Origin of the sequence: Salsuginibacillus halophilus (genome assembly GCF_003014715.1) — a bacterium.
In the GTDB taxonomy this organism is placed as follows: Bacteria; Bacillota; Bacilli; order Bacillales; family Marinococcaceae; genus Salsuginibacillus; species Salsuginibacillus halophilus.
In genome coordinates this window covers 1-229,931 of sequence record NZ_PYAV01000002.1, presented here as the reverse complement: position 1 = coordinate 229,931, position 229,931 = coordinate 1, and the positions used below count along the sequence as shown (strand labels likewise).

The 229,931-nt window shown below is 44.2% G+C and carries 240 protein-coding genes, 1 tRNA gene, 1 rRNA gene, 2 pseudogenes, 2 riboswitches and 2 other annotated features (1 of these 248 running past the window's edge); of the genes and pseudogenes, 181 read left to right on the top strand and 63 right to left on the bottom strand.

The features are described 5' to 3' along the window. The 8 genes from accC to B0H94_RS02590 form a co-directional block, all read left to right on the top strand. Positions 1-162 carry the final stretch of an acetyl-CoA carboxylase biotin carboxylase subunit gene (gene accC / locus B0H94_RS02625; RefSeq protein ID WP_106587684.1) on the top strand. The gene continues 1,200 nt to the left of window position 1, outside the view, so the window shows 162 of its 1,362 coding nt (coding positions 1,201-1,362); its start codon lies beyond the left edge, outside the window; it ends in the stop codon at positions 160-162. A 22-nt stretch (positions 163-184) separates the two neighbouring features. Beyond that, a complete protein-coding gene (locus B0H94_RS02620; protein ID WP_106587683.1) occupies positions 185-811 on the top strand; it encodes a TetR/AcrR family transcriptional regulator in 627 nt (208 codons plus the stop codon). A gap of 52 nt (positions 812-863) precedes the next feature. Then, positions 864-1,361, top strand: coding sequence for an acetyl-CoA carboxylase biotin carboxyl carrier protein (gene accB, locus B0H94_RS02615; RefSeq protein ID WP_106587682.1), 498 nt, complete (start codon positions 864-866; stop codon positions 1,359-1,361). A gap of 186 nt (positions 1,362-1,547) precedes the next feature. Then, the gene (locus B0H94_RS02610; protein ID WP_106587681.1) at positions 1,548-3,101 is read left to right on the top strand and encodes an acyl-CoA carboxylase subunit beta; all 1,554 of its coding nucleotides are present in this window, start codon (positions 1,548-1,550) and stop codon (positions 3,099-3,101) included. Positions 3,102-3,162: 61 nt separating this feature from the next. After that, positions 3,163-5,181 (top strand): methylmalonyl-CoA mutase subunit beta, encoded by a 2,019-nt coding sequence (locus B0H94_RS02605; RefSeq protein ID WP_106587680.1) that lies wholly within the window; start codon positions 3,163-3,165, stop codon positions 5,179-5,181. Continuing rightward, a complete protein-coding gene (gene scpA, locus B0H94_RS02600; protein WP_106587679.1) occupies positions 5,168-7,309 on the top strand; it encodes a methylmalonyl-CoA mutase in 2,142 nt (713 codons plus the stop codon). The genes B0H94_RS02605 and scpA overlap by 14 nt, the downstream gene beginning before the upstream one ends. A gap of 21 nt (positions 7,310-7,330) precedes the next feature. After that, a complete protein-coding gene (meaB, locus tag B0H94_RS02595; protein WP_245893877.1) occupies positions 7,331-8,329 on the top strand; it encodes a methylmalonyl Co-A mutase-associated GTPase MeaB in 999 nt (332 codons plus the stop codon). A 160-nt stretch (positions 8,330-8,489) separates the two neighbouring features. Further along, positions 8,490-9,545 (top strand): EAL domain-containing protein, encoded by a 1,056-nt coding sequence (locus B0H94_RS02590; protein WP_106587678.1) that lies wholly within the window; start codon positions 8,490-8,492, stop codon positions 9,543-9,545. A 591-nt stretch (positions 9,546-10,136) separates the two neighbouring features. On the opposite strand, the gene B0H94_RS02585 is transcribed toward B0H94_RS02590, so the two are convergent. Next, complete coding sequence (locus B0H94_RS02585) at positions 10,137-10,592, bottom strand: hypothetical protein (RefSeq protein ID WP_106587677.1); 456 nt, start codon at positions 10,590-10,592, stop codon at positions 10,137-10,139. A 96-nt stretch (positions 10,593-10,688) separates the two neighbouring features. Here B0H94_RS02585 and B0H94_RS02580 point away from each other — a divergent pair, with 96 nt between their 5' ends. The 3 genes from B0H94_RS02580 (at position 10,689) to B0H94_RS02570 (ending at position 12,845) form a co-directional block, all read left to right on the top strand. Continuing rightward, positions 10,689-11,273, top strand: a complete 585-nt coding sequence (locus tag B0H94_RS02580) for an NAD(P)H-dependent oxidoreductase (protein ID WP_106587676.1) — start codon at positions 10,689-10,691, stop codon at positions 11,271-11,273. A 78-nt stretch (positions 11,274-11,351) separates the two neighbouring features. Further along, positions 11,352-11,918: a hypothetical protein gene (locus tag B0H94_RS02575; RefSeq protein WP_106587675.1), complete on the top strand. Its 567-nt coding sequence runs from the start codon at positions 11,352-11,354 to the stop codon at positions 11,916-11,918. 63 nt (positions 11,919-11,981) lie between these two features. Next, a complete protein-coding gene (locus B0H94_RS02570) occupies positions 11,982-12,845 on the top strand; it encodes a fumarylacetoacetate hydrolase family protein (protein ID WP_245893882.1) in 864 nt (287 codons plus the stop codon). 82 nt (positions 12,846-12,927) lie between these two features. Here the strand turns inward: B0H94_RS02570 and B0H94_RS02565 are convergent, their stop codons facing one another. Then, positions 12,928-13,737 (bottom strand): hypothetical protein, encoded by an 810-nt coding sequence (locus tag B0H94_RS02565; protein ID WP_106587673.1) that lies wholly within the window; start codon positions 13,735-13,737, stop codon positions 12,928-12,930. A gap of 283 nt (positions 13,738-14,020) precedes the next feature. Between B0H94_RS02565 and B0H94_RS02560 the strand changes: the two genes are divergently transcribed. Both B0H94_RS02560 and B0H94_RS02555 read left to right on the top strand, forming a co-directional pair. Then, complete coding sequence (locus B0H94_RS02560; RefSeq protein ID WP_106587672.1) at positions 14,021-15,400, top strand: aspartate aminotransferase family protein; 1,380 nt, start codon at positions 14,021-14,023, stop codon at positions 15,398-15,400. Positions 15,401-15,459: 59 nt separating this feature from the next. Continuing rightward, complete coding sequence (locus B0H94_RS02555) at positions 15,460-16,314, top strand: MurR/RpiR family transcriptional regulator (RefSeq protein WP_106587671.1); 855 nt, start codon at positions 15,460-15,462, stop codon at positions 16,312-16,314. Positions 16,315-16,360: 46 nt separating this feature from the next. On the opposite strand, the gene B0H94_RS02550 is transcribed toward B0H94_RS02555, so the two are convergent. Together B0H94_RS02550 and B0H94_RS02545 are read right to left on the bottom strand one after the other, a co-directional pair. Next, positions 16,361-18,355: a TRAP transporter permease gene (locus tag B0H94_RS02550; RefSeq protein ID WP_106587670.1), complete on the bottom strand. Its 1,995-nt coding sequence runs from the start codon at positions 18,353-18,355 to the stop codon at positions 16,361-16,363. A 193-nt stretch (positions 18,356-18,548) separates the two neighbouring features. Continuing rightward, positions 18,549-19,604, bottom strand: coding sequence for a TAXI family TRAP transporter solute-binding subunit (locus B0H94_RS02545; RefSeq protein WP_106587669.1), 1,056 nt, complete (start codon positions 19,602-19,604; stop codon positions 18,549-18,551). A gap of 340 nt (positions 19,605-19,944) precedes the next feature. Here B0H94_RS02545 and B0H94_RS02540 point away from each other — a divergent pair, with 340 nt between their 5' ends. The 6 genes from B0H94_RS02540 to B0H94_RS02515 all read left to right on the top strand — a co-directional run bounded on the left by B0H94_RS02540 (position 19,945) and on the right by B0H94_RS02515 (position 24,511). Beyond that, entirely contained in the window at positions 19,945-21,033 is a 1,089-nt protein-coding gene (locus tag B0H94_RS02540; RefSeq protein WP_106587668.1) for an AI-2E family transporter, read from the top strand. A gap of 302 nt (positions 21,034-21,335) precedes the next feature. Further along, entirely contained in the window at positions 21,336-21,479 is a 144-nt protein-coding gene (locus B0H94_RS02535; RefSeq protein ID WP_106587667.1) for a lmo0937 family membrane protein, read from the top strand. A 163-nt stretch (positions 21,480-21,642) separates the two neighbouring features. After that, positions 21,643-22,596 carry a hypothetical protein gene (locus B0H94_RS02530; RefSeq protein WP_106587666.1) on the top strand — a complete coding sequence of 318 codons (954 nt, stop codon included), beginning with the start codon at positions 21,643-21,645 and terminating at the stop codon, positions 22,594-22,596. A 79-nt stretch (positions 22,597-22,675) separates the two neighbouring features. Continuing rightward, entirely contained in the window at positions 22,676-23,002 is a 327-nt protein-coding gene (locus B0H94_RS02525) for a hypothetical protein (RefSeq protein ID WP_106587665.1), read from the top strand. 195 nt (positions 23,003-23,197) lie between these two features. Beyond that, positions 23,198-24,016: a YitT family protein gene (locus tag B0H94_RS02520; protein WP_106587729.1), complete on the top strand. Its 819-nt coding sequence runs from the start codon at positions 23,198-23,200 to the stop codon at positions 24,014-24,016. 30 nt (positions 24,017-24,046) lie between these two features. After that, positions 24,047-24,511: a BsuPI-related putative proteinase inhibitor gene (locus B0H94_RS02515; protein ID WP_106587664.1), complete on the top strand. Its 465-nt coding sequence runs from the start codon at positions 24,047-24,049 to the stop codon at positions 24,509-24,511. Here B0H94_RS02515 and B0H94_RS02510 read toward each other — a convergent pair. The 3 genes from B0H94_RS02510 to B0H94_RS02500 are packed head-to-tail and all read right to left on the bottom strand — an operon-like array spanning position 24,508 to position 26,026. Next, positions 24,508-24,819, bottom strand: coding sequence for an AzlD domain-containing protein (locus B0H94_RS02510; RefSeq protein ID WP_106587663.1), 312 nt, complete (start codon positions 24,817-24,819; stop codon positions 24,508-24,510). The two genes, B0H94_RS02515 and B0H94_RS02510, sit on opposite strands and share 4 nt — an antisense overlap. Next, positions 24,819-25,544, bottom strand: a complete 726-nt coding sequence (locus tag B0H94_RS02505) for an AzlC family ABC transporter permease (protein ID WP_106587662.1) — start codon at positions 25,542-25,544, stop codon at positions 24,819-24,821. The genes B0H94_RS02510 and B0H94_RS02505 overlap by 1 nt, the downstream gene beginning before the upstream one ends. Positions 25,545-25,573: 29 nt before the next feature. Beyond that, a complete protein-coding gene (locus tag B0H94_RS02500) occupies positions 25,574-26,026 on the bottom strand; it encodes a GNAT family N-acetyltransferase (RefSeq protein ID WP_245893876.1) in 453 nt (150 codons plus the stop codon). 192 nt (positions 26,027-26,218) lie between these two features. On the opposite strand from B0H94_RS02500, the gene ctaG reads away from it, so the two are divergent. The 15 genes from ctaG (at position 26,219) to fabF (ending at position 41,216) form a co-directional block, all read left to right on the top strand. After that, on the top strand, positions 26,219-27,151 hold the full coding sequence (gene ctaG, locus B0H94_RS02495) for a cytochrome c oxidase assembly factor CtaG (protein ID WP_106587660.1): 933 nt from the start codon (positions 26,219-26,221) through the stop codon (positions 27,149-27,151). Positions 27,152-27,183: 32 nt separating this feature from the next. Next, a complete protein-coding gene (locus B0H94_RS02490; protein WP_181315220.1) occupies positions 27,184-27,783 on the top strand; it encodes an SCO family protein in 600 nt (199 codons plus the stop codon). Between the two features lie 85 nt (positions 27,784-27,868). Further along, complete coding sequence (locus B0H94_RS02485) at positions 27,869-28,048, top strand: hypothetical protein (RefSeq protein WP_106587658.1); 180 nt, start codon at positions 27,869-27,871, stop codon at positions 28,046-28,048. A gap of 3 nt (positions 28,049-28,051) precedes the next feature. Next, entirely contained in the window at positions 28,052-28,378 is a 327-nt protein-coding gene (locus tag B0H94_RS02480) for a redoxin domain-containing protein (protein ID WP_106587657.1), read from the top strand. A 291-nt stretch (positions 28,379-28,669) separates the two neighbouring features. Further along, positions 28,670-29,707: an N-acetyl-gamma-glutamyl-phosphate reductase gene (gene argC, locus B0H94_RS02475; RefSeq protein ID WP_106587656.1), complete on the top strand. Its 1,038-nt coding sequence runs from the start codon at positions 28,670-28,672 to the stop codon at positions 29,705-29,707. A 24-nt stretch (positions 29,708-29,731) separates the two neighbouring features. Beyond that, a complete protein-coding gene (gene argJ, locus B0H94_RS02470; protein ID WP_427909924.1) occupies positions 29,732-30,961 on the top strand; it encodes a bifunctional glutamate N-acetyltransferase/amino-acid acetyltransferase ArgJ in 1,230 nt (409 codons plus the stop codon). 24 nt (positions 30,962-30,985) lie between these two features. Beyond that, the gene (gene argB, locus B0H94_RS02465; RefSeq protein WP_106587655.1) at positions 30,986-31,783 is read left to right on the top strand and encodes an acetylglutamate kinase; all 798 of its coding nucleotides are present in this window, start codon (positions 30,986-30,988) and stop codon (positions 31,781-31,783) included. A gap of 7 nt (positions 31,784-31,790) precedes the next feature. After that, positions 31,791-32,963: an acetylornithine transaminase gene (gene argD / locus B0H94_RS02460; RefSeq protein ID WP_106587654.1), complete on the top strand. Its 1,173-nt coding sequence runs from the start codon at positions 31,791-31,793 to the stop codon at positions 32,961-32,963. A 12-nt stretch (positions 32,964-32,975) separates the two neighbouring features. Continuing rightward, the gene (locus B0H94_RS02455) at positions 32,976-34,061 is read left to right on the top strand and encodes a carbamoyl phosphate synthase small subunit (RefSeq protein ID WP_106587653.1); all 1,086 of its coding nucleotides are present in this window, start codon (positions 32,976-32,978) and stop codon (positions 34,059-34,061) included. Next, a complete protein-coding gene (gene carB, locus B0H94_RS02450) occupies positions 34,054-37,209 on the top strand; it encodes a carbamoyl-phosphate synthase (glutamine-hydrolyzing) large subunit (RefSeq protein ID WP_106587652.1) in 3,156 nt (1,051 codons plus the stop codon). Before B0H94_RS02455 ends, carB (B0H94_RS02450) begins: the two co-directional genes overlap by 8 nt. Positions 37,210-37,213: 4 nt before the next feature. Further along, positions 37,214-38,173, top strand: a complete 960-nt coding sequence (gene argF / locus B0H94_RS02445; RefSeq protein ID WP_106587651.1) for an ornithine carbamoyltransferase — start codon at positions 37,214-37,216, stop codon at positions 38,171-38,173. A gap of 123 nt (positions 38,174-38,296) precedes the next feature. Continuing rightward, complete coding sequence (locus B0H94_RS15080; RefSeq protein WP_181315219.1) at positions 38,297-38,461, top strand: hypothetical protein; 165 nt, start codon at positions 38,297-38,299, stop codon at positions 38,459-38,461. Between the two features lie 64 nt (positions 38,462-38,525). Next, positions 38,526-38,825 (top strand): penicillin-binding protein, encoded by a 300-nt coding sequence (locus B0H94_RS02440; RefSeq protein WP_106587650.1) that lies wholly within the window; start codon positions 38,526-38,528, stop codon positions 38,823-38,825. Positions 38,826-39,007: 182 nt separating this feature from the next. After that, positions 39,008-39,943, top strand: a complete 936-nt coding sequence (locus B0H94_RS02435; protein WP_106587649.1) for a beta-ketoacyl-ACP synthase III — start codon at positions 39,008-39,010, stop codon at positions 39,941-39,943. A gap of 28 nt (positions 39,944-39,971) precedes the next feature. Continuing rightward, positions 39,972-41,216: a beta-ketoacyl-ACP synthase II gene (gene fabF, locus B0H94_RS02430; protein ID WP_106587648.1), complete on the top strand. Its 1,245-nt coding sequence runs from the start codon at positions 39,972-39,974 to the stop codon at positions 41,214-41,216. Positions 41,217-41,249: 33 nt separating this feature from the next. On the opposite strand, the gene B0H94_RS02425 is transcribed toward fabF, so the two are convergent. The 4 genes from B0H94_RS02425 to B0H94_RS02410 form a co-directional block, all read right to left on the bottom strand. Then, positions 41,250-42,299 carry an LCP family protein gene (locus B0H94_RS02425; RefSeq protein ID WP_106587647.1) on the bottom strand — a complete coding sequence of 350 codons (1,050 nt, stop codon included), beginning with the start codon at positions 42,297-42,299 and terminating at the stop codon, positions 41,250-41,252. Positions 42,300-42,373: 74 nt separating this feature from the next. After that, positions 42,374-44,947, bottom strand: a complete 2,574-nt coding sequence (locus B0H94_RS02420; RefSeq protein ID WP_106587646.1) for a CBS domain-containing protein — start codon at positions 44,945-44,947, stop codon at positions 42,374-42,376. 24 nt (positions 44,948-44,971) lie between these two features. Then, positions 44,972-45,613, bottom strand: a complete 642-nt coding sequence (locus tag B0H94_RS02415) for a hypothetical protein (RefSeq protein ID WP_106587645.1) — start codon at positions 45,611-45,613, stop codon at positions 44,972-44,974. 58 nt (positions 45,614-45,671) lie between these two features. Further along, positions 45,672-45,953, bottom strand: a complete 282-nt coding sequence (locus tag B0H94_RS02410; protein WP_106587644.1) for a hypothetical protein — start codon at positions 45,951-45,953, stop codon at positions 45,672-45,674. Between the two features lie 78 nt (positions 45,954-46,031). On the opposite strand from B0H94_RS02410, the gene B0H94_RS15555 reads away from it, so the two are divergent. After that, the gene (locus tag B0H94_RS15555; RefSeq protein WP_106587643.1) at positions 46,032-46,244 is read left to right on the top strand and encodes a YuzI family membrane protein; all 213 of its coding nucleotides are present in this window, start codon (positions 46,032-46,034) and stop codon (positions 46,242-46,244) included. A 94-nt stretch (positions 46,245-46,338) separates the two neighbouring features. Further along, a complete protein-coding gene (locus B0H94_RS02400; RefSeq protein ID WP_106587642.1) occupies positions 46,339-47,103 on the top strand; it encodes a DUF3603 family protein in 765 nt (254 codons plus the stop codon). 229 nt (positions 47,104-47,332) lie between these two features. On the opposite strand, the gene trpS is transcribed toward B0H94_RS02400, so the two are convergent. After that, positions 47,333-48,328: a tryptophan--tRNA ligase gene (gene trpS / locus B0H94_RS02395; protein ID WP_106587641.1), complete on the bottom strand. Its 996-nt coding sequence runs from the start codon at positions 48,326-48,328 to the stop codon at positions 47,333-47,335. Positions 48,329-48,446: 118 nt separating this feature from the next. Then, positions 48,447-48,617, bottom strand: a complete 171-nt coding sequence (locus B0H94_RS15075) for a hypothetical protein (protein WP_181315218.1) — start codon at positions 48,615-48,617, stop codon at positions 48,447-48,449. Positions 48,618-48,673: 56 nt separating this feature from the next. Here B0H94_RS15075 and B0H94_RS02390 point away from each other — a divergent pair, with 56 nt between their 5' ends. Continuing rightward, positions 48,674-49,210 (top strand): TlpA family protein disulfide reductase, encoded by a 537-nt coding sequence (locus B0H94_RS02390; RefSeq protein ID WP_106587640.1) that lies wholly within the window; start codon positions 48,674-48,676, stop codon positions 49,208-49,210. A gap of 86 nt (positions 49,211-49,296) precedes the next feature. After that, complete coding sequence (locus B0H94_RS02385; protein ID WP_106587639.1) at positions 49,297-50,193, top strand: DMT family transporter; 897 nt, start codon at positions 49,297-49,299, stop codon at positions 50,191-50,193. Here the strand turns inward: B0H94_RS02385 and B0H94_RS02380 are convergent. Next, a complete protein-coding gene (locus B0H94_RS02380) occupies positions 50,186-51,163 on the bottom strand; it encodes a sodium:calcium antiporter (protein WP_181315217.1) in 978 nt (325 codons plus the stop codon). The genes B0H94_RS02385 and B0H94_RS02380 overlap by 8 nt on opposite strands. A gap of 142 nt (positions 51,164-51,305) precedes the next feature. Here B0H94_RS02380 and B0H94_RS02375 point away from each other — a divergent pair, with 142 nt between their 5' ends. Continuing rightward, positions 51,306-52,184 carry an NAD(P)-dependent oxidoreductase gene (locus tag B0H94_RS02375; RefSeq protein ID WP_106587637.1) on the top strand — a complete coding sequence of 293 codons (879 nt, stop codon included), beginning with the start codon at positions 51,306-51,308 and terminating at the stop codon, positions 52,182-52,184. Between the two features lie 5 nt (positions 52,185-52,189). On the opposite strand, the gene B0H94_RS02370 is transcribed toward B0H94_RS02375, so the two are convergent. Next, positions 52,190-52,732 (bottom strand): HD domain-containing protein, encoded by a 543-nt coding sequence (locus B0H94_RS02370; RefSeq protein WP_106587636.1) that lies wholly within the window; start codon positions 52,730-52,732, stop codon positions 52,190-52,192. A 292-nt stretch (positions 52,733-53,024) separates the two neighbouring features. Between B0H94_RS02370 and B0H94_RS02365 the strand changes: the two genes are divergently transcribed. From B0H94_RS02365 to B0H94_RS02340, 7 genes are all read left to right on the top strand, one after another. Next, positions 53,025-54,224, top strand: a complete 1,200-nt coding sequence (locus tag B0H94_RS02365) for a putative glycoside hydrolase (RefSeq protein WP_106587635.1) — start codon at positions 53,025-53,027, stop codon at positions 54,222-54,224. Positions 54,225-54,382: 158 nt separating this feature from the next. After that, positions 54,383-54,523, top strand: a complete 141-nt coding sequence (locus B0H94_RS15070; RefSeq protein ID WP_181315216.1) for a hypothetical protein — start codon at positions 54,383-54,385, stop codon at positions 54,521-54,523. Between the two features lie 260 nt (positions 54,524-54,783). Further along, positions 54,784-55,179: a transcriptional regulator SpxA gene (gene spxA, locus B0H94_RS02360; protein ID WP_106587634.1), complete on the top strand. Its 396-nt coding sequence runs from the start codon at positions 54,784-54,786 to the stop codon at positions 55,177-55,179. Positions 55,180-55,382: 203 nt separating this feature from the next. Beyond that, complete coding sequence (gene mecA, locus B0H94_RS02355) at positions 55,383-56,057, top strand: adaptor protein MecA (protein ID WP_106587633.1); 675 nt, start codon at positions 55,383-55,385, stop codon at positions 56,055-56,057. A 91-nt stretch (positions 56,058-56,148) separates the two neighbouring features. Next, positions 56,149-57,336, top strand: a complete 1,188-nt coding sequence (locus tag B0H94_RS02350) for a competence protein CoiA (protein ID WP_106587632.1) — start codon at positions 56,149-56,151, stop codon at positions 57,334-57,336. Between the two features lie 123 nt (positions 57,337-57,459). Next, positions 57,460-59,280, top strand: coding sequence for an oligoendopeptidase F (gene pepF, locus B0H94_RS02345; protein ID WP_106587631.1), 1,821 nt, complete (start codon positions 57,460-57,462; stop codon positions 59,278-59,280). A 107-nt stretch (positions 59,281-59,387) separates the two neighbouring features. Then, positions 59,388-59,669 carry a hypothetical protein gene (locus B0H94_RS02340; protein ID WP_106587630.1) on the top strand — a complete coding sequence of 94 codons (282 nt, stop codon included), beginning with the start codon at positions 59,388-59,390 and terminating at the stop codon, positions 59,667-59,669. 34 nt (positions 59,670-59,703) lie between these two features. Here B0H94_RS02340 and B0H94_RS02335 read toward each other — a convergent pair whose 3' ends face one another. The 5 genes from B0H94_RS02335 to B0H94_RS02315 all read right to left on the bottom strand — a co-directional run bounded on the left by B0H94_RS02335 (position 59,704) and on the right by B0H94_RS02315 (position 62,692). Then, a complete protein-coding gene (locus B0H94_RS02335) occupies positions 59,704-59,895 on the bottom strand; it encodes a hypothetical protein (protein ID WP_106587629.1) in 192 nt (63 codons plus the stop codon). 58 nt (positions 59,896-59,953) lie between these two features. Next, positions 59,954-60,850 (bottom strand): ClpXP adapter SpxH family protein, encoded by an 897-nt coding sequence (locus tag B0H94_RS02330; RefSeq protein WP_106587628.1) that lies wholly within the window; start codon positions 60,848-60,850, stop codon positions 59,954-59,956. Continuing rightward, positions 60,843-61,244 carry a globin domain-containing protein gene (locus B0H94_RS02325; protein ID WP_106587627.1) on the bottom strand — a complete coding sequence of 134 codons (402 nt, stop codon included), beginning with the start codon at positions 61,242-61,244 and terminating at the stop codon, positions 60,843-60,845. The genes B0H94_RS02330 and B0H94_RS02325 overlap by 8 nt, the downstream gene beginning before the upstream one ends. Before the next feature lie 108 nt (positions 61,245-61,352). Beyond that, positions 61,353-62,033, bottom strand: coding sequence for a lytic transglycosylase domain-containing protein (locus B0H94_RS02320; RefSeq protein WP_248283096.1), 681 nt, complete (start codon positions 62,031-62,033; stop codon positions 61,353-61,355). A gap of 65 nt (positions 62,034-62,098) precedes the next feature. Continuing rightward, positions 62,099-62,692 carry a CYTH domain-containing protein gene (locus B0H94_RS02315; RefSeq protein WP_106587626.1) on the bottom strand — a complete coding sequence of 198 codons (594 nt, stop codon included), beginning with the start codon at positions 62,690-62,692 and terminating at the stop codon, positions 62,099-62,101. A 105-nt stretch (positions 62,693-62,797) separates the two neighbouring features. Between B0H94_RS02315 and B0H94_RS02310 the strand changes: the two genes are divergently transcribed. From B0H94_RS02310 to B0H94_RS02295, 4 genes are read left to right on the top strand one after another with little or no spacing between them, the layout of a single operon-like run. Then, positions 62,798-63,178, top strand: coding sequence for a UPF0738 family protein (locus B0H94_RS02310; RefSeq protein WP_106587625.1), 381 nt, complete (start codon positions 62,798-62,800; stop codon positions 63,176-63,178). An 18-nt stretch (positions 63,179-63,196) separates the two neighbouring features. After that, on the top strand, positions 63,197-63,832 hold the full coding sequence (yjbM, locus tag B0H94_RS02305) for a GTP diphosphokinase (protein WP_106587624.1): 636 nt from the start codon (positions 63,197-63,199) through the stop codon (positions 63,830-63,832). A gap of 20 nt (positions 63,833-63,852) precedes the next feature. Further along, positions 63,853-64,647: an NAD kinase gene (locus B0H94_RS02300; RefSeq protein WP_106587623.1), complete on the top strand. Its 795-nt coding sequence runs from the start codon at positions 63,853-63,855 to the stop codon at positions 64,645-64,647. Between the two features lie 20 nt (positions 64,648-64,667). Next, entirely contained in the window at positions 64,668-65,564 is an 897-nt protein-coding gene (locus tag B0H94_RS02295; protein ID WP_106587622.1) for an RluA family pseudouridine synthase, read from the top strand. Positions 65,565-65,803: 239 nt separating this feature from the next. On the opposite strand, the gene B0H94_RS02290 is transcribed toward B0H94_RS02295, so the two are convergent. Together B0H94_RS02290 and prpE are read right to left on the bottom strand one after the other, a co-directional pair. Then, positions 65,804-66,259, bottom strand: coding sequence for a hypothetical protein (locus B0H94_RS02290; RefSeq protein WP_106587621.1), 456 nt, complete (start codon positions 66,257-66,259; stop codon positions 65,804-65,806). A gap of 26 nt (positions 66,260-66,285) precedes the next feature. Beyond that, positions 66,286-67,032 carry a bis(5'-nucleosyl)-tetraphosphatase PrpE gene (gene prpE / locus B0H94_RS02285; RefSeq protein ID WP_106587620.1) on the bottom strand — a complete coding sequence of 249 codons (747 nt, stop codon included), beginning with the start codon at positions 67,030-67,032 and terminating at the stop codon, positions 66,286-66,288. 171 nt (positions 67,033-67,203) lie between these two features. On the opposite strand from prpE, the gene fabI reads away from it, so the two are divergent. Next, positions 67,204-67,986 carry an enoyl-ACP reductase FabI gene (gene fabI, locus B0H94_RS02280; RefSeq protein ID WP_106587619.1) on the top strand — a complete coding sequence of 261 codons (783 nt, stop codon included), beginning with the start codon at positions 67,204-67,206 and terminating at the stop codon, positions 67,984-67,986. 61 nt (positions 67,987-68,047) lie between these two features. Here the strand turns inward: fabI and B0H94_RS02275 are convergent, their stop codons facing one another. Further along, positions 68,048-68,401, bottom strand: coding sequence for a hypothetical protein (locus tag B0H94_RS02275; RefSeq protein ID WP_106587618.1), 354 nt, complete (start codon positions 68,399-68,401; stop codon positions 68,048-68,050). 180 nt (positions 68,402-68,581) lie between these two features. Here B0H94_RS02275 and B0H94_RS02270 point away from each other — a divergent pair, with 180 nt between their 5' ends. Continuing rightward, the gene (locus B0H94_RS02270; protein ID WP_106587617.1) at positions 68,582-68,668 is read left to right on the top strand and encodes a YjcZ family sporulation protein; all 87 of its coding nucleotides are present in this window, start codon (positions 68,582-68,584) and stop codon (positions 68,666-68,668) included. A 126-nt stretch (positions 68,669-68,794) separates the two neighbouring features. On the opposite strand, the gene B0H94_RS02265 is transcribed toward B0H94_RS02270, so the two are convergent. Next, entirely contained in the window at positions 68,795-69,208 is a 414-nt protein-coding gene (locus B0H94_RS02265) for a hypothetical protein (RefSeq protein ID WP_106587616.1), read from the bottom strand. Between the two features lie 134 nt (positions 69,209-69,342). Between B0H94_RS02265 and B0H94_RS02260 the strand changes: the two genes are divergently transcribed. Beyond that, complete coding sequence (locus B0H94_RS02260; protein ID WP_106587615.1) at positions 69,343-69,819, top strand: hypothetical protein; 477 nt, start codon at positions 69,343-69,345, stop codon at positions 69,817-69,819. Here B0H94_RS02260 and B0H94_RS02255 read toward each other — a convergent pair. Then, positions 69,816-70,280 (bottom strand): CotY/CotZ family spore coat protein, encoded by a 465-nt coding sequence (locus tag B0H94_RS02255; protein ID WP_106587614.1) that lies wholly within the window; start codon positions 70,278-70,280, stop codon positions 69,816-69,818. The two genes, B0H94_RS02260 and B0H94_RS02255, sit on opposite strands and share 4 nt — an antisense overlap. 157 nt (positions 70,281-70,437) lie before the next feature. Here B0H94_RS02255 and B0H94_RS02250 point away from each other — a divergent pair, with 157 nt between their 5' ends. The 3 genes and pseudogenes from B0H94_RS02250 (at position 70,438) to B0H94_RS02240 (ending at position 72,451) form a co-directional block, all read left to right on the top strand. Beyond that, on the top strand, positions 70,438-70,677 hold the full coding sequence (locus tag B0H94_RS02250; protein ID WP_106587613.1) for a hypothetical protein: 240 nt from the start codon (positions 70,438-70,440) through the stop codon (positions 70,675-70,677). 25 nt (positions 70,678-70,702) lie between these two features. After that, positions 70,703-71,323: pseudogene (locus B0H94_RS02245) on the top strand (RNA-guided endonuclease InsQ/TnpB family protein); the annotation flags it as partial. Positions 71,324-71,539: 216 nt separating this feature from the next. Beyond that, the gene (locus tag B0H94_RS02240) at positions 71,540-72,451 is read left to right on the top strand and encodes an MBL fold metallo-hydrolase (protein WP_181315215.1); all 912 of its coding nucleotides are present in this window, start codon (positions 71,540-71,542) and stop codon (positions 72,449-72,451) included. 440 nt (positions 72,452-72,891) lie between these two features. Here the strand turns inward: B0H94_RS02240 and B0H94_RS02235 are convergent, their stop codons facing one another. The 3 genes from B0H94_RS02235 to B0H94_RS02225 are packed head-to-tail and all read right to left on the bottom strand — an operon-like array spanning position 72,892 to position 74,626. Beyond that, a complete protein-coding gene (locus B0H94_RS02235) occupies positions 72,892-73,320 on the bottom strand; it encodes a GNAT family N-acetyltransferase (RefSeq protein ID WP_106587611.1) in 429 nt (142 codons plus the stop codon). Continuing rightward, complete coding sequence (locus B0H94_RS02230; protein ID WP_106587610.1) at positions 73,317-73,850, bottom strand: 2'-5' RNA ligase family protein; 534 nt, start codon at positions 73,848-73,850, stop codon at positions 73,317-73,319. Before B0H94_RS02230 ends, B0H94_RS02235 begins: the two co-directional genes overlap by 4 nt. A gap of 59 nt (positions 73,851-73,909) precedes the next feature. Next, positions 73,910-74,626, bottom strand: a complete 717-nt coding sequence (locus B0H94_RS02225) for an alpha/beta hydrolase (RefSeq protein WP_106587609.1) — start codon at positions 74,624-74,626, stop codon at positions 73,910-73,912. A 120-nt stretch (positions 74,627-74,746) separates the two neighbouring features. Here B0H94_RS02225 and B0H94_RS02220 point away from each other — a divergent pair, with 120 nt between their 5' ends. From B0H94_RS02220 to B0H94_RS02210, 3 genes are all read left to right on the top strand, one after another. Beyond that, on the top strand, positions 74,747-75,298 hold the full coding sequence (locus B0H94_RS02220; RefSeq protein ID WP_106587608.1) for a phosphatidylglycerophosphatase A family protein: 552 nt from the start codon (positions 74,747-74,749) through the stop codon (positions 75,296-75,298). A 134-nt stretch (positions 75,299-75,432) separates the two neighbouring features. Then, positions 75,433-75,624, top strand: coding sequence for a hypothetical protein (locus tag B0H94_RS02215; RefSeq protein WP_106587607.1), 192 nt, complete (start codon positions 75,433-75,435; stop codon positions 75,622-75,624). A gap of 91 nt (positions 75,625-75,715) precedes the next feature. Next, positions 75,716-76,183, top strand: a complete 468-nt coding sequence (locus B0H94_RS02210) for a GNAT family N-acetyltransferase (RefSeq protein ID WP_106587606.1) — start codon at positions 75,716-75,718, stop codon at positions 76,181-76,183. Positions 76,184-76,282: 99 nt separating this feature from the next. On the opposite strand, the gene fumC is transcribed toward B0H94_RS02210, so the two are convergent. Further along, positions 76,283-77,671 (bottom strand): class II fumarate hydratase, encoded by a 1,389-nt coding sequence (fumC, locus tag B0H94_RS02205; protein ID WP_106587605.1) that lies wholly within the window; start codon positions 77,669-77,671, stop codon positions 76,283-76,285. 347 nt (positions 77,672-78,018) lie between these two features. On the opposite strand from fumC, the gene thpD reads away from it, so the two are divergent. The 4 genes from thpD (at position 78,019) to B0H94_RS02180 (ending at position 82,419) form a co-directional block, all read left to right on the top strand. Beyond that, positions 78,019-78,954, top strand: coding sequence for an ectoine hydroxylase (gene thpD / locus B0H94_RS02200; protein WP_106587604.1), 936 nt, complete (start codon positions 78,019-78,021; stop codon positions 78,952-78,954). Between the two features lie 683 nt (positions 78,955-79,637). Next, positions 79,638-80,507 carry a 50S ribosomal protein L11 methyltransferase gene (locus B0H94_RS02195; protein WP_106587603.1) on the top strand — a complete coding sequence of 290 codons (870 nt, stop codon included), beginning with the start codon at positions 79,638-79,640 and terminating at the stop codon, positions 80,505-80,507. Then, on the top strand, positions 80,504-81,466 hold the full coding sequence (locus B0H94_RS02190) for a 2-hydroxyacid dehydrogenase (protein ID WP_106587602.1): 963 nt from the start codon (positions 80,504-80,506) through the stop codon (positions 81,464-81,466). Before B0H94_RS02195 ends, B0H94_RS02190 begins: the two co-directional genes overlap by 4 nt. Before the next feature lie 392 nt (positions 81,467-81,858). Continuing rightward, positions 81,859-82,419: an NADPH-dependent FMN reductase gene (locus B0H94_RS02180; protein ID WP_106587600.1), complete on the top strand. Its 561-nt coding sequence runs from the start codon at positions 81,859-81,861 to the stop codon at positions 82,417-82,419. 57 nt (positions 82,420-82,476) lie between these two features. Here the strand turns inward: B0H94_RS02180 and treR are convergent, their stop codons facing one another. The 3 genes from treR to treP all read right to left on the bottom strand — a co-directional run bounded on the left by treR (position 82,477) and on the right by treP (position 86,417). Then, a complete protein-coding gene (treR, locus tag B0H94_RS02175) occupies positions 82,477-83,205 on the bottom strand; it encodes a trehalose operon repressor (protein WP_106587599.1) in 729 nt (242 codons plus the stop codon). Between the two features lie 21 nt (positions 83,206-83,226). After that, on the bottom strand, positions 83,227-84,912 hold the full coding sequence (gene treC / locus B0H94_RS02170; protein WP_106587726.1) for an alpha,alpha-phosphotrehalase: 1,686 nt from the start codon (positions 84,910-84,912) through the stop codon (positions 83,227-83,229). An 80-nt stretch (positions 84,913-84,992) separates the two neighbouring features. After that, positions 84,993-86,417, bottom strand: coding sequence for a PTS system trehalose-specific EIIBC component (gene treP, locus B0H94_RS02165; RefSeq protein ID WP_106587598.1), 1,425 nt, complete (start codon positions 86,415-86,417; stop codon positions 84,993-84,995). A 489-nt stretch (positions 86,418-86,906) separates the two neighbouring features. On the opposite strand from treP, the gene B0H94_RS02160 reads away from it, so the two are divergent. Further along, positions 86,907-87,257 (top strand): metal-sulfur cluster assembly factor, encoded by a 351-nt coding sequence (locus B0H94_RS02160; protein ID WP_245893875.1) that lies wholly within the window; start codon positions 86,907-86,909, stop codon positions 87,255-87,257. Between the two features lie 455 nt (positions 87,258-87,712). Here the strand turns inward: B0H94_RS02160 and B0H94_RS02155 are convergent, their stop codons facing one another. Further along, positions 87,713-88,333 (bottom strand): superoxide dismutase family protein, encoded by a 621-nt coding sequence (locus B0H94_RS02155; protein WP_106587597.1) that lies wholly within the window; start codon positions 88,331-88,333, stop codon positions 87,713-87,715. 182 nt (positions 88,334-88,515) lie between these two features. Here B0H94_RS02155 and B0H94_RS02150 point away from each other — a divergent pair, with 182 nt between their 5' ends. Next, complete coding sequence (locus tag B0H94_RS02150) at positions 88,516-88,872, top strand: sulfurtransferase (RefSeq protein WP_106587596.1); 357 nt, start codon at positions 88,516-88,518, stop codon at positions 88,870-88,872. Between the two features lie 260 nt (positions 88,873-89,132). On the opposite strand, the gene B0H94_RS02145 is transcribed toward B0H94_RS02150, so the two are convergent. Next, positions 89,133-89,208: transfer RNA gene (locus B0H94_RS02145), tRNA-Val, on the bottom strand. Positions 89,209-89,376: 168 nt separating this feature from the next. Here B0H94_RS02145 and B0H94_RS02140 point away from each other — a divergent pair. From B0H94_RS02140 to B0H94_RS02085, 12 genes are all read left to right on the top strand, one after another. Next, positions 89,377-90,519, top strand: coding sequence for an amidohydrolase (locus B0H94_RS02140; RefSeq protein ID WP_106587595.1), 1,143 nt, complete (start codon positions 89,377-89,379; stop codon positions 90,517-90,519). Positions 90,520-91,127: 608 nt separating this feature from the next. After that, on the top strand, positions 91,128-92,249 hold the full coding sequence (locus B0H94_RS02135; protein ID WP_106587594.1) for a mechanosensitive ion channel family protein: 1,122 nt from the start codon (positions 91,128-91,130) through the stop codon (positions 92,247-92,249). Positions 92,250-92,269: 20 nt separating this feature from the next. Beyond that, complete coding sequence (locus tag B0H94_RS02130) at positions 92,270-92,818, top strand: manganese efflux pump MntP (protein ID WP_181315214.1); 549 nt, start codon at positions 92,270-92,272, stop codon at positions 92,816-92,818. A 98-nt stretch (positions 92,819-92,916) separates the two neighbouring features. After that, positions 92,917-93,312, top strand: coding sequence for an HPr family phosphocarrier protein (locus tag B0H94_RS02125; RefSeq protein WP_106587592.1), 396 nt, complete (start codon positions 92,917-92,919; stop codon positions 93,310-93,312). Positions 93,313-93,499: 187 nt separating this feature from the next. After that, on the top strand, positions 93,500-94,651 hold the full coding sequence (tnpB, locus tag B0H94_RS02120; RefSeq protein WP_106587591.1) for an IS200/IS605 family element RNA-guided endonuclease TnpB: 1,152 nt from the start codon (positions 93,500-93,502) through the stop codon (positions 94,649-94,651). Between the two features lie 189 nt (positions 94,652-94,840). Beyond that, the gene (locus tag B0H94_RS02115) at positions 94,841-95,881 is read left to right on the top strand and encodes an HD-GYP domain-containing protein (protein ID WP_106587590.1); all 1,041 of its coding nucleotides are present in this window, start codon (positions 94,841-94,843) and stop codon (positions 95,879-95,881) included. Between the two features lie 120 nt (positions 95,882-96,001). After that, the gene (locus B0H94_RS02110) at positions 96,002-97,696 is read left to right on the top strand and encodes a putative bifunctional diguanylate cyclase/phosphodiesterase (RefSeq protein ID WP_106587589.1); all 1,695 of its coding nucleotides are present in this window, start codon (positions 96,002-96,004) and stop codon (positions 97,694-97,696) included. A gap of 471 nt (positions 97,697-98,167) precedes the next feature. Next, complete coding sequence (gene aceB, locus B0H94_RS02105; RefSeq protein ID WP_106587588.1) at positions 98,168-99,769, top strand: malate synthase A; 1,602 nt, start codon at positions 98,168-98,170, stop codon at positions 99,767-99,769. Positions 99,770-99,821: 52 nt separating this feature from the next. Continuing rightward, positions 99,822-101,096 carry an isocitrate lyase gene (gene aceA / locus B0H94_RS02100; RefSeq protein ID WP_106587587.1) on the top strand — a complete coding sequence of 425 codons (1,275 nt, stop codon included), beginning with the start codon at positions 99,822-99,824 and terminating at the stop codon, positions 101,094-101,096. A gap of 159 nt (positions 101,097-101,255) precedes the next feature. Continuing rightward, the gene (dapD, locus tag B0H94_RS02095; protein ID WP_106587586.1) at positions 101,256-101,978 is read left to right on the top strand and encodes a 2,3,4,5-tetrahydropyridine-2,6-dicarboxylate N-acetyltransferase; all 723 of its coding nucleotides are present in this window, start codon (positions 101,256-101,258) and stop codon (positions 101,976-101,978) included. A gap of 75 nt (positions 101,979-102,053) precedes the next feature. Next, positions 102,054-103,274: an aspartate aminotransferase family protein gene (locus tag B0H94_RS02090; protein ID WP_106587585.1), complete on the top strand. Its 1,221-nt coding sequence runs from the start codon at positions 102,054-102,056 to the stop codon at positions 103,272-103,274. Further along, positions 103,267-104,394: an N-acetyldiaminopimelate deacetylase gene (locus tag B0H94_RS02085; protein WP_106587584.1), complete on the top strand. Its 1,128-nt coding sequence runs from the start codon at positions 103,267-103,269 to the stop codon at positions 104,392-104,394. Before B0H94_RS02090 ends, B0H94_RS02085 begins: the two co-directional genes overlap by 8 nt. A 41-nt stretch (positions 104,395-104,435) precedes the next feature. Here the strand turns inward: B0H94_RS02085 and B0H94_RS02080 are convergent, their stop codons facing one another. After that, a complete protein-coding gene (locus B0H94_RS02080; protein ID WP_106587583.1) occupies positions 104,436-105,278 on the bottom strand; it encodes a mechanosensitive ion channel family protein in 843 nt (280 codons plus the stop codon). A 243-nt stretch (positions 105,279-105,521) separates the two neighbouring features. Between B0H94_RS02080 and B0H94_RS02075 the strand changes: the two genes are divergently transcribed. From B0H94_RS02075 to B0H94_RS02065, 3 genes are all read left to right on the top strand, one after another. Beyond that, complete coding sequence (locus tag B0H94_RS02075) at positions 105,522-106,073, top strand: peroxiredoxin (protein ID WP_106587582.1); 552 nt, start codon at positions 105,522-105,524, stop codon at positions 106,071-106,073. 61 nt (positions 106,074-106,134) lie between these two features. Further along, a complete protein-coding gene (locus tag B0H94_RS02070; RefSeq protein ID WP_106587581.1) occupies positions 106,135-106,602 on the top strand; it encodes a TlpA family protein disulfide reductase in 468 nt (155 codons plus the stop codon). A gap of 116 nt (positions 106,603-106,718) precedes the next feature. Next, positions 106,719-107,378, top strand: a complete 660-nt coding sequence (locus tag B0H94_RS02065; RefSeq protein WP_106587580.1) for a potassium channel family protein — start codon at positions 106,719-106,721, stop codon at positions 107,376-107,378. Between the two features lie 48 nt (positions 107,379-107,426). Here the strand turns inward: B0H94_RS02065 and rnjA are convergent, their stop codons facing one another. Then, positions 107,427-109,100 (bottom strand): ribonuclease J1, encoded by a 1,674-nt coding sequence (gene rnjA / locus B0H94_RS02060; RefSeq protein ID WP_106587579.1) that lies wholly within the window; start codon positions 109,098-109,100, stop codon positions 107,427-107,429. A gap of 3 nt (positions 109,101-109,103) precedes the next feature. Continuing rightward, positions 109,104-109,316 (bottom strand): DNA-dependent RNA polymerase subunit epsilon, encoded by a 213-nt coding sequence (locus B0H94_RS02055; protein WP_106587578.1) that lies wholly within the window; start codon positions 109,314-109,316, stop codon positions 109,104-109,106. A gap of 248 nt (positions 109,317-109,564) precedes the next feature. On the opposite strand from B0H94_RS02055, the gene B0H94_RS02050 reads away from it, so the two are divergent. Beyond that, positions 109,565-110,335 carry a Cof-type HAD-IIB family hydrolase gene (locus B0H94_RS02050; RefSeq protein WP_106587577.1) on the top strand — a complete coding sequence of 257 codons (771 nt, stop codon included), beginning with the start codon at positions 109,565-109,567 and terminating at the stop codon, positions 110,333-110,335. A gap of 37 nt (positions 110,336-110,372) precedes the next feature. Here the strand turns inward: B0H94_RS02050 and def are convergent, their stop codons facing one another. Both def and B0H94_RS02040 read right to left on the bottom strand, forming a co-directional pair. Beyond that, positions 110,373-110,912, bottom strand: a complete 540-nt coding sequence (gene def / locus B0H94_RS02045; protein WP_106587576.1) for a peptide deformylase — start codon at positions 110,910-110,912, stop codon at positions 110,373-110,375. 323 nt (positions 110,913-111,235) lie between these two features. Further along, positions 111,236-111,397 (bottom strand): YjcZ family sporulation protein, encoded by a 162-nt coding sequence (locus B0H94_RS02040; RefSeq protein WP_106587575.1) that lies wholly within the window; start codon positions 111,395-111,397, stop codon positions 111,236-111,238. Positions 111,398-111,633: 236 nt separating this feature from the next. On the opposite strand from B0H94_RS02040, the gene B0H94_RS02035 reads away from it, so the two are divergent. The 5 genes from B0H94_RS02035 (at position 111,634) to lpdA (ending at position 117,847) form a co-directional block, all read left to right on the top strand. Then, positions 111,634-112,425, top strand: coding sequence for a YkyA family protein (locus tag B0H94_RS02035; RefSeq protein ID WP_181315213.1), 792 nt, complete (start codon positions 111,634-111,636; stop codon positions 112,423-112,425). A gap of 547 nt (positions 112,426-112,972) precedes the next feature. Beyond that, entirely contained in the window at positions 112,973-114,016 is a 1,044-nt protein-coding gene (gene pdhA, locus B0H94_RS02030) for a pyruvate dehydrogenase (acetyl-transferring) E1 component subunit alpha (protein WP_106587724.1), read from the top strand. 3 nt (positions 114,017-114,019) lie between these two features. Beyond that, on the top strand, positions 114,020-114,997 hold the full coding sequence (locus B0H94_RS02025; RefSeq protein ID WP_106587573.1) for an alpha-ketoacid dehydrogenase subunit beta: 978 nt from the start codon (positions 114,020-114,022) through the stop codon (positions 114,995-114,997). A gap of 140 nt (positions 114,998-115,137) precedes the next feature. Next, positions 115,138-116,433, top strand: a complete 1,296-nt coding sequence (locus B0H94_RS02020) for a dihydrolipoamide acetyltransferase family protein (RefSeq protein WP_106587572.1) — start codon at positions 115,138-115,140, stop codon at positions 116,431-116,433. Between the two features lies 1 nt (position 116,434). Continuing rightward, positions 116,435-117,847 (top strand): dihydrolipoyl dehydrogenase, encoded by a 1,413-nt coding sequence (lpdA, locus tag B0H94_RS02015; protein WP_106587571.1) that lies wholly within the window; start codon positions 116,435-116,437, stop codon positions 117,845-117,847. Positions 117,848-118,291: 444 nt separating this feature from the next. On the opposite strand, the gene B0H94_RS02010 is transcribed toward lpdA, so the two are convergent. Continuing rightward, a complete protein-coding gene (locus B0H94_RS02010; protein ID WP_106587570.1) occupies positions 118,292-120,022 on the bottom strand; it encodes a glycine betaine uptake BCCT transporter in 1,731 nt (576 codons plus the stop codon). Positions 120,023-120,468: 446 nt separating this feature from the next. On the opposite strand from B0H94_RS02010, the gene B0H94_RS02005 reads away from it, so the two are divergent. The 5 genes from B0H94_RS02005 (at position 120,469) to B0H94_RS01985 (ending at position 124,307) form a co-directional block, all read left to right on the top strand. After that, entirely contained in the window at positions 120,469-121,305 is an 837-nt protein-coding gene (locus tag B0H94_RS02005) for a polysaccharide deacetylase family protein (protein ID WP_245893874.1), read from the top strand. Between the two features lie 18 nt (positions 121,306-121,323). After that, the gene (locus B0H94_RS02000; protein ID WP_146139898.1) at positions 121,324-122,469 is read left to right on the top strand and encodes a stalk domain-containing protein; all 1,146 of its coding nucleotides are present in this window, start codon (positions 121,324-121,326) and stop codon (positions 122,467-122,469) included. A gap of 105 nt (positions 122,470-122,574) precedes the next feature. Continuing rightward, positions 122,575-123,018 (top strand): hypothetical protein, encoded by a 444-nt coding sequence (locus tag B0H94_RS01995; RefSeq protein ID WP_106587567.1) that lies wholly within the window; start codon positions 122,575-122,577, stop codon positions 123,016-123,018. Positions 123,019-123,782: 764 nt separating this feature from the next. Further along, positions 123,783-123,911, top strand: coding sequence for a GapA-binding peptide SR1P (locus B0H94_RS01990; protein ID WP_106587566.1), 129 nt, complete (start codon positions 123,783-123,785; stop codon positions 123,909-123,911). A gap of 111 nt (positions 123,912-124,022) precedes the next feature. Further along, positions 124,023-124,307 (top strand): UPF0223 family protein, encoded by a 285-nt coding sequence (locus tag B0H94_RS01985; RefSeq protein WP_106587565.1) that lies wholly within the window; start codon positions 124,023-124,025, stop codon positions 124,305-124,307. 61 nt (positions 124,308-124,368) lie between these two features. Here B0H94_RS01985 and B0H94_RS01980 read toward each other — a convergent pair whose 3' ends face one another. Beyond that, the gene (locus tag B0H94_RS01980) at positions 124,369-125,019 is read right to left on the bottom strand and encodes a YktB family protein (RefSeq protein ID WP_106587564.1); all 651 of its coding nucleotides are present in this window, start codon (positions 125,017-125,019) and stop codon (positions 124,369-124,371) included. Between the two features lie 239 nt (positions 125,020-125,258). Between B0H94_RS01980 and B0H94_RS01975 the strand changes: the two genes are divergently transcribed. Together B0H94_RS01975 and B0H94_RS01970 are read left to right on the top strand one after the other, a co-directional pair. Further along, positions 125,259-125,447 (top strand): hypothetical protein, encoded by a 189-nt coding sequence (locus B0H94_RS01975; protein WP_106587563.1) that lies wholly within the window; start codon positions 125,259-125,261, stop codon positions 125,445-125,447. A 116-nt stretch (positions 125,448-125,563) separates the two neighbouring features. Next, complete coding sequence (locus tag B0H94_RS01970; RefSeq protein ID WP_106587562.1) at positions 125,564-126,367, top strand: inositol monophosphatase family protein; 804 nt, start codon at positions 125,564-125,566, stop codon at positions 126,365-126,367. 28 nt (positions 126,368-126,395) lie between these two features. On the opposite strand, the gene B0H94_RS01965 is transcribed toward B0H94_RS01970, so the two are convergent. Then, on the bottom strand, positions 126,396-126,590 hold the full coding sequence (locus B0H94_RS01965) for a DUF5325 family protein (RefSeq protein WP_106587561.1): 195 nt from the start codon (positions 126,588-126,590) through the stop codon (positions 126,396-126,398). A gap of 157 nt (positions 126,591-126,747) precedes the next feature. Here B0H94_RS01965 and typA point away from each other — a divergent pair, with 157 nt between their 5' ends. Together typA and B0H94_RS01955 are read left to right on the top strand one after the other, a co-directional pair. Next, entirely contained in the window at positions 126,748-128,574 is a 1,827-nt protein-coding gene (gene typA / locus B0H94_RS01960) for a translational GTPase TypA (RefSeq protein ID WP_106587560.1), read from the top strand. Positions 128,575-128,602: 28 nt separating this feature from the next. Beyond that, on the top strand, positions 128,603-128,938 hold the full coding sequence (locus B0H94_RS01955; protein WP_106587559.1) for a YlaH-like family protein: 336 nt from the start codon (positions 128,603-128,605) through the stop codon (positions 128,936-128,938). A gap of 45 nt (positions 128,939-128,983) precedes the next feature. On the opposite strand, the gene B0H94_RS01950 is transcribed toward B0H94_RS01955, so the two are convergent. Next, positions 128,984-129,184 (bottom strand): YlaI family protein, encoded by a 201-nt coding sequence (locus B0H94_RS01950; RefSeq protein ID WP_106587558.1) that lies wholly within the window; start codon positions 129,182-129,184, stop codon positions 128,984-128,986. 156 nt (positions 129,185-129,340) lie between these two features. Here B0H94_RS01950 and B0H94_RS01945 point away from each other — a divergent pair, with 156 nt between their 5' ends. Both B0H94_RS01945 and B0H94_RS01940 read left to right on the top strand, forming a co-directional pair. Beyond that, on the top strand, positions 129,341-129,808 hold the full coding sequence (locus tag B0H94_RS01945; RefSeq protein WP_106587557.1) for a pyridoxamine 5'-phosphate oxidase family protein: 468 nt from the start codon (positions 129,341-129,343) through the stop codon (positions 129,806-129,808). A gap of 111 nt (positions 129,809-129,919) precedes the next feature. Further along, entirely contained in the window at positions 129,920-131,233 is a 1,314-nt protein-coding gene (locus tag B0H94_RS01940; protein ID WP_106587556.1) for a PhoH family protein, read from the top strand. A 101-nt stretch (positions 131,234-131,334) separates the two neighbouring features. On the opposite strand, the gene B0H94_RS01935 is transcribed toward B0H94_RS01940, so the two are convergent. Further along, positions 131,335-131,832 carry a hypothetical protein gene (locus B0H94_RS01935; RefSeq protein WP_106587555.1) on the bottom strand — a complete coding sequence of 166 codons (498 nt, stop codon included), beginning with the start codon at positions 131,830-131,832 and terminating at the stop codon, positions 131,335-131,337. A gap of 203 nt (positions 131,833-132,035) precedes the next feature. Between B0H94_RS01935 and B0H94_RS01930 the strand changes: the two genes are divergently transcribed. The 4 genes from B0H94_RS01930 to B0H94_RS01915 all read left to right on the top strand — a co-directional run bounded on the left by B0H94_RS01930 (position 132,036) and on the right by B0H94_RS01915 (position 138,806). Continuing rightward, positions 132,036-132,317: an Fpa/YlaN family protein gene (locus B0H94_RS01930; protein WP_106587554.1), complete on the top strand. Its 282-nt coding sequence runs from the start codon at positions 132,036-132,038 to the stop codon at positions 132,315-132,317. Positions 132,318-132,553: 236 nt separating this feature from the next. Continuing rightward, positions 132,554-136,000, top strand: coding sequence for a pyruvate carboxylase (gene pyc, locus B0H94_RS01925; RefSeq protein WP_106587553.1), 3,447 nt, complete (start codon positions 132,554-132,556; stop codon positions 135,998-136,000). Between the two features lie 218 nt (positions 136,001-136,218). Continuing rightward, entirely contained in the window at positions 136,219-137,640 is a 1,422-nt protein-coding gene (locus tag B0H94_RS01920; RefSeq protein WP_106587552.1) for a cryptochrome/photolyase family protein, read from the top strand. After that, a complete protein-coding gene (locus B0H94_RS01915) occupies positions 137,637-138,806 on the top strand; it encodes a GNAT family N-acetyltransferase (protein ID WP_146139897.1) in 1,170 nt (389 codons plus the stop codon). Before B0H94_RS01920 ends, B0H94_RS01915 begins: the two co-directional genes overlap by 4 nt. Before the next feature lie 99 nt (positions 138,807-138,905). Here B0H94_RS01915 and B0H94_RS01910 read toward each other — a convergent pair whose 3' ends face one another. Continuing rightward, complete coding sequence (locus B0H94_RS01910) at positions 138,906-139,796, bottom strand: COX15/CtaA family protein (RefSeq protein WP_106587550.1); 891 nt, start codon at positions 139,794-139,796, stop codon at positions 138,906-138,908. Positions 139,797-140,181: 385 nt separating this feature from the next. Between B0H94_RS01910 and cyoE the strand changes: the two genes are divergently transcribed. The 6 genes from cyoE (at position 140,182) to B0H94_RS01880 (ending at position 145,842) form a co-directional block, all read left to right on the top strand. After that, on the top strand, positions 140,182-141,120 hold the full coding sequence (gene cyoE, locus B0H94_RS01905) for a heme o synthase (RefSeq protein WP_106587549.1): 939 nt from the start codon (positions 140,182-140,184) through the stop codon (positions 141,118-141,120). A gap of 59 nt (positions 141,121-141,179) precedes the next feature. Beyond that, positions 141,180-142,277 carry a cytochrome c oxidase subunit II gene (gene coxB, locus B0H94_RS01900; RefSeq protein ID WP_106587548.1) on the top strand — a complete coding sequence of 366 codons (1,098 nt, stop codon included), beginning with the start codon at positions 141,180-141,182 and terminating at the stop codon, positions 142,275-142,277. A gap of 22 nt (positions 142,278-142,299) precedes the next feature. Then, entirely contained in the window at positions 142,300-144,174 is a 1,875-nt protein-coding gene (gene ctaD / locus B0H94_RS01895; RefSeq protein ID WP_106587547.1) for a cytochrome c oxidase subunit I, read from the top strand. A 2-nt stretch (positions 144,175-144,176) separates the two neighbouring features. Beyond that, positions 144,177-144,794: a cytochrome (ubi)quinol oxidase subunit III gene (locus tag B0H94_RS01890; RefSeq protein WP_106587546.1), complete on the top strand. Its 618-nt coding sequence runs from the start codon at positions 144,177-144,179 to the stop codon at positions 144,792-144,794. A gap of 4 nt (positions 144,795-144,798) precedes the next feature. Then, positions 144,799-145,143: a cytochrome C oxidase subunit IV family protein gene (locus B0H94_RS01885; RefSeq protein ID WP_106587545.1), complete on the top strand. Its 345-nt coding sequence runs from the start codon at positions 144,799-144,801 to the stop codon at positions 145,141-145,143. A gap of 138 nt (positions 145,144-145,281) precedes the next feature. Then, a complete protein-coding gene (locus B0H94_RS01880) occupies positions 145,282-145,842 on the top strand; it encodes a DUF420 domain-containing protein (protein WP_245893873.1) in 561 nt (186 codons plus the stop codon). 22 nt (positions 145,843-145,864) lie between these two features. On the opposite strand, the gene B0H94_RS01875 is transcribed toward B0H94_RS01880, so the two are convergent. From B0H94_RS01875 to B0H94_RS01865, 3 genes are all read right to left on the bottom strand, one after another. Then, positions 145,865-146,368 carry a hypothetical protein gene (locus B0H94_RS01875; protein ID WP_106587544.1) on the bottom strand — a complete coding sequence of 168 codons (504 nt, stop codon included), beginning with the start codon at positions 146,366-146,368 and terminating at the stop codon, positions 145,865-145,867. A gap of 199 nt (positions 146,369-146,567) precedes the next feature. Continuing rightward, positions 146,568-147,629 carry a sporulation integral membrane protein YtvI gene (gene ytvI, locus B0H94_RS01870; RefSeq protein WP_106587543.1) on the bottom strand — a complete coding sequence of 354 codons (1,062 nt, stop codon included), beginning with the start codon at positions 147,627-147,629 and terminating at the stop codon, positions 146,568-146,570. A 119-nt stretch (positions 147,630-147,748) separates the two neighbouring features. After that, complete coding sequence (locus B0H94_RS01865) at positions 147,749-148,108, bottom strand: YugN family protein (RefSeq protein WP_106587542.1); 360 nt, start codon at positions 148,106-148,108, stop codon at positions 147,749-147,751. Between the two features lie 153 nt (positions 148,109-148,261). On the opposite strand from B0H94_RS01865, the gene B0H94_RS01860 reads away from it, so the two are divergent. Then, entirely contained in the window at positions 148,262-148,687 is a 426-nt protein-coding gene (locus B0H94_RS01860; protein WP_106587541.1) for a CBS domain-containing protein, read from the top strand. Between the two features lie 165 nt (positions 148,688-148,852). Further along, entirely contained in the window at positions 148,853-149,968 is a 1,116-nt protein-coding gene (locus tag B0H94_RS01855; RefSeq protein WP_106587540.1) for a CAP domain-containing protein, read from the top strand. Here the strand turns inward: B0H94_RS01855 and B0H94_RS01850 are convergent. Further along, the gene (locus B0H94_RS01850; protein ID WP_181315212.1) at positions 149,965-150,450 is read right to left on the bottom strand and encodes a PaaI family thioesterase; all 486 of its coding nucleotides are present in this window, start codon (positions 150,448-150,450) and stop codon (positions 149,965-149,967) included. The two genes, B0H94_RS01855 and B0H94_RS01850, sit on opposite strands and share 4 nt — an antisense overlap. A gap of 121 nt (positions 150,451-150,571) precedes the next feature. On the opposite strand from B0H94_RS01850, the gene ylbD reads away from it, so the two are divergent. From ylbD to B0H94_RS01820, 6 genes and pseudogenes are all read left to right on the top strand, one after another. After that, positions 150,572-150,949: a YlbD family protein gene (gene ylbD, locus B0H94_RS01845; protein ID WP_181315211.1), complete on the top strand. Its 378-nt coding sequence runs from the start codon at positions 150,572-150,574 to the stop codon at positions 150,947-150,949. Positions 150,950-150,967: 18 nt separating this feature from the next. Continuing rightward, positions 150,968-151,186, top strand: coding sequence for a YlbE-like family protein (locus B0H94_RS01840; protein ID WP_181315210.1), 219 nt, complete (start codon positions 150,968-150,970; stop codon positions 151,184-151,186). Positions 151,187-151,263: 77 nt separating this feature from the next. Beyond that, positions 151,264-151,602: a hypothetical protein gene (locus B0H94_RS01835; RefSeq protein WP_106587536.1), complete on the top strand. Its 339-nt coding sequence runs from the start codon at positions 151,264-151,266 to the stop codon at positions 151,600-151,602. Positions 151,603-151,669: 67 nt separating this feature from the next. Next, positions 151,670-152,125 carry a YlbF/YmcA family competence regulator gene (locus B0H94_RS01830; protein WP_245893872.1) on the top strand — a complete coding sequence of 152 codons (456 nt, stop codon included), beginning with the start codon at positions 151,670-151,672 and terminating at the stop codon, positions 152,123-152,125. 358 nt (positions 152,126-152,483) lie between these two features. After that, positions 152,484-152,657, top strand: a pseudogene (locus B0H94_RS01825) (transposase); the annotation flags it as partial. 365 nt (positions 152,658-153,022) lie between these two features. After that, positions 153,023-153,460: an SRPBCC family protein gene (locus tag B0H94_RS01820; protein ID WP_181315209.1), complete on the top strand. Its 438-nt coding sequence runs from the start codon at positions 153,023-153,025 to the stop codon at positions 153,458-153,460. A 49-nt stretch (positions 153,461-153,509) separates the two neighbouring features. On the opposite strand, the gene cbpB is transcribed toward B0H94_RS01820, so the two are convergent. The 3 genes from cbpB to B0H94_RS01805 form a co-directional block, all read right to left on the bottom strand. Next, positions 153,510-153,950: a cyclic-di-AMP-binding protein CbpB gene (cbpB, locus tag B0H94_RS01815; RefSeq protein ID WP_181315208.1), complete on the bottom strand. Its 441-nt coding sequence runs from the start codon at positions 153,948-153,950 to the stop codon at positions 153,510-153,512. Positions 153,951-154,349: 399 nt separating this feature from the next. Further along, a complete protein-coding gene (locus B0H94_RS01810) occupies positions 154,350-155,135 on the bottom strand; it encodes a divergent polysaccharide deacetylase family protein (RefSeq protein ID WP_106587534.1) in 786 nt (261 codons plus the stop codon). A 54-nt stretch (positions 155,136-155,189) separates the two neighbouring features. Continuing rightward, positions 155,190-155,498 carry a MerR family transcriptional regulator gene (locus B0H94_RS01805; RefSeq protein ID WP_427909923.1) on the bottom strand — a complete coding sequence of 103 codons (309 nt, stop codon included), beginning with the start codon at positions 155,496-155,498 and terminating at the stop codon, positions 155,190-155,192. A gap of 293 nt (positions 155,499-155,791) precedes the next feature. Here B0H94_RS01805 and bioB point away from each other — a divergent pair, with 293 nt between their 5' ends. From bioB to B0H94_RS01775, 6 genes are all read left to right on the top strand, one after another. Then, on the top strand, positions 155,792-156,772 hold the full coding sequence (gene bioB / locus B0H94_RS01800; protein ID WP_106587533.1) for a biotin synthase BioB: 981 nt from the start codon (positions 155,792-155,794) through the stop codon (positions 156,770-156,772). Positions 156,773-156,830: 58 nt separating this feature from the next. Then, positions 156,831-157,613, top strand: a complete 783-nt coding sequence (locus B0H94_RS01795; RefSeq protein WP_106587532.1) for a PRC-barrel domain-containing protein — start codon at positions 156,831-156,833, stop codon at positions 157,611-157,613. 153 nt (positions 157,614-157,766) lie between these two features. Further along, positions 157,767-158,330 carry a nitroreductase family protein gene (locus B0H94_RS01790; protein WP_106587531.1) on the top strand — a complete coding sequence of 188 codons (564 nt, stop codon included), beginning with the start codon at positions 157,767-157,769 and terminating at the stop codon, positions 158,328-158,330. A gap of 31 nt (positions 158,331-158,361) precedes the next feature. Then, complete coding sequence (locus tag B0H94_RS01785; RefSeq protein WP_106587530.1) at positions 158,362-158,685, top strand: hypothetical protein; 324 nt, start codon at positions 158,362-158,364, stop codon at positions 158,683-158,685. Then, positions 158,685-159,416: a tetratricopeptide repeat protein gene (locus B0H94_RS01780; protein ID WP_181315207.1), complete on the top strand. Its 732-nt coding sequence runs from the start codon at positions 158,685-158,687 to the stop codon at positions 159,414-159,416. The genes B0H94_RS01785 and B0H94_RS01780 overlap by 1 nt, the downstream gene beginning before the upstream one ends. A gap of 207 nt (positions 159,417-159,623) precedes the next feature. Continuing rightward, the gene (locus B0H94_RS01775; RefSeq protein WP_106587528.1) at positions 159,624-160,997 is read left to right on the top strand and encodes an aspartate kinase; all 1,374 of its coding nucleotides are present in this window, start codon (positions 159,624-159,626) and stop codon (positions 160,995-160,997) included. A 47-nt stretch (positions 160,998-161,044) separates the two neighbouring features. Here B0H94_RS01775 and B0H94_RS01770 read toward each other — a convergent pair whose 3' ends face one another. Then, positions 161,045-161,899 carry an ion transporter gene (locus tag B0H94_RS01770; protein ID WP_106587527.1) on the bottom strand — a complete coding sequence of 285 codons (855 nt, stop codon included), beginning with the start codon at positions 161,897-161,899 and terminating at the stop codon, positions 161,045-161,047. A gap of 121 nt (positions 161,900-162,020) precedes the next feature. Between B0H94_RS01770 and B0H94_RS01765 the strand changes: the two genes are divergently transcribed. Beyond that, positions 162,021-163,028, top strand: coding sequence for an NAD(P)/FAD-dependent oxidoreductase (locus B0H94_RS01765; protein WP_106587526.1), 1,008 nt, complete (start codon positions 162,021-162,023; stop codon positions 163,026-163,028). A 38-nt stretch (positions 163,029-163,066) separates the two neighbouring features. On the opposite strand, the gene proC is transcribed toward B0H94_RS01765, so the two are convergent. Genes proC through proB form a run of 3 tightly spaced genes read right to left on the bottom strand, consistent with a single transcriptional unit; the run spans position 163,067 to position 166,283 of the window. Next, the gene (proC, locus tag B0H94_RS01760) at positions 163,067-163,903 is read right to left on the bottom strand and encodes a pyrroline-5-carboxylate reductase (protein WP_106587525.1); all 837 of its coding nucleotides are present in this window, start codon (positions 163,901-163,903) and stop codon (positions 163,067-163,069) included. Positions 163,904-163,915: 12 nt separating this feature from the next. Continuing rightward, complete coding sequence (locus B0H94_RS01755; RefSeq protein WP_106587524.1) at positions 163,916-165,163, bottom strand: glutamate-5-semialdehyde dehydrogenase; 1,248 nt, start codon at positions 165,161-165,163, stop codon at positions 163,916-163,918. Position 165,164: 1 nt separating this feature from the next. Beyond that, positions 165,165-166,283 (bottom strand): glutamate 5-kinase, encoded by a 1,119-nt coding sequence (gene proB, locus B0H94_RS01750; RefSeq protein ID WP_106587523.1) that lies wholly within the window; start codon positions 166,281-166,283, stop codon positions 165,165-165,167. A gap of 66 nt (positions 166,284-166,349) precedes the next feature. Beyond that, positions 166,350-166,556, bottom strand: a binding site (T-box leader). Positions 166,557-166,703: 147 nt separating this feature from the next. On the opposite strand from proB, the gene B0H94_RS01745 reads away from it, so the two are divergent. Further along, positions 166,704-166,964, top strand: a complete 261-nt coding sequence (locus B0H94_RS01745; protein ID WP_106587522.1) for a hypothetical protein — start codon at positions 166,704-166,706, stop codon at positions 166,962-166,964. Between the two features lie 40 nt (positions 166,965-167,004). On the opposite strand, the gene B0H94_RS01740 is transcribed toward B0H94_RS01745, so the two are convergent. Together B0H94_RS01740 and B0H94_RS01735 are read right to left on the bottom strand one after the other, a co-directional pair. After that, a complete protein-coding gene (locus B0H94_RS01740) occupies positions 167,005-167,304 on the bottom strand; it encodes a hypothetical protein (RefSeq protein WP_106587521.1) in 300 nt (99 codons plus the stop codon). Continuing rightward, positions 167,294-168,787, bottom strand: coding sequence for a phytoene desaturase family protein (locus tag B0H94_RS01735; protein WP_106587520.1), 1,494 nt, complete (start codon positions 168,785-168,787; stop codon positions 167,294-167,296). The genes B0H94_RS01740 and B0H94_RS01735 overlap by 11 nt, the downstream gene beginning before the upstream one ends. A 75-nt stretch (positions 168,788-168,862) precedes the next feature. Here B0H94_RS01735 and B0H94_RS01730 point away from each other — a divergent pair, with 75 nt between their 5' ends. Then, on the top strand, positions 168,863-169,129 hold the full coding sequence (locus B0H94_RS01730) for a YlbG family protein (protein WP_106587519.1): 267 nt from the start codon (positions 168,863-168,865) through the stop codon (positions 169,127-169,129). Here B0H94_RS01730 and B0H94_RS01725 read toward each other — a convergent pair whose 3' ends face one another. Next, positions 169,130-169,516 carry a DUF7147 family protein gene (locus tag B0H94_RS01725; RefSeq protein WP_106587518.1) on the bottom strand — a complete coding sequence of 129 codons (387 nt, stop codon included), beginning with the start codon at positions 169,514-169,516 and terminating at the stop codon, positions 169,130-169,132. A gap of 537 nt (positions 169,517-170,053) precedes the next feature. On the opposite strand from B0H94_RS01725, the gene rsmD reads away from it, so the two are divergent. Together rsmD and coaD are read left to right on the top strand one after the other, a co-directional pair. Further along, positions 170,054-170,638 carry a 16S rRNA (guanine(966)-N(2))-methyltransferase RsmD gene (rsmD, locus tag B0H94_RS01715; protein ID WP_106587516.1) on the top strand — a complete coding sequence of 195 codons (585 nt, stop codon included), beginning with the start codon at positions 170,054-170,056 and terminating at the stop codon, positions 170,636-170,638. Continuing rightward, a complete protein-coding gene (gene coaD, locus B0H94_RS01710) occupies positions 170,635-171,114 on the top strand; it encodes a pantetheine-phosphate adenylyltransferase (RefSeq protein ID WP_106587515.1) in 480 nt (159 codons plus the stop codon). The genes rsmD and coaD overlap by 4 nt, the downstream gene beginning before the upstream one ends. Positions 171,115-171,120: 6 nt before the next feature. Here coaD and ylbJ read toward each other — a convergent pair whose 3' ends face one another. Beyond that, positions 171,121-172,278: a sporulation integral membrane protein YlbJ gene (ylbJ, locus tag B0H94_RS01705; RefSeq protein ID WP_181315206.1), complete on the bottom strand. Its 1,158-nt coding sequence runs from the start codon at positions 172,276-172,278 to the stop codon at positions 171,121-171,123. A gap of 110 nt (positions 172,279-172,388) precedes the next feature. On the opposite strand from ylbJ, the gene B0H94_RS01700 reads away from it, so the two are divergent. Together B0H94_RS01700 and B0H94_RS01695 are read left to right on the top strand one after the other, a co-directional pair. Continuing rightward, complete coding sequence (locus tag B0H94_RS01700) at positions 172,389-173,183, top strand: patatin-like phospholipase family protein (protein ID WP_106587513.1); 795 nt, start codon at positions 172,389-172,391, stop codon at positions 173,181-173,183. Next, positions 173,173-174,213 (top strand): YlbL family protein, encoded by a 1,041-nt coding sequence (locus B0H94_RS01695; protein WP_106587512.1) that lies wholly within the window; start codon positions 173,173-173,175, stop codon positions 174,211-174,213. Before B0H94_RS01700 ends, B0H94_RS01695 begins: the two co-directional genes overlap by 11 nt. A gap of 29 nt (positions 174,214-174,242) precedes the next feature. Here the strand turns inward: B0H94_RS01695 and B0H94_RS01690 are convergent, their stop codons facing one another. Continuing rightward, positions 174,243-175,463, bottom strand: a complete 1,221-nt coding sequence (locus tag B0H94_RS01690; protein ID WP_181315205.1) for a nucleotidyltransferase — start codon at positions 175,461-175,463, stop codon at positions 174,243-174,245. A 114-nt stretch (positions 175,464-175,577) separates the two neighbouring features. Here B0H94_RS01690 and B0H94_RS01685 point away from each other — a divergent pair, with 114 nt between their 5' ends. The 3 genes from B0H94_RS01685 to B0H94_RS01675 all read left to right on the top strand — a co-directional run bounded on the left by B0H94_RS01685 (position 175,578) and on the right by B0H94_RS01675 (position 177,225). Continuing rightward, a complete protein-coding gene (locus tag B0H94_RS01685) occupies positions 175,578-176,114 on the top strand; it encodes a YceD family protein (protein WP_106587510.1) in 537 nt (178 codons plus the stop codon). A 53-nt stretch (positions 176,115-176,167) separates the two neighbouring features. Beyond that, positions 176,168-176,341 carry a 50S ribosomal protein L32 gene (gene rpmF / locus B0H94_RS01680; protein ID WP_106587509.1) on the top strand — a complete coding sequence of 58 codons (174 nt, stop codon included), beginning with the start codon at positions 176,168-176,170 and terminating at the stop codon, positions 176,339-176,341. A 122-nt stretch (positions 176,342-176,463) separates the two neighbouring features. Continuing rightward, entirely contained in the window at positions 176,464-177,225 is a 762-nt protein-coding gene (locus tag B0H94_RS01675; protein ID WP_106587508.1) for an enoyl-CoA hydratase/isomerase family protein, read from the top strand. A gap of 55 nt (positions 177,226-177,280) precedes the next feature. Here B0H94_RS01675 and B0H94_RS01670 read toward each other — a convergent pair whose 3' ends face one another. After that, positions 177,281-177,766: an N-acetyltransferase gene (locus tag B0H94_RS01670; protein ID WP_106587507.1), complete on the bottom strand. Its 486-nt coding sequence runs from the start codon at positions 177,764-177,766 to the stop codon at positions 177,281-177,283. Positions 177,767-177,905: 139 nt separating this feature from the next. Here B0H94_RS01670 and B0H94_RS01665 point away from each other — a divergent pair, with 139 nt between their 5' ends. The 43 genes from B0H94_RS01665 (at position 177,906) to B0H94_RS01450 (ending at position 222,577) form a co-directional block, all read left to right on the top strand. Then, a complete protein-coding gene (locus B0H94_RS01665; protein WP_106587506.1) occupies positions 177,906-178,298 on the top strand; it encodes a DUF3397 domain-containing protein in 393 nt (130 codons plus the stop codon). A gap of 95 nt (positions 178,299-178,393) precedes the next feature. Continuing rightward, positions 178,394-180,019: a bacillithiol biosynthesis cysteine-adding enzyme BshC gene (gene bshC / locus B0H94_RS01660; protein ID WP_106587505.1), complete on the top strand. Its 1,626-nt coding sequence runs from the start codon at positions 178,394-178,396 to the stop codon at positions 180,017-180,019. A 157-nt stretch (positions 180,020-180,176) separates the two neighbouring features. Beyond that, entirely contained in the window at positions 180,177-180,608 is a 432-nt protein-coding gene (mraZ, locus tag B0H94_RS01655) for a division/cell wall cluster transcriptional repressor MraZ (protein ID WP_106587504.1), read from the top strand. Positions 180,609-180,626: 18 nt separating this feature from the next. Next, positions 180,627-181,574 (top strand): 16S rRNA (cytosine(1402)-N(4))-methyltransferase RsmH, encoded by a 948-nt coding sequence (rsmH, locus tag B0H94_RS01650; protein ID WP_106587503.1) that lies wholly within the window; start codon positions 180,627-180,629, stop codon positions 181,572-181,574. Position 181,575: 1 nt separating this feature from the next. Next, positions 181,576-181,929, top strand: coding sequence for a cell division protein FtsL (gene ftsL / locus B0H94_RS01645; protein WP_106587502.1), 354 nt, complete (start codon positions 181,576-181,578; stop codon positions 181,927-181,929). 17 nt (positions 181,930-181,946) lie between these two features. Next, entirely contained in the window at positions 181,947-184,157 is a 2,211-nt protein-coding gene (locus B0H94_RS01640; RefSeq protein WP_106587501.1) for a penicillin-binding protein, read from the top strand. 72 nt (positions 184,158-184,229) lie between these two features. Continuing rightward, complete coding sequence (locus B0H94_RS01635; protein ID WP_106587500.1) at positions 184,230-186,161, top strand: stage V sporulation protein D; 1,932 nt, start codon at positions 184,230-184,232, stop codon at positions 186,159-186,161. A 70-nt stretch (positions 186,162-186,231) separates the two neighbouring features. Next, positions 186,232-187,707 (top strand): UDP-N-acetylmuramoyl-L-alanyl-D-glutamate--2,6-diaminopimelate ligase, encoded by a 1,476-nt coding sequence (locus tag B0H94_RS01630; RefSeq protein ID WP_106587719.1) that lies wholly within the window; start codon positions 186,232-186,234, stop codon positions 187,705-187,707. Continuing rightward, a complete protein-coding gene (gene mraY / locus B0H94_RS01625) occupies positions 187,707-188,681 on the top strand; it encodes a phospho-N-acetylmuramoyl-pentapeptide-transferase (protein ID WP_106587499.1) in 975 nt (324 codons plus the stop codon). The genes B0H94_RS01630 and mraY overlap by 1 nt, the downstream gene beginning before the upstream one ends. Continuing rightward, entirely contained in the window at positions 188,681-190,033 is a 1,353-nt protein-coding gene (gene murD, locus B0H94_RS01620) for a UDP-N-acetylmuramoyl-L-alanine--D-glutamate ligase (protein WP_106587498.1), read from the top strand. The genes mraY and murD overlap by 1 nt, the downstream gene beginning before the upstream one ends. A gap of 76 nt (positions 190,034-190,109) precedes the next feature. After that, positions 190,110-191,204 carry a stage V sporulation protein E gene (gene spoVE, locus B0H94_RS01615; protein WP_106587497.1) on the top strand — a complete coding sequence of 365 codons (1,095 nt, stop codon included), beginning with the start codon at positions 190,110-190,112 and terminating at the stop codon, positions 191,202-191,204. A gap of 20 nt (positions 191,205-191,224) precedes the next feature. After that, positions 191,225-192,328, top strand: a complete 1,104-nt coding sequence (gene murG / locus B0H94_RS01610) for an undecaprenyldiphospho-muramoylpentapeptide beta-N-acetylglucosaminyltransferase (protein WP_106587496.1) — start codon at positions 191,225-191,227, stop codon at positions 192,326-192,328. Between the two features lie 10 nt (positions 192,329-192,338). Next, positions 192,339-193,247 carry a UDP-N-acetylmuramate dehydrogenase gene (murB, locus tag B0H94_RS01605; RefSeq protein WP_106587495.1) on the top strand — a complete coding sequence of 303 codons (909 nt, stop codon included), beginning with the start codon at positions 192,339-192,341 and terminating at the stop codon, positions 193,245-193,247. 48 nt (positions 193,248-193,295) lie between these two features. Further along, entirely contained in the window at positions 193,296-194,099 is an 804-nt protein-coding gene (locus B0H94_RS01600; protein WP_106587494.1) for a cell division protein FtsQ/DivIB, read from the top strand. A 465-nt stretch (positions 194,100-194,564) separates the two neighbouring features. Beyond that, positions 194,565-195,863, top strand: a complete 1,299-nt coding sequence (gene ftsA / locus B0H94_RS01595) for a cell division protein FtsA (RefSeq protein ID WP_106587493.1) — start codon at positions 194,565-194,567, stop codon at positions 195,861-195,863. 76 nt (positions 195,864-195,939) lie between these two features. Beyond that, positions 195,940-197,097 carry a cell division protein FtsZ gene (gene ftsZ, locus B0H94_RS01590; RefSeq protein ID WP_106587492.1) on the top strand — a complete coding sequence of 386 codons (1,158 nt, stop codon included), beginning with the start codon at positions 195,940-195,942 and terminating at the stop codon, positions 197,095-197,097. Positions 197,098-197,250: 153 nt separating this feature from the next. Continuing rightward, positions 197,251-198,102 carry a sigma-E processing peptidase SpoIIGA gene (locus tag B0H94_RS01585; protein WP_181315204.1) on the top strand — a complete coding sequence of 284 codons (852 nt, stop codon included), beginning with the start codon at positions 197,251-197,253 and terminating at the stop codon, positions 198,100-198,102. A gap of 26 nt (positions 198,103-198,128) precedes the next feature. Beyond that, the gene (sigE, locus tag B0H94_RS01580) at positions 198,129-198,848 is read left to right on the top strand and encodes an RNA polymerase sporulation sigma factor SigE (RefSeq protein WP_106587490.1); all 720 of its coding nucleotides are present in this window, start codon (positions 198,129-198,131) and stop codon (positions 198,846-198,848) included. Between the two features lie 141 nt (positions 198,849-198,989). Then, positions 198,990-199,778: an RNA polymerase sporulation sigma factor SigG gene (gene sigG, locus B0H94_RS01575; protein WP_106587489.1), complete on the top strand. Its 789-nt coding sequence runs from the start codon at positions 198,990-198,992 to the stop codon at positions 199,776-199,778. Between the two features lie 331 nt (positions 199,779-200,109). After that, on the top strand, positions 200,110-200,367 hold the full coding sequence (locus B0H94_RS01570) for a YlmC/YmxH family sporulation protein (RefSeq protein ID WP_106587488.1): 258 nt from the start codon (positions 200,110-200,112) through the stop codon (positions 200,365-200,367). Between the two features lie 76 nt (positions 200,368-200,443). Beyond that, the gene (pgeF, locus tag B0H94_RS01565; RefSeq protein WP_181315203.1) at positions 200,444-201,286 is read left to right on the top strand and encodes a peptidoglycan editing factor PgeF; all 843 of its coding nucleotides are present in this window, start codon (positions 200,444-200,446) and stop codon (positions 201,284-201,286) included. Continuing rightward, complete coding sequence (locus B0H94_RS01560; protein ID WP_106587486.1) at positions 201,283-201,966, top strand: YggS family pyridoxal phosphate-dependent enzyme; 684 nt, start codon at positions 201,283-201,285, stop codon at positions 201,964-201,966. Before pgeF ends, B0H94_RS01560 begins: the two co-directional genes overlap by 4 nt. A gap of 22 nt (positions 201,967-201,988) precedes the next feature. Continuing rightward, positions 201,989-202,432: a cell division protein SepF gene (locus B0H94_RS01555; RefSeq protein ID WP_106587485.1), complete on the top strand. Its 444-nt coding sequence runs from the start codon at positions 201,989-201,991 to the stop codon at positions 202,430-202,432. Positions 202,433-202,452: 20 nt separating this feature from the next. Further along, complete coding sequence (locus tag B0H94_RS01550; protein WP_106587484.1) at positions 202,453-202,707, top strand: YggT family protein; 255 nt, start codon at positions 202,453-202,455, stop codon at positions 202,705-202,707. A 13-nt stretch (positions 202,708-202,720) separates the two neighbouring features. Then, positions 202,721-203,494 (top strand): YlmH family RNA-binding protein, encoded by a 774-nt coding sequence (locus B0H94_RS01545; RefSeq protein ID WP_106587483.1) that lies wholly within the window; start codon positions 202,721-202,723, stop codon positions 203,492-203,494. 74 nt (positions 203,495-203,568) lie between these two features. Next, positions 203,569-204,081 carry a DivIVA domain-containing protein gene (locus tag B0H94_RS01540; RefSeq protein ID WP_106587482.1) on the top strand — a complete coding sequence of 171 codons (513 nt, stop codon included), beginning with the start codon at positions 203,569-203,571 and terminating at the stop codon, positions 204,079-204,081. A 76-nt stretch (positions 204,082-204,157) separates the two neighbouring features. After that, positions 204,158-204,383: a binding site (T-box leader), on the top strand. Between the two features lie 57 nt (positions 204,384-204,440). After that, entirely contained in the window at positions 204,441-207,221 is a 2,781-nt protein-coding gene (gene ileS / locus B0H94_RS01535; RefSeq protein WP_106587481.1) for an isoleucine--tRNA ligase, read from the top strand. 272 nt (positions 207,222-207,493) lie between these two features. Continuing rightward, positions 207,494-207,976, top strand: coding sequence for a signal peptidase II (gene lspA / locus B0H94_RS01530; RefSeq protein ID WP_106587480.1), 483 nt, complete (start codon positions 207,494-207,496; stop codon positions 207,974-207,976). Next, positions 207,969-208,877: an RluA family pseudouridine synthase gene (locus B0H94_RS01525; protein WP_106587479.1), complete on the top strand. Its 909-nt coding sequence runs from the start codon at positions 207,969-207,971 to the stop codon at positions 208,875-208,877. The genes lspA and B0H94_RS01525 overlap by 8 nt, the downstream gene beginning before the upstream one ends. Positions 208,878-209,072: 195 nt before the next feature. Beyond that, positions 209,073-209,615, top strand: a complete 543-nt coding sequence (gene pyrR, locus B0H94_RS01520) for a bifunctional pyr operon transcriptional regulator/uracil phosphoribosyltransferase PyrR (protein ID WP_106587478.1) — start codon at positions 209,073-209,075, stop codon at positions 209,613-209,615. Positions 209,616-209,798: 183 nt separating this feature from the next. Further along, complete coding sequence (locus tag B0H94_RS01515; RefSeq protein ID WP_106587477.1) at positions 209,799-211,145, top strand: solute carrier family 23 protein; 1,347 nt, start codon at positions 209,799-209,801, stop codon at positions 211,143-211,145. A gap of 183 nt (positions 211,146-211,328) precedes the next feature. Next, positions 211,329-212,255, top strand: a complete 927-nt coding sequence (locus tag B0H94_RS01510; RefSeq protein WP_106587476.1) for an aspartate carbamoyltransferase catalytic subunit — start codon at positions 211,329-211,331, stop codon at positions 212,253-212,255. Then, entirely contained in the window at positions 212,252-213,331 is a 1,080-nt protein-coding gene (locus B0H94_RS01505) for a carbamoyl phosphate synthase small subunit (RefSeq protein ID WP_106587475.1), read from the top strand. The genes B0H94_RS01510 and B0H94_RS01505 overlap by 4 nt, the downstream gene beginning before the upstream one ends. An 18-nt stretch (positions 213,332-213,349) precedes the next feature. Beyond that, the gene (gene carB / locus B0H94_RS01500) at positions 213,350-216,565 is read left to right on the top strand and encodes a carbamoyl-phosphate synthase large subunit (RefSeq protein ID WP_106587474.1); all 3,216 of its coding nucleotides are present in this window, start codon (positions 213,350-213,352) and stop codon (positions 216,563-216,565) included. After that, positions 216,565-217,326 (top strand): dihydroorotate dehydrogenase electron transfer subunit, encoded by a 762-nt coding sequence (locus tag B0H94_RS01495; RefSeq protein WP_106587473.1) that lies wholly within the window; start codon positions 216,565-216,567, stop codon positions 217,324-217,326. Before carB (B0H94_RS01500) ends, B0H94_RS01495 begins: the two co-directional genes overlap by 1 nt. Beyond that, positions 217,323-218,240, top strand: coding sequence for a dihydroorotate dehydrogenase (locus tag B0H94_RS01490; protein ID WP_106587472.1), 918 nt, complete (start codon positions 217,323-217,325; stop codon positions 218,238-218,240). The genes B0H94_RS01495 and B0H94_RS01490 overlap by 4 nt, the downstream gene beginning before the upstream one ends. Continuing rightward, entirely contained in the window at positions 218,237-218,950 is a 714-nt protein-coding gene (gene pyrF, locus B0H94_RS01485) for an orotidine-5'-phosphate decarboxylase (protein WP_106587471.1), read from the top strand. Before B0H94_RS01490 ends, pyrF begins: the two co-directional genes overlap by 4 nt. Then, positions 218,947-219,588 carry an orotate phosphoribosyltransferase gene (gene pyrE, locus B0H94_RS01480; protein WP_106587470.1) on the top strand — a complete coding sequence of 214 codons (642 nt, stop codon included), beginning with the start codon at positions 218,947-218,949 and terminating at the stop codon, positions 219,586-219,588. Before pyrF ends, pyrE begins: the two co-directional genes overlap by 4 nt. A gap of 74 nt (positions 219,589-219,662) precedes the next feature. After that, positions 219,663-220,319 (top strand): class I SAM-dependent methyltransferase, encoded by a 657-nt coding sequence (locus B0H94_RS01475; protein WP_106587469.1) that lies wholly within the window; start codon positions 219,663-219,665, stop codon positions 220,317-220,319. A gap of 375 nt (positions 220,320-220,694) precedes the next feature. Further along, entirely contained in the window at positions 220,695-221,249 is a 555-nt protein-coding gene (locus tag B0H94_RS01470; protein WP_106587468.1) for a GNAT family N-acetyltransferase, read from the top strand. 320 nt (positions 221,250-221,569) lie between these two features. Beyond that, the gene (locus tag B0H94_RS01460; protein ID WP_106587466.1) at positions 221,570-221,764 is read left to right on the top strand and encodes a hypothetical protein; all 195 of its coding nucleotides are present in this window, start codon (positions 221,570-221,572) and stop codon (positions 221,762-221,764) included. 184 nt (positions 221,765-221,948) lie between these two features. Further along, entirely contained in the window at positions 221,949-222,149 is a 201-nt protein-coding gene (locus B0H94_RS01455; protein WP_106587465.1) for a hypothetical protein, read from the top strand. Between the two features lie 11 nt (positions 222,150-222,160). After that, positions 222,161-222,577: a hypothetical protein gene (locus tag B0H94_RS01450; RefSeq protein WP_106587464.1), complete on the top strand. Its 417-nt coding sequence runs from the start codon at positions 222,161-222,163 to the stop codon at positions 222,575-222,577. A 25-nt stretch (positions 222,578-222,602) separates the two neighbouring features. On the opposite strand, the gene tenA is transcribed toward B0H94_RS01450, so the two are convergent. Then, positions 222,603-223,280, bottom strand: coding sequence for a thiaminase II (gene tenA, locus B0H94_RS01445; protein WP_106587463.1), 678 nt, complete (start codon positions 223,278-223,280; stop codon positions 222,603-222,605). 88 nt (positions 223,281-223,368) lie between these two features. Next, positions 223,369-223,469: riboswitch (TPP riboswitch) on the bottom strand. Between the two features lie 374 nt (positions 223,470-223,843). Continuing rightward, positions 223,844-223,945: riboswitch (TPP riboswitch) on the top strand. Between the two features lie 78 nt (positions 223,946-224,023). Between tenA and B0H94_RS01440 the strand changes: the two genes are divergently transcribed. The 7 genes from B0H94_RS01440 to B0H94_RS01405 all read left to right on the top strand — a co-directional run. Further along, positions 224,024-225,298, top strand: coding sequence for an acetylornithine deacetylase (locus B0H94_RS01440; protein ID WP_106587718.1), 1,275 nt, complete (start codon positions 224,024-224,026; stop codon positions 225,296-225,298). Positions 225,299-225,303: 5 nt separating this feature from the next. Further along, the gene (locus B0H94_RS01435) at positions 225,304-226,071 is read left to right on the top strand and encodes an ABC transporter ATP-binding protein (protein ID WP_106587717.1); all 768 of its coding nucleotides are present in this window, start codon (positions 225,304-225,306) and stop codon (positions 226,069-226,071) included. 36 nt (positions 226,072-226,107) lie between these two features. After that, positions 226,108-226,872: an ABC transporter permease gene (locus B0H94_RS01430; protein WP_245893869.1), complete on the top strand. Its 765-nt coding sequence runs from the start codon at positions 226,108-226,110 to the stop codon at positions 226,870-226,872. A gap of 13 nt (positions 226,873-226,885) precedes the next feature. After that, a complete protein-coding gene (locus B0H94_RS01425; RefSeq protein WP_106587461.1) occupies positions 226,886-227,881 on the top strand; it encodes an ABC transporter substrate-binding protein in 996 nt (331 codons plus the stop codon). Positions 227,882-228,057: 176 nt separating this feature from the next. Continuing rightward, on the top strand, positions 228,058-228,402 hold the full coding sequence (locus tag B0H94_RS01420; RefSeq protein WP_106587460.1) for a DUF6176 family protein: 345 nt from the start codon (positions 228,058-228,060) through the stop codon (positions 228,400-228,402). 277 nt (positions 228,403-228,679) lie between these two features. Next, positions 228,680-229,057: a VOC family protein gene (locus B0H94_RS01410; protein WP_106587458.1), complete on the top strand. Its 378-nt coding sequence runs from the start codon at positions 228,680-228,682 to the stop codon at positions 229,055-229,057. Between the two features lie 687 nt (positions 229,058-229,744). Beyond that, positions 229,745-229,931, top strand: a 16S ribosomal RNA gene (locus B0H94_RS01405); the annotation flags it as partial.

Genomic DNA, 229,931 nt, shown 5'->3' with positions numbered 1-229,931 from the left:
GATCGCATGAAACGAGCACTTGGTGAGTTTGTCATTGATGGTGTGGACACGACCATTCCATTTCACTTAAAGCTGCTTGAGCACGAGCAGTTTGTCAGCGGGGATTTCAACACGAAGTTCTTAGAAAAGTATGATGTTATGAACGATACGAGCGAAAGCTAAGCGACTGAAAGCGGGTGAAGGTATGCAGTCGTCTGTAAAAACCCGGATTATTGAAGCTGCTCTACGCCTGTTTGAGGAACGCGGATTTCATAGCGTAACCGTAGATGCGGTAGTTCAGGAAAGTGAAACATCAAAAGGCGGCTTCTATTACTATTTCAATTCAAAAGATGAACTGCTGTACACAATTCATGATGCATTCATCACCTTTGTACTTGATAAGGCTGAAGAAGCTGCTGCAAAAACCATAACCCCGGCGGAGCAGTTATATGAAACGGTAAGGTCCTTTGTCATGATGTTTGAAAAATATCGGGCGCATGTTACCGTCTTTTATCAAGAAAATACGTATCTCGGTCCGGCGTATGCTGAAAAGATGAAAGAAAAGCGTGATCAATATAAACAAACCATGTTTTCAATTGTAAAGCGCGGTAAACTGGAAGGTGAGTTCCGGTCTGAGCTGCCGGTTCCGATCACTTCAATGGCGATTTTTGGTATGATCAACTGGACATATAAATGGTACAAATCAGATGGGAAATACACTGTAGCCGAAATTGCTGATATATTTGCTGATTTAATTATGCGGGCAGTACTAACTCAGGAATCGCTCAACGATCAAAAATACCAAAGTTTCTTTATTGCAGAAAACAGCTAGCTTTCTACCGTGAAAAGCGGTAAATTTCGATTCTTAGTAAGGAGTGTTTTAGATGTATGATGTAAATGAAATTAAAGAACTAATCCGGGCAGTTGACCGTTCAAGCGTTGGCGAGCTTGAAATTAAAGGTGACGACAAAGCGAAATTAACGATCAAAAAAGAAGGTCAGAACACTGTTGTGCAAACACCAGTAGAAACACAAATACAAGCAGCTGCCCCAGCTCCTGCCCCAGCTGCTCCTGTACAAGCACCGGAAAGCTCCTCTGGAGCACCTGCACAGGCGGCAGAAGAAAAAGAAATTGATGAAAGCTTACAGAAGATCACTTCTCCAATGGTTGGAACGTTTTACCGGGCGCCATCACCGGATTCAGATGTGTATGTCAATCCAGGTGATACGGTTCAACAGGATTCAGTAGTCTGTATTGTTGAGGCAATGAAGCTGATGAATGAACTTGAAGCTGAAGTCTCCGGTGAGATCAAAGACATTCTCGTTGAAGACGGTGAACTTGTGGAGTACGGACAGCCACTCTTTACGGTGAAGTCAAAATAACAAATTGTACACGGAAAAGGCTGAGCTTCAGCGTAAAGAAAGTACATGGCAGACAAAGCAAATGTGCGGTTAATCAAGCACCTTTAACCGTATTGTCTTTCATATCAATCTTTACGCAAAGCCGGCCTTTTGTTTTAAGCACTTTAGAAAGCGGTTGCAATACACTTTTGAAAGGGGGCATCCACGATGTCAGATGAAATGTTAAATCGAATTGAAGAAATGGAAGATAAGCGTGAACAAGTGGAATTAGGTGGTGGCGAAGACCGGATTGAAGCGCAGCACAACCGGGGGAAACATACAGCCCGGGAGCGGATCCATATGCTTCTTGACAAGGGAACGTTTGTAGAATTAAACCCTTTTATTGAAAACCGGGGGATGGACTTTTCCGGAACAGATGCACCAGGTGAAGGTGTTGTTACAGGTTACGGTAAAATTCACGGGCGCCTTGTATTTTTATTTGCCCAGGATTTCACTGTTTACGGCGGAGCGCTCGGGGAGATGCATGCGCTTAAAATTGCAAAAGTGATGGACTTAGCCGCAGAAAACGGAGCCCCGATGATCGGTTTAAATGACTCTGGCGGTGCTCGTATTCAAGAAGGTGTACTTTCCCTTGATGGTTACGGCCACGTGTTTTATCGAAACTCGATTTATTCCGGGGTTATCCCGCAAATCTCTGTCATTATGGGCCCATGTGCAGGAGGGGCTGTGTACTCGCCGGCTATTACAGATTTCGTGTTTATGGTGGAAGAAACGAGCCAAATGTTTATTACCGGACCCAAGGTTATTGAAAGTGTCACTGGAGCAAAGATGAATGCTGAAGAGCTTGGCGGGGCGAATGTACATGAGAAAACAAGCGGCAATTCACACTTTACTGCCTCATCTGAAGCAGAGGCGCTGCAGCAGGTACGTGATTTAATCACATACTTGCCATCAAGTTTTGAAGAAAAGCCGCCACAAGTAGAAGCGCCGGAACCAGAAGCGTTAGAAAAAAAGCAGCAGCAGCTGCTCGATATTGTTCCGGTTGATGGCACGAAAGTTTATGATGTGCGTAAAGTGCTTGATGTAGTGCTGGACGGTGACTTTTTTGAAGTGCAGGCCGGATTTGCGAAAAACATTGCCGTTGGTTTCGGCCGGATCGAAGGGAGAACGGTTGGCATTGTTGCCAATAATCCGAAAATGATGGCCGGAGGTTTAGATATCGATTCGTCAGATAAAGCTTCCAGGTTTATTCGCTTTTGCGACAGCTTCAACATTCCATTGATTACATTTGAAGATGTGAGTGGATTTATTCCAGGTGTCCAGCAGGAGCACGGCGGAATTATTCGCCATGGAGCAAAGATTTTGTACGCTTACTCCGAAGCGACTGTGCCAAAGTTAACCGTCATTTTACGTAAAGCTTACGGGGGCGCATATGTTGCATTAAATAGTAAAGCGATCGGAGCTGATGTTGTTTTTGCTTGGCCGAACGCGGAGATTGCGGTCATGGGTCCCGAAGGTGCAGCCAATATCATTTTTGCTAAAGAGATTAAAGAAAGCAGTGAACCGGAGCAGACACGTCAGCAAAAAATCTCAGAATACCGTGAAAGGTTTGCCAATCCGTATGTCGCAGCAAGTAACGGCATGGTTGATGATGTCATTGACCCGCGCAATACCCGTAAGCAGTTAGCGAGTGCGTTAGAAATGTTAAGTGGTAAACAGGCGCAGCAACCAGCGAAAAAGCATGGCAATATCCCGTTGTAGTTAATAAGAAGGGAGGAAGGAGCGTTTTCGGTATTATGTAACCGAAGGCCTCTGCAAAGTTATGGAGCAAACATCATTTCTCGAACGCTTGTCCTCAATATGTAATTTCCCAGTCCCGTCGGATGAAGATTGGAAGAAGGCAGCTGAGGCAGGCTTAAAGGGAGGTACAGTTGAAGAAAAGCTCTTTACTTCAACTTATGAAGGGATAGATCTTGCCCCGATTTACCGCCGAACGTCTGAAGATATGCATCACCGACCTGAAGTCATCCGTGCTGTGTGGCAGCAAAGTAAAGTTCATCCAAGCTGGGAGACAGCCCAAGAGATTTTTGCATTAACGCCGGAAGGCTTTGCAGAAGAAGCAGCCCATGATACTGCCAAAGGTCAGCATGTTGTGAAAGTGCCCCTTGCCCCGAGCGTCAGAGGAAGTAGTGTGAAAGGCGGCGAAGATGGTCTTTATGTAAACGATATTGAAGATGTAAAAACAGCCATAAAAGGTGTAGCGCCGGACGTGGCATTGATCATTCACGCCGGCAGTCGTATAAAACCGGTTTATGCTCAATTTCAAGCTGCCTTTGAACAACTTAATCGTCCGCTCTTTGGTACACTTGCTGCCGATCCAATTGGTGAACTAGCAGCTTGCGGCAAGCTGGGTCATCAGCTTGAGACAGCATTTGCTGAATTAGCTGAAACAACACAAAGCGTATGTGAGAAAAAACAACATTTACGAACGGTTCTCGTTTCTTCTTCTGCGTATCATGAAGCAGGAGCATCGGCAGTTCAAGAGCTGGCTGCAATGTTAGCTACAGGAGTTACTTACCTTCGTGAGCTGACCCAACGCGGGCTTGAAGTTGATGAAGCAGCAAGCCATTTCAGTTTTGAAATGCCAAGCGGCAAGCAGCATTTTATGGAGATGGCCAAGTTTCGTGCATTCCGGCTGTTATGGACCCGCGTGCTTGAAGCGTTTGGTGCTGAGCAAAAACAAGCGTACATTCATGCATGTACGTCGCGTTGGACAAAATCAGTGTATGACCCTTACAACAACATGCTGCGTGCGTCTGCAGAAGCGTTCGCTGCTGTCATTGGCGGAGCGGACAGCCTGCACGTTTCCCCTTTCGATGAAACATTTCAAGTGCCGAGCCGGTTTTCGCGCCGCGTCGCACGTAATACACAACTCATTTTTCAAGAAGAAAGTTATTTAACAAGTGTGCAAGACGCTTCTGGTGGTGCTTATTATGTAGACCAGCTTACTGATGAGCTTAGCGTGAAAGCTTGGCGTGCCTTTCAGGAGATTGAAGAGGCAGGAGGCATTATTCAAAGTTTAGAAGCTGGAACCTTGCAAGAAGATATTGAAGCAACAGCCCGCCAAAAGCGGGAAAATATTTATACGCGGAAGGAGCGATTTGTCGGCATTAATCAATACCCTGATTTATCAGGCGTTGACCCGGAAATTCCACGTGCTGAAGCGGAAAAAGCCGCTGCACCAAACATCGTAAAAACAGGCATTTCACCTGCAGATGATCAAGTGAAAAGTTTTGTAGAAGCAGCGAAAGCAGGCGCATCTTTCAAAGATTTACAGTCTGTTGTAAATCCTGATGAAGTAACAGTTTCTCCTGTGAAGTCATGGCGCGGTCCGGCGCCGTTTGAAACTTTGCGAAAAGCTGTTGATCAGCATCGTACGGCTGAAAATGCAGATCGAAAGACGAATGTTCACTTATTAACTTTCGGTGCCTTAAAAGATTACAAGCCAAGGGCGGATTTTGGCCGCGGGGTGTTTGAGACCGCCGGCTTAACTGTGACGACTGCTGGTGAGCTAAATACATTAGAGGACGCACTTGCCGCTGTTGAAGCGGCAGAAGCAGATACTTTTGTCATTTGTGGAGCGGATCAGGATATTGAAACGGTCGTCGATGAAACAGCAAAGGTGCTTCAAGAAAAATATCCTAGTGCTCATCTTGCGGTATGCGGAAAGCTTGGTGAAGAACAACACCTAAACGGGCGGCTGAAGCAGGGGATGGATGTGTACAGGTATTTACACGATTTACTAACAAGTCATGGGGTGACGATCAATGACGAATCCTGATTTTACACAAGTCGATTTTAAATTCGATCGTGTTCAAGCTGCAGAAAAAGATAACAGCGAAACGGTTGAAACACCAGAAGGCATTCATATTCAGCCTGCGTACAATGCTGAAGATTCAAGGCACTTGCCGCACATTGATTACGTTTCCGGGATTCCTCCTTATTTACGCGGCCCTTATGCAAGTATGTACATCACCCGTCCGTGGACGGTGCGTCAGTATGCAGGTTACTCCACAGCTGAAGAATCCAATGCCTTTTACCGACGCAATTTAGCTGCCGGCCAGAAGGGGTTGTCAATTGCATTTGATTTAGCTACGCACCGCGGCTATGATTCTGACAATCCCCGGGTTGAAGGAGATGTTGGTAAAGCTGGAGTTGCAGTTGATTCGATTTTAGATATGAAAGTATTATTTGATCAAATTCCACTTGATCAAATGTCGGTATCAATGACGATGAACGGTGCTGTACTGCCGGTGATGGCATTTTATATTGTTGCGGCTGAAGAGCAGGGGGTACCTAAAGAAAAGCTGACAGGCACGATTCAAAATGACATTTTAAAAGAATATATGGTGCGTAACACGTATATTTATCCACCGGACATGTCGATGCGAATCATAGCAGACATTTTCAGTTATACATCTACGCACATGCCGAAGTTTAACAGCATATCAATCTCTGGGTATCATATGCAGGAAGCTGGGGCGACTGCTGACCTTGAGCTCGGCTATACGATTGCTGATGGTTTGGAATATGTGCGCACCGGCTTGAGTGCAGGCATTCCAATTGATCAGTTCGCTCCTCGTCTATCGTTCTTTTGGGCGGTTGGTAAAAATTATTTTATGGAAGTGGCAAAAATGCGGGCTGCTCGCCTCATCTGGGCGCGTTTGCTGGAAGATTACGGAGCAGAAAACCCGAAATCACTTACGCTTCGTACGCATTCCCAAACGTCTGGCTGGAGTTTAACCGAGCAGGATCCGTACAATAATGTCGTTCGTACACAAATCGAAGCAATGGCTGCCGCTATGGGTCATACCCAGTCACTGCATACAAATGCTTTAGATGAAGCCATCGCACTTCCAACCGACTTTTCTGCGAAAATTGCCCGCAATACCCAGCTGCATCTACAAGAAGAGACCGGTATGACTGCTGTTGTAGATCCATGGGGCGGTTCGCACTATGTTGAAGTGTTAACAGCTGAACTTGCAGAAAAAGCATGGGCTCATCTTGAAGAAGTCGATGAACTTGGCGGTATGGCAAAAGCTATTGAAACCGGCCTGCCAAAAATGAGAATCGAAGAAGCTGCTGCCCGCCGTCAAGCACAAATTGATGCCGGCAAAGAAACCATTGTTGGTGTAAATAAACACCGTCTTGACGAAGAAGATCCACTCGATGTCCGCAATATTGATAATACAGAAGTACGCCGTGCGCAGCTTGAGCGTCTTGAACAGCTTCGCAATGAGCGGGATGAACAAGGCGCACAAGCAGCACTCACTGCTTTAAGTGAAGCTGCAGCAAGTCACGACATAAATCTGCTTGAAAAAGCCGTTGATGCTGCACGAGCCCGGGCCACCCTGGGTGAAATCTCAGATGCCGTAGAAAAAACTTCCGGGCGCCATCAAGCAGTTATTCGTTCGATCAGTGGTGTATATAGTGCTGAATACGGTGAAGATGAGCAGATGGAGCTTGTGCGCAGGCGTACCGATGCATTTGAAGAGGAAGAGGGCCGGCGTCCTCGCATTATGATTGCAAAGATGGGTCAGGATGGTCACGATCGGGGGGCGAAAGTTGTTGCTACAGCATACGCAGATATGGGATTTGACGTAGATATCGGACCGCTCTTTCAAACGCCTGAAGAAGCGGCGCTGCAAGCTGTAGAAAATGATGTGCATATTCTTGGGATCAGCTCCCTTGCTGCCGGTCATAAAACACTACTGCCTCGTGTTGTAGAAGAGCTGCGGCGGCTGGGCCGTGATGACATTGTTGTTATTATCGGCGGTATCATTCCACCGCACGACTATGAAGAGTTAACAGAGATGGGAGCAGCTGCAATTTTTGGACCGGGTACAGTACTTCCAGCAGCCGCTGGTGAAGTACTAGATGCCGTTTGGGCGCAGGTTGAACAAGATTGACCGGGAAAGGAGATGGCTTACATGGTCGAAAAGCGGCGGAAAAAGACAGCTGAAGAACATGCAGCAGGGGTGCTTGCAGGCGACAGGGCGTCGCTTGCTCAGGCCATCACCTTAATTGAAAGCCGGTCAGCTAAGCACTGGGATCAAGCCCAGCAAGTTGTAGAAGAGGTGCTTCCTTATACCGGTAAAGCTCGCCGGCTTGGTTTCTCTGGAGTGCCCGGAGCCGGTAAAAGCACATTGATTGAAGCCTTTGGCATGATGCTTTGTGAAGCAGGTTACCGTGTTGCTGTGCTTGCAGTTGATCCGTCTTCTACAACAAACCGCGGCAGCATATTAGGTGATAAAACGCGGATGGAGCGGCTGTCAAAACACCCAAATGCTTTTATACGTCCGTCACCTTCAGGCGGTACTGCCGGCGGCGTCGCGAAAAAAAGCCGGGAAACGATGTTTTTATGCGAAGCAGCTGGGTTTGACGTTATTATTGTTGAAACAGTCGGTGTCGGTCAAGGAGAGACACTTGTCCGCTCTATGGTTGATTACTTCCTGCTGCTCGTATTGACAGGTGGCGGTGATGAGCTTCAAGGAATGAAAAAAGGGATTATGGAAATTGCGGACGATCTTTATATTAATAAAGCAGATGGAATAAACAAACAGCCTGCTTTAAATGCTCGAGCAGAGTTTAACCGAATGCTCCATTTTCTGCAGCCGTCTACACCCGGTTGGACGACCGAAGCGCATACAGTCTCAGCTTTATATCATGATGGTTTAAAAGCAATGTGGGAGCGGATCGATACGTTTTTTTCAAAAGTACAAGAGAGCGGTCGTTTAACAGAGCGTCGGCGCCATCAAATGAGTGACTGGATGAAAGCAATGGTGCAGGAAGAACTCGAACGTACCTTTTATCAAAATCCAGGCGTTCAATCGGCCTGGCCGGCGTTCGAAGCATCTGTGATTTCGGGAAAAACAGCGCCAGCACGTGCCGTTCAGCAGCTTTTGCAACAATTTTGGGAGGATAAGTAAGGAGATAGTGTCAAAGTCTCTGTCTTTTTTCTCATATAATTCTTTTCAATAAGTTTATATGTATAGCAAGTATGGGTATGAATTACTAATTGCGTAATGCTCTTTCTCCATTCAAATCCAAAATTGAGAAAGTTTAATAATCCATACTAGAGGTGAACATATGAAAAGCTGCTCAGCCTGCTCACAAATGCCCCACTTATTTGAGGAAGGATATTTACTCCTCCAAAGTGCCGAAGTTTCAACGATGACCAAAGTTCAAAAAGTCCTTAAAGATGCCGGACGCTCATTCCAATATTACGAGCCTTCACTTGAAGTACATTTTCAATCTAAAGACGAGATGCGTGAAACGTTAAAACATATGGATACAAGCCTTTCAAAGGAAGATAAATCAAAATTGAATGGCACGTGGTCTTCGAAACAAAAGGAACGCTTTCCAAATATGGCGCCTTTTGATCAGCTGTTGCTCAGGGTAGATAATCCGCATTATTTTCAAATCATTAACGACGCAAAGTTTATTCACCATATGCAGCCAATTATTGAAGTTGATGAATACGAAGTGTTTGGCTATGAGTTTCTCGTTCGTCCATTAGATGATGCGCATAAGTTTCACCCTGGAGAGCTGTTTTCCTACTCATCAGAAGCAGGACTGCAGACGTTGCTGGACAGCCGGGCTCGTGTGTCATCAATAAGTACAGGTGCTGCTGCGCTGCCGTCTGGGACAAAAATGTTTATTAACTTTTTACCTTCATCGATTTATGATCCTTCACACTGCTTACGGACAACGTTTCAAGCTGTCACGCGTTACGGCGTGCATCCGGAAGATTTAATTTTTGAAGTTGTTGAAACTGAAAAAATTGACGACATTGAGCATCTACAAAAAGTATTTAATGTTTACAAGCAGTACGGTGTGAAAGTTGCGCTTGACGATCTAGGCTCTGGATATGCTTCTGAAGAAGTAATGCAACAGCTGCAGCCGGATTACGTGAAAGTAGACCGTGACCTTGTTCGGGACTGTGATACGGATGAAGTAAAACAAAAACGAATTGAAAGCATTGTCGCAACCGCTCATCAACAAGGAACTAAAGTACTTGTGGAAGGCATTGAAACGCATGCAGAGCTCGATACAACAAAGAACGCCGGCGTTGACTATGCCCAAGGCTTTTATATCGGGCGTCCGGCAGCCGAACCGCTGAATAACAATAAAGTGGCACTGTAATCCCTGATGCACAAAAAACGCCACCCTGATCAACGGGGTGCGCAGCGTGTAGACAAATTTTTTAGATTAACGAAGGCTGACGTCGCTTTTCGGCGGACGCTTGCCCCAGGCACGGCCTCAACTTCCTCGGCAGAAAGTCACTGCCTGCGGGATTTTCGGCTCGCGCTGTTCCTGGTGGCGTCGCCGCCGATGCTCGTCAGCCTTGCGTCATTTGAGGGTCATCAATTGTAAAAGTCCTTTTGAGCAAGCAATAGCTACATGGATCAATTTCATAATGACGCTTTACGAACGATAAAGGGAACCATTTACATTGGAAAGCGTCCGTCTGAAGTGAAGTTTACGTTCATGATTCAGTTTTTATGCTCTTAATAGGGCAGTCCGCGGAGCCCGGAGCAGTAAGCTGTGCGTGAATGTTATGTTTTCTACTTTGTCGACAGTCTACGTCACCCTGATCAACGGGGTGGCTTTCGTTTATTTCATTTAAGCGGGCAGCGCCCACTTCCTGCGACGTGTAAAGCGGAGGGATTTGAATGTTAATGATTTCATATTTTGGCAGCGTTCGAATGGCTCAGGCCGAAAAGAATGAGATACTTACGTCATGATCCCGCCAATCATTGTAGCAAATGCTCCGTTCAATCCAATAAATAAAGCACATCTCCGGGTAAGAAAAGCTTCAAATGGCCGCAAACTTAAAAGCGCAAAAGTTCTGTCCAGCACGAAAAACAAAACCGCAGCAATTAAAGTGAACATAAACGCATCAGGAAAATCGAAAAAAGGAGCAGCAATTAATGCACCGGTGATATGCATGAGAAAAGAGGTGAAATGCTCGTGCTGTTTTGAAAAAGCCCGGGCTGTCCAGTCAGCAATGTAGGAAACACCTGCACCGTAAAAAACAATAGGAAGTAATGAGAAAAATCCATAAACCGTAAAGCTCTGCAATGTTTGTTCAATTGTAGAGACGTTGTTTGTCGTAGGTACAGGAAACAATATCCCCATGCTTACGACAAATACCGACCAGACGGCGAGGGCAGTCAGCATTTTGCTCACGGTGTAATACCTCCTTTGTTCATATACGGTTTATATACGTAGTACCCGCTGATCATAGAAGCAAACAAATTTCAATCAAAAAGGAGCGGAAACGGCATGCGCCATCATACAATTATTTATATGCACCCCACATATGACAGTTTTAACGGTCGGCTGCTTGAAGCTTACCGCAAGGAACTCGAACAAAACGGTTTTATCGTCACTGTACGCGCTGTGTATGATCTTTCTATGAAGCTTACACTAACGGACGAGGAATATCAGCAGTCGTTAAGAGGGCGGTATCCTGAAGATGTGCAAGCAGAACATACATTTTTAGCTCATGCAGAAGCTGTGACGCTTATTTTTCCGGTGTGGTGGGGAACTTTTCCCGCCGCTGGTAAAGGCTACCTTGACCGTGTACTTTCTTATGGATTTGCCTATGAATTAGAAGGCGAATCGCCGATCGGTCACTTGAACCATTTGCGGGCGCATGCGATTTATACCACAGGCAGCCCAAAAGAAGAAGCAAACGACATGCAGGCTGCACTCGAATCTGTTTTAAATGATTCTATTTTTTCTTTTTGCGGCATGAACCCGGGCGGAAATTTGCATTTTGGGAATGTGGTACAAGCTGGACAAGCTGAGCATGAACAAATGATACGTGAGGTGGAAGCATTTGCCCGCGCACAAGCCGATACTTGAAATCGTTCTACAAACGAGCTATCATGAAGCAGATGCGGCCCTTTGCCGCAATACTGCTACATAGAAAGGGCGTTACGCATGATTTGGACGCTGAGCCCGTGGTTATTTCATTTTATAGTATCATTACTCCTTCTTTCAGCTGCTTTTGTGATCGGCTGGTTGTTAACAAAATGGGTCCGTAAAAGGAAAGAAAACCATAAGCAAATGGAACGGTTCCTTGCCATTGTTGTTACGGTGACAATGATCGGTTTATATTTTCTTATAACAGAAGTGCTTACCGAAAGTGCTGGTTATCAAGATGCTGTAATTACAGAAGATGGTGCTGAAGTGATGGATTCACCCGTTGTCATTGTACCATTTGAATCCTACGTCATTGCCGAGAGCTTATACTGGCCAGCTTACGTTCGTGAGCTTTCGCCTGACGGTGAAAACGAAGCTGTATTTTATTTTGAGCCGGCTTCTGCTGAAACATTACTTGAAGAAACCGGTTATATTGAAGGTGAAGGCCGGCCCCGCTTTCAGTATGAGGTTTGGTTTGCTCAAGAAGTAGAACCTTTGTTAGCTGAAATCGAAGCTGCTTCGGCTGAAACTGCAGACGAATTAGATGAAACACTTGAACATTGGGATGTATTTATTGAGCAATAAAAAGGGGGAAGCCGCTTGCGCTTTGTAAGTTTTTATGATCGTGACGGAAAAGAAACATTTGGGATTTTTGCGAAAACGGAACATAAGATTTTAAATCTTCCGGCTGCCGAAAGGGCGCTTACAGAAACGGTTCGTTTACCGCAGACACTACTTGCCTGGCTCAATGATCCGGGACGAAGTGAAGCTTACATTCTTGGATTATATGAAAACGCCGTCTTTCATCATCAAGCAGATTTTTGGTATCATCCTGAAACCTCCCTGCTGGCACCTATCCCGCGGCCGCAGAAAAATGTTTTGTGCATCGGTAAAAATTATAAAGACCATGCGATTGAAATGGGAAGCGAAGCCGATATTCCAGAAGCACCTGTCGTATTTACGAAAGCTCCCGGCTCTGTCACCGGCGCAGGCTCAGCCATAGAACTTAATTCAGCAGTAACTGAACAGCTGGATTATGAAGGTGAACTTGCCGTTGTGATCGGGGAAGAAGTAAAGGATGTTTCTGTTCATGAAGCAGAAAACAGTGTTTTTGGCTATACCATTATTAACGATATTACAGCTCGTGACCGACAAAGTCGTCACAAACAGTTCTTTTTAGGAAAAAGCGGTGATACGTTTTGTCCAATGGGTCCATCGATTGTAACAAAAGACGCAATGGCGCAATACTTGCCTGCTAAGATTCGCACTACAGTTAACGGTGAACTGCGGCAAGATGGTACAACAGAGGATTTAATTTTTTCTGTACCGGAGCTTATTGCTGAAATCTCAAAAGGTATGACACTATCACCAGGAGATATTATTGCAACGGGCACGCCTATGGGGGTCGGTAAAGCGATGAATCCGCCCCGGTTTTTACAGGATGAAGACGAGGTAAGTGTAGAAATCCCAGGCATTGGTACGTTAACAAATGTTATCAAGCAGAAAGCATAAAAAAACCGGAAAAGCTGAGCGCTGATTTACAGCCTGCTTTTCCGGTTTTTTGTTTGTCGATAATGATATTAAACATTGAGAATTATTCATAAAACTCCTCAGCCGGTAAGTGAAATGTACTGCGCCACATCACATCGTTTAGTGCCGGACGAGCAATATGCAGCGTGTAATGTTCCTCAATCGGCATGGCAAACCTTAATTCAGCTTCGATACTCCGCTCATTATTTGATGTTTCCGTTAATTGATTTTCCGGAAAAAACTGCTCGTCGTTTACTGAAATCCATATATCTGCCCCTTCAAGGGGGTGAAGCCCTGTACCTTGAAAGGACAGCTCTTCGCCTGACCGCTCAAGGCTGCGCAAAATGAAATGGTCGCGCGTCGTCGGAGCAATCGATTCGTTCAAGGGGCTTAATTCAACGGTTTGGGGCTCATTTACAGGTTCAAAAGCAAAAGGAATTTCAATTTCTGATGTATCACGATGCAAAAATGCTTGGTATTGCAGTTCGACCTTTATGATGTGTTCCTCTCCGTCAAGCGAGCTTACGGATGGTTCATCAATTGGCGGGTACGTCCGCCCGTCTTCATCAAAAGCTGCCTCTTGATAATGAAAATTTAAGTCATCAGGCTCAAGACGGTTTGTTTCGTCTTGAGCCGCGACATGTAGTTCAATGACAAACTTATTTTTTTCTTCTGTCATGCGCTGTTCAGAATGATTGACATAAACTTGATAATAAGGGTTTTCCATAAATGTAGTAAAATCTGTATCAGTTTCATTAGAACTCGTTTCGGCCGGCTCTTCATTTGTCGTAGAAGTGTTTAACCACCCGCACCCTACGATTGTGAAGATGGTGACTGTAAACATAACAAAGGTTGAGTATACGTGTTTAATCAATCTTTCATCCTACTTTCCTGTGTGATCCCAAATCTTTCACCGTAATTTTGTTTAGCGATACTTATACAATTATAACGCAATCGTTGTGAAAGCCAAAAACAAAAATAAGCAAATCATCCTATGCGAGCAATAAGAGCTTTACGAACATGAAATTAACAATTCATAAATCAAATTAAAATGAAATAATGACTTCACAAATGAATGAATCTATCATAAAATGAAATTAACAATTCATAAACGTTAATAAATGAAACGAAAAATTCTTTTAGGAGAGGGAGAGATTATGGCAATTCAAAAACTTGAGCATCCTGTGCTCGATTATGTAGAGCAGACGAAAGCTTCCCAGGCATTTATGGAAGAAGCAGAAAGCGTTATGCCAGGTGGGGTGACGGCAAATATTAAGCATTTCGCACCACACCCAATTGCCATGAAACACGGAAAAGGCGCCCGCATCACAGATATGGATGACAATGAATATTTAGATTACTTGTTGAGTTACGGGGCCCTTATGACAGGGCATGGTCACCCGCATATTAAAAAAGCAATGATCGAGCAGATGGAAGACCATGGAACGTGGTTGTTTGGCGCACCGCACGAGCTTGAAGTTAAAATGGGTAAAAAACTTCAAGAGCTTTACCCGAGCATGGAGAAGCTACGTTACACAAATTCAGGCACAGAGGCGACACTGCTTGCTTTGCGTGTTGCTGCCGCATATACCGGCAAGCATAAAGTTGCAAAGTTTGAAGGCCATTATCATGGCGGCTATGATCAGATGCTTGTCAGCGTCAGCCCGAATGTAAAAGAAGCAGGTTCAGTGAAAAAACCAAACGCTGTGCTTGAATCTAAGGGCATGCATTCTTCTCATGAACGTAACACCGTCGTTTTGCCATTTAACGATTTAGAATCCGCTGAAAAAATTCTACGCTGGCATAAAGACGAAATTGGGGCAATGATGATTGAGCCGCTTCAGTCAGGTTATATCCCTGCAGAACAGCAATTTCTTGATGGGCTTGCGAGCCTTGCTGAAGAACTTGGCATCTTATTAATCTTTGATGAAGTTAAAACTTGTTTTAGACTCGGTCTCGGAGGCGCACAAGAGCGTTATGGCATTAAGCCGGATTTAACGGCGCTTGGTAAAGTTGTTGGCGGTGGTTTTCCAGTCGGTATTGTAGGTGGACGTGAAGATGTGATGGAAGTCACTTCGCCAAACCAAGGTGCTGACGTATTTGACAGCAGTCAAAATAAAAATGCAAAAGCAAGCGATGTGTTATTCCACAGCGGAACGTACAACGGCCATCCAATGATTATGGCAGCAGGTCTTGCTACGATCGAAGTTTTAGAAGAAGAGATTGAGGAAGTATTTCAAAAGACGGAGCATTTAAAACGTGAATTAGAGCGGGTGTTTGCTGAAGCAGGCATTCCGATGAAAGCGGTTGGCGAAGGTTCGATCTTTAGTGTAGTATTAACAGAGAAAGAAACCATCCGCAACTATCGGGACCTTCAGGAAACGAACTTGTCTATGCGCAAAGAGATTGATATGAAGCTGCTTCAAGAAGGCATTTACACGAAGCCGCTGAATCGTTACAGCTTATCCACCGAGCATACTTGGGAAGATATTCAAACCACGATACAGGCGTATGAGCGTGTGTTGTTAAAGCGCTAAAGAAGGTTCCATCCGGATGCACCCGTACAGATGTTGCGGCGGACAAAGGATGGGTAGCAATGCTTGAAAGTGATGTGTATCAGCGAATTATTGCTCTGCAAGATGATATGAGCAAGTCGCAAAAAAAAATCGCGAACTATTTAATAAATTACTCAGAGACGGCACCATTTTTAACTGCATCAAAACTAGCAAAAAATGTAGGTGTTGGCGAAGCGACAGTTGTTCGGTTCGCCATGTTTCTTGATTTTAAAGGCTATCCAGACTTACAGCGGCATCTGCAGGAAGCATTGCAGCGAAAGTGGACATCTGCTGAAGTGTTCGCGCGGACAACAGAAGTTGGCGATACACCGGAAAATGCGTTTACTGAAGTGCTATCTGATGATATACAAAACTTACAGATGACACTTCAGCAAATTGATCCAAAGGTTTTTGAAGAAGTGGTTAACGATATTATCGAAGCAGAACGAATTTATGTTATTGCTTACCGAAGTGCAGCCAGTCTTGGCTCATTTTTAACCTTTTATTTAGATTTGGTTCTGCAAAATACAGAAATGGTTACTCAAGCTGACAGCGTATCCGAACACCTCTTGGATATTACTGAAAATGATCTTGTTATCGGCTTTGGATTTGCGCGTTATACAAAGCGGACGGTTGATGTATTAAAATACGTGAAGCAGCGAAATGCGAAAACGGTTGTAATCACGGATCATTTAATGTCTCCTCTCGTTCCATATGGTGACCAAAAACTACTTGCGGCTACTGAAATTAATTCTTTTATTGATTCGTTTTCCGCTCCGCTAAGTATTGTAAGTGCGCTCATCACTGCAGTCACCCGTTCAGAACATGATAAAGTTCAGGGCCGGCTTCAAGAACTCGAAGGATTATGGGAGACGTTTTCTGTATTTGAAGAATGAAATGAAAAACGGGCTCACCTTATTGGCTTAAGGTGAGCCCGTTTTTTTATGCAGCTGGTTCTGTTTTGTTCCGTTTGTTTCGTAAGACTTGCAGTAGCGCAATGACAGCTAGAAGAGCAATGCCGCCCACCGTAATTGCAATTGACCCTGGATCATCAATGGTAGCTGGATAAATAGCCATTAAACCACCAGTGAACAATAGTAAGCGTTCAATCATGTTAGGTGCTGCAAAGAAGTAATTCATCATTGCTGCGCTCACACCTGCCATCCCGATTAAAGCTGTCGCGACAGCAATCGAGACACTCATGAAGTTTGCATCCCCTTGTAAAACAAGCACAGGGTTATAAACAAAAGCATAAGGTACAATGAACGCGGCAATGGCAAGTTTAAAGGCACTCACACCAGCACTTAACGGATTTGCCCTTGCAATGCCGGCTCCGGCATAAGCAGCAAGACAAACTGGCGGTGTAATGTCTGCAACGATACCAAAGTAAAATACGAACATATGTGCAGCAACATCTGGTACACCGTATTCAATAAGCGCAGGTGCAGCCATTGAAGCAGTGACAACGTAGTTTGCTGTAGTCGGAAGCCCCATGCCAAGTAATATGCACGCAAGCATCGTAAAGAACATAATTAAGAAGAAGTTACCACCGGCAAGCTGCAAAATACCACCAGCGATTTGTCCGCCCAAGCCGGTCGTTGTAACGATACCGACGATAATACCGGCAGAAGCACAGGCGGCGATAACTGGCAGTGCTGTCCGGGCTGCTTTTTCGAGCGTTACGATCATTTTAGGGATATTCATTCGCGTATCTTCGCGGAACAAGCTGACAATAAACGAAGTTAAAATCCCGTATAATGCAGCATATGTCGGTGTAAAACCATTCAACAACAAACCGATAATGACGACAAGTGGAGCAAGTAAATCCAGACGCTTACCAATACTCTTCAATGAAGGAAGTTCTGACTTTGGCAGGCCGTGAATCCCCTGCTTCTTCGCTTGAAAGTGAGTTCCCATAAATACACCAGAGAAGTAGAGAAACGCCGGGATGAGTGCAATAATGATAATTTCACTGTAAGGTACACCTGTGTAGTCTGCCATAATAAAAGCAGCAGCGCCCATAATCGGCGGCATAATTTGTCCGCCAGTAGAGGCAGAAGCTTCAGCAGCTGCTGTGAATTCAGGCTTAAATCCAGCTCGCTTCATCATCGGAATTGTAAATGAGCCGGAGCTTACTGTATTAGCTACGGAGCTTCCGGTGATCGTTCCTTGCAAGGCGCTAGCAGATACAGCGGCTTTTGCTGTACCGCCGGTAAACCGTCCGGTAAGGCCGAAAGCTAAGTCGTTAAAAAACTTACCAATATTGGTTTGAACGAGCATCACACCAAAGAACAAGAATAAGAAAATGTACGTTGATGAAATTTGTATTGGTGTACCAAAGATAGCCTCTGTTCGGTAAAAGAGACGGCGCATCATGTCGCCCCACTCAAACCCTCCGTGCGAAAAGACCCCAAACATTGCAGCGTTACCATATACCCCGTATAAAATCGCAATAGCAGCGATAATGACAATCGGGATACCGACCGCCCGGCGCGTTGCTTCAAGTAAAAGAAGCACTGCAAGCGTCGCAACGAAGGTGTCCTGCGCAGTGTAACCTTGCACGATTGCATTTGAGAGGGCATCGTAGTTCCACACAATATAAAAATTACAATAAAGTGCGGCCATCGCTAAAATCGCATCATACCAAGGCACGCCTGCGCGGCTTGTCATGTTTCTTTTTATTGGATATAACACGAAAATTAATGCCATGCCGCTACCAAGATGAATCGCACCTTGGATAAGTGAAGTATAAGGCCCCTGCATGGCCGTATATAAGTGGAAAATCGTTAGAGAGATACCAATAATGGCTGTTACCCAGAACCACTTTCCTAAATCATGACGAACCGCGGATTCGCGGTCGTATTTTTCTAGCACGTCTTTACTGTCAGACGCTTCGGTTGTTGTATTAGCACTGTTATGTACGTTGCGATCCGTCAACGAAGTCACCACCTTTAAAACTCATTTTTTCAGCTTATGCCGCTAAGGAAAAGTTTATAGCGGTTTTGGGCAAAATGTAGTCTTATCATAACAAAAAAATATGTAGAGTGTCTCAATAAACCATGAAGTTTTTTAAAAAATTTCATAAAAAAGAACATAGGCGGCTTTCACCTATGTTCTTAAAAGAGCTTTATTATTCGTCAAGGAGCCCTTCTTCTTCAAAGAAACGTTCTGCGCCTGGGTGAAGCGGTAAATCATTCGAGCCGTTCATGATATTTTCCATATCCATTGCTTCACCTTGTTGGTGGGAGACTTCATCTGTGTTTTCATAGAGCCCTTTTACAATTTCATAGCCGAGGTCTTCACCGATCTGATCGGTAGAACCAACAAGAATTGCGTAAGCCGTTACAGCTTCGACATCTTCGTCAAGAAAGCTGTAATCATCAGCTTCAATAGTCATGCCTTCATAACCGCTGTTCTCCTCGATATCTGTAAGCTCTTCTTCATCAACTGAGAGAAGCGTGATATCACGCTGGCTGCCTAGATCTTCTTCAATTGTTGTGTTAGGTAGACCTAAAAGACCAAAAGATGCGTCAAGGTTACCGTTTTGCATACGGTTAGCCGCATCGCCAAAGCCTTCTGCGTATTCATTATAATCGCCTTCTTCAAGGCCGTAAGCTTCTAGAATAATGCGGGCAGCTTCCTGCGTTCCGGAGCCGTCTGGACCGATCGCTACATCAGCACCTTCGAGGTCTTCAATTGATTCAATGCCGGAATCTTCAAGTGCAACAATCTGCATAACTTCCGGATAGATGTGACCCATAAAACCGAAGTTGTCAACAGGATTGCCGTCAAAATCAGCTTCGCCGTTGTACGCATCAAGTGCCGGCAGGTGAACACTCATACCAAGCTGCAGATCACCTTGACCAATACTTGCAAGGTTTTCAACAGAAGCACCGGTTGATACAGCGCTTACAGAGAAGTCATCATAATCTACGTTATCGTTCATAACTGTTGCCATTTCATTACCGAGTGGATAATAAGTACCGCCTGTAGAGCCGGTACCAAGCTGCATATCGGTAACTTCTTCAACATCACCGGCAGCTTCGCCGTCTTCTTCAGCACCGTCTTCTTCAGCACCTTCATCTTCTTCCGGCGCTTCATCACCATCCGGCTCTTCGCCACATGCGACAAGAACTGTACCAACTGTAAAGCCCATTGCCAGCATCATCAGTAGACGTGATTTCATGTAGATTCCCCCCAAATGTTTGTTCTTGGCAGATATTAGTCTGCGCATACATATTTAATCAAAGGTTTTGCAAGGTGTCAATGTTTAGTGTTGTAAGCTGGGCTCTTAGCGTGTTTTGCACAAAAATATAAAACGAGATGTAATGTATAATAAAGTTAGTGCTGTTTTGTAAAACGACCTTAAGTGATGAGAATAATTGCATGTACAATACATCCCGTCTTAAAATAAGCATAGTGTTGTAGAAACATTTTCTATTTCGAGATTGATAAGTAGATTTAGCGTACCTACAAAACGAAAGCTCGTAAAGTCTTCGTTTGATATTGATAAAAGTGGTGATGATATGCCTCAAGGGAAGTATTTTCGTATAGGATACGGGGTTTTGCTAGCTGCATTAATTATATTTATGTTGAAGCAAATTGAGTTTGTATTTCAACCAATGTTTACAGTACTGCAGATTTTGTTTGCACCAATTGCCGTTGCCGGTGTGCTTTATTACTTGTTTCGCCCGCTTGTCGGTCTATTAGCAAACTGGATCCCGCGCGGGGTTGCAATCTTACTATTATACTTATCTGCTGTAGGTGGACTTACAATGTTCATATTAACAGTAGGGCCGGAAGTTCAAAATCAGTTTAATAGTTTAATCAATACAGTGCCGCGCATTGTTTATCAAGCGCAGGTCACATTTATAAATCTGCAGGAAAATGAACTAATTGGTCAATTTATTGAACAGACGGATCAATACACGTGGGAGGAACTTACACGTGAAGCGGCAATTGTTGTGAATGACTTTGTCCGAAATATCGGAACAAATATTACAGGATATGTAGGGACAATTGCTAATTTCCTTATCGTCTTAATCATCATCCCTTTTGTGCTGTATTACATGCTTAAAGAAGGCGGGAAAGCGCCGGATCAAGTTTTTCGGTTCCTTTCCACCCGAAACGAACATGAAGCACGCCGAATTTTTAATGATATGGATCACGCCTTAAGTTCCTATATTCAGGGGCAGGTCATTGTCAGCTTTTGCGTCGGGGTCCTTGTTTATATCGGATATCTCATAATTGACTTAGATTATCCGCTGGTGCTGGCGCTTGTTGCGATGTTTACGAACGTGATCCCGTTTGTAGGTCCTTGGATAGGAACGTTTCCCGGCGTCGTTGTTGGTTTATTTGACTCCTGGCTTATGGGACTGCTTGTCGTTATTGTGGTCGTGATTGTGCAGCAGATTGAAAGCAACATTATATCTCCACAAGTCATGGGGAGAAAACTGCAAATCCACCCGGTTACGATTTTACTGCTTTTACTTGTTGCCGGCCGTTTCGGTGGTATTTTATGGTTGATTTTAGCTGTTCCGACATATGCAGTTGTAAAAGTGATCGCAAGTAATACGTACCGGTTGATTAAACTTCGTCAAGCGAATACGGATTAAGTTATACACGTGATACCTTCGTCGCGTGGTTCAAATTTGAATAAAGAAGCCTTCTTTCGGTACAGTAGAATGTTTTCTAAAAACATCACCTAAGGTTCTCGCACAGCTTACTGCTCCGAGCTCCGGGTGCAAGCGTCCGCCGAAAAAAGACGTCAGCCTTCGCTTTTCTTAAAAGTTTGTCTACACGCTGCCGTTTCTTGTAAAGTAGTTCGCTTTGTGTAAAAGTTTTCGTTTAAAACATTTTCTAAACAGGAATGTAAGCGACAGAAGCAATAACTTTACACTCGAGGAGGCGTTCATTTATGTTGTGGACTGTAGTTGGTATTCTAATCGTTTTATGGCTACTTGGATTCAGTTTTGAGATTGGCGGCGGTTTAATTAATTTACTGCTCGTAATTGCCCTGATTGTAGGTATCTTTAACTTAGTAAGCGGCCGGCGTCCTTAAATTAAAAAATGCTGCATACCGGCAGGTCGTTTGGCAGGAAAGCGAGGTTTGATCTGCCGGCTGTTATTTAGATGAGCTACCGTCTTTCCCGTCGAGCTTTTTTTAATGAAACTTGACGTGTATACTAGAAATATAGAAAGAAATAGGAGAGGCGGCGCAAAGCATGAAACGAACCATTCTATCAGCAGCAGGAGTCATTTGTTTTTTCGCCTTCACGGCAAACCTTCAAGGAGAAGAAACAGCAGAAGGGGAGTTTCCCCGAGACCTGCTCGGTGACATTGAACAGTTGAAAGAAGAAGTAGAAGATGCAGACCTTGATGAGGAAGAACATCCGGAATTTGACGAGCTGCAGCCGGATATTCCAGTTTACATCGATGGTCAAGAGCAAAATTATGGCGGTGCACCTTTTTGGGCCGGCGGAGAGATCTTTCTTCCGGTAGCAGCGGCTGTACAAGCCTTGAATGAATATAGCGATGTTCAGGAAGCATTAGGTGTTAACCACCCTTTTGAAGACGAGCGGCCTTATGATGTGCTCGATGAGGAAGGCTGGGTGCAGCAGGTCGATAATCGTGAGTCCGTTGCCCTTCGCAATGTGGAGCATTTCGGTGTGCAGGCTTACTGGTTCGATGATCCTGCTCGTCTGCATTTAGAGACAGGGAGTTTATTAGGATTTTCCGGCGTTCCTGTAGGTGCAACGCGTGCAAGTGCAGAAGATGCATTTAATGCAGATTGGAAAACTGGGTATGGCAAAGCTGCAGATGAAATTGGGTTTCATGGCGGTATGAATCAATTTAATTATACGAATCGCTTTGGTGAAGAACGCAGCGGAGATGTACCGGATGTACAGATTGAAATTAAAGGTGAAACGGTTACTTATTTAATTGCTTCAGATGAAGATTATGCAACTTCAAAAAATGTGGCGGTTGGCGATGATCTATTTGAGGCGCGCAGGATGTATGGGAGCAGTTATGAAGAATTCGAAGCTGTTGGAAAAACAGTACGTGTATATGATGTACGCGAAGGTTCAATTTGGTTTATAGCGGATGATCGTAACGAAATCGAACGAATCGGCTTATGGCACCGACATGTCGCTCCTTTGTTTACAACAGAGAATTAATTTTTTGACTTTTCCGGTTTATATTTCAGCTCAGCGGGTATGATATTACATAGCATACCTTTAAAGGGGGAAGCATGTCATGGCCAATGGAAAGTTTCTTTTAGGTTCACTTATTGCTGGTGCTGTTGGTACCGCCGCCTACGTTTTGCGCGATGAAGAAAAGCGGGAAAGGTTGATGCATACGTCTCAGCGCGCCATTGCACAACTTAAAGGCATGAGCAAAGAAGATGAAGATGAAAAACTTCGCGAAAAAGTAGGGCATTCGGACCCTCATGATTTAGCAGATAATAAAATGGTTGATGAAGGCGCAATGTATTCTGTCCTTCATTTTAATGAAAAGCAGGAAACTGAAGAAGAAACCTTCGAACCAACAAAAGATGGAGCCGAATACACAAAGCAGAAGTAATATGATGTTGAAAAAACAAGGGTTGCTAGTAACCCTTGTTTTTTTCGTGTACAATGGAAAAAGAGCATTGATAAGTGAATTGATACAGTTTAAAAGCTTCGATGTTTTTCGAGAACTGCTGAACAAGGATTGATTAAAAATCCTGGGGACATAGACGAGGTGAGCCGTTTGATTACACATAATACAACCTTGCGAATGGAATTAACGAAAGTCGGTGTTATTATCATCGGCGCTCTTGCTGTGGCTGTAGGTTTAAATTTATTTTTAATTCCTGCAGATGTGTTTGCAAGTGGGATGACCGGGGTTGCACAGTTATTCGCAGCACTTGTTCCGTTATCTGCAGGTGTACTCCTTTTTTTACTTAACATTCCTGTTGCCGTGCTTGGGTGGGTGAAAGTCGGTAAATTATTTACGTTTTACAGCTTTTTGCACGTTGCTTTGACAACCTTCTTTTTAGAAGTTGTCCCGGTTCAAGAGATTTCCGGGGATATATTGTTGAACGCCGTGTTCGGCGGAGTGATTTCTGCGGCTGGAGCAGCGCTGCCATTAAGGTACGGGGCTTCTGCTGGTGGCCTTGATATTATCGCTCTTGTACTTGCGCGCATGAATGACAGCCCGGTCGGCATGTACTTTTTAATCTTAAACGGCATGATCGTCGTTTTCTCCGGATTGCTATTTGACTGGGAAGCTGCTCTATACACCCTCGTAGCGATTTATGTAACTTCGCGCATCATTGATATGATTCATACCCGTCATGTGAAGTTGACAGCTATGGTGGTGACGAAAAAACCGGAAGAAGTCCGTAAAGCGGTGCATGCAAATATTACTAGGGGTATTACACGAATGCCTGCAAAAGGCGGATATGATGAAACAGATAAAGAAGTGTTAATGATTGTCATCACAAGGTACGAATTGTATTCATTAAAACAAGTCATTCATGACCAGGATCCTAATGCGTTCACAAACATTGTAAATACAGCGGATATTTACGGTTCATTCCGGCGTGATGGCTAGCGCAAGGGATGAGTAAGGGGGCGGCTTAACGTGTATCATAAATTAAGAGCCATTTTCTTTTTTATGAGTTTTCTAGCGTTTGCAGCAGGCTGTGGGTCGGAAAGTGAAGAAACGCATGCAGCTTCAGCTACTGTGCTTGATCAGGCGTGGCATATAGAAAGCGAAGCGGTGAAAAAAGAACAAGGCTGGTCGCTTCGTTTGACAATTTTCAACCGTGAAGACGAGGACTTAAATTTAACATTTCCTTCAGCTGAAAAAGTCAGATTCATCTTAAAAGATGAATCTGACAATGTTGTATTTAACTCTTCAGAAGGTCAAATGTTTACCCAGGCACTTGAAGAAGTTCAAATTCCTTCTGGAGACAGTGATACTTGGCAGTTAGAAACGGGAGATTTGCAGGCTGAAGCAGTGCATGTAACAGCGGTATTCAAAGCTTTTCAGTGGAATGATAAAGAAGTGGATGAGAAAGTGCGCACTCTCTCGTTTTCGCTTTAACCAGGAAAAAGAAGCTGCAACACAAGCAGGGTGCCAATTGAGGCAATGACAACGGTCATCATGTGATGGCCACGCCATGCGAGAATAAGAGCTGTGGCACCGCCGGCAAGACCAAGCCAGATGGTTTCAGCGGCAAATAAAATTCCAGGAAAAATTAATGCGCCAAGTGCGGCGTATGGTACATTGTGCAGGATGCCCTCAAGTTTTGACGGCATCTTTTTATTATTTAAAAAAACGAGGGGAACCATTCGCGGAATATAAGTAACGACGGCCATGCCAAGAATTAATAGCATCATTTCATAAGACATTAAGGCTCACTTTCCTTTCGATTGTCGCTTTGTTCAAGCGGCACAATCATTTCTACGATCACACTGGCTGTTAATGTTGCAGCAATAATTGCCCACCCTTCTGCGATGACAAGACCAAATGCAGCGTTCAGTCCGGCAGCGAGAACAGCTAGAGAAATAACTTTTCGACTTGAGCGCATTGCAGGTGCAAGGAGCGCGAGGAATAAAGCATATAGTGCAATCACCATACTTTGCTGTAAAACTTCAGGGAGAAGGGCCCCGCCCACATGACCAAGTGCGGTGTTAACAACCCAGCTCATGTAAGCCATGAGAAAAACACCAGTAATATAGCCTGTTGGTACAGGAGCTTCTTTTGTCGAAGTTACAGTAAAAACTTCGTCTGTGATTCCGAATGCATACCCGGCTTTTTTCAATGGGTGGTCTTTTTCAGCTTTCTCATTTAAAGATATACTCATAAGTAAATGACGAATATTAACGACAAAAGTGGTTAAGATAATCTCTAGCACACCTGTACTTAACGCGATTAAGTTTAAAGCCATGTATTGAGCTGCACCGGCAAATACGAGCATGCTCATTAAAACAGCTTCCACCATTGTTAAATGTGTGGAAGCAGCTAAAAAACCGAAAGTGATGGCTGCCGGTGCGTATCCAACAGCTAGAGGTAAGCCGTCGGTAAGCCCGCGTAAAAAAGGTGAGGGTGTGCTTGATAGCGTTGTTGTCTGCACGTTTAAAACACCTTCATATCTGTTAAAGTTTAAAACCGAAAACCATATCGCTTCGAAACGATGTCATAAAAACCTAATGAGTTATACAAGGCCTTCGTTGCTTGGTTATTAACTCCGGTCTCAAGCTCAATTCCTTTCATATTATGGTTTTCAGCCCAGTGAATGACGTGACGGAGCAGTTTCTTAGCGATCCCTTGATTCCGGTGAGATTTATGTACGTATAAATCGTTAAGCCAAATATAAGAGCCACCTTTGGCAAGGCTTATACTTACGTTAAAAAATGCAGCACCAAGCATTTCACCATCTTTTTCTGCAACGACTAAATGCGCTGGGGCCTCTTCGCTTAGCGCTTCATCCATAGCAGTTCTTAAACGGTCATATGCGTGATCTTCACCAATCGACTCCATCTGCCCCATAAGTAAGTTGGCGATCTGTTCTATTTCTTCGTTTGTTGCTTGTGAGGTAACTTCATAGATCTTCATGGTTTTCCTCCTATCCGTGGAATGCCGGTCGCACCTTTTCATATCATACCACAGTTTTTTACTTTAAAACACGTCAGCCTAATGCTTAAGAAGCAAAATTGTAACATCTTATTCATTTGATGATGAAAAAAATATGCTATATTACGTGTAGAGGTTTCATAGCAACACAATGATTAGAAAGGAGAAGTTGCTGTGGGCGAATACTTTTCAACTTTTTCGTTCCGTGGTTTATTTACACCGGAACTGCTCGTCATTTTATTCATCGTCTTTCTTTTATATTTTTATATTACAAGGCGTATGCGTCACCGCTTTCCTTTAAGCGAGCCGCAAACACCTGGGCAGGACCTCATGTTTGTTACAGGATTAACAGCGATTTATTTTGGATGGGGCGGTCCGTTGTATGCGCTCGGACACATGGTGTTCAGTGTACATATGTTTCAAATGGTGCTCGTTTATATTTTAGCGGTACCGTTGATTCTATTAGCGCTGCCCCGTTGGCTAATTCAGTATTTGTATGAAGGCCTAGAAGAAAAGGTACCAGTATTGCATAAAATTGTGTTTCATCCGGTCCTGGGACTTTTGTTATTTAATGCTTTATTTTCGTTTTATCACATGCCCGTTGTTTTTGATATGTTAATGCTGAATGTTGGCCTGCACAGCATCTACGAGATTGCCTTACTGCTTGCTGCAATGCTCATGTGGTGGCACATGCTTTCGCCACTGCCAACAGTAGATGGACTTTCGGATTTACGGCGCATCGGCTACGTTTTTGCAAATGGTCTATTAATTACGCCGGCTTGTGCGTTAATTATTTTTGCTGGCGAGCCGATTTATAGCACATACACAGATCCGGCGGTATGGTCGCAAGTAATGGCTTACTGTGTACCAGCCGGCAGTGATGTGCCGATGAGCATGTTTAACACCTCAAATGCATTATTAACGTTAAATACGCACCTTGATCAACAATTGGCAGGTGTATTAATGAAAGTTATGCAGGAAATTGCCTACGGTATCACTATCGGCTATATATTCAAGCAGTGGCTTGCAAAAGAGAAACAGCAAGATGGAGAACTTTCTATTAATGACATACCTGCGCATATGCAGACATCAGAAAGACAGTCATAATGGTGAAGTTAGAAAAGGGGGGGAGCATGCGGATGCGCAGGTTGCAAATTATGCTGGTCGCATGTGTTATTGCTACGCTCTCCGGCTGCGGCTGGCTTTATGAATCCGAAGCTGACAGCGGAAGTGATTTATCTGGACAGGAATTATATGTGGAAGAGTTCGAAGCAGAAAATGAACAAGGTGAAACGGTAACAAACGAGGATCTTGAAGGAACTTACTGGATGGCAAGTATGGTATTCACACGCTGTCCATCTGTATGTAATACAATGACACCGAATATGTCGAGTTTGCAGGCCGAACTTGAGGAGCGGGAGGCAGATATTCAGTTTGTATCATTTACGGTAGATCCATCATTCGATACACCAGAGCGGTTACATGAATACGGGGAAGCTTATCACGCTGATTTTGAAACATGGGACTTTTTAACAGGTTATTCTGATGAATGGATCAGCGATTTTGCTGAAGCGTCCTTTCAAAGTGTCGTTCAAGAAGATCCTGAAGCCAATGATATTATTCACGCGACTAGTTTTTTCCTCGTGAATGAAAAGGGGCAAGTTGTGCATACATTTGATGGCATGGATACTGATACAGAAGGCTACGCCGGCGACGTTGAAGCTATCGTTGAGGACTGAATCTTAATTAATTGACCAAACACGTACAGATTGATACATTAAATCAAGTAAGCAACAATATTTTCTAAGAAGGGAGGCCTCCTCCGTGAAACTTCTATTGCGAAAGCTCCCGTTGCTATTTGTGGTTACTTTAACAGGAGCACTGCTTGCAGCGTGTGGCGATGATGATGAAGCATTAACAGCACTTGGCGAAGAACATGAAGATATATCATTAGAAAATAACGAACAGCCGGTTGTACTGTTTCATTTTACAGGAACCAATTGAGGGATCTGTCAACAGCAGCTCGGGCAGCTGCAGGCAGAGTTAGACCGGTTTGATGATGTAGATGTAGATTTGTTTGCAATTAGTCCCGATTCGCCGGAGGCTCATAAAGAATTAAAAGAAGCATTAGGAATCACTTACTCTTTCTTATCCGATCCGGCCCTGGATGTTTTAGAGCATACAAATATGGTCGATAATAACCAGCCGAAGCGGGGCGTTAGCGTACTCGATGAAAACGGTTCGGTCATTATGAATTATGAAGATGATATGTTTGGAATGCACATGGATGAAACAGAATCCAATATCATTGAAGCTTTAGAGGAAATTGAATAACGTGCATGAAAGCTCCCTCAGCTCTTTAAGCTGGAGGGAGCTTTTTTTATGTAAAGCTTTTATGTATATATTGAAGTCTACGCATAACGACGAGTGAAAAATCCCGAAGACGTCCGCCTTCATTTTTCTTAAAAGTTTGTTTATACGATTATACCTTCTTCCATGTAGGTTTTTTAGTGTTCAATAGAAAAATCGAAAATTTATATAAAAATACAGTTGAATTTATTTTTATTCACTATTATAATTAAACACATCGGAAGGACGTATAAAAATAACAAGAGGTGCAAGTTTATGAATATCGCAATTGTAGGCGCAACTGGTTATGGAGGAGTAGAACTGCTTCGATTGTTAAATCAGCATTATAAAGTAGAAAATATTACACTTTATTCAAGTTCACAAGAAGGAACAGCAATGCATGAATTATATCCTCATCTTGCTTCATTTCCGACGTACCAACTTGAAGCCGTAACTCCTGAGAAAATGGGAGAAGCACACGATGTCATTTTTTTATCGACACCACCTGGCGTTTCTGCTGAATTAACAGTAAAGCTTTTAAACAAGCGGGCGAAAGTGATCGATCTTTCCGGAGATCTTCGCTTAGAAAACCAAAGTGTATATGAAACTTGGTATAAACGAACTGCAGCACCTGATGCGTTACGACAACAGGCAGTATATGGATTGACTGAATGGAATGCATTAAGTATTCAATCTGCAAATGTTGTAGCGAACCCGGGTTGCTACCCGACAGCTTCGCTTCTTGGATTGTTGCCGCTTGCGAATGAAGGGATACTCGACGGCGCTTCGGTTATTATTGATGCCAAAACCGGAACAACCGGCGCAGGTCGTTCGCCAAGTGCGGTGACACATTTTAGTGAGACGAATGAAAATCTTAAAGCCTACGGTGTAAACACACATAAGCACCTGCCGGAAATGGAAGAGCATTTGCATAAACTCGGAGGCGCTGATCAAAAGTTAACGTTCACGCCGCACCTTGCTCCTATGGCACGTGGAATTATGGCGACAATGTATGTTCAACCGTCACAAGAACTCAATCGAAAAGATATCGATGAATTATATCAAGCGGCTTATCAAAATGAGCCTTTTGTGCATGTGCATCAAGATGGTCGCGTCCCGTCGACAAAAGAAACGTACGCAAGCAATATGTGTATGATTGGCACAGCCTTAGATGAGCGTACGGGTAGGCTTACGGTCGTCAGTGTAATTGATAACTTAGTGAAAGGCGCTGCTGGGCAGGCTATACAGAACATGAATGTTATGTTTGGTTTCTCTCAAAACACGGGGATTCAACAGGCTCCAGTATTTCCGTAACTTAAAACTGAAGGAGGCGTTTTTGTGCCGGCAAACACCGAAAGTAAAATGATTCAAAAAGTTGATGAAAGCATAACAGCACCGGCGGGATTTTTTGCCGACGGTCTCCATACGTCGGTGAAACGCCGGCGCAAAGATTTAGGCGTTATTTTTTGTGAACATCCAGCTGCAGCTGCGGCGGTATATACGACCAATGCAGTTCAGGCAGCACCGCTATTTGTTACAAAAGAAGCGATTCAAACGAACGGGACCTTGCAGGCATTTATCGTAAACAGTGGCAATGCGAACGCCTGCACAGGTGAACAAGGCCAGCGTGATGCATATACTATGCAGGCCGCCGCCGCAGAAAAGCTAGGTTTGTCAGTTGAGGATGTAGGAGTTGCATCTACCGGAGTGATCGGTGAAACGATGCCTATGGATAAAATTCTGCCCGGTATTGAATTACTAAACCCTGAAAGAAGCACTGAAAAAGCCCATGCTTTTAATGAAGCAATTTTAACGACAGATAAAATTCAAAAGCATACATGTTATGAAGCTGTCATTGATGGAGCTGTTGTAAAGCTTGCAGGCGTAGCTAAAGGTTCAGGAATGATTAAACCAAACATGGCAACGATGCTTGCTTTCTTAACTACTGATGCAGTCATTGATGAAGCTGCTTTGCATGACGCATTAAAAGAAGTAACAGATCAGACATACAACCGGATCACAGTTGACGGCGATACATCTACAAATGACATGGTTGCAGTGATGGCAAGCGGCGCTGCTCACAATAACAAGTTAACACCGAATCATCCGGAATGGAGCGTTTTTACGGGTATGCTAAAAGCCGTAAGCGAAGACTTGTCCAAGCGCATTGCCCAGGATGGCGAAGGGGCAACAAAGCTGATTGAAGTGCAAGTTGAAGGTGCACAGGATGATGAAGAAGCAGGCAAAGCGGCAAAAGCAGTCGTCGGCAGTGATCTTGTGAAAACGATGGCTTACGGAAATGATGCAAACTGGGGACGCGTCATTTGCGCCCTCGGTTACAGTGGTGCCGCTCTTACAGTAGAAAGCGTTGATATATCCATCGGCTCAATTAACGTTTTAAAACAAGGGCAGCCTCAGCCATTTTCTGAAGAAGAAGCGACAACCTATTTGAAAAATGAAACCGTCGTTATTCACGTTCACCTTCATCAAGGGCCGGGCAGCGGCAAAGCTTGGGGTTGTGATTTAACTTATGATTATGTGCGTATTAATGCCGGCTACCGGACGTAGCTGAACAGGAAAAAGGAGGACATTATGGAAGGGATCGTCGTCGTTAAGTGTGGAGGTTCAACGGTCACGTCATTAACAGAGGCATTTTTTCAAGAACTTGTCGAGCTTAAAAAATACGGACGCCATCCGGTCATCGTACACGGCGGCGGTCCAGTGATTAACGAAATGCTAGAGACGTTTCAAGTCGAAACAACTTTTGTGAACGGGTTAAGAAAAACAACACCGGAAGTTTTTCAAGTCGCAGAAATGGTGCTGTCAGGGCAGGTCAATAAAATGATTGTAGAAAAAATTCAAGAAGCTGGAGGGCAGGCAGCCGGCATTTCTTGTGCAGATGGACCAATCGTTCAAGCTGAAGTCATTGATGAAGTACAGCTCGGACTTGTCGGGCAGCCGGCTGACACAGATCCTTCGTTAATTTACAGTCTTTGTGAAGCAGGCATCATTCCAGTTGTCTCTCCGGTATCACAAAATAAAGCAGGTGGACGGTTAAACGTGAATGCAGATACAGCTGCAGGCGCTGTTGCCGAAGCTTGCTGCGCTGAAGAAATGGTATTTGTAACTGATGTGCCAGGCGTGCAGGCCGAGGGCGAAGTCATTCCAACATTAACAAAGGAAGAAGCGAAAGCACTGCTTCAAGATGAAACGATTTATGGTGGTATGATTCCAAAAGTTCAAGCAGCTATGAATTGCTTAGATGGGCATGTGAAAAAAGTGGTGATCGCAAGCGGCACGGCAGCAGAAAAGCCGGCAGACGGCACGATTCAAGGTACGGCGATAACAGCAGGTACAACACCAGCAGAACAAAAGGTAGAAACAGGGTGATGAAATCATGACTGAACAAACAACCGCTGAATACATCTTTCCAACATATAAACGGTGGCCCATTACTTTTCAAGCAGCTGCCGGATCTACAATTGAAGATACGGATGGAAAAGTATATACAGACTTAATGTCCGGTATCGGCACGGTCAACTTCGGTCATACGCATCCGCGAATTACAGCTGCTGTCAAAGCACAGCTTGAACAAGGCTGGCATGCGTCTAACTTTTTTCATTATGACAGTCAAAAACAAGCTGCGCGTACATTGGCTGAATTGTCCGGTTTAAATGCAGCTTTTTTTGCCAACAGCGGGGCTGAGGCAAATGAAGGTGCAATTAAGCTGGCAAGAAAGGCGACAGGAAAAACAACCATTGTTACATTTCATCAATCGTTTCACGGCCGAACAACAGGGTCGATGGCAGCTACCGGACAACCGGCGGTGCACAGCGGATTCGGTCCTGTCCTTGAAGGGTTTACGTATGTACCATTTAACGATATTACAGCTGTAAAAGAAGCTGTGGATCAAAATACAGCAGCGGTCATGCTTGAAATTGTGCAAGGTGAAGGCGGTGTGAAACTTGGTGATGCTGAGTTTTACAAAGCTGTTGAGCAGGTCGCAAAAGAACATGGAGCGCTCGTTATCGTTGACGAAGTCCAAACGGGTATTGGACGGACTGGACGCACGTTTGCATTTGAGCATTACGGTATGCGTCCATCAATTGTTACCTCGGCTAAAGCGCTAGGAAATGGTTTTCCCGTTGGTGCCGTACTTGCTGAAGCGTCACTAGTAGACGCTTTTGGTCCGGGCACACACGGCTCAACGTTCGGGGGAAATCCTTTGGCGATGTCTGCAGTCAACGCCGTGCTTAACGAGTTAACCGAAGAACAATTAGCTGAAGTGTCGCGACGCGGTGAGGCAGTCCAGAAGAAGCTGAATGAAGCACTTCATAACAATCCGTTTGTTCATGAAGTTCGCGGGCTCGGGATGATGATCGGTATTGAATGCATAGGTCCAGTGACTGATATTATGACAAAGCTTCGAAGTGATGGGGTGCTTGTTTTAAATGCTGGACCGAATGTTTTGCGGCTGCTGCCGCCACTCAACATCCCTGATCCACTATTAGATGAAGCTACAGATCAATTGATTCATATCCTGCAAGCATACGCTGAAGAATACGCATAGGGGGCGCGCGATATGCAAGGTTATATTGTGCTAGAGAATGGAGACTATTTTACAGGCACGTTATGTACAGAATTGAACAATCCAGTCTATGGAGAAGCTGTATTTTTCACCGGTATGACCGGTTATCAAGAAGTTGTGACCGATCCTTCTTTTCACGGACAAATGGTTGTTTTTACGTATCCATTAATCGGTCAATACGGCTGGAACGCCGGTGATAATGAAAGTAAGAGCCTGCAGCCGCAAGCACTTATTATAAATACGCTTGAAGAAGAAGGGGATCATTATGCTTCTGAAACTTCATTATGCAGCATTGCAGAAGCAAATGATGTACCGGTTTTAACTGATGTCGACACGCGTTCCCTCGTTAAAGTACTGCGTGATAACGGGGATATGCAGGCTGTCATCACGACGGAACCGCCAAAAGAATGTTCGCTTGAAGATCAAGCACCGCTTGCAGAATTAATGTTAATCCCGGATGTCTCCGTTCAGAAAAAAATTAAGATGAATAATGACGGACCGCACATTGTTTTATGGGATTTCGGTACGAAAGAATCCATCGGCAATGCCCTTGTCGAGCTTGGCTGCGCTGTGACCATTATGCCTTGGAACAGCACATTTGAAGAGATTCAAGCTGAAAAACCAGATGGTGTGGTGTTAAGTAACGGCCCAGGAAACCCAAAGCAGATGCAGCACTTGCTTTCAGATATTAAACAAGTAGCTGAAAGCTATCCAGTCATGGGCATCTGCCTTGGACATCAGCTTTTAGCCCTTGCACATGGTGCAGAGACGGAAAAATTACGGTTTGGACACCGTGGTGCGAACCAGCCGGTGATCGACAAAGAAACAAACTGTGTCTATATCACCTCGCAAAATCACAGTTACGTAGTGAAAGAGGAGTCCTTAAACGGTACCGGCTTTTCTGTTAAGTTTCATAACATTAATGACGGCTCGGTTGAAGGCTTGGTGCATAATGCACGCGCGGTATTTACAGCCCAGTTTCACCCTGAAGCTCATCCTGGACCAACAGACAGCAATGGATTATTTCAGCAGTTTTTAACAGTCGTAGCTGAAGGAAAGGAGGCGGCCCTTCATGCCTAAAGATACTTCGATCCAAAGCGTACTTGTCATTGGGTCTGGTCCAATTGTGATCGGTCAGGCAGCTGAATTTGATTACTCTGGTACACAAGCGTGCCTTGCGCTGAAAGAAGAGGGTGTCCGCGTCATTCTAGTCAATAACAATCCGGCGACAGTTATGACGGATGAAGCTTGCGCGGATCAAGTATATTTTGAACCTTTAACAACGGATTCAATTGAAATGATTTTAGAAAAAGAACAGCCGGATGGTGTGCTTGCAACGCTAGGAGGCCAGACAGGGTTAAACTTGGCACTCGCGATGAATGAGCAAAATGTTTTTGAACGGCACGGGGTGCGCCTGCTTGGAACATCAATTGCTTCGATTATGAAAGGCGAAGACCGGGAAGAGTTTCGTGCTTTAATGCATGAATTAAACGAACCGGTTCCTGAGAGTGAAATTGTAGAGACCGTGAAAGAAGCGACAACATTTGCCGCGCATGTCGGCTATCCGATTATCGTACGTCCGGCTTATACCCTTGGCGGTGGTGGCGGTGGGATCGCACCGGATGAAGCTGAACTTCGTCGCATCGTAGCAGGGGGATTAGAAGCAAGTCCGATCACGCAATGTTTAGTGGAAAAAAGTATTGCTGGTTTCAAAGAAGTTGAATACGAAGTGATGCGTGATGCCAATGACACGTGTATTACGGTTTGTAATATGGAAAACATTGACCCTGTCGGGATTCATACAGGTGACTCGATTGTAACCGCACCTTCGCAAACGTTAACAGATGAAGAGTATCAAATGCTCCGTACAGCTTCGTTAAAAATTATTCGCGCACTAGGTGTGATCGGCGGATGTAATATTCAGTTTGCGCTTGACCCGCATAGTAAACAGTATTACTTGATAGAAGTGAATCCGCGCGTAAGCCGGTCCTCAGCCCTTGCATCAAAAGCGACAGGTTATCCGATTGCGAGAATGGCGGCAAAGATTAGTCTCGGTTATCATCTGCATGAACTCAAAAATCCGGTCACAAAAGATACGTATGCAAGCTTTGAGCCGGCACTTGATTACGTTGTAACAAAGATTCCGCGCTGGCCATTTGATAAATTTCCGGATGCTGAACGTACGCTTGGAACACAAATGAAAGCTACTGGGGAAGTCATGGCACTTGAGCAGAATCTTGAAGCTGCATTCCAAAAAGCGGTACGCTCCCTTGAAATTGAAACATTCGGTTTAGAATGGCCGGAATTCCGCCCGTTATCTGATGAAGCGATATGGGAAGTCCTTTATCAACAGGATGATCGTCGCTATTTAGCTGTGCTGGAGCTCATGCGCCGTGGTGTTTCTTTGGAGAATCTTCATGATGCAACCGGCATTCAACGGTTGTATTTGCGCAGCTGGATGAAACTGATTACAGCAGAAAATGACGTAAGAGCAGCAAACTATGAAACTGTTACCTTAGAAAAGCTGAAATCTTGGAAACACCTAGGATTTAGTGATGAATGGCTCGCTTATGCGCTGGGCACGACAGAAACAGAATTGCGCAATGATCGGATGGAAGCTGGGCTAACGCCGACGTATCACATGGTGGATACGTGCGCGGCAGAGTTTGAAGCAGAAACATCGTATTTTTATTCGAGCTGGGGTGGTGCAGATGATCAAGCCCCGGCAGAGCACGGGAAAAAAGCCCTCGTTCTTGGCTCGGGGCCGATCCGTATTGGGCAGGGCATTGAATTTGATTACTGTTCTGTACACGGGGTATTTGCTTTGCAGGAAGCAGGCTATGAAACGATTATTATGAACAATAACCCTGAAACGGTGAGCACAGACTATGCTACAGCTGATCGACTCTACTTTGAACCACTCACTGCTGAAGATGTGATCCATGTTGCCGAGCGCGAACAAGTTGATATAGTTATCGTTCAACTCGGCGGACAGACGGCGATTGATTTAACAAAAGCCTTAGAGTCTGCAGGGCTGCCAATTGCCGGCACAACTGCCGATGTTATCGATCAACTTGAAGATCGAGATCGTTTCTATAAGTTGTTAAAGGATGTCGGTGTTCCTCACATTCCTGGAGAGGCGGCGGCAAACGGTACTCAAGCCGTTGAAAAAGCAGAAAACTTAGGATTTCCGGTTCTCTTGCGCCCGTCTTATGTCATCGGTGGTCAAGGCATGGTGGTTTATCACACAAAAGAAGCACTTGAAGCTGATGTCAATGATAAGTATAGTGCTGAGTTTTATCCGGTGCTTATCGATCGTTACATGCCTGGAAAAGAGTTAGAAGTAGATGTGCTTACAGACGGCAAAGACATTTTAATTCCTGGTGTATTTGAGCATATCGAAAAAGCAGGGGTACATTCAGGTGATTCTATGGCTGTAACCCCGCCGGTCGATGTTAGCGAAGACGTATTAAAAAAGCTTGAAAAAGATGTGCAGGCAATCGCCTCTGGTATGAATTTTACAGGAATTTTCAACATTCAGTTTGTTGAGCATGGTGGAGAAATTTACGTCATTGAAGTGAATCCGCGTGCTTCTCGTACTGTACCGATTTTACAAAAGGTCACAGGTGTTCCGATGATTGAATTAGCGGTTCAACTATTTCTTGGAGAAAGCCTACAAAATGTAGGCAGCATGCAAACTGGACTACTGGCACCAACATCATATGTAACCGTCAAAGCCCCGGTTTTCTCCAATACGAAATTGGCTGGCCTGGACCCGGCATTAAGTGCCGAAATGAAATCAACTGGGGAATTAATCAGTATCGGTGCAGCCAAAGCTGAAGCTGTGCAAAAGACCTTCGCCTGGTCAGAACAAGAAGTGCCTGCGCTGTATAGGAAGCTTGGCTCAGTCTATCTAGATATCGATACACAATCTCAAGAGGTGGCAGACGCTCTCAAAACGCTTGAGAATCGTGGCTACACGATTAAACGGCCGAGCGACACATCATTTACTGACTGGCTGAAGGATGAAGACAGCCTTGCCCTAGTGCAGTGGCACGAAACAGGTGCAGGCAGCGGCATGCGGCGTGAAGCACTGAAAGCGAGAAAAACCATTGTTACAAACGATCGTACATTCACAAACTTGATCGAAGGCTTAAACCAGCAGCATGCTGCACCTATTTCCATTGAAACTTGGCGGGCCAAAGATACAGCAGCACAAGGAGTGTAGAGAGATGAGTGAATCAATGAGAGCACTAGATAAAGGACAACTCAGAGGGCGGCACCTTTTATCACTATATGATTTCACAGTTGACGAAATCCGTTACCTTCTTGATCAAGCCCACCAGCTTAAGGCAGCGGTTAAAAATGGGATTTATACGAGTGAACTGCAGGGACGTTCGCTTGGTATGATCTTTGAGAACCCATCTACACGTACCCGTATTTCTTTTGAAACCGGGATGACACAGCTCGGCGGCCATGCTTTATTTTTGAGCGGCCGTGATATGCAGATTGGCCGTGGAGAGCCGATTAAAGATACAGCTTCGGTTGTCACAAGATACGTGGATGCTGTGATGATTCGAACGAATAGCCACGAAGAAGTAGCAGAGTTTGCATCATTTGCAAACTGCCCGGTCATTAACGCTTTGACAGATGCGTACCATCCGTGTCAGGCGCTTGCGGATTTGATGACCGCTGAAGAAGTGCATGGGTCGCTACAAGGTAAAAAGCTCGCTTATGTTGGAGACGGCAACAACGTTTCTCATTCCTTACTTGCAGCTGGAGCAAAAACGGGAATGGATGTTTCAATTGCGGCACCGGAAGGCTTTGAGCCAGAAGGATTTGCAATTCAACAAGCGAAAGAAGCAGCTACAACAACCGGCGCAAAAATTCATATCGGTAACGACCCGGTAGAAGCTGTTACAAATGCAGATGTCGTTTATACAGACGTGTGGGCGAGCATGGGGTATGAAAGTGAACAAAGTGAACGACTTCAAGCCTTTCAACCTTTTCAAGTAAACGCCGGGCTGATGGCTGAAGCTTCCACGGAGGCAGTTTTCATGCACTGCCTGCCCGCTCACCGTGAGGAAGAAGTTTCAACAGCAGTTATAGATGGTGAACAATCAGTTGTTTATCAACAAGCTGAAAACCGGCTCCATGTGCAGAAGGCTGTCCTTGCATCAGTCATTCAATAATTTGATTTGAGCTCATGACAAAAATGATCATGAGCTCAAAGTTTTTAACATTGGGAAAGCGTTTGGTCTCAGTGAAGTACATAAGCTAAAATGAAGTGGAATGCATGGAAAGGATGTGGCGTTATGAATCCGATCGTCTTAGGCGCGCTCATTTTTTGTGCTGTGCTGGTGCTTAGTTTTTCAGCTTCATTTTACGTTTTTCAACTACCGGAAGCTGCCGCTGTCATTATTGCACTTGTTCTCGCGTTTGCTGCTGAATTTAGCTTCCGGCGTACTTTATCTTCTTAGGGATGTGCACAGCTTTAGGATATAAGCATAAGTTGATCATAGAAGTTGTAAAGGAGGTCAGCTTATGCATCCGTTTCCTGTTCGCGGACCTAAAGGCAAGTATGAGCATCGCTACTTTCCGTTTCTTCCTTTTCTTGCCGGGCTTGCTGTTGGTCCGATTTTATACGGCGGTTATCAAAGCAAAGGTCCTGTTCAAGTGTACAGCCCGCAGTATGGTCCGCAATACGGCCCTAGTTTTGGCCCAAGTTACGGCCCGCATTTCGGTCCAGGTTTTGGTCCGCAGTATGGGCCGCAGTTTGGTCCGCCTCATGGACCGTGGGGCGGCAGTCCGTCCTACTGGCGCACGCCGAATGATCATGAATAATAGTGGCAGCTTCAAGCATAAGCCTTGCTTTTCAGCAGGCGGCTTGAAGCTTTTTTGTGTTTGCTTAATACGAATAAGAAATATGGACAGTTCATGAATTTTGGCGTAAAATTAAGATCAGGTACTAAGAATTACTTATAAGCGCCCGGACGTTTTAAGGCGGGCGGCAAGGGGGAGAAGAGTTGAGAAAAGCAGGGATTCTCGGCATTGGACGCTACGTAGAAGGTAAAGAAGTGACAAATAAAGACTTTGAACAAACCCTTGATACTTCGGATGAGTGGATCCGCACACGTACAGGTATTGAGCGCCGGGTGTTTGCCCACGAAGACGTTGATACATCAGATATGAGTTATCATGCTTCAGTTGAGGCTTTACATCGCGCTGATGTGCAAGCGGAAGATATCGATTTAATTTTAGTTGCTACAGTAACGCCGGATTATCCGTTTCCGTCTGTATCTGCGCTCATTCAAGAACGCCTTGGTGCTTATAACGCCGGCGCGATGGATGTAAGTGCAGCTTGTGCCGGTTTTTTATATGCAATGAGTACAGCTTCTAAGTTTGTGGAAACCGGGACGTATAACAATGTTTTGATTGTAGGTGCAGAGAAACTTTCAAAAACTGTTGATTTCACGGACCGTAATACAGCTGTACTTTTCGGTGATGCAGCCGGCGCATGTGTCATAGGTCCGGTTTCTGAAGACCGCGGGATTGAGTCATTTGAACTCGGCGCTGATGGTTCCGGTGCGATGTATATTAAACAGGATCCTCATTTGCAAATGAATGGACGCGAAGTTTTTAAGTTCGCGGTTCGGCAGATGGGTGACACTTGCATGAATCTGCTTGAAAAAGCCGGACGGACGAAAGACGATGTTGATTTTCTCGTGCCGCACCAAGCAAACATCCGCATTATGGAAGCGGCTCGGGAACGTTTGGAGCTACCTAAAGAAAAAATGGCCGCAACAGTTCATAAGTACGGAAATACTTCGGCAGCTTCGATTCCAGTTGCTTTAATTGAAGAACTTGAAGCAGGGAAAATCGAAGACGGAGACTATATCGTTATGGTCGGATTCGGATCAGGTCTTGTTTGGAGCGGGGTTTCGCTTCGCTGGGGTCGTTAAATTATTGATGTGAAAGGGGCTGTCTGTAATGACAGAAAAACAACGCGTTGTGATCACAGGTATAGGTTCAGTGAGTCCGCTTGGTCTTGACGCAGCAACATCCTGGGAAAATGCAAAGGCGGGTATGTCAGGTATTGGACCTTTGACACGTGTGAATGAAGAAAACTTTCCAGTAAATGTGGCCGGCGAAGTGAACGATTTTTCTGCTGGTGATTATATGGATCCAAAAGCGGCTCGGAAAATGGACCGCTTCACCCAGTTTGCAGTGGCATCAGCACTCATGGCAGTAGAAGATGCAGGTTTTGAAATTACGGAAGAAAACGCTGAGCGCGTAGGCGTTTGGATCGGTTCCGGCATCGGCGGTATGGAAACGCACGAAGAGCAGTTCTATAAATTTATGGATAAAGGTTATAAGCGTGTTAGCCCATTTTTCGTACCTATGATGATTCCAGATATGGCTTCAGGCCAAGTTTCAATCATTACAGGCGCAAAAGGGATTAACTCTTGTTCAGTAACAGCTTGTGCTTCAGGAACCAACTCCATGGGAGATGCATTTAAAGTTATTCAGCGCGGTGATGCAGATGCGATGATTACCGGCGGTTCAGAAGCGCCGATTACGTCTATGGCTGTGGCTGGTTTTAGTACGGCCAAAGCGGTTACAACAAGCGAAGATCCAGCGACAGCATCACGCCCGTTTGATGCAGATCGTGACGGTTTTGTTATGGGTGAAGGTGCTGCCATTTTTATGTTTGAATCACTAGCTTCTGCGAAAGCGCGCGGGGCGGAAATTTATGCTGAAATTGTCGGATACGGGGCGACTGGTGATGCGTATCATTTAACAGCACCGGCACCGGATGGAGAGGGTGCAGCACGTTCTATGGCTCAGGCGGTTGAAGATAGCGGTTTAGCGCTTGATGCTTTCGACTACATTAATGCACATGGGACGAGTACTCCTTACAATGATCAATTTGAAACGAAAGCGATCAAATCTGTATTTGGCGACCATGCTTATAAACTTGGCGTAAGTTCTACAAAGTCCATGACCGGTCATCTGCTCGGTGCAGCCGGTGCAGTAGAAGCTTTGTTCACAATTAAAGCGATCCAAGAAAGCGTGCTGCCGCCAACAGTAAATTACAAAACACCTGATCCGGATTGTGATCTAGATTATGTACCAAACAAAAAACGTGAGCAGCCGGTTTATGCAGCGCTTAGTAACTCACTTGGTTTTGGAGGCCATAACGCAACATTAGCCTTTAAACGTTTTGAAGAATAAAAAGAACGCACCGCTTTTGCGGTGCGTTCTTTTTTACTCTTCTACTTCTTGTTTGTCTTCATCTTGCAAGTCTACTGGATCTACACCTGAGAAAAAATCTTCAAGTATGTCTTGGGTTTCATCGTGGTCGATTTTTAAGACAGATCCGGCATGGCTAAAGTATTCATGTTGATAAGTTCCTTCTACAGGGACGGTTAGCGTTTCGATATTTTTAATATCGCTTGTAACTGCATCACGCCCAAGAGAGAGCATACCTCCTGCAGAAATATCAGTTTCAAGATTTGGACGGATCGCACCAATCAACTGAGGAACACGGGCTACTGTCGAAAAACTTAACAATTCATTCTGGAGAAGCTCCAATACTTCTTGCTGACGGGCTACCCGGCCAAAATCATTTTCCTCATCAGACCGGAAGCGAACATATTTTAGGGTTTCCTCGCCATCAAGCTTTTGTTTACCTGGGGTAAAGTGAATATTCAATCCGCCAGCTTGATCGGTATAGCTTTTTTCCTGTTCAATATCTACTTCAAGCCCATCTGGTGCAGCAATATCTACAATGTCAGAAAAACCATCCAAATTCACTTTAACGTAATGGTCAAAGTCGAGTTCGTAATTTTTTTCCACAGTTTCTTCTAAAAGCTCAATGCCGCCATAAGCGTAGGCAGCGTTTAATTTGTTTTCTCCGTAACCTGGAATGTCTACATACGTATCACGCATCAAAGAAGCAAGTCGAATTTCATTTACTCCAGGGTCATACTTTGCGGCCATCATTGTATCTGTGCGTGCATGTGATTCATGTTCTTTTTCATCGATACCTACAAGAAGCACATGCATTGGCTCGCGATTTTCTTTTTTATCATTTATTTCTTCTTCATCACTTGTTTCGTCAGTCGCAGCACTTTCGGCTTTAGCGCTTTCCATCGATGTTTTCGACGTCGATTGCTCAGGGTCTGATGCAACTTTATTTTCCAATGGACTCCAGATAAATAAAGCAGCAAGTACGCTTTTCAAAAGCCCAAGCATGATAAACTTGCGCCTGAGCCGTTTTCGTTCACGCTCGACACGGGCTTCATAACGGTTCAAATTGGTTCATCCTCCTTGCACAGTCAAGCCGATTATAGCAGATTGTGACGTTACTGACTATTTTTTGTGAAAAATTAGTCGTTCAATTGTTTCATATATGCCTCGACTTGCCCTTGAGCAAATGAAAGTGCCTCGTCTCTTGTTGTGAGTAAAGCATCAAACCATGCTTTTTCAACTTTGTGTATGATCTCTTTATATTGGGGACCCGGAGAAAGCCCGAATTTACGCAAATCATCTCCGTTAATGAGCTCAGGCATGGATTGTTTTTTTTCAAAATAAGTATAAAGCACATAAGCTTTTTCTGACTCATCTGCTGCTTCAAACCAGCGTGATGTAAACCAGAGTGACATATTTTGAACATGCGAAAAGGCATCGTGCAGAGCTCCGTAAGCAACATCTTTAATCCATGTTGTATCGTAAAGACTTATAATTTGTTGTACGAGCGTACGCTCTGGGTTGGAACGCATCCACAAAAGGCTCTTTTCAAAGCTGCTGCGGCTCTCGGTAAACAATGCTAAAAGTTGGATGAGTGTGTTCATTTTTTCATCTACATTTAGGTTGTTCGAGCGAACGCGTTGAAAGAGAGCTGTCACGACGGGAGGTTTAAATGAAGCACCAGGCATAAATGCATCTAAGACATCAAGTTCTTCGAGTCTTGCAAACATCTCTCCAGGTGCAACTTCTTGTAGAAAATGCTGGAACTCCGACCAAACCCGGTCTTTAGACAGGGACTGAATGGAAGTTGGCCGCTGGCGAGCAAAGTTCTCTGTATCTTTATCCATTTTGTAGCCGAGCCGGGTTTCGAACCTGACAGCACGTAAAATACGGGTAGGGTCTTCAACAAAACTTAAGTTGTGCAACGTCCGCAATACTTTGTTTGTTAAGTCGTTTTTTCCATTGTAAGCATCAATTAAGCGGCCGAAATCACCACTGTTTAATTGAATAGCCATTGCGTTAATCGTGAAGTCTCTACGAGCCAAGTCTTCCTGTACATTGGATCGCTCTACAGTCGGGAGGGCTGCTGGTTTTAAGTAGTATTCTGTACGGGAACTCGTAACATCAATTTTATCCCCATTCGGAAGTACAAGCTGAGCTGTACCGAAACTTTCATGAAATTGTACTGTACCTTTAAAACGCTCAGCCGCTTTTTCAGCAAAGATATCAGCTTTTCCCTCAACTGCAATATCTATATCTTCATTTGGTCGTCTTAGAAATAAGTCACGCACAATACCACCAATCATATAAGCGTTCGTATCTAGCTCGTCTGCAAGCTCACCAACTTGTTGAAGAAAGTGAATCGTCTCCTTAGAAAACTGCTCATGCATAAGCTGTGTTGCATTTTCCTCTTCATAGAGCTGCGCTTGAACATCTTCGTTGTGTAGAACATGAATTAAATCAGTCCGCGATACAATCCCGATAACCTGCCCATCTTGAACAACAGGCAGTCGTCCAACATTTTTTGTAATCATGGTTTTTTGTATCCGTTCCAGTGGCTCCTCCGGCTGAAGTGTAACTAGATGTGTACTCATATATCCTTTGACCGGAGCGTGACCGAGCCCATGATGTATTGCTTTATCTACATCACGTTTTGAGATGATGCCGGTCAGCTCGTCATTGTCAATGATCGGAAAGCCGGTATGGCTGTAGCGTGTCATATAATCTTTAGCTTCTTGGATCGTAACATCTGACCTTAAAGTTTTGACTGGGCTTGACATTAAATCTTCAGCCTTGAGTGCAGGTTTCACACAATGAAAAGCGTGCTCATGAATGGTATGAATAATTTCTTGAAGTGATTGATGTTTGACCGTGGCTGCAGCAGCTTTAGCATGCCCCCCGCCGCCAAGCTCTTGAATAAGCGGACGAACGTCAAGACGCTCGGATTGGGAGCGACCGGTTACAAAAATACGGTCATCCATGGCTGCAACTGCAAAGACACCGTGAGCCCCAGTTGTCTCAAGTACTTTCGCACTTAAAATGCCAAGACCGCTTTTAAATGAAGCGCTCGAAGTATGAGCAATTAAAAGAGATTGGCCTTCGAGTTCAATCTCTTCAACACTGTTTAACAAATCTTGAAACATCTGTTGCTGTTCAGTTGTAAGTGATTCAGAAGAAAACTGATGAATTAAAGCAAGGTTCATCCCGGCGTCCATTAAGAACACTGCAGCTTGTAAGTCCCGTTTCGTCGTTGTTGTAAATGATAACGAGCCTGTATCAGTGTAGAGGCCGAGCCCTAAAAGTGTTGCCTCAATAGAGGAAAGCTCAATCTGTTGAGCAGCCAGCCGCTCGATCAAAAGTGTGACAGCAGCGCCGGTATTGCTGATTTCACCATCACCCGGCGGAAAGCTGCTCTCTGTTACCGGGTGATGATCAAAAACATCAACTTTTTCAATCCGCCATTTTTCACTAAAATCACCGATACGCTGCAGTTGTGACGTATCAACTAAAACAATGCTGGTAACGTTTTCATGGGTGATGTTTTTAGGGCTCTGAAAAGGAAGCTCATCTTTATAAATTGCAAAGAACTGTTTAACCATCGGTTGTTGCTGGTCAGGTAATAACGGAACAGCGTCCGGATATAACTTACTTGCCGCTAGTACAGAAGCGGCACCGTCAAAATCTGCGTTTTGATGTGTTGCTATCACTTTCACTCATATCGCCATCCTTTAATACAGCTACGTTTTTTCTTCAAACATAAACCCTTTAATTTCTTCGGCAGCGAGCTGTTGAAATGAAGGATTAGATAAGAGAGAGTGCGCGCCGGACCACCAAGCATGATAAGTGTCAAATAACTGAGCGCGCCAATCTTTCAAAGGTTTATCCGGATCTTTACCAGCTTTTAAACTGCGAATTAACCGTTCGGGGTCAAGACGAAGCTCCCCGCCCTTACCTTCGTAAATTCCATCATTATAAAGCAACGGAAGGTTTTGCTTTGTTACTTGATCCATCTCTAGAACAAATTGCGTACTGTTGTTTTTGTCATATTCCTGCATAGCCATGTGCCAATAGTTATAACGCTTTAACAGCTCGGCAGTTTCGATGACGGCTTTTTTCTTGTTTTCGTTTGTTAACGTATCGCGATTTATTACCTGAACAGCACGTGGGTTGTAGTAATAAAACTTTTTAAAAGGTTCAATCATGCCTCGGGCATAAGCAGAAGCTTCTTGATAGCTTGGCTGCTCATCAACCTCTCTTGCAGGAGAAGCCGGTGTAACAGCTTGAACAGCCTCAACTCCCTCTGGCCGGGTCATCCGGTGTACATAAGAGCTTCCAATCCGGTTGGTTCGAAGGCCGGAAGCTTTTCGTATGCTGGTCAATGCTGATCACTCCGATCTGTACGTTCAAATCAAGCTTTTGTGCCATGTTTGAGGAAGGTCAGCTCTCTGTTCTTAATGATTGGACAAACTCATAAAATTCTTTAAGAGCCATGGTAAGGACCGCTTCAGTTGTCATATCGGATTCTGACATACCCACATTTCGAAAATAGGCTTGAATTTCTTCAATTTGTTCGACTTGTTCCTTATAAAGTCTGAGGTGTGTAAATCGGGTTTCGTTCGCTAAAAAAGCACTGCGCGCGTTCAGTGATTGGACAAGTTTATCATATTGGACAGCCATGTCTTCATATTCAACAGCTTGCTGTTCACGGTAAGTGCGCACGTTGGTCACCCTTTCGACAATTCTCATTCTATTGTATGAAAATTTATTTATGGTTGCAAAAATTCGGGGAGGTGCAGGGTGAGGCTGTTTAGTTTATTTGTTGGTTTCGGCTTGGCTGTGTCAGGAGGAATCAGTGTGCTGGCATATATGAATTACATGGCGGCAGGTTATCCTCTGCACACCTACCTGATATTTATTAGTGGACGTATAGAATTGTATATGTTTCTGTGCGGTTGGCTGTTAATTATTTTAAGTATGCTCCCTTATAAGTTCTCCAGTAGAAGAAACTGAAATTGTTTAATTTATTGGAATAACATGGACATCCTCTGACCATAATGGGTGTAGATTCAATAGTCAGCACCTTCGGCTGAGAGGAGGAGAAGCGATGGTTCGGATCCGTGATGTTTGGGTGAATTGGTTTGAAGGTGAAGAAAATAGTTATAACGTCTGTCCTTATCATGAATGGCGCAGTGAAGATCAAATTGAAGTACTTGATAGCTGTATCATCGTTCGTGTAACAAAAGCGTTGTTTGAACATTTAGAAAACACATTAGAACCCCTGCCGCCATCCTTGTTAAAAGCTGTGTATCAACAAACCAAGCTGCGGAAAAATATGCGCCAAACAACGCTTGATTACTGTTTTGCAGCTTCAGATGGAGAGCGCGGACTGGTCATTGATACGATCGGTTATGATACAGCGATGCGTAAAAGTCGTATGACCCCACGCCAGGAGGCACTATTAATTGAGCGGATTCAAGAAGAAGGGGTGCCTTATTTCAGTCTTCACATCGAACCTGTTAAAAAAGGGTATCATATCTTATCACCCCCGCCGCATGAAATGCTTGGTTTAACCCGGCGCGAACGTCAGCTGAAACAACTGCTATATATGGCGCTTGATGAACTGTATACGACAGCAAGTGCTCCAGAGCTACGTTATTGGTATACTGAATGGAATCCTGAGGCTTATCCGGCGGTCCAGCAAATGGACAAACATAATTTATGGCATCGCTTGTACCGGGAAATAAAGCAGGGATGGAGTTCTGCACATCATGAATTATGCCGCCGTATCATCCGTGGACAGCCGTTTTTTGAAAAGTTATGGGAGCTTCAACATCAAGTCGATGGCTCAGCGAAAAAGTCCAATTTGTGAAGTGCGTTTACACGTCCTTAGGACTCGGATATAATAGCAGAAGAGTATACTTCAATGAATGTGGAGGGACGAGTTCATGGATGGAATGGTTTATGTTGTAATGCAGATTTTAACAATTGTTTTTGCTGTAGGCACTATTGGTTTCAGCTTATTTGTAGGTAAAATCTGGCGTAAGCAAAAAGGATATTAAAAAAAGAGCTGCAAGCTGTTAAAGCTTGCAGCTCTTTTTTTAAGATTTTCGCTGGCGGCGTCCAAGCCCCATCGCACGTTCGGCTTTAATAAGAGACTTGTTTGCTTGACGGTTTGCATGTTCTGCACCAGCGTCAAGAATGTCATCTAATTCTTTGGACTCGATTAAGTCGTAATAGCGTGTTTGAATCGGGGAAAGCAGTTCAACCACCGATTGTGCTACGTCCGTTTTAAAGGTGCCGTAGCCGCTTCCGGCATAATCTTTTTCAAGTTCTTGTATGGTACGGCCACTTGCAAGTGCATAAATTGATAACAAATTGGCTACACCAGGCTTGTTTTCACGATCAAAAACAATAGTTTGGTCGGAATCAGTCACGGCACTTTTAAGCTTTTTCGTGATCGTTTTCTCATCATCGAGCATTGAAACGTACGCCTTTGAATTCTCATCGGATTTACTCATCTTTTTCGTAGGCTCTTGTAAAGACATGATGCGTGCGCCTACGGGGGGGACTTGCACTTCAGGAACAGTGAAAATGTCGTTGTACTGTGTGTTGAAACGTTCAGCAAGTGTCCGTGTAAGCTCTAAATGCTGCTTTTGATCTTCACCGACCGGTACAATATCAGTTTGGTATAGCAATATGTCTGCAGCCATCAAAGGTGGGTAAGTTAATAAGCCAGATGATACGGCGTTTTTTCCTGTAGACTTATCTTTGAACTGGGTCATGCGCTCTAGCTCGCCGATATAAGAAACGCACTGCAACATCCAGGCAAGTTGGCTGTGCGCAGGTACCTCGGATTGGATAAAGAGTGTGCTTTTTTTTGGATCAATGCCAGCGGCTAAGTAGAGTGCAGATAAACTGCGGATGTTTTTGCGCAGGCTTGTTTTATCTTGTTGAACAGTAATGGCGTGCTGGTCGACGACACAAAAGTAACTTTCGTGTTCCTCTTGCAGGTCAACAAAGTGCTGCATCGCGCCTAAATAATTTCCGAGCGTTAGTGTGCCGCTCGGCTGAATGCCTGAAAATACAGTTGCCATGGCGAAAACTTCCCTTCTTCATTCATGGTTTCTCAAATTTATCATACCGGAAAAGCGGCTGTGCGTAAATTCACATAGAGGCTTTAAAGGGTGAATAAACTATACTATGCACTTACACTTAACGCCTCCGGTGTTTCAGTCCTAAAAACGCTGTCCAGATGAAAAATGCAGAAATTAAAAATAATCCAAGCCATTCGCGAATATGCCACCCAAACGCCTCAGCACCTAAAATAAGTCCGGCAATGACCAGGGCAAGTATAATTAAAACAACACGTAAATTTGAGGTCATCAATCATTATCCTTTCTAAATCACCGGATCAGCGCGTATGAAGGAGAGGAACATTTATGCCGAAATTTTTGTATGGCGTTGCACTTTGTCTCATTATAGCAGCAGCCGGTGTGATGTATAACATTTGGGAAGCCCCGTGGAAAAATGCAGTGGAAACAGGTGTGGCACCGATTGAAAATATTAACCTGCAGAGTGAAACAGTCACATTAACGAAGCTTGATGATACAGAGGTTTCAAGTGAGATCTTTTCCGGTAAGCCTGTACTTATGTTCTTTTTTACCACGTGGTGTGCCCGTTGTCAGCAGGAGCTCCCACAGATGCTTAAATACCAAAAAGCACAGGCAGAAAACGCGCATATTGTACTCGTTAACGCGAGTGCTCAAGAGCCATCTTTATCTAAAGCTAAAGCGACTTTACAAGAAGCAGGTGCTAAAAGTGTTTTACTTGACAAAGAAGGTGTTGCGCTTGAACAACTTCAAATTGAATACGTCCCTTATATGTTAACTTTTAATGCTGATGGTGATTTAACCGGCCGCTTTCCCGGCGGAGCTGAGCGCTCAAACATTGAGCAAAAGCTTTTTGCTGATGATTAATTCAAAACGATGTATAAAATTGACGCCGGCTTCAAAAAAAGGATAAGATGTAGCAACTAAGCTTTAAGTTCGAAAGGAAATGACATATGGGGATTCTGCTCGCACTAGGCACAGCTGCCGGCTTTGCTTTCAGTAATATTTTCATTCGGTTAGGTATGCGAAAATCGCCTGAAGATAATGGTGTATTTATGACTTTAATTATTAATATTTTAATGATGGTCACCGCACTATTAACATACCGACTGCTCTTCACTGCAGTAGAAGTAACGCTGGTTGGTGTCGGGTGGTTTGTGCTTGCTGGTTTTTTCACGACATTTATCGGCCGCGTTACTTTGTTTCGCAGTTTTCGTGATATTGGGCCTACCCGTGGAACAGCAATTAAAAACAGTGCACCCATGTTCACCATATTTTTTGCAGTTCTTCTATTTCAGGAAGAGCTTGAACTTCTTCCAATGACTGGAGCGCTGCTCGTTATGGCAGGTTTATTGATTCAAGGTTGGTTCATGGTAAGAAACGCAACAACAGCAGAAGGGAATGGAGCAGCAGAAAGGCGCGGTTACGTCATTGCGCTTGTATCAGCTGCTGCATTCGGTTTCGGTCAAACGATGAGAAGTCCAGGCATGGAAGTGATGCCTGATCCATTTTTAGGTGCTTTAATTAGCGCGTTCGTTGCTTTGTCTGCATTTCTTATTTTAGAAGCAAGACATACGAGTGTGACAAAGCAGCTTAAGTTTCAAATGAAAAACAAAAACCCATTTTATATGCTAGCTGGACTTGGTACCGGTACAGCAATGATTTGTTTTTTTGCGGCGCTGCAGTTCACCCCAGTTTCTTACGTTTCTGTTGTTGCAGCCTTAGAGCCGCTGTTAACAATCATTCTTGCACGTCTCATTTTGAAAGAGACTGAGCCAATTTATCGTTACACGATCATAAGTGCGCTTACCGTCACAGCCGGTATTATGTGGCTCGTTCTATCTACATAAGAAAAAGCGCAATCGAAAAAATAAAATAAACAATGATCATCAAGACCGAAGGCCAGCTGTAAATTTGTTTTGAGGTTGTTTTAGCTGAAATTAAACTGTAGACAAACAATAATGACAAAAAAAGTGCAGCAAAAGCCGTCCAAATATGTGCATCATCTGCGACGAAAAAGACAGACTGCGGGCGGTAGGCTGCGTCGAGCAGTGCGATCAAAACTAGATTAAATAAGTTACTTCCGGCAATTGAGCTTATGGCAAGGTTAATATTTGCCAATTGGATAGCAATTAAAACGACAACAGCCTCGGGGAGGGAGGTAGAAGCAGCAATTAAGAAGCTGCCGGTCCAACTTGACCCGAGAGGGGTTGTGAGGGCGATTTGATCCCCGGTAATTGATAAAATACTGCCGGCAGCGACAACGAGTCCAGCACTGATGAATAAGCGGACTTTAGCCTGCTTAACTGAAACGACTGGGAGCATATCACTCGTTGGTTCAGCATCAGCGCCACCGCTGCTCATCCGTTCGCGAAGGCTGAGTGTGCCTGCAGCGTAAGCAGCAACTAAAAGGACACTGAATAAGCTGATGCCACCCCACGCGGCTGCAGCAGGAAAAAACAAACCAGCCAGTACAATAAGAGTAAGAGCCGCACCGAGTGCAGCAGTATATGCGTGACCTTGTGCTGCATTTGAAAAAATGCGCTGCCTGCGGAAATATAAATCAAACCCGGCAATAATGAATATATTAAATAAATTGCTCCCGACCATGTTTCCCATTGCAAGGTCGACATTTTCAATATATAAAGCAGTCAAACCAGTCGTTAATTCTGGTAATGACGTTACACCGGCGAGTAGTAAAAAGCCTAGCAGCATACTTCCGACCTTTGTCTTATGGGATAAAACATCGGCATAAGTTGATAATTTAATCGCACTTAACACTGTAATAATAGCGGCAAGGATGAATAAAACGAAAACCATGGCATAAGCGCCCCCACAAATCATCAAATTTTGCTGCATTATCATAACAAATTTTAGTCGAAAATCAATGGTTTTTGCGGGCAGGAATTCATCCTGCTTATGATTAATTGTATCAATAGATCGAATAAAGGGAGGCAGCTTTATGAAAATTGTCTTTATCGGGCTTGGAAATATGGGCATGCCAATGGCGAAAAACTTGGTAGCCGCCGGCCATGATGTGTACGGTTTTAACCGCTCACAAGAAAAAGTGGATCGTTTTGTACAAGCAGGCGGTTTAAAAAGTTTATCTATTCAAGAAGCCGCAGCTGATGCAGACGCTGTATTTACGTGTCTGCCGAAACCGGAAGATGTCGCTTCTGTTGTACTAAAAGAAGCTGATTTATGTACTCATATGAGAAAAGGGGCATTGCTTATAGATTTAAGTACGACATCACTCGATGTTATTCATGAAATCCACCGCACAGCTGAAACAAAAGAGGTGGCTTTTATGGATGCACCCGTGAGCGGAGGAACAACCGGCGCTGAAGCGGCAACCTTGACAGTCATGACCGGCGGGAGTCGTCAAGCTTTTGAGCAGGCACTGCCATTACTTTCGTGTATGGGAAGTCATGTTCATTATACAGGTGAAGTCGGAAGCGGAACGAAAATTAAGTTGTTAAATCAATATTTTGTCGGTATGCATACGCTTGCTGTAAGTGAAGCTATGGTTATGGCTGAAGCTGTAAATGTTGATCAGCAATCTTTATACGACATATTAAGTTCAAGCTTTGCTCAAAGTAAAATTTACGACCGTCACTATCAGCAATTTATCGCCAAAGATGATTATGAACCAGGATTTGCACTTGAGCTGTTGTTGAAGGACTTAAACTTAACAGCTGGTCTTGATGAAACGCTCACATCCACGCTGCAAGGGTTTCAAAGTGCAAAAGAAGCATTCCATGACGCAGCCTCGGCTGGTTTTCACAGCCGGGATATGAGCGGTTTATACCCATTCCTGCAACAGGAAAAAGGAAATTCTTAAAACAATTATTTAGGATAGATGGCTTCGTCTTGAGCTTTTAATACTTCGGTAATGCGCAAGTCGAGCTCTTTCAACTTCTTTTTTGCCTGCTCATCACTCATTTTTCGGTAATGATGAGCGCCGCCGGGCTCTTCGTCCAATTCGTCAGCTTCGGCGACAACCGTTTGCAGAGGTGTGCGGTCCACAGACTGCCCCGGCAGATAAGAGTCTGTATGCAGTAAAATTGCGACAGCTACTTCTTTTGCTTTCTGCCGGTCCTCGCCCAGGCGGATTAACAATTTATGTGCCCGTTCTGCTCCTTTAATTGCGTGAATGTCATTTGCTTTGTAAAGCTCATAATCCCACTCACCATTTCGATACCACATATAATGACCTGAATCATGTAAAAAAGCAGCTTTAGCTGCAGTGTCAACATCTACATTTCGCTCTTTAGCGAGATAAAAGGCATGGTAAGCAACAGCTACAGCATGAGCAAGCCCGGCGCGTTTCACATATTTTTGTGTGACAGGGTGTTCAAATAGTTTCGGTAACGTGACGCGGTGTCCCACTCATATCTCCTCCTTGTTTTCATAGGTGAGCTAATATTTTTCATATTATAAGCACTGCAAAATAGAGATGCAACAATTCTTTTACAAAGTCAGCATCTTACATAATTCATCCCCGCTTGGGAATGAAGAATAAACCAAAGTAAAATTTTTTCATCAATTTCGTGAATTTATATTTAATTTGAAAAAACTTGTTGGTCGATGTCTGTTGGCAATGTATAATTTGGAATGCAAGGGAACTCTTTGGAGCGTACCTGCAAACATAAGAGATTATAATAGAAGGGTGACAACCATAATGAAAAAACTTACGACAACGTGGGCGCTTATTGCAGCCGGCGCACTGATAACAACCACTGTAAATGCTGAAGAAGAGAGTAAGCCAGTTGCTTTTCACGATTTTGCCTCGTTAGCAGAAACTGAACGCCAAGTGCCGGAAAGCTCCCCACGGTTTACATACGATTCCGGTTATACATTCGAGTATCCAGATGCAGTCCGGGGGACATTTGTAACAGGACACTCAGCAGGAGGAGCAAAGTTTGAGGAACTTATCGAATTAACAAATGAAACGGATTTAAATTCAATGGTGATTGACATTAAAGAGGATGATGGTTATATCACTTTCGAATTGGATGAAAATCATCCAGCTTATGAGAAAAGCCGAAATTGGATTGGGGACCCTGAAGAGATGATGGAGGTCCTTGAAGAAAATGATATTTATCCGATCGCTCGTGTCGTTGTATTTAAAGACACCTTGCTCGCTGAAGAAAAGCCTGAATGGTCTTTCACTCACGATAATGGAGAAGTTTGGAAAAATGGAAGAGGCGAAGCGTTTGTCAATCCTTACTTAGAAGAAGTATGGGATTACAATATTGATATTGCAGAAAAAGCTGCAGAAATGGGTTTTCAAGACATTCAGTTTGACTACGTACGCTTTCCGGAAGGATTTGAAACCCGCGATGAGGATTTAAACTACGCGCGGGGTGATTATGAAGGCATGGATGATAATGTTATGGAACGGGTGAACGCTGTCACTGATTTTGTAGCCCATGCCCGCGAGGAACTTGAGTATTATGATGTGGACGTTTCTGTTGATATTTTCGGTTACGCAGCGACACTCGAAAATGCACCTGGAATTGGACAGAACTTTGCAATGATCTCAGAAAATGTAGATGTTATTTCGTCAATGATTTATCCGAGTCACTGGACCCCGCATTTTGGATTGGATAAACCGGATCTGTATCCTTATGAGTTGACAGATGCTTACGCAGAGATTGAGAACGAAGTGTTAGGAGAGCTTGAAGAGCCGCCGATCTCGCGGCCGTGGATCCAAGACTTCACGGCATCTTACTTAGGTGCAGGCAATTATCAAAATTATGGTGTAGCAGAAGTTGAGGACCAGATCCGGGCGTTAAACGAGAACGGTATTGATGAATTTTTGTTATGGAATGCAGGCAATAATTACACTGAAGGGGTTAATTACACCCCGCTGGATTAAAAGGTAAATTAAAGAAAGGCTCCGCCTGCTCTTCAATATTTTCAAGTCACTGAGCGATGATTTATAATGGAGTTATAGAAAAGCTCTGTACAACGAATACAGAGTGTATACTCCTGAACATTGATCTGGCTGCTGGAGACAAAGAAAGGAGGGGCGGTATGGCAACGAAACAAGCGGTGAAAAATAAGAAGAAGCGTAAAGCGCTTCGTGACCTTTTAAGAAAAAACTTGAAGGATCTTCATCGGATGCCTCAGCCCAAACAGTCATTTTGTCGTTTCCAGCTGCATAAAAAGCAGTAGTCGCTGTTCAGGGAAATTTAAAGCACCCTCCGCTTAGGTGGAGGGTGAATTTTAAACAAGGGTTTAACATCGAGCAATTTCGGTAATAAGATGTGTAATTCAGCAAATGTTGAACAACATTTATACAAAAAGTGAAAAAACTATGTATACAAGACATATGAACTATTCAAATTATAATAATTATTGTATAATTATTATTGTAATGAGTCGTAAAACGTATATGTAGTGAACTGAGGTTAGCTTAGGAAGGAGAGGGAATTATGGTTACATTGTTAACATCCCCAAGCTGCACATCTTGTCGAAAAGCGAAAAGCTGGCTTGAAGAAAACAACATCGAGTTTTATGAACGCAACGTGTTTACTGAACCTTTAAGTATTGAGGAAGTTAAAGAAGTAGTACGGATGACCGAAGACGGCACCGACGAAATTGTATCGAAACGTTCAAAAGTATATCAAGAACTCGATGTTGATTTTGACGATATTTCTTTGCAGAAATTGTTTGAACTTGTTAGTGAAAATCCAGGTCTGCTTCGACGTCCAATTATATTTGATGAAAAGCGTCTACAAGTAGGGTATAACGAAGCAGAAATCCGTCGCTTCCTACCGCGTCAAGTTCGTACGTACTATTTACAAGAAGCACAAAAACTTGTGAATTAAGCAAATATGCTAAACGAACGGCGAACCGGTAACCTCAAAAAATGAAGAAAGGTCGGATGAGCTTTTAAAGATTCAAGCATTCTGTAATAAAAAGCTTGACAGCATAGGGGGAAACCCTTCAAAATAAGTTCTTAATAAGAACTCTATATTTGAGACTGAAAAATAGTCTCCGCATCCACCTTACCTTCTGGGAGGGAATCAACGTGGAAATTGAAAGAATCAACGACTCAACATTGAAATTTTTCATTACGTACAATGATATTGAAGATAGAGGCTTTGACCGCGATGAGATTTGGTATAACCGTGAACGTGGTGAAGAACTTTTATTCGAAATGATGAATGAAGCTCACGACCAAGAAAATTTTGAAATTGAAGGACCACTTTGGATTCAAGTGCAGGCTTTAGACCGTGGACTTGAAATGGTTGTTACTCGCGGTCAGGTATCAGACGGCAATGTGAAACTTGAAATTCCGGTCCAAGAGCAATCTGGAGAAGAACAACCAGTTGATGACAATATTGTTGATCTGTTAGATCAGCAGTTCCGCCGCAATGATCAAGAAAAAGACCGTCAGAAAAAGCAGAACGATGGTGAACTTGAAATTGTATTCTCATTCACCGACATTGAAGATGTTATTGCGCTAAGCCAAGCTGTAACTTTAGAAGGCATCCATAATGAACTTCATCATTTTGAAGGACGTTATTACTTGTATGCCCGCTTCGATGAGTCATTTAAGGAAAATGAGCAGGATAATATTGTAAGTCGCGTTTTAGAATATGGTGATGAATCAGATGTATCTGTGCATCGTATCCGCGAATATGGCAGTACAGTAGCTAATGAAACAGCGTTAAAGACGTTTTACACTTATTTTGCAGTCTAAGCATTCAAGTCCCGTAAATTGACGGGGCTTTTTTTTTGTTTTTTTTAACGTTTTTCGGTATAATTTTTAATAATTGCAAAGGAGGTAATATATGCTCATAGCTCAAACAAATCATAAAAAGTTGATGTTTGCGGATACAGCTGCAGTAAAAGCACGTGATCAAATGTTTTATTGTCCGGCTTGTGCGCAGCGCGTCCAACTGAAAACAGGACAAGTCATTCGCCCTTATTTCGCTCATCTTCCACGCCAAGCCTGCCACATATTCACTGAACCAGAAACTGAAGAACATATCCATGGTAAGCTTCTGCTGTACGATTGGTTAAATAAACAAAGGTTAGCACCGGAACTAGAGCGGTATTTACCTACACTTAAACAGCGCCCGGATGTTTTCTGCGCTACAACTAGCCCTCCTTCAGCTTTCGAATTTCAATGTGCCGCAATTTCAGAAGAGGAACTTCGCTTTCGTACCATTCAGTACATGAAATCAGGTATTCAGCCGTACTGGATTTTTCCTGTCAGAAAAGCTGTGCAAACAAACGCCGTCCAACTTTCACCGATGGCTTCAATGACTTCTTATGAGCACAGTTCATTACGCAGACATTCCCGATTAAATAGCTCGTACAATATTTACCTCGATATAAAGCAAAACAGCTTTTATTTTAGGTATTTGCTTGGCAGGGTATCTTCCCAAAAATGTTTGCAAGCTTTTTCAATATCTGAACTTCGTCATATGTCCTACTTTTATTTATCAGAGCCTCCAAAACCAACGATTGAAAACCGTCATGTAGTTGTTTTGATGCAGATAAAAAAACGTCAGCGTTACGGGCGGATCAATCGCCATCACGAAGTAAACTTTCAACAATACCTCGCTGCTCAATTTAAACAACCTCTTACGATGTACCCTTCAGCTGCAGGTTGGCCGCTTCCTCTTGCCACTTCGTTTTTTAATCCTTCATATGTCTGGCAAACTTTACTTTTAAGTCAAGTCAAAAAACAGTCATCTGTTTCTTTTCATGAATTAACGAAATCCTTTCGACAACTGCAAGCTCAAGAATTGTGGCAGAGTCGTTCCCAACCTTTGGCTCCTGTAACTTTTGAAGACTTACTGCAGCAGTATAAAGAACTTCTACAACAGATGCATCTCGTGAGCCATACGGACCAAAAAGTGTTCAGTTGGCAAGGGGATGAGCTATTTTCCACGCATTTAGATCAGGCTTTTTATGACGATCAACAACTTGTTCAAGTGTGGAAAAATTATATGACTCGCTTGTTAAGTTGAATTATTTGGTCGAATAAGAAATCGTCCGTTAAAATAAAGTGAGAGGTGTATCTTCTTAAAAATAACCTCAGTGATACATAACAACATGACCAACATTCTTAACGATTGAAAGGGAGATGACAAATGAGTAGTCAAACGACAGCGCTGCCAAAGCGTGAAGAAATGGATGAAGCTTATACGTGGGATTTAAAAGCAATTTTTCAAAATGAAGAGGCGTGGGAAGAAGAGTTTGCAGCTGTACAACAGCTTTTGCAGCAAATGACAAAATTTGAAGGAACGCTAGGAGATTCAAGCGGACAATTATATGAGGCGCTTGCAATGAGCGACACCATTGAAGAGCGCTTATCCCGTGTGTTTGTATACGCTCATATGCGTTATGATCAGGACACGACAAACTCGTACTATCAAGGCTTAAATGATCGGGCGGAACGGCTTGCAAGTGAAGCTGGTCAGGCTATGTCATTTTTAGAACCGGAGATTTTATCTATTCCTGAAGAAAAGATTCAGTCTTTTCTTCAAAATCATGAAGGTTTAGCGTTATATAAGCATGCACTTGATGAACTTAATCAAACGCGGGCTCATGTACTTTCTCCGGCTGAAGAATCTTTGCTTGCAAAAGCGGCCGAAGTGACTACGGCACCAGCCAATACATTCGGTTTATTGAATAATGCAGATTTAAATTTTCCAGTTATTCAAGACGAGGAAGGCGAAGACATTCAGATTACGCACGGACGACTGTTGCGTCTTTTAAAAAGCGATGACCGTGAAGTGCGCAAATCTGCCTTTTTCAATGTTTATCAAACGTATAAAACTTATGAAAATACATTTGCAGGAACTTTAAGTGGACAAGTGAAACGGAACTTGTTTTATGCAAAAGCAAGAAACTACAGTTCAGCACGTGAAGCAGCTTTAAGTAAAAACCATATTCCTGAAAAAGTGTATGATCAACTTGTTGAAACTGTTAATGAACACTTACACTTGCTGCATCGTTACGTACAACTTCGTAAACGTGTATTAAAAGTAGATGAGCTGCATCCATATGATTTATATACAACGCTTGTCAAAGATGCTGATATGGATGTAACGTATGAACGCGCGCAAGAATTAATTGTCAACGGTTTAGCGCCACTTGGAGATACGTATGTGAACCGTTTGAAAGAAGGTTTTCAAGACCGGTGGATTGATGTGTATGAGAATGAAGGAAAACGTAGTGGCGCGTATTCATCCGGTGCTTACGGCACAAAGCCTTACATTTTAATGAATTGGCAGGATGATGTGAACTCTTTGTTTACGTTGGCTCATGAACTAGGCCACTCGCTGCATAGTTATTACACAAATGAACATCAACCATCGACGTATAGTGGTTATACGATTTTTGTAGCCGAAGTTGCTTCTACACTGAACGAAATGTTGTTAAATCAATACTTGCTCGAGCAAACAGAAAATATTAAACAACGGATGTATTTACTCAATCATTTTCTTGAAGATTTCCGTGGCACCGTCTTTCGACAGACAATGTTTGCTGAGTTTGAACAGCTTATCCATGAAAAAGCAGAAGCAGGTGTTCCGCTCACACCAGATCAACTCAACCAGTGGTACTATGAGCTAAACGAAAAGTACTTTGGCCCGGATTTGGTTGTAGATGAGGATATATCGCTTGAGTGGGCCCGTATCCCACACTTTTATATGAATTTTTATGTATATCAGTACGCAACAGGCTTTAGTGCTGCTGCTGCTTTATCTAAACAAGTATTAGAAGAGGGACAGCCGGCGGTTGAGCGTTATCTCTCCTTTATTTCTTCCGGACGATCGAATTATTCGATAGACTTGTTGAAAAAAGCAGGGGTCGATATGACTGAAAAAGCCCCAATTGAACAAGCTATGAAAGTGTTTGAAGAGACACTCGAGGAGATGGAGCGTTTAATCGAACAAGTTGACAGCTGAAAGATGTAAACAGATGATAATATCATTTAACACGATTGTTACCACGCTGTGATGCCTTTGTTGCCTGCTTTTTCTTATGATTGTATTAAGGAAAAGGAGGCGGTACCATGCACCGGGCTGTGATACTGAAAATACTTCTAGGGTTGCTCGTCGTTTGTACAGGGTGTAATTCTGAGGGTGAAAGTGATAATTATTTGGAAACACCCAGTGTGAATAGCGAGGTTGAATACGAGCTGATGCCGCTTGAAGAATACCGCAGCCGTGCAGAACAGGAGGCTGAAAAATACGGTGAGCGCAGCACTCCTGAACCGTCCAGCAACGGAGAAAATACAGAACTTGGACCAACTGGTATTAAAGGTGAAGAACTGGAAAAAGACGCATCATCATAAATAAAGAGAGCCAAGGCTTCTGCCTCGGCTCTCTTTATTGTTTCAGATGAAAACCTTTAAACCTTTTCCGTTCGTTCCAAAAATAGAGTGTTGCAAAAATGCTCACAAACATTAAAAGACTACCAATCCATACAGGCATAAAGTGAAGCAGGCCGAGGATAAAAAGTACAAAACCTGCAGATGTTCCGATCATTCCGATCGTTAAAAGCATCCAACTACGCTGCATTGATGGCGACCTCCTACTGGCATCAACTTTATGCTTCAGTTTATGCATTGGTAAGACTTTAATGTGTGTTGTAGCGCCAGAACGTTCCATGTTTTACAGGTACCTGCTCAACTTTACGCTGCAGCTGCAGCTGTTTTAAGCGACACTCGGCATATTTCAAACTCCAATCATAGACTTCAGCTACTTCGGTTGTTGCAACAAAGTCATAGAGCTGTAAAAAGTTTTCGAGGTCATGTTTTTCTTCAGGTTCAGGAGCGAAGCCAAGTACTTCTTGCAGCACTTGAATATAGACATTGTAATTATGAAGCCCCGAGATTTTTAAACCGGCATCCTCAATATCGTCATTAAAAAACACAAATGTAGGCGCTTTTTGTACATCCATTTCTTTTGTAGCTTTCATATCGCATTGTAACGCTTTGACCGCTGCATCTGAGTAAAGGTCTTTATAAAACTCAGCTTGGTCTAAACCGACTTCCGCGGCACAAGATAAAAGCACCTCTTCTTTTTCAATGTTTTGTTTATGAAGAAAGAGAAGCTCGCGAAGCCGGCGGAAAAATTTAATGGATAAGCACCTTCCCTGCATTTCAGCAGCTTTAATTGCCAGTGATGGAATGTGTGTTGAAGAGACCGGGTCTTCCATCCATAAATCCCCGTCACATGACATGCCGGACCGGCTTGCTGTTCGCTCCCATTGATGAGCGAGCATCTTTAATTGATCTGCTCCTCCATCTTCTTCCGGGACAGGAGAGGGGGTCAAACTGTTCGTCAAAAAGAAACGACAGGTAATGAAATGACCATATTCCATTTTTAATTTCTTTAAAACCGGTTCAAACGCCCAGCATTCCGGACATAATGGGTCTGTAAACACGTAAAGTTCGACGCGGCCATGCTTTGTGTTTGTCTCTGTTGAACAATCGTCTGGACCGCAAACTAAGGACGTCTTATCTTTAGTCATGGCTCGTCCCTCCATCTGGATCCGGTGAGTTAATCATATGCCTTGCAGTTAATGTTAAACGCTCCAGCATATGCTCCTGTACCTCTTCCTCAATGCCTGTGTCCTCCATTGCTTCTTCCATACAAAAAACCCAAGCACTGGCTCGTACAGGTGTAATTGTAAACGGCATATGGCGTGCACGAAGCATAGGGTGGCCGTGCTCTTCTGTATATAAAGGCGGACCGCCGAAAAACTGTGTGAGAAATTGTTTCTGCTTACGAGCAGTTTCCGTTAAATCGTCCGGAAAGATCGGAGCAAGATCTGGATGCTCCTGTACACGTGCATAAAAAGCATCAACGAGCTGGTGAAGCTTTGTTTCTCCGATATAATCAAAGAGTGTTTGTTGTTCCTGCATGAGTGCCATCCCCTCATTTCAAAGATTTCCGGATGATTCAGCTACCGGGCATCATAAACCAAATAAAAGGGAAAGTTCAAGGGAAAAGCCTTAAAAGAGTCGTCTGCTTTAAGCAAACGACTCATAGGATGCAATGACGTTAGGAACATAACGAGTTGTCTCAGCAAATGGTGGGATACCACCGTACTTATCAACATTACCCGGGCCGGCGTTGTAGGCGGCAAGTGCATGTTCAAGGTCATTATCATATTGATCGAGTAAATCACGTAAGTATTTAGCGCCGCCATCAATGTTATCAGCAGGGTCATAAGGGTCGTCTACGTTCAGCCAGCGCGCGGTTCCAGGCATTAATTGCATTAAGCCCATCGCACCAGCATGGCTTTTCGCATCCGGATTATAACTTGATTCATGCTCAATCACAGCATGAATTAATCCAGGAGATAGATTGTATCGATTGGCGGCTTCAGAGACAATCTGGTTAATGGAAGCTGGTGCCTTATCATGAACGCTTATTTCATCTGCACCGCCGGTCTCGTTTGTTTTAATTTCTGCTTCAGCAATCCCATTTGAATGCGGGGAAGTTTGTAACTGTGATAAGGAAAAAGCAGTATGCGATGAATCGTTCGTTTGCGATTGCATACCTGCAAGCGATTGTTGCAAAAGCTGTGAGAACATTTGCGATGGATGAAGTCCTTGATTACTGTCACTTTGTGAAAGTTGGCTCATCGAAAGTAAAGATTGTGAAGGAGCGGGCGGCATCATCCAACTTGCTTGATCAAAAAACGGCAAACCAGTCACCTCACATTTTAATTTCTTTAACTATAACAAAATAGGAGACATTTGCAAGTACTATGTCAGCCTTCTTGTTTAAGAAGTTCTTTTCTTTGAAAAAAACGTTGAATTTTATTCGGCGTGTCTCGTACAGGAATGTTAAGTTCATGAAGTAAAGACGAAAGAACTTCATTGACGTGTGCACGTGTCGTTCCCTCAAATTCAAGTTCGCAGTCTGAAGTGTCAAGATAGGTGTTATCATCCAACGCAAACGTACCATTTTCCGCTTCAACTTCTGCACGAGAGGTAGTCAGTGTTCCTAAGTAGCGACAAGCTGCAAGTTCAAGGTTCAGCTCTGTTTGAAATACCTGTTCGATCTCTCCAGTTGGGAAGGTTTCAGCTTCAAGAACAGCTTTTGCTTCATTGCTTTCAAGCGCTTGATGATACTCCATTAAACCTTCCTCATGCGGTACTTTTAAAGTTAATGTCAGCTTCTCATTTTTTTCGCGAAGCCTTAACGCACATCCTTTCTCTTTTAATTGAAATTGAGCTGTGTCAAAATAATGATTGCGCTGTGTAGTAAAGGCTGTATCTGCTACATGAAAGTAAGCTTGGACCCGGCACAGTTCTTCAAATGTAAGTAAGTTTTTTCCTTCGACTTCTAATTCGCGGCTCATGATGTATCTCCTTTCTTGGGATCTTGATCCTCGTTAATTATCTCACAGCGAGTTCGAATTGTGCAGGTGCCAAGTGTAAAAACGATATTTTTGAGGTGATGTATAATGGGACAATACAATGTAGACAAGGTTGAATATGAAAATGGCACGTATTATATGTATACAAAAGAGGGAACGGAAGAGGAGATTCAACAGTTGCAGCCAACAGAACGTCTGCTGACAGATTCAAATGATTTAGCGTTTGTATACATTATGGACGGCGATGGTTTTATTCAAGTTCGTCTTCCGGAAAGTGTATGGCCACAGATTGAAAAAAGCCGAGCGGAGCGGGTGCCGTTTGTGTTTGCTGCAGCCCCGGAGGTTGAATTAACCGGGTTTCATGAAGAACTTGACTTTTTGCTTCATAATATTCCGGGGAATAACAACTACGGGGAAGAAATGGAGCAGGCAGTGACAGCTGCATTTTCAGAAGCAGCCGATATGTAGTCACAGGAGGGGATATTCGTGAATCGCTGGGATAATTTTTTGGCACCGTACCGACAGGCGGTGGAAGAGCTAAAGACAAAATTAAAAGGGCTGCGTGAACAGTATGAGCTTTCATCTAAGCACACCCCGATTGAGTTTGTAACCGGAAGGGTTAAACCTGTTTCTAGCATTATAGAAAAAGCAAAACGAAAGCAGATTCCGCTTGATCAAATTGAAGAAGATATGCTTGATATTGCCGGTATCCGGATTGTCTGTCAGTTTGTAAGTGATATTGATACGGTTGTTCACATGCTTAGTGAACGTGAAGACTTTGCTATCGTCGAAGAGCGTGATTATGTGAAAGAGAAAAAGGAAAGCGGATACCGGTCGTATCATCTTGTCATTGAGTATCCAGTTCATACAATTGAAGGGATGAAAGATGTACGTGCGGAAGTTCAAATACGTACGCTTGCGATGAATTTCTGGGCTACGATTGAGCATTCATTAAACTATAAATATAGCGGTGAAATCCCTGTCGATATTCAACGCCGGCTCGAGCGAGCTGCTGAAGCAGCCTTTAATCTTGATGAAGAGATGTCAAAAATTAAAGGCGAAGTTCGAGAAGCCCAGGAAATTATTACGAAAAAGCGTGAAGAAAACAAGCCGGACAATTAAGCGGCATAAAGGAGGAAGTTATGAAATTTTTTGTTACTTCCCGAGGGGATGAAACGTCTGAAGCTTTACGTAAACGTGCGGAAGAATACTTAACGGATTTTGGTTTGGAACTTGATGAACAAGAACCTGAAATTGTCATTTCCGTAGGCGGTGATGGTACACTTTTGCATGCATTTCACAGCTACAGTCACCGGCTTGATGATACAAGCTTTGTTGGCGTACATACAGGCCATTTAGGCTTTTACGCAGACTGGAAACCTGAAGAAATTGAACGTTTAGTTATTCACATCGCCAAAACACCGTTTCAAATTGTAGAGTACCCCCTGCTTGAAGTTGTCGTGCGACACTATGGTGGAGAGAGCTCTGACCGCTATTTAGCCTTAAATGAATGTACATTAAAGACGATGGAGGGTTCGCTTGTAGCCAACGTGGAAATCAAAGGTGAGCTGTTTGAAACATTCCGAGGAGACGGGTTGTGCATCTCAACGCCCTCCGGAAGCACGGCTTACAATAAAGCGCTCAATGGTGCCATCCTGCATCCATCTCTAGAATCATTGCAAATTGCTGAAATGGCATCAATTAATAACCGTATTTACCGAACAATTGGCTCGCCGCTTATTTTACCACAACACCACACAACATTAATCAAGCCATTAAATGATGTAGATATGCAAATTACGATCGATCACCATTCAATGGTGGATAAAAAAATTAAATCAATTCAGTGCCGCGTTGCTGAAGAGAAAATACGGTTTGCTCGTTTTCGTCCCTTCCCATTTTGGCAGCGGGTGAAAGAATCATTTATTGGGGATTAATACGAAATTAGGTGAACAAAATGCCGGTCATATGCAAATGGAGGATCTCTACGGAGGCAGAGCTTTCAGTAAAGTTTTATTTGAAAAAATTTGAAGGTGTATCAGCACGAATGCTCGCTGCTTTGAAACAAAGCGGCTTTATATGGGTGAACGGGGCATCGGCTAATCAGGGGACGATACTTCAGTCAGGGGATGAACTGGCAGTGAGGCTGCCAGACGAAAAACAGCCTGTGCTGCGTGATGTGGCGATTCCTTCGTTAACGCCTGTTTATGAAGATGACCATCTAAGTGTTTGGATAAAGCCGGCCGGTTTACTTACACTACCTGGTAGAGATCCAGAACAACCGGCTTTATATGATAGTGTCGTAAAACATTATGCTTCTCAAGGTTGGCCCGGTGCTGTGCATGCAGCCGGTCGGTTGGATCGGGGCACAAGCGGTTTACAATTGATTGCAAAGCACCGCCTGGCCAAGCAGCGCTTAGAAAGAGATGGTTTTCAGCGGACGTACCAAGCGCTTGTTACAGGCTGTCTTTCGCCAGAGGCGAATGTGATAGAACAACCTTTAAAACCAAATCCGAACAGCTTAATTGAACAAATGACAGCGCCGGATGGAAAGTATGCACGCACTTCATACCGTACGCTGAAATGCGGTAAGCAGCTAACATGGATTGAAGCGCTTATTGCAACAGGTCGAACACACCAAATTCGTGTTCATTTATCTCACGTTAATCATCCGCTGATTAATGATGCATTATACGGCGGGCCGGTGATTACTGACAACACCCCGGCACTGCACGCTGCTGAACTTGTTTTTAAGCACCCAATGACGAAAAATACTTTTCATTTTGAAAGTCCTGCTCCTGCTAGATTTGAAACTTTATGGGACAAGGTAGAGCAACAACACGGGTCAACATAAAACGAGGCCTTATCAGTTTCTGATTTAATGACTGGTACCGAAACAATACTCAGCATAAACAGCAACACCGGTGAAAATCTAATCACCATATCTGTTCGTGTCACGGCTTCTTAGGGAATAGATAACGTCCGCCGTTCCCTGGTAGGGGACTTTGACATTTTCGATAACGCATTCATAACTTTCCGCTTTAATTCCATTTTAAGGTAAATCCTAAATAGACTTCACTTTTTAGGATTAAGTCAACTGTCAATTTCACTGACCCGATCAATTGTCAGCTCGTCAATAATTTCACCTTCTTTACTGAGTAAGAGGACAGTAAATGCGCCTTCAATATCTTCACTGTTTTCAGGAAAATAATCACTGAGCTCAAGGCCGTCACTGACGGCAAACTGTTCTCGACCATCTAACATAATCCGTTCTTCATCTTCTTGTCCTGGGTTTAAATTAAAGCGGAAATAATCGCTGTTTGCTGCTTCTGCAATTTCGGAGTCATTGATACGATAAGCTGCGTACACATGGTCTGAAGGCATTTCTGCCGCATTTTCAAACACAGCATGCAACCCGAGAAGCTCTGCGTCTTCATCATAAATGGCATAAGTATTTTCATCTTTAATGCCAACTTCAGCTTCAGGGCCGCATGCGCTTAAAAGGGCTGCAGTTACTGTTAAGCCGGCCCAGATACTGGGTCTTTTCATGAGTAAATTCCCTCCATAATTTTTCTTTAAGTTGATTCTTCGCTGAATGTATGGAACTTTTCTGGCTGAAAAGGTTGTCTTGAATGCACAGCTGTGGTTGTCATTTCAGGGTAGGAAAGTGCCGTTAACGCGCCACCAAACACACAGCCGGTATCAATGTTAGCTGTACGGTTTAGCATGCGTGTTGTTCGTACCGGTGTGTGCCCATAAATGACCCAGGCACTGCCGTCATAAACCTTCGCCCAATCACGCCGTACCGGAAACCCTGTTTCATCTTTTTTTTCGGTAATGTCTCCGTACAGCACGAAAGTTCGGATCTGTTTTGATACGTGCCCTTGATCAATGCGACGCAGGCCGGCGTGGGCAGCATAAACACGTCCTTCGTCCAATGCATGGTACAAAGGTGCCTGCTCAAATAACTGCATAAATTGATCTTTAATTACGCTGCGGTGAGAAGAAGATAACTGCTCCCATTCAGCTACTGTTGTTTCAAGACCATGTTTGATTTGAATGTTACGGCCTAGAAAAAAGCGGTATAACTTATCGCAGTGGTTGCCTGGCACATATTTACCGTTACCAGAAAGTACGGTAGCTGCAACATCTTCAACAGCTTGCAATGAAGCTGGTCCCCGGTCAGTTAAGTCACCAAGAAATACGGGTTTGCGGTCGCGCTGGCTCCAAACACCATCATTGGAGCGCGAATAACCCAGTAAAAGCAGTAACTCATGCATTTCATCATAGCAACCGTGAACATCACCGATAAAATCATACATGTAGCAAACATTCCTTTCATCTTATGCAATCAACAGAATACCAAAAACAAAGCAGGAAGACAAAGGACAAGTGTTGAACAAGGGTAGGAGAACTGCATGCTGAATGATATAATAAAGCTGTGAATTATCACCAGGTCTTAATATGATGTGAAAATGAGAGGAGCGAAATGAATGAATTTATCACTTGAAGGTAAAACGTTTGTTGTTATGGGTGTAGCTAACCGGCGCAGCATTGCTTGGGGCATTGCGCAAAGTTTGTCAAATGCTGGTGCCCGGCTTGTATTTACATATGCCGGAGAGCGTTTAGAGAAGAATGTGCGCGAGCTTGCGGAAGGCCTTGAGCGCAGTGATTCGCTCATCATTCCTTGCGATATTACAGACGATCATGAAATTGATCGTGCTTTTCGTGAAATCAAAGAAGAGGTAGGCACGATCCATGGCTTAGCTCACTGCATTGCGTTTGCAAAAGCTGAGGAGCTTGATGGTGACTACTTAAATACGACCCGCGAAGGTTTTCATCTTGCTCATGATATCAGTGCGTATTCATTAACAGGTGTAGCCAAAGCTGTGCAGGCACATGAATTAATGAGTGAAGGCGGATCAATTGTAACAATGACTTATCTTGGTGGCGAGCGTATTGTACAAAATTATAATGTGATGGGCGTTGCTAAAGCGTCACTTGATGCAAGTGTCCGTTATTTAGCAAACGATCTAGGCAAAGAGGAGATCCGGGTGAATGCGATCTCTGCCGGGCCAATCCGCACCCTTGCAGCGAAAGGAATCGGTGGGTTTAACGAAGTATTAAAAGAAATGGAAGAACGTGCACCTCTTCGTCGTACTGTTACAAAAGAAGAAGTAGGTGACACTGCGCTGTTTCTTATGAGTGATATGGCTCGTGGCATTACAGGTGAATTGATCCATGTTGATGGTGGTTATAACAAAATCGGTATGTAAATATAGAGGAATCAAACAAAGAGCGCCGAGTATGAGTCAGAGGCGCTCTTCGTATGTGGAATTAAAATAAACTTTGCCAAAGCCAAGGCCAGAATCCGCCTGGTCCGTGTCCAGGGCCGTGATGGTGGTGATGGCCGTGATGTGGTGGAACTGGACCAAAGTAAGGGCTGATTCCAACCATATCGCTATAGTGGACTTGAACAAACTGCCCCTGACGTCCGCGGCGGGGGTATACTTGTAAAGATACCATGCCAGTGCGTGGGTTGAAGTCAAGCACATAGGCTACGACTCTTCCGAAACCTGGGATATAAGTGGTGATCCACTGATTGATATAACGTTCGATCACCGATGGTGGAATCATCATAACTTCTGGCTGTTGACGGTAATCTCCGGATCCGTTCATTTGATCATACATGATAGAAACCTCCTTAACAGTTGCTTTTGTTACAATATGCAAAACGCCCGGAAAGGCAACGCTTGACATAAAAAATAGGCATTTACTTAAATGTAAAACTTGCCGGCACAAGTCAGTGCCCCTCGCATAACGTATAGCGAGAATCAAATTCTCAAACTTTGCGACGGGGAGGAAGATAGCATGTCGTACGGTGGTTACGGAGGCTTCACGCTAATTGTTGTGCTGTTCATTTTACTTGTGATTGTAGGTTCAGCTTACGTTTATTAAGTAGCAAAAGGCTGCGATGTTTTTGCATCGCAGCCTTTTTTTAAGTGATTTGGACAACCATATGATGCTTGCAAACAGCGATTACCCAGTTTTTATGCACGTTGTAAAAAAAGAAAAAGCGCTACTTTACGGATTCTTATCTATTGGGAGAACGGTGAGGGCTGTTCCCCAAATGTGCAGAAGTTGAACAAGCCCTAATAATAGTGGATCATGGCTGCTCATCGTTCCGATCATTGGTGCCATAATGCCTGCCATAAAACCAGAGCACGATCCATAAAGCATTCCGTCAGCCCCAAATTTTCGCCCAAACCAGCCACCTGCAAATGTTCCAAACAAAGCTGCTATTAATGTAATATGCACGTAGTACATAGGAAACATATAGATGAGCCATAAACCTGCTACAAGCGGTAAAAGTGAAGCAGGAACCATGATTTTATTCATCTCTTTAAAGTTTTCATGGGCAGTTTTGTCATATGTCTGCTTGTCCATCCAGGCAGCGTAAGCGAGGTGAAATATGATAAATAATCCCCCTGCCAGCAAGTTACCTCCCCCTTTTTCAAATAGATATGACGTATGTTGGGAATGTATACAAAAGATTACGCATAGGTTTGTTTTCATACACCTTAAGAAAAAACATATAGATGTATAACAAATTACGAAGGAGGCCGGCGTCTATGTTTATGAAGCGTCAACAAGTGCATCAAGGTCCACCGCTGTTATATATTGATCAACCTTCACCCCGGGGAGGAGATACTTGGACGACCCAGAGTCTTGTGTATAAAAGCGTTCTGTCCAAAAAAGAAACAACTGAAAAAACAGGCACTCAACCTGAAGCAAATGAGGGGTCAGACGTATCAGAGAAAACGTATGATACAAAAAGAGAAGACGCTGATATGCTAAAGCATTCAGCGCCTAATGATGAGAGACTGCCGTTTGAGCAGCAAACCGTTATAGAGAAAATCGCTTCAATTTCCCGGATGAAAAATTTAGGTGAACCCCTATGCCAGATTGATTTGGTGAGTGAAGTGTTAGAAGGATATTTAAAAACTTATAATGACTTGGGTTTTTGGTTGATAACCACCCCTCATAAAGAAGAGAGGTGGTTTCGTTATCAAGAGGTTGAAGGTGTTACGATTTTGAGTTTAGGTTAGCAGTTTGCATCAAGTAGGCGAGGGTCCAGACACTGAATCGCACAGAAGCAGTTTAAGTCAACTTCAATACAATCCCCGGTTTGTTTTAAACTTTTCACGCTGTCTAGGGAATGTGGATCAACGCAGCACTTATCAAATGAAAGATCTTTGTCTGGACGGAGTAAAGAGAGTGTCGCACAGCACCCGTCTTTATAAATATGCTCTACCCGGAAAAATACGGTGTGAAAAACATCGTGATCATGAACAGACAACCCACCTGTACCCCAAAATAGTTTGCCTGTTTTGTCCTTCAGCATAAATGGAATGGTGTCAAGCTGACGTCCATTTGGTTTCAATAAATTTTGAAAGCAGCTATTGGTGCAGTTTCCTTTTCGATCGACAGCATCCTGAGCTTCTTTAATTGCTCGCACAGCATCGCATACACAGTCTTGGCGGCTGTGCTTATGATGTCCACAACTCACGTTGATCACTCCTTAATGTTAGGTTCGTTACAGTCTATGAGGCAGCGCAGGCCTTTGTGTATATGCACAAACCCAATTCTTAATTTGATGCATAAAATACGAATAAGCGGGTATATGTTTTGTGAAGAGGATGACTCTTTAAAGGAGGGGAAACCCGATGGGATATGTTCCGATGCATGGCAATGAAACAGCTTTGCAGTACAGTCGTCGCATGGTGGAAGAAACGCCCATGGTTCAAAGGGTTCCGGCCTCAGAAAAGCCGGGTTTAAGCAATTTTATACTTGATCACGGTAAAGATACACATCGAGATGAACGTCACAAGGATGAGCTCTCTCGCCGCAGGGAAGTAGAGAACGAAATTGAAAACAAAGGACACCGCTTTGATGTTCAAGCATAGTTAAAAACCGGGGGGATTTTCCCGGTTTTTTTCATTGCTGACAGCGTACGAGAAAGAGATTGCAAGCAAAAAGATCGAAAACGTTGTTGGATTAGACTTTGCGATGGATGGGCTGTTTGTCGATAGCGAGGGTGAGAAAGCCAATTACCCTCGTTTCTATCGTCAAATGCTTGATAAGTTATCCCAGGAACAACGCAAACTTTCCCGAAAGAAGAAAGGTTCTTCAAATTGGAACAAACAACGGATTCGGGTTGCTAAAATCCACGAGAAGGTTGCCAACCAACGCAAGAACTTTCTCCATTACAAGTCAAAAGAATTGGTGGCTGCTTATGATGCGGTTATCGTTGAAGATTTGGATATGAAAGGAATGTCGCAAGCGCTTAGATTTTGAAAAAGTGTTTTCGATAATGGTTGGGGAATGTTCGTTTCTTTCTTGAAGTATAAACTAAACGAACAAGGCAAACAGCTGATCAAAATTGACAAGTGGTTTCCTTCTACCAAGACGTGTTCGAGTTGTGGGGTTACCAAACCTATGCCAATGCGTGTTAGAACATACACTTGTTCGTGTGGATATATTGGAGATAGAGACCATAACTCTGCAATCAACATAAAAAAAGAAGGCTTTCGCTTATTAGCGAATACCTAATCATCAATATCAACTCTTGGAACAAGAGGGTTAGCTTGGTATATTTCGTCAGTTACCAAAAGTGACGACAACCCAAGAAGCCCCCACTTCAACCAACTCGTAAGGATGGTAAGTGGTGGGTAGTTCACATCTACATAAAGGCAGATCAAAATTGTTAGAAAAAGGACGGGCGTGGTATGATAAAGGAATCATATGTACAGTGAAGGAGGAGAACGCATGACATTACAGCCACTTAACCAGGGGTGTTATTACTTTGATCTTCCGGTGAACATCGGATATATCAATCACGAGGAAACGGGCATTCTTATCGATGCAGGTATTGATGCAGGTACGGCAAAAAAAGTAGCTTCAATACTTGAAAAAGAAGAGATGCCGTTGACCCACCTTTTGGTTACACACGCTCATGCTGACCATTTTGGCGGGGCAGCATGGCTGCAAACTCATTACAATATTATGACGCTAGCTCCCCCTTTTGAAGGTGCAGTCATGCAAAATCCTAGACTAGAGCCGGTCTATTTGTTTCAAGGTACGGAACCGCCACGGGTTATGCGGACAAAATTTTTGGAAGCTGAACCTGTTCGTGTAGATGGTAAGCTCAGGGAAGGTCGTATGGATATCGGTGGGATCAATGTACAAGTTCTCGTTTTAGGCGGTCACAGTCATGCGCAAGTAGGTATTGAAGTGCATGGTCATTTGTATGCTGCGGATAGTTATTTTGGACGGGAATATTTAAATAAACATAAGATTCCATTTATGGTGGATGTTAAAGCGGGTCTGCACTCGCTTAGAAAAATTTTAAAAACAACCTTAAAAGGATCGCTACCCGGCCACGGGAGTTACGAGACTTCATTTGACGATACGGTACGTTACAATATTGACTGGCATAAAAGATTGTTAGGGGAACTTGAAGAAATTGTAGCTAAAAATGAAAAAATGACATTTGAAGAAGCGACTGCAGCTTTTTGCTGTAAAGAAGGAGTCGAGCTGAATGACATGCCAAGCTGGTCATTATACCGCACAGCCGCAGGTGCCTACTTGCAGGCCCTTGTTGACGACGGACAGCTGCAATGGATGATAGAAGATAACTTTTTAAAAGTACACCATCAAGAGAGTCAAAGTGTACGTTAATTTCAAAATTTATGAAAAAGCACTCATTACATTGCATAATGAGTGTTTTTAGACTGCCGACAAAGTACAAAACCAAACATTCATGGACAGCTTATTGCTCTGAGCCGCGGGCTGCCCTGTTAAAAGGAAAAACCGGATCATAAAAGTGACCTTCACGCCAGACGGACGCTTTTGACGCAAGGCTGACGAACATCGGCGGCGACGCCACCAGGAACAGCGCGAGCCGAAGATCCCGCAGGCAGTGGTTTTCTGCCGAGGAAGTGACGGGGGCTAAGAAGACACGATGACTTCAAGCGTAAGCGTAGATCAAACCGATGTTGCACTTGTGCCCTCCGGGTGCAAGCGTCCGCCGAAAAGCGACGTCAGCCCCCGCTTTTCTTAAAAGTTTGTCTACACGCTGAAAGCACTCATTACATTGCATAATGAGTGCTTTTTCCATCTTACAGTTGCTTTTCCATGGCATGGTGCGGGATGCCTGCGTCAAAAAACTCTTCAGACGTCACCGTGTAGCCAAGCGATTTATAGAACGGTAAAGCTTGAAGTTGAGCGTGCAGCTTAATTTTTCCTTTGCCCTCGGCAGCAGCTTCCTTTTCAATGGCCTCCATCAATTGGCGGCCGGCGCCGGATTTACGGAAAGAGGCCCGCACGGCAATGCGCTCTGCTTTCCCTGCATCATCAAGGAGACGCATGCGCCCTGCGCCAACAGCTTGGCCCTCCTCGTTGTATAAGGCAAAATGACGTGCTGTTTCATCGTGCTCATCAATTTCTTCTTCTTCAGGAACGTTTTGTTCATGCACAAAGACTTCATAGCGGACATCGAAAACATCTTGTTTTAACGTATCATTAAATCCCGATCGGACTACAGTCATTCGCTTCGTTCTTCCTTTCCGGTTAAATGTATCGTTTCATAGACAGTCCAGGCCTCGTTATCAAGTTGATAAAACAGCTGCATACGATCAACATACGCAGTCTCTTCAGTCATTGTCATCTTCAGTTGATCAAGTACATCAAAGTGTTCATCATCACGAAGGTCCTGGCATAAAGTAATATGAGGGGTAAACTCTTTTTGTGTTAATATTCGGTCACCCAGCCAGCTTTGATGTAGGTCTTGGTGCAGCTTTTGTAAATGTTGGTGACGGTCGACTTTTAAAAAGATTTTATTTTCTTTAGGATGAAAGGAATCTACTTTATAAACATGCAGTGGATAGGGTGGAATGCTTTTTCCAATTTCCCGCATCGTCTGCACTGCTTCCTCTTCTTCCCCAGGGGATAATTCAAAAGGTTCCATCAAAGTTAAGTGAGGTGGAATTAATTCATAGCGTGAATCATAACGCTTTCGAAAAGTGTTCGCCATGTCTTGAATCGTTTTTGAAGGAAAGCAGGCGATCCCGTAAATCATGAAATACCCCCTTTAATCGTCCGAACAATGATCGTAACATTATATTCCTTTTCAAAAAATCATTTAAACATGTAACGTAGAGCTTGAAGTAAATCCGGATCCCACAGTTTCCAATTATGCCCGCCTGATTTTTTCTCAAATGAATAGCGGCCGGCTTTTTCATTTAATATTGTGCTTAATTCTTCATTTGGAGTAACAAAGTCAATGTGTTTTCCATCGGTTGTCTTGACATTCGTCTCATTGTCGCCGACAATATGGTAAACCTCAAATGCTGGAAAAGCCGGGGCTTTCTTAACTTCATTTATGACATCGTCGTCCACATAAGGCGACTGTAAAATCGCTCTTGCAAAGCAATGCCGATAGCGCAGACAGGCAGCAAGTGAAATTGTTCCTGCTAGTGAATCACCCATTAATGTTCGGCCTGAAGCCACTTCATGGGTGTGAAACCTTGCTTCAAGTGCCGGCACAAGCTCTTGAGTTAAAAATGTTAAATATGCATCCTGCTCGCCGTAAACGGGATGAAACCAATGACGTCGCGTCGTAACATCAGGATAAGGAACACCGGCAACAATAACTTCATCGCCAGCCTCATCAAGAATAAGCTGTTCGCATTTTCGAGCAATTTTTCCGAATTGAAAGTAATCTTGTCCATCCTGGGCAATTGCTAAATGATATGTATATAAATCATTGTAATTGGGAGGGATGTACAGTTGAACATCAATTGTTCGCTGCAGCGCAGCACTTTCAAGAGAAAGAGTGGTCATCTCACCTTCCATTTAAACGGCCCCCTCTATTATGAGATTAAGATTTTCTTTCAAGAGGTATTGTACCATAGGGCTTATTTAGGTTCGATCAAATGCAAGCTAACGTAGATAAAGAAATAGGAGGTACCTGCCATGAAAGAACCAGTACCATGTGATGTTGTTGAACAGGCAGCGCGTGATGCTTTAAAAAAACGCGGTGTGAAAATTGAGGATATAGCAGATATTGTGTATGAAATGCAGGCGAAATATTCAGACAATTTAACGATGGAAGATTGTGTTGAAAGTGCGGATGCAGTTCTTTGTAAGCGGGAGATTCAACATGCAGTACTTGTTGGGGTCGAACTGGATGTTTTAGCTGAAAAAAATATGCTTTCCGAACCGCTTCAATCACTTATAGATACGGATGAAGGTTTGTTTGGTGTTGATGAAACAGTAGCGCTTGGTTCCGTATTTGGTTTTGGGAGTATTGCTGTCACCACATTCGGTTATCTTGATAAAGAAAAAATCGGCAAGATCCGAGAGCTTGATACAAACAAAGAACAAGTCCACACGTTTCTAGATGATTTGATTTGCTCGATTGCAGCGAATGCTTCTGCCCGTTTAGCTCACCGAATGCGTGACCGGGAAGAAAACCGGGGAAGTCAAGATATAAAAAAGCGTGAAGATGAAGAGTTGATCGGCTGAGTTTTTCGCACCATATACTGTAAACTGAAAATCCTAAGTAAAAAGCGGGCATATACGAAAAGTGAGTATATGTCCGCCGTCAGTGTTGGAAGCTAACCCTTGAAACAGTTTCGGGAAAGGAGAAGGCAGCAGCAATGGGTCATATTTATCAGAAGCCACGCTGGATCTATTGGAAACAAACATTTCGTTCCAAATTTCAAGCTGGTTGCGTGAAGGCAAAACTTGAAGATAATTGGAGCGGCGGCTACGAACTTGCGCCATGTGTGGAAATTCGTCGTTTAAAAAGTGACAAATATATTGTCCGCTATACATACGACGAAGCGTAATTTAAAAATTCATGTAGAAAGCTTGCGAAGCTGAACAGCAAGTGGTGCAAAAAGAACGACCGTACCTTTTGATATAAAGGAGGTCAATTAAATGGCATATGAAGACGGCTTGCAAATTCGACGAATGATAGATGAGGATATCCATTATTTCGGATTATTGTTAGAACAGGAAAATCATATTCAGAAGGAATATATTTCAAAAGAACAAATGAAGAATTTAAAGCTTGAAGATGAGCGGTTTCTTCATTTAGCTGCTGTAACTGAAGATGGCGCCCTGACAGGGGTAGGGATTTTTGCAAGAGACGCCATTGAAGTTGCCTGGGTTGTTTATATTATAGTTGCAAAACCTTGGCAGAAACACGGTGTTGCATCAATGCTTTTAAAGGCTTCTGAGCAAATGTATGTCGGCTTAACAAGTTTGTTTGCAGAAGTACATACAGAAAATCGCGAAGCGCTGACTTTTTTTGAGCGTCATGGATTTGAAGTGATCCAAAAGAATAACTGGGGCTGGCGCAACCAACATTCCGGGACAATGGTGTTGAAAAAGTCTTTGCAATGAATGCGTATGAATTACTTTCAACAATGAGGCGGTTATACAAAAACATTAAAAAGCGTGCAAGCTGATGAATGCTTGCACGCTTTTTAATGTTTTTTAATATTAGGAGCTTGGCCCGACCATTTGTGATGGATCCACAATTTTATCGAACTGTTCTTCGGTAAGAAGACCGCTGTTAATTGCAGCTTCTTTTAAGGTTGTACCAGCTTCATGTGCCTGCTTAGCAATCTTAGCAGCATTTTCATAGCCGATATGCGGGTTAAGTGCTGTGACAAGCATTAAAGAGTTGCGCAGGTGCTCATCAATTTTCGTTTGATCTGGTTCAATTCCGACTGCACATTTATCATTAAAACTAGTCATTGCATCGGAAAGCAGGGTGCAGGATTGAAGGAAATTGTAAACAATCACAGGCTTGAACACGTTCAGCTCAAAGTTACCTTGGCTTGCTGATACGCCAATCGTTGCGTCATTCCCCATGACTTGTGCTGCCACCATCGTTAGCGCTTCCGATTGCGTCGGGTTGACTTTGCCCGGCATAATTGAGCTTCCCGGCTCATTTGCAGGAATTGTAATCTCCCCAATACCACTGCGAGGTCCACTGGCAAGCCAGCGCACATCATTTGCAATTTTCATTAAGTCCGCCGCAAGTCCTTTCAGTGCACCGTGTACATGCACGGTATCATCATGGGATGTAAGGGCATGAAACTTATTCGGTGCAGATTGAAAAGTTTTACCGGTGATCTTAGAAATTTCTTCAGCGACATAAGTGCCAAAATTCACGTGTGCATTGATGCCTGTACCCACTGCGGTACCACCAATGGCAAGGTCGCGAAGATGTCGGAGGCTTTCAGTCACCATTTCCTCACTTTTTTCCAGCATGCGGTGCCATCCACTGATTTCCTGGCCAAGGGTAAGCGGTGTAGCATCTTGCAAATGCGTGCGTCCGATTTTAATCACAGCATCAAAAGTTTCACTTTTTTCTTTCATAGTATTTTTCAGTTTATTAAGTGCAGGTAGAAGTTCGTCTTCAACTTTTGTAACTGAAGCTACATGCATTGCTGTAGGAAATGTGTCATTAGAGCTTTGTGACCGGTTCACATCATCATTTGGATGTATGCTGACCTCGTACCCTTTTTCCTGTAACTTTTCTGTACCACGGCGGGCAAGAACTTCATTCATATTCATGTTAGATTGTGTACCGCTTCCGGTCTGCCATACAGAGAGAGGGAAATGATCGTTCAATTCGCCGCGAATAACTTCATCAGCTGCTTCAGAGATCGCTTCTGCAATATGGTCATCCAAATTATTCAAACGATTATTGGCGAGGGCTGCAGCTTTTTTTAAAATTGCAAAGCCACGCACGACTTCAAGCGGCATGGTTTCAATACCGATCGGGAAATTGTGCAGACTACGCTGCGTTTGTGCGCCCCAATGTTTATCAGCAGGTACATGCATTTCTCCAAGCGTATCTTTCTCAACACGGTAGCTCATTCGTATCATCCTCCAAGAACTGCAAAAATTTTATAAACTCTAAATCTATTTTGCGCTGAATCGATAAAATCCTGCAAGTGTTAATTTTAACAATGATAAAAAAATGTGATGTAGTAAGCTAAATTGAATCACCTGTCAATTAAGGTTTGAAATTGTCAAAATACAACTTCTTTTTACAATACATAGGTTTCCGCTGATACATTGACGTAACAGCGGTACACTTTGTACAGAAAGCGCTGACAGCGTTATACGTAAGCATAAAGCTTAATACTCGGATTGTGTTAACAGCTGAAGTCGGTAAAATAGAAAATGAAAGAAAAATCCAATTTTTCAAGGAGGTTGATGAAATGAATCAGGATCGTTATCCATCAAGGACAGGTGAAGAAGCCAGTATTTTGGAAAGAAAGGATCCAGTTATTCATGAAGGAAGCGGTGATTTGAAAGGTTGGATGGATCCAAATGATGTGTCTTTTTACGAGCAAAATGGATACTTATTGAAGAAAGATTTATTTTCGGCTGAGGAAATTCGTTTAATGGTTGAAAAACTTAATGATGAATTAAAGCGTCATGAAACGATTGATGATGAGACAGTCATAAAGGAACCAGAATCTAATGAAGTACGCTCAATTTTTGATGTGCACGAAAATTCATCGTTTTTTAAGCAGTTAGCCAGTGATGAACGTATTGCAAATATTGCCCGGGAAATTCTAGGTAGTGACATATATGTTCACCAATCCCGCATCAATTTTAAACCAGGATTTAAAGGCAAAGAATTCTACTGGCACTCGGATTTTGAAACGTGGCATGTAGAAGATGGGATGCCGGATATGAGAGCGCTTAGCTGTTCAATTATTTTAACCGACAATCATGAGTATAACGGGCCACTGATGCTTATCCCTGGCTCTCATAAGTGGTATGTATCTTGTCCTGGTGAAACACCTGAAGCGAACTATAAATCTTCTTTACAAAAGCAGGAAGCAGGTGTGCCGGACCACGAAAGCATGACTTGGCTTGCTGAACAAGCGGGGCATCAAATTGATCGTGCTACAGGGCCGGCCGGATCGGTGTTGTTTTTTGACTGCAATATCATGCACGGGTCTGCTGGAAACATTTCTCCTTATGCCCGCAGCAATGCTTTCTTTGTCTTTAACTCTGTTGAAAACAGGCTTGAAGATCCATATTCAGGACAGCCGCCACGGCCGAATTATTTAGCTAACCGGAGCCGGTCAGATGTTATTACACCCGCCCACAGCCCATTTGCGGCACAAGGAGCTTCAGTATAACTTTATCTGGGATTCAGACTGTCGACAAAGTACAAAACTAAACATTCACGGACAGCTTCCGGATCTGGGCTCCGCGGACTGCCCTATAAAGAGTTTAAAAACCGAATCATGAACGTAACCGGAACGAAAGCGGGCGCTTTCCTGAGGGCTTGGCTTCAGCTAACTTGTTCGAATCAAAACCATTCGAACAAGTGGATCTTCAGCCTGCGCTTGATCCTCTGGGAGTCGCCGTCTTTCGTTTGGGTCACTTTTATATTGATGGGTCATCTTCTTTTTATTGCGCATAAAACGTCATGATGAAATTGGCTCATGTAGAAATTGCTTGATCAAGAGGGTCTTTACATTTGATGACCTTAAAACTACACAAGGCTGATGAGCGCCGGCGGCGACGTCACCAAAAACAGCGCGAGCCGAAAATCCTGCAGGAAGTGAATTTCTGCCGAGGTAGTTGAGGCCGTGACGGGGGCTAAGAAGACACGGTGACTTCAAGCGTGAGCGCAGATCAAACCGATGTCGTACTTGTGCCCTCCGGGGGCAAGCGTCCGCCGAAAAGCGACGTCGGCCTCCGGTTTTCTTAAAAGTTTGTCTACACGCTGGAATCCCAGTTTTATCTGGGATTTTTTTGTGTGTGAAAACGATAAAGTATATGATAATAGTAAGAAAAGAGAAGGGAGGCTTCAAGTGTGACATTAGTCCATACAGCTGTATATTTACATACAAGCGAGGACCGAACTTGGGCGGAGCAGTTGTTTGAACAAGGCTTTACGGAGATTTTTATAGATGAAAATGGGGAAAACGAAGCAGTACATGACGGATACCAATTTCGTACGGAGAGCTGTACCGCCACCTTGCATTTCTTTAATTTACCCTGTGCCACAATAGAAGAAGCTGAAAAATTTTTAGGTTTATCACCAGGCCGTTTATTTGAACTGAAGATCGATACGTCTATACCTAGTTATCAACCTGTCACGTTAACGAACGGGTACACCCTTTCATATCCTCCTTTCACCCAAGAAAAAGCAGAAAAAGAAATTCGTTTAGATCCACAAGGCAATTTCGGAACCGGTCTGCACCCGACGACAGTTCATTGTTTAAAGACAATGTTGAACGACCCGCCGGACGGTGAGCAGGTAGCTGATATTGGTACAGGCTCGGGCGTTTTGGCTGTAGCAGCAGCTGCTTCTCGGGCACTGCATGTGAGTACATTTGATATTGAACCTGTTAAGCGCGAAGTAGATTGGCAGTTTAACATCAATCAACTAAAAACACTTCCTGAGGTTTATGAAGCTGATGTTTTTTCTTTACTACCGTTTGAAACCAAGTTTACGTATATCGTCATAAATATTGGCGCAGAAGTTACGCTCAAGCTGCTGCCAAAGCTGTCACTGCAAAATGTAAATACGCTTATTATTTCAGGTATTATATCCTGGCGGCGTGAAGATGTTCTAAATATGTGTAAGTCTGTTGGATTTTCAGTAGCAGAAGAGCAGCAGGCGGATCAATGGCATACACTTAAGCTGAAAAAAATTGAAAAAAAGAGGTGTGAATTTTGAGTCATAAAATTGTCGTTACTCGAAGTCTTCCGGAAGATTTGCTAGCTCCGCTACATGAACAAGCGCGCCTTGTCGTTTGGCCTTATGAAGAAACGCCTATGCCTTACCGTGACTTAAAACAAGAGTTACAAGATGCTGATGCACTTTTTTGTAATGTGACCGATACGATTGATCAGGAACTGATTGAGTCTGCGCCCAAGTTAAAGGTGATAGCGACAATGGCGGTAGGTTACAACAATATCGATATTCCTGTTTGCCAAAAGCACGGTATTAAAGTAGCACACACACCGGATGTTTTGACTGAAACGACGGCGGATTTAACATTCACACTATTACTTTCATCAGCCAGGCGGGTTACGGAAGGCGAGGCGCTCATTAAAAATAATCAATGGCAGACGTGGGCGCCATTCTTCCATACAGGTGTCGACATTTATGAACAACGACTTGGCATTATCGGTATGGGGAGAATTGGTGAAGCTGTTGCCCGGCGCGCACAAGGTTTTTCAATGGATATCTGCTACTACAATCGATCAAGGAATGAAACGGCAGAACAAGAGCTAGGGGCTGCCTATTTATCATTCCAAGAGGTACTATCAAGCTCTGACTTTGTATGTGTGCAGACCCCGCTTACACCGGAAACGAAGTACCTGCTCGATCGAAAGGCACTGTTTACCATGAAAGAAGGATCAGTGCTAATCAACACGTCTCGAGGAGGCGTGATCGATGAGCAAGCGCTATATGAGGCGTTAGTTGATGGACCGGTCGGGGCAGCAGGACTTGATGTTTTTGAAGATGAGCCGATTTCATCTGATCATCCTCTACTTCAGCTGCCACAAGTAACAGCCACTCCTCATATCGGCAGTGCGACGGTGGCGACTCGGCGTAAAATGGCAGCGATGACCGTTCGTCATATTCAACAAGTACTTGCAGGAGGTTCACCTGAGTACGCCGTTGTGTAATGTTTATGAAGCGACGTTCCGGGGAATCGTCAATCAGGGAAGCAGCCTGAAATGCAGCGGCATTAAAGAGGTGTTAGTGTTGAAAAAATACCTCGGGCAATGCAAGGGCTGCAAACAAGACGTGTATAGCATGGACGGTTTTTTAAACGGTGTTTATGATCCGGTGGCTAAATCGCTCTACTGCTATGTGTGTGGGGAAGAAGTTATAGAGGATGTTGAGTACGAGTACGATGAGGCTCTGAAGACGTAAGTTGATATGGCTGCCTTCAGGAGCCGGGCTCATATCCTTTGCCGCTGCAGCTGCACTCCCGGAGAGCCCGGGCTTGAACCTATAGCCCTCTGCATAACGATGCAGAGGGCTTTTACCGGGAATGTAAAAGGAGGGTACGTTTTTGGGAGCGTATAAGATTTTAGGGATTGCAGGGAGTCTGCGGACGGGATCGTTTAATCAGTCCGTCCTTAAAGAGTTGAAAATGATCGGCGGTGATGAAGCTGTCGTAAATATTTTTTCACTCGCAGACATTCCGCTTTTCAATGCTGATGACGAAGCGGGTGGTGACCCGGAGACAGTACAAATTTTTAAAGATGCGATTCACCGAGCGGATGCAATATACATTGTAACGCCGGAATACAGCCACGGCATGCCAGGTGTTTTAAAGAATGCTTTAGACTGGGCAGGTAGTATGGCAAATGATAATGCACTAGCATCTAAGCCAGCAGCAGTTGCCGGCGCCTCACCTTCACAGCTAGGTACCGCACTGAGCCAGCAGCAGGTAAAGCAGACATTACGGGCTGCAGGATCGCCCGTCCTTGAGCATCCAGAAGTTTACATCGGCGGTGTGAATAAAAAAGTTGACGATGAAGGGAATTTAACAGACAGCAAGACGAAGGAACAGCTGGAAAAATCACTGCACAGTTTAACAGCGTGGATTGAACTCCTGCGTAATAAGTAAGTCAAAAAAACAAAGGAGGGTGAGTTCATAATGAAACTCACCCTCCTTTCTAACGTATTAATTGGCATCAGACGCACGCCGTCTCGCAAAGTCAACAAAGCGAAAGCGGTCCGGCCGGTGCCGTGACTCGGTATATTGAAATAGCGTGGTGTCCTCTAAATAAACAAAGTTACGAACAACCACGATGTTGGAGAACCCGTCAATATCTAAGTACTTACGGTCATGTTCATCTGGTTCTTCCACAGTAATTTCTTTCTTTGCAAAGCTTATCGTAAGGTTCAGCTTATGTTCTAAATATTGATAAACTGAGTTTTCAGCAATGCTGTAAGTTAGTCCAGGAGCGATGTCATAAAGAATATAATCCCGGTCGAATATAATTCGTTCACCATCAACTTCACGCACTCGCCAAAGCTTCCAAACGAAAGTATCGTCAGGTTGGTCTAATTGAGATAAAAGATGTTCCGGAACGGTTTTTAAAACTTGTAAATCTAAAACGTGCGTTACAGCGTTTTCTCCAAGTCCTTGAGCAAGCTCTTGAAAACTAACAAGGCCGGAAACGGGGAATTGCAGTTTCGTTTGATCTAAAACGATAGATCCGCGTCCTTGTTGCTTTTGAATATAGCCGTGTTCCGATAAGTGGGTTAACGCCTTACGAATTGTCTCTCTAGATGTCGTATACTTTTCACAAAGCGCATGTTCTGAAGGAAGTAGAGAGCCGGGTGGGTATAAACCATCCCGGATTGCTTCAGCGAGCTGTTCGTAAATCTGTAAATACTTTCGCTGCATAATAACACGCCCTCCCAGCGTTTATGCCTTGGCGCCAAGGTGAAAAACGATAGATTCATACGGGCGCAGCTGCATCGCCTCTGCAGGCATTGGCGCCTTTTCGTAATTGCTGATGAGCACATCACAATCATTCGTTGGCTCCAAAATGTGAACAGGCCAAGTAAATGTTGCAGATTCCTCGTAAAAATTGTTGATGACAAGCAAAGTCTCACCCTGCCAAGTACGTATATAGTTAAACATGGCCGGATCCTCTGCATCGAGTAGTTCCATATCACCAAAAGTAATAATATCATAAGTTTTCCGCAGTTGGATGAGGCGTTGATAATGATAAAAAATTGAATTTGGATCTTTAAGCGCTGTTTTTGCATTAACTTGCTCGTAGTTCGGTGCCGGTTCGATCCAAGGCGTGCCCGTTGTGAACCCAGCTTTTTCTTTATCGTTCCATTGTACTGGTGTTCGGGAGTTATCCCGGGACTTGGCTTGAATTTTCTCCATGATATCCTCGTGTGATTCACCGAGTGCGGTTAACCGCTCGTACGTGTTTAACGTTTCAACATCACGATAACTTGAGATGTCGTTGAATTTAGGATCAGTCATGCCAAACTCTTCACCTTGATAAATATAAGGTGTGCCTTGCAGCATGTGCATTGAAGTAGCAAGCATTTTTGCTGACTCTTTATGATAAACGCCATCATTTCCAAAGCGTGTAACAACCCGGGGCTGGTCGTGGTTGCACCAGAAGAGCGCATTCCAGCCGCCACCTTCATGCATTGCTGTCTGCCATTTAAATAAAATGTTTTTCAGCGCTAAAAAGTCAAAATCAGCGACAGCCCATTTTTCTCCTTCAGGATAATCAACTTTTAAGTGGTGGAAATTAAACACCATATCAAGTTCTTCACGATCCGGGTTGGTATATTTAATGCAGTGATCGACAGTTGTTGAGGACATTTCGCCTACAGTCATAATGTCATATTTTGAGAACGAGTTTTCGTTCATTTCGTGCATAAATTCGTGTACCCGCGGACCATCTGTATAAAATTTACGCCCGTCTCCCGGCGCCACAGACCCATCATCATTTGGAAAGCGTTGATCTTTAGAGATTAAATTAATAACGTCGAGGCGGAAACCGTCAACTCCTTTATTAAACCAAAAATCCATCATTTCGTAGACATCGCGTCGAACATTTTCGTTTTCCCAGTTAAGATCAGCTTGGGTAATATCAAATAAGTGTAAATAGTATTGTCCGCTTGTTTCGTCATAAGCCCAGGCACTTCCACCGAATTTTGACTGCCAGTTATTCGGTACATCACCATCAACCGGGTCTTTCCAAATATAATAATCACGGTAAGGGTTATCTTTTCCTTTTAAAGCTTCTTGAAACCATGGGTGTTCAGTAGATGTATGGTTTACGACGATGTCCATGATCACTTTAATATTACGAGCGTGTGCTTCATCAAGAAGTCGATCAAAGTCTTCCATTGTCCCAAAGTCCGGATGGATCGAAAAGTAATCACTAATGTCATAGCCATTGTCCCGGTGAGGGGAAGCATAAACCGGTGTCAGCCAAATGACATCAATACCGAGTTCGTGTAAATAGTCAAGTTTTTGAATAATGCCGTTTAAGTCACCAGTGCCGTTACCGGTCGTATCATTAAAACTTTTAGGGTAAATTTGATAAACGACAGATTTGCGCCACCATTCATTCATTGTTGACATAAAAGTCACCTCACAAAAAAATTATAAAACGAAAGAGAACTCCGCGCGGAAAAACCGCGCGAAGCCAATAATTAAACATCCTGCTTTTTAAGCTTCGCATAGCCGTAGGTTAATACAAACGGCACAATAATGACAATCACCATACCAATTAAAAACGGAATCCAGTCTTCCGGTAAAATCGAGAAGATGCCAGGCACACCGCCAACCCCGATCGAGCCGGCAAGTACGTTGTTTAAGGAAACGTAGGTTGCTGCAATGGCTGAACCGATGACTGCACAAACGAAAGGAAACTTATAGCGTAAGTTAACACCGAACATTGCCGGTTCTGTTACCCCGAGCCAAGCTGAAATACCACTTGTGAAAGATAAGCCTTTCATGTTTTCGCTTCGCGTTGCCATCATAATTGCAAATGCAGCAGAACCTTGAGCAATATTAGATAAGGCTAAGATTGGCCACAAGAACGTTCCGTCGATGGCATCACTGCCAACAAGTTGTAAGTCAACAGCTAAGAAGGTATGGTGCAGCCCCGTTACAACGAGTGGTGCATACAATAACCCGTATAGTAAGCCACCGAGTGCTGAAAAGTTTTCAAACATCATGACAAAGAAATCAGTAATGCCGTTACCAACTGTAAACATCACAGGTCCAATCAAAATAAAGGATAGAAACCCTGTAACAAGCAAAGCAACCGGTGCGACAACGAGCATTTCAATGGCATCTGGTGTAATACGTTTCATGAAGTTCTCAATTTTTGCAAGCACAAAGGATGCAATTAACACCGGAAGAACTTGCCCTTGATAACCAACTTGTTCAATTTCTAAGCCAAACAAGTTCCATACAGGAATTTCACCGGCTTCCGCAGCATCTCCGTAAGCCCAGGCATTCAATAAATCAGGGTGTACAAGGATTAAACCGAGTACAATTCCTAAAAGCGGACTGCCGCCAAATCTCTGCACAGCTGACCAACCAATTAAAGCCGGCAAGAAAGTAAAGGCTGCATTCGCAATTAAATTAATAATGTCTGCTAAATCAGCCCATTGTGGATAAACATCGATGATCGATTGATTATCAAAGAAAATCCCTTCACCAACTAACAAATTGTTTAAACCAAGCAGTAGACCTGCAGTAACAATTGCTGGGAGGATCGGTATAAAAATATCAGCAAGCATCTTTACGCCGCGCTGCAGCCAATTTTGCTTTTCTTGAGCTGCCTGCTTCGTTTCGTCTTTAGATGCTTCTCCTAAACCTGTGATCGGTAAAAGTTCTGCATAAACTTTTTCAACAGTTCCTTGCCCGATAATCACTTGAAATTGACCGGCTGTAGAAAAAGAGCCTCGAACAAGGTTTAAGCTTTCAAGTTTTTCTTGATCTACCTTTTCATCATCGTGTAACACGAGCCGGAGTCGGGTCACACAGTGTGTAGCTGAGGAAATATTATCTTTTCCTCCGAGGGCTTCGACGATCTGTTCGACAGCTTGTCTCGTAACATCCGCCATATCCATTTTCTCCTTCCTGTATCCGTTTTCAAATAAGCTCTAAAAAAGAACCATGTCAATAAAGTTAACCTTGTATATACATGATCAAAGCACTTATAGTCTATCCTGCATATACAAGTTCGTCAAGATAAAAAGAAAATTGTCGAACGAAAAAATTTAACGCAAATGAAAACGTTAACAAGTTCAGGTTATCAATGTTTGATAATCGTGCGCTCGACAAAGTTCAAATGCAGTTGTCAAAGCGCAGGTCTTACAGCAGTTGTTCTGTGATTATTGAAGAGTTTGTTAAAAGAAAGACGTTATGTAAAAGAGGTCAGCATTTTGTTTAAACTTTACTATATAGTTCAAGTAATATTTGCGAGTGATACGTTGTAAATGTAAGCTTGAAATAGGGGGGCGATTTAGTTCACTGCTTTTTTCAAGCATGATCCATTCACGTTTTTGAAACTCGGAGTAAGGGAATAATTTTTAACAAAAGGGGGAGTCATTATGTCGCTCGAAAATATGAGTGAAATTGAAGAACGAGTGTATGCAGAGCTTGAGAACGTGCAAGACCCGGAACTTGGTATTGATATTGTAAACCTTGGACTTGTGTATGGTGTGGATGTCGATAAGGATGGCGATGCGAAAGTAACGATGACTTTGACATCGATGGGGTGCCCACTTGCCGGTACAATCGTATCGGATATTAAAAGTTCTTTAAATGATTTGATTGAATTTGGTGAGATTCAAGACGTTGACGTTGAAATTGTGTGGAGTCCGGCTTGGGGTAAACACATGATGTCCCGCTATGCGAAAATCGCTTTAGGTGTACACGAAGGTCCTGATGAACACCGGTAAACACAGTGGCGAAATTTTTTGGTTGTTGTTTTGAATATGAGCGTGAATGCTACAGCATTTACGCTTAGCCAAACTGAAGTTGTATACTGCATTTTTGTTGAACGCTCCCGGCGGCTGCATACTTCGTAATTGTTCTGTACTGACGCCGCCGGTACGTATCAACGTTACGGTTATTAGAATTCAGCCGCGATTGCGCCCCTGCTATGATTAAATTAAAAATAGGCTTTTCAATCTTAAATAGAAAGCAGGTGATCTTCGGTGGGATTAATCGTTCGACGTATTATTCGTTCCTTCGTTATTGGTTATTTATTCCGGTATTTGCGCAGGTTGGCCATTAGAATGTTTCGTAAATCCTAAGAACCGTAGCGGCATGAGATTATACGCGCTGCACTGTTCACATGCTTTCCGAAACCAACATGGCGGTGTTTTTTCTGGATAACTGAATAGCGTCTGATTTACTCAGTACTGGAATTTTGGGCACCAATCACACCGCAAGCTTCACGGGCGCCTGAATCACCGGTGGCAAGTGTATCTTCATCCGGTCCAGCTTCTCCTGTATTTTGAGATACATAGCGGTCAGGGATGTTTGCGAAATTGTCCGGTTGTTCATGTAAAATTAGTGCCGTCTCCGCGTCAATCAATTCCTCCGGGCTGAATTGGTCTGTTACAAATGAAAACTGAGCTGTGCCGTCTGAAACAGCGTAAACAGGTACTAAATCTCCACTATGTGCGGGATGATCGGTATTTTCAGGGTTGTAATGGCCGCCGGCGCTTGTGAACGGGCCATCCGGTGCTTCAGGTTCGCAAATTGCATTTTCATGAATGTGAAAGCCGTGAAAACCTGGTGTTACATCGTGCAGGTGCCCGGTGACGACTGTCAGTCCTTCCTTATTTCTCAGAAAAGATACTGTGCCGGCATCTTCTCCGCTCGCAAGCGTCATTTCTGCACGAGCACTTGAATCTGCTGCCGATTGAACGGGCTGAAGTTCGTGGTCTAAAGGTTCTTCGGCTCGAGGTTGACAAGCTGCTAATGTGATTAAAAGACACATACCTACCGCTTTCCAGCGAAACTGCATCTTAATCCCTCCTGTTCTAATTTCTTGTTACAGTATTTCCAGAGATCAAAAAAACAAACGATATGTTAATCTTTTCTAATATGTAGATAGGCCATTGGCTTACAAGGTGAGCATAAGTGTTGCAAATCTCCTTGATATGAGATAAGTTTTTTAAGGATATTGTTTATGAAGGAGGCACCACCATGATGTATGCAGCCTTAGGCTTCCTGCTGCTTTGGCTCATGTTTTCATTATATTATCGCTTTGTACCAGTGCTTGGAGTTGATCATTTGCAGAATGAAACATCCGCGGACGGGGATGTTTTATACGTGGACGTACGCGATTATCAATACGTAGATGGCGAGCTGCCAGAAGGGGAAGTTGTACCTATGCCTCTTGCTCATTTGAAGCGGCACTACAACACCATTGAACAAAAGCCAATTGTTGTTATCGCCGAGGATATTTCTGCTAAAAATATGAGTATTCGCTGGCTGAAAAGAAAAGGGTATAAGATTCAAGGGTATTGTCTTGGAAAAGCGTGCAGCCCTCGTGAAACTTAAGTTTGAAAAAGTATAGTGCGCATGAAAAACGCCAAAAGCTGTTGAAGTAAGTTGTGAAGCTTCAAATCAGCTTTTGGCGTTTTTAAAAGAAATTAATGGAAATCATAAGCTGTGGCTTGCATCCCATTAATTTTAAGTGAGAAGTGCTTGAGGAGTTGAAAAGTGGTTAATAATATAATTGATGTTTGCAATTAACCCTCCCCTTGCATGACATATAAAAACACCGAACTTAAAAAGCCCGGTGTTGTAGTATTTATGTATGGTGTCCCGTGCTGGGCTCGAACCAGCGACCTCCACCCTGTCAAGGTGGCGCTCTCCCAACTGAGCTAACGGGACAATTTGTATAAGTTATTGTAGAAGCGACAACCATATATTATAATGCTGCAGTACTTCTGTCAATAAAAAAGTTAAATGACGAAAAATTTCAATATTCTCTATGGCTTTTCATGCTCGAATGATAGACTAATGTAAGATTTAAGAAAATCAGCGAGAGGGGTTTTATCTATGAAGGCATACATAAACGGAAGAATTTTAAACGGAGACGGCCGTGTTGCAGAAGGAATGGCGCTCGTTGTTCAGCAAGGGAAGATTCATAGCGTTTCAGCGCTTCAAGACGTTCCGTCAGAGGCGGAGCGAATTGATGTTACAGGCTGTGTGTTAACACCTGGTTTGATTGATGTACATACGCATTTAGGTGTGCACGAAGAGGGAATTGGTAAGCCTGGTGCTGATTTTAACGAAACGAGCGATCCGATTACGCCATCGGTACGGTCTCTTGATGGTATCAATCCTGCAGATGAAGGATTTTATAACGCAAGAAAACACGGTGTCACAACAGTTCAAGTGCTTCCGGGTAGTGCAAATGTCATTGGAGGAGAAATGTGTACCGTTAAGACTGAAGGAACACTCACAGATGAAATGGCGATCACTTCTCCATCAGGATTAAAAGGCGCGCTCGGTGAAAACCCTAAGCGCGTTTACGGAGACCAAGGGAAAAAACCAGTTACCCGTATGGGGATCGCCGCATTAATGAGAGAGACTTTCGTTGAAGCAGATCATTACCGAAATCAGTTGGCACAGGGCCAAGACGTGCAGCGCGACCTGCATATGGAGCATGTAGTGAAAGTGTTAAATCACGAAATTCCGCTTCGTGTCCACGCACACCGGGCGGATGACATTGCAACGGCGCTCCGAATTAAAGATGAGTTTCAAATCCCGATGACATTAGAACACGGTACTGAGGCACATAAGATTGCCGATCGTGTTGCTAAATCCGGTGTTTCCGTCTCGGTCGGTCCGACGATGACCCCGAAATCGAAAGTAGAGCTATCTGATAAAACTTGGGATACATTAAGGGTGCTCGATGAGCTTGGTGTAAATATTGCAATAACAACAGATCATCCGGTTATTAGTATTGAGAACTTTGTAACGAGTGCAGCTACTGCCGTAAAACACGGGCTTGCTGAAGATATTGCCTGGCGGGCTGTCACCCACCAAGCCGCGGTTCATTTAGGCCTTGGGGATCGTCTTGGTTTGCTTCAAGCAGGAAGAGAAGCGGACTTTGTCATTTGGGACGGGCACCCGCTTGATTACCGTACATCAGTGAAAGAAACTTATATAGATGGTAATTGTGTGTACCAAGCATAAGGTAGCATATATGTATGAATAAGATTAATGCCGCCATTATGGCGGTCAGGCTGTAGACAAAGTACAAAACTTAACATTAACTCACAACTTACTGCTCCAACCGCCGCGAGTTGCCCTGTTAAAAGGAAAAATCGGATCATGAACGTGACCTTCACGCCAGACGGACGCTTTCCCGAGGGCTTGGCTTCAGCTAACTTGTTCGATTTGATTTCCAATCGAACAAGTGGATCTTCAGCCTGCGCTTGATCCTTTGGGAGTCGCCTTCTTTTGTTTCGGTCACTTGTTAGTTAACGGATCATTAAGGATTCCCATTGTATATGGTTCGTTTTGATCGCTCATGAAGCGTCATTATGAAATTGATTCATGTAGATGTTGCTTGACCAAAGTGACCTCTACTATTCATGACCATCAAATGACGCAAGGCTGACGAGCATCGGCGGCGACGCCACCAGGAACAGCGCGAGCCGAAAAAGGGACGTCAGCCTCCGCTTTTCTTGAAAGTTTGTCTACACGCTGGCCGCCATTACGGCGGTTTTTTTTTGCAAGCATACGTGTAGATCATGGTAAGATGAAGCTGTAAGTTTTCATATAGAAAGGCTGAATCGAAGATGAACCTTACTGATTGGGAATCGTGGCTTGAAATAGCTAGTCGTGCTGATTGGCAGCAGTACCTTATTGCATTACTCATATTTATTTTGCTTTATTTGTTTCGTAAAATTTTCACGAAATATTTATTTTCTTTTATATTGCGCCTGTCCCGTAAGGGCCGTACAAATTTTATGCCGAACTTGCTTCTATCTTTTGAGAAGCCATTTCACTTTCTTTTAAGTATTCTTGGTTTTTATCTTGCGCTTTTGTATTTACCACTTCCAAGTGCAGTGAACGTATATATTCATACACTTTTCCGTTCCTTTGTCCTTGTGGCGCTAGGGTGGGGGTTATACAATTTTTCGGCAGCCTCCTCAGCGATTTTCAGATCGTTTATAAGAAAAGTGGACCAACATGAAGATAGTATGGTTGTGCCATTTCTTTCACGGCTATTACGATTTATCATTATTGCTTTAACGGTAACTGTGATTGCCCAGGAATGGGGTTATGAAATTACAGGTTTTGTTGCCGGCCTTGGTTTAGGTGGACTTGCGTTTGCACTTGCAGCACAAGATACCTTGAGTAACTTTTTTGGTGGTGTTGTAATCGTTACAGAACGTCCGTTTAAACGCGGGGATTGGGTTGAAACTCCTTCGGTCGAGGGAATTGTGGAAGACATCTCTTTTCGGAGTACGAGCATCCGCACTTTTCAGGATTCTTTAATGATCGTACCGAATTCCACGCTTGCCAATGAAGCCATCACAAACTGGTCAGAAATGGATAAACGGCGGGTTATGGTGACGCTAGGTTTAACATATACAACCCCGCCGGATAAGGTGGAGCGGTGTGTAGAACGGTTTCGTGAGTACTTAAAACATGATGATGAAATTGATCAAGAAGAGCTTGAAGTTCATTTTCATGAGTTTAATGCGTATAGTCTGGATGTTTTAATTTACTTTTTTACAAAAACGACAGCCTGGTCTGAATGGTTGCAAGTTCGTGAACGTGTGCACCTTGATTTCATGAGAATTCTTGCAGAAGAAGAAGTTTCAATTGCCTTTCCGACACAAAGTATTTATATGGAAGCAACGCCTGAAGCGACCCATGGCAAAGGCGTGCGCCAAGAAGAGGCAGAGGAATAGCAGAAAGCGGGGGAATGGTTTTGTGGATCGAGATTATCGTCCTGGCGCTTGCTGCATCTGCAGATAATTTAGCGGTTGGAACAGCTTACGGTGTGCAGCGTAAATCGGCGCAGTTCAGATTTATTTTAGCTGTTGGTCTTGTGTCAGGGGCCGCATTTATCATGACTGCTATTGGCGGACGTGGTTTAAGGGAAGTTCTGCCTTTAACCTGGGCTGAAGGTATAGCAGCAGCTGCTTTTATTCTTATTGGGCTGTACAGCTTATACCAAGTATATGTATCAAATCAATCAACAACAGATGATAAGGCGCAAATTGAGAAAAAAGAAAGTGTGCTGCTAGTTTTTATTTTATCTCTTGATGCCCTACTAGCTGGTGCAGGAGCCGGTATGCAGGATTACCCAATTGTTTCAGCAGCTTTAATCATGGCTTTTGCAGGTGCTCTCTCTCTGCTTATCGGCTTTAAAGCAGGAGAGCAGATACTGCAGCGACCGTGGCTCGCTCGTTTTAGCTATCTTCCCGGTGTTGTTTTAATTGTTTATGGAAGTATCGGTGTTTTAAACCTTCTTTAATAATTTCGTGACAATGGTTGCGCAAGCCAATACGTAGGTCTATAATGACAAAGGATGATCAGACAAAACTTTGAAACAGAAAGGGGTCCGAGCGGGCCATGAAACGAGAAGAGACATTTACTTTTGTCAAAGGTTTGCCGGTGCACCAAGTCATTGATTTAGTTCACGCCACAGAGCGTTGGGATAGTTATATCACGTTTGAAACGAAAAAAGCTTCAGCAAACGGAAAAAGTGCGCTAGGTTTAATGTCGATGCTTACCACGCTGAAATTAGGAGAAAAGGTTACTGTGAAAGCGAATGGTGAGGATGCCACAGAAGTAATCAATGGTTTAAAAACGTTTTTTGAACGCTCGGAATTAACCCAGGAACCCCTTGATTACTGGGAAGAAGCAGGGGTTGAAACTGTTGAAGCAGCTATGACCGGGTGTTTAACAGCTTGGTCGGATGATGTACAGCAAATAGCGAAGTCTTATTTAAAAACAACCCGCAGTTAAAACACGTAAGCAGCCGAAAATCGGCTGCTTTTTTATTTTTTATCATATTAGGCGAGAAGACCCCCGCTTCTTACGAAGTGTAAAGCGGGGGATGAATCGCCCTTCTGTTACCCCTTGCTTGCCTGGGTATGACATCTTCGCTATAATGGGAATGTAAGTTCGTATTTCCGAGAGGAGGTCGCTGACGTTGAGCATACACAAAGCCTACAAATTCCGTATCTATCCTAACCGACACCAACAAACGATGATTAACAAAACGATTGGATGCAGCCGCTTTGTGTTCAACTACTTTCTCGCGGAGTGGAACGAGGCCTATGCCACGAAAGGGAAAGGTTTAACGTACAGCTCCTGCTCTTCGGAACTTCCGGCGCTCAAAAAGGAATACGAATGGTTAACAGAAGTGGATAGTGTCGCTGTACAAACAAGTGTCAAAAACCTGGCTGACAGCTTCACACGGTTTTTCAAAAAACAAAACAAACTTCCGCGTTTCAAATCAAAGGGAAACCCGGTCCAATCCTATACAACCAAACATACAAACGGGAACATTGCGGTTGTCGATAACAAAATCAAACTGCCGAAGGTTGGTTTTGTTAAGTTCGCTAAGAGCCGTGAAGTGGAAGGGCGTCTGTTGTCTGCGACGGTTCGTAGGAACCCGACAGGCAAATACTTCGTGTCCCTTCTTGTGGAAACGGAAGTCGACGAACTTCCGAAAACCGGGCAGTCCATCGGCATTGATGTCGGATTAAAAACATATGCATCCCTGTCAGACGCAACGGATTACGACAACCCCCGCTTCCTCCGTTCCTTGGAAACGACGTTAGCTAAAGAGCAGCGTAAGTTGTCCCGCCGTTATGAACAGGCAAAGAAAGACGGCAAGCCTTTACGTGAAGCGAAAAATTATCAGAAACAGCGGGTGAAAGTGGCTCGTGTTCACGAACGAATCAAAAACGCCCGTACGGACTACCTGCATAAAATCAGCACCGATATTGTCAAAAACCACGAGATCATCGGCATTGAAGATTTGCAGGTAACGAACATGGTGAAGAATCACAAACTTGCAAAAGCCATTAGCGAAGTTAGTTGGTCAGAGTTCCGTTCCATGCTTGAATATAAGGCAAAATGGTACGGAAAGAAGGTTGTAGCTGTAGAAAAATCTTTCCCTTCAAGTCAGTTGTGTTCTTCTTGTGGCTATCGTAATCAAGACGTGAAGAATCTTGCTTTGCGTACATGGACATGCCCATCGTGCCACACTCATCACGATCGAGATTTCAACGCAAGTAAAAACATTGAAGCCGAAGCTATAAGGCTTCGAACCGAAGGGACTTCGGGGATCGCCTAATTCATAACTGACCGTTAGGTTGGTGTTCTTAGGAATCCCCCACCTCTTAGCGAAGCTTAGGTGGGGGTAGTTCAAACGAGGTTTAATTTGTGAAATGATCTTTGAGGTTAAAATTGGTTTTTCGTAAAAATCTAAGTATAATAAAATGAAGTAAAGAAATAGAGTGCGATGAAAGCAGGAGGGATAGATATGCGCTATAAGCTGCTTCATCAAGTGGATCAAGGAGATGAGTTGGCCCGTCATATTTATGCAAGTGACGGGCGGGTTCTTTTACAGGAAGGTGTACCTTTAACGGTCGGCTTGATCGCAAAACTGAGACACATGGGTGTTTGGGCGGTTTATATTAAAGATGATACTTTCGGAGAGGTTCAAGTTGAAGAGATGGTATCAGAAACGACACGTCGTGAAACTTTGGGTACTTTATCAGCGTGCCATGCCCAAATTCAAAAAGGCGGAGAAGTAGAAATTCAAGATGTTCAAAAATCGGTTACAAAACTAATTGAAGAAATTTTGGAGAATAAAGATTTACTGCTTGCTTTAACTGATATCAAAACAGAAGCAAACGAAATTTTCGTTCACTCATTAAATGTATGTATGACTTCAATATTGATTGGGGTCAAAATGAATTTAAACCGTGAGAAGCTTCAGGAACTGGCAATTGGTGCACTTATGCATGATGTAGGGAAAGTCACTGGGAAAGTTGATCGAACAAAAAAGGATCGAATGCAGCCGGAACACCATACATGGCTTGGGTTTGATATTTTGCGAGTGAATCATGAAATAAGTACGCTGTCTGCTCACGTTGCATTAGCTCACCATGAATACTTAGACGGTAGTGGAGTACCGAGGAAGCTTGAGGGAAACGATATTCATGCATTGGCAAGGATTACGACGGTAGCCAATGATTTTGATAACTTGCTCACAAAAGGTGATGGTGAAAAACCGATGCTGCCACATGAAGCGTGTGAAAATATTATGGGAGCTACGAACCTTAAGTATGCCCACCCTATTGTTTGGCGTTTTCTCCGAGCTGTAGCATTTTATCCAAATGGAAGCCAAGTTCGATTAACAACAGGGCAGACAGGTGTTGTGATCGCTCAACATAAAGGTTTGCCGCAGCGTCCGGTCGTCCGTGCGTTTAATATTGTTGGTCATGCAAAAGAAGATTATGAATTCGTAGATATTGATTTAGCTGAAGAGCGAACAGTGTTTATTAAAGAAGTCTTATAAACAAATGCATCGAGTTTTGCAAAATTTGTCAAGTGGTTCGCCTTGTTTTCCATTTCTCCTCTGGTATAATAGACACAGGTAAGGTGTGCGAGACTTTTGGATGAGAAAAGAGGGCTATAGATGAACAGCCGGAAAGCAGCTATGCGGTTATATTATCAAATAACAGCTGTTTGCTGGGGAACAGCTGTTATGACAGCAATTGCTGCGGTGGTTTTTCTACCTGCAGACATTCCGTATGTATTTGTAGTGACGACCCTTGGTTTTGTTTCTATCGTCATGCAATTTTTAATTAAAAAGGTTTTGTTTACATATTTTCGGCCTTTGTTTGAAGTTGAGCAATTTCTCCGTAAAGTGTCCCTCGGGGATGAATATGGACGTTTATTACTCAAGACGAGGCAGTTTCATTGGTTAGGCCAGCATATCAATCGACTTTTAGACCGGCTCGAAACCCACATTCAACGCTATACAAAAGAGACGGATGAAGTGATGGCGCAGCTGGCTTATAAGGATGAACTCACAGGTTTGGCCAACCGCCGTAAATTTCGTGATCTCGTAGACGAAGCGATAAATGCTAGTGTCACCGGATTGGAACGAAACTTTGCGGTGGTTTATTTAGATTTAGATGGTTTTAAATCAGTAAACGACACGCTTGGTCATCAAGCTGGTGATGATCTGTTGGTAGCTGTGACAGAAAGGTTGCAAGCTTCGCTTTCAAAAGGAGCTATGCTTGCCCGTGGAGAAGGTGATGTCTTTACGCTTTTGTTAACAGAAGCTTATTCTGCTGAAAAGACGAAACAAAATGTTGAGCAACTGCTCTCGGTATTTTCAAAGCCGTTTCAAATAGGTGACGACGCAATACTGCTTGCTGGTACAGCCGGGATTGCTTTTTATCCTAAAGATGGCACAACTTATGAAAGTTTGATTCGCAATGCAGACGCAGCGATGTACGCAGGACGAAAAAGTGAAATTCAAGCGTCTTTATATGAACCTGAAATGAACGAACGTTATTTAGCGCAAGCTGAAATCGATAAAGAACTTCGTCTCGCTTTGGATCGAGATGAATTTTCCATTCACTTTCAGCCTCAAGTAGATTATTCAACGAGTGAAGTAGTAGGTGTTGAAGCTCTTCTCCGCTGGGATAGTTATAAGCTGGGTCGTATATCGCCGGCTCAGTTTATACCGGTACTTGAACGTTCTCCGCTTATGAACAAAGTAGGAGCATGGGTACTTGAAGAAGCATGCCGGACAAATCGGCAGTGGCAGGATGAAGGTCATCCGGCGATTTCTATGTCAGTGAACATGTCAGCAAGACAATTCCAACAAGCTGACCTTATTGAAAATGTAAAGGGGGCATTAGAGCGAACAGGCTTGGATGCTTCATGTTTAACTGTGGAAGTCACAGAAAGCGTAGCGATGGAAAACATTGAAAAGACCGAAGAGAAAATGAAGGCATTGAAAGCACTAGGTGTAAATATTGCGATTGATGATTTTGGCACAGGATATTCGTCTTTAAAGTATTTAAAAGTATTCCCTATTGATATTTTGAAAATTGATCGTGAGTTCATTAAAGATGTTGCGGCTTCTTCTAATGATGGGGAAATTGTAACTGCTATTATTGCACTAGCACGCAGCTTGAAAATCAGAGTGGTTGCTGAAGGGGTTGAAGATATTGAGCAGCTCTACTTTTTGAATCAACAGCAATGTGCAGTTGTTCAAGGATATTTGTATGCAAAACCGATGCTATCTAGTGAATTGAAACAGTGGCTAGGTCGTCGAAAAGATGTTATACAAGCTGTTGCAAGTAGAGGAGCTTGAATCCCCCCCACCTACCCTTCGCTAAGAGGTGGGGGGATTCCTAAGTAGAAGGTTCTTGTTATGACAAGTGATGAAATTCATTCATGTAGATAATGCTTGATAAAAAAGATCATGACCATCAAATTACGAAAGGCTGATAAATATCGGCGGCGACGCCTTCGGAGAACAATGAGTGAGAAAATCCCGCAGAAGCGTCCGCCGAAATGCAAAGTCATTTTTTGTTTGTCTACACGCTGAGCTCAAGTACTAGCTTGAGCTTTTTTATTTGGTTCCTGTTATATAACATCGATTAGCTTTGAAAAGTTTTCAAGGTTGTTTTTTAACTATGAAATCAGCATTTTACAAATAAAAATACAATTTTAAGAAAAAAATTCTATTTAACTGTTGCGTAACAGATGCTCCTGTTATAATATAAATGTAACAGAAACAAACTGTACTAAAACAGATAACATTTTGATAGGGGGAGACGTGATGAATCATAGTACAACAACCCAGTCAGGCCTAAAAGTGACTGGTGAAATTCCCGAAAAGTATAGTCATATTTTAACTGAGGAAGCATTGCAGTTTTTAGCTGGTTTAGCAGAAAAATTTGAAACGAAGCGTCACGAAATTTTTCAAGAGCGCAAGGAAGTGCAAGCAGCGATCAATGAGCGTAAACTTCCAGACTTTCTTCCGGACACCGAGCACATAAGAAATAGTGACTGGACGATTGCATCATTGCCTGAAGATTTACAAGACCGGAGAGTGGAGATCACCGGTCCGGTCAGTCGTAAGATGGTCATTCAAGCTTTAAATTCCGGGGCGCATGTCTTCATGGCTGATTTTGAAGACGCCACCTCACCGAAATGGTTGAACTTAATTGACGGACAAAAGAATTTATATGATGCCGTTCGTCGAGACATCACTTTTGAAAATGAAACGAATGGAAAAGTTTATGAGTTAAGCGAAGATACAGCGACATTGCTCGTACGGCCGCGAGGTTGGCACCTTGATGAAAATCATGTGTTGTTTAACGGCAGTCCCATCTCTGGAGGTTTGTTTGACTTTGCACTTTATATGTTTCATAACGCAGAAGAACTGAGAAAACGGGGGAGCGGCCCTTACTTTTACTTGCCAAAGCTTGAACATCATTGGGAAGCCCGCTTATGGAATGAAATCTTTGTCGAGGCACAAGAACAGCTTGGGTTACCGCAAGGCACAATTCGAGCTACGGTACTTATTGAAACGATTACTGCTGCTTTTGAAATGGACGAAATTTTATATGAGCTAAAAGATCACTCCGCCGGTTTAAACTGTGGACGTTGGGATTATATATTCAGCTATTTGAAGCGCCTGCGTCATTGGCCGGAAGTATTGCTGCCAGACCGATCTAAAGTAACAATGACTGTGCCGTTTATGCGGGCGTATTCGCTTCTTGCGATTCAAACGTGCCATAAACGAAATGCGCCGGCGATCGGCGGCATGGCACCGCAAATCCCTGTGAAAAATGATGAAGAGAAAAACGCAGCGGCGCTTGCGAAGGTTCGTGAAGATAAAGAAAGGGAGGTTACAGACGGTCATGACGGTACATGGGTGGCACATCCAGCCCTTGTTCCAGTGGCAAAAGAAATCTTTAACAAACATATGCCACAGCCTAATCAAATTGATAAAAAACGTGAAGATGTTCAAGTTAGCGCACGTGACCTTCTTCAAGTGCCAAAAGGAGATATCACAGAAGAAGGCGTTTATATGAATGTAGATATTGGGCTTCGCTATATTCAAGCTTGGCTGTCAGGAATGGGGGCGGTACCGATCCATCATTTAATGGAAGATGCAGCGACAGCTGAAATTTCAAGGGCGCAGTTGTGGCAATGGATTAAGCACCAGGATGCGTACACTTCAAATGGAAAAGAAATCACGGAGACATTCGTCCTTGATATGGTAAATCAAGCGAGTGAGAATATCGCAGCTGAATACAAAACTGCCGGTATATCTACCGATCGCTTAAAAGAAGCAGAGCAACTCATGAAAGAACTTGTGACTGAAGATGAGTTTACAGAGTTTTTAACTTTGCCAGGTTATGAAAGGTTATAAATTTTCATCTAAAATTACTGAATTTTAATTTTATTTAAGGGGGATTTTTATTATGAGTATGAATTACAATGCGCAGGAACTGAAAAATGATTGGGATACAAATCCGCGGTGGATCGGCATTGAAAGACCTTATAGTGCAGAAGATGTGACGAAACTTCAAGGGTCGCTTCCGCTCACATATTCTTTAGCTGAACACGGAGCTCATAAACTTTGGCAGCTTCTGCATGAAGAAAACTATATTAATGCACTTGGAGCGTTAACCGGAAATCAAGCAGTACAGCAAGTTAAAGCAGGATTAAAGGCAATTTATTTAAGCGGCTGGCAAGTGGCGGCTGATGCAAATATCGCCGGGCAGATGTATCCAGACCAAAGTCTTTATCCGGCAAATAGTGTACCAAACGTTGTAAAATCGATTAACCAATCGCTGCAGAGGGCTGATCAAATTCAGCACATGGAAGGTGAAGGAGATACCGACTTTTTTGCTCCGATCGTTGCAGACGCTGAGGCCGGTTTCGGCGGTCAGTTGAACGTTTTTGAGCTTACGAAGTGGATGATTGAAGCTGGAGCCTCTGGTATTCATTTTGAAGATCAGCTTGCTTCTGAGAAAAAATGCGGTCATATGGGTGGTAAAGTTTTAATTCCAACACAAAACGCTGTACGTAACCTGATTTCAGCCCGCTTGGCAGCAGACGTTTGCGGTGTTCCGACACTAATCATTGCCCGCACAGATGCAAACGCAGCTGATTTAATTACAACGGATGCTGACCCATATGATGAAGCGTTTATTACCGGTGAGCGGACAGAAGAAGGGTTTTACCGCACGAACGCCGGTATTGAGCAGGCGATATCCCGAGGTCTTGCTTACGCGCCGTATGCTGATTTAATCTGGTGTGAAACAGCGAAACCGGACATTGAAGAGGCGAAGCGTTTTGCTGACGCAATTCATGAAAAGTATCCGGACAAAATGCTCGCTTACAATTGCTCACCATCGTTCAACTGGAAAGCAAATCTTGCGGATGATGAGATTGAAGAGTTCCAAAAAGAGCTATCGAAAATGGGGTATAAATTCCAGTTTGTTACACTTGCAGGTTTCCATGCATTAAACCACAGCATGTTTGAACTTGCGCGCGGCTACAAAGACCGAGGCATGGGTGCATATTCTGAACTGCAGCAAGCAGAATTTGACAGCGAGGTTAATGGTTATACTGCGACGCGTCACCAGCGCGAGGTTGGTACCGGCTATTTTGATGAAGTTTCCCAAGTCATTTCAGGCGGCAGTTCTTCAACAACAGCGATGGCTGGTTCTACTGAAGAAGCACAGTTTTAATTGTAAAACGCATGAATTTAAAAATAGCGTCATTTTTCACAAGGTCTGTGCCGTCTGCATAAGCAGGCGGCATTTTTTTGATGAAAAGGTGCGTCATGCTTTGACCAAACCTTTGGATATGGTATCGTAGTATTGATAAAGGACAAGGAGGGCTTACCTATGAAAATGATGGATGGAAACGAAATTATTCGTTTTATTTCTGAAAGTAAAAAATCAACACCAGTTAAAGTACATATTAAAGGAGAACTTGAGAATATTGAGTTCGGTCCGGATGCACAAACGTTTATTTATGGAAACACTGGCGTTGTATTTGGTGAGTGGGCTGATATTCAGCCGGCGCTCGAAAACCATGCATCTTCCATTGAAGATTATGTTGTAGAAAATGACCGTCGTAACTCTGCGATTCCACTTTTGGATCAAAAAAATATTCAAGCTCGTATTGAGCCGGGTGCAACCATTCGTGATCAAGTTGAAATTGGTGATGGCGCTGTCATTATGATGGGAGCTACCATTAACATCGGTTGTATTGTTGGTGAAGGTACGATGATCGACATGAATGTGGCTATGGGTGGTCGTGCAACTGTCGGTAAAAATTGCCACGTCGGTGCGGGTACCGTACTTGCCGGCGTCATTGAGCCTCCTTCTGCTCAGCCGGTGATCATCGAAGACGGAGTCGTCATTGGTGCGAACTGCTCGATACTTGAAGGTGTGAAAGTCGGCGAAGGTGCTGTAGTTGCTGCGGGCGCTGTTGTTACTGAAGATGTCCCGGCTCATACAGTTGTTGCTGGGACACCAGCTCGTGTCATTAAAGAAATCGATGAACAAACAAAAGGCAAAACAGAAATCAAAACAGAACTCCGTCGCTTAAACAACGACAACTAAACAAAAGACACAGCTAAGACCCCCGTATTCTCCCGGGGGTCTTAGCGCCATTTCAAGGGAATAGGAGGATGCTTTATGAGCGATGAATGGCTCAATTTAGATGAAACTTATATTATGCCGACATATAACCGGCTTCCGCTTGCCATTGAAAGAGCAGAGCAAAATTATTTATATGACACACATGGCAAAGCCTATCTCGATTTATTTACGGGGCTTGCGGTCAATGTTTTAGGTCACGGTCACCCCCGTGTAAAGCAGGCTCTTGAAGCGCAGGGGAATACTTATCTGCACATTTCTAATTATTTTGTTGCACCTCCGGCAGTGCAACTTGCGAAGCGTTTAATTGAAGCAACCATGCCAGGAAAAGTTTTTTTTGCAAACTCTGGTGCTGAAGCAACTGAAGCAGCTGTGAAATTGGTTCATAAGTGGCGTAACGCTCAGGATGAAGAGAAAAATGGTATCGTAGTATTGTCAAACAGCTTTCACGGTCGAACGCTAGGTACCATTCGTTTGACGCGCCAACCGGGGATTTATCAAGACTTTCCTGCTGTTGATATGCCGGTGTATGAAACACCTGCAGAAGACACAGCTTCACTTGCTCGTATTTTAGAAGATGAACAGCCGGCAGCAGTTTTAATGGAGCCTGTCCTCGGTTCGGGTGGAATCGTTCCACTGTCGCAAACGTTTATGGAACAAGCTTCAGCATTGTGCAAGTCACATAACGTGCTATTTATTATGGATGAAATACAAACAGGTATGGGGCGTACAGGTGAATTGTTTGCCTATCAGCACACAAACGTTACACCTGATATCGTTTTGTTCGCGAAAGGTGTAGGGGGAGGCTTACCGCTTGGCGGATTGATTGCCGGGAATCAAGTAAAAGATAAGTTTCAGCCGGGGGATCACGGCACGACGTTTGGACCTTCACCTTTAAGTGCTGCACTTGGCAATGCTGTGCTTGATGCATTGTTTGAAGATGGCGTGCTTTCTAGCAGCCGGGAGCGAGCAGAAAAATTACAAAACGGATTGCAATCTTTGACTAAAGCCTATCCATCAGTTGTTGATGGGGTGCGTGGGTTGGGGATGATGCTAGGGATGAAGTTAAAACTCGCTCCGGAAAAAGTAAAAGAGCTTCGTGCGCGCATTTTGGACCGCGGCATACTCATAGATGTGACACAGCAGACCATTCTTCGTTTTCTCCCGCCGCTTACATTAGAGAATGCTGAAATTGAGCATTTACTTACAGTGCTCGAAGAAGAGCTCGCAGCTTTGGCAGGAGGTTTAAGTGATGAGTGAATTGGATCTTATACAAATTCGTCGCGAGCTTCACCAAATTCCGGAGCCTGGATTTGAAGAGCTAAAAACACAAGCTTATTTACTTTGGCAGCTAAGCAGTATGCAGGTGCCGCATATGGAAGTTGAAACATGGCAGACAGGCATTTTTGTTCGTTTTCAAGGTTATGATGCGAACAAAACCATCGCCTGGCGTACGGATATGGACGGTCTGCCGATGAACGAAAATACAAACTACGAATTTGCTTCCCTGCACGAAGGTTACATGCACGCCTGCGGGCACGATATCCACATGACGATCGCACTCGGGCTTTGTGAACAGTTTGCTCAAGCGCAGCCGAAAGATCATGTGCTTGTATTATTTCAGCCGGCTGAAGAAGGGCCGGGCGGCGCAGAGCCGATGATGAAAGCTGAGCCATTCCAAAGATGGTATCCTGATGAAATTTATGCCCTCCACATTGCGCCTGAGCTGTCTGAAGGTACGGTAGCAACCCGGCCGGGCTTGTTATTTGCGAACACCTCAGAGTTGTTTATCGACTTTGTCGGCCAAGCTGGTCACGCAGCTTACCCGCATCAAGCAAATGACATGGTTGTCACAGCAAGTCACTTTGTAACCCAGCTGCAGTCGATTGTCTCAAGAAATGTAGATCCGCTAGACAGTGCGGTTGTAACGATCGGTTTAATTCAAGGGGGTACAAAGCAAAATATTATCGCCGGTGAGGCGCGTATTGAAGGAACGATTCGCACAATGTCTGCAGAGGCGATGCGTAAAGTGAAAGAGCGGATCCAGCAAATGCTTCAAGGAGCAGAGGCGTCGTTTACCTGCAGGACGAAAGTGGACTGGGGTGCGACATACGAACAAGTGTACAACAATCATGAACTGGCTGAAGACTTTTTATCCTTCAGTGAGCAAAGTGAAGACGTTCATAGTTATGCGTGTCGTGAGGCTATGACGGGGGAGGATTTTGGCTACTTTTTAAAGGACATCCCAGGGTTAATGTTCTGGCTTGGCGCTGATAGTCCATATGGTTTACATGATGCGCGTTTAACGCCGGTTGAAGAAGCGATTCATAACGGTGTTCATCATACAGCAGCTTATCTTAAACATCGCATGAACACATAAAAAAAGGTGACTGCTCATTTCGGCAGTCACCTTTTTTGTATTTATGCCGTTTGCTCTTTGTGAACATAAACTTGATGTGGGTACGGGATCTCGATATTGTTTTCTTCAAGCGCTTTTTTCGCTCGCTCACGAATTTTACGCTCAATCCCCCACTGTTCCATATTTTCAGTATGACCGATGATGCGAATCGTTACTTCAGAATCACCTAAACTTTGAACGCCTACAACGTCCGGCCCTTCTTGAATAGCCTCTTCTTCTGCTGCAACTTGGTCACAAACATCTTGCAAGACACGTATGGCTTCTGCAGGGTCGTGGTCATAAGATATACCAATATCAACCATAGCGCGCATGTTACCGCGGGAATGATTGCTGACACTGCCGATTTCCCGGTTGGGGATGTAATGTAGTGTTCCATCGAATCCGCGTACTTGTGTTGTCCGAAGTCCTACTTCTTCAACAATACCTCCGAGGCCGCTTACGGTAACATAATCGTCAACTTCGATTTGCTTTTCAAGCAGTATAAAAAAGCCGGTAACAATATCGCTGACAAGCCCTTGAGCCCCGAAACCGACCGCTAAACCGATAATGCCGGCACTTGCAATAAATGGTGCAATACTAATTTCAAAGATCCCGAGTACAACGACGATAAAGATAAAAATGAGCACGTAATTGAACATGTTGACAATGAGCTTTTCGAGCGTCTTTGTTCTTGATGGGTGAACATTTTTTTGCTCCTGCATGCGCTTGAAAGTGCGCGCGATTAATTTTTGTCCAATCGCTTTTGCAACGAAAAAGCCGATGAGAACGAGCAGAATCTGCAGGATAATAATAAAAGCACCACCAACAAAGTCGGCAAGCAAACCTTCTTGTAAAAACTCTGGCATAACTGACACTCCTTTTGCAACGTTTACAGATACAAAACTGAATTTACCCGTATATGTATATTTTAAACGAAAAAAGTCGAAGATGCGATCATGGCGGAAGCTGGAGTTCCCAATCATCAATGCGGATTTTGCTTAAATAAGGGTATCAACAATGTGTTATATGGTTAAATTAGTAACAATCAGTACCATGTATGTTTGAAAACTACGTTTTGTTGATTAGAGCAATGAGGAGGTCTAATACTTATGACGGATAAGCGGATGGTTGCAAAACAAGCGCCTCGTTTTGAAATGAATGCTGTTATGCCGAACAAAGAATTCGGTAAAGTTAAGTTGAATGATATGATGAGTGAGGATAAGTACACAGTCCTCTTTTTTTATCCAATGGATTTCACATTTGTTTGTCCAACTGAAATTCAAGCGATGAGTGATCGATATGACGAATTTGAAGATTTAGATGCAGAAATTATTGGTGTCTCGACAGATACGATTCATACCCATAAAGCATGGATTAACACATCGCGCGAAGATAACGGGTTAGGTGATTTAAATTATCCGTTAGCGGCAGATACAAACCATCAAATTTCCCGGGATTATGGTGTGCTGGATGAAGGTGAAGGGGTAGCTTTACGTGGGTTATTTATCATTTCACCAGAAGGAGAGCTTGTATACTCTGTAGTCACCCATAATGATGTAGGCCGGGATGTTGATGAAACACTCCGCGTCTTGCAGGCGCTGCAGACGGGAGGTCTCTGTCCGGCAAATTGGAAGCCTGGTGAAGAAACTTTAAATATATAAAGCGCATAACGACTTACCTTAGCTTTCTTAATGAATGAAGCTGTAAAGGAGCAATTTAAATATGGGGATGAAACTTCGTTCCGAAATGCCTAATCTTGAAGGGGCAACGATGTGGTTGAACGGTGAAGTAAATAAAGATGAATTGATTGGGGAAAAGCCGACATTAATTCACTTTTGGTCGGTGAGCTGCGGCATGTGCAAAGAATCCATGCCAAGTATTAATGAGTTTCGTGATGAATACAGTGAAGATTTAAACGTCATTTCTGTTCACATGCCGCGCTCAGAAAAAGATTTAGACCTTGAGACGATTAAAGAAAATGTAAATACGTACGGCATCACGCAGCCCACGTTTGTAGATAATGATCATAAATTAACAGATGCTTTTGCAAACGAGTATGTACCGGCTTACTACGTGTTTGATAAAGATGGTGAACTCCGCCATTTTCAAGCAGGAGGCGGCGGTATGAAAATGTTAACAAAGCGTGTGAACCGTGTGCTTGATAAGCAAAAACAAGATCCAAATTCATGAATGCTCAGCCTGGGGTTGCCCAGGCTTTTTTGTGCACTGATGTGTTTAAAAAGCGGCGCTTTGGTTTTAAAAAGATCCATTGTACAATTGGTGTTAGGAAAAGAGGGGGAAGATTTATGAAAAAACAATTTGCAGTGATCGGCCTTGGCCGCTTCGGGGGAAGCATCTGTAAATCCCTTGTGGCTGAAGGAATGGAAGTTTTAGCGATCGATATGGATGAGGAAAAAGTAAATGAGTTTGCACCAGATGTAACACAGGCAGCAATTGCAGATACGACAGACGAAAAAGCCTTGAAAAGCTTAGGCATCCGTAATTTTGATCACGTCATTGTGGCGATTGGTGATAATATCCAGGCAAGCATTTTAACAACATTAATGCTCGAAGAAATGGGTGTTGAACATATTACAGTAAAAGCGCAAAACGATTACCACGAAAAGGTGCTCGAACGTATCGGTGCAGATGAAATTGTCCACCCTGAACGTGATATTGGAGTGCGTATTGCACATAATGTTGTTAGTGAAAATGTGCTTGACCATTTGGAGTTATCTGATGAATACAGTATTTCTGAATTGGTCGCCGGTTCTACCATTGCCGGGGAAACCATTTATGATTTGGACTTTCGTGAAAAGTACGGTAGTAGTATTCTTGCGATTAAACGAGGAGACGATATGATCGTTTCGCCGCTGCCGGATGAAACGATTCAGCAGAATGATGTAATTATTGTGCTCGGGGCAAATCAAGATATTAATAGACTTGAAAATCATTGGATGGACTAACAAAAAAAGCGCGGCTCACATTCATTTGTGAGCCGCGCTTTTTTTGAATCAAACTTCCATAATGATTGGCAGGATCATCGGTTTACGTTTTGTCTTTTCGTATAAATATGGTGATAAAACATCGATAATCTCGTTTTTAATCTCAGACCATTGTGTCGTTTGGTTTTTCATGACTTCTTGATTTAAGTGCTTTGCAAGTCTTTCTTGCGCATCATTAATTAAATCGCTTGATTCGCGCATATAGACGAAGCCGCGCGAAATGATATCCGGTCCGGCAGCAACCTGAAAGTTTTTCATATCCAGGCTGACCACAACAATCACTAAACCTTCTTCAGATAATATGCGGCGGTCGCGTAGAACGATATTGCCGATATCCCCAATGCCGTGTCCATCAACATAGACCGAACCTGAAGGTACTTTGCCATTCTTCTTGGCTTCGTTTTGGGAGAGTGTTAATACTTCACCGTTTTCCATAACAAAGCAGTTTTCCGGTTCAACACCACAGTCGACAGCCAATTTATTATGGTTGACGAGCATCCGGTATTCACCGTGAATTGGAAAGAAATATTTAGGTTTCATAAGTCGCAGCATCAGTTTTTGTTCTTCTTGGCCGCCGTGTCCAGATGTATGAATATCGTTCAATGAACCATGTATCACATTAGCTCCTGCGCGGAACAACTGGTTAATTGTTTTATAAACACTTGTTGTGTTACCTGGGATAGGTGAGCTGGAAAACACAACAGTGTCATCCGGTACAATTTGAATCTGGCGATGTGTGCCGAATGCAATCCGGGACAATGCAGCCATTGGCTCACCTTGACTGCCTGTACATAAAATTGTTACTTCATCATTTGGCAGTCGGTTCAGTTGGTTAGGCTCTACGAAAGTATCCTTTGGTGCGTGGATGTAGCCAAGCTCCTGACCGATCGTAATTGCTGCTTCCATACTGCGGCCGAACACACAAACTTTGCGGCCGTGTGTAACAGATGCTTCTACTACCTGCTGCAGTCGGTGAATGTTAGATGCGAAAGTAGCAAAAATGACCCGTCCGTTAACTTCCTGGAAGATGTTATTAATGCTTTTTCCAACCGTCCGTTCGGACATAGTGAACTCACTAATCTCACTATTTGTACTGTCTGAAAGGAGACAGAGTACACCCTCTTCGCCGATTTTTGCCATCTTTGTTAAATTTGCCGGTTCGCCTACTGGTGTAAAGTCAAACTTGAAGTCTCCGGTATGAACAATGCTGCCTTCAGGGGTGCGTACCACAATACCGAATGAATCGGGAATGCTGTGGGTTGTGCGGAAGAAAGTAACAGACAAGTTATCAAAGGATATAACTTCATCTTCATCTGTAATTTCATGCAGCGTCGTCCGGCGGAGCAGGCCGTGTTCTTCAAGCTTATTTTTCAATAAGCCGACTGCAAGACGACCACCGTAAATGGGTACATTTAGTTCACGAAGAAAGAAAGGAAGGCCGCCGATGTGGTCTTCGTGACCGTGGGTAATGAATACACCTTTGATTTTTTCTTGATTTTTAATTAAATAAGAATAGTCAGGGATGACATAATCGATGCCGAGAAGCTCATCTTCCGGAAACATAATGCCGGCATCGATTACAATAATTTCATCTTTATATTCAATCGCATACGTGTTCTTGCCGATTTCTCCGAGCCCACCGAGAGCGAATACGGCAACTTCGTGGTCTTTTAGTTGCTTCATGGTTTACAGCTCTTCCACTTTAAAGTCTTCGTTGTTATTTTTTTCGTATTCAATAAGCGCATCCGGGGCTTTTTCAATGTGCTCAATGTTGTAGTTTTTATGGGCTAGTTTTTCGCGGACTTCGCGTTCAGTTTCAGCTTCAACAAACATCGCATTTGTTCTTTCGCGTACGGCAACTTCGTTGAAATTATCTTGATAAAATACTTTATAAATCATCATGTACACTCCTTTAGCAAAAAATATCCTTTTTACATTATAAAGCATGTCGCTTTGTTTTTCACGGATTCATCTTTAGAAAAAATATTTTTAAAACACAACGCCAATTTGAAAATTATAGCTGAAATTGTGAACAGACGCAATTCTTCTGCAGAAATTGCAGTCGAATAATTTGAATATGTCTTGAGCGAACACGTTAACATCGTGCATAATTACATCACACATATCTTAAGTGAAGGGGTAAACATATGAATAAACTGCTCTGTTTTGATATTGACGGCACGCTTTACACAGATGAAAAGGTTGTGCCTGCATCGGCTAAGCTTGCAATTCAACAATTGCAACGCGCAGGTTATGAAGTAGCAATTGCCACCGGGCGTGGGCCGTTTATGTTTGAGAGCCTGCGCCAAGAATTAAATATTGATACTTACATTAGTTTTAACGGATCTGTCGTCGTTCATAACAACGAAGTGATTGCCGAAAAAACGCTGCCACTACCGTTATTAAAAAAACTGTATAATGAAGCACAGACCAAGGGATTAACGATGGTCTTCTTAGAAAAAGATGGCTTTTATACAGATGTGGCAGGCGATCATGTTGTTAAAGAGAGTCTTCATCAATTAAAGCTTCCGTATCCTGCGTTAACAGAAACTTTAACGAGCCGGACGAAAATTAATCAAGCTTTATTGTATTGTAATGTAGATGAGGAAGCGCATTTTGCCGAGCAGTTTCCTGAGCTTCGATTTGTCCGCTGGCATGAAGCATCTGTTGATGTTTTGCCAGGGGCTGGCTCAAAAGCAGAAGGGATTGCTGAGCTTAGTCGCCATGTAGGCTTAACGATCAATGATGTTATTGCTTTTGGTGATGGTTTAAATGACATAGAGATGCTTCGTGAGGCAGGCATTGGGGTTGCCATGGCTAACGGAAAACAAGAAGCTAAAGCTGAAGCTGATTTGGTAACCGGTGATGTAGCAGAGGATGGTATCCACCAAGCGATTGAAAGATTGCAACTTCTTTAAAAAAGCGCCGGGAAGCTGCCGGCGCTTTTTCTTAATCTTATTGAAGGTCGCGTTTTAAGTCATCCTGAAAATCAGGGATCCGATCATAAAACATGATACCGTTTAAATGATCAATTTCGTGTTGGAAAACAATAGCTGGAAAGTTACGAAGACGTAAAGTAACGTTTTCTCCATCAAGCGTTGTTCCTTCAACAGTTATGCGTTTGTAGCGTGGAACAATCCCTGTAACTTCCCGGTCAACTGATAAGCAGCCTTCTCCGTCTTCTAAGTGCGTTTCTTCAACAGAGTGACTGATGATTTTAGGGTTAAAGAGCCCCATACTGTACAGCTCATCTCTTTCATCAGTAAAATGAACAGCAATTAACCGCTTTTTTACACCGATTTGAGGAGCGGCTAAACCGACGCCTGAGCGCAGGTCATAAGCTTCTGCGGTTTCTGGATCTTGGCTGTTTTTTAAAAACTGCAGCATCTCTTCTAAAGTTTCTTTGTTTTCTTCTGTTGGCGGAAGCTCAACAGCTTCTGCAACTTCACGAAGAACCGGGTGTCCTTCACGAACAATATCTTTCATTGTGATCACGGTTTTCACCTCTAATTTCGAATGTGTCGTTTTATTTATAGTTCAAGAATCGGACATAGTATAGCAAATTTGTAACAAACAAGCGATAAGCAGGACCCAAAAACATAAGTAATTACAAAAAACAATTTTCTCACGGGTGAAAAAATTGTTGCTTAAGAATAAGCTTTTCTACGTGAAAAAACACCGCTTGGCGAAACATCTGCTCAATTTGCAAGTTAAGCAGCTACCAAGCGGCGATCATATTTAAAGCAACTTTCGATTTGCACGACAGAAAAACTTACCGAATGTTACTTAACTCGTTCACCCACGGTTTTAAGCACGTTTTAGGATTTGCAGTAGTATTTTGAAGCGCCGACAATGACTAAAAGGATAAACAGCACAACAATTAACGCAAATCCTTTCCCTTTTCCGTGGTCATAACCATGATACCCGTGCCCGTGTCCGTGTCCATACCCGCAAGGATCATAACAACCGTAGCCGTACATAACAATGTCCTCCTTTTTAAGCAGCATCCGCCGGCTGTCGGCGGTTACACGATAGTCTATGCAAGAGGATACAATTTGGCTCAACTTCTGCCTATTTGTTTGAAATGAAAAATGCCACAGAAACAATTGCAGCTTAGAAACCTTCGATTGAAAAACCGGCGCGTTTGTTTTATGATTAATAGGTAATTACTGCTTGTCAATCATCAGAGATACATAGTTTACTAGGAGGTATCAGTTTGACGTTGATCAAGAGTTTTAAAAGCTTATTGTTGCTCGCTTCTGTCTTGTTACTCACTGCCTGTGGCACGAGTACAGCTGAGGAAATGCATGAGCATTTAGAAAAAGCTGTAGAGATGGAAGAAGTGTTTGAGGAGCAGCAGCAGCCATTAGTAAAAGCAGAAGAGCGAGAACACGAAATTTACCAAGAAATTTTGTCGCTCGGGTTAGCAGAAATGGACGAGATTGAAGAGTTGGCACGTGAAGCACAAGAATTGGTCGAAGAACGTGAAGAACGGATTGAACAAGAGTACGAAAGTTTGACTGCAAGCTACAATGAGTTTGAAAATGCGGCTGAGATGGTTGAAGATATAGAAGAAGATGCTGTTCGGTCACAGGCTGAGGAAATGGTTGATCATATGGAGAGCCGCTTTAGCGCATATGAATCGATGCATGAGGGTTATGAAACCGCGATTGACTTAGATCGTGAACTTTATCATATGTTTTTAGATGATGATTTAACGATTGAAGAATTAAGTGAGCATATTGAAGAAGTCAATGAAACGTATCAACAGATTATTGATGATAAAGAATCATTTAATGCTTATACTGATCAATACAATGAAGCAAAGCATGCGTTTTATGAAGAAGCAGGACTTGATGTAGAAGAAACAGAGGCACCGGACAGCAGCGAAGCAGAAAATACCTCCGTTGATGGTGAGATGTCTGAAGAAAATGAAGAAGACAGCGCCGATATCACGGAAGAAGATGAAGAGGCAGACGACGCTTCTGAAGACGAAGATAATGAGTAATAATATACACGCCTCCTTTTAGGCGGATGACTTTCAAACGTTTATTTCTTTTTGGATTAATTATCATTCATATCGTTTAGAGTTGAGAGCCCGGTGTCGGGCTTTTTTTTATCTTGAATTTAAAGCAATTCCAGAGTCTGTATTATATTTGTTTTCAGATGATATATAACAGTGTGTAAAGTTTTGAATATTTCATGAATTGATCTTTTTGCAAATCACCCTTTTATGCAAGGATTGACGAATGATTCTTATGTCTTGTAAACTGTTGAGTGGAGCCAGGGTTGTACCATTTCGATTTTGCATTTCGTGAAACAGTGCAGCTATTTATGCCGTGGATTGAAACTAGGTAAAACCGGGTATGCAAAGTAATGGAGTTCGTCATGAGTTACACACTTTCCGGGCATACTGCAGAGAGAAATGAGCGTAGCCAACGGCACACAATCAAGTTGTCGATCAGGCAGAAAAGCACCAACAGCTTTTTAAACGAAAGGAAGAGGTGAACGTCGTGACTGCAAAGACGTTAGAGCAGATTGAAAATCAATTTGAAATGTTTCAAATTCTGAATGAAAATGGTGAAGTTGTAAACAAAGATGCAATGCCAGATTTGTCTGATGAAGATTTACAAGAGTTAATGTACCGGATGGTTTATACACGAATCTGGGACCAGCGTGCAATCTCTTTAAACCGCCAAGGTCGTCTTGGGTTTTATGCACCTGTTGCAGGTCAAGAAGCCTCGATGCTTGGTTCGCAGTACGCCCTTGAGGAAAAAGACTGGATTCTTCCAGGGTACCGTGATGTTCCACAAATCGTATGGCACGGTCTGCCACTTTATCAAGCGTTTTTATTCTCCCGTGGCCACTTTAAAGGCGGTCAAATGCCTGATGGTCTTAACGTTTTAATGCCACAGATTATTATCGGTGCGCAAATCGTTCAAACCGCTGGTGTTGCGCTAGGGTTGAAGAAGAAGAAGACTGACAGCATTGCAATTACTTACACAGGTGATGGCGGTGCATCTCAAGGTGATTTTTATGAGGGCATGAACTTTGCAGGCGCTTATAATGCACCAGCTGTATTCGTTGTACAGAATAACCAGTTCGCAATTTCTGTCCCGGTTGAAATGCAGTCAGCAGCAGAGACGATTGCTCAAAAAGCTGTAGCTGCCGGTATCAACGGTATTCAAGTAGATGGGATGGATCCACTGGCTGTTTATGTAGCGACAAAAGAAGCGCGTGAGAATGCACTGAATGGTAACGGACCTACATTGATTGAAACAATGTGCTACCGTTATGGTCCGCATACAATGGCAGGCGATGATCCAACCCGTTATCGTACAGAAGACATGAACGATGAATGGGAGAAGCGTGATCCGCTTATTCGCTTCCGCAAATTCCTTGAAGAGAAGAACTTGTGGAGTGAAGAAAAAGAAAATGAAATTGTTGAGCAGGCAAAAGAAGATATCAAAGCGGCGATCAAAGAAGCAGATGACACGCCGAAGCAGAAAGTAACCGACTTTATCGACATCATGTATGAAGAGCTTCCGGCGAACCTGCAGGAACAAATGGATGAATATCGAGCGAAGGAGTCGAAGTAAGCTATGGCGCAAATGACAATGATTCAAGCAATCACAGATGCAATGCGCACCGAACTTAAAAATGATGAAAGCGTTCAAGTGTTCGGTGAAGACGTAGGTCAAAACGGCGGTGTTTTCCGTGCAACAGAAGGCCTTCAAGAAGAATTCGGTGAAGACCGTGTTTATGATACGCCACTTGCAGAGTCCGGTATTGGCGGTCTTGCCATTGGCTTATCGTTGACTGGCTTCCGCTCAGTCATGGAAATTCAATTCTTTGGCTTCGTATTTGAAGTTATGGATGGTGTGAGTGGTCAAATGTCCCGCCTTCGATATCGTTCCGGGGGTCATTATCATGCACCGGTAACGGTACGTGCACCGTTTGGCGGTGGTGTAAAAACGCCTGAATTGCACGCTGACAGCTTAGAAGGATTAATGGCACAGTCCCCGGGCATGAAGGTTGTTATTCCATCGACGCCATATGATGCAAAAGGGTTGTTGATTTCAGCGATTCGTGACAATGATCCGGTCGTTTATCTAGAACATATGAAACTTTACCGTTCATTCCGCGGCGAAGTTCCTGAGGAAGAATATGAAATTGAGCTTGGTAAAGCAGACATTAAGCGTGAAGGTAAAGATATCACGCTCGTCAGTTACGGTGCGATGGTGCACACATGCTTGAAAGCAGCTGAAGCTTTAGCAGAAGAAGGTATTGAAGCTGAAGTTGTAGACCTTCGTACAGTGAGTCCACTTGACATTGATACGATTACAACGTCTGTAGAAAAGACAAATCGCGCAATTGTCGTTCAGGAAGCACAAAAGCAGGCAGGCATTGCAGCCAATGTAGTTGCCGAAATTACCGAACGTTCGATCCTGCACTTAGAAGCACCTGTGATGCGAGTGACATCGCCTGATACGGTTTATCCGTTTGCAGCGGCTGAAGATGCATGGTTGCCGGATCAAAACGACGTTATTGAGAAAGTGAAAGAAAATCTAAACTTTTAATTAAGCTGCCGGTACAAAAGAGGGGGATGACAGCACTGGGCTGAACGCCCTCTTTATGTACGGCAGTCTTTTTCCATTCAAAGCATTTACAGCTGCAGCTGATTGATGAATTTTGAATTGTACAAAGGAGGAACTTGCACGTGGCATATAAATTCGAACTACCAGATATTGGTGAAGGTATTCATGAAGGTGAAATTGTAAAATGGATGATTAAAGAGGGCGACACGGTTCAAGAGGACGATGTACTTTGTGAAGTCCAAAACGACAAAGCTGTAGTAGAGATCCCGTCCCCTGTAGAAGGTACTGTGCTTAGTTTGAAAGCAAGTGAAGGAGAGACAGTTGTTGTAGGAGATGTCATCTTAACAGTTGATGACGGAAGCGGCGAGGAAGAAGCTGAAGAAGAATCCTCTGAAGCAGCAGATACTTCCGAAAGTAAAGAAAGCACTTCAGCTGAATCTAGTGAGGCTCCGGCTGCAGAAGAAGCTGAAGCATCCGAAGAAAGCGATAACGAGCGTGTAATTGCGATGCCTACTGTTCGAAAGTATGCTCGTGAAAAAGACGTCAATATAAATAAAGTTAAAGGCAGCGGCAAAAACGGTCGTATCTTGAAAGAAGATATTGACGCGCACCTTTCCGGTGATACAGAGGCACCTGCACAGCAAGAAGACACAGCAACTGAAGAAAAGCAGAAAGAAAAGACAGCGCAAAGCGCACCAGCAGCTGCAGCTTCAGCAGGCGACGAAGAGCGCGTACCATTGAAGGGCATCCGTAAAGCAATTGCAAACGCAATGGTGAACTCTAAGCACACAGCACCGCATGTTACGCATATGGATGAAGTTGATGTGAGTGCCCTTGTTGAAAACCGCAAGAAGTTTAAGCCGGTAGCAGCTGATCAAGATATTAAGTTGACGTACCTGCCATACGTTGTGAAAGCTTACACTTCTGCATTGCGCAAATACCCGGCGTTGAATGCTTCAATTGATGATGAAAACCAGGAAATCGTTTATAAAAATTACTACAATGTTGGTATTGCAGCGGACACAGATCAAGGTTTGGTTGTGCCGGTTGTTCGAGGGACGGACAGCAAATCAATATTCATGCTTGCAGATGAAATTAACGACCTCGCTGTTAAAGCACGCGATGGTAAGCTAAGTTCTGATGAAATGAAGGGCGGTACAAGCACAATTTCAAATGTTGGTTCCGCGCAGGGTGCTTGGTTCACACCGGTTATTAATCATCCAGAAGTAGCAATACTTGGCATCGGTCGAATTGAAGAAAAAGCTGTTGTTCGTGACGGGGAAGTTGTCAGCCGACCTATGCTTGCTTTATCCTTAAGTTATGATCATCGTCTTATTGATGGTGTGACAGCTCAAAACGCTTTGAATCAAGTGAAGCGTTTGCTCAATGATCCTGAATTAATGATAATGGAGGGGTAACATGGTAGTAGGGGATTTTGCAGAAGAAATTGATACGCTCGTTGTAGGTGCCGGTCCAGGTGGCTATGTCGCTGCAATTCGTGCGGCACAATTGGGTCAAAAAGTAACAATTGTTGAAAAGGGGAACCTTGGCGGTGTTTGCTTAAACGTAGGTTGTGTTCCATCCAAAGCGTTAATTGAAGCAGGCCACAAATATGAGTCCGTCAGCGAAGGTTACGACGACATGGGTATTACCTCTGAAGGAGCAAAGCTTGACTTCTCAAAAGTACAGGAATGGAAAAACAGCGTCGTGCAGAAATTGACCGGCGGGGTTGAAGGTTTGTTGAAAGGGAACAATGTCAACATTGTACACGGTGAGGTTTACTTCTCCGATGATAGTACTGTAAAAGTTTCTCAAGACGAATACAGCTCGCAAACGTACAAATTTAATAACTGCATTGTTGCTACAGGTTCACGTCCGATCGAACTTCCGACATTTAAGTACAGCGATCGCGTTCTTGATTCAACGAAAGCTTTAGAACTTCAAGACGTTCCTGAGAAACTTGTCGTGATCGGCGGCGGCTATATCGGTGTAGAGCTTGCGGGTGCATACGCGAGCCTTGGGACAGAAGTCACGGTTCTTGAAGGTGGCTCTCGTATTCTTGCCGGTTTTGAAAAGCAGATGGCTCAGCTCGTGCAGCGTTCTTTAAAGAAAAAAGGTGTAACTTTTGCGACTGAGGCAAAAGCTACAGGTGTTGAAGAAAGTGACAGTGGTGTTAAAGTTTCTGCAGAAGTTAAAGGTGAAGAACAAACATATGATGCAGACTACGTACTTGTATGTGTCGGTCGTAAGCCGAACACCGATGAGCTCGGCCTTGAGCAGCTCGGTGTGAAAATGAGCGATAACGGCTTGATTGAGGTAGATAAGCAGTGTCGCACAAGCGTAAGCAATATTTATGCAATTGGTGATATCATCGATGGCCCGCCACTTGCTCACAAAGCTTCTTACGAAGGTAAAGTAGCTGCTGAGGTAATCTCCGGTGAAGCTTCTGAAGTAGACTACCTTGGTATTCCACTAGTAGCATTCAGTGAACCTGAACTAGCTTCTGTTGGTTATACAGAAGCAGAAGCAAAGGAAGCCGGCTTTGATGCAGTTGGTTCTAAGTTTCCGTTTCAGGCAAACGGTAGAGCCTTGTCATTAAATGCATCTGATGGTTTCTTGAAACTTGTCACTCGCAAAGACGATGGTTTAGTTATTGGAGGACAAGTTGCAGGACCGAATGCTTCTGATATGATTGCTGAGGTAGGCCTTGCAATCGAAGCAGGGATGACTGCTGAAGACTTGGCGATGACTATTCATGCGCACCCTACGATGGGTGAAATCACGATGGAAGCAGCAGAAGTTGCGATCGGTCGTCCGGTTCACATTAAATAAAGAAATAAATAAGAGCCCTTCGATTCTGTTTGTAGAGGATCGAAGGGCTCTTTATGTGTCGTTTTCTATTCAGGAAACCATTTCTCACAGGAGCAGGCATAGCGGTGTTTCCGGTAAAATAGCTAGGTGGTTTGTTACACACACCTCTAGAAGTTGGACTTATTGTGTGCGGTAACCGTGTGTACGGTTTGTCCGCTCTTTACAGGCAAGGCAGCCGGTGCTGTTTTGTTCTCATTATCTTCTTTTCTTCTAAACCAGGGATAGACATGGCAAAATATATATACACGTAACTCCTATCTTTCTCTTGTTTCTCAATAATTCAAGTTTGAAGGATCTTGGTGCTTGCGTGTTTTTATATGTTTTTTTCTAAAACTTCAACAAATATTGTAGAGCGAATAAATAATCCCCGCTGTTTGGGTTACAGCGGGGGTTATTTAGGTTCAATTATTTTGGATCATGATCTGACGATGAACTTTCATCTTCAGATTTTGAATCATCTTCAGATGGTGCATCAGAGCCATCTTGACTTTCGTTCTGCTTTGGCTGACGTTGATTTTTCCGGGTTGTACGTAGTTGTGCTTGTTCCTTTTTGAACTGCGCTTTTTCACGTTTCAACCGCTCTTTTTCTTCTTTCAAGCGGCCGCGCTCTTCACGCAGCTTCGTGCGTTCTGCATGAATATTCGGCCGTTCCTGTCGTAATGATTTGATCACAGATATGATCATAAAGATCATTATAATTGTGAATGGCAGGGCCGAAATGATCGCCGCGGTCTGCAATGCACCGAGACCACCGGAATACAAAAGAACTGCAGCAGCAGAAGATTGAATAATACCCCAGATAAACTTAACTGAAACTGGTGGGTTCAAACTGCCGTTTGTCGTCTGCATGCCGAGTACAAAGGTTGCAGAGTCTGCAGATGTAACAAAGAAAGATATAATGAGAAGTACCGCAATGACTGATACGATTTCAGATAAAGGTAAAACATCAAGTAATGAATAGAGGGCGACTTCTTCACCGCCACCTTCATCTACCATCGTGTCATATAACGCGCCTCCATATACACCGTCAAAATGAATTGCAGAGCCGCCGAAGGTTGCGAACCAAAGAGTACCAAAAATCGTCGGAACGGCAAGTACACCGATCACAAACTCACGAATGGTACGTCCGCGGGAAACTCGTGCAATAAATGTACCTACATAAGGTGCCCATGAGAGCCACCAAGCCCAATAGAAAATGGTCCAGTCTTCAATCCATGCCGATGTACCCTCTGCACCGAACGGCTCAAGGTTGAAGCTCATTGCCGGAAGGTTCTGTAAGTAGCTTCCAAGCGTTGTCGTGAACGCACTCATAATTGTTACGGTCGGACCTACAATTAGCACAAAAGCCATCAGTCCTAGCGCTAAAATGATGTTTGCCCTACTCAAATACTTGATGCCGCGGTTTAAACCGGTTAGAGATGAAATCATATACATAATGGTGATTGCAAGAATGATCAGCAGCTGGGTGCCGATGTCATTTGTAATAAAACCAAAAATATGATCTAATCCGGCACCAACCTGAGCAGTACCTAAACCGAGTGACGTTGCCACACCGAAGATCGTCGCAAAAACAACAAGGATATTAATCAGCGAGCCCCAGCCGGAGTCGACTTTGTCGCCAATTAAAGGACGAAATGTTGCACTTACAACGCCTGGTGCATCATGACGGAATTTAAAGTAGGCAAGTGCCAGTGCCACAACAGCATAAAAAGCCCAAGGGTGAAGTCCCCAGTGGAAAAATGAATACTGCATTGCATCGTTGGCGGCCTGTGTCGTTTCCCCGTCGCCGCTTGGCGGAGCATAGTAATGGTAAAGTGGTTCTGCAGCTCCCCAGAACACAAGCCCGATACCCATACCGGCTGTAAAAAGAAACGCAAACCATGTTAAGTAACCGTATTCGGGTTGATCATCAGGTTTACCAAGTTTAATGCGCCCGTACGGACTGAAAATAAGAAATAAAGCGAAGACTAGAAAACCTGACGCGGCCAGTAAGTAAAACCAGCCAAGTTGTGTTGATATGAATCCTTGGATTTCAGTTGTCACAGCATTAAGATTGCCGGGGGCAATAGCTCCCCATAAAACGAAAGCGAAGGCAATGACAACTGAAATCATAAATACAGATGTCAGCTTCTTCATTACGCAAATAACCACCTTTCATGACGTTAGTTGTAGCGTGATGGTTTAACTTTGATAGTTGTTTTGGATCACGGACAGGCTCACCAAACCTGACGTTTCCACGAACGAGTACAGCCTCTGAAGTGGCCGGGCATGGTTGTATGTAAAATCAACCAAATTCTTCAAAAGACGATGTACTTAGGTATGCAAAAAACCACGAAATTAATTATAACATGGTATTTAGGTTCAGCAAAATTTACACAGCATAAAAAACTCTTTATACTTCAAAAAATTTATTAAATCCTGAACAAATCATACGATGAAAACCACGGATGAAGGGGATTTTGAAACTATGACCTTTTTCTATAAATCTCTACATATTTTTTTCTTTGTGTTAAGATGAAGAAAAATTATGGAAGGGGAAAAATATGCGTAAATACATACGAACAATAGGGGCAATATCGTTAATGACAGGAATAATGACTGCTTGTAGTGAAAGCGACTCATCAGTTGAGGAAGAAACGAATGATGAGGTTGCCGATGATATTGAAACAGAAAGTAATGAGGAACAAAGTGATGAAGAAGAAATAGACGAAGAGAACGAAGAAGCTGAAGAAGAAGTTGAAAATGACCAAGAGTTAGAAGATGAAACAAGTATTGAACCTAAGTATGTTTTAAATGAAAACAATTGGTCGGTTCAACCGAAAGAAGATGCGCCGGAAAATGTTGTTTTAATGACAATTGATGACGCACCGGATGAGCATGGACATAAGATGGCAGAGGTACTGCATGAGCATGATGTACCGGCGATCTTTTTTGTGAACGGTCATTTTTTAAATGATGAAGAAGGAATTGAGCAGTTAGAAGAAATCATAGATTATGGTTTTGAAATCGGAAACCATACAATGACACATCAAAATTTACAAAATATAACTGAAGAAGAGCAGCGTCAAGAGATCATCGGGTTAAGTGATAAGTTAGAGGATTTAACAGGTGAACGTCCGGACTTTTTCCGTGCGCCTCACGGTGCAAATACCGATATTTCAGCACAAATTATGAATGAAGAGCAGATGCTTGCTATGAATTGGACATATGGATATGACTGGGTTGCGGAGTTTACTGAAGCGGCTCCTTTAGCAGCGCAGATGGTGGAAACTGAACTGTTGCAGGATGGGGCAAACTTACTCATGCATGACCGGGAGTGGTCACTTGAAGCTTTGCCTGAAATTATTGAAGGTTTGCGGGATAAGGGCTATAAATTTGTAGACCCGGATGATATTGAACGCGCTGAAGAAGAAGCTTAAGAAAGGTTGGGACACGTTTTGAAGCGAGTATGGACAGCTTTACTTGCAGGGGCTTTCGCAATGGTTGCATGCCAAGATGAGCCGGTAACTGTAAATCAAGAAGACGAAGCGGCAGAGGAAAATAGTACAGAGTTTGAAGATGATGAGGGAGAAGATACAGTTCAAGAGGATGCAGAATACGAGGAGCAGAAGCATCAAACTGTAGTGCATACCATCGATGATAAAGAAGTTGTAAAAGCGGTTGACCTTGCTGATGCACTAGATGGTGAGAAAAAGTATGATGATTTAAATCGAACATTAACATTGGAAAAAGAGGACGAAATATTTGAATTTGTTTATGGTGTACCAGTATTTGAACATAACGGTGAGTATCCGGCTACAGAGGAAGTGACCTTGATCCTTGAAGATGAAACCCCGTATTTGCCAGTTGAGTTTCTCGAAAAAGGCTTAGGAACTGAATATGAAATAGAGGATGAGGTTGTGCAATTTCAAATTGAACCTGAAGTTGTGCCTGTAAGTGGTCCTGAGGATGAAGTTGTTATGAGCGAAAGCTCTTGGGATGCAGAGACAATGATTGATTACTTGTCATTTTTACACTCGCCGATTGATCATGCTGAAGTGAGTACAGTAGACAGCCATTTACCGGGAGCAGAGCGAGCTTATCGTAATGGGGTGCATGAAGGCATAGACTGGTACGATTACGCTTCAGGGGTGGAAATTACAACAGATACACCGATATATGGGATGGCTGAAGGAAAAGTAGTCCGCGTCGATCACGATTTTGAAGAATATAGTTCAGTTGAAGAGCGACTGGCCGATCTTGATATCGCTGCTGAAGCAGGGGAAACCCCTGAATATATCCTTGACCGTCTGCGTGGTAAACAAGTTTGGGTGCAATATGATAATGGTGTTATGAATAGATTTGCTCACCTGGATTCAATACCAGAGGGTTTAGAACTCGGTGAATCGATTGATGAACATACCGTCATCGGTTACGTAGGAAATACTGGGACGAGTGCTTCTGTAGCGAATACAGACGATGGTTTGCATCTTCACCACGATCTATTAATCTATGGGGATTTGTTTTTCGAGCCATTAACAGAGGATGAAACAATCGAAGTACTGCAGGAAATTTTTAAGCCACGCGAGCCAGAAAATTCATAAAGTTGTGAGTAATTTTGTCGATTCTTCCCGAAGCTATAACATGTGGTGAAAGGTTTGTGCTATGCTGAAAAAAATCAACTTGTTAAAGTTTTAAGGGGAGATTGTATGGATCAACGCGCTGTAATTCTAGATGATATTCGTTTAGATATTGGCCGTGCGTACGATGCTGCTCGTTCCGTTGAAGATTTTTATTTCTCCATTGCACAAATTTTTTCTGAACATTGTTGGTATCTTGAAGGACAGGCCTTGTATAAAGTTGAAGAAAATAAATTTCAACAAGTATTTTGCTATGGTAAAACTCATTTTTCTTTTAAAGAATCGTTCGGCGAAGGACCATTAAGTTTATGTGCTGTTCGTGGAGATTTATCGGTTCATTACGGGAAGCGGTCTTTTAGTGCCATATTACCGATATATGATAATGCTTTGCTGAAGCAAATGTTTGTGTTCCATACAGTTCCAGAACGACCGGTTATTCAAGAAGATGAAATCGTGCTACTTAAAGAAGTTCAGCGTTTTATTGAAAATCGCTATGCAGTGTGGACTTCTTAAAATAGAAAAAACCTCTGTTTATCGGAGGTTTCAGGCTGTAGACAAAGTACAAAACTTAACATTAACTCACAACTTACGGCTTCAACCGCCGCTGGCTGCCCTATTAAGAGAAAAAACCGAATCATGAACGTAACCTTCACCTCAGACGGACGCTTTCCCGAGGGCTTGGCTTCAGCTAACTTGTTCGATTTGATTGCCAATCGAACAAGTGGATCTTCAGCCTGCGCTTGATCCTCTGGGAGTCGCCGTCTTTTGTTTCGGTTACTTGTTAGTTAACGGATCATTAAGGATTTCCATTGGATATGGTTCGCTTGATCGCTCATGAAGCGTCATGATGAAATTGATTCATCTAAATATCGCTTGACCAAAAGGTTCTCTACAATTCATGACCATCAAATGACGCAAGGCTGACGAGCGCCGGCGGCGACGCCACCAGGAACAGCGCGAGCCGAAAATCCCGCAGGCAGTGACTTTCTGCCGAGGAAGTTGAGGCCGTGACGGGGGCTAAGAAGACACGGTGCGATCAAGCGTGAGCGCAGATCAAACCGATGTCGCACTTGTGCCCTCCGGGTGCAAGCGTCCGCCGAAAAGCGACATCAGCCTCCGCTTTTCTTGAAAGTTTGTCTACACGCTGAAACCTCCGTTCATCGGAGGCTTTTTTTATTTTGATTGTGTCATACAATTTATTGTTGACTTTTCTATTGTGACATCATAATATAATTGTACAACACATTTTAAAAACGCTTTCAAAAGGAGTGGGCGAAATGGAAACGATTGTATGCCGGGAGTGCGACCAAACGATTGATCACGTGATTGGTGAGAAGACTGCAACGCTATACGGAACCTGCTCTAACTGCTGCGGAAAAGCGCACACAGAACAAGCGAAAAAGTAAAATGACCGGGCAGCCTCCATCTGTTTTACATAACGGATGGAGGCTTTTGATGTCATGGTGAGCTTTTTCTCTGCTACAATGATCATACTGTAGAGAGAAAGGGTGATTAAAATGAGTGAGAAAGAAATTCATATGCCGATCTCACTAGACTGGAGTCAGGAAGAAGTTGTGGATGCTGTGCACTTCTTTGATATGGTGTCTCAAGCTTATGAAGAAGGTGTAAAAAGTGGAAAGCTGACCGAGGCGTACAAAAAGTTTAAGCGGGTTGTGCCTTCTAAAAGTGAAGAAAAGTCGTTGTTTCAAACGTATGATGAGGCAGCTGGCGTTTCCTGCTGGAAAACGGTACAGGCAGCGAAAGAAAAAGAGGCTGATGAAACGATTCGGATGACCACGTAACATAAAAAATGCGCTGCACCTTTCACAATGTTGTTGCAAAGGCGGCAGCGCATTAAATCTATTAGGAGGTTGCTTCTCCGTAAGCTTCTTTGGCCGTCTCATAAAGCGGAAGTACAGTCTCAAAAGTGTCTTCAATGGTAGAAAGTAATTTATCGGGATCTTGTAAGCGGTCATCGTCGTAAGCTAAATGCACACCGCAAAGCAACTCAGCTTTTTTTACGGTCTGAAGACGCTCAAGTTTATGAACAAAATCACCTTTTTCAAGAGAGCCGTGCAGATCAGCTTCAGGTTTTGTATGGTCAACTGACCAAACAAAAGATTCTGGAATAAGGTTCATATAATACTCTGGATCTTGCAGCAACTTACTAGCAAAATCTTGCTTTGCCGGAGATTCATAAATCATGGCAAACCAAATGAACAGGTGATCTTCAAACAAGCCAACTTGGAAATGGGGTAGTTTTTTATAACCACGGCTGTTGTCAGCAAATGCAATCCAAGTATCATTTGGCGGGTTAACTTTACGACGGGCATGCTTAGCAATGTGAGCATGCATCTCTTCGCCAGTCAAATTGGTTAAAGCAGGTGTGATGTTGTCAGCAATTGCTTGAAACTTTGGCTGAATTTGATTACGAATCGCCTCCATACGTTCATCAAGCCCATCAATTGTAAATACGCGAAAATCTTCATTCAAAAACACAGGTTCGTTTGCCATAAGCTCACCTCAATGTAGAAATTTAGGATGCTATTCTGAAGGCTTACCCGCATCTATTGTACAGCAAACAGCGTTACAAACGCGAATCAATAGGAACACTAAATTTTTATGGGTGAAGCAATAAGTTCCGTTTGAAATTTCTCATTCATATGGTATAATAAAGTCACAAATATCAGAATATTCTTTCTTAAAAAACCGTCGTGCTACTCATGATTACCTGAAAAAGGGGTGTGGTGGATATGGAACAAGTCATTCAGGCGTTTAAACAAACAGAAGCAGAGTTGCGGATCCCGGTGCTCCGACTTGAAATTGATTATGAATTGGCCACCCTTTACGATGCGTTAGAAGCAGAAGACGCAGTTGCAATCACAACTTCAAAAGACAACTTACAGGCATTGCGCACAGAATGGCTGCAACTGCAAAACTAAAGATGAAAGCGGGTCAGCTTTAAGCTGTATCCCGCTTTTTTTGTTTTTTAGTTTGCAGTAATTCCTGCATTCCGCTATTCTCAATACAGTAGGTTAAAAATTCTAAGGGAGGATCTATGGAACAAGACACAGCTTACTTATATGAACAAGCTTGTAATTTTGTAGCGGAAGCCTCGCGTTTACTCGAGAAACCTCTGCAGGAAAATGCGTTGATTGAATCGAAGCGGAATGTGGATGATTTAGTTACAGAAATGGACCGTGCGGTTGAAGAGCTATTTCGCCGGCGGGTAACGGAATATTTTCCAGCGCACGGTATTGTAGGAGAAGAAAGCGGCGAGAAAGCCCCGAAAAATGGCTGCGAAACGGTATGGTATATTGACCCGATCGATGGTACAACGAATTTTGTACATCAACATCACTTTTTTGTCATTTCCGTCGGTATTTATGAAGAAGGTCATGGTAAGATAGGTATTATATATGATGTTATGCAACAGGAGTGGTTTAGCGCTGTACGTGGAGAAGGCGCATGGCTTAATAATAAAGAGCTTCCAAAACGGTCTTCTGTTAAACCAGAAGAAGCTATTTTTGGTTTGAATGGCCGCTGGCTTATTTACGGAGATAAACAACAAGTTTGCCGGAATTTAACTGCGAAGGTTCGTTCAACGCGCTGTTACGGAGCTGCGGCTTTAGAATTCGCTTATGTTGCAGCCGGGCGGCTTGACGGTTATATAAGTATGAAACTCTCAAGTTGGGATTATGCTGCTGGTTTTGTACTTTTAGAAGAAACAGGATGCAGCTATCAAACCGTTCAAGGCGGCCCAGTTATTTCATTTAATGAGCAAGGGATTGCTGCTGCAGTTCCAGGGTTGGACCTATGGCTGCAAAAACAACTGCAGGAAACAGGAATTGATAAAAAATGACCGGAGGCTAATACCTCCGGTCATTTTTTTAAGAAGTTTGATGCCGGCCTTCAGATTCCAACTTGGCCCGGTACCCCCGCGCTCCTTTCATTGCAGCATACATTACAATGATACCGGCAATTGCGATCCATAGACTGCGTTCAGCTACAGCAACGCCAATAGACCCAATTGCAAGCACTGTTAAAACGGCAAATAAAAGAAAAATCCACTTTTCTTTTGTCATAAGCGGCCACCTTTTCTGTTTAAACTATATATGTATTGTAACGCGCTTTTTGTAAAACAAAAAGGGAAAAGACAGGAACCTGGATGAATCATGTTCAGATGTATGCTACAATGGCAAAGCTTGCCGATAGTGCAGCTAGTAAGGAGATGAATAGAAAATGATTCGAGAAGATTTACGCAACATTGCGATTATTGCCCACGTTGACCACGGAAAGACGACTTTGGTGGACGAGTTGTTAAAACAGTCTGGTACATTTCGTCAAAATGAACAAATGGACGAACGGGCCATGGATAAAAATGATTTAGAAAAAGAACGCGGCATTACCATTCTTGCAAAAAATACCGCGGTTCATTATAACGATGCGAAAATCAATATCCTCGACACACCGGGCCACGCCGATTTCGGTGGTGAAGTTGAACGAATATTAAAAATGGTCGATGGTGTACTGCTCGTTGTTGATGCGTATGAAGGCTGCATGCCACAAACCCGCTTTGTTTTAAAGAAAGCGTTGGAACAAAACTTAACGCCGGTTGTTGTTGTTAACAAAATTGACCGTGACATGACGCGCCCGAAAGAAGTCGTAGATGAAGTTCTAGATCTGTTTATTGAACTTGGTGCGAATGAAGAACAGTTGGATTTTCCAGTGCTTTATACGTCAGCAATTAAAGGAACGGCAAGTACATCTCATGAAAATCAAGACCATGATATGACCCTTGTGTTTGATAAAATTATGGACCATGTCCCGGCACCGCTTGATACAAGTGACGAGTCGCTCCAATGTCAGGTGACCATGCTTGAGTATGACGATTATCTTGGAAGAATTGCTGTCGGTCGTGTTTCCCGCGGCATTATTGAGAATGGGCAGCGGGTTGCTCTCGTTAAGCGCGATGGCGGCGTGAAAAAATGCCGTATTTCCAAAATGTATGGTTACCTTGGCTTACAGAAGCAGGAGATTTCCCAAGCTGCTGCCGGTGACGTTATTGCGCTTGCAGGTTTGGAGGATGTGAACGTCGGTGAGACCGTTTGTCCTGAAGACAACCCTGAACCTTTGCCGGCGATCCGTATTGACGAGCCGACCTTGCAGATGACCTTCCTCGTTAACAACAGCCCATTTGCCGGCCGCGAAGGTGCGCATGTAACGAGTCGGAAAATCGAAGAGCGCTTGCTCACACAACTCGAAACAGATGTTAGTTTACGAGTGGAACAGACTGATTCACCAGATGCTTGGACCGTCTCCGGTCGTGGGGAGCTTCACTTATCAATTTTAATTGAAAATATGCGCCGTGAAGGTTATGAACTACAAGTCTCAAAACCAGAAGTAATTATTAAAGAAGTTGACGGTGTGCTTTCAGAGCCAATGGAGCGTGCGCAAGTTGATGTTCCTGAAGACTATACAGGTGGTGTAATGGAAAGCCTTGGTGCACGTAAGGGTGAAATGGTTGATATGGTTAACCACGGTAACGGTGAAGTCCGGATAGAGTTTCTCGTACCATCCCGCGGCTTGATTGGGTATACGACTGAGTTTATGGCGCAGACAAAAGGTTTTGGAATTATGAACCATGCTTTTGACAGCTTTCAGCCGGTCATCAAAGAGCAAGTCGGCGGTCGGCGTCAAGGTGTACTTGTATCTATGGAAACCGGCAAAGCGACTTGGTACAGCATGATGCAGCTTGAAGATCGCGGTACGATGTTTGTTGAACCAAATACTGAAGTATATGAAGGTATGGTTGTCGGTGAGCATACTCGTGAAAATGATCTGTCTGTAAACATTACGAAAGAAAAGCATGTCACAAATATCCGTTCGGCAAACAAGGAACAAACCCAATCGATGAAGCAGCCGCGTCTTTTGACATTAGAAGAGGCATTAGAGTATATTAATGACGATGAGTATTGTGAAATCACACCTGAAAACGTCCGCCTTCGGAAGAAAATTTTAACAACATCGATGCGTGAACGTGAAGAAAAACGTAAGAAAAAGTCTTAACTGCATATCGTTTTAAGAGGGTGAACGTATGGAACAAGAAGTAACTCAAGGCGATTTATCCTGGGTCGCCGGCCTTGTAGGGATTCATGAGAACATGGTGCTTGGGTTTTGGCTTTTATACCTTGCTGTTACTGTTATGTCAATTGTTGTATTTAATTTAGGTTTTGCAAGGAAGCTGCCACTGCTCAAAAATGTCATTGTGTATGCTGCGCTTTTGTTTGGAACTTTCCCGTTAACATTATTTGCGATCGGCATGCCGATTGTTGAGGCTTTAATTGCTTCTGCGCTTGTTTTAGGGATTTACCGTTTACGTTTAAAATCTCATAAAAAAGAGCAAGTACAGGAAAGTGCTTATGAATCATAAAAAAGAAGGCTTTGAACAAAAGTTCAAAGCCTTCTTTTTCTTTAACTACCAATCATCGTTTTCCGCACGTCCTCGATACAGCGAAAAGTTTCCTGTCGCATGCCGTTCTTCAGTTCGAAGTTTAATTCTTTCATGACAATCTGAGCACATATAAGTGTGAATCGGGCGGTTGCGCAGTTTTTTTGCTGTAGGGTCTTGATTGTCCAATGTTTCAACTTTATCACAAAGGCTGCACTTTACTTTCACAATATTCACTACCTTATTTGCTTAAATATTGTTTCTTATGTAGTATAACACTTCATTAATGTCTGTAAAGAATGGTTTTAGTAAAGCTGCAAGCAAGGTATAATACAAGTGAAGCTGTATATGAGCAGCTGAAGTTGAAGGTCGGGAGGGTTTTACTTGGTAAATCGTGTAGACACAAAGTTGAAAGATGACTTGTTAAAGATGCTGAAAAACGAACAATTTGTAACACTGGCAACAGTGCATCATGAAACGGGTTCACCGGATATGAACTCCATCTCCTGGGTTTATGCCCCTGATGAAAAAACCATTCGGTTCGCTGTAGATCGCCGCTCGCGCAGTGTTGAAAATATTAAACAAAAACCTGAAGCCACCTTAAATATTATCGGCAGCGGAAGCTCCTATGCTGTGTTCGGTCAAGCAGAAGTGAAAGTTGATGTCATTGAAGGGCCGCCGTTAAAGCTTGCTTTAATCGAGCTTACAGTAAATGAAGTGAAAGACATTATGTTTTATGGAGCAAGAGTAACCAAAAGTGTAGCGTATGAAAAAACGTATGATGAAGAAGCTGCAGCCAAACTTGATCGGCAAGTGATGACCGCGCTGCAAACCGTTAATGACCAGAGCTGAAACGAGCTCTGGTTTTTTTCATATTGCTGATGCATGCAAGTTTTACGGCTCGTTCGCATATAACAATAGCAAGAGGATGCATGTTGTTTTCGTTTAGATGGGAGGCGCTGGATGATAAAAACTTATGTGCTCGATACAAATGTTTTACTGCATGACCCCTCGGCGATGTTCTCGTTTCATGAACATGCTGTTGTGCTGCCGGCTGTGGTGTTAGAAGAAATTGATACGAAAAAGAAGAACATGGATGAGCTTGGCCGCAATGCCCGGATGGTTTCACGTTTTTTAGATCAACTTCGAAAAAAAGGTACGCTTCATAACGGTGTTGCACTAGATACAGGCGGAACCCTTCGGATCGAGTTAAATCACCGATCAGTGGCTCTCGTTCATGAAAAGTTTCCGGAAATGACGAATGATAACCGGCTTTTGGCTGTCGCATTAAACTTGAAGCAGGAAAACGACCAAAGTGTAATTCTTGTTTCTAAAGATGCGTTAGTGCGCATTAAAGGTGATGTTCTCGGCTTAAATGTTGAGGATTATATGCATGACCGAGTTTTGCCAAACGAAGAAATGTATAAAGGGTACCGTGTTATTTATACGGACCCGGCGGTTATCGCTCAGTTTTATCAAACAAACAAAATGCCAGTTGAGACGATAGAAGCAGCAGAAATTCACCCAAATGAATACGTCGTTTGCAAAGATGTGCAGGGTTCATCCGCATCAGCAGTTGCCGTTTACGATGCTGTTTCGCGTCAGTTCGTCCCACTCCGCTATCAAAAAGACGTTCTCTGGGGAATTCGTTCACGTAATGTTCAGCAGCAGATGGCACTTGATTTATTACTTGATGATAAGGTTAAGCTTGTTACAATCGTTGGGAAAGCAGGGACAGGTAAGACGCTCCTTTCTTTAGCTGCAGGCTTAAGTCAAGTGGAGGATCATGGGGTTTTTCAAAAGTTATTTGTTGCAAGACCAATGGTTCCTGTAGGGAAAGATTTAGGCTATTTGCCAGGTGAAAAAGATGACAAGCTGCGGCCGTGGATGCAGCCGTTGTACGACAATCTTGAATTTTTATTTAATACGAATCGTCCTGAAGAGCTTGAACAAATTTTAAGTGGCATGGGCAGCATCCAGGTTGAAGCATTAACTTATATGCGTGGCAGAAGTCTTCCGGAACAATTTATCATTATTGATGAGGCTCAAAACTTAACAAGACATGAAGTTAAAACAATCCTCACGAGGACAGGTGAAAAAAGTAAGATCATTTTAATGGGGGACCCAACTCAGATTGATCATCCGTATTTAGATGAGCGGACAAATGGATTATCATTTGTTGTGGATGTATTTAAAGATGAAGCGATAAGTGGCCATATAACGCTTGAAAAAGGTGAACGCTCTGAACTGGCCCAAATTGCAGCTGATCTTTTATAAATGCTTGAAGGCACATCCGGCGTTTTTTTCCGGGTGAAACAAATCTCCACCTGGGTTGTAATAGAGATACAGCCTGGGTGGAGATTCGCATGGCAAACTTGTTATTCGATGCGAAAGCCTTGAACATGGGTGATCGGTTCGTGGCGGTTTGAACCATCGCGATAATAAACGTGAACGGGCCCGCTGTCACGCAAAGGTTTTCCGTCTTGTGAAAAGCCTAAAATTAACTCATAAGCCTCCGGAAGTGGAACTGTTATTTCGCCGTCTAGTGTCTCAATAATAAAACTGCCGCTTTCAACGGTCGGCTCAGCGTTTTCAAGAAAAGGTTTTAGTGCCATACCGAATGTTCCCTGCAGTAAAGCTTCTTTTTTAGTGCGCACTTCATTCGTTTGTGTACGCTCAGGTACACGCGCACCTTCATTACGGGCACGTTCCCATTCTTCTAAAAATGCTTTTTCTTCCCGTTTGTCAGCACTTAGTTCATTTGCTTCATCAAAAAAAGTTGTTAAATCAACTTTACGATCATCAAAAATCCAGACGGTCGGGTCAATCGTAATCGGGTAATTCACATTTCCCTGAATCCGAAGAATAAAATCCATTTGCAAATGCCTCCTGTATAAAGCTTGTGCATGCTCATCATATCATAACGTCTCTGCACCGTCTTGAAAAAATCAGCAGTTAAAACGAATTTTACATTTTGTACTTTGTCAACAGTTTGGATTAGCTGTGTTTCAATGGTTGCAATTTTTGCTTTAAAGCGCTATGATGATAAAGGAGAGATATAGGAAGAGGAGGGGTCCTCGTGAGTATTGATGCCGCCCTCGTTCATCGGGATCAAGCCTACGATGAGTTGAAAGCTGATGCAGAAAAAATCCGCCAGCTTATCGAAGTTCAAATGGAAAACTTAACAATGCCGCAATGCCCGTTGTACGAAGAAGTGCTCGATACCCAGATGTTCGGGCTGTCCCGTGAAATTGACTTTGCGATCCGGATGAATCTGATCGATGAAACAACCGGTAAAAATATTATGGCTGAGCTGGAACGAAAGCTTGCCGAGCTGCACGAAGCAAGTGTAAGCAAATAAAGGGCCGAGGGATTCAATTGTGTGAATCTGCTCGGCCCTTTTCTCTTCATAAGCGTAAAAAAGTTTAATTAAATGTAAAACAACTTAACTGGTAAGACCATAGCTTTTGCACTTTTACGTAAAAGTGTTATAATGATTTTATTCTGAATTGTCAGTCATCACAAACGCATACATAACATATAGAAAATGTGTGCGTTTAGTGGCAATTAGAGAGACCATACGCAGGGAGGAATTTGATGAACGGGTTAGACAACATTCAGAAAGTGCTTGTAGCAAACCGTGGAGAAATTGCAATCCGCGTATTTCGTGCATGTACGGAACTTCATTTACGGACGGTAGCTGTATATTCTAAAGAAGATACTGGAGCCTACCACCGTTATAAAGCGGACGAAGCATACTTGATTGGAGAAGATAAAAGCCCGATCGATGCGTATTTAGACATTGAAAACATTATAGAAGTTGCCAAAAGTGTCGGGGTGGATGCAATTCATCCAGGCTATGGTTTTTTATCAGAAAACATACATTTTGCCCGCCGTTGTGAAGAAGAAGGTTTAATTTTCATTGGGCCAAATAGTACACATTTAGAAATGTTTGGCGACAAAATTCAAGCACGTGAGCAGGCGGTAAAGGCCGGCCTTCCTGTCATTCCAGGTACAGATGGACCGGTGAGCGGCCTCGATGAAGTTAAAACGTTTGCAGATCAGCACGGATTTCCGTTAATGATTAAAGCGTCACTTGGTGGCGGCGGTCGTGGTATGCGAATTGTACGCAGCTCTGAAGACCTTGCAGAGGCATATGACCGCGCGCGTTCTGAAGCTCGTTCTGCCTTTGGAAGCGACGAGGTCTACGTTGAGAAGTTTGTTGAAAATCCAAAGCATATTGAAGTGCAGGTGCTCGGTGATAAATTCGGGAATCTTGTGCACTTGTACGAGCGTGATTGCTCTGTTCAGCGGCGCCATCAAAAGGTTGTTGAAGTAGCACCAAGCTTATCCCTTGATGAAGATGTACGTGAAAAGATTAATCAAGCAGCTGTGCAGCTCGCAGAGAATATTGAATATATTAACGCAGGAACTGTAGAGTTTCTCGTTGATAAAAGCGGAGAATTCTTCTTTATTGAGGTGAATCCACGGGTTCAGGTTGAACATACCATCACCGAAATGGTAACAGGTGTTGATATTGTACAGACCCAGCTAATGATTGCAGATGGCAAAAACTTACACGGTCCAGAACTATCGATTCCAAAACAAGAAGAAATCCGGACGCACGGGTATGCCATTCAATCCCGGGTGACAACAGAAGACCCGGCGAATGATTTTATGCCGGACACAGGAAAAATCATGGCTTACCGCTCAGGTGGCGGCTTCGGTGTACGGCTGGATGCAGGAAATGGATTTCAAGGAGCGGTCATTTCCCCGCATTATGATTCCCTGCTTGTCAAAGTGTCCACCTGGTCTTTAACTTTCGAAGGTGCTGCTGCGAAAATGTTGAGAAACCTGCGGGAATTTAGAATCCGTGGCTTAAAAACCAACATTGCATTCTTAGAAAACGTTGTCCAGCATCCTAATTTTTTATCCGGAGATTATAATACATCATTTATTGATCACACACCGGAATTGTTCGTTTTCCCTAAGCGTAAAGACCGCGGGACGAAAATGCTCAGCTTTATTGGTGAAACAATCGTTAATGGATATCCAGGCCTTGAACAAGAAAGAAAGCCGATATTTGAAGTGCCGCCGGTACCAAAAGTGAAATATAGCGAACCGATCCCTGAAGGAACCAAGCAAATTCTTGAGCAACGCGGCCCGGAAGGATTAGCAGAATGGACAAAATCACAGAAAGAAGTTCTTTTAACAGATACGACGTTTCGTGATGCTCACCAGTCTCTCCTTGCAACGCGGATGCGCAGTCATGACTTGAAAACAATCGCAGAGCCGACAGCGCGTCTTGTACCGAACATTTTCTCCTCGGAGATGTGGGGCGGTGCAACATTTGATGTTGCTATGCGCTTTCTGCATGAAGACCCGTGGGAGCGCTTGATTTCGCTTCGCAAAAAGATGCCTAATACACTTTTACAAATGCTTCTACGTGCTTCTAATGCGGTAGGTTATAAAAATTACCCTGACAACTTGATTGAGGAGTTCGTGGAAAAGTCAGCGAATGCCGGCATTGATGTATTTAGAATCTTTGACTCGCTCAACTGGTTAGAAGGAATGAAGCATGCGATTCACCAAGTGCGGAATACAGGTAAAGTGGCGGAAGCAGCGATCTGTTATACCGGGGATATTCTTGACCCGAATCGTACAAAATATGATTTGAACTACTATAAAGAAATGGCCCGGGCTTTGGAGCAGGAAGGGGCTCACTTTCTCGGAATTAAAGATATGGCCGGTCTGTTAAAACCGCAGGCAGCTTATGAACTTATTGGCGAGTTGAAAGAAACTGTTGATTTGCCAATCCACCTTCACATGCACGATACAAGTGGTAACGGGATTTTTTCGTATGCGAAGGCAGTGGAAGCAGGTGTTGATGTTGTAGATGTAGCTGTCAGCTCTATGGCTGGCATGACTTCACAGCCGAGCGCCAACAGTCTCTACTATGCGCTTTCAACCCACGAGCGCCAGCCTGATATTAATGTAGAAGCTTTAAAAGAGCTCGGTGAGTATTGGGAAGGTGTGCGCGATTATTATCAAGGTTTCGAGAGCGGCATGAATGCACCACACCCTGAAGTTTATGAGCACGAAATGCCTGGGGGACAGTACAGCAACTTGCAGCAACAGGCTAAAGCTGTAGGCCTTGGGGATCGTTGGGGTGAAGTGAAGCGGATGTACCGCCGTGTGAATGATATGTTTGGTGATATTGTCAAGGTGACGCCTTCTTCAAAAGTTGTTGGGGATATGGCACTTTATATGGTGCAAAACGATCTAACAGAAGAAGATGTGTACAACCGGGGTGAGCAACTTGACTTTCCAGACTCTGTTGTTGAATTATTCCAAGGTTATTTAGGGCAGCCGCACGAAGGTTTCCCAAAAGATTTGCAGCGCATCATTTTAAAAGGTCGTGAAGCTTTAGAAGACCGGCCGAGTGAGTACATGGAGGCCGTCGATTTTGATCAATTAAATGAAGATCTTTATCATAAGCTCGGTCGTCAAGTGACCGCGCATGATGTGATTTCTTACGCGCTTTATCCAAAGGTTTATATGGATTACCAAAAGTTTCAACAACAGTTTGGTGACGTGTCTGTGCTTGATACACCAACGTTCTTTTACGGCTTACGCCTTGGCGAAGAAATTGAAGTTGAAATTGAGCAGGGCAAAACATTGATTGTGAAGCTTGTATCGATCTCAAAGCCGCAGGAAAACGGAAACCGTATCGTTTATTTTGAACTGAATGGTCAGCCGCGTGAGGTTATGATTAAAGATCAAAATGCAGTGGTTGACAGTAGCGTACGACCAAAGGCGGATGAAAGCAATGAAAAGCATATTGGTGCATCTATGCCTGGAACTGTTGTACAAACAATTACTTCAGCCGGTGTACAAGTGGAGAAAGGCGACCATTTAATGATTACAGAAGCGATGAAAATGGAAACGACTGTACAAGCACCATTTGCAGGCACAATTAAAGAAGTTTATGCCAAAGATGGTGAACCGATCGAATCTGGTGATTTATTAATTGAATTTGAGTAAAAACGGGTAATTATAGAGGCGGAGGATCACTACATCTTTCCGCACTATGAGAAAAGCGGCTTAAAAGCTTGCTTGCGGGGGATTAACGACTGAAACGCAACCGGGAAAAATCCGGGGTGCTTACAGTTCACTTCCTTCTAAGTGAGTTGAAGCCGCTTTTCTTATATGTTCATGCGTTTTTGAATCATCGAAAGGTAGTACAGTCAGGAGGATAAGGTATGGGTATAAGAGCATTATGGATACGTCGTGAATTTCGTTTTGATGATCAACCAGCGCTTGATGCAATGTTATCGGATATGGATAAGAATCAAGATGAAGGTTTTTTGTTTTTTCAACTTGATCCAGTTTTTCTTCATGAGCCGTGCCTGCACCATGATTATTTTTTTCATACACTTGAAGCATTTCAAAAAGAAGCTGAAGCCGCTGGTATTGCACTCTACATTATTTACGGTGATGCTGTAGAAGTTATAAGAGGGTTACTTACAAATGAAGACGAGATAACTACATTATACGCAGCTGCCGATGATGTAGGTTATGGAAAAGAACGAGACGACCGCGCAGCACAAGTGTGTCGTGAAAACGGCGTGAATCTTCGTATGTTCTCTGAAGGGAAGTTGCTGGACCCAGGAGAAATTTTGAAAAAGGACGGTGGGTACTACGAAAAGTTCACACCTTATTACAAACAATGGAAAGCACATCCAAAACCAACACCTGTACATACAACGAAAGCTGGTGCGCGTCAATGTCATTATCAAAGCAGATATTTGAGAGAGCTCCATGAAAAAGGCAGTAAAAGGTTAAACAGCTATTTACAAAACCGCCCTGTGCCATCTTGGCATGTTTACAGCGAGCATGGCGCAAAGCAGTATTTAAACTATGTCATTCGTGAGCGTTTGCCGGGCTATGCTGAACAGCGCGACTACTTAGATGAAATTGGAACGACCCAGCTCTCCCCGTTAATTAAAACAGGAAGGCTTTCTGTGCGAATGATCTTTCACGAAGTTAATCATACAGAGAATACGAATGAAGAAAGCCGCGAAGCTTTGCAGGCTGAACTGGCGTGGCGGGATTTTTTTCATATGGTTCATTATGCAAAAGGTCAGATGCGAAACGAAGCGTTAAACCCCAAATATCAAGGTATGAGGTGGCAAGGTGTGACTGAAGAAATCGAAGCTTGGAAAGAAGGAAGAACAGGCGTGCCGTTAATCGATGCAGCGATGCGGCAGTTGAAAACCGAAGGATGGATGCCAAACCGTCTTCGAATGCTTACTGCTTCTTTTTTTACAAAGCATATGCTTGCTGATTGGAGAGAAGGTGAAGACCATTTCCGAAAATATTTAATTGATTATGATGTTTCTTCAAATGCAGGAGGATGGCAGTGGGCTGCTTCTATTGGGGTGGATCCTGTTCCTTACTTCAGAATATTTAATCCTTACCGTCAAGGCGAGCGTTTTGACGAGGCAGGTCATTACGTTAAAAAGTTTGTTCCTGAACTTAGAAGGGTGGAAGGTCATAATGTTCATGATGAGAAAAACATGAATTCCCGACCTGTATCTACCTATCCTGTACCGATGCTTGATCATAAGTCGCGCCGTGAAGAAGCTTTAATACACTTTAAAGAGGCAGGGGATCAATCGTGAACATACGTCGGTTAACAATGGATGATTTTGAACAAAGTTTATCACTTGGACAGTTTGCGTTTCAAAATGAATTAAGTGAAGAGGAGCGTGAACAGGCGAAAAAACGGTTTGTGCCAAACGATCACTGGGGGATTTTTGACGAAGAAAATGCTTTAATGTCAAAGCTTGCATTGCTGCCGATGGATGTTTACTTCCACGGCAGTCCATTGAAAGCATGCGGCGTTTCAAGTGTCAGCAGTTGGCCGGAGCACCGTCGTCAAGGTCACATCCGCCAATTGTTGGATGAAAGCTTAAAAGACATGTATGAACGGGGCGCAGCCCTGTCTTTGTTATATCCGTTTAACATCTCATTTTATCGGAATTTCGGATGGGAATTATTTTGTGAGCGTACAAAATGGCAATTTAATCAGTTGCAACTTCCAAAGCCTGAGCAGCCTGAACATGGACGTATCCGTCGGCTCAAGCAAGAAGACTGGGAAGATTTAAACCATGTGTATCAAGCATTTGCTGCAGGTTATTCTGGAACGCTCGTACGGGACGAAGTTTGGTGGGACCAGCGGGTACAAAAGTCGAAAAAAGGTCAAAGGGCTGTATATGAAAACGAAACGGGCAGCCCTGAAGGTTACGTTATTTTTGAAGTGAAGGAACAAGAGCTGAAAGTGAAAGAGCTCGTTTACACAACACCGCAGGCTAAACAGGCGCTTAGCGGTTTCCTCGGGCAGCACGATTCTATGGTGGAAGAGAGTGAATGGACGGTGCCTCCAAATGAATCTTTTCGCTTTTTCTTAAAAGACCCGAAAGTTACTGAAGAAACAAAGCCTTATTTTATGGCTCGGGTGGTTAATGCCGAAAAGCTTTTAAAGGCGGTTCCGTGGGGTAGTTGTAAGCAAGAAAATTTAGATCTTATATTAAAAGATGATTTTGCTTCCTGGAATAACGGTATCTACCGTTTGCACTTTAAAGAACAAACCTATGTAGAAGTTGTAGAGGCTGCAAATGATGACGCGATCGAACTTGATGTAAAAGCGTTAATTCCCATTTTGTTCAGTTACGTTACTGCTGAAGAGCTCCATGCAGCAGGTACTTTACAAGGTAGTGCTGAAATCATAGCTTCACTGCAGCAAGCAGTACCAAAAACCATACCGTTTCTTTATGACTTTTTTTAAGGTAAAGGATCATTTAACGGTTAAAAATATGCATGAAAATTCGAGGCCGCCTGCAGAACAAGCGGCCTCGAAAAGTTAATTTATACGCCTATATGATGTCTAGCTCGTTTTTCTTGTAATAATCATTCCGATATAGCAAAGTACGCTGAATAATAAAGAAACGATTAAAGCGTGAAAAAGACCGGATGTTAAATAGCTGTCAGAAAATAAAATGGCAAAACCAGCTGCAGCTTGACTCAGAACAAGCGCAACACTGATGCCGCTTAATGCCGCTAGTAATTTGCGACCGCTAGCCTGCTTAAATGACCAGATCAAGAGCACAATCAATAATAAAACAAGGAAGTAAGCAGAAAAACGGTGCATCATATGAACCCATTGCTGCATGCTGCCTGCTGAAAACAAGCCATTATCACAAAAAATCAAGCCGTCACAGGCAAATGTCGAACCGGTATGTTTAACATAAGCCCCTGTATAAATGACGGCGTAACAATAAGTTAAGACAAAGAAGAAGTAATACCGGAAAGTCCGGCTCACCCGCGGTGCTGGTGGTTGCCCTTCTCGTTCAAAAGGAAGAATCGTTAACATGATTACTGTAGCTAATGAAATCGCCGAGATCCCAAAGTGAAGTGCTAGTACTAAGTTCGAATGCCCCCATACAACAGCGGCTGCTCCCATTAACCCTTGAAAAATCACAAAGAGGACTGCCATAATACTCCAAAATTTTGTTTCACGTCGGTGCGAAAGACGTTTCCAAGCCCAAAAGGCTAAAACAATGACCATTAAGCCAACTAGACCAGATACAAGGCGGTGACTGTATTCAATAATGGTTTCAATGGCGGGGGACTCGGGCACAGCTTCGCCAAAACAAAGCGGCCAAGTTGACCCGCAACCATCCTCAGAACCGGTTTTTGTTACAAGTGACCCTTGTAGTAAAACGAGGATCATGCCTAAAGATGTCAATATACCGAACGTTTTTAACCCTTTGTACACATTCGTTCACCCTTTAATTCATGCGAATTTGTCAAATCATAATGTAAAGCACCTACATCTTATGAAGGATTGATGCAAAAGTCAATTTCATGCAGTGTAACGTCAATAAATTGTGCACAAATGTGAAGAAAGTGTGAATGTAGCTAAGGTAATGAAACAAACTAGAAATTAAGCTATAATAGTCATAGTGCATATTAGTGGGGCCAATAATGAGCCTTTGTCAACAAATGTGAAATAATTGTCAAAAGCCATACTGAACAAAACGCTAAAAATATGCTATGATGCCTTATGTCGAAGTGTGGAAGGTTCTTGAGGATCTTTATGTAAGAAATAAGGTATACAAACGAATTATAAAGTTTGTTATTGATCAAAGGAGGTGAACAAAATGGATAAGACGGATGCTGTGATGAAATCTGCGGTAATGGGCCCGGAAGCGGAGCGCCTCTCTATGAAGGAAGAGGGCAGTGCATGGCGTCATTACTGGACGCTGGCTAAGATGGGGATCGTTAACTCCAATCTGTTGACCGCCTTTGCAGGTTATTTCCTTGCAGCAAGTTATACAGCGGGCTTTCAGTTTACCCAGAACATTCACCTTCTTATTTTGACAATGCTCGGTATTGGTCTTGTAATGGCTGGTGGTTGTACGATTAACAATTACATTGATCGTGATATTGATGGTAAAATGGAGCGGACACGAGAACGTCCGACAGCTACAGGGCATGTCCAGCCGAAAAACGTACTTGCGGTAGGTGTACTTCAAGCAGCTGTCGGTCTAGGGTTGCTCGTATCAGTAGAACTTGTCGCAGCGTTTATAGCGCTTGTCGGTTTTTTTGTATATGTCGTACTTTATTCGATGTGGACAAAACGAACCCACTCGTTAAACACAATTGTCGGCAGTATTTCAGGAGCCGTACCACCGCTTGTAGGGTGGGCAGCTGTAGATCCGGCTCTCCATCAGTATGCATGGATATTGTTTGCAATTATGTTTGTTTGGCAGCCGCCACACTTTTTGGCACTAGCAATGAAGCGGTGTGAAGAGTACCGAGCTGCGGGAATTCCAATGCTACCTGTCGTTGCCGGGTTTGAGATGACGAAGCGGCAGATCATTGTATATGTTGCGGCGCTACTTCCAGTTTCACTTTTATTGTTTGAGTTCGGTGCATTTTACACAACCGTGACTGCACTGCTTGGCGCAGGTTGGCTCGTGTTAGGACTTGCCGGATTTAAGATGAAAGATGATGTGAAGTGGGCACGCCTTATGTTTGTGTACTCGCTCAATTATTTAACCATTTTGTTTGTGTTAATGATCATCATTCACATATAAATTTTCACCGGTGATCAGAAAAAGAAATTAATTTTTTAAGAAAGTGAGGTAGGGAGTCCATGAGTCAGTGGAAACGCTTACTCCAATACCTTACAGCGGCTTCAGTACTTTTTGTGCTGGCCGGTTGTGGGGAAGAGGGGATTACCGCTTTAGACCCGCAGGGTCCACAGGCGCAGTGGTTGTATGACAACATGCTGCTTAGCTTGTACGTAATGGCGTTCGTCATTATCGTTGTTTTTGTTTTATTCTTCATCATTGTAGCGAAATTCCGCCGGAAACCGGGAGATGATGAAATTCCGGAGCAGGTGGAAGGAAGTAAAACCCTTGAGTTGACTTGGACAATTATTCCAATCTTCTTGCTTGCAATTCTTGCTGTTCCAACAGTGACAGGAACATTCATCCTTGCTGATACCGATCCGGATCCAGAAGGTTCAGAATTTACGAGCGGAAGTGGAAGCTCGGGTGAAGAAGAACTCGATGAAGATGAAGTAGCAGAAGATGGTGTAACAATTGAAGTTACAGGACACCAGTACTGGTGGCAGTTTGACTATGAAGAAGGATTCACAGCCGGTCAGGAGGTTTACATACCTGCAGGCGAAAAGGTTGAGTTTGAACTGCATGCTTCAGATGTTATGCACTCGTTCTGGGTACCTGCACTCGGTGGTAAGGTAGATACGATTCCGGGAATTACGAACTACTTATGGCTTGAAGCTGATGAGCCTGGTGTCTATCAAGGTAAATGTGCCGAGCTGTGCGGTCCTTCCCACGCATTAATGGAGTTTCAGCTTATCGCGCTAGAACGTGATGAGTATGATGCCTGGGTTGAAGAAATGTCTGAAGACCCTGAAGAAATTCAGGACACAGGTGAAGCTGAGCGCGGTCACGAAGTGTTTGAAGAGCAAGGCTGCATCGGTTGTCACGCAATCGGCGGTTCTGGGTCCGCAGCAGGCCCGACGTTGACAAACTTTGGTGATCGTGAAGCATTTGCGGGTATTCTTGAGGCAACTGATGAGAACCTTGAAGAGTGGATCCGCGATCCTGAATCGATTAAGCAGGACAACGATATGCCGGCATATCCAGAAGAAAGCATTAACGATGAGGATATGGACGCGCTTATTGAGTACTTGCAGAGCTTAACAATTCTTGAAGATGAATAAGTAAGATAGGGGGTAAAGACCATTGGCTGATAATTATGCCAACACGGCAGATAAAAGCGTCTTATGGGATTGGTTAACGACTGTTGACCATAAAAAGATTGCCATTATGTATTTAATTGCCGGAACGTTGTTTTTCGTTAAAGCCGGTGTCATGGCGCTTTTTATGCGTATCCAGTTGATGCGTCCGGAAATGGAATTTATCACCGGACAGACATTTAACGAATTAATTACCATGCACGGAACCATTATGCTCTTTCTGGCGGCGACGCCATTAATATTTGCGTTTATGAACTTTGCCGTACCGCTTCAAATTGGGGCACGTGACGTTGCATTTCCATTCGTTAACGCATTAGGTTTTTGGATTTTCTTCTTTGGTGGTCTCTTATTAAGTGTAAGCTGGTTCTTCGGCGGCGGTCCGGATGCCGGCTGGACATCTTATGTGCCACTCGCAAGTCGAGAACACGGGGGTCTAGGAATTGACTTTTACGTGCTCGGTTTGCAGGTAAGTGGTATTGGTACACTTGTATCAGGAATCAACTTTATTGTTACGATTATTAACATGCGTGCGCCGGGCATGACGATGATGCGTTTGCCATTATTCGTTTGGACCACGCTAGTTGTTTCAATCTTGATTGTATTTGCATTTACGCCGCTAGCGGCTGGTCTTGCACTACTAATGCTTGACCGTATCTTTGGTGGTCAGTTCTTTATTCCAGGTATGGATGGTAATGTTGTATTATGGCAGCACATCTTCTGGATCTTTGGTCACCCGGAAGTATACATTTTAGTATTACCAGCTTTTGGAATAATTTCTGAGGTTATTCCGGCTTTCTCAAGAAAACGCTTGTTTGGTTACTCTGCGATGGTTTTTGCAACGCTCGTTATTGCGTTCCTAGGTTTCATGGTTTGGGTACACCACATGTTTACAGTGGGTATCGGGCCGGTAGCAAACTCCATTTTTGCCATTGCTACAATGGCGATTGCAGTACCTACAGGTATTAAAATCTTTAACTGGCTCTTTACAATGTGGGGCGGAAAACTGACTTTCAATACTGCGATGCTGTGCGCATCTTCGTTTGTACCAACATTCGTACTTGGTGGTGTTACCGGGGTTATGCTTGCGATGGCTCCTGTAGACCACTTGTATCACGATACGTACTTCGTTGTTGCACACTTTCACTACATCATTATCGGTGGTATTGTTTTAGGTCTTTTTGCAGCATTATTCTACTGGTACCCGAAAATGTTTGGTCACAAGTTGAACGAGGCCCTTGGAAAATGGATGTTTTGGCTGTTTTATATCGGTTTCCATTTAACGTTCTTCGTTCAGCACATCCTTGGTTTGATCGGGATGCAGCGCCGTATCTATACGTATCTTGAAGGTCAAGGTATGGCAACAATGAATATGATCTCTACAATTGGAACATTCATTATGGCGTTTGCAGTTGTTCTGTTAGTCTTTAACGTGGTTTACTCTGCATATAAGAGTGAACGCATTACTGAGCGTGACCCTTGGGATGCACGTACACTAGAGTGGGCTACAAACACGCCTGTACCTGAGTATAATTTTGCTCAAACACCACAAGTTCGTTCACTTGATCCATGGTTTTATGAGAAAGTACATGGAGATGGCACGATGAAACCAGCGGAACCGTTAGATGATATTCACATGCCAAACGGTTCAATTCTGCCATTTATGATTGGTCTTGGTCTCTTTATTGGCGGTTTCGGTTTTATTATGATGAACATGGAAAATCCAATTGTTCCACCGCTGCTCGTTGTTATTCTCGGTGCAGTGCTGACCTTTGGCTCGATGGGCTTACGTTCCATTAAAGAAGATCATGGTTACAACATTCCACTCGAACGTATCAAAAAGATCGAGAAGGAGGCTAGCTGATCATGGCCGATTCCGTTGATATGACAAAGGGTCTGCCCTCTCATCCGGAGAGGGCGACACTGGACGGTAAAAACAAATTTTTAGGATTCTGGGTATTTCTTGGCGGCGAAACAATTATGTTTGCCACATTTTTCGGGACATATTTAGGTCTAATGAGCGGTACCGCTGATGGTCCCACATCAAGCGATATTTTCTCACTGCCGCTTGTGTTCATTATGACCATGATTCTTTTGACAAGTTCTTTGACGAGCGTGCTTGCCATGTTTGCCATGAAAAAGAACAACTTTAAGGGACTTATGGTCTGGATGTGGGTTACAGTACTGCTAGGGGCTTCTTTCCTCGGTTTAGAGATTTATGAATTCTACGAGTACTACCACTATGGTTTAGGGTATACTACAAGTGCATTTGCTTCTTCGTTCTATACGTTGGTTGGCTTGCACGGGGCTCACGTACTATTTGGCCTGGGGTGGATCACCACATTATTAATTCGTTATCGTAGTGCCGGGATTACATTGACAAATGCACCTAAGTTTTATGTGGCGAGCTTGTATTGGCACTTCATTGACGTGATTTGGGTATTCATTTTCACTGTCGTTTATCTTATGGGAGTAGGAGGTTAAGCTTATGGGTGAAAACCTTTCTCAGCCTTTTGAAAAAAGCGCAATGTCAAAAGATGAACGCATTCAGCTTGAAAGAGAGAAGCGGATTCAAATTACAGCCTTTGCATTTATGATCTCTTTGACGCTGCTTGCGTTTATTGCAACTGGAAGCGAAATTATTCCAGCCGTTTTCACAGTGCCGTTTATTGTAGGCCTGGCGGTCATTCAGTTCTTCCTTCAATTGTTTTATTTCATGCATTTGAAGGATAAAAACCATGCATGGCCGAATATGATGATGGTTTCCGGGGTATTTTTATCAACACCGACAATAATTGCTTTGGCATTATTGTTAGGAGAAACAAAGTTTTAATGGATATTAAGAAAAACCGGTGGTGCTTTGGCGCCACCGGTTTTTATCCGTCAAAAGATTGTAATATGAAGTGTGACGTAACATATACAAGTTCATGTATAATGAATTTGGATACTGATACATAAAGGAGGGTTCCATTTGGCTTCAGCAGATACACCGACAAACGAGAACGAACAAAAGCCAAAAAGCTTTACACCTATTGTTGTTACACTAACGGTTTTAATTAATGGGCTCGTTGTTTTGCTGTTTTTAATGGATGGATATGCAGGGGATGATATAGGTTTTGATTTAACGGTGCTACCAATGATGAATGCAATTTTTAACAGCTTTACGACGGTGTTTTTATTTGCAGCGTTGTTTGCGATTTTGCGTAAAAATGTTAAAGTTCATAAACGGTTTATTTATGCAGCATTTACCACCACTGCGCTCTTTTTAGTAACGTACGTCACATATCACTTCTTAGCTGATGAAACAGCGTACGGCGGTACAGGGCTGCTTGCATATACGTATTACTTTATTTTAATTACGCATATTATTTTAGCAATCATTATCGTTCCATTAGCATTGTTTTCGTTCTTCTGGGGCATTACAAATCAAGTTGAACGTCACCGAAAGATTGCACGTTGGACGATGCCGATTTGGTTGTACGTCAGCATTACAGGTGTGCTCGTTTATTTAATGATTTCTCCGTATTACTAAAGAAGCCACCGCGCAGCTTAACTCAGCTGTCTGCGGTGGCTTCTTCTTTTTCATACGTGTGTTTATGATAATAAACGCCGTCTTTAATTTTTACAAGCTTTAAATAAGGCCGGTCTGAAAAAAAATCTAAATCACGTTTTGATAAAATAATCGCTTCCTGCGGATCACCAGGGTGTAGTTTATGATGATCATGAACTTTAACCTCAAACGCTTGGTATTTAAATAACACGAGCATAAGCGGATTGAAATAGTACATGTTTACTTGAAGTGAAAGTACAAAAAGCAGAACCATAATAATTAAAAAAGTTAATGTATCCGCCACGGAGGTGAAACTTGTATTTAAAATCGGTAGGAAAAAAGAAACAACATAAGCTGTGAAAAGTTCATTTTTAATTGGTCTGACATTTACAATCTGCCGGTCCATTTCAGGCTGGGTTTTGTTATGTTGATGTTTAAAAAGGCCGCGGTAAGCGTAATAAAAGCAATGAGCCAGTACCACTGTCGTAATTGCGAATAGCGTGCCCATCTCGATAGCTCCAAGGTTATGATCCTCTTGCAACCGTATCAAAGCGATATAAAAAACAGGTGCATATGAGCTAAGAAACAAACAAATTTTCAAGTGTAAAATTTTCAATTAAAGCGCCTTCTTTCTTCAACATTGTAAAATAGGTCTCTCGTTAAACGAAGCAGTACCGCAGCACATTTATTGCTACGGTACTATAACTTTAAACTTTAAAATTCAGTTTTATAATACCTGCTTCACGTGCAGATGTAAATGCAATGACAAGCAGCGGGCCGGCGATGAACCCAATAACACCGAAAAGCATCAGTCCAATATAAAGTGAGATTAAGGTAGCAAGCGGGGATAATCCAATGTGGTGCCCCATTACTTTTGGTTCGACGGTACGCCGGATAATTAACAACACGGCTGCAAGAATTAAAAGTTGCGTACCTAAAAACACATCGCCGTTTACGATAAACTCAAATAGTGCCCATGGACTTAATACCGCAATCGACCCAATGATAGGTATAAAGTCAATTAACCAAATGATAATGGACATAATGAGAGCAAGTTCTGGTGCTATAAATAGCAGCGTAATGTAGCTGACGGCAAATATAATGATACTGACTAAAAATTGGGCTTTGAAAAAACCTGCGATGACAAATGCCAGCCGTGAGCTCATAAAATGAACCTTTTCTGCTGTGCTTTCTTTCATAAATGAATACATCTGTTTTCGCAAACGTGGAAGTTCGAGCATGAATAAAAATAAGGCAATTAAGTATACAAGAAACGAAATTAAAAAATTAGGTATTGAAGCTACAAATGCGGTGATGGTGGCAATAACATCCGCTTCGGAAAATTGATCTCGCATTGCAATTAAGCTTTCGTTAATCTGGCTGTTAATTTCACGGATAAGATCCGGCGGTACGTCAGCATATGTATGCTCTAAATTTGTTTGGAAAGAAAGAAGTGCCTGGTTCATTTGGTTAATATAATCAGGTAAGTTTTCTACAAAATAAATGACCTGTGTAACAGCTTGTAATGCTATGACATAACCTGCTGTGGCAAATGCAAGTACAAAGGTTGTGAATGTAAGCATCACGGCTAGGTTACGTTTCATTTTAAACCGCTCATGCATTATTCGTACAACGGGTGATAAGATGAGGGCTGTAAACAAGGCAAGAAGGATTGGGACAGAAACTGGAAGGATAAAATAAGCTGCCACTGCTGCAATAATAATTGTAGTTAAAGCAATAATATTTCTTTTCGTTAAAAAACTAGACACATTTATACCCCTTTCCTGCCTTTCATTGAACAAGTTTAAATTTTGCTGACGCAAGTGAAAAAGAAAACCGGGTGAACAAAGTCATCCGGTTTTGCTTCTTTTTTACTTTTGCGTACAAATTAAACGCCGAGTTCGTTCAGTTCCCCTTCAAGTTGCTTTAATTTACTTTCGCATTTGGCAACAATTTTTTCCGGGAATTCCTCATCGTACTCAACCCCGTGTGGGTAATAGTGGCGGCCCAAAACAGGTGTGAGAAGTTTGACAACAGCATTATCTTTTGGAATCTCACCGCTAATTGCAACAGCCTGTTGTCGGAGAAAGTAAGTAGCCTCGTCTGTAGCATCAAGCATCTTAACGTCAAATGTTACACGTTCGTAGTCCCACTGCCCTTCATGAATAAATGATAAATCACTCATGATTCGTGACAACTGGGCAAAGTTTATTTCCTTTTCTTGAACATCAAATCCCGTAATTTTCATGCAGCAACCTCCTACGACAATGATCTTCTTTAATCATATTATGAATTATCATCATATGCAACGCAATTGTTTGGCATTCCAATGACAAACGTGTATAAACACAGTATGCGAAGGTGAAGCTACATATGATACTAAATAGGGAGTGTGAATGATATGTCTATGATTCAAGAAGTGATGACAACAGATGTGAAAACATGTACCCCCGATGATCACATTGTTGAAGTCGCCCAGATGATGCGCGATGAAAACGTTGGTGCAATTCCTGTAACTGAAGAAGGTTCATTGATGGGGATGATTACAGACCGTGATATTGTATTGCGCTGTGTCTCTAACGAAAACATAACGGCAGCTGTTCGTGAGGCGATGAGTGAACAGATGGAAACTGGCACACCGGATATGGATGTGGATGAAGCAGCAAATAAAATGGCTATGCGGCAAATTCGAAGACTTCCTGTCATTGAACAAGGTAAGCTTGTAGGGATTGTCGCATTGAAAGACTTGGCTGAAGGGCAGACAACCGTAGACGAGGCATCATTTGCTTTATCAGAAATCTCCGAGTCCGTTGAAGTTCATCATTAAAAATTGTTAAGTATTTATCATTCATGGTAAGACGAAGGCTGCTGTATAAGTGGCCTTCGTTTTTTTCATGGTAAGCTCAATCTGATAAGTGTTTTGTTTTGACGGATGAATGGCTTAAGAGGATAATTAAAAGAAACATCGTCCGTTTAAAATAAGGGGGAGAAAATGTTTTTAAAAAGCTTGTTTGCTTTCTTTGTATTTTCAGGACTGCTTGCTCTTGGCATCTTTAGTTATTACGCCTTTATATATGAGACACCGGAGGAAGAGGAACATTGGGATATTGATGAAATTATTGAGAATGAGCAGGAGATAGACACGAGCGAAGAAAATGACTCATTAGATGAGGATGAGGAAACTGTTGATGTCCCTGAAAACCGTTCATCCTTAAATGAATGGATGGGACAGTCGCGCCAGGATTTGATTGAAGTTTGGGGACCACCAGGACACGAAGGGCCTTCAGCTTATGGTTATGATTGGCTTTTGTATGAAGGAGAAGGCGGTGTGTTTGCTTTTGGCGTTGAAGACGAAACGATTGTTACAGCAGCTGGGACTGAACAAATGAACAGCACAAATGAAGTTTTCCTGCACGACGACCGCCAAACAGTGGAAGACAGTTGGACGTTTGAAAACGAGTTATCTGTAGATACAGAGCAAGGGTCATACACGTTTGATGTCAGCGGAGACCATCATGAAACACGCCCTGTAGCTGAAATTGATGAAGACCTATACGTACAGGCTTATTTTGATGTACACGAAAATCAGTTAACAGCTGTAAGATATATGAGCCCAGATGTACTTGTGCGTCATCAGCCATTTCCGGTGACATATACCGGTGATCTACCCGACCAAAAACCTGAAGCCCGTGCAAATTGGGAAGATGTAGAGGCCATTGATGCAGAGGCCATTCATGCTTATAATAACGCGATTCGTAAACAACACGGTTTAGCGCCGTTATCTTGGCATGAGCAGGCAGCAACAGCAGCAACAGCGCACAGCCGTCATATGGTAGAAGAAAATTATTTTGCACATACAGCTCCTGATGGTACAGGGCTTGGAGAGCGGCTTCAGGAGCAGAATGTAGACTTATTAATGGCCGGTGAAAATATTGCAGCAGAACATACAGATGCTTTAGCTGCTGCGATTGGTTGGTTAAATAGTGAAGGGCACAGGGAAAATGTGCTTCATGAAGAGTTTACTCATCACGGATCAGGTGTGTTTGAGCGGACGTACACCCAAAACTTTGTACGGCCGGCTTCAGAAGGATCCCCACACACGCCTTAAGGTAGTACTGCGTACATCGCTGTTCCTTCGGCAACTTTAACACCGCGCTCATCATATATTTCAGCGCGGGCGGTGCACAACGTTTTGCCGGTACGAATCATTTCAGCCGTTGCAGTTAATGTTTCACCACGGCCCGGTTGTAAGTAATGAACATGCATATCGGCTGTAACGGCTTTTTTACCCTCTGGGAGTGAACGGTGAACAATATCACCCGTAGCCATGTCAATTAAAGTAGCAGTAATACCGCCATGAGCAATACCGTGTGGGTTTTCATGAACGACCCGCAGCGGTATTGTAATTTGAGATTTTCCTTCAGGTAAATAAGTTCTTTCCGGCTGCAGCCAAGCGCCGATGTAGCTTCCAGATTGATCGTTTTGCTTTTTTTGAAGCCCTTGAAGTAAAAATGCGAAAGCTTCTCTTTCTTCTTCGCTGCCTGCTTCGATATAAGCTGCAGCTTCTTTGATGAGTTGATCTTTTGTCAAGTCAATCCCCCCTGGATCAATGTAAGTTTTATTATAGCATAAGGTTTAGGCGAACCTTTTGATCCATATGTGCATATGTCTGTTAGTAGCTGAATGTTGGATTGTTCAAAGGGGGATCAATATGAGTAATGAAACACTTCATCCAGATGTCGCAGCCTTTAAAACCTTTATTCAAGAACACCCAGATTTAATTAAAGAAGTACGTTCCGGACGCGCAGACTGGAATCAACTTTACCAGGATTGGTATATTCTAGGTGAAGAAGATGAAATTTGGGCACCTTACCGGAGTGAATCGAATACGCCGGCTCAATCATCGCAGGCAGAATCATTAACACAACTCTTGAGTCAAATTAACGTACAAGAGCTGCAAAAGCATATGTCTCAATTCAGTGGTGTGCTCGGCAATGTCCAGCAGTTAATGAAGCAATTTCAAGGCCCACAGGAGCAGCAAATGCCTGAGCCGCCATCACATGACCCGTTTTCTTTCCGAGGGTTTTAACTGAATATGGAGCGGAGGTTGTATGAAGCCATTTATTATGACAAAGACGCTTTAACGTATTTACGGCAGGATCCTGCCTGGTATCGTAAGTTAAGCCGCTCGCCGGAGCGATATGCTGAATTTCTTGAAGCTTCCAAACGCTACCATAAAAAAACCTGGCCTGATCGATTAGATCTTTTAGCGAGACAGGGCCAGGCCGGGGCATTGCTTTTGGAATTGTTAAAACAGCAAAAATGATAAATGACTCATAATTGCGTGCTTCTTTCTCATACTACAACTAATGTTGAATTTTGAGGAGAAAGGAGCGCGTTTTTATGCGTGTTTTAATAAGGCTAATAATTATTGGTTTTTTAATAACCGCAGCTTTTTCAAATGAAGAAGTTGTTCAATTTCATGTACAGCACCAAATTCAGGGTGATAGTGTTTACATTGAAACTTCAGCGTCTGATGTCACGTTCCAAACTTCAAAAGAAGAAAAGACACAAGCTGCGATTGATATTTATATCAATGGAGAGTGGGTCGATCGAGCTGAGCAGGCTGCATTTAAAGTGGATGAGCTTTCGGCAGGTTATCATGAAATCAGCCTGCAATTAATGAATGACGACGAAAAGGCTTTATCTTCTGTAGAGACATTTACCGTCAAAATTGAGTAATGCGAATGAATGACGTTTTTTCCCTGCCTATCTTCATGATACAATGCAGTTATGGAGGTGTTTAGAAATGGATGCTGTCTCGAGTCCAGCGGCTTCAACGCCGGTTGAGTGGATGGAGCACGGTTATAAGCTTGCAGAAATGGTTGCACAGTCTGATGTATTTCACACATATATTCGCGCTTGGGAGTCAATGCAACATGATGAAGAGGCCCAGCGGCTGATTCAGAAGTTTAATGATAAAAAAGAAGATTATGAAGAAGTTCAACGGTTTGGTAAGTATCATCCGAACTACCGGGAAGTGTCCCGCGATATCCGCGCTTTAAAACGTGAAGTTGATCTCCAGGGTACAATTGCTCGTTATAAAGAAGCAGAAAAAGAACTTGAGTCGTTATTAAATGAGATCAGTGCTGAAATGGCGTATGCTGTCTCTGATAATATTAAAGTGCCTACAGGAAATCCGTTCTTTGACCAAGCAGGCTGTGGCGGCGGCTGCGGTAGTGGCGGAAGCTGTGGATGTGGATAATGAAAAAAAACCGGCCTAAGTGGCCGGTTTTTTATTTTGACTCTACAGTATTTGTTGGGGTTTTACAAAAGAATATATAAAAACACGCAAGCTTCAATATCCTTTAAACTTGAATTGTCGAGAAACAAGAGAAGGATAGGAGTTGCGTGTAGATGTATTTTACCGTGTCTATCCCTGGCTTAGAAAAAATGGTTATAAAGAAAACAGAAACTGTTGGGAGGGGTTCATTTCACATCCATGTAGAAAGAGAACAAAAATCGCACCGCTGTCCCATTTGTAATGAGCGTACAAACCGGGTTCGGATATGAGTTATGCTTTTAAGTCTGATGTCCAGAAAGTATTCCTCAAAGTGATCGAAACATTTCAGAACTGGTAGATAGAAATCTTAAGATGCTTTACGTTTGGATACAGAAACGGACCGGTAGAAGGGTTGAGTAACCAAACCAAGGTGACCAAACGAAATACATTTGGCTTCCGGCGTTGTGACCGTCTTCGTATGAAAGTATTATTGCATCATCAGCTGAAAGGATAAGTCTTTCAATTAGGATAAAGGAGCTGTCTCAAGAGGTTATAAACAGATACGTTAAAAAAGGCACATGAAATATACGAGATTCCTTCAGGAAAAGCAACGTCTGAATCCCCCGCAATGAGCCGGATTTGCTCATGAGGAGGTTGAAGCTTTGCCCGGCTGCAAAGCAGACACGACGCAACCAAGCGGAAGCGCAGGTTAAGTCGATGTCGCACTTGTGCCATTGGTGAAAGCGAGTATATTTCCCATGCAGGTCATTTAAGGTATTTCTTATGAGGTTACCTCAAAAGTTGACTTACAACCTGTAAAACGGGTTAGGATGCCGAAAAATAGGGAAATGGACAATTGCAAAGAAAGGGGGAATTTTATTGGGAAGGTTAGCTTATACAACGAAGATTCAAGCGCCAGTGAACGAAGTTTGGGCTTACTTCCAAAACCCAAAAAATTTAGAAAGCTTAACAACGTTTCCGAAAGTGCACGTGAAAAATGATGCTAAAGATATTTACCATGTGCCTTTAGTGATTCGTGTCGGCCCGCTGAAGTTTCATTGGGAGTCAAGAATCAGTGAAATTGAAGAAGGGAATTACTTTGTTGACGAGGGAGAAGTGCTTCCATTTCCTTTTCAAGCGTGGCAGCATACCCATATGTTTGTTCCAACACGTTCAGGAACAAACATGATTGATAAAGTGCAGTTCGAAGCAGCTGTACCTGACTTGTGTGTAAAAGCCGGTTTATATCAAATGTTTAAAAGCCGTGAAGCTGCAGTTAAAGAGATGTTTGAAATTCGGCAGGCCAGGCCATTTTAAAAGCCCGCCGCATCTGCGGCGAGCTTTTTTTTATCCGTTAATAAAGATGTCATGTTTGTTGAAAATACCTGTGCATTAAGGCGAGAATTGAGCGCCTCGTTAAAATGCCAATAAATGCACCATTTTCATCAACAATACATAAAAAAGGGTAATTAATTGAGCGCATTAATGCTTCACCAAACGTGCTATCTGTTTGTAATGTAGGGATGTCAGGATCCGCTACGTCTTCAACAACATATTCGTTTAACCGTTCCATTTCAATACGCTCTAAGCCGAGAATGGAATCCAATATTTGCGCTTTGCTAATTTGTCCTTGAATTTTATTTTCGTGATCAAGCACCGGAATCGCAGTATAGCCTGATTTAATTAATACTAAAAGTGCGTGGTTTAAAGGGTTATTTTTGTGGACATGCGCAACTTTTTCATGCGGAATAATTAACTCATTAATTTCATTGTTTACCAATTGGCTGTTTTTGAGCGTTTGCATCATACAGCATCACTACTTCCGTTAGATTCAGAGATTGAAAATCACCAAAACTTATCGTAGAGAGATTTTAAAAAATTGTCAACCGAAGTGAACGCTTGGAGGATGCTCATAGGGGTCGAATGCACGTACCTGCTGAATTCAATGTATCACAGGCAGTCTGTTGCGGCAAATAAGGTTTTTACATTCAAATGACTTGAAATATAAGCTTTGAGCTCAATTCAATAAATACAAAGCTTATAAATTCCGGTGAAAGTTTAAGAACAGCAGCTTTTGGCAGCTGAGAGGGTTGCGAACTCCTGCCTGCGCAGTAAAGCCATGATAAGATTGCGCTGCCGGCGCAGGCGGTGTGCGAGACGGCTTTAAGTACTCACTTTGAAAAATTAAAGCTAGTGCGTTCTCTTTTTAATACTGCCAGAAAGCTTCCGGGTTGTGTTCAGGGTTTTTTAAAATCATATCAGAAGACCGTACAAGTGCGTTTTGAAAATCTTTTTTCTGCATCATTTCTAAAAGCGCAGCATAAGTATTTTGACCGCGAACACCGACGTGACCGATGCCGATGCTTGCACCGTTTCGTTTGGCTTCTGTTTGAAGCTGCTCAAGCATGTTGATGGCTTCAGCTTTTGAGCTGTGGTCTGTATCAATAAACAAGTCCCGTTTCATATAAGGTATAGCCAGCTCTTCACATAGTTCGGGAACGACGGAGTTTTGATGGGTGCCACTGTCAATTACATACATTCCCCGCTCTTTAACTTCTTCTAAAATACTGCGCATGACTGGTTCGTTCGTTACAATAGCAGAACCCATATGGTTATTGATCCCTTTAGCTTCAGGAAGACTGTCCATCGCTTGCTTTACGGACTGCCGGGCACGTTCAGGTGTCATATCCTTTGTGATCGCTCCTGGACCAAGCCAGGAAGGCCGACCTTGGACGGGTTCCATAGGCATATGAACAATAACGTCGTGTCCGTTGTTAACTGCTGTTTTTGCATGGGTACGGCTCTCTTCTAAAAACGGCATTACAGCTGCTGTGAAAGGTGCATCAAGCTCAAGCATGTTTTCGGCAGCCTGCACATTCTGGCCGAAGTCGTCGATGATGATGGCAATTTCTCCGGATGCATCAGCGTATGCTGCAGTACTACCTATAAGATGTAATGAAAAAACTACAAAAGATAAAATTGTAAAACGCATCTTTTGTCGCTCCTTTATAATTGATGCGCTTAGCTTGTGCAGTATGTTTAACACTTATCCTTTGCGCATGTTAAATGCCGCGTTTAATTGACCGCGCCGCATTCGGTTTTTCGCCTCAAACTCCGTTTCTGCCCGCTTAGCTTGCTTGCGTATTTCAAATGTCTGCATCCCATCTTCCATTTTTTCAGCAATATCCATTAATAACTCAATATCATGAAAGGAAAATTTACGTGTGCCGCCTGAGCTCCGATCGGGAAAAATCAGCTTGCGTTCCTCGTAGTAACGAATTTTACGCTCCGTTAATCCAGTTAACTCACTCACAATTCCAATTGTAATGACTTTCTTATTTTTATATGAAGCCACAAGTATCTCCCTCCACACCCCTGTAATAGCATCCTTAATGTAAATAACCATATCACACATAAAGGGTTATTTTTTCATCTATGTAAGGTTTTTTTACACACCCTTACCGTACCTAACTGTGCTACATATACGGATTTTGTTGAAAATATTTACTGATGCTTGAAAATAAGCTTTCAATTGTAGTTATAAGATTGAAATTTATAAAAATTAAGACATTATTTGCTGGTCAACATAAATCGTAAATGTTAACCTTTATATTGTTAAAGTTTACATTAAGAAAGGATGTTTTAATTATGGAAGATATGCTAAAACGTGTTATGCAAGGTGAAAGCCTGCGCGTTGAAGAAGGTGTAACCATCTTAAATCAGGCTGAAAAAGAGATTTTACCGGCGCTGCAACATGCTTATCACATACGTTATCAACATTTTGGTGATGAAACAAAACTCAACATGATAATTAATGCAAAAAATGGACTTTGTCCGGAAAACTGTGGCTATTGTGCTCAGTCTTCAGTTTCTACGAGTAACGAAACGCCTTATCAGTTATTATCTAAAGAACAGTTAGTTGCAGGAGCGGCTGAAGCAGAGCGGCGCAAAGCCGGAACATACTGTATCGTCGCAAGCGGACGTGGTCCGAGTCGGCGTGAGGTTTCTGAGGTAGCGGATGCTGTAACAGAAATTAAAAATACTTACGATTTAAAGATATGTGCTTGTTTGGGTCTGTTAAAAGAAGGACAGGCAGCTCAGCTTGAACAAGCTGGGGTGGATCGTTACAATCATAATGTAAATACGCATAAAGATCACCATGATCATATCACAACAAGCCATACGTATGATGATCGTGTGACCACGGTGAATGAAGCTAAATCAGCCGGGATTTCTCCTTGTTCTGGCATTATTGCCGGTATGGGCGAAACAGATGAACAGCTTATTGATACGATGCGTGAGCTGCGGGAACTAAAAGCGGATTCAGTTCCGATTAATTTTCTTCACCCGGTACCAGGAACACCACTTGGCGATCGGCCGAAGCTGTCACCTCAAAAAGCGTTGGCTGTACTTGTAGCTGCCCGGTTTATGCTTCCGGATAAAGAAATACGTGTCGCCGGCGGTCGAGAGGAGATTTTACGTTCGATGCAGCCGCTTGCTCTTTATCCCGCCAATGCAATTTTCGTAGGTGATTACTTAACAACTGATGGACAAACGGCTGCACTTGATCACGATATGATTGAAGCTGCCGGCTTTAAAATTGAAAGCGAAAGTAAAGTACATGTTTGAAATAAAAGGCTGAAGGTAAAAAGCATAGCACGAAGTCAAACCTGAAGGGGGAAGCGTTATGCTTTTTGAAGCTAAGAAACTAAGAAATTTCGGTGTTATTACTTCAGATGGAGAGCTTGGAAAAATTGATGACGTGTATATGGATGAGGATCAATGGGTAATCCGGTATTTAGTTGTTAATCGTAAGCCGCTGCTTCCAGGCGGTAAGGTTTTAGTTTCACCAATCGCAGTGGAACGCATGGACATTAATGGACAGACCATTCACTTAAATGTAACGAAAGAAGAGCTTGAAGAAGCTCCAGGTAAAGAAGAAGCAGAACCGATTACACGTAAAAAAGAACTTGAGCTGCATCATCACTTCGGTTATGGTTACTACTGGCCTGCTCAAGGAATGTGGGGAAGTTTTCCTTACCCGCACCAGCTCCGGGTCGAAGCGCCTCATCATCAACGACCGCAAGAACTTCCTAATGAAGAGGAAATTAAAGTACGCAGCTTAAAAGAAATGACAGGGGACTGGTCAGGCTATGATGTCGAGGGAAGCGACGGGGATATCGGTACAATTGATGATGTGATTGTAGAAGATGACACTTGGAACATTCGCTATATCAGTGTCGATACAGGACGCTTGTTTTCAACAGGTCATGCGGTTCTTTCCTCAAGCTGGATTCTTCATACAGAGGATGAGGAGAAAAAGGTGCGTGTGAAAATGGCACGTCACGAAGTGCAGGCAGCGCCTGAATACGTGCCGGGTCAGCCATTAGACCGGGAATTTGAAGAGCGCTTGTTTGATCATTATGATCAGGAGAAATACTGGGAGGCTGAAGCAGGAAAAAGCGAATAAGTACTTCTATAAAAAATTTGCATAGGTGATTGAGAGTAAGCTGTCCGGATTTCGGACAGCTTTTTTCATAGTGTGTAGTCTCCTTATCTAGACCGGAGGGTGGGGAAGCCGTTATAATATATCACGACAAAAATAAGCAAAGAGGTGGATCTCATGGAACTCACAGAAGGCTTAAAAACGCGGCGGACTATCCATAAATTCAAAGATGAAGACATTGATCCGGCTGTAATTGAACGGGCCATTGAATGTGCAGTACTTGCACCGAATCATAAAATGACAGAACCGTGGCATTTTCATGTCGTTCAAGGTGAGGCAAAAGAACAGCTGTCCCGCCGGCGCGGAGAGTTGAAATCAGCAGCTCAAGGTGGACCGGATACAGAAAAAGGGGCAAAGGTTTACGAAAAAGCTTATCACGGCATGGCTGATGTGCCATTTGTTGTTGCTGTTTCGACAAAAACCTCCATAGAAGATCCAGTGCTTGATCAAGAGGATCGAGCGGCTACTGCTTGTGCTGTACAAAATTTTATGTTGAGTGCATGGTCGGAAGGTGTCGGTTGCTTTTGGGGGAGTGGGCCTTTATTAAAGGATGAGGTTACAAAAAACACACTGGGATTAGGTGCCGATGAAGAAGTTATTGCCATGTTGTTTATTGGTGTACCTGAAGTTATACCAAGTGTAAAAGAGCGCTCGTTTACAAACGCAGTAACATGGCATTAATGATAACAGACAAAGCAGGGAGAGAACTTGTGTGCAAAAAATTATTGTTATTTTTATAGCCGCAGTTATGGTGCTAGCTGCTGTTGGTTTTGTTGTGCCGGTTCAATTGTCAGCCCCGCCGGATGCCCGAATTGTTTTAGATCATACAAATGAAACGTATGTAGCCCCGGCTTGCTTTAATGACGCAGATGTAACAAATAATTTAACTGAAACCACCTATGCTGAGGCTAAGCGTGTTGAGTACACTCCAGAGTCTGTTTGTACAGAACATGAATTGACAGCACAAGAAGTTCCGTTATTTATGGCGCTTTTGCAGTGGCTTGGTCTCGTGTCTCATCCATGGGAGGAATCATAATGGCCTCTGAAGGTGAAAAGCGGGAAAGCGCGTATCAAACCGGGGTACGCTGCATGCAGCAGCAAGACCCACACTTAGCAGTCGAGTGGTTTCAAACCGCGGCTGAATACGGGGATGCCCGGGCGATGCGGGCGCTTGGCCGGATATACGAAACTGGGCATGGTGTAGATCCTGATACTGCTTTAATGAAATCGTGGTATGAAAAAGCTGCTGAAGCTGGTTCTTTAGAGGCGATGTGTGAACTGGCCAATCATTTGTATGAAGGTGTCCTCATCGAGCGGGAAGTAAAGCCGGCACTTTATTGGTATGAGCGGGCAGCTATGGGCGGCGTGAAGGATGCTGCGTTTATGCTCGGCAGTCTGTATTACGAAGGGAAAGATGTAACAAAGGCTCCGAAAAAAGCTGAACGCTGGTGGAAAGAGGCGGCGCAGCTTGGGCATACAAGGGCGCTGAATAATTTAGCCTGGCTGTATGCTCAAAAAGAAGGAGGAGCAGCTAAAGCATATGCTTATTATGAAGAAGCTGCCCGCTTGAATGACGCAGATGCGCAAGTAAATCTAGGTCACATGTTGTTTACCGGGAAAGATGTAGGTCAAGACATCTATGAGGCTCTTCATTGGTGGCAAAAAGCAGCTGAACAAGGACATCCACTAGCCAAAAAGAATGTTAAAAAAGCGAAGCGGAAGCGCCGTTTAGAGCGCATCCTTCGTCCGTTTCAAAAGAAACGTTAGCATTTTTAAAAGAATCGGCGGTGACCCCTTATCACTTAAATGGAGACTGCCCCAGCCTTGATTAGACAGAATATTTTCTGTTGAGAGATAGTTCGAATTTGTGGTAGGCTGACGGAAACTGTTTGCAAGTGGCTAAGCAGTATAAAGCAGCTGTTTAATAAAGTGATAGAAGCTGTTGACTACGTAAATAAAGATGGGGAGATTAGGATGAGAGTAGCAAAGTTTGGTGGGAGTTCACTCGCAAGCGCAGAGCAGATTAAAAAAGTAACCAATATTGTGCAAGAGCACCCGGAGCGCCGGCTGCTGGTAGTATCAGCGCCAGGAAAACGAGATAGTGGTGATACGAAGGTAACGGACCTGTTAATTGAACTCGGATCAAAAGCATGGCACGGTCAATCTTATGAAGCGGTATATGAAACAGTGGTCGATCGATACCGTCAAATCGCTTCAGGTTTAGGTCTTGGAGAAAGTGTCGTTCAAGAAGTTGCAGCAGACTTCACTGAACGCGTGCAGTTCGCTGCTGACAATGAAGAGTCTTACATGGATCAAATGAAAGCAGGCGGCGAAGATAATAACGCAAAAGTGATTGCCCGTTATTTACAAAACGAAGGTGTCAAAGCAGCTTATTTGAATCCGTATGAAGCAGGTCTGCTCGTCAGTGATGAGCCTGGTAACGCGAAGGTGCTGCCGGAAGCTTATGAGCACTTATACAAGCTGCGCGACCGCGATGAAATTCTTGTATTTCCCGGCTTTTTCGGCTACACGCCTGAAGGCAAACTCGCGACATTTCCGCGTGGAGGTTCGGACATTACCGGTTCAATTGTAGCTGCTGGTGTTCAGGCAGATTTATATGAGAACTTTACAGACGTTGATTCTGTATATGCTGCGAATCCTGGCGTTGTTGATCAGCCGATGGAAGTTAAGCAGATGACGTATCGTGAAATGCGTGAGCTCTCCTACGCTGGTTTTGGTGTTTTCCATGATGAAGCTTTAATCCCGGCTTTTCGTGCATCGATCCCGGTATGTGTGAAAAATACGAACAATCCGGACGCAGAAGGTACGATGATTATTGCTGAGCGTGCACAGGACCAGACACCTGTCACCGGTATCGCTGCCGATGAAGGCTTCAGTACCATTTATGTTCGCAAGTATTTAATGAACAGAGAAGTCGGTTTTGGCCGACGTTTATTAAAAATTGTTGAAGACGAGGGCATCTCTTATGAGCATATCCCATCAGGGATTGATGATACATCTGTCATTATTGACAACTCTCAGTTAACTGCTGAAAAAGAAGAGCGTATGCTTACTAGAATTATGGAAGAACTTGAAGCAGATGATGCGCATATTGAACATGGGTTTGCCATGATTATGCTTGTCGGTGAAGGGATGCATGAGACAGTAGGTGTAGCCTCGAGGGCAGCACAGGCTTTATCCAACCGTGGCATAAACATTGAGATGATCAACCAAGGATCTTCAGAAGTGTCTTTAACATTTGGGATTCAAGCAGCGCAAGCTGATGAAGCCATCCGCGGATTATATGAACAGTTCTTTCGTCCATCGGTTGTAGGGACAGAATCATAATCATCGTAAAAGAGCCGCTCCTTGTTGAATGAGGAGCGGCTCTACGTTTAAGTTTTGTCATTGTGCTGCATGGATCGGAGCATCTCTTTCAGTTCTGAAACTTCTTCACGAAGCTGCTGCAGTTCTTTTGTGTTGGTATCTGGGATTAATGGGTCAGCTCCGTCTTCTTCATTGTCTTGGTCTGCTTCATTTGCTTTTTCAACGTTGTTAACAATAACACCGATGAATAAGTTGAAAATAACGAACGTACCCACAAGAATAAAAGCGACAAAATAAAACCATGCCCAAGGATCAATAGCAAGAACCGGCCGCATAACTTCTTCTGCCCAAGACTCGAGGGTGACAACTTGGAACAATGTAATCATTGTCGCTTGCAATGACCCGAAATATTCAGGGGAAATATCGGCATACAAAATCGTTCCGATCACCGCAAAAATGTAAAATACTAAAAACATTAAAACCATAATGTTCCCCATTGCTGGAATGGTCCGCATTAAAGCGTCAACAAGCCGCCGCAGTGATGGGATCACAGTAACGGCACGAAGCACACGAAGCACACGGAGAATCCGTAGTACAGTGACAAAATGGCCGCCAACAAAGATATGTCCTGCGAGTACAATAACAAAATCAAACCAGTTCCATCCGTTTTTGAAAAATGAAGAAACCGGATGGGTACCGGCAAGTCGAAGGGCAATTTCCACCGTGAAAATCCAGAGGAGAACCCGGTCAAGCGTAAAAAAGACATTCTCGTTACCATCATAAAGGTTAGGGTAAGTTTCCAGCCCGACGATCACAGCATTAAATAAAATAAAAGCAATAATGATCGGGGTGAACGCTTTATGTTCAACAATGCGTTTAGCGTACTGCCGCCATTTGGACGGGGGTGTCTGACTTATGTCCATGATTATAAACCTCCAACTAAGCTGCCTTTCAAGGCGTAAACATCGCTTTCTATTTTACTAAACAATCATACCGCGATAAAGTAAAAGAATAGTGACAATTGTAAGAGAGGGCGGATAGATCATGATCAACGCAGATACAATCATTATAGGCGCAGGATTGGCTGGTTGGAGTGCGTATCAAGAGATGCGAAGTGATAAGAAGGTGCTCGTCTTTGATAAAGCAAAAAGTCCTGGCGGCCGGATGGCAACGCGGCGCATTTTTGACGGTCAGGCGGATCACGGTGCTCAATTTTTCACAGCACGAAGCAGCTGGATGAAAGCGTGGGTGGAGGAACAAGTCAAAAGCGGACGTGTAGAAGAGTGGTGCCGGGGTTTTTGGCAAGCAGCGCATGCTGAGCGCTTTGAAGAAGACATGACACTGAACGCTGACGGCTACCCGAGGTATCGGGCGGTTGACGGGATGGCGCCGTTATTGAAGTACCTTTGGCAAGATTGTGACATGTTATATACAGGCTTTGAACTTGTTAATGTGCAAGAAGAGAGCGGTTGCTGGCATTTGAGCTTTGAAACGCAAAATGGAGAATTAGAGACAGTAAGCGCAGCCAACGTTTTGTTTACGATGCCGCTGCCGCAGGCGAAGCGTTTGTTTGAGGCAAGTGGCTTACAGGGGCTTTCACAAGCAGCATCTGGAAGGGCGTTTTCACCTTGCCTTGCTTTAATTGCTGCTGCAGATGAGCCGGCGTTAAAAGCACCAGCCGGACTTCAATTCCATGAAGGTCCGTTACAGTTTATAGCTGATAATAAGTTAAAAGGGGTATCAGCGACACACGTTGTAACCGTACACGGCAGTGAGTCGTTTTCTAAAGCTTGGTTTGACGTAGATGATGACGAAGTGAAAGTTAAAATGCATGAACTTGCTTCTCCATGGCTTGATACAGTTTTGCGTGAAAGTGTGGTCAAACGATGGCGCTATGCGAAGCCGATAAACCCTGCTGGCGAAGGATCGGTTTTGCATACAACAAAAACTGGCGCAACCGCAGCATTTGCCGGGGACGCATTTTTTAATGGGAAAGTTGAAGGAGCTTTGTTGTCAGGTAAAGAAGCAGCTGAACGCCTTCATACGATATAAATAGAGAAAAGAGCCCCGTTATAATAACGAGGCTCTTTTTAAAGTTTTGGCTCTGGCGCCGGCCGGCCGAGTTCGTCAGCTTTTTGCTTTGCTTGAAGTACAGCTTCACGAAGCGTTTGTTGAAATGCTTTTGATTTTAAAACTTCAAAAGCAGCTTCAGTTGTTCCACCTGGGCTCATCACTTCTTTGTAAAGTTCGCCGGCAGTTTTATCCGACTGTTCTAGGCGGATGGCTGCGCCATACATCGTTTGAATGATGAGCTCCCTTGCTTCTTCTTTACTTAGCCCCGCTTCAGTCGCAGCTTCTTCCATCGCCTCACACGCTGCATAAAAGTAAGCTGGACCGCTGCCGGACACGCCGGTTACAGCATTCATCTTATCTTCTGTTGTACACGTCACAGTGCCAATCGCAGAAAATAAGAGCCGTGCAGTGTCGACGTCTTTTTTAGCGGCTGCTGTACCTTGACATAGCGCCGTTGCAGAAGCAGCAACTTTTGCGGAAGTATTTGGCATCGCACGTACAACGGCAACATGATCTTTTAAGTCCGCTTCGATCGTTGAAGTTGCAACACCGGCAAGGACAGAGATGACGAGCTTACTGTTGTCGATTTGATTTGTAAGGTGCGGCAGCGCGTCCTGAAGATGTTTCGGCTTCATTGCAAGTACAATAATATCAGCAGCTGCAACTGCCTCTACAACTTGATCTGTTGTGTTTACGCCATAGATATTTTCAAGTTCGGTCAGGCGGCTTTCATCGGACTTGTTCGTTACCGTGATCTGCTCGCTTGTAAGCAGTTCTTCGCGAATAAACCCGCCGATTAAAGATTCAGCCATAGAACCGGCACCGAGAAAGAGCACCTTTTTTTCATTTAACATGACGGGATCCTCCTATTCTTTAATCTGTCCATTGCCGCGTACCAAGTATTTACTGGCTGTAAGAGCTTCTAATCCCATTGGACCGCGCACGTGCATCTTTTGTGTGCTGATCCCGATTTCTGCACCGAAGCCAAATTCATTTCCATCGGTAAAACGTGTAGAGGCGTTATGGTATAAGGCCGCAGCGTCAATTCGTGCCATAAATTCATCAGCTGCTCCGGTTTCTTCAGTTACGATCGCTTCAGAATGACCTGTGCCGTACGTTTGAATATGGCGGATCGCGTCATTTAAAGATGGGACGGTACGAATGGCAACCGTTAAGTTTAAATATTCTTCGTGCCAATCGTTCGTTTCAGCAGGAGTTATGCCGTCAAAGTGGGCCTGCATATAATCATCACCTCGAATGGCAACCCCTTTTGCTTTCAACTCCTCAACAAGGGATGCTGCGTATTGATCAGCCCAGTCGCGGTGAATCAAAACCGTTTCACATGCGTTACAGACAGAAGGGCGGTCGGTTTTAGCGTTAACAGCAATCTGAACTCCCATCCGGTCATCTGCACTTTCATCAATGTAAACGTGACAGTTGCCTACCCCGGTTTCAAGGACAGGAACCGAAGCGTTTTTCACAACATGTTGAATTAAGCTGGCACCTCCGCGGGGGATAATCACATCCAGGTCTTCTGTTAAATGCAGCATTTCATGCGCCGCTTCACGGCTTGTATCTTCAACGAGCTGCAGTGCAAGTGATGGTAGCTTCGTCTCATCAAGGGCCCGGTGCAGCACATCAACGATGGCTTTGTTCGTTTGAAACGCTGAAGAACTACCACGCAAAAGTACCGGGTTGCCGGATTTTAAGCAGAGCGCGCTAGCGTCAGCTGTAACGTTTGGACGGGCTTCATAAATCATGCCAATGACACCGAGCGGCACGCGAACTTCTTCAATTTGAATACCGTTTGGCCGCTCCCATGTTCGGACCGTATCGCCAATTGGGTCAGGAAGTTTTTTTACTTCGCGTACACCTTCAGCGATGGAGTGAATACGTTCTTTTGTTAGGGCAAGACGGTCGAGTAATGCTTCACTTAACCCATTTTCTCTTCCCGCCTGCATATCTTTTTCATTCTCTGCAAGAATCCAGGAAGCTTCTTTTGTTAACGCTGTAGCCATAGCTTCAAGGGCGTCGTCTTTTTCTTCGCGGCTTAAAAGTGCAAGCTGCTCTTTTGCGCTTTTTGCGGCTTTGGCTTTTTTCATTACGCTGGACATATTACATCCGCTCCTTTTCTTTTGGGGCCCACTCATCTTGATGGATAACTTCAGCCCGTGACGTTTGGATTCGTTCTAATGCATAAGCCGAAGGAAGACCTTTGACTTCATCAAGCTCGTTACGGCTCATATTGACTTGGCCGCGTCCAATCACTTGCTTTTTTTCGTTTTTCACTTGAACAACATCCCCAGCTGCAAATGAGCCAAAGACTTCTGTAACGCCGACAGGTAAAAGACTTTTGCCTTTTTGTAAGATTGCTTCTTCTGCACCAGCATCAATTGTTATCATTCCAGAGGCTTCAGAGTGAAGGGAGACCCATTGTTTTTTGCTCGATAATCCAGGTGTGACCGAGTGGCCGATATAAGTTCCGCTTCCTTTCCCTTCCAAAATGTCAAATAGAAAGTCTGTGCCTTCTTTTTTACCGATAAAAACATTGATACCTAAAGAAACAGCGCGCTCGGCTGCCTCAAGTTTCGAACGCATTCCTCCAGTTCCAACGTTTGAACCGCTTTGACCTGCACTTTCTAAAAGAGATTTTGTTACATCCGGGAGAAAGTGGTATTTTTTTGCCTCCAAATTTTCCTTTGGATTTTTGTCATAAATCCCATCAATATCTGTGAGTAAAAATAAATAGCGGGCGTGAAGCAGACCGGCGACTAACGCTGACAGCATATCGTTATCGCCAAAGGTTAAAGCATCAACCGATACGGTGTCATTCTCATTAATAATGGGGATAATATCCCGCTTTAACAATTCCGAAAGTGTTGTGTACATGTTTTGGTACTGGACTTTGTCTGCAAAGTTATGCCTCGTTAACAAATGTTGACTTGCGGTTAATCCGTGAGCATTAAAAGCAGAACTGTACGCCTGCATGAGCTGACCTTGGCCGATGGCTGCAGCTGCCTGTTTTCCTTGGGTCGTTACCGGCCGGGTAGGGTAACCTAAGTCGTAAAATCCAGCAGCTACCGCACCACTTGAAACAAGAATCACTTCGTGTCCTGCTTTTTTTAACCGGGCAGCGGCATCCACGTAAGCGTCAAGCTGGGTTCGTGATAACCCGCCTTGTTCATTCGCAAGTGAGCTGCTGCCGATTTTTACTACAATTCGTTCTCTAGCCAATGCTTTCTCTCCCTTCAAATCCAAAAAAGTGAAGCAGGTAAATAGAAAAAGCTTTCCATCCTTGATCACAAGGACGGAAAGCTTTTCCGCGGTACCACCTTTATTGAGAAAGCATAAGCTTTCTCCACTTCAGTTCCTTTAACGCAGGAGACGGGTATACAACCTAGCTCCGGGGCAGGTTCTGCAGAATCAGTGGCATAGAGCCTTACAGCCAGTGGGCTCTACTCTCTGGGGCTTAATTATCCGCATACTATTCCCTTTCACAGCTATTCCAAGATGAAGTTTTTCTACCGTAAAGTTTGTTTTATACTGTATCATGAACATGTTAGGTTTGCAACGGCATTTTTTGTGTGTCAGGCTCGCATTCGAGCTGAAATTTGTGTAAACTAAAAGAGCATTATATTGAAGAGGTGACACGCTATGAGTTTTCAAAAAGGTATTGTTATTACCGGGCTGGCACTGCTTGTTGGCTGGGTCATTGCGTTAATTGCCCAGTGGGAGCGTTACGGGGCCCTTGATTTTGTCATCGGAAGTATTTTTATGGCAGTCTGCATTGCTCTTTTTATTTGGATGACAGTGCAGGGCAAAGAAGGAAAAAATCTTCGTTTAATTAACGGCATTTTACTCACTGTCGGCGTTGTTTCTGCTGTATCGGCTTTAGGGCTGGCTGTAACGATGTAAAATTGTTAAGCTGCACCGCCTGTTTAGGTGGTGCAGCTTTTTAAATATTTTTGAAGCGGACACAATCCGTGCAGCCATTGCCGCAGCAAAATCGTTTCCGCTGTGGAACTCGTACATCGAGGCGGTAAACAATCACATCTTGATCTTCGCGAATTTGAGTGATGTCACATGATAATAGTTTTCCGCGCATTGTGCTTGAAGCCGCTGCACGTAAGACCTCCAAATGATTGTTGTACGTACGATCGATATAAATAAATAAAGCACCGGCAAGTTCACGGCTTGACCAAGCTTCGGCAGGCATCTCTTTTGAAAACTTAGAAAAAAATAAGTTATAGATCATACAAAAGTTCCTCCATCGCTGTAAAGGATAGGCCGGTTACCGCTTCAAATGCGTGAATGCCGCTGTAGGTGACTCCCATCGTACTTGCCCCAGGAAAGACAGAGTCTCCGCACATGTATAAGCCTTTAACGGGCGTCTGTACACTTAAAGCACCACGAACTGCCTCACTCCTAGTCACGGGAAACCCTCCAACCATTCCGGAAGGCCGCCTCGTAAACGCTTCCCAAGTTTTTGGTGAAGCAGAGAAGGCGTGCTGAATTCCTTCATAAACTTCAGGCTGTTTTGCTTGCAGCTGGGTATAAATCGTTTCTTCAATCTGCGATTTTTGATCATTATTCTCTATCCAGCTTCTTGGATTGGTGTGAGTAGAGATTGTGAAGCTTCGTAAACCTGCTGGTGCACGTGTTTCATCATCACGGCTCGAAATGGATAAAAAGAAATGTTCTCCGTTCGTTTTGCCGCCGGGAACCGTAATATGCTGGGTGTAAAGTGAAGTATTACGGAGATAAGTTTCGTCAATTGCGCCATACATCGTGCACGAACTCCAAATCGCTTGACTTGCTTTTTGACGCCACTTTACTGTCAACTTTGTGAATAAAGCCGCATCAAGTAAATCACAAAGAGACTGGACAGGCACGTTTAATATCACTTGCCTGGCTTGAATCGATCGGCCGTCTTCGGTCTGCAAAGTAAACCCATCGCGCGATTTGGTGACCGAATGGACTGGTTCATGTTTATAAATCGAGTTACCGCCACTTTCAATAACATCTCCCAAAGTTTCAGCGATTTGACTTAAGCCGCCGTAAACATAGTGGCTCCCGCTATGATAAACATCGAGTGCGTATAAGCCGAATAAGGCAGAGCAATGTCTCGTGTCTGTCTGCATACTGTCAATCAATTGACCATCTAAATAGTCAATAAAATCAGGGTCTAGCGCACCATGATGCTTTAATACACTATAAACCGTTTGAGATAAAAGTGGAACAAGTTTGCGGGTTTTCCACGAGCTGCCGCGAAGCCAGCGTTTTACATCTTCCATGTTCTTCATGGGAAAGCGCGGGAAGTGCTGCATCATTTGCTTTATCGTACTGCCGATTTGAAAAACATAAGCATAAAATGAGGCAATGCCGCTTGAAATTTCAGGGAAATAAGCTTGCAGGTTCTGAACGTGTGCCTCGCGGTCGGCTTTGACTTGTATCGTAAAATGCGGATGCTTAACCTCCATAACCGGATCAACTGGGAATGATTGAATCTCTCGGCCGAGGACGTGCATTAAACGTTGATGCACGCCATTAGGCTGAAAACCTAGACCTAACGTGGCACCGACAGGGTAAGCAAAAGCACCGCGTGAAAAAGCGCCTGCACAGCCACCGAGGGCACCGCTTGCTTCAAACAACCCTACAGAACGGCCGGTTTTTGTTAATAGTGAAGCGCACGTCAAACCACCGATTCCTGCGCCTATGACAACAGTGTCAAATTTCATGCCGGTGACCTCCTTCGTTTGTCGCAAACTGATACCCGTGCTAGACTGAATGAAAACAAGTAAGAGGTGAAAGGTATGTATCAAAAGCGGCAGGGGCTCGCTGTCTGGTTGAAATCAACGAAAAAAGTAAGGCAGCTCCGCAAATACGGTCTTGTCCATTATGTCTCAAAACGCATGAAATACGCTGTTTTATATTGTGACTTAGGTGAAGAAGAAGATGTGGTGCAGGCGCTTGCTTCCCTTTCTTTTGTTACGGATGTACAGCGGTCTCCACGTACGGAGCTGAACTTTGATTTTGCGGCTGCCTTTCAAGAAGAAAAAGCAAAAATGGAGCAATCGTAACTACTGCCAGCGAGGTATAAGTAAATTCATGCGTAACACGCCGATCAAATGTTGATAAAACAGATCGCGTTCATAAAACTCGCTTGAAGGCTTAACTGCAAAAGAAGCCAGCGGCACATGGTGTTTTTCTGCAGCGGCTTCAATCATCCGGCTCCGTTCATTTGCTTGATCTTCTGGGTGAGGGATTCCTTCTAAACAAACGTAAAGCGGCTGGAACTTTCCGCCGGCCGGCGCACATACAAGGATATAAGAAACGACGCGACGCCCGCTTTTTTCCGTTTCAAGACGGAGAAGGTGCTCGGCTGCGTCTTTTTTTGTTTCAATTAGTGAAACGAGCTCATATACGTCTGCCCGGCCTTCACCTAACTCAATAAACTGTTGAATCACTAAGGCGACCTCCTTTTTTTTCTACTGTATCATGAAATATCTTTCAGCGTGTAGAAAAACGACGCTTGGCGTTGCATTTCGGTTTACAACAGTTTTTAGCCGCTTTGAATAGCAGCAGCCGAAGACTCCACAATTATAGCGGTTTTCTCATGAGGAGGTTTTCAACCAGGGTAAGCGAGCAGCGTGACCTTATCGTAAGTTTTGCTTTGTACGTTGGGGAGCGTCTGAACATCTTTAAGCGGCATGAGAAAAGTTTTACGAAAAGACACAACATAAAAAAGCCCCCCGGAACAGGTTGCAGCCTGTCCAGGGGGCAGATATTCCCGCGCAAACGGGAAAAGGGAGAGGAGAAACCAGAGGAAGAACTTTTGGGGGGAGCAAAAGAACTTCGTGGTTCAACAACATGGTGCCATGCTGTTACGCTCATTATGAACCGTTTTCAAGACTTCTATTCACAAATAAGTGCAACGAGATGAAAAAAATGTGACGGGTATGGTAAGATATCATCGTATTTTGAAAAAGAAAGAAGTGTAGCAAATGCGCGTGATTGCTGGAAAACATAAAGGGATGAAATTGCAGGCGCCTTCTGGAAGTACTACGCGGCCGACATCGGATCGTGTGAAAGAAGCGCTGTTTCAAAAGATTGGTCCATATTTTGAAAACGGTATCTGCCTGGATTTATATGCCGGCAGTGGTGGTCTGGGAATTGAAGCTCTTAGCCGTGGAATGAATTGTTGTGTGTTTGTGGAGAAAAATAAGCGTTCCGCAAAGGTTGTTGAGGAAAATATCCAAAAAGCAGGGTTGATGGAAAATAGTGAAGTCATGAGGTTTGACGCTAAGGCAGCACTTACCCGGTTGTTTGACCGGGAAGAAGCTTTTGAGCTTGTTTTTCTAGACCCGCCTTACGCAGATCAGCAGCTAGCAATGGATTTGCAGCTTTTACAAAGTTACCAGCTGCTTCAAAATGGTGCATTCATCGTCTGTGAGCATGATTCAAGTGTAACCCCGCCGGAAGAGGAACAAAATATGGCTGTGATTTATGAAAAATCTTACGGTCAAACCGCAGTAACCATTTACGAATATGATGAAGAGGATCCAGGAAAGGATGGGCATGTGCTATGACGGCAACGGCAGTTTATCCCGGGAGTTTTGACCCTGTAACAAATGGACATATCGATATTATTGAACGTAGCGCAGACGTGTTTGAGCGTGTTGTGGTGGCTGTTTTACATAACCGTAATAAAACACCTTTGTTCTCAATGGAAGAGCGGCTCGAAATGTTAAAGCAGGCGACGGCTCATCTTGATAATGTAGAAATCGATTCGTTTCATGGCCTGCTGATTGATTACATGAAAGAACGGAATGCAAAAGTGATTGTCCGCGGCCTGCGGGCGGTATCTGATTTCGAATACGAAATGCAGGCGGCTTCGATCAACCGTAAATTAAACCCGTCAGTCGAAACCTTTTTTATGATGACGAATAATCAATATTCATATTTAAGTTCAAGTATTGTAAAGGAAGTTGCCAAGTATAACGCAGATGTTTCTGAACTTGTGCCGGAGCCGGTACAATCATACTTGCACGAAAAATTTGAATAAAGTTGATTAAGATTTGAGTAATACAATCCATCGATAAGCTGTATATAAGCATGCAAGCATGACAAAGAAGGCTGGCAGCTGCCACAGTGCAAAACTTTCGGCAGATGGCGTAGATGAAGCTGGCGCTGCAGCCCTGTTTAAAAAGGAATAGAGCGCAATTGATATGAGGGAAGCAAACAGGCCGTGTAAAAGACGTGCTTTCAAATATGTCCCGGCAGGAATACCGGCTGAGCGGGCGATGCTTACGACTTGTGCTTGAATAGATAATCCGCTGAATGCAAGTAAGAAGCTAATGACCATAACTTGAGTTCCAACGGCTGCAGGTATGTCAGCCAATGATTCAATACCTAGCGTCATTTCAAAAATCCCGGTGATAATCCCGGCACTATAGGCAGGTGTACTCCCTGCAAAAGCAAGCAGCCCGGCCCCGGCATAATTGAGCCAAGTTAGCACCCCGAAGCTGTCAGTTAGCGAAAGCAGTACGGAAAAAAAAGTCATAAACCCTCCAATCACAAGAAGGGTTTGTACCGCGTTTTGTACGGCATCCCCAAGCTTTTGTCCAAGGGGACGGTTGTCGCTTAAACCTTCTCGAAATAACTGCTCGAAAGCTTCACGAAGCATAGATCTTTCAGCTTCATGTTCGTAGATTTTTGCATGTGAAAATTTAAAACACCACCCGGTCGCCAAATTCCCTCCGTAATGTGCAATTGCGAGGGTGAGGCCGAGACTTGGATTGTGCATAAAACCTGCTGCAACTGCACCAAAAATAAAAGCAGGATTGGCAGCATTTGTGAAAGCAAGCAGGTGGGCAGCTTCAGCTTTGTTCAGCTTATGTTCATTGTAAAGACGTGCTGTATACTTTGCCCCTGCAGGATATCCAGAGACAAAGCCAAGCGCTAGTGCAAAACCTGCACTTCCCGGCAGACGGAAACTTTTACGCATAAGTGGTTCACATAATACCCCAAGAGCTCCAACGATACCAAAAGCTAATAAAAGTTCAGCCAATACAAAAAAGGGAAGCAGGGTAGGCATGACAGTATCCCACCATATGTACAACCCTCGGTAGGCGCCTTCGTAAGCTTCATCAGGGAACAAAATTAATCCAATCGTAAAAACACCGGCGGTACTGGCATATAACAAAAGAGTAAGTTTAGCAGCAGACACAAAAGCCCCTCCGATCTCATACCGGTTGGTACAAGGTGTTCTGCTGTCATTTGTATGCTTGTTTTGGGTACAATTACACTAGAAAAGTTGTGCATGCAGGAGGTGGGGCGATGGCTGTAAAGGTCGGGTTGGCTCTCGGGTCAGGTGGATCAAGAGGATTAGCACATATCGGGGTTTTAAAAGCTTTTGAAGAAGAAGGGATTCCTGTAGATGCTGCAGCCGGAAGCAGCATGGGTGGTTTAGTGGCAGCACTTTACGGTGTTGGACATGACGCAGACCAATTAAAAAAACTTGCGCTCATGTTCCGAAGAAAATATTACATTGATGTGACTGTGCCGAGGATGGGGTTTGTTTCAGGTGTACGGATTAAACAGCTGCTAAGAATGTTAGCAAAAGAACGTCGGCTAGAGGACCTCGACCGGCCGACAACGGTGGTGGCAGCTGACTTAAAAAGTGGAGAACGGGTGAAATTCACAAAAGGTCCGCTTGAAACGGCGGTTCGTGCAAGTATTGCTATTCCTGGAATCTTTGTCCCTGAGATGGTCGACGGGCGTCCCCTCGTAGATGGAGGCGTGATTGACCGCGTACCTGCAGGTGTTGTGAAAGAAATGGGGATTGATATTACAGTGGCAGTAGATGTGTCATTTTTCAATGCAGAAGCCGAAATTTCATCGATTTATGATGTGATGATGCAAAGCATGGAAATCATGGGACGCGAATTACTCAAGCACCGGGAAATTGACGCAGATATCATGATCCGCCCGGTAACCAGCTATTATCATGCATTTTCATTTGCTGCTGTAGAAGAATTGATTGAACTCGGCTATACAGCTGCGATGGAGCAGATGCCTGCAATTCGTAAAGCGTTAAAACGCGCTGAGGAGGAAAACAAAAATGAAAGATAAACCTCAACAAACATCTAAACTGTTTATACTTATGCTGATTGTGCTCGGCGCGCTCTTAGTTTATCAAATACCACTCCCTTATTTTTACTCTCAACCTGGGGAGGCTGTGTCTACAGGCGATATGATTGAAGTTGAAAACGCTGCTGCAGGTGAAGGTAGCTTCCATTTAACGACGATTAGTCAAAGCCGAGCAAACCCCGTATTGTATATCTGGGCGACGTTTAGTGATTATCGAAACCTTGTATCTGAAGAAGCTGTACTGCAGGAAGGTGAAACAGACGAAGATTATCAACACCGGCAGCAGATGATGATGGAAGGGTCACAGGAGGCTGCGAAAATCGCGGCATACGAAGTGGCTGGCGCAGGTGTTACGGTTGATCCAATAGGAATTTTAGTCAATGGTGTGATTGATGAGATGGACGCTGCAAATCACCTTGAAGTTGGGGACCATATTCAAGAAATGAATGGAGAAAAGGTGGGAACGATTCAAGAAATGAACGATGCACTTGAAGGTGTTGAAGAAGGCGATGAAATTGAGCTCACATTGCTTAGAGATGGAGAAACCATAACATCAACAGTTGTCATCAGTACATTTCCCGAAAGCCGCCAGACCGAAAGTGAAGCAGGGCTTGGAATTGAGTATCCCGTCGCTGACCGTGACGTAACTTTTGATCCACCTGTATCTGTAGATGCCGGCGCTATTGGTGGGCCTTCTGCAGGTTTAATTTTCGCTTTAGAAATCTACGATCAACTTACGGATATAGATGCTGCCGGTGAGCTGCAGGTGGCAGGCACCGGTTCAATTGATGAAACCGGTACTGTTGGTCCTGTAGGTGGTGTGAGCCAGAAAATCGTTGCTTCTGATCGTGATGATATTGATATTTTCTTCACCCCTGATGACCGAGGTGAAGACTTATCAAATCATGATGAAGCCGCAGAAGTTGCTGAAGATATCGGATCAACGATGGAAATTATTCCAGTTGAGACACTGCAGGAAGCTGTTGATTATTTAGAAGAAGCAAGGGAATGATAAGTTGTACTGAAGCTGTTCATGATCATTCATTCGTTCTTGAATATTTGTGTCGTGCGTTCATAACGAACAGGTGTCTCAGCGAATGCTTGCTGATAGGCTCTGATCCGTTCCGTACCGGTGAGCGGAAGCCAGTAAGTTAAGTCTGCTTTATCATCAAGGTGCTCTCGGGCGGAGTCTGCCTGTCCACGGTTTGTTTTAATTGGTTGAGCCGTTGTATGACGAATCATTTTTAAATAAGCCTGGCCGGCTTCGTTCATGCCGAGGAGCCGGGTGGGAGCATCAGTATTCATCGCTTCGTTCATTTCGGCTTTGGTGGTTTGGGTTAAGATATGCACAGCCATACGCTGCAGGCGCGTCCACGTGTAACGTTTCGTTTTGACACGCTGCATCCATTCATGAAACGATTGAGCTTGGCGCGCCGCGTGAGCGGCACGATTTTCAAGTCCCTCTTCAACTTCGTAAATACGCTGAAGCCAGTCCGGCGGCTGTGTTGTAAGTAAGTGCTGTAAAAACGGGTAATAATTTTCCCACGTCATCAATAAACCTTTTTGCAGCTCTGAAAAGGAAGTTTCCGGAAGAAAAGGGGCGGTTTCTTGAAAATCTTCACCCTCACTGAGCATCAGGCGAATGCCTGTCGCACTTTTAATACCGTTTTTGGCACCAGCATCATGATAACCTGCCCCTTGCCGCTGAATTGTGGCTGCTTTCATCGATGGCTTACGGTGGTCAATGGCTTTCATGTAATGAAATCCTAAAATATTATTAGGCTGACTTAAATCTGGAAGACCTTCTGGAGGTTGGAGCGAATGAAAAGCCCGGGATGCTGCCTCTGGGTAACTTATTCCTATTTGTACCTGCTTTTGAATGGCAGTTTGATATTGGTTATTATGAGCTTTCATAAAATGCAAAAGGTCATAAAAAGGTTGAATACGTCCTTGCTCACTACCAAAGCAGATGGTGTCTACGCCGAGGTCAGCTAAAATGCGTACAGCGCCGTCAGCAAAATAAGAAGCGTGCTGTGTACTGAACGTATACGGCAGCTCAACGACAAGGTCAGCTCCGCCGGCTAGTGCCATACGCGTCCGTGATCTTTTATGAATGAGTGCAGGTTCGCCCCGTTGTAAAAATGAACCGCTCATCACTGCAACCAAAATGTCGGCTTTTGTGGTTTCCCGTGTTTTTTGTAAATGATAAAGGTGACCGTTGTGAAACGGATTGTACTCAACGATAACGCCGGTAATATTCATTGTGGCAGCTCCTTTGTACATTCGTTAGCACTCATTGTAATGTAAAGAAAATATGTTGACAAACGACAGATAAGACCGCTATAATTACTCATGTTGTTCTGAGGTGATCTTCATATGAGATGGACCATTCAGCAGTTATTGGCTAAACAGAAATCAGGGATCGATGTAGAAACAACCGTTGACATCAGCGAGATTGTTGAACGCGACCGCGAACTGATTGCCATCACGCCTGTTGATGTACAAGGTCGTGGTGAAGTGGATCGGGATATTGCATCGTTTAAACTCCGGCTTCAAGGAACAATGACGCTGCCTTGTTCACGAACGCTTGCAGAAACACCTTACCCGTTCGATGTGGAGATGGAAGAGCGCTTCCGTCTCGATGGAGAGCCGGTGCCTGATGATGATGTGAATTTTCATGAACCTGAAAATGGGATCGTGAATTTGACACCTTACATCAAAGAAAACGTGCTGCTTGCGCTACCAATGCAGGTGTTTGCTGACGGCGAAGAGGGTGAAGCACCACAGACGGGCAGGGACTGGGAAGTTGTTACCCAGGATGAACTCGTTGAGCGCCGCTCTGAAGCATCTGAGGCAGAGGAAGGTAAAGTAGATCCACGTCTTGCTGACTTAGCCAAGTATTTTGACAAGTAAGCAAACCAAGTTGGTAATTCAGCTTGATCAATACAGAAAAGGAGGTGGGACGGATGGCAGTACCTAAAAGAAGAACATCCAAAACCCGGCAGAAAAAGCGCCGCACCCATAAAAACTTAACCATCCCTAACATGGTTGAGTGCCCGGAATGCGGTGAAATGAAGCGTAGCCACCGTGTATGCGGCTCCTGCGGTTCTTACAAAGGACAGGAAGTTGTAGAAAAGTAATGGCTCGTAAAAACCTTTCGCACAAGCGTGCGGAAGGTTTTTTTACGATGATCAATACGCTGGGCAGGAAAATGATACTTCTGTTAAGAATTAAAGAAGTTGAATGAAAAGGAGGGCCAAGGATGAGTGCAGTTACATATGAAAAGTACCATGATTGTGTTATTCTCCGCATCAATCGAGAACATAAACGGAATGCAGTTAATGAAGAAGTCATTGATAAACTGAATACGTTTATAACAAAAGCAGCCGAAGATGAAGAAGCGGCTGTTGTGGTGATTACAGGAAGTGGCGCAAAAGCTTTTTGCTCAGGTGGGGACTTGGAGGTGTTTGGTTCGTTGTATACAGCGGACGAGGCATATCCTGTATTGAAAAAAATGAGTGAAGTGCTCTTGAAATTATTTTTCTTCTCAAAACCGACGGTAGCTATGATTAATGGACATGCGGTAGGTGGAGGGAGTGAGATCGCAAGTGCTTGTGATTTCCGCTTTGCTGTACCAGAGGCAAAGCTTGGTTTTATTCAAGGGAGGCTCGGCATTACCACTGGCTGGGGCGGAAGTTCGTTTTTATTTCAGCAGTTTGGGCGTCGTAGTTTGCCGCTTTTAACATCGGCTAAAGTTTATCGTGCTCAAGAACTTGAAAGTATCGGATTTATTGATAAGGTTTTTAAAACGTCTGGTGAAGATCTTATGACACAAGTTGTGAACGAGTTGCACACCAATTTTATTATGGACAGGCCGGTGCTTGAAGCTTACAAACGACGTAAGCTTGATCAGATCAACCGTAAGCAGTTAGAGGCAAACGTGGAACGTGAGGTTACAGATTGTGCTGTGCTTTGGGAAAGAGAGGAGCACCATCAAGCGGTGGAGAATTTCTTTAATAAGTAATATCGATGTTAAAAAAGAGTGGCCTGCAGTTTTGTCTGCAAGCCACTCTGCTTCTTTAATCTTCCTCGTGAGTTTGTTCAGAAACGCCTGCAGGAAACCAGACGTACGGGTTTTCACCACGATCACGTTCAGGGTGATATGTGACCGGCTCAAAGCCCATCTTTTCCCAGAAATGATCAGAACGTTGACGCGCATTTGTTTTCACAGGCAGGTTAAAAGATTTTGCGTGGTTAACCATGGCTTCGCCAAAACCTTGGCCGCGATATGGTTCTAGAACTTCAAGTTTCCAAAGTTCCAAATAATCCTGCGGAGGTTCGAAGTAATGGTCATATTTTTGTTTAATCAAATAAAGGCACATACGTGCAACCAGTTTGTTGCCGAAATATATCCCGTAAAACGGTGACTCACTGTCGTTTTCAATAATGTTTTCTTCAAGTTCTTCTTTCATCGAAAGTTCCTGAATGCCGACTTCTTTAAAATTTTGAAAATCTTCAAGCGTTTTGTAGTTGACCCTTAGTCGTTCAACAGTAGGTGCTGCCATGAGAAGTCCTCCTTTTAAAAATGCTGACTCTATTTTACAATAGATTTTCCGTAAACGGTGTAATCGTTCTTGTATTTTAAATATTAAGAATTTTAAAGGTCGTTGAACTTGAATTTTTAAAGGAAAGGGGGAGGTTGTCATGATCAATGTTTTAGAGCTTTTTGTCGCTGCACTTTTAACGTTGCCGCTTTTATTGTGGTACGCGCTTTATATTGTGCGCGTGAAGATGCACGGCAGCAAATGGAGAGCTGTTTATTTTGCTTGTGATGTTTCAACGATTTTTTTTATTGGCGGAGCCCACGTCTTAATTTATGAAATTTGGGGGCTGTCATTATTTTGGTTGTTTATTGTATTTACCCTCATGATGCTTGCATTGTTTACATATCAAGTTTACAAAAAGGATGAAGAAGTTAATGCAAAACGAGCTGTTAAAAATGTGTGGAGGTTAAACTTTCTATTATTTTCTGTAGGCTACATTGTAATTTTTTTGTACGGCCTTGTTTTTCACTGGCTAGATCAAATGGCTTTTTAGCGTAAGCGGAGTGCTTGCCCAGGGTTGTGCTTCTCTGCTACGATTTAATGGCTTGAGTCAGGAGAACGTTTCGCCGAAGAAAGAAGGTTGCGTTTATGGAACTGCAGGATGCGCCGAATATTGATGCACAAAGCTTTGCTGTTGATTACCGCAGCGGAAATCGTAAAGCACGTGAGCTGTTTGATTATGCACCTTTTGATCAAGATGTAGAGCGCCTTGAGGAACTTGATCGCCGCTCGTTTAATCGTGATCAGCTCGCTGACGTATTAATTAAAATGCAGAAGCGCTATTTTTACCATCAAAAAGCATTAGAGGAAGCTAAGCGCCTCAAAGATCCAAAGTCGGTATGTGTTATTACAGGACAGCAGCCCGGCTTGCTTGGCGGACCGCTTTACACCCTTGCCAAGGCTGTCAGCACAATTGTGGAGGCAAAAAGAAAAGAAAGTGAGCTCAAACGCCCGGTCATCCCTATATTTTGGATCGCTGGTGAAGATCATGACTATGAAGAAATCCATCATACATACGCGCCGGGTGAAAAACGTGTAAACAAATTAACTTATCAAGGTCCACGTGAACATCGAGCCCCTTTGTCTGAACAACCCATATCTTCGGATGAGATGAAAAAGTGGCTTCAGGACGTGTTTCTGCATGTTCGAGAAACGGATGAGACAAAAACGCTTTACACAAACCTTGCTGCACTTGCAGAACGATCCGCCAGCGTTTCAGATTACTTCGGGGAAGTCATGCGCTATTTCTTTCAAAATGAAGGGCTTGTGATGTTTGATGCTCATGACCATGATGTGCGTCATTTAGAACAGCCGCTCTTTGAGAAGCTTGTTCAACACGTAGAAGTCGTTCAGTCGGCTTTTCAACAAGGTAAAGAAGCCTTGCGACAATCAGGTTATGAGAACCCACTGGCCCTTGATCAAGCGCACAGTCACTTATTTTATGTGGTCCAAGGTGAGCGCTGGCCGCTGATATATCGTAAGGATGAAGTGCCTTCTTTTCTTACAAAAAAAGGTACGCTCCGTTTTCATAAGGGTGAGTTGCTTACTTTAGTCAAGCAAACTCCAGAAGCATTCAGTACGAACGTATTTACACGCCCCCTCATGCAGGACTGGCTATTTCCTGTATTGTCTTACGTTGGAGGGCCGGGTGAGATTCATTACTGGGCTGTACTAAAGCCGTTATTTCATGCTTTTGGCTGTAAAGTGCCCCCGGTAATGCCGCGCAAAGAGTTTTGGTGGGTTCATCGCCGTATCAACCGGATTTTAACGGATGAAGAGATAACTTTATCAGAAGCTGCAAAGGGTGGTCTTAAAAATCGGGTGACAGAAATAGAGCAGTCTGCGATTACAGTAGACGGGCCTGCGCTTTCTCGAGAAGCACGCGCACAGACTGCATCGGTGATTGGCGCTGTGTTAAAGGAACTTGAAGCACAAGGCCCTGCTTTTAAAGCCAAGGCCGAAAAAAAACGATCAGAACTTGAAACCTGGTTTAGTGAACTTGGTGACACGATCAATGAGGCGCAGAAAATGCAGACCGCTCACCGGATCGCAAAGCTTAAAGAAGTTGAACTGCATCTGTTTCCGCTGGATGGGTCTCAAGAACGATTTTTTAATAGTGTGTACGTGCTTAATGAACTAGGTGTTGACGGAATTTCCCGATTGATCGCAAGAATAAAGGCGGACGATGGCGTACGTAAAGTTGTTCATTTGTAATATTCAGTAAATTACAAGCATCATATGTCAAGCTGACACACCCTCTGCCGTAGTATGCAGAGGGTTCTTTCGTTTGAAAAAAATTGCTATAAAGCGTGGTGCAAAGTGGGGGAATGTGGTACGTTAAGGTTAGGAGATGGATAGAGGGTGGGTTTCGGTGTTTATTGGGGAGCACAAGCACCAATTAGATGATAAAGGCCGAGTTATTTTACCGGCAAAGTTCCGTGAAGGACTCGGCAGTACATTTATTGTGACCCGAGGTATGGATCACTGCTTATTCGTTTATGCACAAGCAACCTGGGAGAAACTTGAAAACAAAGTTGCTTCACTACCGTTGACTCGTAAAGATGCCCGCGCTTTCAGCCGGTTTTTATTTTCAGGGGCAAGTGAATGCAGCCCTGATAAGCAAGGACGTATTTTAATTCCACAAACGCTGCGAGATTATGCTGCAATCGAACGACGCTGCGTCATCATTGGTGTAAGTGACCGGGTGGAAATTTGGTCGGAAAAGCAGTGGGAAGCCTATTGTAATGACTCTGAAGCATCATTTGAAGATTTAGCGGAAAAAATGGCAGATTTAGACCTTTAAAAGTTGGGAGGTGTACGTTTGACAGCTTTTGCACACGATACTGTACTATTGAATGAAACGGTGGATTTCTTACAAGTGAAACCGAACGGCGTGTATGTAGACTGTACGCTTGGTGGCGGCGGCCATGCTGAACAAATTTTGTCACGCTTAGGACCTGATGGAAAGTTGTATGCCTTCGACCAAGATGAAACGGCGGCAGCGGCTGCGAAAAAGCGTTTGAGCGCATACGGTAGTCAGCTTGAAGTGATTGAAACGAATTTTGCTGAGGCTGCAGAAGAATTACAATCGCGTGGAGTTAACAAAGTGGACGGTGTCATCTTCGACCTTGGTGTTTCCTCACCCCAGCTCGATGAGCCGGACCGCGGGTTCAGCTACTGGTACGACGCTCCACTCGACATGCGGATGAATCAAAATCAAAGCTTAACTGCTGAAGAAATTATTAATGAATGGCGTTATGAAGATCTGTTGTTTATCATCAGCAAGTACGGTGAAGAAAAATTTGCTAAGCCAGTTGCTCGCGCTATTGAGCGGGAAAGAGAGAAAGCCCGGATTCAAACGACAACAGCATTTGCAGAAATTGTGAAAGAAGCAATTCCGGCAGCAGCCCGGCGAACAGGTGGTCACCCTGCAAAACGGACGTTTCAAGCTGTCCGAATTGCGGTAAACAATGAGTTAGGTGTGTTTGAAGAAGCATTAAAATCCATGATTGATATGCTTCGACCAGGTGGGGTGATCAGTGTGATTTCATTTCATTCCCTTGAGGATCGGCTGGCTAAACGGATTTTTAAGCAGGAGAGCACGCCACCTGAGCTGCCGAGAGGGATGCCGGTAGTTCCTGAGGGCTATGAACCGAATTTGAAATTGTTAACAAGAAAACCGGTACTTCCAAGCGAGGCAGAACAGAGTGAAAACCATCGAGCGCGATCAGCAAAGCTGCGCGCGGCACAGAAAGTAAAGGGGGAATAATATGGCGAACGCATATCAGTATGAACCGAAGCGTAAACTGCAGCCGGTACATAAAAAGATTACGCAGCGTGTCCCCGGCGGGATTACAAAAGGTGAAAAGCTTTTGTTGGTTATTTTCGTCGCAGTAACAGCGCTTTTAGCAGCGCTGATTATTGCAAATTACGCAGAAATGCACGCGGTCGACCGAGAAGTTACCTCTCTTGAACAATCAGTTTATCAACAACAGGAAGCCAATGAAAGTTTGCAGCTTCAAGTTTCTGAATTGAGTGCCCCTGACCGGATTGTTGATTATGCAACAAACGAACTCGGCATGTCGTTGAACAATGAGAACGTTGAAGTCGTTCAGCATGACTAGCTTAGGTGGTGAAAGATTTGGCATATAAGAAAAGGAACACTGTTGTCAAACGATCCATCATTCTATTTCTTGCTGTACTTGTTTTTGTAGCCGTCTTCTCCGGACGGCTTCTTTACGTCCAAGTCACAAAAGAGGTAGATGGGCGCGATCTAGAGGCCATTGCTGAAAGCCGCTGGACGACGACAGAGACTGTGCCTGGCTCACGCGGAAGTTTACTTGATCGATCTGGCAGTGCAATTGCAGAAGATGTCAGGTCTTATACGCTCGTAGCGATCATTAGTGATGAGGCACAAGAGTATATTGAAGATCCAGAGGTGGCAGCCGAGGTGCTGGCTCCACTGCTTGATATGGACGAATCGGAAATAGAAAATCGTTTGTCGCGTGATTTATATCAAGTTGAACTAGGTTCTAATGCTCGTTATTTGAGCCTGCAGCAAAAAAATGAAATTGAAGAAGCAGCTGAAGACGCAGGGATAGAGGGAATTCACTTTCGAACAGAAGCGAGTCGTTATTACCCTAATCATGAATTTGCGTCTCATGTCACCGGGTACGTGGACCGTAATGGAAATATACCAAGTTTAGGGCTTGAGTCCAGTCTTGATGATGAGCTGACAGCGCAGGATGGAAAGTTGACGTATCGCCGTGATGCCAGAGGTTTCCCGCTCTTACATGCTGAGGAGCAGTACGAGCCGGAACAGGATGGCTATGATGTACAGCTCACGCTTGATCAGAGGATCCAAACATCAATGGAACGGGCTATGAGTGAAGTGGAAGATACGTACAACCCTGAAAAAATAATGGCTGTGGCTGCAAATCCCTCCAACGGTGAAATTTATGCCATAAGCAATCGGCCGTCCTTTAATCCGAACACGTACGAGAACATCACAAATTACACAAACTACGCAGTTTCCGATCGGATTGAACCAGGTTCAACAATGAAAATGTTTACGCTTGCTGCTGCGATTGAAGAAGGGGTCTATGATGGAGAAGATATGTTTCAATCCGGGCAGTGGCCGATCGGCGGTCATACCGTTTCCGATCATAACGAAGGCCGGGGCTGGGGTGAGATAACATATAATGAAGGTTTTGCCCGCTCCTCAAACGTTGCATTTGCGAAAATTGCAAAGGAACAGCTTGGAAGGGACACATTTTATGATTATATTGAATCGTTTGGATTCACTTCACCTACAGGCGTTGACTTACCGCGGGAAGCAGAAAGCTTAATCGCAAATCAATCGAATTATGATACAGCGGCAACAGCATTCGGTCAGGCATCTGCATTCACACCGATGCAGCTTGTTCACGCAGCGACAGCTATTGCAAACGATGGTGAAATGGTGCAGCCCTATGTCATTGATGGCATTTACAACCCAAATCAAGATCACGAACCGGTATATCAACATGAACCGGTCAAAACAGGTGAACCGATTTCGCCGGAAACTGCGGCTGAAACGCGCGAACGAATGCAGGATGTTGTTGAGGCTTCAGAAGGGACTGGAACGGACTATTACCTTGAAGGGTTTGATGTCATTGGTAAAACCGGGACAGCACAAATTCCAGACCCGGAAGGTGGTTATTTAAGCGGTAGTGATGAAAATATCTTTTCGTTTCTTGGCATGGCACCCAAGGATGACCCGCAAGTTCTCTTATACGTTGCGGTCGACCGTCCGGAACTTGAAGATCACGAAGCCGGGTCAGAACCAGTGGCACAGATCTTTAATACAGTTATGCAGCAAAGTCTGCAGTATTTAGACATTACACCTGATGTAGAAGAAGAACCATCTTTAGAAGATGATGGAACAAAATCTCCGGATGTTGAAGGTATGACTGCGAGTGAAGCAAAAGAAACGATAGAAGCCAAGCAGCTTACACCTTTACTTGTTGGAGAAGAGGAAAGCGTGACTGCCCAAGTACCTGAAGCAGGTGAGCCGCTCATCCATGGTGAACGTGTCATGGTTCGCACAAATCAAAATGAAGTCATGCCGGATATGACTGGCTGGTCGCTTCGTGAAACGAAGAAATTTGCCGAACTGTTTGACCTGGATTTACATTACATGGGGACTGGTTTTGTTGAAGAACAAAGTATTGAAGTAGGTGCAGGATTAGAAAACAAAACGTATTTAACAGTTGATCTTAATCCGCCGGATCCAGAGGCTGCCGCTGAAGCTGAAAACGAAGAAGAGAATGAAGGTGAGGAAACGGAATCTTCCGAAGAACGGCGGGAATAATTTTTCTGTTCAGACCATACGCTGAAGTACCCCGTCCGAGGTGGGGGAATTCAGCGTATGGAGGCACCTTGCATGCGGAATCGATCAATTGTAAACAAGCGCCTGCTTTTTATGCTGGCGTTAGGGTTTAGTATCGCGTTAATTTTAATTATTCGATTAGGATATGTGCAATTCTCACTCGGCGGCTGGCTTGCAGAGGAAGCTGAAGAATCATGGAGCCGGGACATTCCATTTGAAGCTGAGCGTGGAGAGATCCGTGACCGCAATGATGAAGTTCTTGCCACAAATATTAGTGCGCCGACCCTTTTAATTGTTCCCCGTCAAGTACAAAATCCCGTGGAAACTGCGGCCGAGCTCGCACCGATTTTGCAGATGGACAAAGCTGAAGTTTATGAAAAGTTAACTGAAGCACAGTCCATTGTACGCATTAATCCTCAAGGACGAAAAATGGAGGAAGCTACAGCGGACGAAATTCGGGGATTGGATGCGCCTGGGCTCTACATTGCTGAAGACAACAAACGGCATTATCCGAACGGTCGCTACCTTTCTCACGTGCTTGGATTTGCAGGTGTTGATAACCAAGGGTTGACTGGCATTGAAAGGTATTATGATGAACATTTAAAAGGAGATGCAGGCTACGTTTCTTTTTACTCCGATGCTAAGGGGCAGCGGATGCCGGGGATGGCTGACAGGTACATTGAACCACAAGACGGCAGCCATGTCCGTTTAACAATTGATGATCGTGTACAAACAATTATTGAACGTGAACTTGATCGGGCAGAAGCTACGTATGACCCTGATGGCGCCATGGCGCTTGCGATGGACCCTAATACAGGAGAAATTCTTGGTATGAGCAGCCGCCCGGATTTTCATCCTGAAGACTATCAAGATGTCCCGCCCGAAATTTATAATCAGAATCGTCCGGTATGGTCGCAGTACGAGCCGGGTTCGACCTTTAAAATTATAACACTCGCAGCTGCCCTAGAGGAAAATCTCGTAGATTTGGACCATGATACGTTTTATGATCCGGGCCACGTGGAAGTAGCGGGACAGCGCCTCCGTTGTTGGAAAAAAGGTGGTCATGGCCAACAGACGTTTCTTGAAGTTGTACAGAACTCCTGCAACCCAGGTTTTGTAGCTCTTGGTGAGCGGTTAGGTAAAACGGCGTTGTTTGATTATATCCGCTCGTTTGGCTTTGGTGAAAAAACCGGCATTGATTTAGACGGAGAAGGCCAAGGAATTTTGTTTGATGAAGATGCGATTGGTCCGTTAGAACAGGCGACAACGGCGTTTGGTCAAGGGGTCTCTGTAACGCCGATTCAGCAGGTCGCTGCTGTAGCAGCAGCGGTAAATGGCGGAGATCTTTACCAACCGTATTTAGCCAAGGAGTGGCTTGATCCGGAAAAAGAGACAGTGGTCAGGCGGAGCACGCCTGATGCCAAAAAAAGTGTCATCTCTGAGGAAACTTCAAAAGAAGTCCGCCGTGCTTTGGAGCATGTAGTCGCTAAAGGGACAGGAAAAGGAGCCTTTGCTGATGGTTACCGGGTCGGCGGCAAAACCGGAACTGCGCAAAAATCAAAAGACGGTGTCTATTTAAAAAATAATCACATTGTATCTTTCATTGGCGTCGCGCCGATGGATGATCCGGAAATCGTTGTATACATTGCCGTTGATAACCCTAAAGATACACTGCAGTTCGGGGGTGTGGTCGCTGCACCAATCGCCGGCACAATTATTAACGACAGTTTGCAGGCTATGGGAGTGGAGAAACGTGAAGACCAACTTGAAAAAGACCTCGATTGGAACGAGACACCTTTAGTCGAAGTTCCAGATGTTACAGGTATGGAACTGCGCGATCTGCATGTGGCGAACTACCCGCTTAAACTTGAAACTGAAGGTGATGGAACAGTCGTAACGGCCCAGGCACCGGCTCCAGGAGAGAAGGTAGCTAATGACAGCGTCCTGCGACTATATCTTGGTGACAAATCAACTGAAGACGATTAAAATATACAAAGGTGTCGCACGTGCTTCACCTGCACTTAAAGACGAATTGTTGGAAATGGAGAGTCAAGGCATGAAAACGTTAAAAGAAGTTTGCGCTCCACTGCTCGCTTATGAACAAGTTGGAGCCGGTAACCCTGATATTCAAGCAATGACGATGGACTCCCGCGGGGTCATCCCCGGGGCACTGTTCATCTGCGTTAACGGTTATACAGTTGATGGGCACACATTTGCCCGGGATGCAGCAGCGAAAGGAGCTGCTGCTATTGTGGCAGAACAACCGGTCGATGTAGATGTACCTGTCATTTACGTGCGTGATACGAAGCGCGCAATGGCAGAGCTTGCTACCATGTATTACGACCAGCCATCAACGTCGTTTAAACTCATCGGGGTGACTGGAACAAATGGTAAAACGACAGTGACGCATCTACTAGAAAATATTTTTGCCCGGGCTGGTGAGACCCCTGGGTTGATCGGCACATTGTACACTCGTGCAGGGGAGAAGTCGTTAGACGCGAAAAATACAACACCGGAATCTTTAACGCTCCAGCAGACGTTTGCATGGATGAAGGATGAAGGTGTGACCGCAGCAGCGATGGAAGTTTCATCCCATGCCTTGACACTTGGCCGTACACGTGGCGCTGCATTTGATGTGGCGGTACTTACAAATGTAACAGAAGATCATCTCGATTTTCACGAAACGAAAGAAGACTATGAACAGGCAAAAGGATTATTGTTTGCGCAATTAGGTAATGAAGCAGATGGTCGTTTTAAAGCGGCGGTTTTAAATGCTGATGACCCAGTCATTAAGAAATATCAAACCATGACGGCTGCACCTGTCATTACATATGGCTGCACGCCGGAGGCGGATGTGTATGCTGAAGATCTCTCTCTAAACGCAGCAGGTGTGACATTCACGCTGCATGCTTTCGGTGAAGCGCGTCCTGTGAAGTTGCAGCTGATGGGGAAATTCAGTGTGTATAACGCGCTCGCAGCGGCAGCAGCTGCACTTGTTTCAGGCTTTGATCTTGAGACTGTTACAGCAAGTCTTGAGGAGGAAACCGGTGTAAGGGGGCGCTTCGAACCTGTAGATGCCGGGCAGAACTTTGGGGTCATTGTTGATTATGCACATACAACAGACAGTTTAGAAAATGTACTGCAGGCTGCTTCTGAAATGACAGAACAGCGGTTGATTACGGTTGTTGGCTGTGGCGGTGACCGTGACCGGGGGAAACGTCCAAAAATGGCAGCTGTTGCTGAAAAGTATAGTGATGAAGCCGTATTTACTTCAGATAATCCGCGCAGCGAGAATCCGGCGGCAATTATTGAGGATATGAAAGCAGGCGCATCAAGTTATACTGTGAGGCAGGACCGCCGTGAAGCAATCGATTATGCGATTGCACAAGCGGGCGCAGGTGATGTCGTTGTTATTGCTGGCAAAGGTCATGAAACGTATCAGGAAGTTCAAGGGGAAACGCTCGTTTTTGATGACCGGGAAGAAGCGTTAAAAGCCCTTGCTAGGCGCACGGAAGGGGGAGGCACTGTCTAATGGGAGTTTCAATTGCTGTAGCCGCAGCGGCGGCTTTTCTATTGTGTGTAATCTTATCCCCTTTATTTATCCCGTTTTTACGTCGGTTGAAGTTCGGTCAGAGTATTCGTGAAGAAGGACCGGAATCACACCATAAAAAATCTGGGACACCAACCATGGGCGGAATTATGGTGCTTATCTCTATTGCTGGCGCTGCCATTGCTGCAGCCGCGGCTTTTGGTGTACTTACCGTTCAAATCTGGATGCTTTTACTCGTACTGCTAAGTTTTGGTTTTATCGGGTTTTTAGACGACTTTATTAAAGTTGCTAAAAAACGTAACCTTGGTTTAACGTCGCGCCAGAAGCTGATGGCGCAGCTCGGGATTGCTGCAATTTTCTTTTTCGTGCTAAACGAAGCAGCCGGTCTTGAGACGAGTATCGGTGTTCCTGGCACATCGTGGGCTGTAGAACTTGGCTGGATGTATCTTATCTTAGTCATGTTAATGCTCGTTGGTGCTTCGAATGCAGTCAACTTAACTGACGGCTTAGATGGTCTTCTTGCAGGCACCACAGCGGCTGCTTTCGGAGCCTATGCGATTTTAAGCTGGTATGCTGGTGCAATGGATGTTGCCATTTTTAGTGCTGCAGTTGTAGGTGCAGTCCTCGGCTTTCTCGTGTTTAATGCCCACCCTGCAAAAGTTTTTATCGGTGATACAGGTTCACTTGCGCTTGGTGGTGCAATTGCGGCTGTTGCGATTTCTGTAAATATGGAGTTGTTGCTCGTCATTATTGGCGGCGTGTTTGTCATTGAGACACTGTCAGTAATGATCCAGGTCGTATCTTATAAAACGACAGGAAAACGGATTTTTCGAATGAGTCCACTGCATCATCATTACGAACTTTCCGGGTGGTCAGAATGGAAAGTTGTGACCGTATTCTGGCTGGTCGGGCTCGTATTTGCAGCGCTCGGCATTTATATTGAGGTGTGGATGTAATGAGAAAAGAAGATGTTCAAGGCGCGCATTGTCTCGTACTAGGTATGGCGAAAAGCGGGAAAGCAGCTGCCCGGCTGTTGAAGAAGCTCGGCGCTGCTACTGTTACGATCAATGATGCTAAGCCAAAAGAAGAATTGCATAATATTGCAGAACTTGAAGCTGAAGGAATCGGTGTTGTTGCAGGAGGACACCCATTAACGCTTTTGGATGAACAAACAACTTGTGTTGTGAAAAACCCCGGTATTCCTTACAACAACCCTTTAGTACACGAAGCACTCGAGCGAGGGCTTTCCGTTGTAACAGAGATCGAGCTTGCTCACTTAATCCGCCGTGGTTCGATGATGGCGATTACCGGATCTAATGGGAAAACGACAACAACCACACTCATTCATGCGATGCTTGAAGCAGATGGCACGCCGGCAAAAACTGCAGGTAATATCGGGCAGGTGGCGTGCGAAACTGCCGAAAAGCTCGAAACGGATGAAGTCATGGTAACAGAAGTTTCAAGCTTTCAATTAAAAGGAACAGAAACATTTCGTCCGGAAACCGCTGTGTTGTTAAATATTTTTGATGCACATTTGGATTACCACGGTACAAAGGAAGATTATGTTGCTTCGAAATTGAAGCTTCTACAAAATTTACAATCAAATGAAACGGTCGTTTACAATGTAAATGACCCATACATCCGGCCGGCAGCACAAGCTTCTCTGGCAGTGCAGATTCCGTTTGATGTTGACGGGGTTGTTCAAGAGGGTGCTTATATTCAAGCTGGTCAGGTTATGTATCAAGATGAAATTGTAATTGAGGTCAGTGAGATCAAACTTCCAGGAGCACACAATTTGGAAAACATTTTAGCTGCGGTGGCGGCAGTTAAATCCTATGGGGGTTCAAATGAAGCAATCGCCCAGGTGCTGCGCACATTTAGCGGGGTTGAACACAGACTTGAATTGATTGCCGAAAAAAGCGGTCGCATGTTTTACAACGATTCAAAAGCAACCAATATTTTAGCTACGACAAAAGCGCTCCATGCATTTAAGGAGCCGGTTGTTCTGCTTGCCGGCGGCTTGGATCGCGGAACAAGCTTTGATGAATTAGTTCCTGCACTAAACGGGGTAAAAGCACTTGTTGCCTTTGGTGAAACAAAATCTGCCTTAAAAACAGCTGCTTTAGAAGCTGGGGTAGCCAATATTTACGAGGTGGACAAGCTCGAAGAAGCGGTAATCGTAGCAAATGACACTGCTGAAACAGGGGATGTTGTGCTACTTTCACCGGCATGTGCAAGCTGGGATCAATATAAGACGTTTGAAGAACGAGGAGAGCATTTCGTGAAGCTTGTTCACCAGTTGACTTAAACGCATGAAAAGGAATTCCTCGCATAAAGTGAAATGAGACGAAAAGGCTTGTTTCCTTAATTGTGAGGTGATCAGGATGAACAAAAGGCAGCCTGACTTTGTCCTTGTTTTATGTGTCGTTTTACTTCTTGTTGTAGGTGCGCTCATGGTGTATAGCGCCAGTGCAGCCTGGGGCTCATTTATTTTCGAAGATTCATGGTATTTTGCAAAGCGGCAGGCTTTATTTGCCGGGCTCGGCCTAACAGTTATGGCAATTACTACCCATATTGACTACCGGATTTGGAAGCGTTGGAGCTTAAGCTTTTTGCTCATCTGCTTTGTTCTGCTCATTCTTGTTTTAATCCCTGGTGTCGGGCTCGTTCGAGGCGGCGCGCAAAGTTGGCTCGGGGTTGGTGCGTTTTCGATTCAGCCGTCAGAATTTATGAAACTTAGTTTAATTATTTTTTTAGCGGCGGTCCTCGCCGAGCGGCCTGAACAGTTGACATCATTTAAGACAGGAATGCTGCCGCTTCTCTTGTTGATTGGTGCCGCATTTGGCTTAATTATGCTTCAGCCGGATTTAGGTACGGGTGCTGTCATGGTATTAACTTGTATGGTGCTTTTATTTGTTGCCGGGGGTCGTTATAAGCATTTTTTCTGGCTTGGGATGCTTGGTGTTTCCATGTTTGCTGCTTTAGTTGCTGCCGCACCTTACCGTCTGCAGCGGCTCACTTCGTTTTTGGATCCGTGGTCAGATGCACTCGGCAGCGGGTTTCAAATCATTCAGTCGTTGTATGCAATCGGACCTGGCGGGTTAATGGGCCTTGGTTTTGGAGAAAGTCGCCAGAAATACTTTTATTTACCTGAGCCACAAACGGATTTTATCTTTGCTATACTCGCAGAAGAAACCGGCTTTATTGGCGGCAGCTTAGTCATTCTGCTTTTTACTGCTTTTATGTGGCGCGGAATTCGTATTGCAATGCTGGCCCCTGACGGATTTGGAACGTTTCTTGCTGTTGGTATTGTAGGTATGCTTTTGATCCAAGTCCTCATCAATATAGGGGTTGTTACCGGGATGTTCCCTGTCACCGGCATTACACTACCGTTTTTAAGTTACGGGGGTTCTTCGCTCACTTTAATGCTTGCAGCTGTTGGGCTTTTACTGAGTATTAGTCGTTACATTGAGGCTTAGACATAGAAAGGAAGAAAAACATGAACGTAATGATTTCCGGTGGAGGCACCGGCGGCCACATTTATCCTGCACTCGCTTTTGCCCGCTACATCCGGCGGCTGCACCCTGAGGCTTCAATTGTATATGTCGGCTCTGAAGATGGTTTAGAGGCCGATATTGTGCCGAGGGAAGGGCTTCAGCTTGAAACGGTTAAAATTAGTGGTTTTAAGCGTAAACTTTCAGCGCACAACGTTCGTACAGTTGTACGTTTCGTTAAAGCGGTGAAGCAGGCACGCCGCTATATTCGTACACATCAACCGGATGTGGTGATCGGTACGGGCGGCTACGTAGCAGGACCGGTTGTTTATGCAGCTGCAAAAGAAGGGGTTCCTTCGATTGTTCATGAGCAAAACAGCGTTCCTGGGCTGACAAATAAATTTTTAAGCCGTTATGCAGATCGAATTGCCTTGTCGTTTGAGGAAGCTTCAAGCTACTTTCCCGGGAAAGAAACAATGCTTACAGGGAATCCGAGAGCTTCAGAAGTGTTAAAAGCAAGAGGGGCATCTCCGCTTCCGGACCTTGGTTTATCTCCTGAAAAAAGAACGGTACTAGTTGTCGGAGGCAGCCGGGGCGCCCGCCCGATTAATGAGGCAGTTACAGAAGCGCTGCCTGATTGCGCAGGGCGCGACTGGCAGATGCTTTATGTGACAGGTGAAGTTCACTTTGATGAAGTTAACCAAGTTGTGGAGGAGGCAGGCAGGCCGGAAAATGTAGCGGTGCACCCGTTTTTATATAACATGCCGGAAGTGCTTGCCCATGTCGATGTCGTTTGTGCACGAGCAGGTGCAACAACACTTGCGGAGTTAATGGCACTCGGTCTGCCGGCAATTTTAATTCCGAGCCCTTATGTTACCAATAATCACCAGGAAAAAAACGCTCGGGCGCTTGAAGAAGCAGGAGCTGCCCTTGTGTCTCGAGAAGAAGAGTTTAACGGGAAGCGTCTGCTTGAGCAGGTGGAACAAATTTTAAATACCCCTGCCATTTGGGAAAGAATGCATCAAAACGCACTTGATGTTGCAGTAACTGATGCAAATGAACGTTTGTATGAACTAGCATCTGCTTTGCAGGCCAATGATAAAAAATGAGGTGAGGCACGTGGAAGAGCTTGTAGACGCATTGCAAAAAGCTGGTGTAGGCGAAGTGAAGCGTGATGAGCCGCTTAAAAAACACACGACTTGGAAGATCGGCGGGCCGGCTGATGTGCTCGTTGCACCAGATGGAACAAAAAACTTAAAAAGAGTCATCGAAATTGTTCAGCAGCATGGTGTAAGCTGGCGGGCGATCGGCCGCGGTTCGAACCTCCTTGTTGGAGATGAAGGTTTGCGCGGGGTTGTCATTAAGATGGGTGAGAACCTGGCGGGTATGGACGTTTCTGATAAAGGTTTAGTAACTGTCGGCGGCGGCTACTCGCTGATCAAGTTAACGACCCTTTTGTCTAAACAAGGATGGTCAGGTCTTGAGTTTGCCGGTGGTATTCCGGGAACTGTCGGCGGGGCAGTGTTTATGAATGCAGGTGCTCACGGCAGTGAAATGGTTGATATTGTAACTGAAGCATTGATTTTATATCCAGACGGTTCACTTGTATGGGAGCCTAATGAGAATCTCGGTTTTCAATACCGAACGTCGAACTTGCAGAAAAACGGCGGCATCTGTGCCGAGGCTAAACTGCAGTTAACGTCTGGTGATAAAGAAAGTATTACTGCAAAAATGCAGGCGAATAAAGATTACCGCCGGGATACACAACCTTGGAACTACCCGTGTGCAGGAAGCGTTTTTCGGAATCCGCTCCCTAAGCACGCCGGTCACTTAATAGAAAAGGCTGGGTTAAAGGGATATCAAATCGGGGGGGCGCAGTTCTCTGAACTACATGGTAACTTTATTGTTAACATTGAGGATGCATCGGCACAAGATGTTAAAGATTTGATTGAACATGCCCGTACAACTGTGGCTAATAAGTTCGGGGTTGAAATGGAAACGGAAGTAGAGATCATTGCAGAAAGCTGATCTTTAAAACAAAAGTTTTAATTTGTGAATAGTTTAGGGGGGAAGCCGGTGAATGATGAAAAAGTTGTACCAATGGAAGACCGGATTCCGGCGTTAAAAGAACAACGCAAGCGCCGGGCCAACCGCCGGCTTATTTTATATTTATCGGTTTTCTTCCTGCTCATCTTATTTGTTGTTTACTTTCAGTCTCCACTAAGTCAAGTTGATAAATTACAAGTTAACGGTGCCTCTTACACAGAGCCGGAGCGAGTCACACAAGTTAGCGGAATTGCCCCTGGCGATCATTTATGGACACTTGATACCACCGAAGCAAAAAGCCGGATTGAGGAGCTTCCGGCAGTTGCTTCAGCTAGTATTTCCCGGGGAATTTTCCGCACTGTGACCATCGATGTTGAAGAGCGGAATCGGATTGCTTATGTACGTCAGTCGGAGGGTTATCTTCCTGTGCTAGACAGCGGAGATATTTTACATGAAGAGCGTGTTGATCACTCTCCATCTGATGCACCGGTTGTATACGGTTTCACAGATCCAGAACTTCTAAAAGAGTTCACTGCAGAATTGGCAGAAACCGGCCCAGGGATTGTTAATCGCATTTCAGAAGTAACGCATGATGCAACAGAAGAACGACCATTTCAAATTCGCTTGTTTATGAATGATGGGATTGAAGTTCGCTCACAAGTCCCGGATTTTTCTGAGCGTATTCAAGATTACCCTACCGTTGCAGCTGAGATTGACCCTTCTGAACCAGGGGTGTTGTTTATGAATCAAAGTACGTATTTTGAGGCACCGGTAGTTGAAGATGATGGGGAAGACAGTGAAGGAGAAAGTGCATTAGAAGGCGAAAGTGATTAAAGTATTTGCATTCTCACAGATGGCCGGCAAAGAATCATACCTGCCTTGACACTGATATCGAGCCTGCGATGGAGAAGAAAGGAAAAGTCTAAAGACGCCCCCTTACAGCGGTGGTTTGTGCATAAAAGCCTTTCTCTTTTTGGAACTCAGACTTTCGCTGCGTATTGGCTTTTTGCAAGCAGAGGCAGGACTTGTCGAGAAGACATGCCAGCCATAGTTTGTGTACAAGCTGATCTCATTCTTTTTACCTGCGGCTTCCGATGGATTTTTCCTTGTTTCCATGAAGGTCTTTGAACATCCAATAACTTCATGTAAACTAAAGACAAAATAATTATTTTAGAATTTTTCCTCATGATTGACAAGGGATTTTTTTAACGACGTTGAACTACTTTATTATGAAAGCTTATGAATGAAAAATGTAACAACGAATGCAGCCTACAATTTCAAAGCGGGGGGTGCCATGCATTGGCGAACAAGGAAATATACGTTAGTTTAGATATAGGAACATCTTGCATCCGCGTCGTCGTAGGTGAGATGGCGAATCAATCACTTAATGTGTTAAGTGTCGGTGAAGCTGCCTCCTATGGGCTGAAAAAAGGTGCCATCGTCGATATTGATGCAACTGTCAAGGGAATTCAATCAGCCGTGGAACAAGCAGAGCGTTCATGCGGTTTTGCGATTGAGCGCGTTATTGTTGGCGTGAACGGTCATCATGTTGATCTGCAGCCGAGTCATGGCGTTGTCGCAGTTTCGAGTGAAAACCGTGAGATTACAAATGAAGATATTGATCGTGTGATTGATGCTGCACAAGTTGTTTCAATCCCGCCGGAGCGTGAGATTGTAGATGTTGTGCCGAATCAGTTTGTCGTTGACGGATTGGATGAAATTACAGATCCGCGCGGTATGATTGGTGTACGTCTTGAGATGGACGGTACGATTATAACAGCTTCAAAAACTTTGCTACATAATCTATTACGCTGTGTAGAACGCGCAGGCCTTGAAGTAAGCGATATCGGTCTGCAGCCACTTGCGGCAGGCATGATTGCTGCATCTAAGGATGAGCGTTCGCTCGGTGTGGCCCTTGTTGATATTGGTGGAGGTGCAACCACGCTGTCTGTGTTTAAGCACGGACGTCTGCAAAACGTCTCTGTACTCCCGGTCGGCGGCGAGAATATTTCAAATGATATCTCTGTTGGGTTTCGCACCTCGACTGAAGAAGCAGAGAAAGTTAAGCGCGAGCATGGGCACGCATTTATTGATGACGCTTCGGATGACGTATCTTTTTCGATTCCAGTCATTGGCAGCGACAGCGAAGAAACATACACCCAGTACGAACTTGCACATATTATTGAGCCGCGTATGGAAGAAATATTTGAAATGGTGGCTGAAGAGATGGTGCGCCTCGGCTACAATGATCTGCCCGGCGGTTTTGTATTAACCGGAGGTACTGTCATGATGCCAGGTGCTTTGGAACTTGCGCGTGATGTTTTAAATATAGGCGTACGTGTAGCTGTACCAGATCATATCGGTGTCCGAAGTCCTCAGTATACAAATACAATTGGACTCATTGAATTCGCGCACCGAAATGTTAAAATTCAAGGGAAGGATGTCGGTGCAGCGGTAGCGCCGCTTGAAGAAGAAGCGCCACATCGTAAACAGCAACAATCCTCGACCGAAGAAACAGCTTCTGCTTCTGAGAAAGGTGGAAATGAAAAAGGTCTTGGTAAACGAATGAAAAATATATTTAGAGTATTTTTCGAGTAATACAACGATGTAATCGCAGGCGGCGGCTGACAAAAGTGCGTCGGATGCAACATTTGACTGATGAGGAGGACGTATCATGCTAGAGTTTGAAATGGATATGGATCAGTTAGCGCAAATCAAAGTTATCGGTTGCGGTGGCGGTGGTTCGAACGCGGTCAACCGAATGATTGAAAACGGTCTGCAAGGTGTTGAGTTTATCGCTGTGAATACGGATGCTCAGGCTTTGCAACTATCTGAGGCTGACACGAAACTTCAACTTGGCGGCAAGTTGACCCGCGGCCTTGGTGCTGGCGCTGACCCTGAAATCGGGAAAAAAGCAGCGGAAGAAAGTAAAGAACAGCTTGAAGAAGCTTTGCAGGGCGCTGACATGGTGTTCATTACCGCCGGTATGGGCGGCGGAACGGGTACAGGTGCTGCGCCGGTTATAGCTGAAGTTGCAAAAGAAATCGGTGCACTGACTGTCGGTGTCGTTACGCGGCCATTTACGTTTGAAGGCCGGAAGCGCTCCTCGCAGGCATTTAATGGTGTATCAAGTTTGAAAGAGAAAGTTGATACATTAATCGTCATTCCAAACGATCGCCTGCTTGAGATTGTAGACAAGAACACACCGATGCTTGAAGCGTTCCGCGAAGCGGACAACGTACTTCGTCAAGGTGTACAAGGCATCTCCGATTTGATTGCTGTTCCCGGCTTGATCAACCTTGACTTTGCTGACGTGAAAACCATTATGATGGATAAAGGTTCTGCCTTGATGGGTATTGGTATTGCTACTGGTGAAAATCGGGCTGCAGAGGCGGCTAAGAAAGCAATATCCAGTCCGCTGCTTGAAACCTCAGTCGATGGTGCGCAAGGCGTGTTAATGAACATTACCGGCGGAAGCAACTTAAGCTTGTTTGAAGTTCACGAAGCAGCCGGCATTGTTTCAGATGCATCTGACCCTGAAGTGAACATGATCTTTGGTTCCGTTATTAACGAGAACTTAAAAGACGAGATTTTAGTGACGGTGATTGCGACAGGGTTTGACGAAAATGAAAATGAGCAAACACCAAGCCAGCAACGTCGGCAAGTAGGTGGAGCCGGTGCAGAACAAACATCTCGGCGCAGTCAGAATCCTGCACCTTCGCAGGAAGAAGCCGCTCCGGCAGCAGACGAAAAGCCGCAGGCGCCTTCTCAAGATGAGAACGAAACATTAGATATACCAACGTTTTTACGTAATCGTAGACGCCGTAATTAAACGAATAGAAAAGCCCGTCCGCTTCCAAGAAGCGGACGGGCTTTTTTATATCTGCCTCGAAATTTTGTGTCTGACTCTCGGCGGACTTAGACAGAGTTTTTAATTAATGGGTCGTATACTGGATCTAAGTGGAGTCCGAGGGGGTGGATGCGAGTGACATATCACTTGGATTTGATTTTTTTGTTAAATGTACTTGTCAATGTTTGCTTATTAAAGTTGACAGCGCTTGTACTGAGACGCCGGATTACACAAATGAGGTTGTGGGTGAGTTCGTTGTATGGGGCTGCAACTGTTCTGCTTTGGCCTTTAGGACTTGAAGCGCCGATTGAATCATTTATTGGGCAGGTGATCTTAGCTTGTACATTAATCTGGATCGCTTTCGGGTGGATGTCGATCTGGCCGCTTGTACAGGCAGCCCTTGCTTTTACAGGGACGAGCTATATGATGGCCGGTTTAGTTTATGTCATTCATCAGACGGTTTTTTTAAGACATGATCTTTTCAACGACACAGTCACACTTCTTACCATTGCTGGAGCCGTTCCATTCAGTTTTTTAATCTTCAAGTTGTATCACACGTTTGCTGTGCAACGAGAAATCACCTTTCAAACGACAGTGCCGTGTAAAGTGAAAATTCAAGGTTACGAATTATCTTTTACAACGCTGCTTGATACAGGCAACCAATTACGCGAACCGCTCTCAGGATATCCAGTGATGTTTGTTGAGCTAGAACAGTTAAAACATGGTGATGCTAAACCACTTGCTGATGCAATTGAAGACTGGATGACTTCTGGTTTGCCGGGCGAACTTGTAAGGCATCCACGCTTAATTCCGTACCGGGGGGTGAGCGATTCAGATGGCCAGCTGTATGGCTTGAAACCAGACTATGTCTCAATTTTTACGCGTAACAAATGGCGAGAAACTGAGCCCGTTTATGTTGTTTTTGAAGAAAGACAAATTTCAGGTACAAATGAATATCACGGCATCTGCCCAAGCAGTATCATATGATGGAAAAAATTTTAAGGAGGCGTTTGATGCGGCGTTTAAAAGATAAGCTAACACAGGTGTGGCATCGCTTAATGGTTAAACTCGGACTGCAAAAGGATGAAATTTACTATATTGGTGGTAAAGAAGCACTGCCGCCACCGCTTTCAAAAGAAGAGGAAGCGCAACTGCTTGAAAAACTACCGGATGGCGATTCAGAAGTTCGCTCTATGTTAATCGAACGCAACTTACGTCTTGTCGTTTATATTGCTAGAAAATTTGAAAATACCGGCATACACATCGAGGATTTAATCAGCATTGGTACAATCGGTTTAATCAAAGCGGTAAATACATTCAATCCTGAAAAGAAAATTAAGCTCGCCACGTATGCCTCACGTTGTATCGAAAATGAAATTTTAATGTATTTGCGCCGAACGAATAAAATGAAAACAGAAATCTCTTTTGATGAGCCTTTAAATGTAGACTGGGATGGCAATGAACTGCTTTTGTCGGATGTTCTCGGTACGGACGAAGACATTATTACACGGGGGTTGGAAAATCAAGTTGATAAAGCATTACTAAAAAAAGCATTAACTTCGTTGAATGGCAGAGAAAAACAGATTATGGAAATGCGTTTCGGGCTGCACGGAGAAAAAGGACAGACACAAAAGGATGTAGCTGAAACCCTCGGTATTTCACAGTCCTATATTTCCAGGCTGGAGAAGCGAATTATTTCTCGCTTGAAAAAAGAATTCAACAAAATGGTGTAGCAATAAAAGGTAAACTTTGGAACAATTCTGCTTTCTGTTACATCCGCATAATTTTACCAGCTAAGGACATAATGAAGATACGCACTTCAGGAATCCGGAAAATATAATTTTCCGCACAACGAGAAGCTGGGAGGTTATGCGGTGGCCCGGAATAAAGTAGAAATCTGCGGCGTCGATACGTCTAAACTGCCTGTGTTAAAGAATGAGGAAATGCGCGAGTTATTCCGCGAATTTCAAAATGGGAGTGAAGCTGCAAGAGAAGAGCTAGTTAACGGCAATCTCCGGCTTGTACTGAGTGTCATTCAACGCTTCAATAATCGTGGTGAAAATGTGGATGATTTGTTTCAAATCGGCTGTATCGGTTTAATGAAGTCGATCGACAATTTCGATCTGTCACAAAATGTAAAGTTTTCAACTTATGCTGTGCCGATGATCATCGGCGAGATTCGACGTTACTTAAGGGATAACAATCCAATTCGTGTATCCCGCTCTTTGCGTGATACCGCCTACAAAGCACTTCAGGCGAAAGAAAAATTGATGGCAGATCGCATTAAAGATCGGGAGCCGACGGTGCAGGAAATCGCTGCAGAAATTGCTATACCAAAAGAAGACATTGTATTTGCCCTTGATGCCATTCAAGATCCTGTTTCATTATTTGAACCCATTTATAATGATGGAGGCGATCCAATTTATGTGATGGATCAAGTAAGTGATGACAATGAAAGTGACAGCACGTGGTTAGATCAATTAGCGTTGCAGGAGGCAATGCACCGACTGGATGAGCGTGAGAAACACATCGTGAACATGCGGTTTTTTCAAGGGAAAACGCAAATGGAAGTCGCCGAGGAAATCGGGATTTCACAAGCGCAGGTTTCTCGCTTGGAAAAAGGCGCAATTCAACAAATGAATACATTTACAAATCACGGTTAGGTTGAACACCGGCGAACGCTTAAAGCGGCCGGTGTTTTTCTTGTGAAAAAAATGGACCCGACTTTTCTTAAGGGTCATAGCTGCAATCCATGCGTGGCACCGCCCTTCTTTGCGGAGTCGTTCAAGGTTAAGTTCACGCACCATCCAGCCACATCCCTTAAGCTGTGCTTGCGTCTTATATGCCAAGCGCATGGACCGAACTTCAGCTTGTTTTTATTAAGGTTGAATATATAAAATTTAATCCAAGTTTTATGCGATTTAAGTACAAGGTAAATTTTAACTGATACCAAGCATATACATAATTGAACTGTATAAAAGGAGGCGTCAGCCTGTGATGCGGATTTCTGATTTACAGACGAAAGATATTGTAAGTATGGTAAGTGGTCGCCGGCTCGGTCATGTCAGTGATGTAGATATTAATGTAGCTACAGGTTTTGTTGAATCACTTGTAGTTGGAGGAGCACCTAAAATGCTCGGTTGGCTGCAAAAAGAAGGAGAGTGGGTGATTCCGTGGAGTGATATTGTTAAAATAGGTAACGATGTAATCTTAGTTCAGGTGCCGGATGAAGCCGGTTTCACTTCCGGCTAATCTCAACTATGGACACCGGCAAAATTGTGTTAAAATAAGGTGAAGCATGGAGAAAATAATCTAAAGGATGAATCCTATGGAAGATAAAGAAGTGTTTCGTCCTCAAGTCTCCGGTCGCTGGCTTGAACAGCGGCAGTGGGATAACGATGTTTTTGCTGGTATTTCTGTGCGGACAGGCGGTGTAAGTTCAGGTGCGTATACGTCGTTAAATACGGGGCTTCATGTAGGTGATGCCCCGGAATCTGTTGTTTTAAACCGCGAACGGCTTGCAAGGGATGCGAACCTGCCGCTTAAAGCATGGGTGATGGCCGAGCAGGTGCACGGCGCTGAAGTTGCCTGGGTGAGGGCTGAAGATGCCGGGCGCGGGACACAAACGTTGGAGACAGCTGTGCCTGGAGTAGACGGATTGTTAACAAAAGAAACAGACATCGGGCTTGCCGGCTGTTTTGCTGATTGTGGTCCGCTTTACTTTTACGCTCCGGATCAAGGTATAATAGGTTTGGCACATGCCGGCTGGCGAGGGGCAGCTCAATTGATCACCAGCCGCATGATCGAAGCCATGGTTTCAGCTGGAGCTGAGCTTGAAAACCTTAAGGCGGCGATTGGTCCCGCGATTGGGGCAGCGCGCTACGAAGTTGATGACCGGGTTGCTCAAGCTTTTCAAACGGTGCTTGATGATCACCAACTTCAGCAGGCACTCACCGACAATGAAAAGGGACGGTATCAGCTTGATATGAAAGAGATGAACCGGCAGCTTTTATTAAGTGCCGGCCTGCGCCCTGAAAATATTACAAAAAGCATGTATTGTACCGCCGAAGAAGAAGCATTGTTCTTCTCTCACCGCCGTGACGGAGGGCCGACCGGGCGGATGTCAGCTTTGATTTACCGTGAGGGACAAGCCCAGGAGGAGAAATCATGAGTTCAGTATCTAAACGCTACAGTGACATTCATTCCCGCATCGAGGCTGCGTTACATCGTGCCGGGCGTCCACCCGGCAGCGTCGGTGTGATTGGGGTGACAAAGTACGTGACAAAAGAGCGTGCAAAAGAGGCAGTTGAAGCCGGCATCACCCACTTAGGTGAAAACCGACCGGATGGACTGCTTGAAAAAGAAGAAGCGCTTGCAAGCAGCGTTGTCTGGCACTATATTGGACAGCTGCAGTCGCGTAAAGTGAAAGAAGTTGCAGGTGTGATGGATATGCTTCATGCCCTTGACCGTCATTCACTCGCAAAAGAGCTTGAAAAGCGGCTTCCGGATGGAGACACGCTTGATTGTTTTGTCCAAGTGAACGTCTCTGGTGAAGCGTCAAAATCCGGGCTCGCTCCGGAAGAAGTTGAAGATTTTATCCGTTCACTCGGTAGTTACGAAAAACTGCGCATCCGCGGTTTAATGACGATGGCACCTGCTGTACAGAATCCGGAAGATGCCCGGCCGTTCTTTCGTGAGCTTCGAAAGATCCGCGACGATGTGAAATCATTAAATCTTTCACATGCACCTTGTACGGAATTGTCGATGGGGATGTCCAATGACTTTGAAGTAGCTGTTGAAGAGGGAGCTGCCTGGGTACGTCTCGGGTCCTCGCTTGTCGGTCCGACGTGAACGAGCAAAGGAGTTGAGAATTTTGGGAATGAAGACGCGCTTTAAGCGGTTCTTTGAACTTGATGAAGATGTTGTTGAAGAAGAAGTTCAAGAATGGCGTGAGGAACCTGAACCTGAGGAAAAACCGAAGGCAAAAAAGAAACAGCAGGAGCGTGAAGCCCAGAATGTTGTAAGCTTGCAAAGTGTGCAGCAGTCGGCAAAAGTTGAACTTGTTGAGCCGCGTACTTACAACGATGCGCAGGATATTGCCGATCACTTGAAGAATCGTAAGACTGTGGTGGTAAATTTACAGCAGATCAGCCGGGATCAGGCACTCCGCATTGTCGACTTCTTGAGCGGCACTGTTTATGCCATCGGCGGTGATATTCAAAAAGTCGGCGGTGAAATATTTCTTTGTGCGCCGGAGAATGTCGATGTTAACGGTTCAATTTCAGAGTATATGAATGGGAAACAGCAGGAGTTTTAAACATTTGAGGTGATGAACATATGGCAGCATTAGGTGGTTTAATTGCATCAGCAATGCAACTGTATTCTTTTCTTGTGATTATTTACATTTTCATGTCGTGGTTTCCAAACGCGCGTGAAACATCGTTTGGACAGATGCTCGGTTCCATCGTTGAACCATTTTTAGAACCGTTTCGTAAAGTCATTCCGCCACTTGGCATGATTGACATTTCACCAATTGTGGCGATTCTTGCGTTAAACTTCGCCAGCCGCGGCGTATTGGCGCTTTTCAGCTAAGAGGAGAGAGACTGTGTCGGTATATCAACATTTTCGAAAAGACGAGCATCCGTTTGTTGAACAGGCTTTAGAATGGCTTAACCGGGTGGAGTCGCGCTACGAAGCAAAGTTAACGGAGTTTCTTGATCCCCGTCAGCAGGACATATTAGCACAGTTGAACGGTGATGATGAAGTCGTGCAGCTATCTTTTTTCGGCGGGGTTCCAGATGCTGAACGCAAGCGGGCGCTCATTTATCCATTTTATGAGGAAGATTTAGCTGAGCGTTTTCAGATTGTGTTGTATGAACTAATTTACCCGGAGAAGTTTGTAACACTTGAGCACCGCGATGTTCTTGGTACGATGACAGGTGCCGGCATAAAACGGGAAAAGTTTGGCGATATTGTAATGGCTGAGGGTCGGATTCAAGTTGCAGCAGCGGCTGAGGTTTCTGCTTATTTAGAAGCAAACATTACGCAGGCAGCCCGTGCAAAAGTAACACTTCGTCCGATCGAATTTGGTGAGGCACTTCAGCCTGAAGAAGCGTGGGAGGAAGCAGATGGTTTCGTCAGCTCGCTTCGGCTTGATGTTGTGCTTAGTGAAATTTACCGGCTGCCGCGTGGCAAAACAGCGCCGTATATAAAAAACGGCCGGGTTAAGGTGAACTGGAAAATTGTTGACCAACCGGCTTATCAACTAGATTCCGGCGATCATTTATCCGTACGAGGCCTGGGTAGAAGCAGAGTATTTTCACTGGGTGACCTTTCAAAAAAAGGCAAGCAGCACATTTACTATGGAAAAAAATCTTAACTTCGGCAAGGAGATTTATGAATGTTGTCGAAGAGGTAGACAACACGCCATTTTGCATGGGGAGGTAACGTGTCATGTCGTTAACACCGCTTGATATTCACAATAAAGAATTTACGCGCGGTTTCCGCGGATATGATGAAGATGAGGTTAACGAGTTTCTAGACCAAGTGATTAAAGATTATGAAACCGTCATCCGTGAGAAAAACGAACTGTTTGAAAAGGTAAACGAGCTAGAAGAACGACTGGAGCACTTCTCAAATATTGAGGAGACATTGAACAAGTCGATCCTTGTTGCGCAAGAGTCTGCAGAAGAAGTGAAGCGTAGTGCCAGAAAAGAAGCTGATTTAATCGTTAAAGAGTCGGAGAAAAATGCTGACCGCATTATTAACGATGCTTTGTCAAAATCGCGCAAAATTGAACTCGAAACTGAAGAGTTGAAAAAGCAAGCTTCTGTTTACCGTACGCGGTTTAAAATGCTGATTGAATCTCAGCTCGAAATGTTACATAATGAAGATTGGGATCATGTAACAGAGACAGAAGAGGCCGAGGCGAACGAAGCAGCGGCTGCTTATCATTCCAACCTTTAATGTTTGTCGTCTTGATGAAGAAAATCGTTTGACGAAGTGAATTGTTCATTCTATAATTTTTTACAAATGTATCGTGATTATAACGAAGATAGGGAAGAGTACGTACGTGATGAACTTTGAAGCGAACCGGGGATGGTGCGAGCCCGGAAGTTCAGCGTTTGGAAAATCACCCTGGAGTTCCCGGCTGAATGAGTAGTAAGCTGAGGCGCGGCCCGCGTTAACGGTTTTAAGGCACTCCAATCTCCTTTTTAAACAGGAAATTGAGGATCAGGGTGGTACCGCGGGCAGCTCCCGTCCCTTTTGTGGACGGGGGTTTTTTATATGTTAAAAAACTTTAAATTTAATAGAGGAGGCACATCATGAATTACAAAGATACTTTGCGAATGCCGAAAACAAAATTCCCGATGCGCGGGAACCTGCCAAACAAAGAACCAGAGCGTCAACAAGCGTGGGAAGAGATGAACTTGTACGAGCGTGTCCAAAAGCGCACTGAAGGTCGACCGCTCTTTGTGCTGCATGACGGACCACCATACGCCAATGGCGACATTCATATGGGCCACGCCTTAAATAAGATTTTAAAAGATTTTATCGTTCGCTATAAGTCGATGAACGGTTATCACGCACCATATGTACCAGGCTGGGATACTCACGGCCTGCCAATCGAAACGGCTTTAACTAAAAACGAAAAAGTTGACCGTAAAGAAATGTCGGTAGCTGAATTCCGCAAAAAATGTGAAGCGTATGCCATGAAACAACTAGAACGCCAGCGCGAGCAGTTTAAGCGCCTCGGTATTCGCGGCGATTGGGAAGACCCATATGTCACACTTACTCCAGCGTACGAAGCCCAGCAAATTCAAGTCTTTGGTGAAATGGCTAAACAGGGTCATATTTATCAAGGAAAAAAACCTGTGCATTGGTCCCCATCTTCTGAGTCTGCTTTAGCAGAAGCTGAAATTGAATACCATGATAAACGCTCGCCATCGATTTATGTAAGCTTTGATGTGAAAGATGGTCGTGGCGTACTTTCTGGTGATGAAAAGTTTGTCATTTGGACGACAACACCTTGGACAATTCCGGCAAACCTCGCAATTGCGGTTCACCCTGAGCTTGACTATGCCGTTGTTGAAGCAGACGGCAGTCGTTATATCGTAGGTGAAGAACTCGTTGAGCAGCTGTCCGAGTTGTTTGAATGGGAAAATGTGAAGACGGTAGCCACTTATAAAGGACGCGAGCTTGAAAACGTCAAGGCAGCTCATCCATTGTACAATCGTGAATCGCTCGTCATTTTAGGAGATCATGTGACGCTCGATGCCGGTACCGGCTGCGTGCATACAGCACCAGGTCACGGTGAAGATGACTTTGTTGTAGGTAAATCATACGGCTTGGATGTTCTTTGTCCAGTGGATGACCGCGGCTATTTCACAAATGAAGCACCTGGTTATGAAGGCCTGTTTTACGATACAGCAAATAAAAACATTACAGAGGACTTAAAAGCAGCAGCTGCGCTTTTAAAACTTGAGTTTATGACCCATTCTTATCCACATGACTGGCGAACGAAAAAACCGGTCATTTTCCGGGCGACGACCCAGTGGTTTGCTTCAATTGAAAATATCCGTGATGAGCTGCTTGAAGCAGTCAAAGGTGTGGAGTGGCACCCAGGCTGGGGCGAAACCCGGCTGTATAACATGGTACGTGACCGCGGCGATTGGTGCATTTCCCGTCAGCGTGCCTGGGGTGTACCGATTCCAGTCTTTTACGCTGAAGACCATACACCAATCATTGAAGATGAAACGATTCAGCACGTTGCCAAGCTGTTCCGTGAGCATGGGTCGAATATTTGGTTTGAGTGGGAAACGAAAGACCTGCTGCCAGAAGGTTTCACATCACAACACAGTCCAAATCATGTTTTCACAAGAGAAATGGACATTATGGATGTTTGGTTTGACTCCGGTTCTTCGCATCAGGCTGTATTAAAAGAACGGGACGAGCTGGATCGACCGGCGGATGTTTATCTAGAAGGTTCTGATCAGTACCGTGGCTGGTTCAATTCCTCTCTTTCTACAAGTGTAGCGGTGAGCGGTGAAGCGCCATATAAAGCTGTTGTCAGTCACGGGTTTGCCCTTGATGGTGAAGGTCAGAAGATGAGTAAGTCACTTGGAAACGTTGTAGTACCAAATGAAGTCATGAAGCAGCTTGGCGCAGATATTCTCCGCCTTTGGACGGCTTCTGTCGATTATCAAGCTGATGTACGTATCTCTGATGCCATCTTAAAACAGGTAGCTGAAGGTTATCGCAAAATCCGGAATACGTTCCGCTTCCTATTGGGTAACTTAAGTGACTTTGATCCGGCATCCCACCGGGTGGAACGCAGTGAGATGGCGGAGATTGACCGCTATATGCTCGTTCGCTTAAATAAGGTAATCGAGGATACAAAACGAGGTTATGATAACTATCAATTTTCCCACGTTTATCAAGCGGTGCATAACTTCTGTACCATTGACTTAAGTTCATTTTATATGGACGTTGCAAAAGACACGCTGTATGTAGAGCCGGAAGATGACAAAGGGCGCCGGGCGAAACAAACCGTCATGTATGATACTTTGTTGGCGCTCGTGAAGCTGATGACACCGGTTATTCCGCACACGACAGAAGAAGTATGGTCCTACATGCCTGGTGAACTTGGTGAAAGTGTACAACTGACAGATATGCCGCAGCCTGAAAAGCTGCCAGAAGCAGATGCGCTTAAAGATAAGTGGGACCGGGTGATGCTCATCCGCGATGACGTGCTTAAAGCGCTTGAAAACGCCCGAAACGAAAAAGTGATCGGGAAATCACTAGAAGCATCGATTTCTTTGTATGCAGCACCGGAAAGCTATGACGTGCTAAAAAATGCTGGCGACTTAAAGACACTCTTTATTGTTTCCGGAGCGACATTAGAAGGAGCAAAAGAGGAGGCGCCGGAAGATGCAGCGCATTATGAGCACGTTGCGGTCATCGTACGTGAGGCAGAAGGTGAAAAATGCGAACGCTGCTGGCACGTGAAAGATGACATCGGTGCTTCAAACGATCACCCTGCGCTCTGTAAGCGTTGTGCCGACGTTGTTGAAACACATTATCCAGAAGCAGGGGCAACTGAATAAATCAGTATAACGAAGCAGCGGAGGGCCCGCCTGTTTTTGTTGGAATTTCAAAGGGCACCCGGATTTAACACCGGGTCTGCCTTTTGGATTCGCAAATATGCAGCTTGCCCCGGCTTTGGAACCACAATTTCATCATGACGCTTCATAAGTGATACAACGAACAATGTTCGGTTTTTATCCTCTTATGATAAAGGATGAAATTCATTCAAAGCACAATGAATAGGTAGTATCAAAAGAAGGAAATTTTTAGCACGTGAAACGGGGATCAAGTGATGAAGCTTTCGTTGTATTATGGACTGGCGTTGATCATCATAGCGCTTGATCAATGGACAAAGCAGCTCGTTAAATCCGGGATGGAACTTGGAGAGAGCCGGCCGATCATTGATGGGGTGCTTCATTTAACTTCCCATCGTAATGCCGGCGCTGCTTTTGGTATTTTGCAGGGGCAGCAGTGGCTTTTCTTTATAGTGACGGTTGTTGTTACGATCTTTATCATTTATTACATGCAGACCCACGCCCGTTTTAATCCATGGTATGGCATTCCGCTTGGGCTTGTATTTGGCGGGGCGATCGGTAACTTTATTGACCGGCTTGCTTATGGTGAAGTTGTAGACTTTATTGATGTATATATCGGTACGTACAGTTTCCCGATTTTTAATGTGGCAGACATGGCCCTTGTTGTTGGTGTTGGGTTTTTAATTGTGCGCATGTTTATGGATGAACGGAAAGAAAAGGAGCAAAATGCTAATGAATGAAACGATCACACTAAACGTAACTGAAGAAGAAGCGAACGAGCGTATGGATAAGTATATTACTGCGCGTGTTGAAGGTGCCTCTCGCAGCGAGGTGCAGCGCTGGATTGAAGAAGGTGGAATTACTTGCAATCAAACACCTACAAAGGCCAATGTCAAAGTGGCCGCCGGCGACGTTATTTCAGTTACACCGCCTGAACAGGATGACGCGATTCATCCAGAGGTGATGCAGCTTGACGCGGTATTTGAGGATGAGGATGTCATCGTGATTAATAAACCACGCGGAATGGTCGTTCATCCGGCACCTGGTCATACAAGCGGTACGCTCGTTAACGGGCTGCTCGCTCATACAGACGAGCTTTCAGATCTTAACGGCAGCTTGTATCGCCCGGGCATTGTGCACCGGATTGATAAAGATACGTCCGGTCTGCTCGTTGTGGCAAAAAATAATCAAGCCCACGAAATACTTGCCGAACAATTTAAAGATAAAACAGCAAGCAGGCGGTATCAGGCGATTGTCCATGGTGAAATTGCTCATGAACGGGGCACGATTGAAGCGCCAATCGGCCGCGATACCACGGACCGTCAGCGGATGGCAGTGACCGATGTGAACAGTAAAGAAGCTGTAACCTATTTTCAAGTGCTAGAACGCTTTAAAAACTACTCACTTGTCGAATGTCAGCTTGAAACCGGGCGTACGCATCAAATCCGGGTGCATTTTGAATATATTAACCACCCGGTCGCTGGAGACCCAAAATACGGTCCAAAAAAAACATTACCTTTGTCCGGTCAGGCACTGCATGCTTTTGAGTTGTCGTTTGAGCATCCATCCACCGGCGTGTTAGAGACATTTCAAGCTGCTGTTCCAAAAGATATGGAGGAAATGATCGAAAAACTTCGTTAAACCTCTTGATTTTTATAAGGAATCTTGAGATACTCTTTGAAGAACAAAAAGTCCTTTAACGTCAGTCCTGTGAGGCTGAGAAGGAACGGAGATGACCACGCAGCAGGCGTGGTCTGCATGACTAAGTGATGTCTCCATCCTCTCGTCTTGTACAGGCGGGGGGATGTTTTATTTTGAAAAAGGGGGGCGGTCACGGTGGAAAAACGAATACTGATGGATGATCAAGCGGTTCGGCGTGCGCTCACAAGAATCTCACATGAAATTATTGAAAGAAATAAAGGCATCGATGAGCTTGTCATTGTTGGGATTAAAACACGTGGGGCTTACTTAGCCCAGCGGATTGCTGATCAGATCGAACGGATCGAAGGCCGCCGTCCACCGGTTGGGGAAGCAGATATTACGCTTTACCGCGATGACTTAACGGTAAAAACTGCTGATCATGAACCGGAAATCCGTGGGACGGAGCTTCCGGAAAGTGTGAAAGATAAAACGGTTGTACTTGTCGATGATGTGCTTTACACAGGCCGCACCGTCCGCGCTGCACTTGATGCCATTATGGATCACGGGCGTCCTGGGATGATCCAGCTGGCTGTGCTGGTGGACCGCGGCCACCGGGAGCTGCCGATCCGGCCTGACTTCATCGGGAAAAATGTACCGACAGCGAAAACGGAAAAAATTGCTGCTCAACTGGAAGAGCATGATGGGATAGATGAAGTCAACATTACTTCAACTGAATAATCACCTCTTTAAACCGGTCCTGTGAGGCCGAAAAGAGGGGAAGCTGCAAGAAGCTTGCCGTGCCAAGTGCAACAACTTGGAACAGGTAAGTCTCCTTCTTATGCAGTTGAACCTCTTTGCCCGCAGGCAGAGAGGTTTTTTATTAGGATGATAACTGCTAAGTGTTGAAAAGCATAGGGAGGAATTACAGTGAAAACGAAAGAACTAGACATTCAAGAACTACCACCAAAAGAAAAATGGTTGATTTTAAGTTTGCAGCATTTATTTGCAATGTTTGGTGCAACGATTCTCGTTCCGGTGTTAACGGGATTAAGTCCAGCAGTCGCTCTTGTTTCAAGCGGCTTAGGGACGCTTGCGTATCTTGTAATTACAAAAGGTCAGATTCCTGCGTATCTCGGCTCTTCATTTGCGTTCATCGCTCCGCTCATTGCAGCGATGTCAATTGGCGGGCCAGAAGGTGTGATGATCGGTACGTTTGTGGCTGGCCTAGTGTACGGAGCTACCGCTGTTTTGATCCGGTTCACAGGTGTTGGCTGGTTAATGAAACTGCTTCCGCCGGTTGTTGTCGGCCCGGTGATTATGGTGATTGGCCTCGCACTTGCCGGTACCGCGATTGATATGGCAATGAATTACGATGATAGTGCTGGTGAGTATGTGAATCCAATGCTACACTTCAGTGTTGCCCTGGCCACCCTGGCCATTACGATTATAGCTATGGCTTTCTTCCGCGGTTTCTTTAACCTTGTACCAATTTTAATCGGGATCGTAGGCGGTTACAGCATCGCAGCCGCAGCCGGACTTGTTGAGTTTCAGCAAGTGGTCGATGCCCCGTGGTTGCAAATCCCTGATTTTGTCATCCCGTTTGCTACGTTCACCCCGGAGTGGTCGTGGAGCATTATCTTTATCATGGCACCGATTGCGCTTGTAACTTTAGCTGAACACATTGGGGACCAAATGGTACTAAGTAAAGTCGCAGAACGAAACTTTTTAAAACGGCCTGGTCTGCACCGTTCGATCATGGGTGACGGCGCAGCGACAGTCATTGCTTCGTTGATTGGCGGGCCGCCGAACACAACGTATGGTGAAAACATTGGCGTGCTAGCGATCACCCGGGTCTTTAGTGTGTATGTTGTAGGCGGTGCAGCTGTCCTTGCAGTCCTCTTCGGTTTTATCGGTAAGGTGGAAGCCTTAATTGCAAGTATCCCAGGAGCAGTCATGGGCGGTGTCTCCATCCTTCTGTTCGGTGTCATCGCAGCCAATGGGGTGCGCATGTTGATTGAAAATGAGATTGATTTTGGCGAGACGCGCAACTTAGTAATCGCTTCAACGATTTTAATCATCGGAATCGGCGGTGCGTTTGTTGAGCTCGGCGAAGTCGTTGAAATCCCGGGCATGGCACTCGCTGCGATCATCGGTATTATCTTAAACTTTATACTGCCGGACCGGCATCTTGGTTACGGCAACAACCGCATGTTTGATGACATGAATGAACAAATGGATGAAAATGACGGAAACGATCGAGCGGCATAACCCTTGAAATTTGTCCAGTGAGATAAATAAGGGTGCAAATACAGGCGTAAAAGCAGGCGACCTGTATCTTCAAGCGGCTGACCCCGCAGGAAAGCACCCTTTGCTTAAGAGCAGAGGGTGCTTTTTTATAAAAGTATCATGTGAGCAAGTCTTTTTGAAAATTGATACGCAGGAGGCGGTAGTATGATGACAGCTCAACCGAACGTAAACGGCCGGCACTTATGGACATTAATGGAGATGGATGAAGGAGACATTCTTGACCTGCTGAACTTGGCCAAACGGTATAAAGAAGGGCTTGGTCCTGAGCTTGAAGATCAGCCAGCTGTTGCAAACTTGTTTTTTGAGCCGAGTACCCGTACAAAAATGAGCTTTGAAATGGCAGAGAAACGGCTCGGTCTTTCCACGCTTGATTTCAGCGCGGATCATTCCAGTGCGCAAAAAGGAGAGTCATTGTATGATACCGCCAAAACACTGGAAGCTATCGGTGCCGGCGCCCTCGTTATCCGCCACGGGGAAGAGCGTTACTTTGATCAGCTGAACAGCCTCTCCATTCCGGTTATTAACGGTGGAGACGGCTGCGGGCATCACCCTACGCAATCCCTGCTTGATTTGTTCACCATTGAAGAAACGTTTGGCGGTTTTCGCGGGCTTCACATCGTGGTAGCAGGCGACATTACCCACAGCCGTGTCGCCCGCTCAAATATCGAAGTTTTAAAGCGGCTCGGTGCCCGCGTCTCAGTGACCGGCCCTCCATCTTTTGCCCCTGGGTCTGAAACATATATCCCCATGGATGAAGCTTGCCGCAAGGCGGACGTTCTAATGCTGCTGCGCGTTCAACACGAGCGCCATACCGACGGCGCCGGCTTTAGCGCTGAAGCTTATCATAAAGCTTACGGTTTAACGAAAAGAAGGGAAAAAGAAATGAAACCCGGCAGTATTATTATGCATCCGGCACCAGTTAACCGCGGTGTCGAAATTGATGCGGATTTAGTTGAAACTGACCGGTCACGCATTTTTACGCAGATGGAAAACGGCGTTTATACCCGCATGGCAGTTCTCTACCATGCCCTAGCGGATCAAAAGGCAACCAAAGGAGCGATGAAACGATGAAAAAGCAGCTCATTTTAGAAGATGGAACAACCTTTACTGGCGAAGCTTTCGGCGCACATAGCGATATTTCAGGTGAAGTCGTTTTTAACACCGGCATGACCGGATATCAGGAAATTTTATCTGATCCATCTTACTGCGATCAAATGGTCGTGCTCACTTATCCACTTATCGGCAATTACGGCGTGAACCGTGAAGACTTTGAATCAATTCACCCGGCGTTGAGTGCTTTAATTGTTAAAGAATACGCAGACATCCCAAGCCATTGGCGAAGCACAAGCTCACTTGATGAAATGCTTGCTGAACGGGAAATTCCGGGACTTTCTGGGGTTGATACACGTAAACTTACCCGCTTAATCCGTAAATACGGCACGATGAAAGGCACGATCCGCCCAGTTGAAGCAAACGTTGAAGAAGAAGCGGCAGAACTTAGCTCCGCTCATTTCCGGCGCGATCAAGTTGCCCGCGTATCAACAGCAGATGCTTATCATGCACCGGGGCAGGGACCGCGCATTGTGTTAATTGATTATGGCACAAAGCATGGGCTCATCCGTCAGCTCATCCAGCGCGGGGCAGATGTGTATGTCGTATCATACAATACACCGCCTGAAGACATTTTAAAACTTCAGCCGGACGGCGTCATGCTTTCAAACGGTCCGGGAGACCCGGCGGACATTCCTGAAGCTTTACCGACGTTAACGGCACTTTTAAAAGCCATCCCCGTGTTTGGAATTTGTCTTGGCCATCAGCTCATCTGCCGTGCACTCGGCGCGAAAACAGAGAAGCTGCCATACGGCCACCGGGGTTCAAACCATCCGGTGAAAGATTTGCAAACTGGTGAAGTTGCGATCACGGCACAAAACCACGGCTACACCGTGAATGAAGCGAGCCTTGCTGCAACCGGCCTTGTTGTTACCCACCGGGCAGTGAATGATCAAACCGTTGAAGGTACTGCCCATGAAAGCCTGCCGGTGTTCAGCGTGCAGTACCACCCGGAAGCAGCACCCGGTCCGGATGATGCGAATCCATTGTTCGATCGATTTTTCAAAATGATAGAAACCACAAAATCACACGTATAGTCGAAGGGAGTGCGTATCATGCCAAAACGTACAGATATTCAAAAAGTGTTAGTGATCGGCTCCGGGCCGATTATTATTGGACAGGCAGCTGAGTTTGACTACGCCGGAACCCAGGCGTGCCAGGCTTTAAAAGAAGAAGGTTATGAAGTTGTGCTCATTAATTCCAACCCGGCTACGATTATGACAGATACAGAAATGGCTGATGAAGTGTACATTGAACCGCTCACATTTGATTTTGTCAGCCGGATTATTCGAAAAGAACGTCCGGACGGATTACTTGCCACCCTTGGCGGTCAAACAGGTTTAAATATGGCTATGGAGTTAAACAATGCTGGCGTACTTGAACGGTACGGGGTTGAACTGCTTGGTACAGACCTTGCTGCAATTCAACAGGCAGAAGACCGGGATGAGTTTCGGACGTTAATGGCCGAGTTGAATGAACCGGTACCGGAAAGTGCGATAATCCACAATTTGGATGAAGCGCAGCAGTTCGCCGAGCGGGTCGGTTATCCGCTCATTATCCGGCCGGCGTATACGCTCGGCGGCACCGGCGGGGGCATGGTGAAAAATGAAGCTGAGCTTCGTGAAACCGTTGCTTCCGGTTTAAAATACAGCCCGGTGACGCAGTGTCTGATTGAAAAAAGTATCGCAGGCTTTAAAGAAGTTGAGTATGAAGTGATGCGTGATGCGCATGATGAAGCGATTGTTGTGTGTAACATGGAGAACTTTGATCCTGTCGGTGTGCATACCGGGGATTCGATTGTAACTGCCCCGAGCCAGACGTTATCAGACCGGGATTACCAAAGACTGCGCAATGCTTCATTAACAATTATTCGTGCCCTTGGCATCGAGGGCGGCTGTAACGTGCAGTTCGCTCACGACCCAAACAGTAACGACTATTACGTCATTGAAGTCAATCCGCGGGTCAGCCGCTCCTCAGCCCTTGCAAGTAAAGCAACTGGATATCCGATCGCAAAAATCGCAGCGAAAATTGCGTGCGGTTATCAGCTTGACGAGTTGAAAAATCCAATTACACAAACAACGTATGCAAGCTTTGAGCCGGCATTAGACTATGTCGTTACGAAACTGCCGCGCTGGCCGTTTGATAAATTTGAAGCTGCCAATCGCCGGCTAGGTACACAAATGAAAGCAACCGGAGAAGTGATGGCGATCGGGCGCAACTTTGAAGAATCACTTTTAAAAGGGATTCGCTCTTTAGACACAAAAGATGACCATCTTTTACGTAAGAAAGAAACAACTTTTACAGATGAAGATTTAAGCGAGCGCCTTGCAAATCCGGATGACGAACGACTCTTTGCTGTCGGTGAAGCTTTCCGCCGCGGCTGGCGTCTTGAAGACGTGCACCGTTTAACGAATGTCGATCCATTTTATTTATATAAGCTCGAAAAGCTCTGCCAGCTGGATGCAGAACTGGCTGAGGCGCCGTTTGAAATTGACCGACTTACTGAAGCAAAAGAACGTGGGTTGAGTGACCGCCGAATCGCAGAACTGTGGCAGACGTCAGAAAGTGAAGTGCGCAGCTTCCGGCACAATTCCGGCTGCCGGCCGGTGTACAAAATGGTTGATACGTGTGCAGCTGAGTTTGAATCAATGACCCCGTATTATTACAGTACGTACGAAGATGAAGATGAATCCATTGTCACCGATAAGCCTTCAATTCTTGTCGTCGGGAGCGGACCGATCCGCATCGGCCAGGGGATTGAATTTGACTACGCAACGGTTCATACCGTTTGGGCGATTCAAGAGGCAGGTTATGAAGCGATTATCGTTAATAATAACCCTGAAACCGTATCAACGGATTTCAGCACGTCCGATAAGCTGTACTTCGAGCCGCTTACAAAAGAAGATGTGCTCACCATTATTGAACATGAACAGCCTGAAGGTGTCATTGTTCAGTTTGGCGGGCAAACCGCAATTAATTTAGCAGAAGAACTGCGCGATACCGGTGTCAATGTGCTCGGCACCTCACTGGAGGCGATGGACCGGGCAGAAGACCGGGATAAATTTGAGCAGGCGCTTGATGCTTTAAATATCCCGCAGCCGCTTGGAAAAACGGCGACCTCTGTTGAAGAAGCAGAAGCGATTGCCCAGCGCATTGGTTACCCGGTGCTTGTACGACCGTCGTATGTACTCGGCGGACGGGCGATGGAGATTGTTGATAATGAAACAGAACTGCTCCGTTATATGCAGGAAGCAGCAAGTGTAAGTCCGGATCATCCGGTGTTGGTCGATCGTTATTTAACCGGACAAGAGATTGAAGTAGATGCGATTTCTGACGGAGAAAATGTATATGTGCCGGGAATTATGGAACACATTGAGCGTGCCGGTGTGCACTCTGGCGATTCAATTGCCGTATATCCGGCTCAAAAGTTAAGCGAATCGGTGAAAGCAAAAGTCGCTGAGCGTACGATAGAAATCGCCCGCGGCTTAGAAATTGTCGGCTTACTCAATATACAATTTGTCCTGTTTGAAGATGAAGTTTATGTACTTGAAGTGAATCCACGTGCGAGTCGAACTGTACCATTTTTAAGTAAAGTGACAGGCGTACCGATGGCAGGGCTTGCGACAAGAGCTATTCTTGGGGAATCACTTGCTGATCTCGGATATTTCACCGGCCTCCATCCAGAGCCAGCGCAAGTGGCGGTGAAAGTACCGGTATTCAGCTTTGCGAAACTCCGTCGGGTGGATATTAATCTCGGACCGGAAATGAAATCGACCGGGGAAGTGATGGGGCGTGACTACACACTTGAAAAAGCCTTGTATAAAGGTTTGAAAGCTGCAGGCATGAACATCCCAGAACACGGCACCGTCCTCTTTACGATTGCAGATAAAAACAAAGCAGAAGCCATTGAACTGGCCCGCCGTTTTTATCGGATCGGCTACGACCTATTGGCAACGAAAGGGACGAGTGAAACCCTCGCTGAAGCAGGCATCCCTTCAAGCGTTGTGAACAAAGTAGGCGAAGCACCGCCAAATCTTCTTGACTGCCTGCAGGAAGGTGAAGCCCAGTTTGTCGTAAACACGCTCACAAAAGGAAAACAGCCGGCTCGTGACGGTTTCCGCATCCGCCGGGAAGCGGTGGAAAACGGGGCGGTTTGTATGACCTCGATGGATACAGCAGACGCGTTACTCAACGTGCTCGAGATGATCACCTTTGCTTCCGAGCCGGTGCCTGAACTGAAAAAACCTGCAGCAAAGCAGGTGACGTTGTAATGCAGACAGAAAACATGCACGTTGTGTCCCATAAAGCAATCGCCAAAGATACGTATGAGCTTGTCCTTATAGGGGCGATGGTAAGCCAAATGGCGCCAGGGCAGTTTGTCCACGTGAAAGTACCGAGTGAAGCGATGCTGCTTCGCCGTCCGCTCAGCATCGCTGCGATTTCACAGGATGAAACAACGTGCACCCTTATTTACCGAGTGGATGGTGCGGGCACAAAAGCACTCGCTACCTTAAATGAAGGTGCAGCTGTCAATGTTTTCGGGCCGCTCGGTTCCGGGTTTCCGCTCGAGGCACCGTCGAGTGGGGAGGCACTTCTTATCGGCGGAGGAATTGGTGTACCCCCGCTTTATGAACTCGGTCGCCGGCTGCGGGCAGACGGGGTGAAAGTTACCACAGTGCTTGGTTTTGCAACTGCCGAAGCGGTATTTTATGAAAGTGAGTTTGCCGAACTGGGTCAAGTGTATGTGACAACTGAAGACGGCAGCCACGGCACGAAAGGGTTTGTCACCCATGCGATTGAAATGCATGCCCTCAACGTAGAAGACATTTACATGTGCGGACCGCGCCGGATGATGCAAGTTGTTGAAGGGTTGTACCCAAAAGCTCGAGGTTACGCTTCGCTCGAGGAGCGGATGGGCTGTGGGATCGGTGCCTGCCTCGCCTGTGTGTGCGACAGGCAGGAGAAAGGCGCTGGATACGCAAAAGTGTGCAGTGACGGACCCGTATTTCCATTAGGGGAGGTTGTTTTATGAGCCGCTTGCATGTAGAACTTCCAGGGTTATCGATGAAAAATCCGATTATGCCGGCATCAGGCTGCTTTGGTTACGGAAGAGAGTATGCCCGGCTGTATGATTTAAGCTGTCTCGGGGCGGTAGCTGTGAAAGGTACAACAGAAGCACAAAAAGACGGGAATCCAACGCCGCGGGTGGCAGAAACGTCATCTGGTATGCTGAATGCGATCGGCTTGCAGAACCCGGGGGTTGAAGCCGTTGCCGCTGAAGAACTCCCATGGCTCGCAGCATATGACACCCCGATCTTAGTGAACATCTCCGGCTCAACGATGGAAGAATACGAAACCGTCGCCCGCACACTTTCAAATCGTTCCGAGACAAGTGCGATTGAGCTCAATATATCGTGTCCAAATGTGAAAAAAGGCGGGATGGCTTTCGGCCAGGATCCAGCCCTTGCTGAAGAGCTCACTGCCCGTGTCAAGGCTGTAAGCCGACAGCCCGTCTATGTAAAACTCTCACCAAATGTCGCTGACCCAGCTGCGCTTGCCCTGGCTGTTGAAAGAGGAGGTGCAGACGGCTTGTCGCTCATTAACACGCTCGTTGGTATGCGGCTCGACTGGAAAACCGGCGCACCGATTCTAGCCAACGGCGCCGGAGGTATGTCCGGTCCGGCAGTAAAACCAGTGGCGATCCGGATCACCCATAACGTCCGGCAGGTCACAAATTTACCGATCATTGGCATGGGTGGCATTTCAAGCCCAGAAGATGTGATTGAATTTATCCGTGCTGGCGCTGATACCGTTGCTGTTGGTACAGCCAACTTCAGTGATCCGTTCGTCTGCCCGACGTTGATTGAACAGCTGCCTGCTTATCTTGACGAGCTTGGCGCTTCACATATTCATGATCTGCAAGGGAAAGGAGCCGCCTTGTTATGATGAAGGATCCAATCCTTGCTTTAGATGTGCCAAACGAAGCAAAGGCACTGAAGCTGCTCGAGCATTTTAAAGGAGAAAGTATTCCGGTGAAAATCGGGATGGAGCTGTTCTATCGCACCGGTGCTTCGTTTATCGAATCGCTGACAGCCCGCGGTCATCCGGTATTTCTTGATTTGAAGCTGCATGACATCCCAACAACAGTTGAGCGGGCGATGATCAATCTCGCTTCCCTTGGCGTATCGATGGTGAATGTCCATGCCGCCGGTGGCGCGGACATGATGCGCGCAGCCGTGCGGGGTCTTGAAGCAGGAACACCTGAAAAAAGCAGCCGGCCGCTTTGTTTAGCAGTCACACAGCTGACAAGTACAGACGAATCGATGCTTAAAAAAGAGTTGTTAATTAAAAATACGATGCAAGACACGGTTGCTCATTACGCTGCTAACGCTGCCCAAGCCGGGCTCGATGGCGTCGTTTGCTCTTCGCTTGAAGCATCACTTGTACAAAAAACGTGTGGATCAGCATTTCTAAGGGTGACACCAGGCATCCGGCAAGCTTCTGATGAAGCAAATGACCAAGTAAGAAGCACAACACCATCAGAAGCACGAGCCTATGGCAGCACTCATATTGTTATAGGGCGCAGCGTAACGAAAAGCGAAGCGCCGGCTGCAGCGTATGATACGATCCGTAACGATTGGAGGTCCCTAAGTTGAAAGAAATGATTGCAAAGCATTTGTTAGAAATTGAAGCAGTGAATTTATCTCCAAAAGACCCATTCACATGGACTTCAGGCATAGCGTCGCCCATTTATTGTGATAACCGGCTCATTTTATCCTTTCCGCACGTACGCCGCGATGTGATTGACGGGTTTACGCAACTTGTTCAAACCCATTACCCAGAGGCTGAAGTGATCGCTGGTACGGCAACCGCAGGCATCCCGCACGCGGCCTGGGTGAGTGAGGCGCTTGATTTACCGATGATTTATGTTCGAGGGAAAGCGAAAGGTCACGGCAAAGGCAATCAAATTGAAGGCACATTTGCCAGAGGTGCAAAAGTGGTCGTACTTGAAGACTTAATTTCGACCGGCAAAAGCGTGATTGAAGCGGCAGAAGCTTTGCGGGAAGCAGGTGCTGATGTGCTCGGTGGAGCTGCGGTATTTACGTATGAGCTTTCAAAAGGAGAAACCAACTTAGCTGAAGCACGTCTTGAGATGCCGACACTTACAAATATGGAAACGCTCCGCTTTGAAGCACTACAACAAAAGCTTATAACAGAAAATGAATCTTTGCAGGTTGCAGCATTTTGTGCAAACCCTGACGATGCCTCGTGGCAAAGCATGAAGCCATCATGATGCCAAGACACTTTTCCAGGCTGAAAACACCTGTGGTACAATAAGTGAAAAATGGGGTGGCGCAGGTGCGTAAAATGAGCGGAACAGAATTTGATGGGAAAGTTGAATTTTTTGATGATATGGCCCAAACCCCGTGGCTTTCAGAAGTACACCGGCTTGTCGCAAAAGCAGGTGGCAGCTGGGAAGACAAAGATGTACTGGATGTCGGTTGTGGGACCGGCCGGTTGTTAATAGGAAACGGTACGGAAGCGAAGTCGATCACAGGCGTTGATTTATCAGAAAAAATGGTGGCCAAAGCAGGTGCCTTATGTACGGAATGCGGTATGGAAGAGAAAGCCTCCTTTTACGCAGGTGACGCGTATGAGTTGCCATTTGAAGATGACAGTTTTGATATTGCGGTTTCCACCCTTGTTGTATTTCTCCTCCCGGAACCCCTGAAAGCCATTGATGAAATGAAACGGGTCGTACGACCAGGCGGCCGGCTTGCCATGCTAAATCCAGGGCCTTTTATGGGTCGGGAGACGGCGATGCAGCTTGCAGAAGAAAAAGGGTTTTCGCCGGACAGCCGTGAAAAACTCGGCGCCTGGGCGGATGTTAGTGAACGTCGGCACCGGTTTAGCCCGCGCGAGCTCTCGAAACACTTAACCGACCAAGGACTTGTCAACATTGAACATATCCCAGTACTTGACGGTCTCGGCATTATTACAGCAGCTGACAAACGAGAAAAATAAACAAAGAAACAGGCTGTCACATAAGGTATACTTGAAATGATTGGCATGGGAAATATACTCGCTTTCCGCAGGCAACGCTTCAGCTTCCTCATGAGTAAAACCCGCTCATTGCGGGATCTTCAGCTGTTGCTTTTCCTGCAGGAGTCTCGTATATTTCCTGTGCTTTTCTATTAAATCGAATGCTTATAAATCTTTAGAGAAAGCTCCTTTTTTAAATCCGAAAATATTTTTGTAACACATGTATGGTAAAATTGTACAATAATTTTACAAATCGCATGAAAGTGAAATGTAGTTTAAAAAGGTGAAAACAATGGACTGTAACTACTTCTATGAAATGGAGATTAAGCACAGAAGTCATACAAAAGGAGCCTCAATTTGAAAAAGATCATTGGAACCTTAGTCACACTTGAACACGCTACAAAAGAAGCGATTGACACCCTTTATTATTGGAAATATGAAGATCCAACACAAGAAGCCAAAAAGTGGAATGCACCATACATACGTGAAGAGCTGGTTTCAAAACAGACATATCAAAATCAATGGAATGAAGAAATCTCTGCAGGGGTACCTGCTGCGCTGGTGATTAAAAGTGAGCAGGAGGTGATCGGTTACGTCGGGGCATACTGGGTGGATTGGCATACACAATGGCTTGAAACAGGGATTGTCATCTACGATCCAAGTTTTTGGGGCGGCGGCTATGGCACTGAAGCGTATCAACTTTGGATTGATTTTCTTTTTTCTACAACTGAACTGCACCGGCTCGGCATGTCAACGTGGTCTGGTAACAAACGAATGATGAAAGCTGCACAAAAAACAGGCATGGTCGAAGAAGCCCGCATTAGAAAAGCGAGGGTTGTGGACGGTGTTTATTTTGATGCGATAAAAATGGGGATACTCCGTGAAGAGTGGGAAGGAAAAACAACATACTGATTTGTTGAAAGCATGATCGCGGAGAAGTAATTGGTTTTAAAGTGAGGGGTAGGGAGATGTTTTTTCTCTTTTTCATGATTTCTCTATTGGTTTTCTTCTATGTTTACCGGTATGTCGTAAATATTTTCATGGTTCCATGGCCTGGCTCAGGTTTACTTATAGATTTTTTGCTTATCACCTTGTTTTTACTCGTCATTGTTCCTCTCGTTTACGTAACGGCAAGACAGTGGGAATCCTGGGCGAGGCGGAGGTAGACAACAAATGATGAGCATTGTAAGATACAGCGTGAGATGAAAAGACGTGCATCGGAGGGGCTTGACATGGAACAGCCAAGAAGCCGAACAAGAAAAATCATTTTTAACAGTTTATTTCTGCTATTCTGCCTTGTGATGATGGCTGTAGCAGCAGCCCGGGATGATATGACCGGCGTAGCAATCATCATCGCTGTGTTTTTAGGGGGCATTGCAAAACTTGTAAAAGACGTTCGCCGGCCGGATGAACAGGAGAGTCAGTAAAGGTTTTATAGAATGATAAATATTCAGCCGTTTTTTTCAATCATTTCTATAACAAGCCCTTTGAAAAGCGACGTCAGCCTTCGCTTTTCTTAAAAGTTTGTCTACACGCTGATGGCTTAGTTTTGTATTTGGTTGACATTTTTTGAAAAAACATAAACATTCGATGTTTGAAATGAGGGCAAGCATGAACGGACTTTTAATTTTGGCGGCAGTTGTTGTTATCATTGGTGCGGTTGTTACCTTCATGTTGACGAAATTCACATCAAGTGAACACGAAAAATATAGTGCAGCTTCCAGTCAAAACAATATGGCAGGCTATTATTTTATTGCGATGCCGGTACTTCTATTAGCAGCAGTAATTGTTGCGGCTGTTTTAATCATTTAGGAGGGGACTACTTGGTAGGAAAAACAATTGTTTTTGTGTTAGGCATATATGGGCTCATCCTAGCTTTTACTGGGGATAGCGGTTGGTCTGTCGTATTCGTCATAACTGCGTTATTGGTCGGAGGAACATCTCTTATGGCTCTTGAACTTGCGGCCATGCTGCACCGTAAAGGCCGCCGGCTTATGGCAGGGCTACTTTGCACACTGATTAGTAGTATCGGCGGTTTCGTGCTATCGATATCGTTTGACTTTGGCTCTTTTTTCGTAGGTGTGGTCTTCGGTGCGATGTTATACGGCATATTTTTTATGGTCGAAGCAGCTGTGCTCCGTATGACAAATCGCGGGCGCAGCATGATCAATGCAGTCATGGTGATGCCGATCGTTTTAACAGCCCTCTTAATGGGCGCAGAATGGTTACGCATAAGCTAGGGCCGCCTTTTAGGCAGCCCTTTTTTTATGAAAAACGCGGCCAGTCTTCTTGATGATACGCAGCTTCCCAAAACATCAATTCATATTGACTTGTTGTAAGAAAGATTTCTTCGTACCGCTTCATATCAGCTTCAGGTTTGCCGGTCATGACCCGGTCCATCAAATTGACCGCCCAATCGGCAAGTTCTGCAAACTCCTCACCGGCATACATTTTGACCCATTCTCCGTAAAGTGGATGATTTACTGCGTCTGGATACTTTTCGACAAGACGCTTACCGATCTCGTGATACCCCCATGCACACGGCACGAGGCTTGCCATTAATTCACCGAGCCCGCCGTTATGAGAGGCGTGCAGCATGTAGCGCGTATAAGCGGTTGTTGTCGGTGCTTGTTCAGCTTCAGCCAGTTCGTCGGTCGTGATGCCGAACTTTGCGGCATACTGTCTGTGCAAGTCCATCTCTGTGTTCATTGTACCGTCTAAAAGGTTTGCAAATTGCCGCATCGTTGCTTCATCATCGGCTTTGGTTACGCCGAAAGCGAAAAGTTTCGCGTAATCTAATAAATACAAGTAGTCCTGTACCATAAAGTAGCGGAATTTACGTTCATCAAGTGTTCCCTGGCCGATCTCTTGAACAAAGGGATGCTCAAATGACGCATGCCAAATCGTTTCTGCCTTTTGATAGAGCCGTTCTGATGGTTTCATCAATAAGCCTCCTTGAAAGTGGAGGAGCGCGCGGATGATCATAAAAACGGCGCTTCCTAAAACAGGAAGCGCCGGATGCATGTAAGCAAATCATCGGTGGTCACTTCCCTCCGCTGGCACAAACCAGGTCAGGTTCAAAGGGTTGAAGAGTGAACTTCTCTCAGCCGCGCGGCACCCCTAGTGAAATTATAATTTTCATAATTATCGTAGCAGAACACACAATAACTTACAACAAAGAAATTTACGTTGCAGTTTTTAACGCTTCAAGAGTGACTTGTTTTCGGAGGTTCCAAGCAGTAAGGAAGTAACATCTAGGAGTGATGATGATTTTTGTTACAGTACCGGTAATTAAGTAAAAACACTATACAGAAGTACGTCCATATAAAATAGAGTTAAAGTTTACATCGTCAAGCCTGAGTCCGCAGAAGTCACTATAAAATCAGGGTTTTCATTTGTATCAATTTAAGCAAACGTCCATGAAAGGGAAGTAAACTGCTATTCAAAAGTGCTGTTGACGTTCTTATTCTCTTGTGCTTGAATAAATATATAACAAACACACACATACCAACCACTAGGGGAGCCTTATTTGGCTGAGAGGGACACAGTCTCGACCCTTAGAACCTGATCTAGTTCATACTAGCGGAGGGAAGTGGGGCAGCAGATGGCAGCGTAGATTTTTACGTACATACAAGCCCCGCTTCGGATCTCCGGAGCGGGTTTTTTTGGTTGGTATCAAATGGGGGATGAAGTTGAACAAAAGAGAAGCGCTGTTGAAAGATGTAAAAACACGTGAAGCGGAGTGGTTAACTCTATTACAAAACTTAATCCGTTTTGAGACACCGGCACCGCCGGCAAGAAATACATCGTCAATTCAGAATTTTGTGGCAGAAGAGCTGCAGGCATCCGGCTGTACCATTGACCGCTGGCCGCTTTACCCAGGGGATGAAGTGGTTGTCGGAACGAAGATGGGTTACGAAAATGAGAAAGCTCCGAAGTTAATCTTAAACGGGCATGTAGATGTGGCTCAAGTAGATGAAAGCGAACCGTGGCAGCACGAACCGTTCTCGCCTTTGATTGAAGATGGTTACGTGTACGGCCGGGGTGCTGCTGATATGAAAGGCGGATTAGCCGGAATTTTATTTTCGCTGCGCCTGTTGAATGATTACGGCATTTCATTTCCGGGAGATATTTACGTCCAGTCTGTAACTGGTGAAGAAGTAGGTGAAGCCGGCACAAAATCATGCACGACCCGTGGATATGATGCAGATTTTGCGCTCGTAGCGGACACGAGCAACTTAGAAATCCAAGGGCAAGGCGGTGTTGTGACGGGATGGGTTACAGTTAAAAGCCGCAAAACCTTTCATGATGCAGAACGGCAGCGAATGATTCATGCTGGCGGTGGCATTTATGGGGCGAGCGCGATCGAGAAAATGATGAAAGTGATCAACAGCCTGCAGGAACTTGAGCGGCACTGGGCGGTAACAAAAAGTTATCCAGGGTTTCCGTATGGCAGCACAACAATTAACCCGGCGGTGATTGAAGGCGGACGGCATGCAGCGTTTGTTGCAGATGAGTGTCATTTATGGATTACGGTGCATTATTATCCCGATGAACATCACGATGAGGTCATTCAAGAAATCGAAAGCCATCTGCAAAAAGCAGCAGCGGCAGACCCGTGGCTTCGTCACCACCCGCTAGAGTTTCAGTGGGGCGGCACCTCAATGATTGAAGACCGAGGTGAAGTGTTTCCACCGCTCGCTGTGGATGAATCTAATCCTGGAGTTAAGCTGCTGAAACAGGCGCATGAGCAAGTACACAAGGAAGCGCCAACGGTCTCCATGTCACCGACGGTTACCGACGGCGGCTGGTTCAGTGATGCCGGTATTCCGGCCGTGATATATGGGCCAGGGGATTTAGCAAATGCTCATGCTGTGGATGAGCGGGTGTCAGTCGAACAACTGCGCACGTATATACAGACGCTCGTCTGTTTTCTCCTAGACTGGGGTGAAATTGATTGAAGCAAATGTATGAAAAGAGCCAACCTGTGTTCAGCCTCAGCCATGTTTCTTATCGTTATGATGCAAAAGCTCCGCTTGTTTTAGCTGATGTTTCACTGCACGTTCAACCTGGTGAAATCGTTGTAATTCTCGGGCCAAGCGGTTCCGGGAAAAGTACAATATTTCGCTTGCTTTCACAGCTAGATTCTCCGGAACAAGGCAGCGTAACCTCTCCGGAGAAGGTGGGGTTCATGCCGCAAGATGACTTGCTGCTGCCGTGGCGGCGTGTCATTGAACAGGCGATGCTTCCTTTAGAAATTCAAGGGTTTAAACGTAAAGATGCGCGCCGGCTCGTTGAAGATCGCCTACAAACATTTGGCCTTGAAGAAACGGCGGATAAGTATCCGAAAGAATTATCAGGTGGCATGAAACAACGGGTTTCATTACTTAGAGCTGCAATGGCCGGACAAAACACATTACTTCTTGATGAACCGTTTAGTAAGCTCGACGCGTTAACGCGCGTTTCGATGCAGGAATGGTTACTTCAAATCTGGGAAGAAGAATCACTTACGATTTTATTTATTACCCATGATTTAGATGAAGCGCTGCTGCTTGCAGACCGTGTGTTGTTATTTACTGAGATGCCATTAATGACCCCAATTGAGACGGTAGTTCCGCTTGGTCGCCCGCGAAATGCTGAAGATATTACGAAGCCGGAAGCCCAAGCTGTAAAACGTGACTGGCTGCAACGTTTGAAACACGGGCGTGAACGAACGATTGCAGCGAGTGACTAATCAGTTTGTGCTGTTGTTAAAGAAAGGAAGATGCAGTTGAATGGTCCAGAAACTAACGCTTTTCGGCAGCAGTTATTCATCCCTGGTTTAGTCATTGCAATTTTGTTATTGCTATGGTCAAGCGCTGCCACGTGGTACGATCAATCATTTATTCTTCCGACCCCGTGGGAAGTAACCGTTCGCTTTGGTGAACTATATGAAGCGCTCATGTTCGTTCATTTACCAGCAACACTGATTGTTGTACTGCTTGGGCTTGGGATTTCGATTGTGTTTGGCTGGGTCACAGCACTTGTCATGAACAGTTTACCGATTTTTGAGCGCGCATTATTTCCGCTTTTTGTTCTCTCACAAACGATCCCGATCATTACACTTGCCCCCATTTTTGTGCTTTTGTTTGGCTATAGTTTAACGAGTAAAGTCATTATAACCGTATTAATTACGTATTTTCCGCTCACAGTAAATACGTTTGACGGTTTGAAATCCTGCCGAAGAGAACTACTTGATTTAACAAAAACGATGGGGGCAACACCTTTGCAGCGTCTCATCAAAATTCAAATCCCATCAGCACTGCCGGCATTCTTTTCCGGACTTAAAGTTGCTGTGACACTCGCTGTGATCGGTGCAGCGGTTGCGGAATGGCTCGGTGCCGATCAAGGACTTGGATATTTTTCAAGACGAATGATGGCGCAGTTTGACGGCGCTGGTGTATTTGCCCCAATTGTACTTTTGTCACTACTCGGTATTACGTTATTTGCAATTGTGAAAGGGACAGAAAATTTATTCATAAAAAGAGAGAGTTAAAGGAGAGATTTGAATGTGGAAACGAGTCACGATTGTCCTTTCTAGTTTCATGTTATTAAATGCTTGCGGAAGTGAAGATGCATCAAGTGATACAACAGACGAGATCACGTTAATGCTGGATTGGTATCCGAATGCGGTGCACAGCTACTTGTATGCGGCAGAAGAAAAAGGGTATTTTGAAGAAGAAAATATAGATGTGGATATTCAGTTTCCAGCAAACCCAACCGATCCGACAAATTTAACCGGCGCTGGGGAAGTTGATCTTGCAATGTCGTATGAACCAACTGTACTCATGAGCCGTGATGAAGGGCTGCCGGTCGTCACAGTTGCTCCCATTGTTCAGTCTCCATTAAACCATATCATGACGTTAAGCGAGAGCGGTATTGAAACGCCTGCAGATTTAGAAGGTAAAACGGTTGGGTACCCCGGAGGCGCGACGAACGAACCGATTGTAGAGCAGGTGCTCGCTCATGCTGATTTAACAATGGAAGATATCACGTTAACTGACGTAGGTTTTGATATCGGGCCTGCCCTTGTTTCCGGTAGTGTCGACGCCATTGTCGGAGCTTACATTAACCATGAATACCCCCTCTTACAGCAGGAGGGACATGACATTTCTTATATGAATCCGGTAGAAAAAGGTGTGCCGTCTTATGATGAACTTGTCCTAATTGCAAATGAAAACGAACTCGCAGAAAACGAAGAAGTGTATGAGCGATTTTGGTCAGCGGCAAGTAAAGGGTATGAGGTTGTCAAAGATGATCCGGATAATGGACTGGAATTGTTATTGAAACATGAGGAAAAAGAAGAGTTTCCGTTAAATGAAGATGTTGAACAAGCGAGCATGGACATTCTGCTAGAACAGATGGAAACCGAAGAGCGTGCATTTGGCGAGGTATCGGAGGAAGAAAGTGAACAAGTTGCAGCCTGGCTTTATGAAACCGGACTTGTTGATGAAAAACCTGACATTGAGGATGCACTGCAGCCTTTGAACGATCACGAATCATAGCATTTTTTGATTAGGCAGTTTGAATAATTATAAGATCTCCCCCTTCTCGTATTGAGACGGAGATCTTTTTTTCTATAGTAATTCTGAATTGGAAATAATTTAATCTGAACCAACAAAATGTTAAAATATTCATAGTTTAATATCGAACGAATTTTCTGCGAGGAGGCGTTAAATCAATGAAGGTGGAATTAACAAGATTTAAAGTAAAAGAAGGTAAGTCAAAGCAAGTTGATGAATGGATGAGATTTTTAAACGAGCATATGGAAGACGTTCTATTAACTTTGGAAAACGAAAAGATGTATGTTGAGACCATTTTTCGTGAAGTGGTGGATAATCAAGAATATTTGTACTGGTACTCGGTTGAAGGTGAAGGAGGTCAAGCGATAGAAGAGTCTAACCATTGGGTTGATCAAAAGCACTTAGCTTTTTGGGAGGCGTGCATTGATGAAACTTATCGCCCTGTCGATCTGCAAACAGAGACAGTGATGATTCCAGGTAAAATAAAAGATGCGATGTCATAAATTTTTGTTCAAAAGAGGTTTTCATGACAAACTGTGCGAACTGTAATCGTAAATGGCGTATTCGTGAGGTTTGGGCCCTCGGTTTCACTCATAAAGGAAAGAACTGCGCTCATTGTGGAAAACGGCAATACATAAGTGCCGATACACAAAATTTGTTGACACTCGGATATTTAAGTCTCGTTTTCGTTGTCGTTTTACCATTTCTCGTGAAGTTAAGTAACGAAAATGAGCGCCTTGTTTAAAAAAGGTATCATTTCATATAGGAAGGAAAGTAAATATGAGTGTTCTCTTTAGAGTCGAGTTGTATGTATTAGATATCGAGAAGTCCTTATCATTTTACGAAGAGATTATAGGCTTAGAGCTTCAAGGTAGAAACGAGCGTTGTGGTCGGTTTAACTATGATTGTTTCTCATTATTGGTAACCTCCGATTCAGTATTGGATTGTAATCATTATTTTAATGCGGCTGCAAGTTCTAACGTCAAAGGTAACGGTTTCGAATTGATTATCGTTGTGGAGCAGCTGGAGGAAGTTTATCAAAGGTGTCTAAAAAATCATTATCCCATTGAAGTTGATGTAGAGACGTACCCTTGGGGAATGAGAGGATTCAAAGTTGCTGATCCAGATGGCTATTTCTTAAGGATCACTTCAAAATAAGTAATGAAAAACTCAAGGTACTCTAGCCTCTATAATAGATAATACGTAAAGTTGATAGTGTGATTCTAGTGAAAAGTTGTCTTTCTTACAAATTTCAACGTTACGCATTTGAACTACCTCCACCTACGCTTCGCTAAGAGGTGGGGTCTTCATCTCCCGCTTTACACTTTGTAAGAAGCGGGGGGCTTCTCGCCTAAAAAGATAAATTCCATAATGTTATTGACGACAGAGGTTGTGTTTAATAATATAGGTTATCCGCTGAAGAGATCAATAAAGCTCACAGCGGAGGTTAACATTATTAGAAACAAGATTGTTGACGACAAAACAAAGATCTACTATACTAATCAATCTGCACCGAAAAAGGCGCGGCACACATCGAGCTCAAAAAAACTTACCAAAAGTTGTTGACGACATGTGGTTAAAGTGATAATATAGTAAATCCGCGCTGATGATAGCGCAAAAAACAGCGAGCCGCTTCAAGCGAAGCAGCGCTGAGAAAATAGATTTCTTCAAAAAGTAGTTATTGACTTTCATATGGATAAATACTAAAATAGGAATCCGCGCTAACAAAGCGCGAACATGACTTGCCCTTTGAAAACTGAATGAAAGCAAGTGCGCCCGTCAATTTTATTGACGTTAAACGAAACACATCAAATCCCTTCGATTTGATTGATGCGAAGCATCACTTTATCGGAGAGTTTGATCCTGGCTCAGGACGAACGCTGGCGGTGTGCCTAATACATGCAAGTCGAGCGCGTGAAACCAGTTGATTCCCTTCGGGGATGACACTGGTGGATCGAGCGGCGGACGGGTGAGTAACACGTGGGCAACCTGCCCTGCAGATCGGGATAACCCCGGGAAACCGGGGCTAATA

Excerpts from the sequence above, each read along its gene's own strand:
- B0H94_RS02620 (WP_106587683.1), top strand. The coding sequence starts at position 185 with ATGCAGTCGTCTGTAAAAACCCGGATTATTGAAGCTGCTCTACGCCTG.
- accB (WP_106587682.1), top strand. The coding sequence starts at position 864 with ATGTATGATGTAAATGAAATTAAAGAACTAATCCGGGCAGTTGACCGT.
- B0H94_RS02610 (WP_106587681.1), top strand. The coding sequence starts at position 1,548 with ATGTCAGATGAAATGTTAAATCGAATTGAAGAAATGGAAGATAAGCGT.
- B0H94_RS02605 (WP_106587680.1), top strand. The coding sequence starts at position 3,163 with ATGGAGCAAACATCATTTCTCGAACGCTTGTCCTCAATATGTAATTTC.
- scpA (WP_106587679.1), top strand. The coding sequence starts at position 5,168 with ATGACGAATCCTGATTTTACACAAGTCGATTTTAAATTCGATCGTGTT.
- meaB (WP_245893877.1), top strand. The coding sequence starts at position 7,331 with ATGGTCGAAAAGCGGCGGAAAAAGACAGCTGAAGAACATGCAGCAGGG.
- B0H94_RS02590 (WP_106587678.1), top strand. The coding sequence starts at position 8,490 with ATGAAAAGCTGCTCAGCCTGCTCACAAATGCCCCACTTATTTGAGGAA.
- B0H94_RS02580 (WP_106587676.1), top strand. The coding sequence starts at position 10,689 with ATGCGCCATCATACAATTATTTATATGCACCCCACATATGACAGTTTT.
- B0H94_RS02575 (WP_106587675.1), top strand. The coding sequence starts at position 11,352 with ATGATTTGGACGCTGAGCCCGTGGTTATTTCATTTTATAGTATCATTA.
- B0H94_RS02560 (WP_106587672.1), top strand. The coding sequence starts at position 14,021 with ATGGCAATTCAAAAACTTGAGCATCCTGTGCTCGATTATGTAGAGCAG.
- B0H94_RS02555 (WP_106587671.1), top strand. The coding sequence starts at position 15,460 with ATGCTTGAAAGTGATGTGTATCAGCGAATTATTGCTCTGCAAGATGAT.
- B0H94_RS02545 (WP_106587669.1), bottom strand. The coding sequence starts at position 19,604 with ATGAAATCACGTCTACTGATGATGCTGGCAATGGGCTTTACAGTTGGT.
- B0H94_RS02540 (WP_106587668.1), top strand. The coding sequence starts at position 19,945 with ATGCCTCAAGGGAAGTATTTTCGTATAGGATACGGGGTTTTGCTAGCT.
- B0H94_RS02535 (WP_106587667.1), top strand. The coding sequence starts at position 21,336 with ATGTTGTGGACTGTAGTTGGTATTCTAATCGTTTTATGGCTACTTGGA.
- B0H94_RS02530 (WP_106587666.1), top strand. The coding sequence starts at position 21,643 with ATGAAACGAACCATTCTATCAGCAGCAGGAGTCATTTGTTTTTTCGCC.
- B0H94_RS02525 (WP_106587665.1), top strand. The coding sequence starts at position 22,676 with ATGGCCAATGGAAAGTTTCTTTTAGGTTCACTTATTGCTGGTGCTGTT.
- B0H94_RS02520 (WP_106587729.1), top strand. The coding sequence starts at position 23,198 with ATGGAATTAACGAAAGTCGGTGTTATTATCATCGGCGCTCTTGCTGTG.
- B0H94_RS02510 (WP_106587663.1), bottom strand. The coding sequence starts at position 24,819 with ATGTCTTATGAAATGATGCTATTAATTCTTGGCATGGCCGTCGTTACT.
- B0H94_RS02500 (WP_245893876.1), bottom strand. The coding sequence starts at position 26,026 with ATGAAGATCTATGAAGTTACCTCACAAGCAACAAACGAAGAAATAGAA.
- B0H94_RS02490 (WP_181315220.1), top strand. The coding sequence starts at position 27,184 with ATGCGCAGGTTGCAAATTATGCTGGTCGCATGTGTTATTGCTACGCTC.
- argC (WP_106587656.1), top strand. The coding sequence starts at position 28,670 with ATGAATATCGCAATTGTAGGCGCAACTGGTTATGGAGGAGTAGAACTG.
- argB (WP_106587655.1), top strand. The coding sequence starts at position 30,986 with ATGGAAGGGATCGTCGTCGTTAAGTGTGGAGGTTCAACGGTCACGTCA.
- argD (WP_106587654.1), top strand. The coding sequence starts at position 31,791 with ATGACTGAACAAACAACCGCTGAATACATCTTTCCAACATATAAACGG.
- B0H94_RS02455 (WP_106587653.1), top strand. The coding sequence starts at position 32,976 with ATGCAAGGTTATATTGTGCTAGAGAATGGAGACTATTTTACAGGCACG.
- carB (WP_106587652.1), top strand. The coding sequence starts at position 34,054 with ATGCCTAAAGATACTTCGATCCAAAGCGTACTTGTCATTGGGTCTGGT.
- argF (WP_106587651.1), top strand. The coding sequence starts at position 37,214 with ATGAGTGAATCAATGAGAGCACTAGATAAAGGACAACTCAGAGGGCGG.
- B0H94_RS15080 (WP_181315219.1), top strand. The coding sequence starts at position 38,297 with ATGAATCCGATCGTCTTAGGCGCGCTCATTTTTTGTGCTGTGCTGGTG.
- B0H94_RS02440 (WP_106587650.1), top strand. The coding sequence starts at position 38,526 with ATGCATCCGTTTCCTGTTCGCGGACCTAAAGGCAAGTATGAGCATCGC.
- fabF (WP_106587648.1), top strand. The coding sequence starts at position 39,972 with ATGACAGAAAAACAACGCGTTGTGATCACAGGTATAGGTTCAGTGAGT.
- B0H94_RS02400 (WP_106587642.1), top strand. The coding sequence starts at position 46,339 with ATGGTTCGGATCCGTGATGTTTGGGTGAATTGGTTTGAAGGTGAAGAA.
- trpS (WP_106587641.1), bottom strand. The coding sequence starts at position 48,328 with ATGGCAACTGTATTTTCAGGCATTCAGCCGAGCGGCACACTAACGCTC.
- B0H94_RS15075 (WP_181315218.1), bottom strand. The coding sequence starts at position 48,617 with ATGACCTCAAATTTACGTGTTGTTTTAATTATACTTGCCCTGGTCATT.
- B0H94_RS02390 (WP_106587640.1), top strand. The coding sequence starts at position 48,674 with ATGCCGAAATTTTTGTATGGCGTTGCACTTTGTCTCATTATAGCAGCA.
- B0H94_RS02385 (WP_106587639.1), top strand. The coding sequence starts at position 49,297 with ATGGGGATTCTGCTCGCACTAGGCACAGCTGCCGGCTTTGCTTTCAGT.
- B0H94_RS02380 (WP_181315217.1), bottom strand. The coding sequence starts at position 51,163 with ATGGTTTTCGTTTTATTCATCCTTGCCGCTATTATTACAGTGTTAAGT.
- B0H94_RS02375 (WP_106587637.1), top strand. The coding sequence starts at position 51,306 with ATGAAAATTGTCTTTATCGGGCTTGGAAATATGGGCATGCCAATGGCG.
- B0H94_RS02365 (WP_106587635.1), top strand. The coding sequence starts at position 53,025 with ATGAAAAAACTTACGACAACGTGGGCGCTTATTGCAGCCGGCGCACTG.
- B0H94_RS15070 (WP_181315216.1), top strand. The coding sequence starts at position 54,383 with ATGGCAACGAAACAAGCGGTGAAAAATAAGAAGAAGCGTAAAGCGCTT.
- spxA (WP_106587634.1), top strand. The coding sequence starts at position 54,784 with ATGGTTACATTGTTAACATCCCCAAGCTGCACATCTTGTCGAAAAGCG.
- B0H94_RS02350 (WP_106587632.1), top strand. The coding sequence starts at position 56,149 with ATGCTCATAGCTCAAACAAATCATAAAAAGTTGATGTTTGCGGATACA.
- pepF (WP_106587631.1), top strand. The coding sequence starts at position 57,460 with ATGAGTAGTCAAACGACAGCGCTGCCAAAGCGTGAAGAAATGGATGAA.
- B0H94_RS02340 (WP_106587630.1), top strand. The coding sequence starts at position 59,388 with ATGCACCGGGCTGTGATACTGAAAATACTTCTAGGGTTGCTCGTCGTT.
- B0H94_RS02335 (WP_106587629.1), bottom strand. The coding sequence starts at position 59,895 with ATGCAGCGTAGTTGGATGCTTTTAACGATCGGAATGATCGGAACATCT.
- B0H94_RS02330 (WP_106587628.1), bottom strand. The coding sequence starts at position 60,850 with ATGACTAAAGATAAGACGTCCTTAGTTTGCGGTCCAGACGATTGTTCA.
- B0H94_RS02325 (WP_106587627.1), bottom strand. The coding sequence starts at position 61,244 with ATGCAGGAACAACAAACACTCTTTGATTATATCGGAGAAACAAAGCTT.
- B0H94_RS02315 (WP_106587626.1), bottom strand. The coding sequence starts at position 62,692 with ATGAGCCGCGAATTAGAAGTCGAAGGAAAAAACTTACTTACATTTGAA.
- B0H94_RS02310 (WP_106587625.1), top strand. The coding sequence starts at position 62,798 with ATGGGACAATACAATGTAGACAAGGTTGAATATGAAAATGGCACGTAT.
- B0H94_RS02300 (WP_106587623.1), top strand. The coding sequence starts at position 63,853 with ATGAAATTTTTTGTTACTTCCCGAGGGGATGAAACGTCTGAAGCTTTA.
- B0H94_RS02295 (WP_106587622.1), top strand. The coding sequence starts at position 64,668 with ATGCCGGTCATATGCAAATGGAGGATCTCTACGGAGGCAGAGCTTTCA.
- B0H94_RS02290 (WP_106587621.1), bottom strand. The coding sequence starts at position 66,259 with ATGAAAAGACCCAGTATCTGGGCCGGCTTAACAGTAACTGCAGCCCTT.
- prpE (WP_106587620.1), bottom strand. The coding sequence starts at position 67,032 with ATGTATGATTTTATCGGTGATGTTCACGGTTGCTATGATGAAATGCAT.
- fabI (WP_106587619.1), top strand. The coding sequence starts at position 67,204 with ATGAATTTATCACTTGAAGGTAAAACGTTTGTTGTTATGGGTGTAGCT.
- B0H94_RS02275 (WP_106587618.1), bottom strand. The coding sequence starts at position 68,401 with ATGTATGATCAAATGAACGGATCCGGAGATTACCGTCAACAGCCAGAA.
- B0H94_RS02270 (WP_106587617.1), top strand. The coding sequence starts at position 68,582 with ATGTCGTACGGTGGTTACGGAGGCTTCACGCTAATTGTTGTGCTGTTC.
- B0H94_RS02260 (WP_106587615.1), top strand. The coding sequence starts at position 69,343 with ATGTTTATGAAGCGTCAACAAGTGCATCAAGGTCCACCGCTGTTATAT.
- B0H94_RS02250 (WP_106587613.1), top strand. The coding sequence starts at position 70,438 with ATGGGATATGTTCCGATGCATGGCAATGAAACAGCTTTGCAGTACAGT.
- B0H94_RS02240 (WP_181315215.1), top strand. The coding sequence starts at position 71,540 with ATGACATTACAGCCACTTAACCAGGGGTGTTATTACTTTGATCTTCCG.
- B0H94_RS02235 (WP_106587611.1), bottom strand. The coding sequence starts at position 73,320 with ATGACTGTAGTCCGATCGGGATTTAATGATACGTTAAAACAAGATGTT.
- B0H94_RS02230 (WP_106587610.1), bottom strand. The coding sequence starts at position 73,850 with ATGATTTACGGGATCGCCTGCTTTCCTTCAAAAACGATTCAAGACATG.
- B0H94_RS02225 (WP_106587609.1), bottom strand. The coding sequence starts at position 74,626 with ATGGAAGGTGAGATGACCACTCTTTCTCTTGAAAGTGCTGCGCTGCAG.
- B0H94_RS02220 (WP_106587608.1), top strand. The coding sequence starts at position 74,747 with ATGAAAGAACCAGTACCATGTGATGTTGTTGAACAGGCAGCGCGTGAT.
- B0H94_RS02215 (WP_106587607.1), top strand. The coding sequence starts at position 75,433 with ATGGGTCATATTTATCAGAAGCCACGCTGGATCTATTGGAAACAAACA.
- B0H94_RS02210 (WP_106587606.1), top strand. The coding sequence starts at position 75,716 with ATGGCATATGAAGACGGCTTGCAAATTCGACGAATGATAGATGAGGAT.
- fumC (WP_106587605.1), bottom strand. The coding sequence starts at position 77,671 with ATGAGCTACCGTGTTGAGAAAGATACGCTTGGAGAAATGCATGTACCT.
- thpD (WP_106587604.1), top strand. The coding sequence starts at position 78,019 with ATGAATCAGGATCGTTATCCATCAAGGACAGGTGAAGAAGCCAGTATT.
- treR (WP_106587599.1), bottom strand. The coding sequence starts at position 83,205 with ATGCAGCGAAAGTATTTACAGATTTACGAACAGCTCGCTGAAGCAATC.
- treC (WP_106587726.1), bottom strand. The coding sequence starts at position 84,912 with ATGAATGAATGGTGGCGCAAATCTGTCGTTTATCAAATTTACCCTAAA.
- treP (WP_106587598.1), bottom strand. The coding sequence starts at position 86,417 with ATGGCGGATGTTACGAGACAAGCTGTCGAACAGATCGTCGAAGCCCTC.
- B0H94_RS02160 (WP_245893875.1), top strand. The coding sequence starts at position 86,907 with ATGTCGCTCGAAAATATGAGTGAAATTGAAGAACGAGTGTATGCAGAG.
- B0H94_RS02155 (WP_106587597.1), bottom strand. The coding sequence starts at position 88,333 with ATGCAGTTTCGCTGGAAAGCGGTAGGTATGTGTCTTTTAATCACATTA.
- B0H94_RS02150 (WP_106587596.1), top strand. The coding sequence starts at position 88,516 with ATGATGTATGCAGCCTTAGGCTTCCTGCTGCTTTGGCTCATGTTTTCA.
- B0H94_RS02140 (WP_106587595.1), top strand. The coding sequence starts at position 89,377 with ATGAAGGCATACATAAACGGAAGAATTTTAAACGGAGACGGCCGTGTT.
- B0H94_RS02135 (WP_106587594.1), top strand. The coding sequence starts at position 91,128 with ATGAACCTTACTGATTGGGAATCGTGGCTTGAAATAGCTAGTCGTGCT.
- B0H94_RS02125 (WP_106587592.1), top strand. The coding sequence starts at position 92,917 with ATGAAACGAGAAGAGACATTTACTTTTGTCAAAGGTTTGCCGGTGCAC.
- B0H94_RS02115 (WP_106587590.1), top strand. The coding sequence starts at position 94,841 with ATGCGCTATAAGCTGCTTCATCAAGTGGATCAAGGAGATGAGTTGGCC.
- B0H94_RS02110 (WP_106587589.1), top strand. The coding sequence starts at position 96,002 with ATGAACAGCCGGAAAGCAGCTATGCGGTTATATTATCAAATAACAGCT.
- aceB (WP_106587588.1), top strand. The coding sequence starts at position 98,168 with ATGAATCATAGTACAACAACCCAGTCAGGCCTAAAAGTGACTGGTGAA.
- aceA (WP_106587587.1), top strand. The coding sequence starts at position 99,822 with ATGAGTATGAATTACAATGCGCAGGAACTGAAAAATGATTGGGATACA.
- dapD (WP_106587586.1), top strand. The coding sequence starts at position 101,256 with ATGAAAATGATGGATGGAAACGAAATTATTCGTTTTATTTCTGAAAGT.
- B0H94_RS02090 (WP_106587585.1), top strand. The coding sequence starts at position 102,054 with ATGAGCGATGAATGGCTCAATTTAGATGAAACTTATATTATGCCGACA.
- B0H94_RS02085 (WP_106587584.1), top strand. The coding sequence starts at position 103,267 with ATGAGTGAATTGGATCTTATACAAATTCGTCGCGAGCTTCACCAAATT.
- B0H94_RS02080 (WP_106587583.1), bottom strand. The coding sequence starts at position 105,278 with ATGCCAGAGTTTTTACAAGAAGGTTTGCTTGCCGACTTTGTTGGTGGT.
- B0H94_RS02075 (WP_106587582.1), top strand. The coding sequence starts at position 105,522 with ATGACGGATAAGCGGATGGTTGCAAAACAAGCGCCTCGTTTTGAAATG.
- B0H94_RS02070 (WP_106587581.1), top strand. The coding sequence starts at position 106,135 with ATGGGGATGAAACTTCGTTCCGAAATGCCTAATCTTGAAGGGGCAACG.
- B0H94_RS02065 (WP_106587580.1), top strand. The coding sequence starts at position 106,719 with ATGAAAAAACAATTTGCAGTGATCGGCCTTGGCCGCTTCGGGGGAAGC.
- rnjA (WP_106587579.1), bottom strand. The coding sequence starts at position 109,100 with ATGAAGCAACTAAAAGACCACGAAGTTGCCGTATTCGCTCTCGGTGGG.
- B0H94_RS02055 (WP_106587578.1), bottom strand. The coding sequence starts at position 109,316 with ATGATTTATAAAGTATTTTATCAAGATAATTTCAACGAAGTTGCCGTA.
- B0H94_RS02050 (WP_106587577.1), top strand. The coding sequence starts at position 109,565 with ATGAATAAACTGCTCTGTTTTGATATTGACGGCACGCTTTACACAGAT.
- B0H94_RS02040 (WP_106587575.1), bottom strand. The coding sequence starts at position 111,397 with ATGTACGGCTACGGTTGTTATGATCCTTGCGGGTATGGACACGGACAC.
- pdhA (WP_106587724.1), top strand. The coding sequence starts at position 112,973 with ATGTTTCAAATTCTGAATGAAAATGGTGAAGTTGTAAACAAAGATGCA.
- B0H94_RS02025 (WP_106587573.1), top strand. The coding sequence starts at position 114,020 with ATGGCGCAAATGACAATGATTCAAGCAATCACAGATGCAATGCGCACC.
- lpdA (WP_106587571.1), top strand. The coding sequence starts at position 116,435 with ATGGTAGTAGGGGATTTTGCAGAAGAAATTGATACGCTCGTTGTAGGT.
- B0H94_RS02010 (WP_106587570.1), bottom strand. The coding sequence starts at position 120,022 with ATGAAGAAGCTGACATCTGTATTTATGATTTCAGTTGTCATTGCCTTC.
- B0H94_RS02005 (WP_245893874.1), top strand. The coding sequence starts at position 120,469 with ATGACAGGAATAATGACTGCTTGTAGTGAAAGCGACTCATCAGTTGAG.
- B0H94_RS01995 (WP_106587567.1), top strand. The coding sequence starts at position 122,575 with ATGGATCAACGCGCTGTAATTCTAGATGATATTCGTTTAGATATTGGC.
- B0H94_RS01990 (WP_106587566.1), top strand. The coding sequence starts at position 123,783 with ATGGAAACGATTGTATGCCGGGAGTGCGACCAAACGATTGATCACGTG.
- B0H94_RS01985 (WP_106587565.1), top strand. The coding sequence starts at position 124,023 with ATGAGTGAGAAAGAAATTCATATGCCGATCTCACTAGACTGGAGTCAG.
- B0H94_RS01980 (WP_106587564.1), bottom strand. The coding sequence starts at position 125,019 with ATGGCAAACGAACCTGTGTTTTTGAATGAAGATTTTCGCGTATTTACA.
- B0H94_RS01975 (WP_106587563.1), top strand. The coding sequence starts at position 125,259 with ATGGAACAAGTCATTCAGGCGTTTAAACAAACAGAAGCAGAGTTGCGG.
- B0H94_RS01970 (WP_106587562.1), top strand. The coding sequence starts at position 125,564 with ATGGAACAAGACACAGCTTACTTATATGAACAAGCTTGTAATTTTGTA.
- B0H94_RS01965 (WP_106587561.1), bottom strand. The coding sequence starts at position 126,590 with ATGACAAAAGAAAAGTGGATTTTTCTTTTATTTGCCGTTTTAACAGTG.
- typA (WP_106587560.1), top strand. The coding sequence starts at position 126,748 with ATGATTCGAGAAGATTTACGCAACATTGCGATTATTGCCCACGTTGAC.
- B0H94_RS01955 (WP_106587559.1), top strand. The coding sequence starts at position 128,603 with ATGGAACAAGAAGTAACTCAAGGCGATTTATCCTGGGTCGCCGGCCTT.
- B0H94_RS01940 (WP_106587556.1), top strand. The coding sequence starts at position 129,920 with ATGATAAAAACTTATGTGCTCGATACAAATGTTTTACTGCATGACCCC.
- B0H94_RS01935 (WP_106587555.1), bottom strand. The coding sequence starts at position 131,832 with ATGGATTTTATTCTTCGGATTCAGGGAAATGTGAATTACCCGATTACG.
- pyc (WP_106587553.1), top strand. The coding sequence starts at position 132,554 with ATGAACGGGTTAGACAACATTCAGAAAGTGCTTGTAGCAAACCGTGGA.
- B0H94_RS01920 (WP_106587552.1), top strand. The coding sequence starts at position 136,219 with ATGGGTATAAGAGCATTATGGATACGTCGTGAATTTCGTTTTGATGAT.
- cyoE (WP_106587549.1), top strand. The coding sequence starts at position 140,182 with ATGGATAAGACGGATGCTGTGATGAAATCTGCGGTAATGGGCCCGGAA.
- coxB (WP_106587548.1), top strand. The coding sequence starts at position 141,180 with ATGAGTCAGTGGAAACGCTTACTCCAATACCTTACAGCGGCTTCAGTA.
- B0H94_RS01890 (WP_106587546.1), top strand. The coding sequence starts at position 144,177 with ATGGCCGATTCCGTTGATATGACAAAGGGTCTGCCCTCTCATCCGGAG.
- B0H94_RS01885 (WP_106587545.1), top strand. The coding sequence starts at position 144,799 with ATGGGTGAAAACCTTTCTCAGCCTTTTGAAAAAAGCGCAATGTCAAAA.
- B0H94_RS01875 (WP_106587544.1), bottom strand. The coding sequence starts at position 146,368 with ATGGGCACGCTATTCGCAATTACGACAGTGGTACTGGCTCATTGCTTT.
- B0H94_RS01865 (WP_106587542.1), bottom strand. The coding sequence starts at position 148,108 with ATGAAAATTACGGGATTTGATGTTCAAGAAAAGGAAATAAACTTTGCC.
- B0H94_RS01860 (WP_106587541.1), top strand. The coding sequence starts at position 148,262 with ATGTCTATGATTCAAGAAGTGATGACAACAGATGTGAAAACATGTACC.
- B0H94_RS01855 (WP_106587540.1), top strand. The coding sequence starts at position 148,853 with ATGTTTTTAAAAAGCTTGTTTGCTTTCTTTGTATTTTCAGGACTGCTT.
- ylbD (WP_181315211.1), top strand. The coding sequence starts at position 150,572 with ATGAGTAATGAAACACTTCATCCAGATGTCGCAGCCTTTAAAACCTTT.
- B0H94_RS01835 (WP_106587536.1), top strand. The coding sequence starts at position 151,264 with ATGCGTGTTTTAATAAGGCTAATAATTATTGGTTTTTTAATAACCGCA.
- B0H94_RS01830 (WP_245893872.1), top strand. The coding sequence starts at position 151,670 with ATGGATGCTGTCTCGAGTCCAGCGGCTTCAACGCCGGTTGAGTGGATG.
- cbpB (WP_181315208.1), bottom strand. The coding sequence starts at position 153,950 with ATGATGCAAACGCTCAAAAACAGCCAATTGGTAAACAATGAAATTAAT.
- B0H94_RS01810 (WP_106587534.1), bottom strand. The coding sequence starts at position 155,135 with ATGCGTTTTACAATTTTATCTTTTGTAGTTTTTTCATTACATCTTATA.
- bioB (WP_106587533.1), top strand. The coding sequence starts at position 155,792 with ATGGAAGATATGCTAAAACGTGTTATGCAAGGTGAAAGCCTGCGCGTT.
- B0H94_RS01795 (WP_106587532.1), top strand. The coding sequence starts at position 156,831 with ATGCTTTTTGAAGCTAAGAAACTAAGAAATTTCGGTGTTATTACTTCA.
- B0H94_RS01790 (WP_106587531.1), top strand. The coding sequence starts at position 157,767 with ATGGAACTCACAGAAGGCTTAAAAACGCGGCGGACTATCCATAAATTC.
- B0H94_RS01780 (WP_181315207.1), top strand. The coding sequence starts at position 158,685 with ATGGCCTCTGAAGGTGAAAAGCGGGAAAGCGCGTATCAAACCGGGGTA.
- B0H94_RS01775 (WP_106587528.1), top strand. The coding sequence starts at position 159,624 with ATGAGAGTAGCAAAGTTTGGTGGGAGTTCACTCGCAAGCGCAGAGCAG.
- B0H94_RS01770 (WP_106587527.1), bottom strand. The coding sequence starts at position 161,899 with ATGGACATAAGTCAGACACCCCCGTCCAAATGGCGGCAGTACGCTAAA.
- B0H94_RS01765 (WP_106587526.1), top strand. The coding sequence starts at position 162,021 with ATGATCAACGCAGATACAATCATTATAGGCGCAGGATTGGCTGGTTGG.
- proC (WP_106587525.1), bottom strand. The coding sequence starts at position 163,903 with ATGTTAAATGAAAAAAAGGTGCTCTTTCTCGGTGCCGGTTCTATGGCT.
- B0H94_RS01755 (WP_106587524.1), bottom strand. The coding sequence starts at position 165,163 with ATGTCCAGCGTAATGAAAAAAGCCAAAGCCGCAAAAAGCGCAAAAGAG.
- B0H94_RS01745 (WP_106587522.1), top strand. The coding sequence starts at position 166,704 with ATGAGTTTTCAAAAAGGTATTGTTATTACCGGGCTGGCACTGCTTGTT.
- B0H94_RS01740 (WP_106587521.1), bottom strand. The coding sequence starts at position 167,304 with ATGATCTATAACTTATTTTTTTCTAAGTTTTCAAAAGAGATGCCTGCC.
- B0H94_RS01735 (WP_106587520.1), bottom strand. The coding sequence starts at position 168,787 with ATGAAATTTGACACTGTTGTCATAGGCGCAGGAATCGGTGGTTTGACG.
- B0H94_RS01730 (WP_106587519.1), top strand. The coding sequence starts at position 168,863 with ATGTATCAAAAGCGGCAGGGGCTCGCTGTCTGGTTGAAATCAACGAAA.
- rsmD (WP_106587516.1), top strand. The coding sequence starts at position 170,054 with ATGCGCGTGATTGCTGGAAAACATAAAGGGATGAAATTGCAGGCGCCT.
- coaD (WP_106587515.1), top strand. The coding sequence starts at position 170,635 with ATGACGGCAACGGCAGTTTATCCCGGGAGTTTTGACCCTGTAACAAAT.
- B0H94_RS01700 (WP_106587513.1), top strand. The coding sequence starts at position 172,389 with ATGGCTGTAAAGGTCGGGTTGGCTCTCGGGTCAGGTGGATCAAGAGGA.
- B0H94_RS01695 (WP_106587512.1), top strand. The coding sequence starts at position 173,173 with ATGAAAGATAAACCTCAACAAACATCTAAACTGTTTATACTTATGCTG.
- B0H94_RS01690 (WP_181315205.1), bottom strand. The coding sequence starts at position 175,463 with ATGAATATTACCGGCGTTATCGTTGAGTACAATCCGTTTCACAACGGT.
- B0H94_RS01685 (WP_106587510.1), top strand. The coding sequence starts at position 175,578 with ATGAGATGGACCATTCAGCAGTTATTGGCTAAACAGAAATCAGGGATC.
- rpmF (WP_106587509.1), top strand. The coding sequence starts at position 176,168 with ATGGCAGTACCTAAAAGAAGAACATCCAAAACCCGGCAGAAAAAGCGC.
- B0H94_RS01675 (WP_106587508.1), top strand. The coding sequence starts at position 176,464 with ATGAGTGCAGTTACATATGAAAAGTACCATGATTGTGTTATTCTCCGC.
- B0H94_RS01670 (WP_106587507.1), bottom strand. The coding sequence starts at position 177,766 with ATGGCAGCACCTACTGTTGAACGACTAAGGGTCAACTACAAAACGCTT.
- B0H94_RS01665 (WP_106587506.1), top strand. The coding sequence starts at position 177,906 with ATGATCAATGTTTTAGAGCTTTTTGTCGCTGCACTTTTAACGTTGCCG.
- bshC (WP_106587505.1), top strand. The coding sequence starts at position 178,394 with ATGGAACTGCAGGATGCGCCGAATATTGATGCACAAAGCTTTGCTGTT.
- ftsL (WP_106587502.1), top strand. The coding sequence starts at position 181,576 with ATGGCGAACGCATATCAGTATGAACCGAAGCGTAAACTGCAGCCGGTA.
- B0H94_RS01635 (WP_106587500.1), top strand. The coding sequence starts at position 184,230 with ATGCGGAATCGATCAATTGTAAACAAGCGCCTGCTTTTTATGCTGGCG.
- B0H94_RS01630 (WP_106587719.1), top strand. The coding sequence starts at position 186,232 with ATGAAAACGTTAAAAGAAGTTTGCGCTCCACTGCTCGCTTATGAACAA.
- mraY (WP_106587499.1), top strand. The coding sequence starts at position 187,707 with ATGGGAGTTTCAATTGCTGTAGCCGCAGCGGCGGCTTTTCTATTGTGT.
- murD (WP_106587498.1), top strand. The coding sequence starts at position 188,681 with ATGAGAAAAGAAGATGTTCAAGGCGCGCATTGTCTCGTACTAGGTATG.
- spoVE (WP_106587497.1), top strand. The coding sequence starts at position 190,110 with ATGAACAAAAGGCAGCCTGACTTTGTCCTTGTTTTATGTGTCGTTTTA.
- murG (WP_106587496.1), top strand. The coding sequence starts at position 191,225 with ATGAACGTAATGATTTCCGGTGGAGGCACCGGCGGCCACATTTATCCT.
- ftsZ (WP_106587492.1), top strand. The coding sequence starts at position 195,940 with ATGCTAGAGTTTGAAATGGATATGGATCAGTTAGCGCAAATCAAAGTT.
- sigE (WP_106587490.1), top strand. The coding sequence starts at position 198,129 with ATGCGGCGTTTAAAAGATAAGCTAACACAGGTGTGGCATCGCTTAATG.
- pgeF (WP_181315203.1), top strand. The coding sequence starts at position 200,444 with ATGGAAGATAAAGAAGTGTTTCGTCCTCAAGTCTCCGGTCGCTGGCTT.
- B0H94_RS01560 (WP_106587486.1), top strand. The coding sequence starts at position 201,283 with ATGAGTTCAGTATCTAAACGCTACAGTGACATTCATTCCCGCATCGAG.
- B0H94_RS01550 (WP_106587484.1), top strand. The coding sequence starts at position 202,453 with ATGGCAGCATTAGGTGGTTTAATTGCATCAGCAATGCAACTGTATTCT.
- B0H94_RS01540 (WP_106587482.1), top strand. The coding sequence starts at position 203,569 with ATGTCGTTAACACCGCTTGATATTCACAATAAAGAATTTACGCGCGGT.
- ileS (WP_106587481.1), top strand. The coding sequence starts at position 204,441 with ATGAATTACAAAGATACTTTGCGAATGCCGAAAACAAAATTCCCGATG.
- lspA (WP_106587480.1), top strand. The coding sequence starts at position 207,494 with ATGAAGCTTTCGTTGTATTATGGACTGGCGTTGATCATCATAGCGCTT.
- B0H94_RS01525 (WP_106587479.1), top strand. The coding sequence starts at position 207,969 with ATGAATGAAACGATCACACTAAACGTAACTGAAGAAGAAGCGAACGAG.
- B0H94_RS01510 (WP_106587476.1), top strand. The coding sequence starts at position 211,329 with ATGATGACAGCTCAACCGAACGTAAACGGCCGGCACTTATGGACATTA.
- B0H94_RS01505 (WP_106587475.1), top strand. The coding sequence starts at position 212,252 with ATGAAAAAGCAGCTCATTTTAGAAGATGGAACAACCTTTACTGGCGAA.
- carB (WP_106587474.1), top strand. The coding sequence starts at position 213,350 with ATGCCAAAACGTACAGATATTCAAAAAGTGTTAGTGATCGGCTCCGGG.
- B0H94_RS01495 (WP_106587473.1), top strand. The coding sequence starts at position 216,565 with ATGCAGACAGAAAACATGCACGTTGTGTCCCATAAAGCAATCGCCAAA.
- B0H94_RS01490 (WP_106587472.1), top strand. The coding sequence starts at position 217,323 with ATGAGCCGCTTGCATGTAGAACTTCCAGGGTTATCGATGAAAAATCCG.
- pyrF (WP_106587471.1), top strand. The coding sequence starts at position 218,237 with ATGATGAAGGATCCAATCCTTGCTTTAGATGTGCCAAACGAAGCAAAG.
- B0H94_RS01475 (WP_106587469.1), top strand. The coding sequence starts at position 219,663 with ATGAGCGGAACAGAATTTGATGGGAAAGTTGAATTTTTTGATGATATG.
- B0H94_RS01460 (WP_106587466.1), top strand. The coding sequence starts at position 221,570 with ATGGAACAGCCAAGAAGCCGAACAAGAAAAATCATTTTTAACAGTTTA.
- B0H94_RS01455 (WP_106587465.1), top strand. The coding sequence starts at position 221,949 with ATGAACGGACTTTTAATTTTGGCGGCAGTTGTTGTTATCATTGGTGCG.
- tenA (WP_106587463.1), bottom strand. The coding sequence starts at position 223,280 with ATGAAACCATCAGAACGGCTCTATCAAAAGGCAGAAACGATTTGGCAT.
- B0H94_RS01440 (WP_106587718.1), top strand. The coding sequence starts at position 224,024 with ATGAAGTTGAACAAAAGAGAAGCGCTGTTGAAAGATGTAAAAACACGT.
- B0H94_RS01435 (WP_106587717.1), top strand. The coding sequence starts at position 225,304 with ATGTATGAAAAGAGCCAACCTGTGTTCAGCCTCAGCCATGTTTCTTAT.
- B0H94_RS01425 (WP_106587461.1), top strand. The coding sequence starts at position 226,886 with ATGTGGAAACGAGTCACGATTGTCCTTTCTAGTTTCATGTTATTAAAT.
- B0H94_RS01420 (WP_106587460.1), top strand. The coding sequence starts at position 228,058 with ATGAAGGTGGAATTAACAAGATTTAAAGTAAAAGAAGGTAAGTCAAAG.
- B0H94_RS01410 (WP_106587458.1), top strand. The coding sequence starts at position 228,680 with ATGAGTGTTCTCTTTAGAGTCGAGTTGTATGTATTAGATATCGAGAAG.